Genomic DNA, 230,686 nt, shown 5'->3' with positions numbered 1-230,686 from the left:
TACGCAACGCTTGGGAGCAGCTAGGCGAAATTATTGGAGATTCAGTTAGTGATTCGTTGATTGATCAAATCTTTTCACAATTTTGTTTGGGTAAATAAACGTTTGTCATTTTGTTAGGGGGTAAGTGGAAAAATGGGATACTCAGCGGGACAATATGATGTGATTGTCATCGGTGCGGGACATGCCGGATGTGAATCGGCGTTGGCCGCGGCGAGGATGGGCTGTGAGACGCTGCTGCTGACGATTAACCTGGATATGGTTGCTTTCATGCCGTGTAATCCTTCGGTTGGCGGTCCGGCCAAGGGGCATGTGGTGAGGGAGATTGATGCGCTTGGCGGAGAGATGGGGCGCAATATCGATAAAACATATATTCAAATGAGGATGCTGAACACAGGGAAAGGGCCGGCGGTTCATGCGCTTCGTGCCCAGGCGGATAAGTTCCTTTATCAACATACGATGAAAGAGACGATCGAAAAGCAGGAGCATCTGACGCTGCGCCAAGGTCTTGTAGAAGAGCTAATCGTAGAAGAAGGGGTTTGCAAAGGGGTTGTTACGAAAACCGGCGCTACCTATTATGCCAAAGCGGTGGTCCTTACTACGGGGACGTATCTGCGTGGGAAGATCATTATGGGCGAGCTGATGTATGAGAGCGGCCCGAATAATCAGCAGCCGGCGGTGAAATTGTCGGAGAGCTTGCGCAAGCATGGGCTGGAGCTTGTGCGTTTCAAGACAGGTACACCTCCGCGCGTCCACCAGGACTCCATTGATTTCTCGAAAACGGAAATTCAGCCCGGGGATGAGAAGCCAAAGTTTTTCTCTTTCGAAACGACGCAAGAGGTGCCGAACCAGCTTCCGTGCTGGCTGACCTATACTTCGGAGCAAACACACCAAATCATTAATGATAACTTGCATCGGGCGCCTATGTTCTCCGGTGCGATCGAGGGTACGGGCCCGCGCTATTGTCCTTCCATCGAGGATAAGATTGTACGCTTCGCCGATAAGCCGAAGCACCAAATTTTCTTGGAACCGGAAGGCCGGAACACAAAGGAATATTACGTCCAAGGCTTATCGACGAGTATGCCGGAGGATGTGCAGCTGCAAATTTTACGTTCCATTCCAGGTTTGGAAAAAGTTGAAATGATGCGTACCGGCTATGCCATTGAATATGATGCGGTAATACCGACACAGTTGAAGCCTTCGTTAGAGACAAAGGTAGTGGACGGTTTGTTTACTGCAGGCCAGATCAATGGAACATCGGGTTATGAGGAAGCGGCCGGACAGGGCATTATGGCGGGAATCAATGCCGCGCGTAAGGTGCAAGGAAAAGAAGCGGTGATTCTTGATCGCTCCGAGGCCTACATCGGGGTATTGATTGATGATTTGGTGACGAAGGGTACGAATGAGCCTTATCGATTGCTTACTTCGCGTGCTGAATATCGACTGCTGCTTCGTCATGACAATGCAGATCTTCGTCTAACTCCGATCGGTTATGAGATCGGCCTGATTACAGAGGAGCGTTACGGCCGATTCCAAGAGAAGATTCGCAAGGTGGAAGAGGAGAAGGAGCGCTTGAAGTCGGTCAAGGTCAAGCCAGTGGAGGCCCAGCCGCTGCTTGCTTCATTAGGCAGTGCAGAGCTAGTGAACTCGGTGGATCTACTCACTCTGCTGCGTCGACCTGAGGTGCTGTTGGAGCATATCCATCAGATTTCTCCCGCACCGTATGAGATGACGGAAGAAGAGAAGGAGCAAGTAGAAATTCAAGTGAAGTACACCGGGTACATTGAGAAGCAGCTGGCTCATGTAGAAAAGCTTCGTAAGATGGAGCAAAAGAAAATTCCGGATGATATTATATATGAGGATATCCATGGGATTTCTACGGAAGCGAAGCAAAAGCTGGCAAAGATCCGTCCGATCTCCATCGGGCAAGCATCTCGAATATCCGGCGTTACACCTGCGGACATCTCGATTCTTCTTGTTCATCTGGAGCATTACAACAAGGTGCTTGCTACTAGAGGTACAGTGTAGATGAAGATGGATGCGGTTCAGGCTCAATTCGTTGAACTTCTCACAGCAAGGGGCATTACCCTTTCGGAGACACAGCTGGAGCAATTTGAGATCTATTATCGAGAGCTAGTCGATTGGAACGAGCGGATGAATCTAACGGGGATTACGGAGAGGGAGCAGGTATACGTCAAGCATTTCTGCGACTCATTATCTGCAGCGTTCTTTGTGAATATGGATGGAGTGGAGCGTCTGGCCGACATCGGTTCGGGCGCCGGCTTCCCAAGTCTGCCGCTCAAGATTGCTTTTCCTCACGTTAAAGTGACGATTGTAGATTCATTAAATAAGCGAATTCAATTCCTTAAGCATGTTGTGGACGCAATGGGCGTGCAGGGAGTGGAGTGCGTACATGGTCGTGCTGAGGATGTTGCTAGGCAAGCGGCCCACCGGGACCAATATGATATGGTTACGGCTCGAGCGGTTGCCCGAATGGCTGTACTGAATGAATTCTGTCTTCCTTTCGTAGCTCCTCACGGGCGCTTCGTGGCCATGAAAGGCAGTGAGGTGGATGAGGAACTGAAGGAAGCGGAATTCAGCTTTAAGGAGCTCCGTGCGAAACATCAGTATACGCATCGATTCCAGCTGCCTGTGGAGGATTCAACACGCCATATTATTATAATTGAAAAGACGGGCGCCACTCCGGCGAAATATCCACGCAAAGCGGGAACCCCTTTAAAGTCGCCGCTGGTAAAATAGTGTTCCACGTGGAACATATTACATGTGTTTTTGTGAAGAACTCCAAGAATGTTTTTCTTTCCTAGGTTCGGCAGGAATTTTCACGTTCTTGGAGAATTATATATGTTAGTCGATCGAATCGCCTCGGATACCGCGTTAACTTGTCTAACGACGACGTATTCGGGCGTTTTTCATCGTAGTTAAGATATTTATATTTCTTGGCAAAAAGATCGGGTGGTTATCAGGATGAAGGAACAAATCTCAAAGTTGTTCGGTTTTTCGGAAAAAACGTCAACAGATGCAGCAGACGAAGTGAAGAATGTTCCTGTCAATGACATCGTGCCAAGTCCTTATCAGCCAAGGACTATTTTTGACGACGAACGCATTGAAGAATTGTGTCAGACGATAAAAACACATGGCGTCATTCAGCCGATTGTAGTACGAGTACGTAACCAGCAATTTGAGCTGATTGCGGGAGAACGTCGTCTGCGGGCGGTCAAAAAGCTGGGCTATGACACCATACCGGCCATTATTCGTGATTTCAATGATTCACAAGCTGCTTCGATTGCTCTTATTGAAAACCTTCAGCGCGAGAATTTAACGGCGTTAGAAGAAGCTATTGCTTATCAGCAATTAATCGATATGCATAGCTTAACGCAAGAAAGCCTCGCGCAACGTTTAGGAAAGAGTCAGTCTACGATTGCCAACAAGATTCGGCTGCTTCATTTAAGTGATCCGGTCAAATTGGCCTTGATGGAACGAAAAATAACGGAACGCCATGCCCGAGCGTTGTTGGCACTTGACCAAGAAGAGCTTCAGGTGAAAGTACTGGAAGACATTATATCGAAAGAATTGAATGTGAAACAGACGGAAGCCAGAATCGCTCTGTTGAAAGAAGCGATCAAAGCCAAGAGTAAGCCGAAACGAATCTCCTATTCGAAGGATGTACGGCTGGCCTTAAACACCATTCGACAGTCCGTGGATATGGTATCTTCCTCCGGTCTTCCTATTAATACGGTGGAACAAGATTACGAGGATCATTATGAGATTGTAATTCGGATTCCGAAGCGATAAAATGAATAAAGAGTTTCTTGTTGTAGTAGACGACATTAGCCTCGAAAGAGGCTTTTCTTTTCGTCTTTTGTCTATGAAGCTAGCAGAAGAAGTATTCAGTTTTAATATGAGGTGAATGTTTTGTCTAAAACCATCGCCATAACGAACCAAAAAGGCGGAGTTGGGAAAACCACGACGTCTGTGAATTTGGGCGCGTCACTGGCATCTCTAGGTAAACGAGTGCTGTTAGTTGATATCGATCCGCAGGGAAATACGACTAGCGGCATCGGTGTCAATAAAGCCGACGTAAATTATTGTATCTATGACGTATTAATCAATGATGTTCATCCTAAGGATGCGATGGTAGAAACGGCGATTCCGAATTTAAAGATTATTCCTGCAACCATTCAATTGGCGGGTGCGGAGATCGAACTGGTACCTACCATTTCTCGGGAAGTGAGGCTGAAGAAATCTCTTCAGCTCGTGAAGAACCAATTCGACTATATCTTGATCGACTGTCCTCCATCGTTAGGCATCCTTACTGTCAACTCGTTGACGGCCGCAGATTCCGTAATTATTCCAATCCAATGTGAGTATTATGCTCTAGAAGGCTTGAGTCAGCTGTTGAACACGGTGCGGCTGGTTCAGAAGCATTTGAACACCACTCTTCAAATCGAAGGCGTGCTATTAACGATGTTTGATGCACGCACGAATCTTGGAATGCAAGTCATTGAAGAAGTGAAGAAGTATTTCCAACAGAAGGTATACCAAACCATTATTCCTCGGAATGTCAGACTAAGTGAAGCGCCCAGCCACGGGCAATCGATCATCACTTATGATCCTCGCTCTAAAGGTGCCGAAGTGTATCTGGAGCTGGCAAAGGAAGTGATCTCACTGTGAGTAAGGGGTTAGGGAAAGGCTTGGGTAAGGGCTTGGATGCACTCTTGCCGGCACTTAGCATTAATGAAGACGATAAAGTCGTCGAAATTCCGCTATCGCAGCTTAGAGCCAATCCGTATCAGCCAAGACGTCATTTCGATGAAGAATCCATTCAAGAGCTGGCAACTTCGATCAAAGAGCATGGTGTCATTCAACCGATTATCGTTCGAAGCGTGCTGAAGGGCTACGAAATCATAGCCGGGGAAAGGCGGTATCGTGCTTCCCAGGTCTGCAGCCTTCCGACGATACCAGCTGTCGTTAAAAAGTTTACCGATCAACAAGTAATGGAAATTGCCCTGATCGAGAACATTCAGCGTGAGGATCTTAATGCCATGGAAGTGGCGGCGGCTTATCAAGCGTTAATCGATCAATTTTCTTTAACTCAAGAAGAGCTTTCCGTTAAGGTGGGGAAGAGCCGGTCGCATATTGCGAACTTCCTTAGATTGCTCCAGTTACCGGAGGAAGTGAAGCAATATGTTTCACGTGGAACATTGTCGATGGGTCATGCCAAAGCAATTGCCGGTTTGAAGGATAAAAAGCTGATTCGGGCATTGGCTGAAACGGCGATTCGCGAAGAGTGGAGCGTTCGTCAGCTGGAGGAAGAAGTGAAGAAGCTCGAAACGCTGCAGGACATGAAGAAAATCAAACCGAAAGCGGTGCGCAAGGATCCTTACATTAATCAGCTGGAAGAATCTCTGAGAGAAGTGTATCGAACTACAGTGAAAATAAAGCACAGCAATAATAAAGGGAAGATCGAGCTTTTATATTATTCCAAGGACGACTTGGACCGGTTATTGGAGCTTCTGCAAGGAAAAACATCGTAATATAAGATAGCATACCTGGATGATGGCCGATGCAATGGGCATCCGGCACACTGGGTATGCTATCTTTATGATTATAGACAGTACATCTTTGCCGAACCTTGTACATATAGCTGTGGGTTGTCAATATTATATAATACTGGTAAGAAAGCAGGTGACGTGAAATGAGCTTAATCTATCTTGATAACGCAGCTTCCTCTTGGCCCAAACCACCCCAAGTGCTGGAAGCCATGAGGCTGAGCATGGAACAAGCCGCGGCGAACCCGGGACGGGGAAGCCATCAGATGGCTGTTCAAGCAAGTCGTGTGCTGTTTGAAGGGCGGAAACGTCTGGCAAAGCTGTTTAAAGTAAAAAATCCGAATGATATTGTATATGCTTTGAATACGACCATGGCATTAAATCTTGCCATTAAGGGATTCGTAAAAGAGGGAGATCATGTAATTTGCACTGCCGTTGAGCACAATTCGGTGAGAAGGCCGCTTGAATATTTGAAGAGAACCAGAAACATTCAGGTAACCTATATTCAAACGGATAACCGCGGTCACATGGATGTGAATGAAGTGGAACGACAAATGACGAACCGAACCACATTGATGGTTTGTACGCATAGCTCCAATCTGCTGGGGAGCATATTGCCGATTGCAGAGCTTGGTGAATTATGTCGGAAAAAGGGTGTCAAGCTGCTGCTTGATGCTGCCCAAAGCGCAGGAACGCTGGAAATCGATGTCGAGGCGATGGGCATAGACATGCTGGCTTTTCCCGGCCACAAGAGCCTGTTGGGTCCACAGGGCACAGGAGGGCTTTACATCCATCCTGGGATCGATCTGGAGCCGTTGCTTCATGGCGGGACAGGGAGCCAGTCCGAGGCCATAGAACAGCCCCTTGTGCGTCCCGATCGTTACGAAGCAGGTACACCGAATACAGTAGGGATTGCAGGACTTACGGAGGGCGTGAAGCTTATTCTAGAGGAAACGGTGGAGAGCATTCACAAGAGAGAGTGGGAGCTTACTCAGAAACTGATGCAAGGACTTCAGGAAATTGAAGGTATCACTATATATGGACCAGAGATCGGACAAAATAAAACCGGCATCGTCTCCTTTAACGTGGGGCAGGCGGATTCCTCAGAGGTGGCTTTTATTTTGGATCAATCCTTTCAAATCGCTGTCAGGGCCGGGTATCATTGTACACCGCTTGCTCACGAAATGGCCGGTACGCTGGATAAAGGGGCGGTTCGGGCGAGCGTAGGCTTTTACACGAAGGCTTCGGAGATTGACCAATTGATCGGTGCCGTTAAGGAAATCGCACAGCACATGAAGTGACATAGAGAAAGAAACGTGGGGGGGCATAGCCGTATGGGAGAGACGCTGTCCGGATTACCGGTTGAAGTGGTGCTGTTTTTTGCAGGAATCGTTACGTTGTTGTTCTTGATTGTAGTCATAAGCTTATGGGTGAAAATGAATAAGCTTCGCAAATCCTATCAGAAGATGCTGAACGGATCGGGAAGCTTGGACGTGGAGCAAGTGCTGATTGATTTGCAAAACCGTTGTAATGATCAATCAAAAAGAATGGATCTACAAGAGCAAACGATACTGGCTATGCAGCAGCGAATGCAGAAGATGAAATCGAATATCGCGATCCAGCGGTATAACGCTTTTGCTGAGAGCGGAAGTGACCTGAGCTTCTCGCTCGCTTTGGTGGATGACGAGATGGATGGTCTCATCTTATCTGGAATACACAATCGTGACCACACCTTTGTTTATGCCAAGCCGGTAGAACAAGGGCAGTCGAAATATACTCTTTCTCCGGAAGAGAAGGAAGTGCTTACTCGATCTTTGCAAAAGAAGCAGTAGATCTCCGATTGATGCCTTTTAGTGCTTGCTGAAACGATTTGGCAATGACCTCAGACATGTTCATAACTAAGCTGAGCCGCGTGTTTTGAAGCACAAAATACTCCATAAATCCGCCGACGTTGACAATGCCTGTTACGTGCATATTGCCGACAGGGGGGAGCTCCTTGTTGACGCCGGCACCGGGCTTCACCGGACCATTGCCAAGCTGAATGCAGCCCACGCTGGTGAGCTGACCAAGACATGCATCAACAGCAATGATAAACGGATTATTGAAATGCTGATAAATGGTGGTTAACGTTTCATTTAAATTCATGGCATGGACGGGATGATCCAGCGTACCATATAAATGAAGATCGTCAATGTTCGATTTTTTTAAGTGAGTGCCGACCAGCGGTCCTAACGAGTCTCCGGTCGAGCGGTCCGTTCCCACACAGACAACAACCACCGGCTGATCGGGAGAAACCGAATGAAGTGCAGTTGAAAGCTTTTCGGAAAGCAGCTCGATGCTGTTGGTTTCGGTATGCATGATTTTGATGATTTCATTCTCTTTGGGCTTAGGGTTGTCTCTATGAAAAGGAAGTTTCATATGGTTGTCCTCCAGTAGGGAAGGAATGGTAAGGCGATTTTTACTAGTATACGAGTGAAGATGCATTTTTATACGTGGGCTAGTAAATTCATTCTTACGTTTGCTAGACAAGCTGAATGAACGGGGAAGGGGCTGGTTTCTGGATGCTTATGGCTTTTGATTCCACGCAGCAGGCGTTGAGAGCAGAGATGCTTCTGGAGTATGCGGAGATCGAGAACGATATGTGCCCGACACCAAAGGAAATCACCGCGGGCTGTGCTTTATCCTTAGAGTTTCCTGAGGAGGAGCTGGAGGCGGTAAAACAAATTATTGCCGAAGAAAAGGTAGAAATAAGGGGCATTTATTTTAAAAAGGATGATAAGTATGTTACCATTGATCTGTAAGGCAGGTAAGGACGCTTGAATAAAATGTTAGTATGGTTTGTTTCCAATGGGGAGGCGGAGGGAGAAAACATGGAAGCCAGCTGGCTGCAGTTTAAAGAAAAGCTGCTCGGTTATATCACGGACCCGAATGTATGGACAAATCTATTCCTAGTTCTTGTAAAAATTATTCTTATATTCATTATAGGTAGAGTGATTGTAAAGGTTTCGTTGAAAGCCTTGGAGCATATGATGGTGGAACGGGAGCGAAGCCCGCTGAAGTTCGATTCGCGGCGCACGAAAACCATTGGCAAGTTGATGGGCAATATCGTCACGTATGTCGTGAATTTTATCATGATCCTGATGATTTTGGCACAATTCGGCGTGAGTCTGGCGCCGGTGCTGGCTGGGGCCGGTGTGCTTGGACTCGCCATCGGGTTCGGCGCACAGAGTTTAGTGAAGGATGTAATCACGGGCTTTTTCATTATTTTTGAGGATCAATTCGCGGTCGGCGACGTAATTCAGATCGGACAGCTCAAAGGAACTGTGGAGGAAATCGGTCTGCGGGTTACCCGAGTAAAGAGCTGGACCGGCGAAGTACATATTATCCCCAATGGGACTATTCAGCAGGTAACTAATTTTTCTGTGCATAACTCCTTAGCTATCGTTGATGTGCAGGTGGCTTATGAGGCGGATCTGGATAAGGCCGTACGGGTATTGGAAGAGGCTGTAAAGGCCAATTACGAATCGAATGTGAATATGGTGAAGGCGCCGGATGTACTGGGTGTACAGATGCTTGGGGCGACGGATGTAACCTTGAGAGTAACTGTAGAATGTAAGCCTAATATGCATGCTGTGGTAGCACGTGAATTGAATGGCGTGATAAAGAGGGCATTCGAGGCAAATGGGATCGAGGCTCCTTATCCTAAGATGGTCACCTTCCAAAGGTCGGAGAGGGCGGTCGGGCAGTAGTGGAAAAGAAGGAATATCAGTTGGGCGATGTTGTCATGATGAAGAAGCCGCATCCCTGTGGAACAAATGAAATGGAAATTATCCGCATGGGAATGGATATTCGGATCAAGTGCGTAGGCTGCAAGCATAGTGTGCTGGTGCCTAGAGCGAAGTTCGAGAGCAAGCTGAAGAAAGTACTGCGATCGACGGCTTCAACCGAGCCGAATGCGGGAGAAAAAGAGAAAGAGTAGCAGGGGAAAGCAAGGCAAAAAAAGGCTTTAAACAGGGGTTGCAAAGGGATAGGACCTGTGCTATTATAGTCCTTGTCCCTTTGAAACGCGGAAAGGTACCCAAGAGGCCCAAGGGGGCTGACTCGAAATCAGCTAGGCGGCGCAAGCCGTGCGTGGGTTCGAATCCCACTCTTTCCGCCATACATACACAAGCCGACGACCAGTAGGGTCGTTTTTTTGTTAGGCGGGAAAGAACACGTGGGGTGAGAACCGAAGGTTCGTCGGAGCGCAATCTTCTTGACATATATAATACAAATAAGCGACTCCTAAGGGAGTCGCTTTTTTAGTGCTTAGCGTGCCCGGAAAGCAAACGCGTCTTCTAGCAGGTGAAGTCCAGTCGCGGGAGGGGAGAAGCCCTCATGAAGCTAGGATGCCTGTGTATTGTCCCAAAGCAGCCTGCATTCCCCAGTAAAAAAGGAAGGAAAAGGGGGAGGAGATGGCGCCCCTCCCATTCCGCGGATCCGTAGTGTTTTCTGTTAGCCCAAAAAGCGCCGGTTCGAAGGGGGAATTCCACCTGGAAGCCGACGCTTATCGATTATTTAGGGGCTTTCACTTCAACCTCAGCCTGATAAATTCCTTCAACGAGCGGACTGAATTCAATTTCTGCCGACTCGGCAAATTGCCCTTTGTTTCTTTTACGGACGAGAAGCTGTTTGGACTCACCATCCTTTGAAGTATGTTTGGCAGTTACTATATATGTGCCGACCGGTACATCGTTCATGCCGAAACCGCCTGGGAAGTTATAGCCATGCCCGGTGATGACTTTGCCGGTGCTTCCACCCGCCAACGTACCGACAGGGGTAAGAGTTAATTCAACCTGATCTTCCTTATACCCCTCTATGAAGCTATTCAAGTCCATATAAAGGTACAGCTCACCCTTGACGGTTTCCGATTCGATGGTGAAATTACGGATAGCGCCTGTATTCCCTGCGAAGGGCTTGTCGATCTCGGGTGTTAGGTCCACAACATATCCTTCTATGGTATGGGAGCCGCCCATATTCCAGGTGGTGGCCAAAAGCGGCAGTTCGATCCGATAATACCCGTTTGCATCGGTAACGGTTAGCAGGTTGCTGTTGTAAAGAAGCTGGTTATCGGCGAAGATGTCGGCTCCTTCTACAGGTTTGCCCTTGGCATCGACGACCCGGCCCTTAACGACATAAGGCTCTACCTGCGTAGGTGAGACGGCTGTACGAATTTGAACGGTAGCTTCGCTTCCCGTGGTGGAGAAAGTGACCTGATAGCCGCTATTCTCCGAGACAAAGCGAAGCGGAACCATGGTACTGCTATCGATGATCTGTGCTGGTACGTCCAAAGGAATGGAACGGCCGTTTACCTTTGCTTCGTTATGATCGATCGTTAACCGAATTTCCAGGCCATCTCTTGTTCCTACAGCTTGCTTCAACTGCCCGGTGTCGATCCACTCAACGGTAAATCCAAGGGTCTCGAAGAGCTTTCGGAAAGGGACGAGTGTTCTCCCATCTTTAATAAGCGGCTGTGCATCCGTAAAATGAATCGGTTCTCCTTCCAAGTACACACGGACGGCCGTCCCCTCGGCAAAAACAGACGGAATGGGAAGTGACAATAGAAGAACAGTGATGAAGAATAACTTGAAAGACCGGTGAAACGGGAAATGGGCCATAATGACAATCTCCTTTCCTTTTCAAAAAACAGATGATTACGTCTGCTACACCGATCTTCTCAGTGCAACAACCTCATCCATTATATTCCATACGGTTCTAGAGTTCATGAAGCTTTTGAAGCAATTTTGAAAGTGTGACGAGGGATGACTGCCGATTATCATAAAAAAATGTGAGGCAGCACGAGCATTCGACAGCACCCGCGTATAACCTATGCAATAATCAATTATGAAACAAAATGTATCATTCGGGAAAGGAGTGAATTGTTGATGGCAGGAAAGAAGACTTACGTGCGTCCATTCGTTCTGAGTCACGACTTAATTCAATTTGAGACGGCTCAGAGCTGGAACCGGGGCGAAGGAAATCTCGACCACCCGGGGACGGGGAATGACGGAATCAATTATCCGAACGACCCTTATACAGGGGACCGACCACAGGATTGGTTCGGAGGATAAGCCAAATCGGCGGTGCCGGTGTTATTCGTTACACCGACAGCGCCGATTTACACTTTACAGCTTCATATGAATCGGCAAATCGTTACGTAAGTACCTCGATGGGTTTTCCGCTAAATATTTTCTCATCAGAAGCTCCGCCTCAGCACGCAGGGAATCATTAAGGATGCCAAATTCCCCGGGACAGCCGCGGCACTGGTATTCTGTCCGGATCCCGGCAGAGGTTCTTTCGCAATCAAAGATTTGGATGCCGTTCCTCCGAAGATGACGGCGGGCTTCCACAAGATCGGCCGTTACTCGGTCCATGGCTTGTCGAAGTGCATCGACATACGGCCCGGGCGTCTTTACAACAGAAGCAATTCTTTTGGCATCACGGTCAAAGGCGGTTAGGAGCAAGGGGAGTAGTAATATTTGTTTAATGCATCGTAGTTCTTCGGTTGTGATCGACCTTGACATAAAAGAAATCACCACCCATAATAGAACGTATGTTCCTATTATGTTCGATAGTACTGATTTTAGTCAAGAAACACAAAAAACTCACACTCCAAAGGTCCATTGGAAGAGCGTGAGTTCACATATCGATTGAGCGTTACGATTGTTTTCGGCGGGAACGGCCCATGTATGCGAAGCGATCGCATAAATAGCCGATCAATGTCCAAGATACGATCGTTGTCAAATACAGCATGATAAAGTTTACATCGGTATATTCAAAGAGCGGCCAGATCCAGGCAGGGACACTAAGAGAATAAAAAAGAAGGTACACGGCATCGTTCTCATGTCCGACGAAGTGAAGAAAGCAAAGCGCGATCCCCAGCAGGGTAAAGTAAAAGGTTAACGTATATTTCATCGCTGATTCTCCTTTTGGTCGATGAGGGCGGAGCTCCACCCAGGACAAGCCCTTGGCAACAAGCTCCGCCGGATTCTGGTTAGCCGCGGAATACTTTTTTCCACTTGCGGTTATGGTTGGTGGTTTCCGGGAAGCGGTCGCCCTTCTTCAGGGTCACGATCTTAGGATTGTTAATCCCTGTGTGAATCGCGTTCTCGCCAACCTCCATATACTCGCCATCATTCGGCGCATGATCGCCGGGACGGAACTGTGTCCATTCACCCATGCCAGATCACCTCCTGTGTCGTTCTGCTGTTAGATTCTCCTTGAACTGGCGCGTGCATGATGATAAATAATTACCAAACCGGTTTTTGTCGGAACATGCTGGCAATGCGCTTGCCTTGAGGCTTGGTTTTTGCTATAGTGTTATGGTGCGAGTTTTGATACGAATGTATTTTCTTCTCGCTCCTTGCTCCTGATTCCAGGGGCCGTTTAGTCCAAAAGGAGGTGACAACATGCGCAAATATGAAGTGATGTACATTATTCGTCCCGAGCTGGACCAAGATGCGGTTGCAGCAACAGTGGAGAAGTTCGCGAACATCATCAACAACGGTGGCGAAATTACGAAATCCGATGTAATGGGTAAGCGCCGTCTTGCGTATGAGATCAACAAGCTTCGTGATGGTCATTATGTATTGGTTCATTTCAATGCTAACAATGACGTAATCAATGAGCTTGACCGTGTGATGAAGATTTCCGACGAAATCATTCGTTACCTGATCGTTAAAGACGTAGCTTAATTGCATTACTGATTCGTAATTCGAATTCCGGGAGGGTTTACCAGTGTTGAATCGTGTCATTCTGATCGGCAGACTGACTCGCGACCCTGAACTGCGTTATACGCCGGCAGGAGTTGCAGTAACTCAGTTTACCCTTGCGGTGGATCGCCCGTTCTCGGGACAAGGAGGCCAGCGTGAAGCGGATTTTATCCCTGTCGTGACTTGGCGGCAATTGGCGGAGACGTGTGCGAATTACCTTCGTAAAGGACGATTGGCTGCAGTAGAGGGCCGCATTCAAGTGCGCAACTATGACAACAATGAAGGTCGGCGCGTATATGTGACGGAAGTCATTGCAGACAATGTGCGTTTCTTGGAATCCGCGAATAGCGGAAACCGTGAAGATGGTGGCTTTACGCCTCCTCCTAGCAGCGGTGGTGGTCAAGGCGGCGGTGGTAACCGCGGCGGCTACAGTGGTGGTGCACGTGACAACCAGGATCCATTCCAGGATGACGGCAGACCGATTGATATTTCCGATGATGATTTGCCATTCTAAGCTAGCTTAGGGTGGACGAACACTCCATAACAGAAAGGGATGAAACAGAATGGCTTTCCAAAAGAGAGAATCCGGTGGCGAAGATCGCGGCGAGCGCAAGTTCTCCGGTCGTGGCAAAAAAGGCGGCAAGCGCCGTAAAGTTTGCTACTTCACCGTGAACAAGATCAAGCACATCGATTATAAAGATATCGAGACGCTTAAGAAGTTCATCAGCGAGCGCGGCAAAATCCTGCCTCGTCGTGTAACAGGAACTTCCGCGAAGTATCAGCGTGCGCTGACTATCGCGATCAAGCGTGCCCGTACGATTGCATTGCTTCCTTACACAACCGAATAGGTTGATTGGACAGAGAACGGCAGACCTAGCAGCTAGGTGTGCCGTTTTTTGTCGTATACAAGACTATCATTCCGTACGGCAAATGAATTATAGTAATAGTGTTGGATACATACGAAAAACAAAGGTAAGGGAGAGGGACGCAGATGAAAAAAGGGATACTCACGATGCTGCTGCTGCTCGGTATAACGAATATAGCCAGTGCTTCAACCTTGAATGGGGAATTCGAGGGAAATCCGATTGTAAAGGTAGAAGCGGGGGAGCAGGAGCTGAAGGTAGAGGATGTTCCGGCGATCAATTACAAAGGGCGGACCATGGTGCCCATCTATCTGCTAAGGCAGTTAGGGGCCGAGGTGACATGGAACGACGCCTCCTACAGTGTCAGTGTAGCATTGGACCAGACGAAGTCCGCGGGGGCCAATTCGGGGGCATCATCACCTGCACAAGGGCAGGGGCAGCCGCAGCCGGTTCTAACGCAAGAACAGAAGGAGCTGGAGCTGATCAAGCAGGTATATCAGACGCTGCATGAGCTCGATCAGGAAATATGGTCCTTTACGGAGCGGCTAGGTGCTTTTAAGGAGCTGGATAACGCAGCTGACTTTTCATTTCAATTAGATGCAGACCTACAAAGTCTCAGTCAGCAATATATGGACTTCATGGCACTTGCTCTTAAGGTAAGCGAGAAGGTAAAAACAAAAAATAAAATATTCGAAATCATCCAGAGTCAAAGCAAGGTAATGGAACAACTTAACAAAACAAAGGGCATTATCCAGTTTTGGATCAAGGCGAAAAACGACACGAACCTTAATTCGACTATGAATACGGCTATGTATAATACCCTGCAGGAAGCGCAGAGAAATTTGGCGCACACCAACAAAGTGATACGCGAGCTTGCCTTAAAGGATATCCAGAAGCAGCTCCCATAGGAGATTTGCTCTAGATGTATGGCAGCAGAACCAGAGGTTCTGCTGTTTTTGTTGTAATGAAGTATCTTCCATGACAGCGGTAACATATAGATAAGATAGTGGACAATGGCTGTAGAGCCTGCACCTACATTTTCCCTGAGGGGGAGAAGATGGTATGATGAAGGGGTGGGCATGAACCGGTGAATCGTTCGTGAGATTCCAAAGACCCGATGAAAGGCAGGGAGAGCTGTGAATATTGCTTTTTTTCTCGTGCCCAAGGATGACGTTATTTATTTATCTCCTCATTCGACCATGCGTCAAGCCTTGGAACGTATGGAATATCATCGCTATTCGGCGGTGCCGCTAGTGGATGATGACGGCAAGTATGTAGGCACGATTACCGAGGGGGATCTGCTATGGAAGCTGAAGCGTTCTCCGGAGATCGGCTTCGAGAATGCACACCGTGTGCAGCTGAAGGATGTGCCGCAGCATATGACGATCAAGCCCGTCCGGATCGCACAAAATATGCAGGACCTGATCACCCTTGCGACCAATCAGAACTATGTACCCGTCATTGATGATAATGAGGTTTTCATAGGAATTATCCGCAGGAGAGAAATTATCGATTATTGCTTCAAGCTCTGGCAGGCCGAACAAAGAGTGTAAAAGTGTGGTATAATGAAATGAAAATCAATCAGGTGCCGCCGGTCTTCGGGCAAGTCGGGCGACCGGCGGACGAACAAGTCCGATTAGGGGAGAGGCGGCTTGTAGTGGATGGATAGGGACATGGATTTGGCCAAGCGTGCCAAGATCATCGAATGGCTGAAGACCGAGCTGGTAGACCAGATGGCTCATTTACTCAAGGGCATATGGGAAGGCAGCCAGCATAAAATGATAGACGGCCTGGCAAGTCTTGTCGCTTGCTGCTATATACTCGGTCGCCGGCTTGGCATCTCCTTGCGCAGCCTCGATGAAGCGGTGCTCGACAAGATGAAGAAGCATCGGGAAGAAGGGCATCAGCTCGAGGAATGGTACGGCGATATTTCCGCATTGGAAGATCATTTGCGTAAGAGGTGAACAGTTTGGAGACGCAGAAGTCTCGCATGCTCACATGGAGCATCGTGTATATTCTTATTTTGCTTTCGATGTTTTTCCTGCCTGTGATCAATATGGTGACATCCGCCTTGGTCATGGTGCCCGTGCTCGTGATGTACACGAAGCTCCCTGCCAAACGGTTCGCTTTACACTATGCGATTAGCTTGGCTGTGGTTTATCTGGTTGTCTCCTCGATTTCGGCCGGATGGGTAGGAGCGCTTATCCTGTCCATTGCGCTGTTCTTCCTGCCGCCGGTAATCCAGATGGGCAACCTGTACAAGAAGCGCGCATCCGCACGCTCGGTGATTACCGCAGGTACGGTAACCCTGCTTGGAGAGCTGCTGCTTGGTCTGGTGGTCAGCCAGCTGTTCGGGCTGAACCCGCTGGGGAAGATGAAGCAGTTCATGCTGGGGAGCCTGAATAGCCTTCCTGCGCAGCTGCAGGAGCTCATTCCTATGGATAAGGATATCCTGGTCCAGCTCATGACACAGATGCTGCCGGTGTATATGATCGGCTTCGGCCTATTTTACGCGGTGGTTACGCATTGGCTGGCTCGCAAAGCGCTTGTACGCTCCGGAGAATCGATTTCGAAATACAAGCCGATCCGGGAATGGATGCTTCCGAAGTCGTTCGTATGGTTCTACCTCATCTCTCTGATCATGGAGATGTTCGTGAGAGATACGCATTCGGTATTCTTTACGTTGCTGCTTAACCTGATGCCGCTGCTCACCTTTGCATTTGCGGTTCAAGGGATTGCCTTCTTGTTTTATGTGGCATATTCCAAGGGCTGGAACCGGGCTTTGCCGATTATCGGCATCATCTCGCTCTTCGTCTTCCCGCCGGCGTATTTTGTGATAAGCTTACTGGGTGTGTTCGATGTGGCATTCCCGATCCGCGATCGTCTGGCTGCTCGCAAGTGATTACTTTTGTGGTGGAAAAGATAGGAGTCGAATGAAATGCCGAAGTTCCTGTTGAAGCGATGGCACGGGATGCATATCGTTTGGATATTCGCTTTGCTCACGCTCTTGATATTTATTTTGTTTCTATACAATTGGGTGATCAGCGTGATCGCCCTGTTTCTATGCGCGGCGCTTGTTTACTTCACGGTTCAGGCGGAGCAGGCTTTCCGCAAGGATTTGAACGAGTATGTCACGACGCTGTCGCATCGAGTGAAGCGGGCGGGCAGTGAAGTCATTCATGAGCTGCCCCTCGGGATTTTGCTGTACAGCGAGGATAAGGTCATCGAGTGGCATAATCCGTTCGTAGCCAAAATGCTGGGGGAGGATTCCCTAATCGGCGAATCGCTGCTGGAGATGTTCCCGGGACTGAAGAACCGGAAGGAGAAAGAGCTGAAGCTGGAGCTGACCGTCGGTAAGAGCATCTACGAGGTGCAGATCAAGCCGGATGAGAGGCTGCTTTATTTCCGTGAAATCACGGCCTTCAAAACGCTCGCCTCCCGCTATGAAGAAGAAAAGCTGGCCATCGGTATCGTCATGATGGACAACCTGGAGGAAGCGACGCAGGGGATGGACGACCAGACCCGCAGCATTATGATGGCCAAGGTGACGGGAGAAATCTCCGAATGGGCGCAGAAGAATAACATTTATTTGCGCCGAACCGCTTCCGACAGATATTTGGTTTTGATGGACCAAAAGGCGCTCAAGTCGCTGGAGCAGTCGCGCTTTGAAATTCTGGATGAGGTCAGAGACATCACCATCGAGAATAAGCTGCCGATGACGCTCAGCGTCGGAATCGCTTCAGGCTCGACGTCGCTGACGGAGCTTGGGCTGTGGGCGCAGACGAGCTTGGATATGGCGCTGGGCCGCGGCGGCGACCAGGCGGCGGTCAAGGTAGGCGAGCGGCTGTCGTTCTACGGCGGACGAACGAATGCTGTGGAGAAGCGAACCCGCGTAAGAGCGAGGGTCATCTCGCATGCCTTAAGAGACTTAATCAAGGACAGCGACAAGGTCATCATTATGGGCCATCGCATACCGGATATGGATTCCATCGGCGCTGCGATCGGTGTGCTCAAAATGGCGCACATCAGCAATAAAGAGGGCTATATTGTGCTGGAGGGCGTCAATCCGTCGATCCAGAAGCTGATGGAGACATTGTATGAGGACGAAAAGCTGAACCGTTGGTTTATTACGCCGGAGCAGGCGCTGCAGATCACGAACAGCCGATCCTTAGCCGTGGTGGTGGATACGCACAAGGCCTCTATGGTGGCCGAGCCGAAGCTGCTGCAGCTGACGCACCGCAAGTTTGTGGTCGACCATCACCGCAGAAGCGAGGAGTTCATTCACGACGCGACGCTGGTGTACATGGAGCCTTACGCTTCTTCCACCTGTGAGCTCGTGACGGAGCTGCTGCAGTACTTCCACGAGCGGATGACCATGGGCGTCCTCGAGGCGACGGCGCTGCTGGCCGGGATCGTGGTGGACACGCGAAGCTTCAGCCTTCGCACCGGCGCACGGACGTTCGAAGCGGCATCCTTCCTTCGTCGCAACGGGGCGGACTCCTCCTTGATTCAGCGGCTGCTGAAGGAGGACTTGGACGCTTACATCAAGAAAGCGGAGATGGTGAAGAACGCGGTCGTCATCTACGACCACATTGCGCTTGCCGTCACGGAGCCGGGACGTAAATATTCTCAGTTGCTGATTGCCCAGGTAGCTGATACATTGTTAACTATGACAGGCATTATGGCGTCCTTCGTGATTAGCGAACGCCCGGACGGCATGATTGGCATTAGCGCCCGTTCCTTAGGCCAGATGAATGTCCAGGTCGTGATGGAACGGATGGGCGGCGGCGGACATTTAACGAATGCCGCAACCCAAATGGAAGGCACAATTGGGGAAGCAACACAAAAATTAAAGCAAATTTTGAGTGAGATACATGCAGAGGAGGGGCTTTTCGAATGAAGGTTATTTTCTTGAAAGATGTGAAGGGTCAAGGCAAGAAGGGTGAAATCAAAGAGGTATCCGAGGGCTATGCACAAAACTTCCTATTCAAGCAACAGCTGGCGGCGCCGGCAAGCCAGGGTGCGGTAAAGACACTGGAGAATCAGAAGAAAGCCGAAGACAAAAAGAAGGCACAGGAGAAGGCGGACGCGCAGGAGCTGGCACGGAAGCTGGAGGAGCTGAGTGTGCAGGTGAAGGCGAAGTCGGGAGCGGACGGACGTCTGTTCGGAGCGGTTTCGAACAAGCAGGTAGCCGAGGCATTGGAGAAAATGGGCTACAAGCTGGACAAACGCAAAATTGTCATGGATGAGCCGATCAAAACACTGGGCGTGACCGAGCTGGTCTTGAAGCTCCATCCGGAAGTGACCGGTAAGCTGAAGGTTCATGTTGTCGAAGAGAAGTAAGCTTAGCTTGATCCTGGGGAGGAGACGGACATGAGCATGAACAACGAGCTAATGTTTACAGATCGCATCCCTCCGCAAAATCTGGAAGCCGAGCAGGCGGTGCTCGGCGCTATTTTGCTTGACGGCGACGCGCTGGTAACGGCGATGGAGCGCATCAACAGCGACGACTTCTACCGCGGTGCGCATCAGTTGATCTACGAAGCGATGATCGAGATCGCGGAGGCGAACGAGCCGGTAGACCTGGTGACGCTGACGGCCCGGCTGCAGGACAAGAAGCAGCTGGAGGAGGTCGGCGGCATCAAGTATTTGTCGGAGCTTGCGAATGCGGTTCCGACGGCGGCCAATGTCGATTATTATGCGCAAATCGTCGAAGAGAAATCGTTGCTTCGCCGCTTGATTCGCACGGCTACGCAAATCGTCAGCAACGGCTATGCCAGCGAGGACGAAGTCGGCATGCTGCTCAGCGACGCGGAGCACCGCATTATGGAGATCTCGCAGCGGCGCTCGGGCAGCGGCTTCATTGCCATCCGCGATGTGCTGATGGAGGTCTTCGACAAGGTGGAGTTCCTCTACAACCAGAAGGGCAGTACGACGGGGATCAAGTCCGGCTTCACCGACTTGGACAAGATGACGTCCGGCTTCCAGCGCTCGGACTTGATTATCGTGGCGGCCCGTCCTTCGGTAGGTAAGACGGCGTTCGCCCTGAACATCGCGCAAAATATCGGCGTGCGGGAAAAAGAAACCGTTGCCATCTTTTCCCTCGAGATGGGTGCAGCACAGCTGGTACAGCGTATGATCTGCGCCGAGGCCAATGTCGATGCGGGACGGATGCGGACAGGCTTCCTGGAGCCGGACGATTGGGAGAAGCTGACGATGGCGATCGGTTCGCTGTCCGAGGCGAACATCTATATCGACGATTCTCCTTCCGTAACCGTAGCGGACATTCGCGCCAAGTGCCGAAGGCTGAAGAAGGAGAAAGGACTCGGGATGATCCTGATCGATTACCTCCAGCTGATTCACGGGCGAGGTAAAGGAGATAATCGTCAGCAAGAGGTCTCCGAGATCTCCCGTACGCTCAAGCAGATCGCTCGTGAGCTGGACGTGCCGGTTATCGCCCTGTCCCAGCTCAGCCGGGGCGTGGAGCAGCGGCAGGACAAACGTCCGATGATGTCCGACCTTCGGGAATCCGGTTCGATCGAGCAGGATGCCGATATCGTAGCGTTCCTATACCGGGATGACTACTACGATAAGGAATCGGAAAAGAAGAACATCATCGAAATTATTATCGCTAAGCAGCGTAACGGTCCGGTTGGCACCGTGGAGCTGGCGTTCCTTAAAAACTTTAATAAATTTGTGAGTCTGGACCGGACGCATCATGAATCGGCTTAGGTGACATGCTATACGGTGAAAGCAGCCTGTTTCCGAACGAAGCGGCTGCAATCGCCTTACATATGAGGACATTTTCCGAACAATGATATTGGGGGTTTTATCATTGTTCGTTTTTATTGACTTTAACGCACTGCACTGCTACACTAGTTAGGGTGCTTATGCGCCTGAAAGCTAATATTAGGTGAAAATTCCACCTGACGGAGGAATGCAATATGTCAACGGTAGTGGTAGTCGGAACCCAGTGGGGCGACGAGGGAAAAGGGAAAATTACCGATTTCTTAGCGGAATCTGCTGAGGTTGTTGCTCGTTATCAAGGCGGTAACAATGCAGGACATACGATCCTGATCGAAGGAAAGAAATACAAGCTGACGATGATTCCATCGGGCATTTTCTATGAAGATAAAATTTGTGTAATCGGTAATGGCATGGTCATCAACCCGGGTGCCCTGCTGGAAGAGATTCAATATATTCATGACAACGGTTTTACGACGAACAACTTGAAGATCAGCGACCGGGCGCATGTCATCATGCCGTACCATCTGCTGCTCGACGGCTTGGAGGAAGAGCGCAAGGGCGATAACAAGATCGGTACGACCCGCAAAGGGATCGGCCCTTGTTACATGGATAAAGCGGCCCGTAACGGCATCCGGATCGCGGACCTGATGGACGCAGAAGAGTTCGAGCTGAAGGTTCGTCATTTGGTGAAGGAGAAGAACGTACTGATCGAGCAGGTGTATGGCTCCAAGGGTTTGGATGCGGACTCGATTATCCAAGAATACCTGGGCTATGCCGAGAAGATCCGTCCGTATGTAGCGGACACGTCCGTTATTTTGAACGATCTGATCGATGAGGACCGCAAGGTGCTGTTCGAAGGTGCGCAGGGCGTGATGCTCGATATCGACCAAGGTACGTATCCGTACGTTACCTCCTCGAATCCATCGGCCGGCGGCGTATGTATCGGTTCCGGTGTAGGACCTTCGAAGATTCAGCAAATTATCGGTGTAGCGAAGGCTTACACAACCCGCGTAGGCGACGGTCCGTTCCCGACGGAGCAAAACAACGAGACAGGCGACTGGATTCGTGAACGCGGCAACGAGTACGGCACCGTAACAGGCCGTCCGCGCCGTGTAGGCTGGTTCGACAGCGTTGTTGTTCGTCATGCTCGCCGAGTGAGCGGAATTACGGGCTTGTCCTTGAACTCCATCGATGTATTGTCCGGTCTGGAGACCGTAAAGATTTGTACCGCCTACAAATACCGCGGCGAAGTAATCGAGCACTATCCGGCAAGCCTGAAAATGTTGGCCGAGTGTGAAGCGGTATATGAGGAAATGCCGGGCTGGAGCGAGGATATTTCCAATGTGCGCACGCTGGACGAACTGCCGGCGAACGCAAGACGTTATGTGGATCGCGTATCCGAGCTGACGGGCATTCCGATCGCCATCTTCTCCGTAGGCCGCAACCGCGAGCAGACGAACCAAGTAAAGCCTATTTTCTAATAAAGCCAAGCAGGCTCCCGAGCCAAGTCCGATCCGAATCGGACGGGGAACGGGGGCTTTTTTCTTTGCCCGGACGGATTGTTTTCCCAGAAAAAAGTGAATACTGAGGGGGGAGAACTTTCAAATCGGGCAGGAGATGACAGGATGAAACTAATGCTATGGCTCGCAAAGCTGGCGGTTAGCGCCGTAGTGACCTCGCTTTGCTGTTTGGCACTGACATTCTTTGCAGTGAATTCCTACGTAGATCTATTATTGGAGCAGTATCATATTCCAAGGCAGGCCGGTCAGTCGATTCAGTGGAATCAACTGGTATCCCATATGGCGAAGCAATTCGATTCGATGGTGGGCATGGGGGGAAGCGGGAAGCCGCCTGCGGATCGAGAGGTAGCTGCGGTGAGCGGCAATCCGACGGATGAGAAGAAGCAGGAGCGTACGGGCACGGAAACCGGAGGGCAGACGCCGAAGCCCAGCAGCACGACTGAACGAAAGCCGCCGGAGGATGCGGTTGCGGTATGGAGCCGTCAATCGGTGTCCTCAATGACCTCGGAGGAAGACCGGAAGGTTGTCGTTTCGGGAGAGGAATTCGCAAAGAAGAAGGACGAGCTCACGCAGGAGCAGAAGAATAAAATTTTCAGCGTGATCTCGAAGCTTCCCCAGGAGGATATTCAGTATATATCCAAGCTCATGGAGAATGGCATTACAGCGTCGGAGCTGAAAGAGCTGGAGCAGATCCTGCAGAAGCGGCTGCAGCCGGAAGAGTATGCGGATCTATTAAAGCTGTTGAAGCCGTAATGGCGGCTTAAGATAAACAGGATTACTGGAAGGCTCTCAGGTGATCCTGTTTTTTGCATACAAGTCGAAGAAAGCAAAACGGACAGCTCCTAGAGCTGCCCGCCATACCGGGAAATCGTATCGGCCGCCTGCTCGCGGCGAGAGGATTCCACCACAACCTCCAGCTTGTACCCCTGAACCATACCGTACGGAGCCAAGTCCTTGCTGAATTCTACGACCTCGTCGAGACGTATATCGATAGCGCCTTGAGCTCTTAATGCTTCGACCGCTTGTTCCCGAATCTGCGGATTGGGAAAGGCCGCGCACAAACTTTCCATTGATTAACTTCACACTCCTGTCAGATTTCCAGCTAAAAATGTGACAAAATATACGAAAATGTTGAAAAAAGTAGAGTTGGTATGGTAAATTTATTAAGGAGTTTAAGCACAGTGGTTATTGTCCCAATTTTAGGTGTTTTTATGTGCGCAGCAGAAAAAACGGCTTAAAAGGAGAAGAAGATGACAGTTTTCAGGGGAATGGGTAAGATCAAGGACGTGCTGGATAAGGCCAAGCAGCGCTGGTCCGCGATTCGAACTCACAGCTTGACTGGCAAGCTAGGGGTTAAACCAGTGGGTAAAGAACAAGTGAAGGCATCAGCCTTGAGTTTAAAGATGAAGGTACTAACACATAAATGGACGTTATTGAAATCGGTATCGGCGCTCAGCTTGGTAGCTGCTTCGGTGTGGAGCGGCAATCAATATGTGCAGGCGCAGATGACGGATTATTATCATGTCCTTGTGAACGGTACGCCAATCGGGATCGTCAGCGATCCGCAGAAAGTTGAGACCTTCAAGGAAGAGAAGAAGAAGCAGTTGGCTCAAAGCCGTACCGATGTGCAAATGGCCGTAGAGTCTCCTGACATCACATTTACGCGTGAAAGGGCTTTCAAACCACGGACCGAGGAGCAGGAAGTGCTAGGTAAGCTGGAGGGCTTTTTTACAGCTTATCCGGTAGGTGTAGAGGTGCTGGTAGACGGAAAGCGCATGGGGATTTTGAAGGACCAGGAGACGGCGCAGAAGATGCTGGAGCAGATCAAGGCGACGGCACTGGATTCGCTGCAAAAGAAGAAGGAGCCGGGTAAGGTAGGCATTCTGTCGGCATCCTCAGCCTCAAGTGCACCTGTAGAAAGCGAGCTGCTGAAGGCAGAGTTCAAGCAGCAGGTAGAGCTGCAGGAAATTCCGATAGAACCGTCGGAGCTTGTGCAGCCGGACGAGCTTCGGAAGAAGCTGGAGACCGGCGATGTGCAGCCAACCAAGTATACGGTAGAGCAGGGCGACTGCTTGGGCTGTATCGCGAAGAAATTCAACATTCCTAAGCAAGTGATTTATCAGAACAATCCATCCATTACTGGAGATTTCATAAAAGCAGGTCAGCAGCTCGACTTGACGGTACTGCAGCCTACCTTAGCTGTGCGCACGGTGGAGAAGGTTGTAGAGAATCAAGAGATTCAATATGAGACGGAATATCAAACGGATGATTCGCTGCGCCTTGGGACGATACAGACGATCACTCCGGGGAAAAACGGGCTGAAGAAGGTGACCATTCAGCTTACGAAGGTGAACGGCCTGCTCGAAGAAGAAGAGGTTCTTAGCGAGGAGATCATTGACCAGCCGGTGAAGGCGGTAGCGAAGAAGGGTACGAAGGTCGTCAAAGGCGAGGGTACAGGTAAATTCGCTTGGCCGGTCGTCGGCTCGTCCATCAGCAGTACGTTCGGAACACGTTGGGGCGCGCTGCACAAGGGAATTGACTTGACGGGCAATCGCAACATCCTTGCTTCCGATAACGGGAAGGTCATTTTTGCGGGAGTGAAGGACGGTTACGGCAATGCAATCATTCTTGATCATATGAACGGTTATAAGACGCTGTACGGACACCTTAGCCAAATCTCCGTAACGAACGGCAAGATTGTGGAGAAGGGCGAGAAGATCGGCATCATGGGAAGCACCGGCAACTCGACGGGAGTGCATTTGCACTTCGAGATCCAACGGAACAATACACCTGAGAATCCGCTGAAATATTTGAACCGATAAACGCCGGGCAGTACAACAGGAGAGAGACATGGAAGTCGTAGGGAAACGACGCTTCCGTGTCTCTTTTTGCATAGGGATGTGGTAAAATAGATCAATAGAGAGAAAGGGTCAACCCTTGAATAGGCAGGTGACTTGGTATGGCGAAAATCTTGGTAGTAGACGACGAGCAGCCGATCGCAGATATATTGAAATTCAATTTGGAAAAAGAGGGCCACGAGGTGGTCTGCGCCTATGACGGAGGGAAAGCGGTAGAGCTGGCCTTCTCGGAGCAGCCGGACTTGATCCTGCTGGATCTGATGCTGCCGGTGAAGGACGGCATGGACGTATGCCGGGAGGTCCGGACAAGGCTGAATACGCCGATCATTATGCTTACAGCGAAGGACAATGAGATCGATAAGGTGCTCGGGCTGGAGCTTGGGGCCGACGATTATGTCACGAAGCCGTTCGGGACGAGGGAGCTGCTCGCCAGGGTGAAGGCGCATCTGCGCAGACAGGCGAATCAGCAGCCCGTAGCTGCCGAGACGGCCACGAGCACAGGGTCTTCGGAAGGCGACGGGCGGCAGGGCATATGGCTGCAGAGCCTTTTTATCGACACGGATATGTATGTGGTGTATAAGGACGGCAATCCGCTGGATTTGACCCACCGGGAATTCGAGCTGGTGCAGTATATGGCGAAGAACAGCGGGAAAGTCATGACGCGCGAGCATCTGCTGCAGGCGGTGTGGGGCTTCGAGTATTTCGGCGACGTGCGGACGGTCGATGTGACGATTCGCAGGCTGCGGGAGAAGCTCGAGGATGATCCGAGCCGGCCGGAATATATCATTACGAGGCGCGGTCTCGGTTATATGATGAAGAGCTCCAAATTCGGCTCCGGGGGCTTCTGAGGCGATGATGATGCGGGTTATGCGCTTCTTCCAATCGATTCAAGCGAAGCTGATTATTATTTATGTATTGCTCATCCTGATCGCTATGCAGCTGATCGGGGTGTATTTTATTCGGACGCTGGAGAGCTATTTCAAGAACGATTTCATCGATTCGCGGAATAAGCAGGCGCAGCTGCTGGCGCAGTATGTGGAGACGTATTTGGCGAAGGAGAGCCAGGAGACGAAGGCGGCTGACCCCCAGAAGTCTTATACGGACCTGGATAATGTGGTCAACAATCTGTTCGCGATCAGCAAGACGGAAATTCAAGTCATCGATGCGAACGGCATGATTCTGTCGATTTCGCACAATGCCAACCGGGCTGTTATCGGGCAGAAGAATACGCAGACCGAGGTCATTCGGGCGCTTCAGGGAATTAAGGATAATCAGCGGATGTTCCTCGATGTCGACGGCGCTTGGAAAATGGTCATCGCCACGCCCATCGGCTCCGGCATCAAGGTGTACGGCGCGGTGTTCATGATCGCCTCGATGGAAGACGTGTACGAGACGATGAACCAGATCAACCGCATGTTCATTTCGGGCACTTTGATCGCGTTGGTGCTGACGGCGCTGCTTGGGGTCATGCTTTCGGGGACGATTACAAGTCCGATTAAGCAGATCACGAAGCGGGCTACGGCCGTGGCGGAGGGACGCTTCGATGAGCCGGTACCGGTGCACGGCAACGATGAGATCGGGAAGCTCGGCCAAACGTTCAATTTCATGATGGAGCGGCTGCGCGAGGCGTTATCGCTCAACGAAGAGGAGAAGGAGAAGCTGGCTTCGATTCTGTCCAACATGAACGACGGGCTGATCGCGACGGACGAGAAAGGCCGGGTCATTGTGATCAACCGGAGGGCCAAGCACATCCTGCAGGTGAACGAGGATACGACGCTGGGAATGCAGCTAAGTGCTCTTCTCGGCACAACGCCGGAGGCTGTGAAGCAGATCGACGTGGAGGGAAATCGAGCTGCCATGCTGGAGTTCTGCCACGATGAGGACGAGGGACCGCTCTATGTGCGGGTCACGTTCACTACGATTCAGAGCAAGGGCAGAGGCTCGGCCGGAACGATCGCGGTGCTGCAGGACGTAACCGATCAGGAGAAGCTGGAGATGTCCCGCCGCGAATTCGTAGCGAACGTCTCCCATGAGCTGAGGACGCCGCTGACAACCATTAAGAGTTACCTGGAAGCGCTTGAGGATGGAGCGATCGAGGAGCCGCAGCTGGCGGAGAAGTTCGTCAGCGTAGCCCGCAACGAGACGGAGCGGATGATCCGGCTCGTTACGGACCTGCTGCAGCTGTCCAGGCTGGACTCCAAGCAGGCCATTATCAATAAGGAATCCACGGACGTGGAGGAGATGCTGGAGGAGGTTGCCGACCGCTTCTCCTTCCAGATGGAACAGCGCTCCATTGCGGTGGATATTCATGTGGAGCCGCAGGTCCGTGATATTGTGCTCGACCGTGACCGGATCGATCAGGTGCTCGATAATCTTATCTCGAATGCCATCAAGTATACGCCTGAGGGCGGCCATATTCGGATTCGGGCTGCTCGGACAGAAGCGCAGCTGCTGGAGATCTCGGTTCAGGATAACGGAATCGGAATACCCAAGAAGGATTTGACGAGAATTTTCGAGAGATTCTACCGTGTTGATAAAGCGAGGTCGCGCAGTATGGGCGGTACGGGGCTTGGCTTATCCATTGCCCGGGAAATTGTGAAGGCCCACGGCGGAACGATCGTACTGGAATCGGAATTTGGTCAGGGTACTAAGGTCACGTTCACCCTGCCTTACGTGCAGGAGGTGACGGCGGTATGATCTACGAGAAGCTGAAGACGGCTGCCTTAACGCTGCTGGTGCTGCTTAGTCTCCTGCAGAGCTACATGCTGGCCTACAGCGACCCGAATCCGGAGCCGGTAACCCGCGAGGAGTATGTGAAGACCGATCAGCTCGGTCCGCAGGCGAAGCTTGAGGATTTATTGTTTCCCGATCATCTGGTGCTGCATTTGGGCAACGCCACGCACACTGTAGTGTATCCGAACACGAAGCTGTACGGGCAGATCGTGGAGACCGTAAACCAACGTTGGCTGGAGGGCTTCCGTAAGGTGAGCGCTTCGTCTCTTGGGATCAACTGGGATGACGTCCGGATGAAGCAGCAGGGTGTGGAGATTCATTTTCGCGACGGGATTCCGATGAAGGTCTTGGGTGAGGTCATGCAGCTCAAGGGCGAGATTCCTGCGGACGCGGATTTGATTACACGGATCTGGCTGTACGCCAAGGATGCCAACGAGGTACGGACGATTCTGTTCACGGATACGACGAGCACGGTGTATGAAGTCGGAAAGGCCGATTTTACCGTGAAGGATATTGAGCGTTTCGTGACGGTAGGAGAGGAATATATTCCTTATAAGGCTACAAGCGGGGAGATTTATTTGCCCTTGAAGCCGCTGAATGTATCTGCCTATCGGATGCCTTTCACGCAGTTCTCGGCGGAGCAGCTCAAGCGAAGCTTCTTCGTCGATCCGGCGATAACGAGGAACCTGGCGGACCGGGACGGATCGGAGATTTATACCGACGGGAAGCGGGGGCTGCAGCTCAAGACAGGCCAGCACTGGTTGACGTATTCCGACCCGGTGGTGCCGGTGGAGGGGCGTATTGATGTGATGGAGAACCTGACCTCGGCGGTGCAGTTCGTGAATCAGCATGGCGGCTGGTACGGGACCTACACGGTTCAGCGGGTGCCGCAGCGGGTGCTTCCGGTGAATCAGGCGTTCATCTTCCGTCAGTATTACGAATCCTTCCCGGTGATCAATCAGAAATCGGATCAGCAGGGCTTTATTAAGCTGGCTTTGCAAAAAGGGATCGTTACGAACTATGAGCGATCTACGATCATCCCGGACTTACGGGCTGCGAGTCGCAAGGATGCGCAGCTGGCCGGCGGTGAGGCGCTTGAGGAGAAGCTGAAGGAATATTCGAAGCGAAATACGGTGTACTCCGTTTTCCCGGCGTATCGAATGAATGTAGTCGATCAGGCTGTCGAGCTGGTACCGGCGTGGACGGTGGAGCTGCGGGACGGTTCGTATGAGTTTATGGAGTGAGGAAGGGAGGACGGAGGCGCACGAATGGATTGGAGCCGAGCGAAAACGATATTGATTTTCTCGTTCCTGCTGCTGAATGTGGTGCTGGCGTTCCAGCTGTGGTCGAGCCGGTCCGATCTTCTGGAACTGGAGGCGAACCCGAGCACGGCGGTGGAGGAAGTGCAGCGTCTCTTGAAGAGCAAGAACATTACCGTGCCGGTAGATCTGCCGAAGGATGTTCCAAGGCTGAAGGAGATCGTGGCGCGCTTCGATGAATCGATTCCCCCGGACCGGATGAATGCGCTGAAGACGCCTTTCCGTCTCAACCCGCTGATTAGCGGAAAGGGGACCGTGAAGGACATCATGTCGCGAACGGGCATTCCGAAGGCGGATACGTACCAGTTCGATCCAGTGATGAGCGGGAATGGAACGTATATTTTTAACCAGATGTATGGGAATTTACCGATGTTCGAGGTACAGCTGAAGCTGACGGAGAAAAACGGGCAGATCGTGTCCTACTCGCAGGGGTTGGTTGAAGTACAGCCGGAGAGCGAGCAGAAGGAGCAGAAGGTGATCTCTCCTTACATCGCTCTTCGCAGCTTGATTGAAACCTACTTGCCGGCTGGCTCAGTTATTACGAGCGTTCAGCTCGGCTATCACGGGCAGGTGTTCAACTCGCAGCAGCTGTATATGATTCCTTACTGGCGTGTATCGCTGGGGAACGGGGATCTGCCGTATTTTGTCCATGCGTTTACGGGTGCGGTGGATCGGTAAGGTTGGTAAGACCGGCAAGGCCAGGCAAGGAAAGTAAGATTGGGCAGGAAAACTAGCAGTGAATGCAGCAGGGAGTTATGGAGATGGGACTACGATTTACGGTGCTGGCCAGCGGGTCGACCGGCAATGCAATGGTGGTATCGAACGGGGAGTCGGCGGTGCTGGTCGATGCGGGCTTAAGTGCCAAGAAGATAGAGCAGCTGCTGAAGGAAAAGGAGATGTCGCCTAATCAGCTGCAGGGCATTCTGGTGACGCACGAGCACGCCGATCATATCAAAGGGCTGGGGGCGGTCGCACGCAAGTTCGATCTCCCCGTATATGCCAATGAGAAGACGTGGGAGGCGCTGGAGAAGCATATCGGTGAAATTGCCGATGAGAAGAAATGCGTGATGCAAACAGGCGAGATTCGCGATTTCGGCGAGCTGCAGGTGGAGTCCTACGGGATCTCGCATGACGCGGCGGAGCCGGTAGGGTATTGCTTCTACCACGAGGAGCAGAAGCTTAGCCTGGCCACGGACCTCGGGTATATGAGCTCGAAGGTGAAGGAGAAGATCCGGGACAGCGATGTGCTGGTGCTGGAGTCGAACCATGATATCGAGATGCTGCGCATGGGCCGCTATCCGTGGAACATTAAGCGGCGGATTCTCGGCGATATGGGCCACTTGTCCAATGAGGCGGCCGGCGAAGGGCTGGTTGAGGTCATGACCACGCGAACGAAGCGGGTGTACCTGGCGCACCTCAGCCGTGACCATAATTTAATGGATTTGGCCAGGCTGACGGTGAATAATGTATTAGAGGATAAGCTGGCGCCGGATGATTATCGGGCGAAGCTGATGGATACTTATTACGACCGTGCTACAGACTGGGATCGGCTGGATGAAGAGTGAACGAGACATCAAGCGCTTGTGCTTTGACCGCGAGCTCTTGGGCGGTGAAGACACCTTTGTCTATCAGCAGCTCGATCATCGCCGACAGGAGCAGTGAGTTCTGGTAATGGCCCTCCTTCAGGTCCGCGAGCTGGCCGATGAATTCAACTTCTTGCAGCGGGTTAGCGGCAAAGGCTGCAGGGATACGGTTGGCGCTGTTGAGGTTCGTATTCGTATTCGTATTCGTTGGAATGTTCATGGCGGAGGGGTCATCCTTTCGGGTTGTATTGTGTACTCTTATAGTTCTATTCTAGTCTAGTTGCTATGAAATCATTCCTATTCTTTTTTCTTTTTCTATCGTTTAAGAAAAACTGTTGCTATGTGATATGATCATTACTAGATTTGGATACAATGGAAAAAAAGAAAAGCCCCGCATGATTAGGGACAGGCGCGGAAGGGGTAATAAGCGGTAACGCGCATGCCTAACGGAAATAAGCAGCTTGCGGAAGAGAGGAGGGGCTGTAACGTGAGTCTGTTTGATGATGATTTTTATTCGACGAAAGCCCCGCGGCGGATGGAGTGGAAGCTTCCCGGCCGAGGATATTCAGGGGGAGCTCGGGTGCCTGCATGGATTGTGCCTGCACTAGGGGGAGCCTTGGTGACAGCGGTACTGTTCGGAGTGGGTAGTTTGTTCGGTGGAGAAGAAGCGGATGTAGCGCCGCAGCAGGCTACTGCGGTGATGGCGCCTCCTTCGGGCGGGTCATCAGGCTCGGGGAGCGCTGGCGCGGCTGTCGATGCGCAGAAGGCGTTCAGTGATTCGGTCGTGTCGGCGGCAGCGAAGGTATCACCTACGGTGGTGAGCATTATCGGCTCCAAGGAAGCGACCTCGGGGGGCCGCGGCGGCTCGGGCATGGGGCTCGGCTCCGGCGTCATGTTCTCGCGCGACGGCGATAAGGTTCGGATCGTGACGAACAATCACGTGGTCGAAGGCTTCACGAAGCTGGATGTCGTGATGATCACAGGTGAGCATCGCAGCGCCAAGCTGGTTGGACGCGATGCGATTACTGATTTGGCTGTGCTGGAGATGGACGGCAAAGATATTACCCAGCTTGCCGAGTTCGGTGACTCCGACGGGCTCAAGGCCGGGGAGACGGCCATCGCGGTCGGGAACCCCCTGGGATTGGGCTTTGCACCAACGGTTACCCGCGGGATCATCAGCTGGCCGAAGCGGACGATTCCGGTGTCTTTGAGCGGGGAAGGCGACTATGACTGGGAGATGGACGTCATTCAGACGGATGCGGCCATCAACCAGGGTAACAGCGGCGGCGCGCTCGTGAATTTGGAGGGCAAGGTGGTCGGCATCAATACGCTCAAGGTATCGGATATGGGCGTGGAGGGCTTGGGCTTCGCGATCCCGATCAATCAGGCGAAGACGATCGTGCAAACCCTCATCACGGAGCAGCGTGTGAAGCGCCCTTATATCGGCGTCGTGACGCAGGACCTGCAAGGCTTTAGTGGGGGGACGGAATCGCTGAAGCTGCCGGGGGACGTCAAGAAGGGGATCATCGTTCTGGATGCGCAAGGTCCGGCTAAGGATGCGGGACTGAAAACGAGCGATGTGATCGTAGAGCTCGACGGGAAGGCGGTCGACAGCACATTGTCGCTGCGGAAGTACATCTACGGGCAGAAGAAGGTCGGCGACAAAATGGCGATCACTTATTACCGCGCGGGGAAGAAAAATACCGTTAACGTGACGCTGGGTGAGATGAAGGAGCGGTAAGGGTTGAACAATGAGCACGGCGAGACTTGTGCTGTGCTGTACTGTGGTAAGAGATGGGTGCCACTTTTTGGTGCCTAAGAAGGTAGTAAAGCGGCGGTTTTTGGGGTAAACTAGCATTATAGGTACTGTTTATTTTTCATCTAGTCGTGACAAAGGGGTCTACTGCATGTACGTGGTTTGTAAAGAGCATTTGGAGCTGGCGATCGACATGTTCGTCGATGAATATGAGGATGCTCCGGATATTGTAGATTTAGAGAAGGTTCACTTTACGGCATGGGAGCCGCCGGCTTGCTGTGAGCGATGCGCGGCGGAGGGCCGGTTCTTGGTCGTATAAGGTGGGAGCGGGGGAGGCCTAGGGGTCTTCCTTTTTTGTTGTGTTGGAGTTTGGTAGAGGCATGGGGCCAGTGGGCACTATGGAGGAATAAAGAGAGATGGGGTCTGACAATGCATATTCAAATCGTTTCGGTCGGGAAGTTGAAGGAGGCGTATCTGGTTCAGGGGATTGCCGAGTATGTGAAGCGCCTTGGTCCTTATGCCAAGGTGCAGATTGTGGAGGTGCCCGATGAGAAGGCACCGGAGAGCATGAGCGCCGCGGAGGAGGCGCAGGTGCGTCAGCGCGAGGGCGAGCGCATCCTCGCGCAGCTTCGCGAGGGCGCCTACGTCGTGGCGCTCGCGATTGACGGCAAGCCGCTATCGAGCGAGGAGCTCGCTCGGCAGCTTGCCGATTTGGCCACCTATGGGCGAAGCCAGGTGGCTTTCGTGATCGGGGGCTCGCTAGGGCTGGCCCCCGAGGTGCTCGCCCGAGCCGAGCTGAAGCTCTCGTTCGGGCGCATGACCCTGCCGCACCAGCTGATGCGGCTTGTGCTGGTGGAGCAGGTGTATCGGGCGTTTAAGATTATGCGGGGGGAACCGTATCACAAGTAAGGGCAAGTTTTTCTGAAAATCCCACAATGGCGTCTTGTCGGGCATGGGTTCGGGATGGCTACGACCGGCATAAAAGTCGCGCAAACTGGCTGCTGCGAGCTTTTTGGGGTCACAGAACAATGCGGTATCTAGAGGGGAAAACCACGGTCTGGAGTAGCATCTTCTGCGTTTCGGGAGGCCTCCTTCGAGTAGGCTTTGGAACCGGACTTGTTGGAACGGGATGGGGTCGGACGAGCGGTCCGCCAGCTGTCTCTCCGACTCAATCTTGCCCCGTAGGTAACTGGATATCCTCTAATGATCTGTGTAGATGGACCCAGGATTTAGGCACATCTTTAGTTTCCGCACAGTATACGGCTTGAAGATAGGAGTGAAGAGATAAAACTGAATGGTGTATCATGATTTCATGGATTTGGGAGGGAATTCGGGGAACTAGTGAGTCTTCTCGTTTGCGAAACTCACCCAACGGTAAAAACATGCGGAGTGTTTTTCGGTAGGAAGTTCGTTTGGGATATCGTGGCATGCTTCCGGCGTCGTATTTGGAGAGGAGGACCTGGTCGTAATGATCGGATAAGAGAGGACAGGCATCCAATTGTAGGACGGCGAACTTCTCCAACGGTTCTCGTCGGGAGTACATATATAGCATTTGTTTACAGAGTCGCAGCGTAGGCCATAGGAAAACGTGTTGATCAAGGAATGATCGAAACTGGCTGATAGTCGTGTCAATATCCATCATTTCCGTTGAAATTTTGAGATGTGCGTTTAGAATCGCTGTATTTCCATTTATTTGATATCTTTCTTTGTCCGAGCGACGTTCACCTTTCGGATTCGGATGGATTACATTACTAGCGTAAAGCGTATTCGAATCGGCAATTGAGGCCAAATTATTGACCCTTGTGAAATGATACAGGGATTTTCGTACCGGTCCCTTTGTAATGTTCTGAACAATTTCTGTCTTCATACGAGCCTCCTCACGTACGGATTCTCCCCGCGTTTTTTGATAATGGCTATGTTAAATATTATCGTTGACTTTCAGTAAAATAAAACAGCAACGGTGAACAATTCTGGTTCTTCCCGGTTTTCGTCAGGCGTAATTCTGTTGCAGGTATCCTAACCTTGCCGTTATAGACAGCACGGAGAACCGTATCACAAGTAACAGCAAGTTTTTTGCAGGGGGAGTGAAGGGGGTTACCCTGAGCCAAATCCTTTGGAGAAGCTTGTTTGTGGGGTATGTGGCTGTCTTCTGAGGCAGACTGGGGAGAGCCGTCTGTGGAGGACGGCTCAGATGGTGAGGGTGTAGGCAGCAGCGAACTTTTGCCGAGGAATGGCAAAGCTCCTGCCACCGTTTGGGTGGATGGGGCTAATCCTGACACGCATGGACCATAAATGCTTGGTTAAGGAGCCTTCAACTTGCAGGGGGAATTTGGTTGTGTTACAATCGATGACATATCATCGATGACGTGTCATCGATTAAAGTTGGGAGGTCCTACTTTGAATCCTATTGAAGAATTGCGTTATTTGATACTAGCCGCCCAACGGGAAGGGAGCCGTACTTTTACGGAGCTTCTAAAGCCGTTGGGGCTGACGACCTCACAGAGTGAGGTGCTGCGGGTTCTCTACGACCATGAACCTTTATCACTTATTGAGGTGGGGCAGCTGTTGGTCTGTGAAACCGGAAGCCCCAGCCGGTTGGTGGGCCGAATGGTGGAAGCGGGACTTATAGAACAGAGGCAGTCTCCCTTCGATTCCAGAAAGGTCCAGCTTTCCTTAACGGAAAAGGGAAGAGACAGCGCAATAAAAATAAGGGACATCGAAAACCACTTCTATGGCACTCTGACGCCTATCCTTGAGGGCCAGCCTGTTAAGGACCTGATGGAACTTCTGTGGATTCAGGTGAAAGGGAAACCCACAGGCAATGCCTTGGCACTTCGGAAAGCTAAACAGGGGGAAAGTAGCAATGCTTGAGTCAATAACCCGCATGCTTAATAAATGGGGAACCTTAAAGACGGTATTGCCATTGCTGCTCCTGACCATAACCTTGATGGTCGTGGTCAATACCGTTCATTTGCCGATTACGGTGCCCCGAATCCAAGAGGTATCTCAAGGTGCGGATATACTCGACATGCATATTTTTTATTCGAAGACCGAAGTGTACTCGCTGCTTGAACAGCTGCAGCCTGAGGGACGCCGCGTTTACATCAAGCTGTTAATGGGATTCGATTTTGTCTTTCCCGCCTTGTATGCCATTACCTTCTCTCTAATAGTTAGCATGCTATATCGAAGCTCTGGGCGGCGGATAATCCTGACACTGGTTTGGTTGCCTCTTGTGGCTGGGGTCTTCGATTGGTCTGAAAATGTGAGCATCATTATGATCCTTCTAAAGTATCCTGTTACTAGCATTGCCGCTTATGCGGCGGGATTTTTGACTTTGGGGAAATGGATCTCAATTTGGCTTAGCTTGGGTGTCGTATTTGTGGGATTATGCTATAAGCTAACAAAGGTCTGTATTCTAAAAAACGATATTAGGAATAATGCTACAGCTAAAAAGTAGTCCATGGGCTATGAACCGTATTAAAGGTTTACTGTTCAGGGGATAATTGGTTGGTCATAAGATGGCGAAATCTATTAAATTTAATCGTAAGGCATCCTCGTCAAATCCATCGAAAATACAGCAATCCCGCATCTAATTGAATGCGGGATTGCTGCGTTCTATACAAGGATATCCTCCATAAGAGGCTCCTACCGATTCAACAATCTTGTTAGGATGACGACGGCTTCGGCTCGCGTTGCTATACCGTTTGGCTCGAACCGGTTATTTTCCAGCCCGTTGACGAGGCCGCGTTTAGCCGCTTCTGCGATATAAGGCAGCGACCATGAGGGTATGCTGGAATTGTCGACGAATAAGGTGGATTGATCCGTTTCAACGGGCATGCCAAGCGTTCTGATAATCAGCGTGGTCATTTCCGCACGAGTCAACGGCCGGGCCGGACGGAAGCTTCCATCCTCATAGCCATTAATAATGCCCTGCTGAACTGCCATAGAAATTGCCGGCCGTGCCCACAGTCCGATGTCGTCGATGTCGGTATAGTCAGGCATATTCCGTGGTTCTGGTTCCTTCCAACCGAGAGACCTAGCCAACAGCTGCACGAACTCGGCTCTTGTCACTTCACGTTCAGGATGAAACGAGCCATCCGGATAGCCGGCAACCCATCCTTCCGCCACGGCTTTGCGTATTTCTGCTTCCGCCCAATTTCCAGCAATATCGTTCAAGCCTGAAGGCTGTACCGGCAGCTGCTCCGCAATTGAGCGGTGGATAGTTATGGTATAGGTTTGGGACAATCCGTTTGGATGTGTCACCTGCAGAACAATGGTATTGTTTCCAGGAAGCAATTCCAGCGTTACCCCGTCTTGCAGCTTGTTGCCTTGCAGGCTAACCTGGGCATCCATGTAGAGTGTTTTTGCGGTAAGATGTACCTTCTTAGCGGTCGTTTCTGCCGCATATGAGCGTATATCTTTTTTGAATGCCGGGCTCAAGGTGATCGTCTTTTCATCAGCCAGCAGGCTAAGCGAGCTTAAATCCGCCGCATCAACCGCCGCAGGCTCGGACGATTCGTTGATAGTCTTCCGAAAAATGTCTAGACGGTAAGACCTCTGCGTAATACCATCCTGAGCGGTAACGGTAACCGTAACGGTGTTTGAACCTGCGTTGAGCGCTATCGGACCAGAGGCACTTCCGGTTGCCGCAGGGATACCATTGATTGTGAGTGTCGCATGGCTCTCGGCAACGATCGGTGTTAGGCTGATGGAAGAGACATAGTCCTCTACAGTAACCGTATAGACAAACGTTTCGGAAGTGAACGGTTCATTCAGCTTTCCGTTGCTAATCGTTAGTGCGCCAAGTGTGGCAACCGATGAAGGTGCTCTTGTGACGACGATGCTGTACGGGGTAGTCGTGGAGCCGTCCTGAGAGGTAACGACAACCTTAATCGTATTCGCACCGACAGCAAGAGGGATAGGACCGTACACCGTCCCGCTGACCGATAAAGTGCCGTTAACCGTCAAAGTCGCGGTACTGTCCGAGACGGTTGGTGTTACGCCGATCTCAGCGACGCTATTCGCTACGTTTGCCGTGTAGGACAGTGTACCGGAAGCGAACGTCTCGTTGAGTGCACCCGGACTGACTGTGAGCGAGTCAAGTGTAGCAACTGACGAAGGGGCTCGCGTTACGATAATGCTGTACGGGGTAGTTGTGGAGCCGTCCTGAGCGGTAACAACAACCGTAATCGTATTCGCACCAACAGCAAGAGGAATAGGACCGTACACACTGCCGCTGACCGATGAAGCGCCGTTAACCGTTAAAGTTGCTGTACTGTCCGAAACGGTTGGCGTTACGCTGATCGAATCGACGCTGTTCGCGACATTAGAAGTATAGGACAGCGTACCGGAAGCGAACGTTTCGTTGAGTACACCCGGGCTGACCGTGAGCGAGCTAAGTGCAGCGACCGATGAAGGTGCCCGCGTGACGAGGATGGAGTACGATTTCGTTGTCGAGCCGTCTTGAGCGGTAATCACAATCGTAATCGTATTCGCACCAACAGCAAGAGGAACAGGACCGTACACACTGCCGCTGACTGATGAAGCGCCGTTAACCGTCAAAGTCGCCGTACTGTCCGAAACGGTTGGTGTTACGCTGATCTCAGCGACGGTATTCGCTACGTTAGCCGTATAGGACAGCGTACCGGAAGCGAACGTTTCGTTGAGCGCACCCGGGCTGACTGTGAGCGAGCCAAGTGTAGCGACCGACGAAGGTGCCCGCGTGACGAGGATGGAGTACGACCTAGTCGTTGAGCCGTCTTGAGCGGTAACAACAACCGTAATCGTATTCGTACCAACAGCAAGAGGAACAGGACCGTACACACTGCCGCTGACCGATGGAGCGCCGTTAACCGTTAAAGTCGACGTACTGTCCGAAACGGTTGGCGTTACGCTGATCTCAGTGACGCTGTTTGTGACAGTGGCCGTATAGGACAGCGTACCGGAAGCGAACGTTTCGTTGAGTGCACCCGGGTTGACCGTGAGCGAGCCAAGTGTAGCGACCGATGAAGGTGCCCGCGTGACGATGATGGTGTATTCGTTTGATGTGGTACCGTCCTCGGCAGTGACACTGATGGTAATCGTGTTCGGTCCGACGGCCAGTGAAGAAACGGTTGATGCGCTGCCGCTCGTTGCCGTCGCGTTGTTCACTTTCAACGTTGCACTACTGTTATTGACCGTCGGCGTGACGTCAATCGATGTAACGCTATTCGCGACGTTAGCCGTATACGCAAGTGTATTTCCAGCAAACGTCTGATTGAGCGCACCGGGGCTAACCGTAAGCCCGCTTAATGTGGCATCGGTATTCGGCGCTCGGTTTACCTTAATTGTGTAGGTCCGTGATGCACCGTTGAAGGCCGTAACGACAACTGGAATTGTATTCTCGCCTTTACTTAGTGTGATGGGAGACGAGGCACTGCCGCTCGTTACGCTCACACCTTTGACGGTAACAATGGCCGTGCTGTCGCTCACCACCGGCGTAACCGTAGTGGAGGTGACGTTGCTCGCCACACTGGCTGTGTAATCCTGCGTATTGGGCGAGAATGGAGAAGGGCTGAGCGTAATTCCGCTCGCCGTCAGCCCGGAAAGCCGATTGTCGGGCGACCCGAGTGAAAGCTTCCATATGGTATCATATACATTGTTGTATGGAGCCATTTGGGCATAAGTGGCTAAATACATCGCTCCTGTTTGATCGAACCCGATATGGGTGGGGGCAATGGCGTTCGAATTGCCTGTAAAGTACACCGAGCTTTCGTTCAAGCTCGAATCGAACCGGGTCACAAGACTTCCACTATTGCCGTACATCGCCACATATAAATTGCCGTCGGAATGCAAGCGGAATCCACGAGGAAAGTAGGCCGTTTTGATTAACGTGCCCCCACCCGTCTTCAATTTCATAATTTTCCCCGTGCTCGAACTGTTGCCGATATAGACGCCTGAGCTGTCCGCGGCTATACCGAGAGGCTTATCGAGTGTCGCATCTACGGCCGGATCCGGGTCCAGATCGCCCGACCAAACCACAGGGCTGCTTGTTGAATGGAATGTGGACGCATCGAATTTCAGCACGCGGTTGGAATTCGTGTCCGCGACATACAGATCATTGCCGTATATGGCGATTCCCTGAGGGTAATTAAGCCCGCCTACCGAAGGGGTGGTGCTACTGCCGTCCCATTTGATCATATTGGTAAACGTGTAAGCTCCGCTTGAGAAAGTGACGTCAAATCTGTAAAGGTACCGTTTATCCGTTACATATATATGCCCTAAGCCATCGAATGTAACGGCAAGGAGATCCGTGAAGCCGTCTGTGGCAGTTAACGTCATCGGTGTAGCATTCCCGTCCAAGTCGAATATTCTCACAGTAGAATTGGCTACATCCGCTACGAATATGTGATGGTTGACCGGATCGACGTCGATTCCGAAAGGATCAAAGCCGAGAGCCGTCGGGTTTCCTGGCCCTGCGCCCATCCTCCAGTTTGATGCTGCTAATACTGACTGACTGTACATGGATAATGCCGTTAATATCACTGCTGTAAATAACGAGGCAGCAAAAAAAGCCCGTACCATTTGCCGCATACCGTCCATGAAATATCACTCCTCTAATCATGCTTACTAGGAATTTCATTCGTAAAAGCTCGGACGGTGCGGAAAATGTCGGACTGACTTCCGAAAACGTTTACTATGCTCTAAAATAAATATATTCCGTATAGTATATATTATGGGATGCCTGAAGAATTCGTCAAGAAAAGAGTTCAAAGATAGGTAGGAGGACAAGCAAAGGACGATGCTTCATGACATCAACTTGACCAACCCTTGGATATGCGCTTGCGGATCGGTCCCTCCAAATAAAATCGAAAACACGGCATACCCTTCGTTAAATGCAATTACTTGCATGGCGATCAGACGGGGATCCTTATCCGGAGCGATCCATCCCTTCTCTTGCAAGGTAATCACTAAGGCCTCGATTCCTGCAATCCACTCGCGATATTTCTCCTTGAGCATGCTGTGAATCTCCGGATCGTGTTTGGTTTGCTGGTAGAAATCGATAAGCACAACGATCCACTTATCGAACCCCTTTACCATTTGCCCAAGGCGTAGTAGGGTTATTGAAAGAACTTCCTCGAGTGTTGTATCCGCAGGACTAAATTGTTTGGGAATATCGGTCCATCCGTTAGTTAATTGAATTTGGTAATCAAGCACATGCATAAATAACTGTTCTTTGCTTGTAAAATGGCCGTAAAAGGCACCCTTCGTATGCCCTGTTCGCGCGACGATATCACTGAGCGTTGTAGCCGCATATCCTTTTTCCGAGAAACACGTCATACCCGCTTCAACGAGCAACTTATAGGTAGCTTCTCTTTTTAACTGAAATTTATTTTTAGTCAATTTGATCACCTCTCTCGTATTAGGACTCCATTATTGACCAAAGCTTATTATAGCAGTGAATCACGCTTCAGTTAAGGGAGAGATACTAATGGGAAATACGGATAAGTTTGAAATGATAGCTGCTGTGTATGACACTCCTGAAAGAATCCAAATAGCAAAGGAATCCTCGGATGCCATTCGTACATATCTGGTTGACGCGAAAAGTAAGAATGCCATTGATTTTGGTTGTGGAACGGGTCTTGTCGGAATGAACTTGGTAAACGATTTTCATTCTATGCTTTTTCTGGATACGTCACAAAACATGATTAACCAAATAAAGCAAAAAATTTCTGCTTTGAATATTCATAATGCAGATACATTATGCTTTGATTTTGAAAAGGAAAGTCTACCGAATTTTCATGCCGACTATATTTTTATGGCTCAGGTTCTGCTTCACATTCATGATGTTGAATTGGTTTTATCTAGGTTATTTGATGTTCTGAATGAGGGAGGACATGTACTGATCGTAGATTTTAATAAAAATGAAAAAATAACTTCAGATCTCGTTCATAATGGGTTTGATCAAGCAGAGCTGGCAGGCATGATGTCGAAAATAGGGTATAGGAATATTCAATCCCAAACTTTTTATACTGGAAGTAAAATATTCATGGGACATGATGCGTCGATGTTTATTCTTGATTCTCAAAAGTAAAACCGAGGGGATTATACAAGAAAAGCAAGCTTTTACATAAATTTAGTACTCCTTGCAGGCAAAATAGGTAATAATGGATTAGTAAACCATATCGAGAACAGGAGTGAACGAAGTTGACTTTACGGATGAACCCTTATTTAGTGATGGATGGAAATGCGAAGGAAGCCATAGCATTTTATGAGAAAGCACTCGATGCTAAGGTTATGGGTGTCCAGACCTTTGGAGATATGCCGGCCAACCCTGAATTCCCGCTGCCTGAAGAGGCAAAAGGCCGGGTGGCTCACGCCTTGTTGAAGGTAGGTGAAACGGATCTGATGTTTTCCGATACCTTCCCAGGCCAACCGGTGGAGAAGGGGAACCATGTCACGATTTGTATCACTTCCAATGACCCGGAGAAGTCGAGGCAGATCTACAAGGCTTTGCAGGAGGGTGGACAAGCCGTTATGCCGATCCAAGAAACGTTCTGGAGTCCGGCCTATGGTATCGTTAAGGACAAGTATGACGTGACATTCCACGTTACAACAGAGACAACGAAGTAAGCTCCAACCATCAAAGGCCCGGGCGCCAACAAAAAGCGCCGCGGGCCTTTTCATTCTGGGATAAGCAGGAACAATCGTCAAATTTCTCCCCCTATAGAAAGTCGAAATTTGCCCCACACAGGTCAGAAGGTTTAGACAGCTATTGAGCCTATTAGTGGATTCCCATACAACACCAGGTATGGCAAGGTAATACTGGGACGTATTCTACTGAATAGGGAGGAAGAATGCATGAACTTTCATATTTTCGTAGGCAATGATAACGGGAATAGTGAGCATGATCTGATCATAGACGGTAAGCTGGTGCAGCAGCCCAATGTAAATTGTACGGTGGACGAGCTGCCATGGAGCGAGGAGCAGGCTCCTGAGAGCTTTATCAAAAGTTTGCAGGATCAGCTGGTGGTCACAATCGATTCTCCAGCCGCGCGCCCGGGCATGTATTATGTCGGCAAGTTTGCTCTGGAAAGCGGAGAGATCCTCGATAATTTACAAATCGGCATCGATATGAAATGCGATATGGATCTGCCTGTGGTCAATACGCTGGCGCAGATTGCAGCCGTTGCGGTTCAGAAGGCTTACGAGGAGGAGAAGAAGCTTCCCGATCATATCGACCTCGAAGTGGACATGGCTACGGCGCTGCCGGTTACGCAGCATACCGATGAAACGTCGGCGAAGTTCGAGAAGCGGTTTACGTCGGGCTCCCATCACGTCACGGTACATCTGGGTACGCACCGGGTGGCGGTCAAAATTGCATTTCCTTTTGCCAAGGTCGTTCCGGAAGCCACTCCCGTGATCTTCGCCCTGCAGAAGGATGCCGAGGGCAATTGGAGAGAAGGCGATATCTTTCAAGAGTTTGTCGAAAAATATGAAATCGACAAAAAGTTTAACGGTCTTTATTTTAAAGACAAGCGAATTCTCCATATCGATATCGGTGACGGGTCTACGGAATATCCGATCACGGAGGGGAATAAGTTTCTGCGCCAGTTCGTGCATGGAAGCCATCATGGAGCAGGCTATGCGATTGAAGAGGCTCTTGATGAATTCAATAGGCTCATTCACCTTCCTAACAGCCCCCGACAGTTCTTCAGCGATGTCCTTAAAAATCCCAAGCACAAGTATCATGCCCGTGCCATCCGAACGTTGAAAACTCCTCTGGAAAGCCAGGTCAAGCAAATCGTGCAAAATGTGAAGCGGCAGCTGACCAAAGCGCGGAATGAAATCGACCTGATCTGTGTCTATGGGGGAGGAAGCATTCTGATGCGGTCCCTTCTGTATCCAAGGCTTGATGAGCTGTGTGTGGAGCGGGAAATGCAGCTGCTCTACATTCCGGATGACTATGCGGTGCAGATGAATGCGCTGGGGCTGGATGCCTTCGTCCGCGGCAAAATTTATGAGGCGCTGAAAAATAAAGCGGCGCAGCCCGCTTAAGAGCACCGACCCGATAATAGATCATAGGTCGACCGGAAGGTGGAACGCGTGAAAAAAACGAAACAGCCCGGTGATAATATTAGTCTGAAGACGAAGAAGACGGAGGATCCCTCGGTGATGCAGTGGATCAATGCGCAAACGAACTTGATGGATTCGCTCCGGTACCTTATCGAGAATGAAATTTACCAGAACGGCGTACGCAATTTGCAAGCCTTTATCCCGACGGAACGAAATGTGCTGGGGACAGCTTCATTGCCTAAGGGATCCTTCACTCATGAAGGAATGCGGGAAATGCGCGAGGGGAGAGGAGAGGTTGCGGCTGCTTACCACAGTGCACCGCAGGCGGAGCCGGAAAGGCCTGTCCGGATAACGCAGCCCCAGCCGCAAGCAGCTGCACCACCCGACCCAGCGGGCCGTGCAATCGTACAGCCGGATGAGGCTGACGATGACATTGCCGAAGAGGATATTGAAGCATGGGTGTAGCCTAAACAGGACGGAATACCGAGTAATACTTGGCCGTACCAGGTGTTACTTTGGATTGCCGAGCGTCACTAGCTGTCCAGCATCATCCTTTATCATACTAAGTAACACCGAGTAATACTTGGTAGAGAGGCGTCTGTGCGAGACGCCTCTTTTTTGCTGTGAGCTTACAGAAAATCGGTCCCTTTATCGCTCTCGGCATATACGGCAATGAGAATGACGGCCGTTTCCTCACCGATATTTTTCACAAGGTGGGGGGTGCAGGCGTTCCAGCTGAAGGAATCTCCCTCTTCGAATTCGGCGTGATCCTCTCCCTGCTCCGCGTAGATTCTCCCTTTCATAACAAAATGGATCTCTTCCCCTTCATGGGCATGGGGAGCTTGGCCTGTGGAGCCGCCGGGAGGCAGCTCGACCAGCACCATCCTTACATTCTTCGTGGAGCTAAGATGCTCCACCTTGAGGTGCTCGGTTCCGCTCTGGGTTATCCTTCGTTCGTCCCTCCGGACAATCGCCATTCGTTCCTCCTGCTGCAGCAGCAAGTAAGCCAAAGGCACCTTTAAAGCTTTGGCGATGCTTTCCAGCGTAGCGATGGAAGGGGAGGTTTTATTGGTTTCAACCTGGCTCATGAAGCCTTGGGAGAGCCCGGTTTCTTCACAAATTTGGGCAATGGTAATGTTTTTGCGCTTGCGGATGGTCCTAATAGTAGAGCCGATGTTCATCCGTATTCACCCCGGAGAAATATTTGTAATACAAAATATAATTTAATAATAGCAATATTTTTGTTGACACGCCATAGTTCTGTACTTTATATTAGTCATATGCAATAAACATTTGTATTGCTTATAAATATTAAGGAGCGATAAGAGATGACGAAAGTTACTTTAGTATCGACTATAACGCGTGTGGTGCTGGGAATCCTATTTCTAGCCCATGGCATCAGTAAATTACAGATGGGGTTAGGGAATGTAGAGGCTTGGTTCAGCTCCATAGGAGTCCCCGGCGTATTGGCTTACGCTGTAGCGGCTCTTGAGCTGGTCGGAGGAATCCTGCTGATTGCCGGGCTCTTTACCCGGTATGTATCGGCCTTGCTGGCGCTCATGCTCATCGGTGCCATTTTCACGGCGAAGCTCTCCGCCGGATTGTTGGGTAACGGGCAAGCTGCGGGCTATGAGCTGGATATAGCGTTTATTTTGCTTGCACTGTACCTGATGACAGCCGAGCCTTCTCCACTGTCTCTCGACCACGCCTTTTTCAAAAAACAAAGAGCGTAATCGCCGAAGGGAGAGCATGTCTCTATGAATCCCGTTTATTCTTATGACATTCATTTGCCGGCCCGGATGGACCCGAACAAAACTTATCCGACGATCTTCACGCTTCATGGAAAAGGGTCGAATGAGAAGAATATGTATGGTCTGGCAGCACCGCTATCAGATGAGTTTATTATTGTCGGCATTCGCGGGAATCTTACACTGGGCGCAGGATTTCAATATTATGAGCTGAAAAGCTTAGGCAATCCCATCCGGGAGTTGTTTGACCAAGCAGTCCGCCAGCTGGAACACTTCATTCATTACGCGACGGAGAAATATCCGATCGATCCGGCTAAGCGATATTTGCTCGGCTTCAGTCAAGGTGCGATCTTGTCGATGTCGCTGGCCCTAACGATGGGGGATCAGCTGAAGGGCATTGTAGCATTAAACGGGTATGTACCCGATTTTGTAAAAACGGAGTATACTTTGAAGAGTACGCAAGAGGTATCGGTCTTTATTTCTCACGGGGAGTACGATTCCGTGTTTCCGGTTCGCATCGGGCACGAAACCGCGGCCTACTGGGAGAAGCGGACACCGCGATTCACTTTCAAGCTCTACCCGACTGATCACGGGGTGTCTGAGGAAAATCAAAGAGACGTCACGGAATGGCTTATAAAGGATGCCGGAGTGCATCTTCATACAAAGGAGTGAGCGATCAATGATGCCATCCTATTTTTTCGCCCATGGAGCGCCTTCGATTGTTTTGGAGCGAAATGCTTACACGGATTTTATCAAAAAGTTCGCCGCGGGCAAACCGAAGCCGAAAGCGATCGTGCTGTTCTCGGCCCATTGGGAGCAAACGTCGCAGACGGTGAGCGCGGTGGATACGTACAGTACGATATACGATTTCTCGGGCTTTCAGGAGGAATTGTACCAGATTACTTATCCGGCCAAAGGAGAGCGTTCGCTAAGCGAACAAATTCAATCGTTGTTCACACAGCACGGCATCCCGAGTGTGCTGGATGAGGAGAGAGGCCTTGACCATGGTGCTTGGGCTGTCCTTCAATTGCTGTATCCCGATGCGGATATTCCCGTTGTGGCGCTGTCCGTCAACCGTTACTTAAGCAATGAGCAGCAGTATCAAATCGGCAAAGCTCTATCTGAGCTGCGGGAGCAGGATATTCTCATTATCGGCAGCGGCGGGACGGTTCATAATTTGCGGAGGCTGCGCTGGCAGGGCGATGGGGCGGACGAATGGGCCGAAGCCTTCGACAACTGGCTGCAGAGCAAGCTTGAGGCTTGGGATACCGCTGCGCTATTCAACTACAGGGAAGAAGCGCCTTATGGGGAAGCGGCCGTGCCGACAAATGAGCACTTCATCCCCTTGCTGCTTGCCATGGGAGCGGGAGACAAGAACCGGCAGGCGAAGCTGCTGCATAGAAGCTATCAATTGGGCAGCCTGAGCTTGAGCTGCTGGGAATTTCAATAAGGATGTCTTTATTAAAGGGTTCCTCTATTAAATCCACCCTGGAACGGACCGCCATTTTCTTATTGGCGGTCGTGTTCATTATCGGGCAGCTTACGCACTGGGAGCCGCTTTCCCTGGTGCTGGGCGGTCTGGTATTTGTAACAATCGCCCTGCTGCTTCCCCGGCTGAAGGGGATGACGTTATGGCTTACGATCTCGTTCCTGGTTCTAGGGATGGTGCTCCTATTCCTTCGGAAGACAGAGCCGAGCTTCTGGTTCCAAGCGGCAGGAATGAATGTCACGATCGTCACCCTGTTTATCTTTGCGCCGCTCTTCGGTATCCCGGTACGGCTCCCTGAATATATCGAAGCCTTGAACCGGTTCTATGAGAAGAGCGTGAAGAACAAGTCCGTATTGTTCTCCGGAACACAGGTGTTGACCCAAATTATGGGGGCATTCCTGAACGTCGGCTCCATTCCCGTTGTGTATCATATCGTCTATGCCAAGCCGCGTCCCGGCATGAACCTGCTGCTGGCAAATGCGTTGAACCGGGGGTTTGCCGGGGCGATTTTATGGTCGCCTTATTTTGCAGCGATGGCCGTTGTGATTTCTTCGCTTACGCTTCGCTGGTCATCTCTGCTTCCTCATATGCTCGGCTTGGCGGTCCTAAGCCTTCTTGTCAGTCTTGCCGTGGAGTATAAGGAGCTGCTCAAGAAGGAGGAGCCTCTCTCTCTGTCAGGGGAGAAGGAACCGGAGGAGGCTAACGACGATAAGGAGACAACGGTGTTTCCCATGGGGCTCGGCATCTACTTGGTTTCTACCATCGCTGCAGTTCTTGTGCTGGAGCAGCTGCTTGCGCTGCCTATGGTGCTGATCACCTGTCTGGCAGCCGTGTTTTTTCCACTGGGCTGGTGTCTGGCCAAAGGAGCTTTCGCAACCTACCGTCAAGGACTTACGAATCATCTTACGGTGACGCTGCCCGCTTTGCAGAAGGAGATGACGCTGTTTCTTGCGGCCGGATTCTTCAGCGGTTCGATCGGTGCGACCGGGTTCGGAGATTATATCCCTGCCATTTTGTCTTTTATTCCTTTGCCGGTTTCGGTATCCTTCTCGATCCTGACGGTGGTTCTTATCATGGCTACATCGATGATAGGGCTTCATCCGATCGTGCTGATTACCATTTTCGCCACCGGGGTCGATCCCGCATCCGTTCAGATTAGTCCCCAGGAGCTGGCTGTTCTTCTTCTGGGGAGCTGGGGCTTATCGAATACCATCTCTCCGGCCTCAGCGGTTAATAATTTGCTGGCGGGTTTGTTTCAGAAGCAGGTGCATGAGCTGGCCGTGCCGAACTACAAATATGCTGCAGCGATGGCGGTCGTACTGCTGCTCTACCTGATAATCGTCCCGATCTAGCATGCAAAAACGTCCACTCCCAATGCGGGAACGGACGTTTTTTTGTCTGGCATTAGGCCTTTATTGGAATGGGCGACTTAGCAAGCTTATGGGCAAGTGCCCGGCCCTGTTCGGCAAAACGTCTTTCGAAAACATACCACATGACGGCGGAAACACCGATGGAAAGCGGCAGCGACAGCAGCAGGATGACCGGCAGGGGAAGCTTCTGGTGCAAGGAGTGAACCAGACCGAGCAGAACGGTCAGATGATACAGGTAAAGGCTGAAAGAAATGTTGCCAAGGAACAACAGCGGCTTGGTCAGCAAAAGCTTCGATAGAGCAGACGAGGACAGAGCCAGCACAATGATGCCGGAGGCGCCTGCCGCGGTAATGTAATCGATCAAAATCGGGTTGAAGGGGGCCAGGAAGGAGATCTGATTCGTGATCACCGTTGGATACGTTGCGTAAATGTAGCATAGCAAGGAGAGCAGGAGCAGCGTGATTTTTACCGGGAAAGAGAGCTTCTTGTAATGATGCAGGAAGGCGGCCTGGTGCTTAGCCAGCAGCGAGCCCAGGATGAAGAACGACAGATAGTGAAGGGAATCGAAGTAAGTGGTATGGAAGCCGTTCGACAGCTCCCAGTGATATACGTTATTCAGGCCGCCGATAAGGGAGAAGACGAAGCATGCGAGGATACTCGCGGCCCAATGACTTCGGTTTAACAGCAAGATGACAAAGGGAAAGATCAGCGAGATGCGCAATTCATGAATCAGTGACCAGATGACATTGTTATATAGGTCCGAATGGATATTTCCTATCAGAACCATATGCTCCATAAACGAAGCGGGGTCGAGGGGCTGCTTCCACGAGGATTGAAACCAGCTGCTTAGTCCGTCAATACTACCGCTATAGAACAGAGAGGCTGCACCCATGGCGATCAGAATCGATACCAGATAGGGAAGGTAAATCCGGAAAAGCCTCTTCAGCAGAAACGGGAGGTAGTCAACGCTTTGGTGTCTGTGCAGGGGCAGGGAGAGGACGAACCCGCTGAGTACAAAAAACAACAGCACTGCGGCATGGCCGCTAATCAACAGCTTCGCGGGAGACTTAAAGTGGAATAGGAGCTGGAAGAAAGGCGTTAGTGCCAACGGGACAAGAAAGAGATGATGAATGACGACAGTGAGTGCGGCCAAGCCTCGAAGAGAATCCAATTGCTCATACCGGGCGGAGCTTATTCTGTTCAAAACGATCGTACCTCCTGAGAAAAGGAAAATTCTATGGATATAATGATACTTATTGTATCATATACTAAGGTATTTTTCGATACAAAGTGTACTTGGTTCTGTTGGCATCGAGCCATTGGGATAAAATGACCACGGAAGTAGTTCCGCTCAAGAAAATAATGTAAAAAATCAGTGCTTTAGTCCCGATCCAATGACTAAAAATTATTTTATAATTGATGAATTGATAACGACACATTGCGACATTTTCTAAGAAAAAGTGAGGTAAACCTGATGTTTTCTCCTTTCCAAAAAAAGAAAAGCTATTCCGACCGGCTTCCCGAGCAGGACTCAGGCGCACAAATGTCTTCCAAGGATATGCCGGAGGGCCCGGCTGTCCCCGAAGATCTCTCCGATGTCCGGGAGGAACGAACCGGTTCCTTTACCGCGAATAAGTCCCTTTTGGATAAAAAATCGTTAGATCTCGTCTTCGCCGTAGAACAAATGATTCAGGCCAAGCAGCACGTAGAGGCTGGTAATCAGGAGCTGCAGGACCGTCTGCATCATGCCAATGGGCATATTGACCGATTGAATAAGGATCTGAAGAACCTGAACAAGGTGGTGGAAGACCGAGAGAAGAGCATCTTGGAGCTGGAACAGAGACTGATTGACAAAAATCTGCGGGTAGATCAAATGATGGAGGACTTCCGCGAGCTGCAGTCGGCCATGTCGGAGGAGATCGAGGAGCTCAAAAGCCTGCATGAGGTGGAACGCGATCAATATGCGGCGCTGCTTCATAAAAATAATGAGATGCAGGCAGAGAAAAACAAAAAAATCAGTGAGCTTGAGGAAAAGCTTAACAAGCTGGAGATAGAGCATGCCCATATGAAGCAAAAATTCGAAGCGCTTCGTGAGGAGAAGACGTATCTTGTGAACGTAGTCAATGATTTTACCACACGCATGACCTCTCCCTTTTCGTCGAAGGCCGGCGCAAGGGATCAGGCTTCTCCGGAATGAAGTTTAAGGAATAGAAGGTTGAGGTTGCATGAAGACGTTAAGCACACAGGTGATCGAGCTGCTTGCGCTTGGAGAAGCTCCGGGTGGCGGCTATTACATCAAGATCGGCGTTACGCAGCAGGATGAGCAGGCCTCGTATACGATGGATATCGATGAATTCACGTACGTCCGTTTGGCCGGACTCCCGCCGCTGAATGGAGCGAGGGTTCGAATATCCCCGTATCCCAAGTGGAACCCTTATCGCACCACCTATTACTGCGCTCTCATTCGGATGACGAATGATACACGGATGAAGCTGGATTTCGAATGCAGCGAACGGTTTATTGCCCAGCTCGATCGCCTTAGGCATATGCCACCTCCATACCTTCCCGACGAAGGAATGAGGCCTGAGCAAGAGGAGCGGGAGGAAGAGCGTACCGAAGCGCGGCATGCAAGACGCGTTCCAGCCCGCAAAGCAAGAGCAGCCCTTCGGCTGCTGATCATTAGCGCGCTGCTGGTGATCGTATGTTTCCGCTTGGAAGCCGGCTGGCTGACGGAAGGCGCGATGGCCCTTAGCGGCCACTTCAGCCACAAGGCGGCGGAACCTGTCCTGGATCCGGTCGAGGAGGTGCCTCCGCAGGCGGTTGCCATGGCAGCCTTGGACGGGAATTCAAGCGATGCTCTTGTAAGTCAAGCGGTGCACGCCGTCGCCGCACCGGATCAGCGGCAGCAGCGGGAGGAGCCCGCACCGCCTTCACCGCCTGCAGCAGCTCCTAAGGAGTATGAGGTCATCACAATTGATGAGGGGCACGGCCTTTACGGGCTGCCTAAGGGTTATGTGGCCTTATCGTTCGATGACGGGCCTTCGCAATATACGAAGCGAATTATCGATATTTTGAAAGAGAACAACGTGGCGGCAACCTTTCTGTTCGTCGGCAAAAATGTCGTACGCAACCCCGATGCGGTTACCTACGCGTACGAGCAGGGCATGTCGATCGGCAATCATTCTTGGGATCATAGTGTGCTTACAAAGGCAGCTCCTGAAGAGCGGATAAACAATATAGCGAAAACGAACAAGGCGCTGGAGGCACTTACTCATACACCGGTAACCCTGTTTCGACCGCCGTACGGCGCAGTGGATCAACAGCTTAAGGCAACCGTCAAGGAGCTGCCGATGAAGCTTCTCATGTGGAATCGGGACCCCGAGGACTGGCACGCCAAGAAGCCGGAGGATATCGTTCGATATTTCCGGGAGGTGGATTCGTCCGGGGGCGTATACGTAATGCATGAGGATAAAGTGACGGTTGAAGCGCTGCCGGAGATTATTGAGGTACTCAAAGGGAATCATTTAAAATTCGTAATTTTTCATTAGACGTATGCGAAGGCGTGCCCCATTCGGGGCACGTCCTTTTTGTTTCATAAAAGAAGCAAAGCCCAGCCCCTTAGGGAGCTGAGCTTTCCCAGACTTTCCGAGCGGGAAATGACAGTTCGCATGTTTGCGGACAGCTTACAGTGACTCGCGAATGATTTTTTTGTAATGCACCACGGACAGGAAGCCGAAGATGGAGTACAGCACCGTGTACAGGGCCATCACAATAGCCATCGGCGCCCAGAGCTCCGTACCGAACAGAAACCAGCCGGATTGTACCGCAAAGTAACTGTGTACCAAGCCGACGACGAGCGGTATGCCGAAGCTGAACAGCTGCTTGGCCTGGATTCCGCCGAGCAGGTCGCTCTGCGTGAAGCCCAGCTTGCGCAGGATTGTATAGGACGGCTTCTCATCCTCGCTCTCTTCCATCTGCTTGAAATACAAAATGCAGCCGGAGGTGACCAGGAAGGCCAGGCCTAAGAACCCCACGATGAACATGATCAGCCCCATATTCTGTTTCTGGGTGTTGCTGATATCGAGCCGGGAATCATAATCACGGTTCTTGGCGAAGCCCATGTCGTGAAACAGCACATTGGCCGCTTCAAGCTCCCCCGGATGAATCAAATCGACGCCGATATAAAGCGATGATTTCTTTTGAATGGATGGATCCAGCTCCTTGCGGAGCCGCTCGAATACCGATGAATCGACGATCGCAATCGGCTGGCCGCCGTCGGAAAAATACCGCGGAAGAACATAATTTTTCTTCAGGCCAAGGTAGCTCAGCTGCATCGGAGTCTGCCCGATGGACAGCTCGATCGTGCCGGTAGACTTTAAGGGCAGAAACTTCTGAAGCAGATCGTTATACCCTGTGAAGAGCACCTGGTCGGCAGGTAAATTCCCTAAGCCCGCAGCGGTATCATTAATGACAGGGATCGTTAATTTTTCCGGATCCAGTAGAAGTCCCTCAACACGCGATTCCATAATGTCCGATATATTGACGTGAGCTCTCAATACGTCAATTTGGGTAGTGCGATGCTCAAGTCCCTTCGCTTTCAGCGATTCGGTGAATCGCTCTGCATCCTCAGGCTGCGTAAAGGCGAAGTGGGCGGGGACCGATTGCTCGGCGATTTTCTCGGCGGAATAGTACGAGATGTAGCTGAGCGATAACAGCCCGATGGCCAGAGCGGACACGGTGGTAATGACGGTTAGCAGCAGCGCGTTCGACTTCATGCGGAACATGATCGAAGAGAGGGACAGCACCTCCCGCACCGTCAGGTAGCCGTTTTTGCTTCTCCGAGCCAGCTGAAACAGTAGCAGCACGGAGCCTTTATAGAACAAGTACGTGCCGATAATGACCGAAGCCAGAATAAAAACCATGGCCGAGAAGAGTTCTGTCGTAGAGACGAAGGCTCCGCCGAACAGCTTCGACGATACATAGTAGCCAAGCAGGATCAACGCCAGTCCGGCCCCACCCATCACCGCTTCACCCACGGTCATCCGGTTCACTTGGTCCTCAGTGGAGGAACGGAAGCGGAATAGCGACAGGATGCTCTGGCGCCGGATGAAGATGTAGTTGACCAGCATGATGAGCAGATAGATGGCTGTAAACACAATCAATGTCTGCACCAAGGCCTGCATGGAGAAATGCAGGGTTGCGATGCCATTCACCCCGGTGATTTTGAATAAAATCATCAGGATCAGCTTGGATACGGAGAAGCCGATGAAGGTGCCGACGGCGAGCGAGCCGAAATACAGCATGCCGTTCTCCGCACTAAGGATGCGAAAGATCGTGTTCTTCGTCATCCCAATGAGCTGGAGCAGGCCGATTTCCTTACTCCGGCGTTTAACGAAGATGTTATTGGCGTACAGATTGAACACGCCTACGATCGCTACAAGCAGGATGGAAGCCGCGCGGATGGAGGCGGCGCCCTTCACGCTGCCCTTGGTCTCATCCAAGGCAGGGTCATACTGCAGCGTCACGAAGGCGAAATACAGCGCGACACTAAAGATCAGGGCGAACACGTAAAGGTAATAATGCTTAAGGTTGGACTTCAGATTTTGGAAAATCAAATGCTTATTGCTCATCCTGCACCCCGCCTAACACGCCCTGGGTTTTCATGATGTCCTGGAAGAACGCCTGCCGGGTCTCCTGCCCCCGATACAGCTGCGTATAAATGTACCCGTCCTTAATGAAAATAACTCGGCTGCTGTAGCTCGCCGCCACCGGGTCATGCGTCACCATCACAATCGTGGCCTTTCGCTGTACGTTCATGCCGCTCAGCTTATTCAGCAGATCGGAGGCGGATTTGGAATCCAGGGCTCCCGTCGGCTCATCGGCGAAGATGAGGCTCGGCTCATGGACGAAGGCTCTCGCTGCCGAGGTCCGCTGCTTTTGTCCGCCGGAAATCTCGTTCGGATATTTATCCTTCACCTCATAGATACCGAGCTCCTTGGCTACCACCTGGAACTTTTGTTCAGCCTCCTGCTTCGGCACCTTGGCGACCGAGAGCGGAAGCAGCACATTTTCCTTCACGGTTAACGTATCAAGAAGATTGTAATCCTGGAAAATAAACCCCAGATGCTGTTTGCGGAATTCCGCGAGCTGCTTTTCCTTCATCCCGGTAATTTCCCGTCCCTCAATCCGGATGGAGCCCCCGCTGACCGTATCGATCGAGGAGAGCACGTTGAGCAGGGTCGTCTTCCCGGAGCCGGAGGCGCCCATAATGCTGACGAATTCCCCTTCCGCAATGCTCAAATCAAGGCCCTTCAGTACTTCCTGCTTATTGAACTTATTCCCGTAGGTTTTATGAATTTTCACAGCCTCTAAGATGCTTGGCATGGGTTTCTTCACTCCTTTTGTTTCTTCTCGCCTTATTATAGAAAAAGCAGCCGTCGGTTTCCTTCGATCGGCCTAACAAAAGAGAAGGGCATGTGACAAAGCTGTCACATGCCTGTGATACGAGTGAAGTCGTTACGTCTCGGGAAGGTAAGAGTGAAGGTTGAACCGGCCTTCAGCTCGGACTGAACGTCGATATGGATCTGCAGCGCATGCGCCGCTTTCCGGGCCAAGTACAATCCCATTCCCGTAGCGGCACTATCCGCATGATGGCCTGTGGAAGTAAAACCGCGATCGAACAGGCGGGGCATGTCCTTCGGATCAATGCCGCGGCCGCGGTCCTTGACCGAAAGCCGTACATGCCCGCTTTCCCTGAAGCTTGTTACCGTAATGTCGGAAGCCGGGTCACTGTACTTTACCGCATTCGTCAGCAGCTGCCTAAGGATGAAAGCCAGCCATTTCGCATCGCTGAGCACTTCGTTCACCTCCAGCTCGATGTCAAAGCCGATGCCCTTTTGGATGCACCAGGTTTGCAGTGTCTTGAGCTCCATGAACAGCAGGGCTTCCAGGTCGATCTTCTCGATCAACAAGTCGTTCTCCAAAAAAGGAAGCCGCTTCTGATGCAGCTGCTGATCCAGCAGCAGGTGGATGCGAAGCCACTCATAGGTCAGCGGCGCCTTCAAGGCTTCGTCGCTCAATCGGTCGATCATGAGGCGCATGGCGGTTAATGGCGTTTTCACCTCGTGGATCCAGGAGAGCAGCTCGTCCTTCTCCTGCTCCAGCAGGGTAAAACGGTGTGAGGCGGTGCGCTCCAGCTGGTTCGTCTGGTCCGTCAAGCTGCTCTCCACGATCCGCTCAAACGGGCTTTGGGCTGCTGCGCCTAAGCCGGCGACGCCGAGCTGCGGGTCCCATTCCTCCAGCTGCCGGTAGAACCGGGTCTCCCGGTGATAACGGTACACCGTGAAGCCGACAAAGAGGAGCGTCGATAGAAACACGATATAGAGCATGGAGGCGAAAGGGAGCGTCGTATCGACGTAAGCAATCATGAGGAGGAGCAGCTGGAGGAAAATGAAGAACAGGAACCAGCTGCGCCTTTCGGCTATATATTTGCTAACCATGGGCGGAGCCCGCCTCTTCCGTCGCCATATAGCCCTGTCCCACCTTGGTCTCGATAAACCGCCCGAGTCCCAGCTCGTCGAGCTTCTTCCGAAGCCGGTTGACATTCACCGTTAACGTATTGTCGCTCACGAAGCGCTGGTCGTCCCACAGCCGGGTGATGATGTCCTCGCGGCTGACGATTTTGTTCTTATGCTCGATCAGCAGCTTGAGGATGTACAGCTCGTTCTTCGTGAGCTCGACCGTCCCGGCCTCATTCGTGACGGTAGTGCTTTCGAAATCTATCGCCGCTCCGCACCAGGTCCGGAGCTTCACCGGCTCACTGCTATAATTATGAACCCGCCGGAGCATTGCTTGAATTTTGGCGATGAGCACCTCGAAGTGGAAGGGCTTCTGTATGAAATCATCCGCTCCCAGCTGCATCGACATGACCATGTCCGTCGGGTGATCGCGCGAGGAGAGGAAAACGATCGGCACGTTGGAATGAGCCCGAATCTGGCGGCACCAATGAAAGCCGTCGAACTTCGGCAGTTGAATATCAATAATGACTAAGTCCGGCTGCACGAGGCTGAATTGCTCCAATATTTTGCCGAAATCGGTAACTCCGTGAACCTCGTAGGCCCACTGGCTCAGCCGTTCCTTGATCTCGTGGAACAAGGTGGCGTCATCTTCAATCAACAACAGCTTGAACAAGGCAGATCACCACACTTTACTTTGCTTATCTCTATGCCTTTATTTTAATAGAAAACAAATAAATTAGAAAATCAACCCATTTTGTATTAGAATAAGCAGAAAACCTTAGGAGGACGATCCATCCGTGTCTATGCTGCCAAACTGCCCTAAATGCAATTCCCCCTATACTTACGAGGACGGAAGCCTCTACGTGTGCCCGGAGTGCGCTCATGAATGGAGCGGCTTACCAGAAGGAGAGAACGAGCAGGGCTCCGATCAGCCGGTCGTGAAGGATGCGAACGGCAATCTCCTGCAGGATGGCGATACCGTAACGGTCATCAAGGATCTGAAGGTAAAGGGAAGCTCCTCGGTATTGAAGGTGGGCACCAAGGTGAAGAACATTCGTTTGGTGGATGGCGATCACAATATTGACTGCAAGATCGATGGCTTCGGAGCGATGAAGCTGAAATCCGAATTTGTGAAAAAATCGAGCTAGGCTGCACGCATGAATAAAACAGACCGATTGTTAGCGATTATCTTGGAGCTTCAACGGAAGGGACTTATGCGGGCAGAGGACCTGGCCGCGAGCCTGGAAATCAGCACAAGGACGATCTATCGCGATATTCAGGCCTTATGTGAAGCAGGAGTTCCGGTAGTGGGGGCCCCCGGGATGGGATATTCCCTGATGGAGGGATATTTCCTGCCCCCGGTGAGCTTCACGCCGGAGGAAGCGGTGGCATTGCTGCTCGGGACGGATTTTATCGAGATGAGGTTCGACTCCGACTGGGGCTCGAAAGCTTCCAGCGCAAGGGGGAAGATCGAGGCAACCCTGCCGGAGGGTATACGTGCAGAGGCATCCCGCGCTCGGAAGACCACGAGACTGTTGAACTCGGGAGAGGCACGGGTCACCGGGCAAGAGAAACGGCACCTGGAGGTGCTTCGCCGGGCGATATTGGAGAAACGAAAGGTAAGGCTCGATTATTCGAAGGGCATGCCCGGGGCTGATGGAGAACGCAACAGTGTTCGAGATGTGGCCCCTTATGGCCTTGCTCTTGTCCAGCACGCCTGGATGCTCGTTGCCCACTGCGATTTGCGGCAGGAGCTCCGCCATTTTCGCTTGTCGCGCATACAAGACCTTACGCTTCTGGACACCTCGTTCGAGCTTCCGGCGGACTTCCGGTTGGAGGAGTACAAGCCGCGGGATGATCGGCACACGACCGTACGGATTCTGGCCGACCCGGATATTGCGGAGAGAATCAGGGAGTCGGGCTACTTTTTCATCGAGGGGCTTACAGATCGTGAGGATGGCTTGGAGGTAACGCTTCGCGTCAGAGAGCTGGGTGACGTGCTGCAGTGGATGCTCGGCTGGGGGGCGAAAGCGGTTGTTCTTGAGCCTGAAGAGCTGAGGAGCCGGATACGCGAAGAGGCCCAAAACATGTGGAAACGCTACTGACATGCTGTTGTCAGTAGCGTTTTTGTATACTGGTTCTATCCAATAGCAAAGGGAGCTGGCAAACGTTATGAAAACATCGAAAATCTTAGAGAGTATGGAACAGCTGACGAAGCATTATGAAGAAGAGCTTAGCCCGTTGAGCATGGAGCAGCTGACGCGGCAGCCGAGCGAGCAGGAATGGTCACTGGGGCAAATGGTTCAGCACCTGATCAACAGCGCCTTGTTCATGCAGCTTCGCAATGCCGAGCGGTGCATTATGGCGGATGAGGGAACGGTGACGGCAGGGGAGAAAACAGAGCCGGGGAAAGCGATCTTTGAGCTGGGAGGCTTTCCGCCGGCCCGTATTCAAGTCGCGCCATCCCCGCAGTATACCCCCGGGCAGCCGGAAAGCAAGGAGCAGCTGATCGGGGGGCTGAACAAGGTGCTGGTCCGGATGAAGGAGCTCGCGCCGGCCTTGGACGGTGCACCGGAAGGGGTGCAGGCGGCTCATCCTCGCCTAGGGGCGCTCAATGCCCGGGAATGGTTCGAGCTGGTGGAAATGCATTACCGGCATCATTTGATGCAGAAGGACCGGTTGATTAAGGAGCTGCAGAGATAAAGCAGTGCTGGCCTGGCCCCAATGGGGCCGCTTTTTTTGTTCAAATAGCGGCTTAATGGCTCATTCCCGGAACGAAAGAAGGACCTCTTCCGCCGCCCGTAACCCGGACTGCACGGCTCCCTCCATGTACATGCGCCATTCGGTGGCGGTTTCCGTTCCAGCCCAGTGAAGAGGACCGATCGGCTGAAGCAGTGCCGGACCGAATTGCGTCAGCACGCCGGGAGCAAGGTGGGCCGAATAGCCGCCGCGGGCCCAAGGGTCCGAGAGCCAGTCCCACTCGTGGACGGCTGCAGGCTGCAAAGCCTCAGTGCCAAAGGCACGGGCAACACTTCGGAGCACCTCCGCGTGCCGCTCTTGCGGCTTCCGAAGTCCCAAAGAGCGTGCGTTGGTACCTGTGGCGATAGCGGATAGCACGCCCCGCGTCTGCCCCGGCGTCGTGCTGTCTAACGTCGTAGTAACCGGTCCCCGATCCAGGTAAGCCTTCCCGTTCCATCCGTTGTTCCGCCAGAAGGGCTTGTCGTATACCAGGATGAATTTTAGAGCAGCCCCCTGACCGACCCGCTGGGTGAATTGGTCCCGCAGGAAGGGCAGCGCCGGCTCGTAGTGAATCCTCGCGGTGAAGGCAGGAGGCATGGCCAAGATCACTTTGCGCCCTACCCACTTTTCTTGGTCCGTAAAGACCGTGACGGCATCCTCTTGCCACGTAATGGTTCGAACCCGCTCGTTCAGCTTGACCGAATCCCCAAGCGTTGCGGCCATCTGCTGCGGAAGTGTCTGGGAACCGCCGAGCATCCAAAATTCCTCAGCAGAGAAGAGACCCTTGAAGCTGCCGCTGCATGACAGCGACCAGGCGAGATCCAGCATGGAGAACTCACTTAAATCTCCGCACAAGCCTTCCTCGGCAATTACCCGAAACAGGGCCTTCCCGTAACGGGTGAACATTGAAGTCTCCAGCCAGGACTGAACCGTTCGGGCATCTAGAGAAGAGGCCTGTTTTGTGCTCCAAGGCGCACAATTGTCGATCTGCCCGCTTAGCTGCTCCAGTCTTTTTTGCATACGGTAGAAGTCGAATAAGGAAGGAAGCGGCAGAGGATGGGCGCCGGAGCGTGCCGCTTTTCTCCTGCCGAGCAGCTCGTAAAATGTTTTTCCATCGGTATACGTGGGGGTTGTCGGGATATGGAACTGCTGTAACAGGCTCATGATCCTGGGCTGCGCGGATGACACCCACTGGGCGCCGTAATCGATCACAACCCCGTCAGCCACCGTGCTGTACATTCTTCCCCCAACCCGGTCTCGGGCCTCCAGCACGATGCAGGCAGCACCCCGCCTCTTGATCTCTATGGCGGCAGTTAGGCCCGCCAGACCTGCCCCAATAATGATGACATCCGTATCATATGGACCTGTCAAAGAAACTCCCCCAGATAAGCTTGATCGACGCGCTTCCTTATCTCTTCCCAAAACAATCCGGTTATAATCAAGGACAATCCAGCAATGATGAGAATCCGTTGCCGCGGATATTCGCAGAATAAAATAGGGACGTCTCCTAAGAGGACATATTCCAAATATTCCCGTCTATGAGAAGCCGCGGCTTCCTTGCTATACTCTAACATGTACAACTAGAAAGGATGGGGAAAGCCTCATGAGCAGTCAATCACCCAAGACAACCCCTGAGCATAAGAAGAACGGGAGCAAGGAGCGGTTTTCTTCCTCAGGCTTCATTCTGGCCGCGATCGGAAGCTCAGTCGGTCTGGGGAATTTGTGGAAGTTTCCTTATATTACGGGTAAGCACGGAGGAGCGGCATTTTTCCTGCTTTTCATTATTTGCTTGATTATCGTCGGCTTGCCGATTCTGCTCGCAGAGATGGCGATCGGACGGGGCGGCCGAGGGAATGCCTCAAGTTCGTTATTCAATCTGTCGGGGAAAAAATATTGGAGCTTTTTCGGCTTTCTATCGGTCCTCACGGCCTTCCTAATCATGTCTTATTATGCCGTGGTAGCAGGCTGGACTCTTCATTACACCGTTCAATCGTTCTCAGGCATTCTTATGAAGCCGGGTCTTGATTACAAGAGCGTGTTTACCGGCTTTGCTTCAGGATACATGCCGATCTTCTGGCAGGCTGTCGTGATGCTGGTCAGCGGATGGGTCATCGCGAGAGGCGTGTCGGGAGGGATCGAGAAGTTTAACAAGATTTTGATTCCCGGCTTCCTGATCATCCTGTTGATCCTGCTGACTCGGTCGCTCACGCTTCCCGGCGCGATGGAGGGCGTCCGGTTTTTCCTGAAACCGGATTTCGCCAAGCTGGATGCCGAATCGATGCTGATCGCCCTAGGGCATGCGTTCTTCTCCCTGTCTCTAGGGATGGGCTGTATGCTGACATACGGATCCTACGTTGACAAAAAGCAATCGCTCGGCACGGCGACCATCGCCATCGGGCTCGGGGATTTGGTCTACGCCTTCATCGCCGGACTCGTCATTTTTCCTACCGTGTTCTCCTACGGTCTTCAGCCGAGTGAAGGCGTCGGGTTGGCTTTTATGGCGCTTCCAGCAGCATTCACCCAGATGCCCTTCGGAGCACTGTTCGGCGGGCTGTTCTTCCTGCTGCTGGCCATTGCCGCGCTAACCTCAGCCGTATCGATTCTGGAGGTCCCCGTCGCCTTTGCGATGCATAAATGGAGCTGGAGCCGAAAGAAAGCGGCGGTCGTCGTTTCCCTGGTGTGCTTCTTCGTAGGGATCCCCGCGGCACTGTCCGTCGGTGGGGTGCTGGGCTCATTCCAGCCGGGAGGCAAGACCATATTTGACTGGGTTGACTATGTGACCGCGTATGTTTTGATGCCTGTAGGCGGCTTGGTTGTCACGCTGTTCACAGGCTACGCCTGGAAGAAAGCCGGTGACGAGGTCGGCTTGTCCGGCTTTTGGTACCGAACATGGATGATTTTGCTCCGACTGATCGTACCTGTTCTTATTGTTCTGGTATTTCTCTATTCGGTCGGACTGTTAAAGGTATAACGAGACCAACGAAAGCTGCCCTGATGTAGGATCAGGGTGGCTTTTTTCCTATAAGCGCATCACCTTTCTTGAATTAATGTAGAGGAAATAGGTAGGAAATATCGAATATTATCAAAAGAACAAGAGCTTTGGTGAGCGCATTCCGGGAGAGGAAGAGTATTCTCGTGAGTATCGAGTTAACACAGGTCGTCAAGACGTTCCAGACAGCGGGCAATGCCTATACGGCATTAAAGGGAATCGATCTGAAGATCGGCCACGGGGAGTTTGTGGCCATCGTGGGCAAATCGGGCAGCGGCAAGTCTACGCTGATCAATATGATTACGGGCATTGATACGCCCACCTCGGGATCCGTAACAGTGGGGGGAGTGGATGTGACCCGGATGCGGCGCAGTCATTTAGCCCAGTGGCGGGGCCGGAACCTGGGCATTATTTTTCAGTTCTTTCAGCTGCTTCCGACGTTGACGCTGCTTGAGAATGTGATGCTTCCGATGGACTTCTGCAACATGTATTCCTCGAAGGAGCGACGGTCGAGGGGGCTTGCACTGCTCGAACAGGTAGGTATGGCAGAGCATGCCCATAAGATGCCGGGGATGGTATCGGGCGGCCAGCAGCAGCGAGTGGCGATTGCCCGTTCGCTGGCGAACGATCCCCCGATTATCGTGGCGGACGAGCCCACCGGCAGCTTGGATTCGAAGACGGCGGATGCGATTTTCCGGCTGTTCGAGCGGTTGGTCGAAAGTGGCAAAACCGTAGTGATGGTTACGCATGACAACGATCTAGCGAAAAAGGTACGACGCTCGGTCATTGTGGCGGACGGCGAAATCGTGAACCAATACGTCCTTCAGGCTTTGCCGAATCTCGATGTAGATATGCTGACGCAGCTGCAGCCGGTCTTGGTCCAGCGACAGTTTGCTCCGGGGGAGGTCATCATTCGCGCAGGGGACGAAGGAGATCAGGCCTATATTATTACGAAGGGGGTCGTCGAGGTCTTTCTTCCGGTGCCTTCCGGCGATGATATCCATGTCGCTACGCTTCGGGAGGGACAATATTTCGGCGAAATTGCATTAGTGCGCGGCGGACCGAGAACGGCAACCGTACGAGCATCGGAGCAGGAAGGCGTAGAGCTGATGGCTATCGGTCGGGAGGCGTTCGGCGGCATGCTGAGCGGCTCCGCGTTAACCCAGGAGGAGATGAATGAGGTCATTCGTGTCCGCCTCGAGGAGCTGAGCCGGATGAGGGGGGATGGCCATGGCGCTTCGTCCTAGATGGCGCAAGATGCTGCGGGACATTTGGCACTCCAAGGCGCGGACCGCCCTTGTCGTGATGTCGATCACGCTGGGTGTCGTCGGAGTAGGAATGCTGGGACAGACTCAGGTGGTTCTTTTCAGCGGTATGGCGGACAGCCTTACCCGTGCCAACCGGGCGGCGGCGACGCTGATAACCGACCCGTTTGACGGCTCAATGGTCGATACCGTTCGCAGGCAGCCGGGAGTAGAGGTGGTAGAGGGCCGAACGTTGCTGGATGTCCGCTTAGCACCGGATCTAGGCGAGCGGGAGCCTACGTCAGAGCAATGGAGGAGCATGCAAATCCTGGCGCTGGATGATTTTGACGGGATGCGAATGGACAAGCTGGTGCCTGCCCAAGGCGCGTGGCCGCCCGCCGAAGGGGACATCGTTGTGGAGCAAACGGCCCTGGATTATGCAGGGCTTACGGTCGGTGACAACGTATGGATCGAGCTGCCGGACGGCCATAAGGAAAGGCTGGCCATTACCGGAGCGGTTCGCGATGCGGGGCGGATTCCCGCCTCTCTGTCGGGAGTGGTCGTCGGGTACGTAAGGAGCGAAACGCTGGAAACGCTGGAAGTACCGAAGCTGTACAATATGCTGGCATTTCAGCCGGAGGGAAGCCTAACGGACGCGGACAACATTCAGCGGGTGGCGGGCATCATCCGGGACGAGTTCTCCGATCATTCGGTTGCGGTGCATGCCACGCTGATGCCGGAGCCGGGGAAGCACTGGGCGTATGATATCGTAGATTCGATGAACTATATTTTGCAGTCGCTTGGCTTATTGGTGCTTGTACTGGGGTCAAGCCTCATCGTCAATACAATGCTGGCTACCTTATCGGGGCAGCTGCGCCAGATCGGGGTCATGCAGGTCATCGGAGCAACTCCGGGAGATCTGCTTCGCATGTATATCGGCAGTGTCCTCGTGTATAGCGTCTTGGCGCTGGCGATCGGCATTCCGCTGGGTCAGATCGGCTCTGAGGCCATTACGGTCCACTCCATCGATATTATGAACTTCGATAGCTCGAGCTATGGCGCATCCTCCAGCGTATTGATGGTGCAGGCGGTGGTCGGCCTGATCATACCGCTTCTTGCTGCGCTGCCCCCCCTCCTGCATGGAGCACGCATCACCGCAAGCGAAGCGATAGCGGGGGAATCGCAGGCGCCTTCACGAAGCTTCATCGACATTCTGCTGGAGAGGATTGCCCGCCTGCCGAGGCCGTTGCTGCTCTCGCTGCGCAATACATTCCGCAAGAAGGCGAGGCTGTTCCTGACGCTGGTCACGCTCAGCGTAGGCGGTGCAATCGTGATTTCCGTCATCAGTGTGTATGAATCGATGCAGCTGTCCCTTGCCAATTCGCTTCGTTATGTGAATTACGACGTGCGTGTGGCGCTGACGGAGCCGCAGCCGAAGGCTGAGCTGGAGAGGCTGGCCGCCGGCGTAGACGGCGTAGTCCGGGCGGAGACGTGGGGACAGCGGGTCGCGAACCGGGTTCGCCCGGAAGGCGGCGAGAGCCGGGACCTGACGCTGCAGGGGATCCCCGTCGGCTCGGATTTCATCCGGCCGACGCTGGAGAAGGGGCGCTGGCTTGAGCCGGGCGACCGAAACGCCTTGGTGGTCAATACCGACCTGCTGCGCTTCGAGAAGGATTTGGACATCGGAAGTGAGGTGCGGCTCAAGATCGGCGGGGAGGAAAGCGTATGGACGGTAGTCGGTCTTGCACGCCGATTGGTCGGAGAGGTGACCATCTACGTGCCGGAGGCGGCACTGGCCGAGGTGACGGGAGCGGGACCGAATGCCCTTCTGCTGAATGTGGCCACTGATGACCACGACAGAATGGCCCAGGCCCGCATAGCGGCCGAGCTGCAGTCTCGGCTGAAGGACGGAGGCTATCAACCGGCTTCCTCCGTGTTGACCGAGGAGCTCAGAGAAGTCCAGCAAAATAAGTTCAATGTAGTGCTGGCCTTTCTCGCGGTGCTGGCCGTGCTGCTGACTCTCGTGGCAGCGCTAGGCTTAATGGGAACGCTGAGCTTGAGCGTGCTGGAGCGGACGAGGGAAATCGGCGTCATGCGCACTATCGGGGCAGGGGACCGCGCCATCTTCGGCATTGTGATCGGGGAGGCGTTATTTATCGGGTTCCTCTCCTGGCTGATCGGGTCGCTGCTGGCGCTGCCGATCAGCAAGCAGCTCAGTGACGGGATCGGCCAATCCATTTTTTTCGCTCCGCTGGATTATCGTTTTTCGGTCGTGAGCGTTGTCCTTTGGCTGGGAGGCGCGCTGCTGATTGCAGCGGCGGCCGGCTTCATGCCTGCCTGGAATGCATCAAGATTGGCCGTACGGGATGTGCTGGCCTATGAATAGAGGAACAAGGGGGCTTCAGTATGCGTAAGCCGGCGTGGTATGTGCTGCTGGCGATTCTGGTGGCGGGAGCGGGGAGCGCCTTCTATGTACAAGGTCAGAGAAGCGGTACCGCAGTAACCGCCGTGACTGTCAAGAAGGAGGACATCATTCAATACGAGCAGGCGAGCGGTCGGATCAAGCCGATTGATGAAAATAAGCTATATGCCCAAGCGGGCGGAAGGCTACTGCAGGTTTTCGTGAAGAACGGAGATACCGTAAAGGAAAATCAAGTGCTGGCCCAGCTGGACCCGGCGGATACGGAGCTTCAGCTCCGTCAGCTGGAGGCCCGGCTGGAGCAGCTTCGGGCGGAATGGAGCAAGGCCAAGGAAGGGCCGCGGCCGGAGGAAGTGAAGCTGAGGGAGGAGGAGGTTAAGCAGGCTCAAATCAAGCAGGGAGAGTCGGAGCGTGTATTGGACAAGGCACGTAACGATTATGATGCCGGACTAATTCCTTCGGAGCAGCTGCGGAAGGCTCAGAATGAGCTGTTGTTGGCCCAGTCTACGATAGAGACGGCGAAGCAGCGGCTATCTTTGCTCTCGCAGGGGCCGACTCCTGCCGATGAGGCCAAATATGAAGCCCAGGTCAAGGAGCTGGAGGTGCAGCGGGAGCAGCTCAGCCGGGACCGGGCTCACATGCAGGTTATTGCCGGCTACAACGGCACCGTGACAAATGTACCGGTAAAGGAAGGACAGCTTGTCCAGCGGGGCATGGAGCTGTTCCAGCTAGCCGATCTGACCCGCCTGGAGGTGTCGGCGGAGGTGAAGGAGACGCTCATTGCAAACGTCGCCCTCGGCCAGCAAGCGTTGATCAAGGGAGCCGCGCTTAGCAACGGACAGTATCCGGTGCGGGTCGGCAGGATCGCTCCGGCGGCTGGACCCTCCCAGACCAGTACGGACAAGAAACCGGTTGTCGAGGTGACACTGACAATGGAGCAAGGGGTTACCGGGCTGCTTCCGGGCTACAATGTAGACGTGTATTTTGAAGTGAAGCGGTCGGCATCGGCACTGCAGGTACCCCGTAGTGCCGTGAAGCAGACGGATGACGGAACGAGCTATGTATGGACGGTTGACGATTCCCGCGCGGTGCGCAGACCGGTAGAGACGGGAATCAAGAACGAAGCGTTTGTGGAGATCAGGAAAGGGCTGGAAGCGGGCACCCGGGTTATCGTGAAGGCACCCGACTCCTTGAAGGACGGGGAGAAGGTCAAGCTGGATTCTTAGCCGCATGAAGTTCACAAGTTTTCCCCTATCGGATAGGGATTACAGGCCAGATTCACGTGTACGCAGAGCGGGAATCCATGTATAATAATTTTTAGCGTTTGAAATTATTTACGGATTAAGGAGCAACCTTACGATGACAAGCCTTGTTACGGTGATCGGGACGATTTTCGTCGATTGCAAAGGTTTCGCAAATGAAAATTATAATGCGCTGGGCCGCAATTTGGGCAGCGTTCAGTTCGTTCATGGCGGCGTAGGCCGCAATGTGGTCGAGAATTTGGCCAATCTGCAGCTGCCGGCTGCATTTGTATCGACGGTAGACGATTCGGGGCTGGGAGAAGAAATCCAGAAGCGTCTTACGAGCGCAGGGGTATCGACGCAATTTCTGCTTCGTACGCCGAAGGAAGGCATGGGCATGTGGCTGGCCGTGCTGAACGAGAAGGGGGATCTGATGGGCTCCATCTCGCAGATGCCGAATCTGACGACCATGCAGAACCTCGTGCTGCAGCGCAGCGAGGAAATCGTAAAGAGCTCGTCGCACTTGGTGCTGGAGGTTGACCTGAATGAACAAATCTCGCGGCGCTTGCTGGAGGAAGCGAAGCAGTGGAATAAGCCGGTGTACGGCATCCCGGGTAACCTGGATGTGGTGCTGAAGCATCCGGACCTGCTGCAGGCGCTGGAATGCTTCATTTGCAACGACGTCGAGGCGGAGAAGCTGGTCAGCAGCAAGCTCGGAAGCATGGATATTCAAGCAAAAATCGACGCGATGGTGAAGTACGTGGATGCGAACGGGCTGCAATCCATGGTCATCACGCTGGGGGCCGAGGGCTCGATCTATTATGATCCGCGGACCAAGCAGTCGGGCTATCAGCCGGTCTTCCCGGTACGGCTTGTGGACAGCAGCGGCGCGGGGGATGCGTATTTCTCCGGTACGGTGATGGGTTTGGTGCGCGGCTTGCCGCTGAGCCAGGCGGTCGTATGCGGCACGAAGGTGGCAGGCTGGACGATCGAGTCGAAGGAGAACAACTGCCCGGACCTGCGCGAGAAGATGCAGCATGACGAGGTGTTCCAGCAGCTGCTTGTGAAGGGCTGAGGTGAAAGCTGCGAAAGTGCAGCAATTGACGACCCTAAACCAAGCTGAGAATAGGATTTGTGAGAAACCGCATCTTTCGGATCGTAAATGGCTGAAAATGGGCAATTGGCCTCGGAAAGCTGTATATTCGCAGAAATCCGTTCCGTTTTGATGAGGAATCAAGAATAAAATTGCATTTCTGCAGAAATACTGCGCCTCAAAGAACTAAAGATAACCGGCCGTTGGCCGGTTATTTTTTTCTGTTTTATCACTTGCCGGTCAGCCGCCGATACGTTTCCTTGTTACAGATGACGAACAACCGTGCGTCAGGAGGTATCCTTTCCTGCAGTCTTCGATTAATGTTCAAATCGGAGCCGTCGGAGACCAGCGTCGCCCCCTGGCTAAGGAGATCCTCAAAGGCATCGCGGAAGGTAATCCATCGTTTGTCATAAGGAATTTCGAAAAGATCATCCCCGTCGTTACGCGTTAACAGCTGAGAAAAGAGTCTAGAGGTTCCCGGACTGAAGGCTGACCGGACGGCAAGCTGGGAAATCGTCTCACCGGCGAAAATAAAATCGTCTATCTGGATATGCTCAAAATTCGGCAGATGGTCCTTGTTTTGAATCTCTACCACGGTATAGACATGCTTGAAGCATCGTTCGATTGTCGTTGCGATCAATAGAGCCTTGCCGTCGATGAAGGAGGTGTCCTGCAGGACGTGCTGGTTCACCGTTATATTCATCGAGAAGATGAACACAGCCCGGGCTTTGCCGAGGTTGGCCATCTGCAGTGTCTCTTCCTTCACAGGATTTCCTTGAATGTAGTGCACCTTTTCGTGCTCGATCGGGGTTTTCTCCAGTGTATCGATCAGCACGATCTCCGCTGCGGGGTCTGTGCGAAGAATTTCCTTAATAGCGTGTTCCGCATGCTTGCTCCAATCAATCATAACGAAATGATTCTCTCCGGTATAACGCAACTTTCCCTCCTCCTTTTTCCTTTGATAAAGAAACAATGCATCAATGAATTTGCTAATGGTTACCGAGATGAGTCCGATGCCGAAGATATAAATCAGCATGCCGAGTACTTTGCCAAGCACGGTTTTGGGAGCGAAATCGCCATAGCCGACAGTCGTTACCGTAGTCATTACCCACCAAAGGCCATTGAACCAGCTGCCGAAATTGTCCGGTTCCAAGAGGTAGGCGGCTAAGGAGCTGCAGGCAATGAAAACCGCGGCCATGGTAAAGATAAATCGGTTGTTCATTCGTACGATCTGCAGAAAGAATTTAATAAAGAACAGCAATAATCGTCGCCCTCCTTGGTACGGGAAAGGTGGATGGTTACCTTTCATTATAGCACAGTCAAAGTGAAATAATGGAAGCGCCTAACGTCCTTAGCAGCTTCACAGAAGTGTCATGTAAATTTACATTACGGAGTTGTTGAAAAACAGCCCATTTCCTAATATAGTGAATATAGCACTATATTATTTACCATTAACTAATTACATAGGGGGCATTTTTTCATGAAAAAGGGTTTCACGGTACTAACCAGCATCGCTTTGTCTATTGCCTTGCTGGCGGGATGTGGAAGCACGCCTGACAAGCCTGCGGCTACAGGAACAGGTTCAGGCGGCGCCGCTTCCTCGGCAGCGAAGTTTAAGGTGGGTATGGTTACCGATGCCGGTACGATCGATGACAAATCGTTTAACCAAGGCACTTGGGAGGGCGTTAAGAAAGCCAGCACGGAGCTGAAGCTGGAAAGCAAATATTTGAAGCCTGCCGGTACGACGGAGGCGGACTACACGAAGGAAATCGGCAACCTGTACGATGCGGGCTTTAAGTTCATCGTGACACCGGGCTTCAAGTTTGAAACGGCGATTTTTAAATCCCAGGACAAGTACAAGGATGCAAAGTTCGTTCTGATTGACGGTGCTCCGCACAACGGGGATTCCAAAGCGGTCGTGAAAGAGAACACAGTTTCCATCTTCTTTGCAGAGCATGAGTCCGGCTTCCTGGCGGGAGTCGCTGCAGCGGTTCAGCTGAAGGAAGGCCAAGCGGGCTTCATCGGCGGCATGAGCATTCCTCCGGTACAGAAGTTCAACTGGGGCTTCCAGCAGGGTGTGAACTATGCCAATGAGAAGCTGGGCACGAAGGTAACGATGAAGCCGGAGAACGTCGTGTATCAAGGGTCCTTTGACAACGTAGCGGCCGGCGGACAATTGGCTGCCCAAATGTTCGACCGCGGCGTCAACGTGATCTTCGCAGCGGCCGGCGGCGTAGGCGTAGGCGCCATCAACGAGGCGAAAGCCCGTACAACCGCAGGCAAAACGGCCTGGATCGTAGGCGTTGACGTGGATCAGTACAAAGACGGCGTATACCAAGGCGAGAAGTCCGTTATTCTGACCTCCGCTATGAAGAAAATCGACCAAGCGGCTTACGACATGATTAAGGCGGAAACCGAAGGGAAATTCCCGGGCGGCAAGACGCTGACTTTTGACGCTAAGAACAATGGAGTAGGTATTCCTGACAAGAACCCGAATCTGAGCGAGGAAACAGTAAAGAAGGTTGCCGAAACCTTCAATAAGCTGAAAGCCGGCGAGATTAAGGTTGCTGCAGAGCAAGGCTCCTTGATTAAGTAAGCAGAACGTACAAAAGAGACGGAACGAACGGTTTCCGTCTTTTTTTATGTAATAGGGAGGAGTGACAGGATGGAGTATGTGATCGAAATGCTGGAGATTCGCAAGGAGTTTCCCGGCATCGTGGCTAACGACGACATTACGCTTTGCCTGCGCCAAGGGGAAATTCATGCCCTGCTGGGTGAGAACGGAGCGGGCAAGTCGACGCTGATGAGCATTCTGTTCGGGATGTATCAGCCGGATCGGGGCACAATTCGTGTACGAGGCAAGGAGGTGCGTATTGCCAATCCGAACGTAGCGGGGGAGCTCGGGATCGGGATGGTGCATCAGCACTTCAAGCTGGTGGAGAATTTCACGGTGGCGGAGAATATCGTTCTGGGAATGGAAACGCGTAAAGGCGTGATGCTGGATGTGCGAACGGCGGCCAAACGGATCGAGGAGTTATCCAAGCGGTATGGACTGAATGTGGATCCCTATGCGAAGATCGAGGATATTTCGGTAGGTATGCAGCAGCGCGTGGAAATTCTTAAGATGCTGTACCGCGATGCGGAGGTGCTCATCTTCGACGAGCCGACAGCGGTGCTGACTCCTCAGGAAATTGAGGATCTGCAGGAGATTATACGGGGCTTGATTGCCGAGGGCAAATCGATCATTCTCATTACGCATAAGCTGAAGGAAATTAAGGCGGTTGCGGATCGATGCACGGTCATTCGCCGCGGCCGGACGATCGGAACGGTGGATGTAGCGGGAACCGATCAGGCGAAAATGGCGGAGATGATGGTCGGCCGCGAGGTCACCTTCAAGGTACAGAAAAAAGAGAGCGTTCCCACTCGCTCCGTACTGCAGGTGGAGACGCTCGTCGTGAACAATAACAAGAAGGTACAGGCACTCAAGGGAGTTTCGCTTGAGGTACGCGCCGGGGAAATCGTGGGTATCGCCGGGGTCGACGGCAACGGACAAACGGAGCTGATCGAAGCGATTACGGGGCTTCGGCGGGCGGAGTCGGGCAGCGTTAAGCTGAACGGCAGGGACATTACGGGGCTAACTATTCGGGAGCGGATCGCCGGAGGCATCGGGCATATTCCGGAGGACCGGCAGAAGCGGGGACTCGTCTTGGATTATACGCTGGAGGAGAACATGATTCTTGAAGTATATCATCAGGAGCCTTATGCGAAGAGAGGCCTCTTGAACTGGAAGGCGATCCGCGAGCACGCGGAGCGAATTATCCGCAGCTTCGACGTCCGTTCCGGGACCGGAGCCGTATCGGAGGTGCGGTCGCTGTCCGGGGGCAACCAGCAGAAGGCGATTATCGGCCGGGAGATGGAGCTCGACCCGGACCTGCTGATCGCGGTTCAGCCTACCCGCGGGCTGGATGTCGGCTCCATTGAATACATTCACAAGCGGCTGATTGAGCATCGCGACAAAGGCAAGGCGGTACTGCTTGTCTCGCTGGAGCTCGATGAGGTACTGAATCTTTCGGATCGCATCGCGGTCATGAATAACGGCGAGATTGTCGGAGTCGTCGAAGCAGCCAAGACGGACGAGCAAGAGCTCGGTCTTCTGATCGCCGGCTGTGCGAAGGAGGAGGGGATCGCATGAATACCACTGTCAAATCACTGCTGGCCGTTCTGCTGGGTCTCCTGGCGGGTGCCTTGCTGATGGCCGTCACGGGGCATAACCCATTCCTTGGATACAAGTTTCTAGTTGAAGGGGGCTTGAAAAATCCGGAGCGGATCGGTAATACATTGGCAACCGCCACGCCCCTCATTTTAACCGGCTTGTCCGTGGCTTTTGCCTTTCGCACGGGCCTCTTCAATATCGGGGTAGCAGGCCAAATGCTGTTCGGCGGCTTCTGCGCCACGGCGGTGGGGCTGAGTGCAGATCTGCCGCGGGCGCTGCTCCTTCTCGTGATGATTCTCGCCGGGTTTCTGGGAGGCGCTCTGTGGGCGGTTCTGCCCGGCATTCTGAAGGCCAGGTTCAATGTACATGAGGTCGTGTCTACGATCATGATGAACTGGATTGCCTACTGGACAGTGTATTACGCTGTACCGGGGTACTTTAAGGGAGATTACCTGGAAACGGAATCGAAGAAGCTGCCGGATGCGGCAACGCTTCGCGAGCCGATGCTGAGCGATCTGTTTGACGGCTCGTATATCAACTGGGGCATTCTCATCGCCGTGGTAGCGGTCGTAGCGGTTGCCTTTATCATCAACAAAACGACGCTTGGCTACGAGCTGAAGGCGGTCGGCTTCAACCGCCATGCGGCGGAGTACGCCGGGATTGCCGTAAAGCGGAGCATCGTGCTGTCGATGATTTTGTCGGGCGGGCTGGCCGGCCTCGGGGGAGTGGCGCAGTACGTCGGGAATGCGTCGAGCATTCAGATCGGGATTTTGCCGTCGCAGGGCTTTGATGGCATCGCGGTAGCTCTCCTGGGCGCGAATACACCGCTGGGGGTGCTCGGAGCGGCTGTCTTCTTCGGTCTGCTGTACTCGGGCCGGGGCTTTATGAACGCCATGACGGAAATTCCGCCGGAGATTGCGGATTCGATTATTGCGATTATTATTTATTTTGCGGCAACGAGTATTTTGATCGAGCGGCTGTATCAGAAATGGAAGCAGCGTAAACATTCGGCGGTCAGCGCGGGGAAGGGGGAGTCGAAGCATGTGGGCCACTCTTGAGCAAATTTTTCCTTACGCGATCGTATTCACCATACCGCTGCTGATCACAGCTTTGGGAGCTTTGTTCAGCGAACGGAGCGGTGTTGTGAATATCGGCTTGGACGGCTTGATGATCGTCGGCTCGTTCATGTCGGCTTTCGTTATTTTCAAGCTGCAGGCCATTTGGCCCGAAGCCTGGTGGGTACTGTGGGTCGGTCTGCTGGCTGCAATGGTGATCGGCATTTTGTTCTCCCTGCTGCACGCGTTCGCAAGCATTAATCTGAGCGCGAATCAGATCATCAGCGGTACGGCGATCAACCTGATTGCCGGCGCCTTGACGGTGTTCCTCGCCCGCAACATGACGGGAAGCGGCAACATCCGGATCACGACAGGCTTCATCCCCGGTGATGTGCCGGGATTATCGGCCATTCCTGTAATCGGGGATTTGGTTTTCTCCAAGACGTATCCGACCACGTGGCTCGTGCTCCTCATCGTAGCGGCCAGCGCCTTCGTGCTGTACAAGACGCCCTTCGGGCTTCGTCTTCGAGCCTGCGGGGAGCATCCTCATGCGGCGGAGGCTGCCGGAATCCGCGTGAAGTCGATGCGGTATGTCGGTGTCATGATCTCCGGCGCGTTCTCCGGGTTAGGGGGTGCCATCATTCTGGTAACGTATGCCGGGGAGTTTACCGGGAACGTGGCGGGACTCGGCTTCCTTGCCTTGGCCTCACTCATCTTCGGCCAATGGAAGCCGCTTGGCGTGCTGGCCGCGACTCTGTTCTTCGGCTTCGCCAGCACCATTGCGAACGTATCGCAGGTTATCCCTTCGCTTGCCGTTATTCCTCCGGTGCTGCTGAAGGTATTTCCGTACGTGGTAACGCTGTTGGCGCTCGTCCTGTTCTCCAAGTCCTCCAATGCTCCGAAGGCGGCGGGAGAACCGTTCGATTCAGGTAAAAGGTAACGCTGTATTCGGCACCCGCAAGGGTGCCTATTTTTTGTCCGGTCATCTGCAAACGGACCGTCGTCTTATGCATTAGTCGACATCCCTTCCCTGCAGACACTCGTAACAACGAATTCGTCTTGCTCTCCACCTTCTGTGAGATTCGTGTGCCCCATTCTGTAAATAGTTGTCAGGCCTCTCCCTCTTTTTACTCTATTTCAAGTTCAATTCTTTCCATTGACTGGCGTTTTTCGGTCTCAGTCGCGTTTCTCCGTCAGAAAACTCTTCCCTTTTTCTTAGTCACCCTTCGACCGAGCTCTGAATCGATTGTCCGATACGCGCTGCCCCATGATCCTCCATCCCTGCCTCTCGACTCTATTCCTCAGTCGATCTTGGGCTCGGACCCCGAGAATTTTTGATCCACGTTCTCCTCACGTTCCACCGCCTCCTTTGGCAGCCTCCGTAGCTTCTTCATCATCTATGGGGCGTTTCCCCTCTGAACCAATCGTTGCGCGGAATCCAACAGAATGATAATAAGGGTCTTTTTCTTATGAAGCGATTTTGTTGGTTTAAAGAGTTCTGTTTATTTATCTTTTGGTTCTTTGGTGTTATGCGGATAAATAGAAACGTACTTGTTAACTATTAGAATGAATCAAATGTTTAATGTCTAATTATGGATATATAATAAAGCAATCGGATTTAACTATTTGTTATAAATATCTCTTGTAAGCGGGTTCGGATCGCTGTTTCTGGTTCGACTATTTACGACAAAAAACCTAATAAAATGTTAATTAATTCGACAGAAGCTGCAAGCTTCTTTCCAGCTTTCCACCTTAATAGGAATTTAACATGTGGTTGATACTGCGAAAATATTTATCCTCTACTCTATGACTAGTACCGCAAGTACAAAGGATTCCTAGAACACCGGAAAAGAGGACGTAGTCATGACCGCAGCATATCCTATCATCGCGTCCATTACCGAGCCCGACCAAGTCGCTAAAGCATTGGCCAGCAAGGTGGAGCGGGTGAATCTTATGACAGGGAACATTACGAATCTAAAGCAAATTATCGCTCAGCTGCACGAAGCAGGGAAGAAGGCGTTCGTTCACATCGAGATGGTGAACGGGCTTGGACGGGACGCTTCTTCCATACAATACTTGGCAGAAGTGTTCAAGGCTGACGGCATCGTCACGACCAAGAGCAACGCGGTCGCTGCGGCAAAGCAGGTCGGGATCTGCAGCATCCAGCGAATTTTCTCCATCGATTCCGCAGCGGTGGAAACCGCCATTCGTATGGTGAAGGCCAGCGGCCCCGACGAGGTTGAGCTCATGCCGGGACTGATGCCGCGGGTGATCCGGGATGTGAAGGAACGGATCAAGCAGCCTTTAATCGTAGGCGGGCTGATCCGTCACGAGGAGGAAATCCGGCTGGCTGTGAAGAGCGGCGCCGATTTCGTTTCGATTGGCGACAGCCGGTTTTGGTAACCGATTCAACTGCATATTTACAGCCTCCGGGTGGAGCCGATGAGAAAACCCAGTGGTCAGTGAAATCAACATACCTTATCTTCGTCAAGGGTGATTTTTCTGCTGCTGGTTTTTTTGTTGCCAAATATCGATGGTGGGGAGAAGACAAGGTGGAGATGACAGCTTATGACGGGTACTGCTTCGACTTAGACGGAACCATTTACCTGGAGGGTCGACTGCTTCCGGATGTACGGCCGGTGCTGTCGGAGCTGCGCAGGCGGAGCAAGGGTGTGATGTTCCTTACCAATACCTCGATCTGGACAAGGCAGGACTGCAAGCGGCGTCTGGAAGCATTGGGTATCGCGTGTGAGATCCATGAAATCATGTCCGCTGCGTATGCCGCAGGGCAATACCTTAAGGAGAGTGCCCCTGATGCCAAGGTGCTGCTGATAGCCGAATCGGCGATGGGCATCGAATTGCGTGAAGCCGGCATTGGTATGACGCAGGATCCCCTGCTCGCAACCCACGTCCTGGTGGGGATGGACCGCGCTTTCACCTATGAGAAGCTTCATCAAGGAATGAAGGCCGTTCGGCACGGCGCCAAGCTGATGGCGGCCAATCCCGACCCGTGCTGCCCGGTAATAGATGATCTGATTCCCGACACGGGGGCCTTGTTGAAGGCGCTGGAGACGGCAAGCCAGGCCGAAATGGTAACGGTTATCGGCAAGCCCAACCCCTATATGGCGCACAAGGCCTTACAGAAGCTGGGTATCCCAGCAGAGCGCTGCCTCATGATAGGAGACAGGCTCGAAACAGACATACTCCTCGGTCGGAACAGCGGCATGAAGACGGCCCTTGTTCTCACCGGCATTGCCACTCAGGCAGATATAGCAGCATTTCAAATTACACCCGATTATGTGCTGAAGACATTGGGCGAGCTGATCGGGCCGGGAAAGCAGGTGATGCACGCCAAGCTTTAACGGAAGGCTGTAGATCGTACATCGTGCAGGACAGGCAATCGTAACCAAATTTCAAAAAAATAACGGAGGCGATGGGTCATGCGTTTGGTGCTCATGGGAGATTTTCATTTTTCATCAATGGAGAATGGAACAGAAGAGATGAAGGCGGCAAGAGACCGCGTATATGCGGAGCTGCTGGACCGGTTTCTTGACATGGAGGGGGATTATCACATCTCCTTAGGCGATCTGACACACGAGGGCTTGCCGGAGGAGTTCGAGTATGTGTTCGGCAGAATGAACCGCAGCGAGCGTCATTTCATCCATGTGCTCGGCAATCATGATACGTACTCCATACCGAAGACCGACATCCTCGCCATCACCGGACAAGAGCGCTGCCGGGCCATTGAGACGGAAGAGGCCGTGCTTATCTTTCTTGATTCTACCAAGGAAATGAATAAGGAATGCTGGGGCGGCGAAATGGACCTGGATCAGCTGGAATGGCTGGAGGAGCAGCTGGTGAAGTCCGGCGAGAAGCCGGCTTTGGTATTCGCCCATCATCCGGTGTACGGAACAACCACGCGTTCAACCATGGATAAGCTGTCGATCCATCCGAGCATTGATATGAAGGCCGTGCTGCATAAGAAAAAAGGCCCCGGCTTCTACTTCTGCGGGCACAACCATGCCAATTCGATCGTTCGCCAGGAGGGCTGGCATTATATCATGACCGCGGCCTGTCTGGACTACCCTGCTTATCGTACGGTCCATGTCGAGAACGGACACGTGTCCGTGGAGATGGTGCCGATCGGCCATCCGGAGCTGGCAGAGCAGATTGCCCGCTTTCACAGAAATATGAAGGGCTTCACGCCTTCAGAGGATTTCCTCGGCGTCGAGACCGATTGGCGCTTACAGATCAACCTGCTTGAATCCGTGAAATAACAGGAGGGAGCTTCCTTGGCGCAAATCGTGCTGAAACACATTGAGAAGAGCTTTGGGCAAGAAAGTGTAGTAAAGGATTTGAACCTGACCATCGAGGATGGCTCGTTCACGGTGCTGGTCGGACCTTCCGGCTGCGGTAAATCGACCACGCTTCGGATGATTGCAGGGCTCGAGAAGCAGACGGGCGGCGAAATCTGGATCGGAGACCGCTGTGTCAATCAGGTGGAGCCGGGCAAGCGTAACGTCGCCATGGTATTCCAGAATTATGCGCTCTACCCGATGATGACCGTGAAGGAGAACATTGAGTTCGGTTTGGTGAACCGCAAGGTGCCGAAGCCGGAAAGGGAGCGTCTCATCAAGGACATTACGGAGATCGTAGGTTTGACGGAGTACCTCCATAAGAAGCCGCAATCGTTATCCGGAGGGCAGCGTCAGCGCGTAGCCTTGGCCAGAGCGATGGTGAAAAGTCCCGCTGTGTTCTTGATGGATGAGCCGCTCTCCAATCTGGACGCCAAGCTCAGGAACCAGATGAGGACGGAGCTGATCCAGCTGCATAAGCGGCTCGGGGCCACATTCGTCTATGTGACGCACGATCAAGTCGAAGCCATGTCGATGGGAGACCGCATCGTCATTATGGACAGGGGGCAGGTGCAGCAGGCGGACAGTCCGATGAACATCTACGAGGATCCGGCGAACCGCTTTACGGCGCAGTTTATCGGATCGCCTCCGATGAATCTGCTCTCCAGCACGGATCTGACGGACCTGCGGCTCCGGGGCGTCCGGGAGCGCATGTTCGTCGGCTTCCGTCCGGAGAAGGCAACCTTCGCCACGGAATACCGGGAAGGCGAGCTGCAAATTCCGGCACGTATCGTCACAAGAGAGACGCTGGGGGCGGAGATCATCTATCAGCTCGAATCCAAGGCGGGAACCTTCTATGTGAAGACCTTCCTGAAGCCGCTGGAGTCAACCGCTGAGGTTCTCGTTTCCGTTGCGTATGAAGATCTTTACTACTTCTACGAGAACGGACAGCGAAGCCGGAGCGTGGAGCTGGTGGAGGAGCCTAGACTGCTCGCGGGAGGCTTGGTCTAATGCTTCTCTGGAACCGGCTTCGTCCTTACGCCATGGTAGCGCCGTCCATCATCATTTTCTCCATCTTCTTTATTTATCCGATCTTCTACATGATCTACCTGAGTCTGCACTCTTGGGATTTCGTCAGTCCCGAGAAGGACTTCGTGGGCTTTGATAATTTCGTGGAGCTGTTCGAGACGAAGCAGTTCCGGCAGGTGCTGAACAACTCGCTCAACTATACCCTTCTCACCGTATCGCTGACGACGATCCTTTCGCTGTTCCTGGCGTTATGGCTGAACCGCAAGGGGTTTTTCTACGGCATCGTTCAGGGAGCGATCTTCAGCCCGCATATCATTTCGCTCGTATCCGTGTCGCTCGTCTGGATGTGGCTGATGGACCCGCAGTTCGGCCTGCTCAACTGGCTGCTGGAGGTGGTCGGCCTGCCGAAGCTGGAGTGGCTGAGCCATCCGAGCAGCTCGCTGCTTTCGCTAGTGATCGTAGCCGTATGGAAGGGCGTGGGCTTCAACACGCTGGTGTTCATCGCGGGGCTGCAGAGCATCCCGAAGGATATGTACGAAGCGGCCGCGCTCGACGAGTCGGGCCCGCTTCGCACCTTCTATAAGATCACCCTGCCGATGCTGTCGCCGACACTGTTCTTTCTGGTGATCATCAATATGATCGGCTCGTTTCAGGTGTTCGAGACGATCGCGATCATGACGCAGGGCGGTCCGGTCAATTCGACCAATACGCTGGTGTATTACATTTACCAGTACGGCTTCCGCTTCTTCAAAATCGGCTATGCCTCCGCCGCAGGCGTTATCCTGCTCGTCGTCGTGGGGCTGCTGACGCTTGTCTACTTCAAGCTGCTGAGCCGTAAAGTTCATTACCGTTAGGAGGCCCCGAGAGCATGCCAATCGCCAGACCTTTAATCAAGTCCTTGAATGTACTCGGGCTGCTGCTGCTTGTAGCGGTGTTCGCGATCCCTTTTGTCTGGATGATCACGACCTCCGTCAAGTCCTTCAGTGAGACTGTCATTTTTCCGCCCAAATGGATTCCCGCAACGTTTCACTGGGAAAATTTCGCCATTGCCTGGAATTCGGGGCCTTTTCTTTCCTATTTCTTCAACAGCGTGCTTGTCTCTATCGGCATTCTGATTCTGCAGTTCGGCACGATTGTTTTCGCTTCGTATGCCTTCGCGAGGTACCGCTTCAAGGGGGACCGCGTGCTCTTCGGCATCACAATGATCACCCTGATGATTCCGAGCCAGCTCATCTTTCTGCCGGTGTACCTGCTGATGAGCAAGTGGGGGCTGCTGAATACGCTATGGGCGCTCATTCTTCCCTTTTCCTCCAGCGCCTTCGGCATTTTCCTCCTAAGGCAATCGTTCCTGCAGGTGCAGGAGGAGCTTCTGGAGGCGGCAAGGCTGGATGATGCCACCGAGTGGAAAATCATCTGGAAGATCATGCTTCCTATGGCCCGGCCGACGCTGGTGACCTTCGCATTGTTCAGCTTCATCGCGCATTGGAACGATTATTTCTGGCCGCTGGTCATGACGACCACGGATGCGGCCCGGACGCTGCCCATCGGCATTTCCAAAATCCGCGAGGTGGACGGAGGCACTGCTTGGCACATTCTGATGGCCGGCAACATGATTCTGGTGCTTCCGATTCTTGTGGTGTTCTTCCTGGCACAGCGGCAGATCATTAAGGCTTTCGTGTATACAGGCGTGAAGTAACAGCTAATACAATAACCGAGTGGAGGACTTTCTCAATGAAAACAGCAGTAAAAGCAGTTGCAGCAGCATCCCTTGCCATTTCAATGACGGCATGCGCCGGAGGAGGCACCCAAGCGACGAACGGGGCCGCTCCCGCGTCATCTTCATCCCAGGGCGGCACGACAGGTGCGGCGAAGCAGAAAATCGAGATCAACTATTGGTACTCCTGGGGCGATAAGATCGGTGAGAACAACGAGAACCTGGTCAAAATGTTCAACGAATCGCAAAACGAGATTGTGGTGAAGGCCCACTACCAGGGCAACTACGACGAGCAGCACTCCAAGGCGCAGGCCGCCTTTGCCGCAGGCAATGCACCGGAGGTTTGGCAAAATGAGATCGCCTCGATCGGCGTCTTCGCCAAGGCGGGAATGACGGAGGATTTGCTGCCGTTCGTGAAGCGGGACAACATGGATATGAACGATTTTATCCCGGGCTTAATGGGGAACTCCTATGTGGACGGCAAGCTTTACGGACTGCCGTATTTGCGAAGCACGCCAATCCTGTACTTCAATCGCACGATGCTGAAGGAAGCGGGGCTGGATCCGAACGGGCCGAAGAACTGGAAGGAATTCGAGGAGTTCGCGCGCAAGCTGACGGTGGACGGGAAGCGCGTGGGAATTACAATGCCGCCGGACATCTGGTACTATGAAGCCTTCGTGGCCCAAAGCGGCGGCAAAATGATCAGCGAGGACGGCAAAAAGGCGGAGTTCAACTCCGAGGCGGGTCTCGAGCCGGTAAGAATGATTCTCAAGATGAAGAATGAGGGCATCATGAAGGTTCCTACAACGGACGATGCAGGCAACCTGGCGAAGCTGGACTTCCAAAACCAGCGCTCCGGAATGCTGTTCTCCTCGACGGCGGACTTGACGAAGCAAATGCAGGTTGCCAAGGATGCGGGCTTCGAGCTGGGCACAAGCTTCATGCCGGCCAATAAGAGCTACGGCGTGCCTACGGGCGGCTGTAATCTGGTCATGTCGGCGAAGCTGTCCAAAGAGAAGCAGGATGCCGCTTGGAAGTTCATCAAGTGGATGACGGCTAAGGAGCAAACGATCTATGCCAGCTCCTTCACAGGGTATCTCCCGAGCCGGGTCAGCGCCGTGAACAGCGACGAGATGAAAAAGCTGTACGCGGAGAAGCCGCTCTTCAAAGTGGCGGTCGACCAGCTGGAATATGCCAGACCGCGTCCGATGCTGAAGGTGTATCCGGAGATTGCCAAGATTATCAAAGACCAGATCGCCTTGTCGGTAGTAGACCCGTCGGTAACGGCGGAGAAGGCCATTGCAGAGGCCGGTGCGAAGGCGGATAAGCTGTTGAACAAGTAAAGCGCAGTACAAAGAGAGCCGTTGTCCCAAGCCTATTCGATAGGAGGGGAGCGGCTTTTCCTCGTATGTAAGGCTAACGGCCATCACTATGCATCCACCCCCGCTGCCTCCTACAAGCAAATCAAATGATTATTAACATCCTTGGCAAGCAGGCGTATAATCAAGTGGATTGCGGACCCGGACATTTGCTTTCAATCAATCAACCAGACTGGGCCCGAGGAAGGGATACGCATGCTGAGAATCATTTTCTTCTATGTGCCGATGGGCACCTCTGCGCTGCTGGCGGCGCTTACGCATGTCATTATTAACGGTGTGCTGGCCCGTTCGCCGCATCCGGATATCACGATCAGCAGCTATGCCGTTGCGCTTAGTTTATCGTTTCTGCTGGACCTGCCGATGAATATTGTCCGTCAGGCCTCCAGCAAATTTGCCAAGGACCGCACATCCTTCGGAACGGTGGCGAGGTTGACGGGAGTGGTCGTAGTCATCTTGCTTACTATCAGCGTGGTCATCGGATGGACGCCGCTCGGAGCCATGCTGTTTCATTATGTTTTCGGCGTGAAGGAGCATTTGGTGGTGCCGACGGTTCAGGTCTATCAGGTGCTGGCCTTCCTCTATGTGCTGACCGCGTTGCGAAGCTTGTTTCAGGGGGTCATTATCAACCAGCTGCGCACCGGCTGGATGACAGTGGGTATGGCGGTGCGCGTCGGCCTGATGTTCGCCATGTCATGGTATTTTATTCACGTCGGCTGGACGGATGACGGCCGGATCGGAGCGTGGATCTTCGTGGTCGGCGTGGCGATTGAGTGCGTGGTGGCTGTTGCCGAAGGACTGTCTCTTCGCCGCGCGCTTCCTGAGAAGCGAGAGGAGACGGTGACGCGGATTCCTCAGGTACTGCCCTTTTACCTGCCGTTGCTGTACTCCTCCCTGTTCCTGGTGCTGCTGAATCCTTCCATTCAGGCGGCCCTGAATATGACGCAGGACCCGACCTTAGCGGTCGCAGCGTATGCGGTCGCGATTCAGCTGGCCAACATGGTCGCGTGGTTCTGCGCATCCGTACATCAGATCGTGCTGCAGTTCTATGCGGAGCAGCGAAAAAACGTGCTGATCGTCGTCACGGCGCTATCCGTGTTGTCCCCCAGCCTGCTTATAACCGTCTCGTCCCCTGCAGGAGGCTGGCTGCTCGAGGGCGTGCTCGGCTTGCATGGGCCGCTGCTGGCTGAAGTGAAGGTGCTGCTGCGATATTTGGCTGTGCAGAGCTGCCTGTTCCCGTGGATTGATTTCATTGCCGGCAAGTGCATGCTGATAGGAAAAACCAAGTCGATCATGGCCAGCAAAATCGCCTCGGTCGGCTGCTCGCTCCTTCTGCTGGCGGTTTGCGTCTATACGCTGCCAGGCTTAAACGGAGGCATAGCTGGGCTGGTCACAGCCGTAGTAGCGCCTCTCGAGCTGCTGGTGCTGTACCTGTGGTACCGCCGGATGGAAAGAAAGGCCGCGCAAGAGACGAAAGCGGTTTCCGCCTAAAAATTTTACGGAGCCATTCGACATTTTTTTAGAGGCTTCCTTGGAATTTTATGTTATGATGGAGCTGATATTAGCAGAGGTTCAGCCAACAGTCATAATTATAGAAGAACGGGGAATTGCACTATGAGATATCGCAGTTTGATCGGCCCTTTGGCGGCTATCGTATTGCCATATGTTTTGTTCGAAGTTATGCGAAGAACCTCCGGCTTCGACTATCAGATGAACACGCCTAAGGGGCATTTCTACATTGTCAGCGCGGTTGCCCTCTTAGCGGGTGCTGTCGCTGCGGCAGTGGGGATTGCCGGAAGAAGGCTGCGCAATATCAAGGTCACATTCTTATCTTTAGCTTTCGTTTCGCTGGGCGGACTGTTTGCGGTCCACGGCATGGCTACGCCGGGATTTATTCATCATCAGGGAATGCTGTCCGGGGTTGCGGCGCCGCTAAGCGTCATTTTTGCAACCGTATGGCTCTGGCTGTCCGCTTTGCCTACCGACCATCCGATTGTCAGTTGTTTGTCCCGCTTTGAGAAATGGCTCTTGCCTGTATGGACAAGCCTCGTGATCGCCATAGGTGTAACCGGAATGCTAGTTCCGACGTACCTGGATTTTATTCCGCTGACCATCCGTCCGTTTAACTACCTTGTCTCGGTATTTACGGTAGTTCTGAACGCGTTTACGCTGTATCGCTACTATAGCTCTTATTTATATTCCAGGTTTCCGCTGCAGATTGCCATTGTGTACAGCTGCGGCTGGCTCATTGATTCCCAGCTGATCATGGTACTGGGAGAGAGATGGATGCTGAGCTGGTGGGTATATCACTTCCTGCTGCTGGCGGCCGTCATCGGCATGGTGGTCGGCATACACCGCCAGTATGCGGCGAATCAGTCGCTGGTCGGCATCTTCCGGGCCTTGTTCACGACGGAGCCCGTAGAGAGGATCACCAGCTGTATCTCCCCGAGCATCAAGGCCTTGATGATCGCAACGGAGAAGAAGGACACCTATACCGCCGGCCATAACTTCCGCGTAGCGCTGTATGCCCTGCAGCTGGGAGAAGAGCTGGGGCTGCCGCCGGATCAGCTGCGTGCTCTTGCGCAGGGGACGATTATCCACGATGTAGGCAAGATCGATATCCCCGACACGATCCTGAACAAGCCCGGCCGGTTGACCCCCGACGAGCGGCTCGTGATCGAGCAGCATCCCATGAAGGGCTACGAGATTTGCCGTGAGCTCGGCTTCATGAAGGAGGAGCTGGAGATCATCCGTTTCCACCATGAAAAATGGGACGGCACCGGCTACCCCGACCGCCTCACAGGAGAGCAGATACCGCTCCTTGCCCGGATCGTGGCGGTAGCGGATGTGTATGACGCGCTGACCTCGCATCGTGCGTATCGCAAGGCGATGACGCATGATGAGGCGATGACGTTTATTACAGCCAATCAAGGCAGTCATTTCTGCCGGCAATGTGTCGCCGCTTGGGAGCGGGTTTGTGACCGCAATCCGGCCAAGTATCCTTTTACGGTCCAGTTCCCCGAGGAGCAGCCGAAGCTGAAGCTTGCCACATAACCGAACCGTTCTGCTTACCGCCATTTTGGTGGGCAGGACGGTTTTTTGCGTAGGGGCCGAATGCCGTTCTCAGAGCAAGGAAAGCTGGCAACGGAACGCATTCATGGTATAATAGAACAAATGTTTGTGTCGGAGGCGGATCATGTCGGTTACGGTCAAGGTGTCGGTTCGTGCCCTAGTGGAATATGTGTATCGCAGCGGAAGCATTGACGACGGGTTTCGGACGCTGACGACGCTGCAGGAAGGAACGAAGGTGCATCAGCTGGTGCAGCAGGACTACGAGGAGCACGACCGGAAGGAGGTCCCGATGGAAGGGGGCATCTCCTTCGAGGAGCTGCATATCGTGATGGACGGGCGCTGCGACGGACTGCTTCTGCTGGATGGGGCGCTCACCGTGGAGGAGATTAAATCAACCAGAGGCGAATTAGCCTTCATCGAGGAGGACAGCTATCCTGTCCACTGGGCCCAAGCGCAGTGTTATGCGTTTATGCATGTCAGGCAGGAAGGGCTGGAGCGGATGCAGGTGAGGCTGACTTATGTGCAGGTGGATACGCAGGAGCGGAAGCATTATCTGCGCACGTATACGCTCACTGAGCTGGAAGCGGTCATGAGGCATTTGGCGGCGGGGTATGCGCCCTACGCCAGGCTCCAGCTGCGGCATGCGGAGCAGCGGGGGAGCAGCTGCAGGGAACTGCGCTTCCCCTTCGACGCATACCGGCAGGGACAGCGGAAGCTGGCGGGGGCGGTGTATAAATCGATCGCGGACAGGCAGCGGCTCTTCGCCAAGGCGCCTACCGGGACGGGGAAGACGATCTCGACCTTGTTCCCTGCTGTAAAGGCTATCGGGGAGGGCGAGCTGCAGCGGTTTTATTATTTGACCGCCAAGACGATCACCCGGACGGCTGCCGAGGAAGCCTTTGAGCGGATGAGCTCACAGGGTCTGCATCTTTGGTCGGCGACGATTACGGCGAAGGAGAAGATCTGCTTTCAAGAGGAGCTGCGGTGCCGGAAGGAGCACTGCGAGTTCGCCGACGGCTACTATGACCGGATTAATGAGGCAGTGCTCGATGTGCTGACGCAGGAAACCCGGCTGACCCGCGAGGTGTTCGAGCGGTACGCAAGGAAGCATCGCGTGTGTCCCTTTGAGTTCTCGCTCGATACGGCTTACTTGGCGGATGCCGTCATCTGTGACTATAACTACATCTTCGATCCGCGGGTATCGCTGAAGCGGCAGTATGAGGAGCAGAAGCGGGAGACCGCCCTGCTCGTAGACGAGGCGCATAACCTAGTGGACCGGGGACGGGATATGTTCTCGGCGGAGCTGTCGAAGGCTCCGTTCCTGCAGCTGAGCCGCGAGCATAAGCGCAGTCTGCCCTCACTGGCTGCGGCGGCGAAGGCCGTCAATGACTTCTTCCTCTCGCTGCGCAAGAGCTACCCCTCCGATCAGCGCAGCGTCGTGCAGGAGGCTTGCCCGGAAGCGCTGCATCCTCACGTGGAAGCCTTCGCGGCTGAGGCCGAGAAGACGCTGGCCGGTATGCCGCCAGGCGGAGGTGAGGCGGCGCAGCTGCTACTCGACACTTATTTTGCCGCGCAGAGCTTCCTCCGTATCGCCGGCTATTACAGCGAGGCCTACATCACCTATGCGGAGCTCGGCAAAAGCGATGTCCGTCTGAAGCTGCTGTGTCTGGACCCTTCCGGCTTGCTGCGGCAGATGACGAAGGGCTACCGGTCTCAGGTGTTCTTCTCCGCTACGCTGTCGCCGCTCCCCTACTTCCGGGAGATGTTAGGAGGCGAGGCGGATGACTACGTGATGTCGATCCCTTCGCCCTTTCGCAAGGAGCAGCTGGATGTCCGCCTGCTGCCTGTGTCTACACGGTATCGGGACCGGGCTGCGACAAAAGGGATCATTGCGGCAGCCCTTCATCAGCTGCTGCAAGAGCATTCGGGAAATGTGCTGGTATTCTTCCCCTCCTATGAGTATATGAGAGAGGTGCTGGAGACATGGATGGAGACGGAGGCGCCGCAGCGGGCCCGTATATTGGTGCAGCAGAGCGGGATGAACGAGGAGGAGCGGGAAGCGTTTCTCGCGTCTTTTCAATCGGACGATGAACGATCCACCGTCGGCTTTGCCGTGATGGGGGGCATCTTCTCCGAAGGCATTGATCTTACGGGGGACCGGCTTACGGGAGTGGTGGTTGTCGGCGTAGGCCTTCCCCAGATCGGGCTGGAGCGGGAGATTATGAAGGAGTATTTTGACCGGACGGGAAGAAACGGCTTTGATTACGCCTATGTCTATCCCGGTATGAATAAGGTGCTTCAGGCAGGGGGAAGGCTCATTCGTACGGAGAAGGACAGAGGGACGCTGCTGCTGGTAGACGACCGCTTCCTGCAGGCCAAATACCGGCAGCTGCTGCCGGAGGAATGGAAGCCTGCAAAAGAACTTTCTGTCACTCGTGGGAGGTAATGTCATATAATTTTCACAATTTCATAAAAATGTATTGACAGAGTGGGCAGGGAGGCCTTACTCTAGCAATAATCCGAGTAACACCATGGGATTTTAAGGGGAGGAATGACATCCGTGAAGAATAACTTATTAACAGCCTTTCAAACCAACTGGGTCAGCTTGCTGGTCTCCATCGCCGTCATCGCGATACTGGTTTTGCTTGCCCGGAAGCGCGTCAGCTTCGGTACGCGTGTCTTTATCGCAATGGGGCTTGGTCTCCTTGCGGGCATCGCTTTTAACACATTTAAGCTGGAATACAAAAGTGTCAGCACGATCGGGACGATTTATGTCAATTTGATCAAAATGCTGGTTATGCCGTTGGTTTTTGTACTGGTCATCAACAGTATCTCGTCGTTAACAAGTATGACTCATCTTCGCAAGCTCGGAGTGAAGACGATTTTATGGTTTTTGGGCACAACGGGGGTAGCGGCAATTATCGGCCTGCTCGTCGCGCTGGCCGTCGACCCGGGGAACGGGATTCAGGCTGCGGTGCCGAAGGATTTTAAAGCCAGAGAAATTCCGACGTTCTCTCAGGTAATTCTTGATCTGGTGCCGTCCAATCCGATTGGCGACATGGCCGGAGGCAAAGTGGTTCCGGTGCTGATCTTCGCCATCTTCGTAGCGGTCGCGATTGTACATATCAATTCGCGCAAGCCGGAGGCGGTGGAGCCGGTGAAGACGCTGCTGAAATCGGCTACGGAAGTGCTTCATCAGGTGGTCAAGTATGTGATCCGCTTGACGCCATACGGTGTGTACGCACTGATTGGGGCTATGGCTGCCCGGTACGGTCTCGAAACCCTCACGCCGCTGGCCAAGGTCATTATTGCTTCGTACATTGCACTGATACTTCATTTTGTATTTGTGTTCGGCGGACTGGTATCCTTCGTGGCTAAGGTCAATCCGATCAAGTTCTTTAAGAAGGCTTACCCGACGATAGCGGTTGCGTTCACTACGCGAAGCAGCTATGCAACGCTTCCGGTCAATCTGGAGGTTATTACGAAGCGCCTTCGCGTATCGCCGAGAATTGCCAGCTTCGTTGCGCCGCTGGGAGCTTCCATGAACTTCAACGGCTGCGGCGGCGTATGGCCGGCCATCGTAGCGGTGTTCGTTGCCCGCGTGTATAACATTCCGCTTGATTTTACCGATTACATCGTGCTGGTGCTCGTAAGTGTGATCTCCTCCATCGGTGTGGCGGGTGTCCCTGGGCCTGCGGCTATCTCCACAACCGTCGTGCTAACGGCCATGGGCCTTCCTCTGGAGGGAATGGGCCTGGTGCTTGGCGTCGAGGCGTTGATCGATATGGGTCGTACCGCGGTGAACGCGACGGGCACTACCGTAACCTCGCTGGTTGTAGCGAACTCGGAAGGCGAATTCGATCGGGCTTCGTTTGACCGGGATGAGGAAGATGAGCTGGAGCTTGCCGGCGCATAAGGAGAATCGCTCTGCTCTGCGGTGAATTGAGGCCGTGGAGCAGGGCGTTTTTTTCATTTGGTTGATCCCTGTTTGCGTACAATGAAGCTGCTTCAGCCTCTGGAGCGGGCATCTGACGATGGCTTATGATAGGGTGCATGTAAGCGTTTTTGGTAAATGTTGTACCGGTTGTGCGGATACTGCAGTTCCGGGGTTCTCCAGGCAATAAATCCGCTCGCAGAAATTTGCTTTTCTTCCTGTCCTGTGGTACGATGTTTCTAGTGATAAATATGAACCCAATTCACATAATGAAAAAGGTGTCATTTTACCATCAATGGAACTTTTTTCAATGTGTGAATTTTTTTTGTAAAAAAGGATCATATTAATAAAAATTGTTGGAGGTTCAACACATGCAAACAGGTACAGTGAAATGGTTTAACGCAGAGAAAGGCTTTGGCTTCATCGAGGTAGAAGGCGGCAGCGACGTATTCGTACACTTCAGCGCGATCCAAGGCGATGGCTTCAAGACTTTGGACGAAGGCCAACGCGTTCAATTCAATGTGGTTCAAGGCAACCGCGGACCGCAAGCTGAGAACGTTGTAAAGCTGTAAGCTGAACACAGTTCGATACGGATAAACTGCTCTTAACCCTAACGTTAGGAGCAGTTTTTCTTTTTTGCCTCAGAAGCCACTACAAACACCAGAGGGGGACGAACGAATGTACCGTAAAAAGCCTATTGAAGAGGTAGCGCAAGAGAACACATCAATTTGGTCTTGTACGAAGGATAGCTGCAAGGGTTGGATGCGAAATAATTTTGCGTTTGAGGCAGAACCGGTTTGCAGGATATGCTCCTCCCCCATGGTGCAGGATATGAGAATGCTGCCCATGTTGACGAATCGAATGAGCTGATTCTCGGGGTTAGGCCGGACCGGGTGCGATATGCACCCGGTCTTTTTTGGCGTTACTGCCCCCAGAGGTGCATGAGCAGACGATTGATGAGGAACGCTGCTCCATACAGCAGAGCAAGTCGGGGCAAACCGGCGGCATACAGCGCTGCCGCACCTGAGCCGAAGGCAACCAGCTCCAGCAGCAGATGGAGCCCCCCGTGCAGGGGATAGGCGGCATTCGGCGACCCAAACATGCCCCAAAGCACAGCGAGCGCCAAAGGAGAGCCTAGCCCAAGCCCCAAGCGGAGCAGGAAGCCTTGCCCGGTATGAAACCCCCAATAGCCTAAGGCTGCGAGGGCGCAGAGCTCCAGAAGAAACCGGATAGCTAAGTTCGTATACTGTAACAGAATCAAAATGAATTCCTCCCTTTACAAAACTAATGTTATTAGTTTATTATGGGTATATATTAGTTTATTGAGAGGGGAATGACAAGGTGAAAATTACGAAATATCGCCAGTTGTCACAGATTTCTTTTATGCCGCGGCTGTTTCCGGTTAATGTATATTTGGTGGAGGAAGAAGACGAGCTTACTCTTATCGATGCCGGACTGCCTTACAGCCATAAGGGAATTTTGCAAGCCGCCGCACAAATAGGAAAGCCTGTTACCCGCATCCTTCTTACTCATGCCCACGACGATCATGTAGGAGCGCTGGATCGATTAATGGCGGCACTTCCAGGGGTCGAGCTGGCGATATCGGAGAGGGATGCCCGGCTGATGGCCGGGGACCGGTCGCTGGACGCAGGGGAGGCCCAAACGCCGATTCGCGGCGGAGTGCCTGCGAGCTTGAAGGCGCGGCCGACCCGGCTGCTTCAGGAAGGAGAACGGGTGGGCTCGCTGGAGGCTGTAGGCTGTCCTGGCCATACGCCGGGACATATGGCATACTTGGATACACGAAGCCGTGCTTTAATCGCCGGCGATGCCTTCCAGGTTCGCGGCGGCATTGCCGTTGCAGGGACGCTCAAGCCGCTGTTTCCCTTTCCGGCGTTCGGTACTTGGCACCGGGGTACGGCAGTGGCAAGCGCCAAGAAGCTGCTCGCGCTGAATCCGAGCTGTCTGGCGGTCGGTCACGGCCGGCTGGTGCTGGATCCTGCAGCTGTCATAAAGAAGGCGATTGAAGAAGCGGAAACAGATTTGAGCAAAGGGGGCGAACGTCGTGGCTAGAGCCGGTTTGGACCGGGAAACGATTATTCGGGCGGCGGCTCGCATCGCGGAGTCGGAGGGGCTGGAGAAAGTAACCCTGGCCTCTATTGCAGCCGAGTTGAATGTAAAAACCCCCTCTTTATATAATCACGTGGAGGGCCTTCCGGGCGTACGGCAAGGGTTAGCCATCTTCGGCATCCGCCAGCTTGGGGAACGGCTGGGGAAGGCGGCTATGGGGAAGGCCGGAGACGACGCGATAAAGGATGTGGGCTTTGCTTACGTAGCCTTTGTGCGTGAGCACCCGGCCTTGTATGAAGCGACCATGACGGCCCCGGACTTTGACGATCCTGTGATCATGCAGGCCTCGGGTGAAGTGGTAGAGATACTGCTGCGTGTCCTGGCCTATTATCAGTTGGAAGGGGAAGAGGCACTGCATATCGTAAGGGGGCTGCGCAGCTTGACGCACGGTTATGCGTCGCTGGAGCTCAAGCAAGGGTTCCGGATGGAGCTGAGCAAGGACGAGAGCTTCCGCAAGCTGATGGATTTGTTCATTCGCGGTTTGCATGCCTCGCTGACGAAATAAAATTTTAGTCAAGTTTCCATATGCTGTATTGTCAGGGCCCATACGGCAAAGTATGATAAGCATGTAATTGATATGTGTCAAAGCTGTGTCAACAGCCAGACACCCAAGAAGAATTATGAGGGGGCAATCATTCATGCGTCATCCATTGCGGTATGCAGCACTGGCTGCGGTAGTAGTAGCGGCTCTCGCCGTATCCGGCTGCGGTTCGAAGGCCGAGGAGCAAAAGCCGGCAGCAGCCCCGACAGCCACTCAGCCGGCAGGGCAGCAGAATTCAGCGCCTGCGAGCTCAACGCCTGCAAGCACAACACCGGCAGCTTCAACAGTCAATGCAGAGTCTTTAGTGAAAGCCAACTGCATAGCGTGCCACGGCGACACTCTTGACGGCAAGGGTGCGGAGAAGAAAAACCTGACTAAGGTCGGCGCCAGACTGAGTAAGGATCAGATCGCAGCCAAGATTACGAATGGCGGCGGGGGCATGACGGCATTTAAAGACAAGCTGAAGGACAACGAAATCAGCGCCATTGCTGAATGGCTTGCAGCGAAGAAGTAAGCTTTCGGACGAACACTACGGGCCTCGATCGAGTAGATCGGGGTCTTTTTGCTATAACCGGTAATTTCCTGTTGTTCCCTAACATAACTTTCCGCTCCCGGGAGAACCATGGTACATAGGTAAAACTATGTGCTCAAGGAGTGATGGACAACGTGAAACGGTTAGTTGCCTTAACAGCTATCGCAGCGGTTCTTCTCAGCGGCGGAGCAGGGGAGTCGGCTGCTTACGCTGCAAGCGGAGAGCCTGCTTACCATTTCGGCTTTAAGAAAAGCAAAAACGGCGAGCTCCCGTCGATCGCTCAGGAGCGTTTCAATGACGCGGTACAGAAGAACGGAGCGATCTTCCTCGGGGACACCGCCAAGAAGGAGCTGTACCTTACGTTTGATAACGGCTATGAGAACGGGTATACCTCAAAGATTCTGGATGTGCTGAAGGAGAAGCAGGTGCCGGCAATCTTCTTTGTTACCGGCCACTACATTAAGGATCAGCCGGAGCTGCTCAAGCGGATGGTCAGCGAGGGGCATTTGATCGGAAACCACTCCTGGAGTCATCCTGATATGTCCCAGCTGGCTCAGCAGCAGATTAGGGAGGAGCTCGACAAGGTCAAGACAGAGGTAGAGAAGGTTACGGGCCAGCAGGAAATGGCGTATTTGCGGCCGCCGCGTGGTATTTTTAACAGCAGAACGCTTACGGTCAGCAAGGATTTGGGCTATACTTCGGTGTTCTGGTCCGTCGCTTACAAGGATTGGGATGTGAAAGCACAGAAGGGCTCGGATTATGCCTATAAACAGGTAATGGCTCAGCTGCATCCCGGCGCGGTCATTCTTCTGCACTCGGTGTCTAAGGATAACACGGAGGCGCTGGGGAAAATCATCGATGACGCGAAGGCGAAAGGGTACGAGTTTAAAAGCTTGAAGGAGCTGCAGGTTAAGCAGTATCAATAGCAGCAGGAGGATTGGGCCATGGCGATGCAGTATCGTCATGGCTTTTTGGTATTCGGTTCGCTCGCTTCGCTTGGCGGAAGAGGTTCCATTTTATCAGAGCCACAGCTTCGGAAACATGCTACAATCAAGGATAAAACAATGGAAAATAGTGACTAGTTTAGAGGAGCTGCTATCAATATGAGTAGGGACAGGACCATGAACCGAATTCGCAATTATGAGGAACGGCTGCTAAACGCATGGCCGACTCTTCAGACCTTTAGTCTGGAGGGCTGGCAGCTACGGTACGGCATGGGCTACTCCAAGCGGGCCAATTCGGTGCAGCCGCTGTATTGGGCTGGGGATCTTGCTCTTGAGGCTGCCATGGATCAGGTCGAGGGCTTCTACCGGCAGAGGGGGCTTCCCGTTATCTATAAGATTACTGAAGCGTCCGAGCCGAAGGGACTGGATGCCGTATTGGCTGACCGGGGCTACGAGCAGGTGGATCTGGTAAGTGTGCAGACTGCAAGGCTTGAAGAGCTTCCGCTGCCGCGGCATTCCGATGTCGTGATTGAAACCGGGCTGACGGAGGCATGGCTCGAATCGTTTTGCCGAATGAACCCGAGCCATGCGCGGCACCGGGATTCGATCAAAGTGCTGTTCCGGCAGCATTTGCTGCCTTGCGGCTATGCGGCTATACGGCTGGAGAACCGGACGGTCGCCTGCGGACTGGCGGTTCTTCAAGGAAGCGGCGTCGGCATCTTCGACATCGTGGCGGATCCGGATTACCGCAGACAGGGCTTGGGCGAATCGCTGCTCCTCCACCTCCTTGGGTGGGCTAAGGGGCAGGGAGCGCAGGAGGCTTACCTGCAGGTACTGGCGGACAATACGGCAGCACGGAGACTGTATGCCAAGCTGGGCTTTCAGGAGGCTTATCAGCAGTGGTACCGGGTGAAATCCAGCTGAGGCCGGCACCTCTAGCAGCAGCCCCCTTTTTTTGTGACCCCGTCATATGACCGATGGCACTAAGTAGCCGTGACGTTTTCTTAGTAGAGTGGAAGCAAGAAAACGGCAATGGGGGAACAGCAATGAATAAGCTGGGGATGACGCTGGTTATGGTATTGCTTTTGCTAATGGCAGGTGGGCTCTTGTGGCAGAAGGGCTGGACGGGCGAAGCGGCCCGGGTAATGGATCAGTCTTCGCAGCTGAGTGCGGAGGGGGTTACCCGCATATCGATATCGTCTCCGACGATCGATGTGATCTGGAGGCAAGGGTCGGATGACCGGATTGGCCTTCGGCTGTACGGAAGCATTAAGGAGGAGCAAAGCCGCTGGTTTCGGGTGGAGAAGCAGGTGGTCCAAGGAGAGCTGCAAATTCAAGTGCTGGACGAACGAGGGTGGTCCCTAGGCTTCTACAGCAGCCCCGATCTGGAGGTTACCTTGCCTAAAACGACATTTGAGCAGCTAAGGACCGTGACCCGATCAGGCGATGTGACGGCGGAAGACATGATAACGGGGAAGTTCGAGATCCAAACTCACAAAGGGGATGTGGAGCTGGACGGCCTTATTGCGGAAGCGCTGAAGGTGGAGACGGATTCAGGCGATGTGCGGCTCCGGCGGGTAGAGGGCAAGGTGGACGTGCAGACGGCTGCCGGAGATGTGGAGCTGCTTGCCGCCGACCTGAAGCAATCGATGAATGTCAAGACGGCAAGCGGCGATGTGACCGTGAAGCTTATTACCACTCCGTCGGCGTTACAGCTGGATCTGGAATCGGCATCCGGGGATGCGGTCCAGCGGCTGAAGGGGCTGCTTTTTACGGAGAATACCAAGTATCGCATTCTCGGAGGCATCTCTACAGGCGGACCGACCCTGCGTCTTTCCTCGACTAAGGGTGATATTACGGTGCAAGAGGACTAGAATGATGGAAAAAGGAGGCTTCCGGCCTATGCTTGAGCGACGCGAATGGCACTGGGTGGATTGGGCGCTGTTCTCCGTGTATACCGGACTGACAGGTCTGATGATCTTAATGCTGTTTACCCAGGAGGAGCGAATGGGCTCGCCCGATCCCGGTCCCTTCCTGCTGCTGATTCTGGCTTGCTATGCGCTTCCGCTTCTATGCTGGAGGCCGAGGTTCATCCATAGTGATGGCTTTGCCTTTCTGCTCTTATTCAGCAGCGGCATTCCCGCCGTGTATTACAGCTATCTCAATAAGGCGGGAATCGGACTTATTCTGCTTCCTACGATTATTGTGGGATACTTGGCCAAGAAGAGAACCTTGGTCTGGACGCTGCCGGTTTACTTGATCGCCATTCCTATTACCATCAACATGGCCGCCGATAAAATGCAGCCTACCGACATTGTCAGCCGAATGTTCGATTACTGCCTGATGTACGGCATCGGTTATGCTTTGCAGCGGATCAAGCAGACCAATGAGCAAATGAAGAGCCTGCTGGAGGTCAATCGGAAACATGCCGAACGCATCGAGCAGCAGAACCGGACACTGGAGCAGTATGCGAAGCAGGTGGAGCGCATTACGCTGCTGGAGGAGCGCAACCGAATGGCACGCGAGCTTCATGATACGGTCGGCCATACGTTTACCTCCGTCATCATGGGGATGGATGCGGTGTCCTATCTGATGGAGCAAGCGCCGGAGAAGGCCAAAGGGAAGCTGGAGGTGCTGCGCGGGGTCATGCGCGGCGGACTCGATGAAGTACGGCGCAACATTCATCAGATAGCACCGGACGGAGCGGATGACTTCCTGCTGGAGCAGCTGAAGCGGTTAGCGGAGGAATTCGCTTTGCATACGGGCACCAAGGTGAACGTGACGGAAGAGGGGCCGGAGCCGGAGCTGTCTGGACATGCGAAGCTGACGCTGGTCCGCTGTCTTCAGGAGGCGCTGACGAATGCCAAGCGTCACGGACAGGCGCGTCATGTGAAGGTGAGACTTCGCCACGAGCCGCTATGGACGGTGCTGACGATAGAGGATGACGGGGTCGGCATGCCGCAGGTAGCCCTCGGCTTCGGGCTAAGCGCCATGAAGGAACGGCTTCAGGCGCTTGGGGGCGGCATTACCGTCAGCTCTCAGGTCGACAAGGGGACGATCGTTCACTGCACGATGCCGCATAAAGAAACAACAAGCTTACAGGAGGCGCTCTAGGTGACCAACAACATCCGAATTATGCTGGTGGACGACCAGGACTTAATCAGGGAAAGCCTGCATATCGTGCTGGATATGGATCCGGAGCTGAGCGTGGAGGGGCTGGCGGAGAACGGCCAGGCGGCCGTGGAGCTTGCACAGCACATCCGACCGGATGTCATCCTGATGGATATCCATATGCCTGTAATGGACGGTGTGGGGGCTACTCGGCGGATAAAAGGGCTCCTTCCGGAGACAAAAATCATTATTCTCACCACATTTCAGGAAGTGAATTATGTGGTGGAGGCGCTAGCTGCGGGCGCGGAGGGCTACCTGCTCAAGGCGATTCATCCAAAGGAGCTGGCGGCCGGCCTCAAGTGGGTGCATCGCGGCGGAACGCTCATCCCGCAAGAGATCGCCCTGCTGCTGGTGAAGCAGCTGAAATCGCCTCAGGCGGAGTCGGCCGCTGCGGTCTCTGCAGCCGTCCTGGAAGAGAGGAGAAAGCCGGAGGAATACGGGCTGAGCGAGCGGGAATTTCAGGTGCTGAAGGCGATATCCGAGGGTCTCAGCAACCGGGAAATCGCCGGCAAGCTGTTTCTGTCCGAGGGGACGGTGAAGAACTACATCTCCAGCATCTACGCCAAGCTGGATGTACGCGACCGTTTACAGGCCTCGCTGAAGGCAAGAGAGGAAGGGATGGTGTAGTTGAAGGGAGAAGCTCCCGAAAGGCAGAGCAAAGAGGCAGGCGCTATTCGCGACCTGCCTCTTTGCCTGCGCCTGCTCAGCGTTCGGACTCCGCGTTTTCGTTGGCACGCTCTATAATCTCGTTCACCTCACCGGCATCCCCTTGGCTGTTGATCCATTCAACCAAGGTCATGATATCATTGCGCGGCTCGTCGGAAGCATTTTCTTCGCGATTAGGCAATCCAATCATCTCCTCTCTTGGCACTTAGAGCTGATGCTTAGTCGTAGTATACCCGAGAGGGGCGAGGCGTCATCACCCGTAAAGCGCACTGCGTAATTCTGCGGTCATCTGCTCCACCAGCTCCGGTCTGCCGTGAAACTGAGCAGGCGTGTTCTGAAACAGCTGAATGCGCCAAGCTCCTTCCGAAACGGCAGCAATCACCGTGTGATGTGTATTTACCTTCGGGTTGAGATCGCTCTGGCCTGGCGGTATCATGCCTGCAATGGCCCGAAGGATGGCGACTTCGGGAGCGGGGAAGCGGATCTCCTTCACGATGGTCACGAAGGCGGCGGTTGGGTGATGCTCAAAGATTGGCGCCAAATGGGCATAGATCTCCTCGCGCCCGATCGACTGGCTGCCGTCAAAGCCGATGCTTTCCCCATCCCGTGAGAATAAATCTGCCATCGCCCGGGCGTCGCGGTGATTCCATGCTTGGATCAGCCGGTCGTACATGTCCCTCACAACAGTAGAGGCTTGTTCCATGTCGTCTTCTCTCCTTCAAACTGTGCTAGACCCACACTGATACCCGTTTATCCCAGTCCCCGGTGCATAGCATCGCAGCTCCAGTGTTAACTAAACTTCCCTAACCCCTGTTGCCCTACGTAATGTTATATCCCATTCAAGGTGACCAGTATTCTGCGATAATGTCGTACGGGCGGACGCCGCCGGATTGCCGGGAGTAAAAATAAAAGAGGAGCAACTGCCGAAGCATGCCCCTCAAGATATTTCCGTAATATGATATGTCTAGATGACTCCCTGAGCAATCATGGCGTCAGCTACTTTGGTAAATCCGGCAATGTTCGCCCCGACCACAAGGTTGCCCGGGTGCCCGTACTCCTCAGCGGCAGCAACGGAGCTTCTATAAATATTTTTCATGATGGCATGAAGCTTATCATCGACCTCGTGGAAGTTCCAGGAGTAACGCATGCTGTTCTGTGACATCTCCAGTGCGGATACCGCCACGCCGCCCGCGTTGGCCGCTTTGGCCGGTCCGAAGAGAACGCCGGCTTGAAGAAAGACATCAATGGCCTCCAGGGTTGAAGGCATGTTAGCTCCCTCGCCAACCGCCTTCACGCCGTTGGCAACCAACACTCTGGCAGAGGCTTCGTCGATCTCGTTCTGGGTTGCACTTGGGAGAGCGATATCGCATGGAATCGACCAGATGCCGTCACAGCCTTCGTGGTAGCTGGCGCCCGGATGCTCCTTCACGTATTCGCTGATCCGCTTGCGCTCGACCTCCTTCAGTCTGCGAACGGTGTCGAGCTTGATGCCGTCTTTATCGTAGATATAGCCGTTCGAATCGCTGCAGGCAACGACCGTGGCACCGAGCTGCATCGCTTTTTGCATAGAGTAGATGGCGACATTACCGGAGCCGGACACCACAACGGTGCTGTCTTCAAAGCTCAAGCCCTGTGCCTTCAGCATTTCGTTGACGAAGTATACGCAGCCGTATCCGGTAGCTTCCGTACGGGCGAGACTGCCTCCGTAGATAATGCCTTTCCCTGTCAGCACGCCGGCCTCGTAAGCGCCGCGAATTCTTTTGTACTGCCCGAACATATAACCGATCTCCCGAGCGCCTACGCCGATATCGCCGGCAGGAACGTCGGTATCCTGTCCGATGTACTTATACAGCTCCGTCATGAAGCTTTGAGTAAACCGCATGATTTCGTTATCGGACTTGCCCTTCGGGTCGAAGTCGGAGCCTCCCTTACCGCCGCCGATGGGCTGGCCTGTAAGTGAATTTTTGAAGGTTTGCTCGAAGCCCAAAAATTTAATGATGCTGGCGTTAACGGACGGGTGAAAGCGCAGCCCGCCCTTATAAGGGCCGATGGCGCTGTTGAATTGCACGCGGAAGCCTCGGTTGACATGGGTTACGCCCTGGTCATCCACCCAAGGCACGCGAAACGTAATCAGGCGCTCCGGTTCGACGATGCGCTCCAGAATGCCGTGCTGCCGATATTTGGGGTGCTTGGCTATAACGGGAATCAACGACTCCAAAATTTCCTTTACCGCCTGATGGAACTCGCTTTCATGGGGATTTCGCTTCACTACGGTTTCGTACACACTTTGTACATATTCCCTGGCTGACACTTCTGCCGGAATGATCGTTTCGAGTTTTGTCACAGTAACCGTCCTTTATGCAAGATTTGGTCGAGAGCCGACCTTACTAGTAGTTTAATTTTTGCATAATTTTACGGTTTGTCAATAAAAAATTACATGTTATGTAAGGTTACGTCGCCTGGCAAAATGGCCTCCAACGCATGTTATAAAGTCTAATGAGCGGAGGGTTCGTTATGCAGCCACTCCTTCAAAGCGATGATGGCCAGCGTACGGTCATTCGTTCCGATTTTGTTATATATGCTGCTGACGTAGTTTTTCACCGTTCCCTCGCTCATGATGAGCAGGTCGGCAATCTGTCGATTCGTCTTGCCCTCAAGCAGGAGCAGTATGATGCTTTTTTCCCGGGTGGTAAAGGCGGGGTTGTCCGTTTTTCTTCGGCCTGCTTCCAGGCGGGTGTGGGTGGTCTGACTGACGCGTGAGATTCGAGCGGCCAGCTTGGCGGCAATGACCGAGGGGAGCATATAATGACCGCTGACGGCATCCCGGATGGCGTGGATGAGCCGGTCTCCAGGCATATCCTTCAGCAGGAAACCGGTCGCCCCGCAGGCCAGCGCATCCACAATATATTCATCCTCGCTGAAGGTAGTGAGAATTAGCACTACGGTGTCCGGGTAAAGCTGCTTAATTCTCTTCGTACATTCGATGCCTGTCATTCCGGGCATCTGGATATCCATCAGGATCAGGTCGGGCTGCAAGGAGCCGACAAGCTCCAAGGCTTGCTCCCCGTCCTTGGCCATTCCCACAACCTTCATATCCTCTTCTAGGCTGATGATGGTTTGCAGCGCATCGCGCATCAGCGTCTGGTCGTCTGTAATGAGAATGTGGATCATAGGCAATCGTCCCCCATGAGCAGTATTACATCAAAGTATACGGGGGAGCCCCCGTTTATACAATGAAGTAGGGACAGATTGTGACCGTCACTTCCGTCATGTATGACCGGTGGCTTACTGCTGCTTCTGCTTATAGATACGGCGAAACTTGGCATAGGAGGTGACCCGCCAAGGAATCACATAGCCGAGCGCAACCATCAGAAAGAGAGCGCCGAGCGTCTGCTGATCCAATTCGCTGAAGTAGTTGCGCAGACCAAGCCGAATAAGCAGGATACCGACCAAAGCAATGATGAAGCCTTTATTTTGAACGGCGTAGATATTACCGTCATCTCGAACCTCATATTGCGTGGTCCATATGAGCGGAACCGACAGCAAGCAGCCAACCGCCAGTGCGGCAGCCAGCTCCCATATTGGGGCTTGCACGGAAGGGTTTGCGATCAGCGGCAGCGTAGGCAAAAGGAACAATAACGGCAGCAGAAGCCGCAAGCCGCGTCCCCGGATCGGCCTGCGCATCGATCGGGTTCTTCTCCAAAGCACGAGACCTGCTACGACAACAACCATAATATACATGGATGAATCCATAAGGTTACCTCTCTTTCTTCGTTTTTATAACAGGTGTAGTGTAAACCTTATTTGACAGCAGTTCAATAGCTCGCACAAAGGAAAGGTGAGGAACAAGCTCTCTATCTCGTTGCAATAGCTCATCCACTAATAGTAAACTGAAAATGGTGAAGACGGAGGGTGGATAGCAAGCGATGACATGGTTGGATCATTTACGAAGCTTATCGTGGGAAGATATAGAAACGATACTTAACCATTATGAAGCGTTAGGGCCGATTCCCGGGGTTCTGGCTCCGATGATCGAATCTTATTTGCCGATTTTGCCTTTAATTGCCATTCTTGTTGCAAATGTGAATGCGTACGGGCTGGTCGAGGGCGTCCTGCTCTCATGGGTCGGCGTCGTCATAGGGGCGATCAGTGTGTTCTGGCTCAGCCGCCGGTTCGGGGGCAGCCTGCGGAGCTTCATTGAGCGGAAATACCCGCAAGCCCAAAGATGGATTCAGTGGGTGGAGCAGCATGGCTTTACGCCGATCTTCCTGCTGGCTTGTTTCCCGTTTACGCCGTCATTCTTCGTTAACGTGGCCTCGGGTATCTCCCGTGTGCCTTTCCATACGTTCGCAACGGCGACCCTGCTGGGCAAGGGGGTTATGATCTTCCTCGTATCGTTCGCGGGGCAAGATGTGCATAAGCTGTTCGAGCAGCCTTGGAAGCTGGGGCTGATCGTCGTCTTTTTCGTGCTGATGTGGTTTGTGGGACGGAAGGTCGAGAAGAGGTATATGAAATAAAAGTAGAGGACTTCGTGGGCAGCCGCGGGGTCCTTTTTTGCAGGCATCCTAGGGAAGGGGAAACTTTTCTTATGGCGAAACATTCCTTAGTAATACCTCGTCGGATCAAGTATGATTAAGGGATTGGTATTCGACCATTGGAAAATAATACGTCAGGAGCAAACACAGCTATGTGGAAAAGCCGTAATGTATGGATTATATTAAGCGGCGAGATGATCGCCGGGTTCGGGCTATGGATGTCGATTATCGCCAATTTGGAATTTATGCAGCGGTATGTACCGTCCGACTTCCTGAAGTCCTTGATTTTATTTACCGGGCTGCTTGCGGGTGTTCTGTTCGGGCCATTGGCCGGGAGAGTCATTGACTCCGTCAACAAGAAGCACATCCTGCTCTATTCCGGTGTAGGGAGGCTCGTCAGCGTATCCTTCATGTTCGCAGCCATTCATTATGAGTCGGTCTGGTGGATGGTGCTGTTCGCAGTGGCGCTGCAGATTTCCGCCGCTTTCTACTTCCCGGCGCTGCAATCGCTCATACCGCTTGTAGTGGAGGAGAGGCAGCTGCTGACCATGAACGGCGTACATATGAACGTTATGACCATCGCGAGAATCATGGGTACCGCCTTGGGCGGCTTCATGCTTACAGTGATGAGTTTGTCGTCGCTGTATGCCTTATCGTTTGCGGCTTATGTGCTGCTGCTGGTGTCCACCTTTTTTTTACAGGTGAAGGATGGGGAAGGCAGTCTGGCGGGGAACCCAGCCGGGGCTTCCAAGCCCAAGGGGAGCTTCAAGGATGTGATTCCTGTGCTGAAGGAGCTGCCTGTGCCGATGATGGTGCTCTGCCTGACGGTCGTACCGACGCTCTTCATCGGAGGGTTCAATCTGCTGGTCATTAATATCAGCGAGCTGCAGAATGACCCCCAAATTAAGGGTTGGCTGTACGCGGCGGAAGGAACGCTGTTTATTCTGGGCGGCTTCCTGGTGAAGCGGCTGTCCGAGAGGCGGGATTTGCTGAAGCTGTTATTTTTCTTCGCCTTCGTCGTAGCCTTTGCCCATTTATCGCTGTACTTCAGCAATTACGCCCCGGCTTCGGTGGCTTCGTTCGCGGTGTTCGGGCTTGCGGCGGGGTGCATGTTCCCCGTGGCGTCCACGCTGTTCCAGACCCAGGTTCCCCGGGAGTATCACGGCCGCTTCTTCTCTTTCCGCAGCATGCTGGACCGGGTGTTATTTCAAGTCATTCTGCTAGGGACCGGGCTGTTCCTCGATACGATCGGTCTGCAGCTTATGGTGCTGCTTTTCGGTGCCTTGTCACTGGGGTTGACTATTTACTTCCAGTACCGGCAGCGCAAGGCAGGGGTGATGCATGTGTCAAAGGAGTCTGGCGTTCCTGCCGAGAAGGCGGGGTAGATCGCTGATTACAGCTCTGGCTTTCTCCAATAGAAATGCAATTGAATCTGTTTCAGCTGTTGATTATACTGGGATTAGAGTGTAAAAACACGGCCCGGTTGGTAGTCCGGGCGCACAGGGTTCGTTTCCCTAGTGTCAGTAACCTTCCCCCTCGGGATGTCCGTCACTCTAGATTTTCTAGAGGGGGAGTAAGGATGAAGCTTACCGTATTTTTTGACGAGGGCTGCCGGTTCTGGATCGGTGTAGTGGAGCAAGAGGAGGAAGGGCGGCTTAGGGCGTACCGGCACATTTTTGGGAGCGAGCCTAAAGATGCGGAAGTCCTGGCATTCATTCGCAGTGAAATGATGGAGCGGATGAGACAGACTCAGCAATCGGCTGAATCCGGTCTGCGCAGCAGCCGCAGGGTGAGCCCGAAGCGGTTGGCTCGTCAGGCTGCCAAGGAGCTGGGTCAGAGAGGCGTTTCTACTCTTGCGCAGCAAGCCATCAAGCTGGAGCTGGAAAGCCGGAAGCGAATGCGGAAGGTGCTTACTCGGCAGCAGGTAGAAGAACAGAACGAGCGAAAGTATCAGCTGAGGGTGCAGAAAGCAAAGCTGAAGCACAAGGGCAGGTAGAAGAAGAGGAGTCTGGGCTGAAGAGCCTAGGCTCCTTTTTTTGCAGCTGACGATCATGGACCCGGCTTAGCAGGAGTGCAGCTAGTAGCAGTGGTACAGTGGTTTACGAATGAATTGGTTCTTTTACTATATCCAATTACCTTGTTTAATGAAGGTATACAAACAAGGAGAGGTTGGGTTACCTGTGGCGTTGGAAATGAGAGAAGCCTGTGAGAAGTGTGCGGCCAAGCATCTTCCCAAGGATGCGGTTGCTTATATTTGTACGCATGAATGTACCTTTTGCGAGGAATGTGCGAAGGGCATGCATTATGTGTGCCCGAATTGCGGGGGAGAGCTTGTGAGGAGGCCCAAAAGCATCGGGAAGCCGATCAGCTGCTCGCTTAGCTGAAAAATTCACAACCGGAAACAAAGAAAACCTAGCGTCATCGGCTGAATGAGCTGGTATTATGGGAGGGGCTTTCTTCAAAATAAGCGCCTCACCCATTTAATATCGAAAGAAGGTTACTCCCTTGAATACGGCACTCAGTGGTCAGGCGAGCAGGGAAACGGCGGGCCTCGGGTTCCTATCGAGGCCTCTTCTCGCAATGTATATCGACACTTTGCTCATGGCCATCGGCTTCTTCATGCTGGTGCCCTTGCTCGGCGTACATCTGATGCACGAGCTGGGCTGGAGCGCCGCCTCCGCCGGTGTCGTGATGGCCATCAGCGGCTTCGCACAGCAGGGCTTCAAGTTCTTCAGCGGGATTTTTGCCGACCGCATTGGCTACAAGCGGGCGATCCTGATCGGCGTGGCCGTAAGGATCGCCGGCTATGCGTTGTACGGTATGGTCAGCCATCCGGTCACGTTCGCCCTGGCGGGCTTCATTTCAGGTTTGGCCGGCGCGATATTCCATCCCGCGAGCTATGCGGCGTACGCCCGGCTGTCCTCCGACTCGATGAAGCAGCGCATTTTTGGCTTACGCGAGATGCTAAGCAATGTCGGCTTTATTCTAGGTCCGGTTATCGGGATGCTGCTGATGAAGCTCAGCTTCGCTTTCGTCTGCTTCGCATCGGCTATGATGTTTGCCGCAGCCTTCTTCATCTCGTGGCGGTTTCTGCCGGACATGAAGGGGGAGCACAAGCCGGCGCCTATTCTCGCGACGTGCCGCAAGCTGCTTCAGGACAAGACCTTCCTACTGTTCAATGTGTTCGCAATGGGACTATGGGCGCTTCAAGTTCAGCTGTACCTGGCGGTGCCTGTTCGGGCGGGAGAGCTCCTGCCGGATGCTGGTATGGTGGCGTATCTATACATGAGCGGGGCCATCTTCATGGTGCTGCTGCAGCTTCCGCTGGTCAAGATGCTGCAGGACAAGCTCCGCCCGAGCCGCATCATGGCATACGGGGCCGTTATGTTAGGATTGGGCCTTCTGGCCATCGGCTTTTCGCAGGGTTTATGGACCTTGCTGCTTGCGATCCTTCTTTTTACCTTAGGTCAGATGGTCACGATGCCTTTCATGAATCAAATGATTTCCGGCTTCGCCGATAAGCAGCTGTTTGCCACTTATTTCGGCTTTAACGGGATTGCACTGGCAGTCGGAGGCATGCTGGGGAACACAACCAGCGGAGCGCTCTACGACTATGCCCAAGCACATCCCAGTCTCCAGTGGCTGCCGTGGGCCGCGCTTTGCGCCTTTGGCGTGACCCTGGCACTGCTGCTTATTCGGTTGGGGGGACGGTTCGATCCCCCGCCTGCAGAAACCTAAAAAACCGGCTTCGACCCCTCTAGGATGAGGAGGCCGAGGCCGGTTTGCCGTTTGTCAGCTTATGAACCAGATACGGCTCAATGGCGGCAACGGGAAGCGGTTTGCTCAGCAGGTAGCCCTGAATCACATCGCAGCTGATTGATCGAAGCAGAATATACTGCTCTTCGGTTTCCACACCTTCGGCTACGACGGTCAGCTGCAGCGCATGAGCCATATCTACCATTGCTTTCACGAGAGTGATGTTCGTCAAATCCTGCTCAAGATCTTGAATGAAGGACTTGTCGATTTTGAGAACATCGAAATGAAGTCTTTTCAGATAGGAGAGTGCCGAATGTCCTGTTCCGAAGTCATCGATCGATAGCAGCACTCCCAGGTTGCGAAGCTCCTCTACAAGCTCCTCCGCCGCGTCGAAATGGCGCAGCCCTACGCTTTCCGTCAGCTCGATCTCCAGCATAGCGGGAGTCACGTCATATCTCGACAAGCAAGCTTGGATGAATTGGGGCATTGAGGGATGATAAAGCGTCTTCGCTGACAGGTTAACTGCAATCTTGACCGGCCGGCCAAAGCGGCGAAGCCAGCGTGCACTCTGGGCGCAGGCCTCCTCAATCACCCATTCGTCAATCTCCGTAATCATGCCGATCTCCTCGGCGACAGGGATGAATTCCTGCGGGGGAACCAGCCCCCATTGCGGATGATTCCAGCGGACGAGCGCCTCCAGTCCGGCCAGCTGACCGCCACGGCAGCGTACCTGGGGCTGGTAATAGACCTCGAGCTGGCCCTTGGCCATCGCCCCGCGCAAGCTCTGCTCAAGCTCGAGCCGGTGTGCCAGAGCTCCATGACTATCCGGGAGGAAGCGCTGAAAGTCGTTCTTGTTTTCCTTGGCAGAATACATCGCCGAATCGGCGTTCCGCAGCAGCGTGTCCAGGTCGTCGCCGTCCTGCGGATAAATACTGATGCCGATGCTTCCCGTGACATGGAGGTCATGCTCATCGATGTGGAAAGCGCGCGCAAGCTCTCTAAGGATTCCCGATGCTATCTTGGCTGCCTCCTCCGATCCTTGAAGCTGGGGCATCATGACCGTGAATTCATCACCGCCCAGCCGAAACACCGTATGATGGAGGCGAACGCTGTCCTGCAGCCTATGGCTCGCCTGGATCAGCAGCCGGTCACCCATTTCGTGCCCCAGCGTATCGTTGATTACCTTAAAGCGGTCCAAATCGATGAAAAGCAGGCCGACTTGCTCTCCTTTGCTTTTGGCTTCCTGCAGTGCCGCCGTGAAATTCTCATGAAAATGATGCCGGTTCGGCAGCCCGGTGAGCATGTCGTAATGAGCGAGAAAGGTCAGCTTTTCTTCCGCTTGCTTCCTTTTGGTGATATCGGTGAAGATCGCTACGTAGTTACTCACCTGATCCTGCGCATCCTTGACCGCTTGGATTGTCAGCCACTCCGGATACAGCTCGCCGTTCTTTCGCTTATTCCAGATTTCCCCCTGCCAGCTGCCGGTTTCGTGGATCGACTTCCACATGGCTTGGTAGAAGGAGGCGGTTTGGCGTCCGGAATTGAGCAGGCGCGGAGTTTGTCCAAGCGCCTCCTGCCCGCTGTAGCCCGTTGTACTCGTGAAGGCAGGGTTTACGGACAGAATCATCCCCTTCGTATCCGTGATCATAATGCCCTCATGCGAGGTTTCGAAGACGCGGGCGTGCATCCGCAGCTTCTCCTCGACCTTCTTGCGCTCCGAGATATCCGAGAAGATCCCGACATAATTGGAGATTTCCCCCTTGGTGTCGGTCACAGCGTTGATGATGAGCCATTCCGGAAAGACCGTTCCATCCTTCCGGCGGTTCCAAACCTCCCCTTGCCAGCCCCCCGTTTGGCGAATGGATTCCCACATGGCGCGGTAAAATTCCGGGGAATGCTTCTTCGATTGCAATAGGCTCGGCGTATGTCCGTAAACCTCTTCCGCCGTATAGCCGGTAGTCCGGGTGAAGGAGTGGTTCACGGCGATGATGCGCGAGCCCGCATCGGTGATCAGAATGCCTTCCAGCGACGCTTCGAAAACGCGGGCATAAAGCCGATAATGCTCCTCGGAGGCACGCAGCCGCTGCTCCTCCAGCAGCATTTTCCGGTTGTATCGTTTCACTATGTAAAAGAAAAACACGGCATTGATGATAAACAAAAGAAAGCGGAGCACAGCCCCGATCTTCAGAATGTCTTTGCCGTGATAAGAATAATGGTCCACAAGGAATTGGATGAACGGGTTGGCGATAAACAGAAGAAAAACATTAGAGAGCACAAACAGAATCGTCACCGAATCGACGGCTGGAAATCGTTTGGGGTTGATGCGCTGCATAGAAAGTTCCCACCTTTAGCTCTCTTTTGTCGGCACGTACATGAGTAGGCATGAAATATTGTAAAGCTTTTAGTGCAGGGCCGCTGTGATAAAAGTCACAGGGCATCGCCGGTCTTTCAACCCAAGGTGGGAATGCCATATGTCCCCGCAAAATTGTGACAAATACTCCCGCAATTGATTAGTACCTTAGCAGAGGTGAGGGTCTTGAGCGTCCTGTTTCGGTCCTTTTTCTCTATTGCTGGGCTAAGGGATGTCCTCTATACTAATTTCTAAAAGTCTTGTATGAACATAAAGGAGATTCCCGATGACCTTATCCCGCGTAGCCTCTCGAGGCAAACGTCCGAAGAAGAAGCCGCCTGTACGCGCTTTCGTCATAATCCTTGCCCTAATGGGCGTCCTGGCTGTGCTAGGGCTTGTCATCTTCAACGGTCTTGACGGTCAGGGCCCAAAGACGCAGACGGCTCCGGAGGCGACACTCGCCGCTGTGAAGACGGAGGAGGCTGCTGAGCTTGAGCCGACATCCATCCGGCACGAGGTTACGCTATGGACACCACCGCGTGTGGATGCGGAGGCAATTGAGCTGACGTTCCAGTATGCAGCCCCGCAGGAGAGCTCCATTCAGGTGCGCCTGCAGGTGAAGCCCGAGGGGGCTGCCGCTTACAAGGAGGCCGCTCTGCAGAACACCCCGGACAAAGCGGCTGCCGGCAAGCATGTCTACTCGGCTACATGGAAGAAAGCGGAGGATGGGGTGAAGGCTGGGGACAAGGTGGATCTGAAGCTGTCGGTCACTGCCGGCGAAGCGCCGGCTGCGGAATATGAGGTGCGTAATGTCCGCTTCCAGTCCCGTGAAGTCCTCAGGCAGCAAGTACAGAATTACCTGATCTATTACGGCGACTGGACGGACACGCTGGTGGATGAGGTTCGGCAGAAATACCAGATGGTCGTACTCCACACCCAAAGGCAGATCACGGCCGAACAAATTCAGCGCTTGCGCGGAGGCAAGGATCCGCATGACGCTTCCCAGGCGGTGCTTGTTCTGGGCTACCTATCCGTTGGGGAGGACCTCCGGACGGCCGGCATGACGCCGGAGGACATGAAGAAGGATTCGCGCTTCGTCCTGGACGGGTCAGGGCCCGCAGCGGATCCGCAGCCGGGAGCGCCTTATCCGGACGGAAGCACTATACCGGAAGATACGGATATTCTTGGTACGATGGCCGGGAGCGGATATGCCCCCTTTTATCTAAGCGATGGCAGCTCGGGGAAGGCGGCCGAACCGGAGATCAGCCGCATTAGCAAGGCGGCGTTCGTCAATCCGGGTCATCCGGCATGGCTGGAGGCGCTGAAGACAATGACCAAGGCGAAGGACCGGGTGTCCGGACTGAGCGAGCTGCTCGGACGGGAAGAGGGAGCCGGGTACGGCTGTGACGGCCTGTTCCTGGACACGCTCGATACCGCAGCTCCGAACTCCTTCACCGATTCGTCCAGTGCGAATCCGAGAGAGTTTGAATGGACGGCAAAGGGGACGCAGGAGCTCCTTCGAAAGATTCGGAGCGAGTATCCAGGCTCGCTTCTGCTGGCGAATCGCGGCCTCTTCTTTTACCATCCGGATCTGGAGGCTTACCGATATACGCTTCGGGGCATCGTCGACTTCGTGCTTTATGACGGCTTCAAGCTGGATAGTGGAGGCGGGCAGTGGTATCAAGAGGCGATCTTCCATGACAACAAATACAATTACGGTCAAAAGCTGCTGGCCGAGGCGGATCGTCCCGACGGCTTTAAGGTTCTCAGCCTCGGGTATGCCGAAGGTCCCGACGGCGATGCGGCGAAAAAGGCGCTTCAAGGAGACCGGAACACGGCGAGGGACATGCTGCTGGACGATCTGCTGGAGGCGGCGTCGCTTGGCATGGTGCATTACAGCTCAAGTGCAGCGCTTACCGAGGTGAACTCCTTTGCCTTGGAGCATACGCCGAAGGAGCCGCAGCCTCCCGTGTGGGGCAACACGAAGACCCCGGCGTTCGGAAAGCCGTTTGCCGCGCCGCGGGAGGGAGCCCAGAAGCTGGAGCGGCGCGGCAAGGACGTGTACATCCAGTGGGATGTGGCTCATTCCAATGCAAGACCGGTTGGTTATACGCTTTATGTGAAGGAAGGAGAGACCTTCCGATTCAATAAGGATTTGGCGGAGCAGAGTCAAGCGGTCGTCGATCTTCGCCCGGAAGTCCCGTCCGATTACGCGGGCCGGGGGGAACGCGCAGGACGCTTCCCTTATGAGGCGAAGGTGGAGGGGCTTACTCCAGGCAAAACGTACTTCCTCGTCATCCGGGCGAAGAATGCAGCCGGTCAATACGAGGAGAACCGGAAAGTGATGCGCGTAGTGGCGCCGTAGCATACCAGGAGAGCTGCGGCCCTTACCTGGAACCGGAAACAAAGAAAAGCCTGAGGCGTGAGCATGATCCACACCTCAGGCTTAAGCTATGTTTTACTCGGCAAGGGCTTGAAGTTCCTGCTTCCCGTCCCTACGATTTGTACTGTAGCCTTTACCGTCACTTTCACGTTGGGAAATTCCTCACGCCAATTCATCTGCTTCCATCGGCGCAAGCCAATGGAATTTCTAACGTAGCGCCCGATTCCGAGATTATCGACGCGGTGGGTTTGCATTTGCTTAATGATCGCTGCCGCCCTTTTCTCGAATTGCTCTTCCAGCTGGGCTTCAACGGCAACCTGTTCTTCTTTCTTACTAAGATCGTGCCCCCCGTAATATTCTAAAACATACCCCTTAAGGCTAATAGCAACCGTCACCTGTATCGGTTCTTCCTGCTGCTCACGTACCTCGATCTTTCTCTTGTTTGCTATGAAGCTAAGAACCAAACGTTCTTGCTTGGAGGATTCGGGCTCCTTCCAATTAAAGCTGATGTCCCCGTGCCGGTATCGATCCATCATCGAAAGGAACACCCGGGTTTCCGGCGGGTTAATTCGGGTCATATACCGATCGTCCTGGAACAGAGCGATCCCGCTGACCATGAAAAAGTCTTTTGTTTTCTTAATGATAGGCATGATCGGATCGCTGCCGTCATCGTAGTAGTCCCGCGTGAATTCATGGAGTGTCGTCATGGGGATCGTGTTGAACTGGTGCTCTTTTTCCAGCATGGTATGCAGGAAAGAGTCGATCTTGGCATCGTGCTTGAATTGAGAAGAGAGGAAGTCCTTGCTGCTGCTGCCTTCCACCATAATAAGTTTGACGCGGTTCCCAATCTGGGGATCACGGAGCATGGAATCGGATATTTTGTAAATTCCCTCGCGGGCGATATCCTCACTATATAGAATGCTGCGGAGCTGACCGCTGACGATAATGCGATCGGATCTTCTCGAAAGATAAAGCTTGGCTTCTTTGCTTGTGGAAGCGATTGTGCTGATGACCTCTCGCCGGTCTTCTCCATCCTCCGAAATATGCGGTCCCGATACGGTCACATTAAGATTGTTAGTTGCATCGAGACCAAGCTTAGCGTCCACTTTGTCGTAACCGATGGTTTCGATCGTTAAAAGCCTCTCAATGACTAATTGGTAGGAGCAGCCTCCGCATAACATCAATGTCATCACAGCGGAGAGCCAAGCTCTACGGTTGTTCATGGCTTAGGTTCCTCCTGAAAAGCACGATAAGAAGCAAGAGAATGCAGGGAACCAAGCAGGCTGCGGCGCTCTCCAGCGTAAAGAGCTGTTGGAGCCAATGTTTCGTTGCCTGTTCCCCATCGATCATGGTTGACACGAGGTAGGAAGCAAAGAGAACGATGATAATCCTCCAAAGATAAGAAACACGAGGCGTAAGTCGCCCGAAGGTTTCTAGGGCAATCCAGTAATACATGCAGACGGTAACCAGCATTTTCAAGAAGAACACGCCAATCAGGAGGGTTTCAAGCCGCTCTACGAACGGTGCCCGTATATACTGAAGCATGCTGATTACAGGATAATAGTCGATCTTTAACTGCTCGAAGCAAAAGAAGCCGAAGTTCGTAAAGGAAACGATCATATAGATGCCTGTTGTAAATAGGTTTCCGTATTGAAGCGATTGGGCAAATTTGGCTTGGCGATCGACATAAGGAAACAGGAATAGAAAGATTTCAAAGCCTAGAAAGGCTCCAAGCACGCTCAACTGGCCGCTGAAATCAAAGCTGCCGAGCTGCATGAAATAGGGAGTTAGCCTAGCAAAGCTGAAGTGGGGAATGACGTACAGCGACAAAAAGATCATCCAAACCGATAGCAGGAAAAAAATTACCGTTGCCTTAGCCATATTGTGAATTTTCTTGGAGAGCATGAAACATACGACTAGCATCATGACGATCAGCAAGTAATCTTCCGGGACCGTCGGAAAATTATAGAGCTGAACCAAAAGGACATATTCCTTCGATATCAGTATGCCGATCATGGACCAGACGATAACGAAAAACGTGTAGATCGGATATAACAAATATTTGCTCAAACGCCGTTCCATCAGCTCAAAGAGACTGAGTCCCTTTCCGTGCTTATAAATAAGGGCAATCATATAGATGACCAGCGCGCTGACCGCCGATGGCAAGATCAGCATCACCCAGCCGTTCGTACCGTAGGTCTCTGCAAGCAATCGGGGAAGGCTGAGCAGGGTAATGCCTGATTGAATCATGTACATTAGGGTAAACAGATGATAATTGTGCAGCTTCTCGTTGTTCATGCTCGCTCCTTACCGCTTCATTCTCATTCGAACCCGATTCCTTGGCTTCGCTTGAGAAGGCCTGGTTGTCATCCACTTCAAGCCTGTTCTGATAAATGTATCCTTCCAATCCTTCAGTGAAAACGGCGTGAGAGGAACTAGGTAGGACGTGCCTAGGCTCGTCAGACTCGATAAGTGAATGACCAAAATGCAAATGCCAAGGATGATTCCGTAGTTGCCTAGTATGCCTGCCATCAAAATAAGACCGAAACGGGCGAGACGGATCGATCCGCTCAAAACATAGCTGGGAATGACGAAGGAGGCCAGTGCGGAAATGGCAACGACGATGATTAAGATATTGCTCGTGAAGCCTGCCTGCACTGCCGCGGTGCCTATGACGATACCGCCGACAATGCCGATGGTTTGGCCGATTTTGCTGGGAAGACGGGCGCCGGCTTCTCGAAGCAGCTCTATCGTAACCTCCATTATGAGCGCCTCCAATACCGGCGGGAAGGGGACCCTTGCCCGGGACTTGGCAATGGAGCTGATTAGGTCCTCCGGAATCATTTCGTAATGATAGGAGGTCAGAGCAACGTAGAACGCAGTAAACATGAGCGATATCACCACAGCAAGCAGCCTCAGCAGCCTCGTTGCGCTTCCCAACAGCCAGCGCTGACTGTAATCGTCTGCGGACTGGAAGAAGTCGAAGAAGCCTGTCGGTGCACAGAAGGCGAAAGGGCTTCCGTCGCAGATTCCGACGATTCTTCCTGCAAGGAGTTTGGAAATCGCCACATCAGGCCGTTCCGAGGTAAGAAATTGCGGGAATAACGAATAGGCGTTGTCGTCAATCATCTGGATAAGAATATTTGTGTCCAGAACGCCGTCGAATTCAATGTCCTGCACACGGTTTTTTAGATCACTTAACAGCTGTTCGTTGGCGATGCCCTCGATATAGAGCAGGTGAACTTTTGTTTTGGTGACCTCGCCGACCTTGAACTGGACCACCCTCAGCTTCGGACTTTTCAGCCGGGACCGGACGAGGGAAAGGTTGGTGTCGGAATCCTCCGTGAAGGAATCGTGCGGCCCCGTGATGACGGTTTCCGTGTCCGAGTTGCTGACAGGTCTTGCTTTGGTGCCCGAGACATTGACAAGATGGACCCCATCCGCGTGAAAGACGGCGCAATTCCCCTCTAGGATGAGCTCGGTAACCTTCACTGGGTCTTGACAGCTTTGGTAAATCCCTCTTTGAAATAGGGAGTCAAGCCCGTCAGGAGTATCCATATGGTGTAAGGGACTGTAGACATGAAGCTCCATGAGCTTCACATCCACTAGACCGTGGAAAAAGAGAAGGGTGATCCCTAGCTCGGGCAGAGATTGTTGGCTTAGGTCGGCACAATCTCCGAATTGGTCCAAGACATCCTGAAGCATGGATATTGCGCGCATAACGTTCACAATCACCCTTCATGTGTGTTGCTAAATTTAGTATTTGTTAGAAAAAAGGGTTTATGCGGTAAAGACCATAAGAAAAAAAGCGGCGAAAGCTCGCCGCTTCTATGGATGGTCCGTATCGATGGGATCCGCCGCAAGAAGGTCTGCATCCTCAGGGCCTACTTCCGTCTGCATGGCTGTCTCGTTATGATCCCATGCCTCCGTATCTTCGGCGGAGTTGTCTGTCTCGAACAGAGCTTCGGGATCCGCATCATCCAGGAAGTCGATCTGGTCAGGGAAGCTGGAGCGGATAAATTGCGCAGCATCCGCATGCTTCTGGAAGAAGTTCTGCACAATGGTCATCTCATCGTTGTATGGGTACTCTTGCTCCTTGCGGTTCTCTTGCTGTTCGCTCATCGGTAAGGTACCTCCTCCAAGTTTTGGGCCGGTCTTCACCGGTCCTCTTCCATCTGCTGTTACCTTGCACTCTATATCATCCGCACTCTGTTCCAGAATCATACATACATGGTGAACAAGCGAAGGCCTCCCTGCCGTACGTCGTGAGACGTGAGAGGAGGGAGGCCCTTGCCGGTTCCATATTTATTTTTTTACATCAAATGAGCTCTTCAGCGATACGATCCGGTTGAATACCGGCCTCTCGGCTGTCGTATGCTTCGGGTCCACGTTAAAGTATCCATGACGGAAAAACTGGAATTTCTCTTGCCCTTTTACGCCCGCCATGTTTTCCTCTACATAGCCTTGAAGCACCTGAAGCGAATTCGGATTGATCCGGTCGGCGAACGACTCGCTGTCCGGATTGCTGTCATCCGGCACGAGGGCTTCGTACAAGCGGAATTCCGCAGCCTGCGCCCGGGAAGCTTCGACCCAATGGATCGTGCCCTTCACCTTGCGTCCCGTGAAGCCGGTGCCGCTCTTCGTCTCCGGGTCGTAGGTGCAGCGCAGCTCAATGACGTTGCCCGCAGCATCCTTGATGACTTCCTCGCATTTGATGAAATACGCGTGCTTGAGGCGTACTTCGTTGCCGGGATATAAGCGGTGGTAGCCCTTGATCGGCTCCTCCATGAAATCGTCCTGCTCGATATAGATCTCGCGGGAGAACGGGATTTGGCGATGGCCCATGTCCGGGTTCTCGCTATTGTTCTCCGCCTCCAGCATTTCAACTTGGCCTTCCGGATAGTTGGTGATGACGACCTTCAGTGGCTGCAGCACCGCCATCGTCCGCAGTGCCTTCAGCTTCAAGTCCTCGCGGACAAAATACTCGAGCTGGGCAAAATCCACCGTGCTGTACGCCTTGGACACCCCGGTTTCACGGATAAAATTGCGGATCGCCTCCGGCGTAAAGCCGCGGCGGCGTACACCCGAGATCGTCGGCAGGCGCGGATCATCCCAGCCGTCAACGATACCGTCCTCCACCATTTGGCGCAGGTAGCGCTTGCCCATAATCGTGTCGGTCAGGCGCAGCTTGGCGAACTCGTATTGATGCGGAACGTTCGGCATCTCGCACTCCTGTACGACCCAGTCATACAGCGGGCGCTGATCCTCGAACTCCAGCGTACAGATGGAGTGGGTAATGCCTTCAATGGCATCCTCCAGCGGATGTGCATAAGCATACATCGGGTAGATGCACCATTTGTCCCCGGTATTGTGATGGTGGGCATGGGCGATACGATAAATGACCGGATCGCGCATATTGATGTTTGGCGAGCTCATATCGATCTTGGCGCGGAGCACCTTCTCGCCGTTGCCGAATTCGCCCTTGCGCATGCGCTCGAACAGGTCAAGATTCTCTTCTACGCTGCGGCCGCGATATGGGCTCTCGGTACCGGGAACCGTAAGGGTACCGCGTGTCTCGCGGATTTCATCGGCGCTGAGGTCGTCGACGTAGGCCTTGCCCTTTTTAATAAGAAGAACGGCCCGGTTGTACATTTCATCGAAATAATTGGAGGCGAAAAATAACCCGTCCCAGTCAAAGCCGAGCCATTTGACGTCCTCTTTAATGGCGTTTACGTATTCCGTATCTTCCTTCAGCGGGTTCGTATCGTCAAAACGCAGGTTCGTTCTGCCGCCGAATTCATCTGCAAGCTCGAAGTTGAGGATAATCGATTTGGCGTGACCGATGTGCAGGTAGCCGTTCGGCTCCGGCGGGAAGCGGGTGACGATTTCCTTCACTTTGCCTGATTTGAGATCTTCCGTCACGATGTGCTTAATAAAATTAGAGGATGAGGAAGGTGCCGTTTTTGTCGTTTCCACGAGAGATCAACCTTTCTAGGGACAGGAATTGATTACCACTTAGCATATACCAAAAGAGGCCTCTTTACTCGCACCGCGGGGGTGCCGCTGAAAAAACTTATTCCTTCCATAGTATCAAATTGAGTTGCCTGAGGAAAGTCCTTCGCCCCTTAGAGGCAAAGAATTGTACTGCAACAAAATCACAGGCAGTGTCGTTTAGGGTAGAGAGGCATTACCTTGATGCGCTGGGACTCTTTCAAGAGCTTGCTCCTTAGGGCCTGATCTTGTGTCTGAAAGCCCAAGAAATACGCCGCAGGCCAATTCGATCCAGATTTAACAAATAATATAAAAGCGCTTCCAATATCCTCCTTTGGGGGGGATTGAAGTAGCCTTTTCCTATTGCGAAAGGCTCTTTTCCCCATTTCCAGGGTATGCCATTGGACAGGGATTGCGAGTGTGGGAAGCACTAGAAAAAATATTGTGAACATTCCGTCTCCAGATGCATGTCGATTCATGACCGTCAGAGGTATGATGTGAACATCGAATCAGATTCTCGCGACAAAATTCGCAGGATCTCGATAAAGGCAAAGCCGGTGAAAACCGGTGACGCAAAGCTACAGGGGCTACCGCGTGATAACGCACGCTACGCCAGCCAGCTACCGAAAGACGACGGGTTTTGTGCACGTTTTTTTTCTGCACCCCTCCTTTCGGGTCGACCGCAAAGGCAGGGGATTTTGTTATGCAGAGAGGAGGATCGACGGTTGATGATGAAGCTGGTTAACCGGGATACGGGAGAGCTGTTGGCAGGGCAGGTCCGAATGGCGCATACGTTCATGCAACGGCTGATTGGACTCATGTTCACCAAGACGCTGGAGCCGGGGACCGGGCTTCATCTGCAGCCCTGCCGACAGGTCCATACGTTTGGAATGAAGTATGCCATTGATGTACTGTACTTAAATGCTGAAGGACGCATCATAGCCATGGATCAGGCGATGACACCGGGTAAGGTCGGAAGATTGTATCCTGATGCCGTCTCTGCAGTAGAGCTGCCGGCCGGATGGCTGGGGCAGACACAGACCAGGATTGGACAAGCTGTGCGATTTGAAGCCCGCTAGAACTCACCTAAGATTGGGCAGGACCATCAGCAAAAAACCAAGAAAAAGGAGAGGTTTACTTATGTTGAACAAATTGAAGGCGTTGGTGAAGGACGAGCAAGGACAAGGGATGACAGAGTACGGCTTGGTACTGGGGGTTATCGGCGTTGCCGTAGTAGGAACGCTGTTTCTGCTGCGGGAAGAAATTCAAGAGATCTTTACCGACGCTCTGACGGATGTCCAGAGCCGTGACCAGGCCCCTGCTCCTGCTGCACCGTAAAGCACGGCCTGGAAGGAAACGCGCTGCAGCTCCTCTCCGTGGTTCGATACTTTCGAACCGTTGAGGGACGGCGGGGAGCGGCAAACAAAGGGTCTGACGCTTCGGCTGCCGAATCGCAGGCCCTTTTTTTATCGAAGGCGTAATTCGCCGGAAGGGGGGCTTTCCAGCATGGTGATCAATGTGCTGTTACTCACGGTGCTTGCAGTCTGTGTCGTGACGGATCTTCGCAGCCGGAAAATTTACAATCACGTTATCTTTCCCGCCCTCATGGCTGCGTTCGTGCTGCATGCGGCCCACGGCGGCTGGGCGGGCATCGGCTTTGCGGCGGCAGGGTTCGCAGTTGGACTCGGTGTACTGCTGATTCCTTATCTGCTGGGCGGTATGGGGGCCGGAGACGTCAAGCTGCTTGCGCTGATCGGCGCCTGCAAGGGAACATCATTCGTCCTGACCGCTTCTCTCAGTATGATGTTGTGCGGCGGTCTCATCGCGCTGGTGCTGATCGTAATTCATAAGGAGGCCTGGGCTTGGGCCCGTTATCTGATCATGGTCTTCTACAGCTTCCGCTATGGGGTGCGGCTCACGCTGAAAGGGAAGATGGATGCCCTTACGAAGACTTACCCTTATGGGATCGCGATTGCAGCAGGGACGTTCGTCTGTTTCTGGTCGACGAACGAGTGGGGGAACGTGACATGGCTGGTGTAAAGAAAACCAAGGGACATCATTGGCTGCGCGGTCTTCTGCGGAACCAGCAGGCCCAATCGCTGACCGAGCTTGCACTGCTGCTGCCGGTGCTGCTGCTGCTGGCCTGCGGAACCCTCGACTTCGGACGACTGCTATACGCTTATCTGCATATGAATTTGGCTGCGCAGGAGACGGTCCGGCAAGGGGGCCTTGGCAAGACGGACGCTGAAATCATCGCCTTCGCACGGAATTATGTCCGGCTTGGCGGCGGCGCGAACCTGCAGGTACAGATTTCCCCGACGCAAGCGAATCGGAAGTCCGGGCAATTCGTGACGGTGACACTGCGGTATCCGCTGCCCTTCATGACACCGGTCATATCAAAATTTCTGCCGTCCCCCGTCGTGTCAGCCCATTCCACCATTCGAGTAGAGTAAGTCCATGTCCACCACAAAAGGAGGAAGCTTGATGAGAACGAGAGGAATAGCGCTCGTGCGTCAGCAGGAGGGCAGCTCGCTGGTGCTGGCCGCCCTGCTGCTGGCGGGTCTGCTGGCAACGGCGGCGCTGGTTGTCGATGGCGGGATCCTGTTCGTGACGAAGAGCCATCTGCAGAAAACCGCCAATGCCGCCGTGCTGTCCGGCGCTCAGGAGCTGACCCGCACCCAGGAGCAGGTAAGCGGCGTTATCCAAACGGTGCTGCAAATGCACGAGGAGCATACCCATGTGCAAAGCACGAGCGTCTCGATGGGACAGAAGGTCAGCGTATCGCTCCGCAAAGAGGTGCCGCTGGGCTTCGCCCGCATGTTCGGCTGGGAGCTGGCGCCGGTACAAGCCAAGGCGACGGCCGAAATCGGCGTGATGGGAAGCGCCGTCGGAGCGGCACCGCTGGGCATCAACGAGAACATCCCGCTGGAGTATGGAAGAGTCTATAAGCTGAAAGTAGACCAGACACAGGTCGAGGCCGGTAATTTCGGTGTGCTGGCGTTGGGTGGAACGGGAGCCTCTACCTATGAGGACAACCTGAGACGAGGCTATAGCAGCGAACTGAAAATCGGTACGGTGATCGACACGCAGACAGGTAACATTGCCGGAAAAACGAGAGAAGGTGTGCGGCTTCGGCTGGACGAATGCCCGTATCCTCCGGGCGAGACGCATCACCGGGACTGCCCGCGCATCCTGCTGATTCCCGTTTACAGGGAGATCGAATCCCAGGGCAATCAGTTGAAGAATGTGATGATTACAGGCTTCTCTTATTTTTACATCATGGAGCCGATGAGTGCGAACGATACGTCCATATCCGGAATGTTCATCCAAAGGGCGGATACGGGAATCGTGGATCCTGGCGCGGTATCGCGCGGAGCTTACGCCATCAGACTGACAGAGTAGGTGAATCGAAGAGGATGAGAGCGAAACTGATCTTGATTGTAGCCTTGATCATGGGGCTGGCGACGACCTTTTTATTCGCCAAATATATGAAGCGGTTCGATATGGTATCGGAAGCGAATGTAACGCTGATCGAGGTGGTTTCGGTCAAACAGCCCGTGAAGGAAAATGCCCAGCTGAACTCGTCAATGCTGCAGGTCGTGCAGGTGCCGAAGATGGGCGTTCACCCGCAAACGGTGATGACCCTGGCGGAGGCGGAGGGCAAGATTGCGGCGGCCGACTTGCATCAAGGTGAGGTGCTTCTGAGCGGGCACCTCCGCGATACGAAGGCGGAGGCGCTTCGGGTAGCGCGCAAGGTGCAGGAGGGCTACCGGGCGGTGTCGGTCGGCGTGAACTTCGTGCAGACGGTGTCCAACCTGATCGAGCCGGAGGACCTCGTGGATGTGATCTTGTCTACGACAGACAAGAACACCAATGTCGTAACAACCGTGCTGCTGCTGGAGAAGGTACGGGTGCTGGCGATCGGAAGGCGGATGATGGAGGCGGATAAGGATACGCCTTATGCGGAATATAGCTCCGTTACCCTGGAGCTGAAGCCGCAGGAGGCGGTCACGCTGGTGAATGCCGATGAACGGGGCAACATTTCGCTGGCGATTCACACGAAGGTCAATGCGGCGGCACCGCCAACTCCCGGAGCCGCGGCTTCGGCACCCGCGCCGGCCAAATAGCGGAAGCGAACGGAGATCATAAAGGAGGCCATGACAATGACGAGTGAACACACGGGACAGGAGAGTCGCAGCGGAGGCAAACGGGGAGAGATGATCGCCATATGCAGCGCGAAGGGCGGTATCGGCCGAACGGTGCTGGCCGTGAACCTGGCGGTGGCCTTGTCCAAGAACAATCATCTGCAGGTCAGCGTGCTCGACGGCGACTTCCAGTTCGGCGATGTGGGACTCGCGATGGATTTGCATTCGGCTTTCACGATGAAGGATGTGGCGGAGAGCCTGGAGGGCTTGGATGCGTTCGGCTTATCGGGCTTTCTGATGAAGCACGGCAGCGGGGTTCGTGTACTGGCCGCGCCGGAGCGCCCTGAACAGGCCGATCTGGTGACGGCCGAGGTGCTGGAGCAGGTCTGCAATCTGCTGCTGGCACAGCACGATTATTTGCTCGTCGACACCGGGGTAGGTTTGCAGGAGGCCACGCTGCAGGTCATTGAGAAGGCGGATCAGGTGTTCCTGCTGACGACACTGGAGATGGCCGCGATCAAGAATACTAAGCTGATGCTGGAGACGCTGTCGCTGCTCGGCCTGCGCGATAAGGTTCAGGTGATCATTAACCGGTCGACGATGGAAAGTGTCATCAAGGCGACCGATGTGCCCGACATCCTGGGCGAGGAGCTGCCGATGTATGTGCCCAACGATTTTGCTACCGTGGCCGGGTCCCTTAATATCGGCATTCCGTTCGTAATGAATCAAGGCAAGACGGAGGTAGCCAAGGCGGTCTTCAAAATTGCCGAGCAAATGATTTCCCGCCGGGAAATCGCCGTGTTCAAGCCGAAGCAGCCGTCGCTGCTGCAAAGCCTGTTCCATAAGACGAAGAACAGCGCGTCATTCTTCTAAGCGAAAGGAGCTACGCAGATGAGTCTGCTGAATAAAATCCAAGCGCGAACGGCGGAGCGGCCCGTCAGGGAGGAGTCTGCATCGGAGAACGCGGAACCGCTTTATGCAGCCCAGGAGCCGGGGACCGCTCATCCGCAAGCGAGCGCGCCTTCAAGCCCCAAGCCGGGGAAGAAGGATCTGCTCAGCACCTTTCGAGATATTCGGCGTGGAGGCGAAAGCAGCGGTCCGAAGGAGGTCCGCGCCGCTCAGCCGTCCAAGCATCAGGAGCTGAAAAATCGGCTGTATAAACAGATTTTGAGCGAAATGAAGGATGACGATGTGGAAGCGATCATTCCCAAGCTCGATGCGATGGCTGTAGAGATTATGAAGGAGGACGAATCGTTCCGGGGCAAAATCGACCGCAAAAAGGTTATCGACGAGCTCATTAACGATTTGACAGGCTTCGGTCCGATCAATCCGCTGCTGCTGGACCCGGAGGTTAGTGAAGTTATGGTCAACGGGCCGAGCCAGGTGTATGTGGAACGGGGCGGCAAGCTGGAGCTAAGCTACGTGCAGTTCCGCGATGACGAGCACGTGATGAGCATTATTGAGAAAATCGTCGCTCCCATCGGCCGGCGGATTGATGAGAGCAGTCCGATGGTCGACGCCCGTCTTCCGGACGGCTCGCGCGTGAACGTCATTATCCCGCCGTTGGCGCTGAAGGGGCCGACGATCACGATCCGGAAGTTCTCGAAGGATCCGTATACGATCGACGATCTGATCCGCTTCGGAACGGTAACGAAGGATATGGCTGTGTTCCTGGAGGCCTGCGTGAAGGCGCGGCTCAATATTTTTGTCAGCGGAGGCACCGGCTCGGGGAAAACAACCACGCTCAACGTGCTGTCCTCCTTCATTCCGAGCGATGAGCGTATTGTGACAATTGAGGATGCGGCGGAGCTGCAGCTGTGGCAGGAGCATGTCGTCTCACTTGAATCGCGTCCGCCGAATATCGAGGGCAAGGGGGGCATCACGATTCGCGATCTCGTGCGCAACTCGCTGCGGATGCGGCCGGAGCGAGTTGTCATCGGCGAGGTGCGGGGCGGTGAGGCGCTTGATATGCTGCAGGCGATGAATACCGGCCACGACGGATCGCTGGCGACAGGCCACTCCAACAGTCCGCGCGACATGATCGCCCGGCTGGAGACGATGGTCCTGATGGCGGGAATCGACCTGCCGGTCAAAGCGATTCGCGAGCAGATCGCCGGAGCGATCGACGTGATCATTCAGCAGTCGAGGCTGAAGGACGGTTCGCGCCGCATCACCAACATTACCGAGGTACAAGGGATGGAAGGGGATGTTATCGTGCTGCAGGATATTTTCGCTTATCAGCAGTACGGTGTGGATGAGCAGGGCAAGGTCATCGGAAGGCTGCTGCCGACAGGCGTCCGTCCGAAATTTTATGAGCGGCTGGAGTCCTCGGGCATTCATATTCCGGCTTCTGTCTTTATTGACGGGGAGTAAGGCCATGGCGATCAAGTGGCTGATTGTGTTTCTATTCGCCCTGACAAGCATTTGCTTATTTATCGGGCTGCTTCAACTGCTGCTGCTATCGGATCGAAAGCTAAACAAGCGGCTGAAGCATTACCTGGCGCTGAATGATAAGCGGAAGCTGAGCGGGAATCGGTTTAATCTGCTCGTCAATCTACAATTATATAAGCGTACGGTCAAGGATAAGGTGTTGACCAAGAAAAAGAACGACCGCATAGGGCACATGCTGAAAAGAGCCGGTCTGCCGATCAAGCCGGAGGAGTATATCTTGTTCCAATGGATTGCTATGGCGGTGTTGGCGGGGCTTTTGCTGCTGATCACGGGCAGCCTTGCTTCCCTGCCGGCAGGCGTGGTGCTCGGAATTCTGCTGCCGCGGTGGTATGTCAGGAAGAAGGAGCATGCGCGGATCCAGTCGTTCAACGACGGTCTTCAGGATATGATCACGACGGTGATCGGCTCCCTGAGAGCGGGCTTTAGCTTTCAACAGGCGCTGAAGACCGTCGTTGACGAATCGGATGATCCGATACGTGAGGAGATGGACCTGGTGCTGAAGGAGATGCAGTATGGGGCTTCGATGGAGGAGGCGCTGCACAATCTGAAGGAGCGCATGCCGAGCGGCGATCTGGAACTGATGATTCAATGTATTCTCATTCAGCGTCAGGTGGGCGGCAACCTTGCGGTTGTCCTGGAGACGATCGTGCAGACAATTCGCGACCGTAATAAAATTCAGCGCCAGGTGCAGACCCTAACCGCGCAAGGGCGATTGTCCGGAATCGTCATTGGCCTGCTGCCGGTCGCGCTCGGGGCGATCCTGTATCTGATGGAGCCCTCTTATATCGGTACCCTGTTCCGGCATCCCGTGGGCATGATGATGCTCGCGGCGGGCGTAGTGTCAGGAACGATCGGCTTCGTCATGATACGCAAATTGACTTCCATAGAAGTATGAGGTGAGGCGCTATGCTGTATTTCAGCTTTTTCCTGTCGGTTACACTCGCGATCTATGCGCTGATGGTGTTCGGCGAGGATCGCCGCAAGCAGGTGAAGCGCCGAATTGCCCTGATCACGGAGGGGGCCTCCGTGAAGGCGGGGCCGTCCGAGCTGGACGAGGCGGAAGAGAAGTCCCGTTCCCTTGCCGGTCTGGTAGGAAGAGTAGGGGGGCGCGGCTGGGCTGGCATCAAGCGACGCTTCAGCCGCCGGCTGACGGAGAGGCAGGAGCAGCGTCTGGAGCTTCGTCTGCTGCAGGCAGGGCGGCCCTTCGGCTTAGGCCCCGTAGAGTTTCGCCTGCTGCAGCTGGGGCTGTCGCTTTTTCTCCCTGTGCTGGCAGGTCTATATGTGTCGGCACTGGGTGAGGGTATAGGAACCGTCATCGTTGGGGCACTGCTTGGATGGATGGCGGCAGCGTTCCTGCCCGGGTATTACCTTCGGATGAAGAGCCAGGGGAGAAGCAGGCTTGCGCTAAAGGAGCTGCCCGACGTGCTGGATATGCTGACGGTCAGCCTGGAAGCGGGGCTTGGCTTCGATGCGGCGCTCAGCAAGCTGGTCTCGAAGTCGGAGGGCGTGCTGACAGCGGAGTTCCAGCGCTGCTTGGAGGAGATCCGCCTCGGCAAAACCCGCCGCGAATCGCTCCAAGGCGTCCGCGAGCGGCTCGATCTGGATGAGGTGAGGGCGTTGATCAGCAGCATCCTGCAGGCGGAGAAGCTGGGCATCGGGCTCGTGCAGGTGCTGAGGGTGCAGTCCCATGAAGTGAGGGAGCAGCGGAAGCAGCGGGCGGAGGAGGCGGCCATGAAGGCGCCGATCAAGATGCTGTTTCCACTTGTGCTGTTTATTTTCCCAAGCTTATTTATTGTGCTGCTAGGACCGGCGGTGATTCAATTTATCGAGGCCTTCTCGAAATAGGGACAATCCCTTGGCGCGATCTATGGAGATCGACAGCCAAGGGATTGTTAAGTTTAATTCGGCCGGCCTCCTCGTCAGAACGGGTTCCCCGGCTGCTCCGCTTCAAACTGCTCCAGCAGCTGTCCCGCCTTGTCAAGGTCCTTGACGTGCACCTCCAGCTTCAGCGTTTCGGTGCGCGGCTGCGGCGAGGCGTGAATCGCGCCCATTTGTCCGGCCGTCTCCGTTTGGACGCGGCAGCGAACCTGCCGGGATTTTAAGAAAGCAAACCTCGCTTCCAGCTCCTCTATGTTCTCACCTGAGCTTATCATCAAAGTTCTCCAATTCGCATTGCGACGGTACAAGAAGATCAACAATCCAAGAGCAACGGCCAAAAGAAGTAAGGCTTCCATGAAGAACACCACCTTAGTTTAATTTGGTGAAGCTGCTTGCTTGTCGATACATTAACCTTGAGCACAAGGGGTGAAACACATTTCCCGAAAAAAGAAAAAAGATGTCGGGCTACCCCCTTATAGCGACAAAGGGGAGCCGAAGCGTGTTCATAACACCCCAAAACGGGTGAATAAGGAATGCAAGGGCTAACGATGCTAGTAGCAGGGTTACTATACTAATCGCTAAGAGGAGTGTGACTGTGATGAACGAACACACGAATCCATCGAATCCGAAGCATACCGGGCATGAGCAGCACATGGAGCGGCAGGGAGTACGGTTCGAGGAACCGAAGGATAGAGCAGTGGAGCATCATCATCATTATTATTACGCTGAATCGAAGGGTTCCGGTTTGGAGGCCGGGACAGGTGCGAAGACCGCTCCGGAACGGAAGGTTTGGTATAACCAGGGATGGATGTGGCTTATCGTAGCGGTCATCGGGATTGGAGTGCTGATCGTCGGCATGACGCTGCTATCCGATCGGATCGGCGGGGTAGGAGAGGCTGTCAAGGAGCAGACAGGGGCGATCCGGGAGCAAACCGGCGTGCTGAATTCGATTCAGCGCAGTCTGAACGAGATGTCGGCCGGTCTCAGCAGCAGTATGAAGGACATATCGGAGGGTATCGCAAGCATTGAGAAAGCGATTCGCGAGGGAATCCAAACGCTGCTTAGCGTATTCAAGTAAAAAGCGGGCTGCCGCGGGCTTTAAGGGCCCTCGGCAGTTTTTGGCATGGGGCGCTTGCTCCCGGTCGTTGCTTCTCCCAGCTTCTGAAGCGGAACACAGCCAATGATAAGCAAGGCTGCCAACGCGTCCGTCCAGGTCAACCGTTCCCCCAGAAGGAGCACAATGAACATCAGTGTAACGAAGGGGGTAAAGAAGGTAAAGCTGGCGATTAACGAAGCGGAAGAATATTGAAGTGCCCGGAAATACAGGAAAAATCCCAGGATAATGTTACTTAGACTGAGCCAGATTACACCGTACAGCTCGATTCCTTGGGGAATCGTGAAGCGGGATGATACGAGCAGGGCCAAAGCGGACAACAAAAAGGCCACAAAGGTAAGGAAGAACGTGCTTAGCAGCAAATCGGTATGATTCTTCTTAATAAGGTTGGTGAACAGTCCCCAGCTCACGGCAGCTAATATAGCAAGGAGATCCCCCTCAAGGTTCGTGAAGGCTACATTCGACAGGTCGCCCTTGGTCACAAGCAGAAGGGTACCGATGAATCCCATGCCTACAGACAGCAGCTTGGAGCTATGCAACGGCTCTTTGTGGATGGGAACGGCGAGCAGCACAATGAAAATCGGGAATAAATAATTCAGCATGGAAGCCTCAACGGCCGGGATCAGCTCAAGCGATTTGAGATAAAAGAAGTCATAGAGAAACGTAAGTACCCCGCAAGAAACAAGAAGAAGCCACTCCCTTCGCTTCCACGAGAGCATGACACGCAGCTGCACTTTATAAAGAACGATAATAAAAAATACGATAACTCCGATCCCATACATATAGAACAGCAGCTGATAGCTGTCCAAGTGTTGTAAAAGTAATTTGCTGATAGCGGCCAAGGAGCCCCACATCAGCAATAAAATCGGCATCAGAACGAAGGGATTTTGAGATGCCTTGAGTTGATTTCCTTGCTTCTGCACTGTCATGATGTCATTACCATTCCTTACTCTTGTAGTATGAATTTTTAGGTCGCGTCAGCAGGCTGACTGTTACGTCCGGTTTACTCCCGTTTTTTGAAAAAGAAGCCCGCTAACTCGGAGCCGATTATGATGGCGGCCAAACAGCCGAGTGCATAGGGAATCACGAGCGGGACGACACGCAGGTCCGTAATGTGAATTTGCTGCAGGAACAAGGGATATAGGAGCATCAGCACGACGAACAGGATGATTTTGTACATGGATGGGTCACCTCGACTAAGGGCTGTTCCGAGCGATTCTTTCCTTCGATTGTACTCCTTTCGCACATGAATTGCATTCCTTGTCTGCTTCCGTTATCGTAAGGGAAAGACAGGAGGCGAAGCAGGATGAGAATCGAAGTTTTTCACGATACGGTTTGCCCTTGGTGCCGGATCGGCGAGCAGCATTTATTCACCGCGCTGGAGCGATGGGACGGTGAACCGGTTGAGCTGGTGTGGCGCGCCTTCCAGCTGGACCCGGGTACACCTGAGGGCGGCCTCCCGTACCGTGAGACGTTGGAGGCGAAGTTCGGCGGAGCCGGCAGGATGGACCAGATGTTCTCCCAGGTATCGGCTGCAGGACAAGCCGCAGGTCTGGACTTCCGGTTCGACCGAATCGAAGTGATGCCGAACACGCTGCTGTCACACCGGCTGATCGCGGTAGCGCCGGAGGAGAAGCAGACCGAGCTGCTGATTGCGGTGAACCGGGCTCACTTCAGCGAAGGGCGGGACACAGGGCAGCTGGAGGTGCTGCTGGATGTCGCCTCGAGCGTCGGGCTGGATGCTGCGAAGCTGCGTGAGCAGCTGGATCGCGGCGAAGGCGCGGAGCAGGTACAGGAGGATCTGGACTTCGGACGTCAAGTCGGAATCACAGGCGTGCCGTTCTACATCATGAACGGAAAGTATGCTCTTACCGGCGCTCAGCCGCCGGAAACGTTCCTTCAGGTGCTGAAGCAGATACAAGATGAGGCGGTAGAAGAAAAGTAAGCTTATAGGAATGAAGCCCGTTCGGATCCGAGCGGGCTTCATGTATTTTGCGACACAGGAAACAAGTACTTGCACTGGGTATATATATGCGATATATTGCATGTAAACGATGTTTGTAGGAGAGCTTTATCATGCCGATACCGAAAAATTTTGCCTCGCCGATCCGCATGTCTGCAAAGGAACGCGCCTTCTCCCAGCTGCAGCGCTGGATCATTGAGGGCACCCTGCTGCCGGGAGAGAAGCTGCTCGACGCGGAGCTGGCGGAGTCGCTGGCGGTAAGCCGGACGCCGATCCGGGAAGCGCTGCAGCTGCTAGAGGTGCAGGGGCTCGTATCCATGCATCCCGGCAAAGAAACGCGTGTCACGATGATCGAGAAGGATGATATCCTGAAGATGTACCCCGTGTTGGCGGCGCTTCACGCACTTGCGGCGGAGCAGGCCGCTATGGTCGCGACGCCGGAGCAGCTGGAGGCCTTACGGGAGCGGAACGCTTTGTTCGAAAGAGCGATCCGCGCCGGACAGCCTTTTCAAGCGATGGAGGAGGATGAGGCTTTCCATAACTTGATCGTGGAAGTGTCCGATAGTCCTTATGTCGCTTCATTCAGTGCCTCGCTGCAGGTGCACGTCAGAAGGTTCAAATATGTGTTTCTTAAGGAGAAGCTGACGGCCTCGCTCACTTCTGTAGAAGAGCACGCGGAAGTCATCGCTGCTTTGGAGGCGCACAATACCGAGAAGGCGGCTGCCGCCATGAAACGGAACATCCTGCGCCCAATGAACGAACTGCATGCGCTGCTGTTATAGAAGAGCCGGGTCCTCCCGCCTGATCTATGAATGGAACGCTATTATCAGCTCAGGATGGGCGGCACCGATATCGCTGATTAGGCCGGACAGGACGTCTTTATCGAACGCCGCAGCGAAAATGTCCCGGTCCGGCCGGAAGGTGATGCTCGTTCCCGTTTCCTTCGTTACTCCCACTGTTACCAGGTCACTCTGAGGTATGCCGTGCTGATAATCCTGCCGTACAATTTTGCCTTCCCGCCGAACCTCTACAGACAGCCTCTCCGATAGGGCGTTGACCACACCCATAGTGATCCCCTTCTCCGAACCCGGGGAATGGTATGCTGCGCTGGCGTTTAGCCGGCTAAGATCAGTAAGGACATCCTGTACCCGGGATTTCTCCGTGCCGGGCAGGACATGCAGAGGGATGCCGCGCCCATTGTCAGCAATGGTGATCCCTCCGTCCGTTTGGAGGAACACGCCCACTTCACTGCAATAGCCCGCCTGATGCTCAAGAATGCAGTTTTGTAAGACGGCCCGAAACAGCAGGTGAGGATCGTACTCTCCTTGAGGTGCCCCTATGTAGGAGGCGACGTGGTTTCTGGTTTCCAGCATGTCGATATAATCGCTCGTATCAAGCAAGTCGGACGTTGCCGCCAACAGCAGAAGCAGGGGCAGGGAGCGATGAGGAGGTAGAGAGTACTTGCCGCCGCGGTCCTCCTGCACCAAAAGCCCGGCTCCGAGCAATGCTTTCATATGGTGGTAAAGCTGCCCCGTCGTACCCATCTGCAGACGCTCCACCAGCTCTGACCCGCTTAGAGGCTGAACCATGACGGACTTGAGAATATCAAGCCGCTGCTTGTGACTAATAGCAGCGAGCACTTTGGCGGCTTTCTCCCCGTCGAGCTCCAGAAGCTGACGAATCTGCCTCTCTTGGGGGTCCCAGCGGTAGCTTCGCTCTTCATCGCGGATATGGCCAGAATAATAAATAGTCCCCGCCCCGTCCTCCTCTGCCCGGATGCTTCCGAGAGCCGAATCCCTCTGCTCAAAACCTTCCTGAATCCTTTTGGAAGGGGAGGATCCTACAAGCTTGGTGACAAGCTGACGAAGATCATCCAACTGGAATTTTAGTAAATCCAGCTCTGCTCCGTAATCTCTGGCGGTAGCCAAGATACATCACCTCATCAAATTATTGAAATACGTAGTTACGTAACTACGTAAATGATAACATGAAGTGTTTTGTTTTGTAAATATATTCCTGGATGAATAAAAAAACGACCTTGAATTGAATTCAGGTCGTTTGGTGGGAGTGCTATTGCGCCATTTCCTTGGCTGCAGCCACCTTGCTGATCCCTGTGTGGATATCAAGCCAGCTGCTGAGCTGCCGGAAGCCGTCGAGCGAGAAGTGAACGATTTGTTTTTCCTTTCCTTCGCCGGACATTTCGATGACGATCTTGTTCTCGCTTTCGGTGCAAATGGCAATGTAATTCGAAGTTTCTCCCTGCGCCTCCTCCTGCCAATTGCACAGGTAACTGCTGGTAAAGCTCTTCACGACGCCACTCCCTTTGAATAAGTTAATGACTTTCAAACCGTCAGCTGCATGGCTTACCGCTTCCAGCGTCGGGGTGTGCCTACTCTCCTCCGCACAGCTAGGCGCCTCCGCCAGCTCCGACGCGGAGGTCTCTGCCTGAGGGGTCGCTACGGGTTCGGCAGCTTCCGAGGCTTCCACAGCCAGGGCCTCAGTCATAGCCTGCGCTTGCACTTCCGGCGTTGTCTCCACCGTCGCAGCGATAGCAGCATGGCTGTCCGACTCCTCCTCGGACGCCAGCGGCTTAAGATGCGGCATCGCGTACTTGCGAATGATCTCCTTCAGCCGCTCCGGGTTGAACGGCTTCATCACATAGCCTTTAGCCCCGGCATCCAGTGCGTCGAAGATCAGATCCTGCTGGTTGCTTGCCGAGCAGATCAAAATAACCGCTGTGGAATCGAGCTTTAGGATTTCCTTAATCGCATCGACGCCGTTCATCTCCGGCATGGTCAAGTCCATCATGACAAAATCCGGAATGAGCTCTTCATAGAGCTTAACGGCCTCACGGCCGTTGCTTGCCTCACCTACGACCTCATATCCGGACTGTCTTAAGCAATCGGCAACCATTCTTCGCATAAAGTTCGTATCGTCTACCACCAGCACCCGATAGGACATATTCCGTGGCCTCCTTTGTGTTTTCACTGCAAATTCTGTGCCTCAACCGCTGCTGATTTCACGCAGCACTTCATCCACTGTCGTAATGCCGCTGCGTGCCTTCATGAGACCGTCATAAAGCAGGGACTTCGAACCACTCTGCTCCAGCTGCTGCTTCAGTTCCTCCGGTTGGCGCCTCGATAACATCCAGCTTCGTAGTCCTTCCTCTGACGTCACCACCTCTTGAAGAGGAACATACCCCCTATAGCCGGTCTGCTGGCATAAGCTGCAGCCGCTGCCCCGGATGACCGTAGGCTTGCCGCTGATCTGGGCGGATACGAAGGAGCGGAAGTTTCCGATCAGCCCCTTGCTTGCCTTGCCGTCCTCCGGATGAAGCAGCCCATGGCTTTCGAATTGGGCGGCCTCCTCATCCGTGACCGGAACCGATTGGGCGCATTGCTTGCATACTCTGCGTACCATACGCTGGGAAACGACACAATGCAGGGAGGAAGCCGCTAAGTAGGGATCCGTTCCTCTATCCAGCAAGTGCTGAAGGGTCTCTGCGGCACTGCTGCCGAGGACACTCCCTATAATCAGCTTTCCCCCAGCTGCGGCGCGGAGCGCCATCTGCAGCATGCCCGGTGAAGAAAGATCATCGATGAGGATGGCGTTCGGCTCCTGCCTCAGCACGGAGCGGAGAGCCAGAGGGGCTGTGAGGCCGACTTCATCCTTCACTTCCACCTGCTGAACGCCGTCCAGCCTGCGCAGTACACGTTCCTCGACCGATGCGCATCGGAGCGTTTCTTTGTTCAGCTCCTCCATCAGCGTGTACAGCGTTGTCGTTTTGCCGCTGCCCCAAGGCCCTGAAACTAATATCAGTCCGGAGGGCCGTCGAATCGATTTTTCCAATTTATGAAGGTTCGGCTCGCTGAGCGATAGTTCGGAGAGCTTGCGGATTGCTTCCGAAGCATCGGTTACACTGACGAAAAGGCTCTCCCCCGCGGTGGTCGGCAGAGTGGAGAGACGCAGATCGACCGTCCTGTCCGCTACATGGACCCGCAGCGATCCTTCCTGAGGGAGCTTACGCTCCGAAGGGTCGAGCGCAAAGGCGTTCTTCATCCGTTCCGTCAGCCCAAGCTGCAGTTTAGAGGGCAGCGTTGTATGGGTTCGCATCGAACGGTCGATTTTGAATCGGACCCAAGCACCCTCATTCTGAGGCTCCAGGTAAATACCGCAAGCCGTTTGCCGAACGGCCTCCTCCAGCAATTGCTCCCAGAGATCCGTCGCATCCTGCATACCGTAGTGCCGAAGAACGGCTTGCTCGATTTCCGTTCTTGTCGCAAGACAGGGCTGTACCAGCAAGCCGGTTGTCATTTGGATGTCCTTAAGGGCCTCCTGATTCAGGGGGTCCAGCATGACCACCCTTAGTTTTCTCCCTTTGACCTCCAGCGGCATGACCCCGTGCTTACGGGCTAACGTCCCTGGGATCAGCTGCAGGGTTTGCTCGTCGAACTGAGCCTCCTCCATATTGACTACGGGGACGCCGAGCTGGAATTCGAGCGCTTCTACCAGCTGCCGTTCTGTGATAGAGCCGTTTAAGGTTAGCAGCTCACCCAGCTTTCGGGGCGTGGTCGCCTGCTGCAGAAGGGTCTGCTCCAACGTTTCCTTCGTAATCAGCCCGTTCATGATTAGAAGCTCGCCAAGTCGCATAGGGATCTCCTCTCTCTAGAAATGAACGCAAAAAAGCCAAGCACCTCCGAGCAACCCGGCTGTCCTGCCATCCCTGGGGATGGGGTAGACCCGTGGCTTTGCGTCCCCGACTTTCGTACGGGTTTGCCTTTGTTCCTTGTCTTGGCTTCCTACACACATCGTCAAATTTCACTTACTATCCATTGTACCAAAGCCCGTACTAATCGATATGAGGAGGGAGAATCAATTGTAACCGATACCATCATAGGCCTGAAGAGGGTCATGGCGACCTTTCAAACAAGGAATACAGTCCCCCCAGGAGGGACTTTTTTCCTTATGGGAGCCGATTGCTTTTAACATAAACTCCGGGTTAAGGGTAAGGTGACGCAGTGAATTCCGCCCCCCAGCTTATAGATTTCATCGACCTCTACGGGAATGACATCAATCCCATGTTTAGCAAGCAGGTCCATCGTACGAGCTCCGCTGCTGGAGAATAAGACCCTTCCAGGTTCGAGGGTCAGGGCATTGATCGTTAGGGGAGGATCCTTGGGATCTACATGCAGCAGCTCGATGTCGCGCTGGTGCAGCTCATCGAGGAACCAAAACGGCAGCAGCGCCGTGTTCACGAGAGCCTTGTGATGATCGATCGGCATAAAGGCTTCGTCCAGATGGATGATCGTTGAGGGCAAATCGATGACTAGGAGGCGAATTTGCTGCAAGGATAAAATGAACCGGATTTGCTCAATCCCCGCAGGGTTAACCCGTTCGGACCGGCCGATCAGCGCAGTGGCCGGATCCAGCATCATAAAGCTGCCGCCCTCTGCAAGGCCCGTTCCCTGAACCATGCCTAGGATTGGAATTCCCAGCCCTGCGAATGTCCGGGCAGCCAGCGGTGTCTCCCCATAGCGCAAATGAAGGGCTGGACGGGACAGGATAACACCTCCGGGTATTACCATAGCAAGGTCCCTCGTGAACATTCGCTCCGGGAGTCCATCGGAGGCTTCGTCCAGTGACAGGACTTCGATCCCCTCCTTCTTCAACGCTTGAGTCAAGCCGTCATATTGTGTTTGCAGCCGTTCCAGAGCAGGGAGCTCTTCTTGTCGGTAGTCACTAGGTGTGTTGCCCTTTACCTCTTCGTTGAATACAGGGCCGGCTTCGATTTCTGCCACATGGCGGTGCAGATGCAGCACTTCCCGGCCCGGACGATGCATCAGAATTTTGCCTATGCGGCCGATCTCATTCGATGCCCCCCAATAATCCCCCCATACTTCTCGAAGCATTTCCTTATCGTAAGAGGGCTTCGTCACCAAGTCCCTGGATAAATATCGTTTAGTAAGCTTCATAAGTGCAGTCTCATTCCTTTCCTCTCTTTTCAGTGTAACCACAGATCAACGGTTTCAGCCTAGGATTTGGGCAAAGAAGAAAGTAGTGGTACAATGGCAGGAGTATGATTATAGGAGATGAACCATGTTTAGCGAAGATGTTATTTTGACCAAAGAGGGGCTTGCGAATTTGGAGGCCGAGCTTGAGGAGCTCAAAACCGTAAAGCGTAAAGAGCTGGCCGAGCGCCTTAAGGTAGCCATCAGCTACGGTGATTTGAGGGAAAACAGTGAATATCATTCGGCGAAGGACGAGCAGGCGTTCTTGGAAACTCGTATCAAGACGCTGGAGAACATGCTTAAGAAAGCCCGCGTTGTGGAAGCCGGAGCCAATGATCTTTCGACGGTACAAGTGGGCTGCAAGGTGGTTCTCCATGATGTGGAGTTTGACGAGAAGGTGGAGTACCAGTTAGTAGGTCCGGCCGAAGCGGATGTGGAGAGCAACAAGATCTCGTACGAAAGTCCCCTGGGCAAGGAGCTAATGGGTAAGTCAGTCGGTAGTAAAATCAGCGTTCCGGCGCCGTCCGGGATTATCGAATATGAGCTGTTAGAGATCAAGCTGTAGGCAAAACAATCCAAATCACTCCAAATAGGGGTGATTTTTGTTTTTAACGGTTTTTGTTTGGGAGCCGTTGACAGGCTTGGCGGGCGTTGGATACGATGGTGCATAAGATATGGCTTTCAAGCACGCCTGAAGGTCGAGAAGCCGGGCGGCGCGGATGAGCTGCTGACGGCGCTGGAACCATGTGATGCATCAGCGCCAGACACGGGCTTATGGCGTACTATAGCGAGGAAGAGAACTATCGGACGATGAAGCGAGAATCGGGAGGGGATGAAAGGGTGGAAGAAAAAGGAGAAAAAGACACATGGGCAATCGGCAGAGCCGCAGAGCAGGTCCTGATCGGACTTGCCGGATGGGGCGACCACGATTCGCTCTATGCGGATACGGGCGTGACCGGCAGGGATAAGCTCCGGGCGTACAGCGGGCATTTTCCAGTGGTCGAGGTGGACAGCTCCTTCTATGCGATCCAGTCCCCCGAGACCTTCGCCCGGTGGGCTGAGGAAACGCCGCCGGGCTTCCGCTTCGTAGTCAAGGCTTACCAGGGGTTAACCGGCCACCAGCGGGGGCCGGAGATGGTGCGCCGCGCGCTGGCGGCGCTGAAGCCGGTGGATCCGCACCGCCGCGGGGTGCGGCCTTCTCCCGCTGCGGCCCCCCCGAGCCGCAGCGAGCTGTTCCGCGCGTTCCGCGACTCGATCGCGCCGCTGGCTCACGCGGGTAAGCTGCTGGCGGTACTGTTCCAGTACCCGCCCTGGTTCGACTGTACCCGCGAGAACGTGGAGTCGCTGCGCTATGCGCGTGCAGCGATGGAGGGGCTGCCGGTGGCGCTGGAGTTCCGCCACCGCAGCTGGTTTGCGCCGCAGCTGCGGGAGCGCACCCTCTCCTTCATGAGGAAGGAGGGGTGGGCGCACAGCATCTGCGATGAGCCGCAGGCCGGCGAAGGCAGCGTGCCGACCGTGCTGGAGGTCACGCACCCGGACCTGACGGTCGTGCGTTTCCATGGGCGCAACGTCGCCGGGTGGAATAGCACCGGCCAAACCGATTGGCGCGATGTGCGATATCTTTACCATTACAGTGAGACGGAGCTCGCCGAATGGGCAGACCGCCTTGTGCAGCTGCAGCGTCAGACGGCTCGCATTGCCGTCATCTTCAATAACAATTCCGGCGGTCATGCTGCCGGCAACGCCAAGGAGCTTATGCAGCTCATGGATATTGACTACGAAGGCTTGGGTCCGAGGCAGCTGGATCTGTTCTAAGGGAACGGTGATGATGCTTTGTCATGCGGTAGACCGCCGCTTTTGACCCTTATCCCTATGGCTCAGTAAGCGGCCGTTAAGAACCCGATGGGGATTCCAGAATTCCCCTTCCGCTCATTCTCTGACCACGAATTTCCCCATGGTGCACGGAGTTTAATGCCTCCTCCGTTCTAAAGATGGGGGGATGCTCAGGAACAGAAGCTAATCAGCTGCCTGTAGGTATAACGAGGCATGTTCATGCACAGGTGTGTTAACGAAGACAACACAGCTCCATCCCTGGAATGGTTGATTCGATAACAAAATTCGTCAAGATAGACCTGCAGATGCTTGCGACCGAGGCCCTTGAAGGTCCGGTTCATCCATCGACTTGCACGACCGGCCAGCTGAAGCAGCGGGACAAGCCTGGCGGAGCTATACCTTTGGGTTACGTAGGTTGCCGTGGCTGCGGAGCTGATTTCATTCTGTGTGAAGGCCTTGATCGCATCACGGTGAACGATTCGATTCTGAATATGCTTCTTGGAAATCAGCTTCATTTTGACATAGTCAGCGCCATCAGGTGCGGTTGAATTGCTTCCGGTTCCGACAAAGAAAGGATGCTCTGAGGGGGAAGCCTGAAACGAAGCGTTCAAAGGCCGGTTATAAACAGCCGCATTTACTTGCACAATGCCCAGCAGGAGGTTCTCCATGTCAGCGGAGCCAATGGCATAGCGAATTTTTTGCAGCATGGTCCAGGCTGTTTTGTAGGTTACACAGATGATCTGGCTCAGTCGTAGGGCCGAAGTCCCCATGTCGGAGGCAACCAGAGCTAGTGCAGTGAACCATTTGGTAAGGTCGGTTTTGCTTCCTTCAAAGACGGAACCTGTCAGTAGGGAGGCTTGATGGCGGCACAGACGGCATTCAAACAGGGGGAGCCTGCGCGTAGTCGTCACATAACAATGGGGATGGGCACAGCGAGGGCAGCAATAGCCGTCAGGCCATTTCCATTGAAACAACATAGTAACACATGCGTCCTCTGTCCCTGTAGGAAACAGATGGGCTTCCGTCAACCTAACGTTGAAATCCATACCGTTCTTTGCCCCCTTCGTTCCTATTTTACCAAACGTATGTTCTTATTTCAACTGTGATTTTCCAATTATTTAAAATGTGTTACTGACCGTGTTCTGAGCCATGGGGATAAGGTTCAAACGAGATCGCCAAACCCCAATTCTCCCCAGCACTCGGCTCCCTTTCAAAGACCCTCCCTCCAAACCAAGCCTCCCTTGCGAACCTTATAGCATCAGGATGACCGGCCCGGGTTAGCTGGATCGCGAATTGCCCGTCCGGGTCCATTCAACAGGAGGCTCAATTCAACATGACTCGTACTCGCGCAAAAAAACATTGGCTGCTCCCCGTTACGATTACCGCAGGCGTTGTTGCCGCCTCACTTATCGCGCCTTTCTCCATGGCCGCTGAGCTTCTGCAGCTGCAGGTGAACGTAGTCCCCTTTAGTTGGAAGGTAAACGACCGCACCTTCGAATCTACGGAAGGTTATAAGGACGGCGCGGAGAAGCTTCCCGCCAGCTTGAACTATAAAGGCACAACCTACATACCGATCCGGCTGCTTGCTGAAACGCTAGGCTACCAGGTCACATGGAACGACGCCACCAAGACGGCAACCATCGCAAATGCGGCTGCCGGCGAAGATGACCCGATCTCGGATATCCCTGTCAGCAACGCGAAAAGTGTCTCGTATATTCCAAACCCGGCCACACTTACGAAGGCTGCCATGTGGCTGGCTAAGCCCGACGCGGCTGCGGCGAAGCTCGGGATCATTCCCGCAGGCACTCACGTCAGCGTAACGAAAGAGGAGAACGCAGATTGGCTGCAGATCTCTATGGACGGACAGACAGGCTTTATTCCGGCCTCTGCCGCAGCTTACCGGCGTGCAGCGGATCGTCCGGCGTGGGAGCAGAAGGCGGATGCGATCATTGCGGAGGGCCTCCGCTACCTAGGAGCACCTTACGAATTCGGAGCTTCCACGAAGCAAACCGCGACGTTCGACTGCTCGTCTTTCCTGAAGCATATATTTGCGCAGGAGGGCTATACTTTACCCCGGGATTCCCGCCAGCAAAGCCGCATAGGCAGCGACATCAAGCTATCGGAGCTTCGCAAGGGCGATCTGATCTTCTTCACGACACCACAGCGGAAAAATAAATCCGGCATCGAGCAGATAGGCCACGTATCCATGTACCTAGGAGACAATTTGATGCTGCATACCTTCCGTGTAGGGATCGGCGTCACGGTAACCGAATTGGACAGCAATTGGACGAATCGAATCGTGAAGGTGAAGCGCATCTTGGAATAGCCGCATAAAATGGCTGGTTTTACCCCACATTAACTTCGATCCTTATCAAGGAAGGAGGGCGTGGAGCCGCCATGACTACTCAAGATTCCAGTCTTCAGTCGCAGAATCCCATCTCGCAGGCTCAAAATTCTGTAGATACAGCGCATAATGCCGTAACGCAGGCACAGTCGCATCCATCCCGTCAGATGCTTCGCCAAGCGGATGCCGCTGTGGATCGGGCCGAGAAGGCTGTAAGCCAGGCACTCGATCAAGGCAATTCGGAGGCCGTTCAATTGGCAGCCGAACAGCTGGCAAACGATGAGAATGACTTGAGCGCCATCGAGCCGATGAAAGAGTAACCGAAAGACTCCGGTCGTCCTTAGTACATCAGGGCGTCCCGAGTCTTTTTTCATTGCCACAAGGCAGAAGGCCTATGCTACAATGGTAAGGAATGGAACGAATCTGAGGAGGTAGCGATTGTGATAGCAGAGCCTGGACTTGAACTTCTCCATGACGAACAAGCGACGCTTGGCGAAGGCCCGGTATGGGACCATCGGCAAGGCTTACTATATTGGGTAGACATTATCGGCAAAAGGGTGCACCTCTATGACCCGAAGCTTCGCAGCAATCGTACGATTCAGCTGGAACAACTGGTAGGTGCTGCGGTGCCTCGTAGAGAGGGCGGCCTGGTGCTGGCCATGCAGAACGGTCTTCACTTACTGGACTTGGAAACCGAGCAGCTCCGATTTCTCGTCGATCCGGAGCAGGATCAGCCGGGCAACCGCTTCAACGACGGTAAATGCGACAGCGCCGGCCGATTCTGGGCAGGGACGATGGATATGAAAGAGGAAGCGCCCCGGGGGTCGCTCTATTGCTTGGAGCCGGACGGTACACTGCACAAGAAAATCTCCGGCGTCACTACCTCCAATGGACTTGGTTGGAGCCCCGATGACCGGATCATGTACTACATTGACTCCCCTACCCGCAAGGTTAGCGCCTTCGACTTCGAGCTCTCCACAGGAGCAATTTCGAACGGCCGCACGTTGTTCACGATTCCGGAAGGAGAGGGCTTCCCCGACGGTATGACCGTCGATGCCGAAGGCATGCTTTGGGTCGCGCAGTGGGACGGCTGGCAGGTATCCCGATGGAACCCGGCGACGGGCGAGCGCATTGGTCAAATCAGGCTGCCGGTCGCCCGTGTCACCTCCTGCACGTTCGGCGGCGACAATGATGACGAGCTGTATATTACAACCGCCCGGATCGGCTTATCCGAGCAGGAGCTTGCCGAGCAGCCCCATGCAGGTGGTTTGTTCCGTATTCGGCCGGGTGTGAAGGGAAGAGCAACAAGCTTTTATGGCGGATAAACAAGACTGGCAGGAACCGTCCGAGGAGGACGGGATCCAAGCATATATTCAACTGATCGAGCAGGGCCTGATTCCCGAATTTCACGTAGAGAGCGAGGATCCGCACGATCCGGTGGAGGTGCATTACCTGCCAAAGCCATGGAAGCTCCTTGGTGCGGGGAATTACGCCGCGGTAGCGATGCATCCGGACTACCCTGACCGGGTGGTCAAAATGTATGCTCCCGGCCGCCCGGGACTCGAAGAGGAAGCGGATGTGTATCGGAGACTGGGGAAGCATCCCGCTTTTTCCGAATGCCTGTACTATGGGAACAACTATCTGGTTCTGCGGCGCTTAACGGGGGTTACCCTGTATGATTGCATCCGGCGGGGCATTTATATTCCTCGGCAGGTGATCGCCGACATCGACATGGCGCTTGATTACGCCAGGTCCAAGGGACTGAATCCTCACGATGTCCATGGAAAGAATGTGATGCTGAAGGACGGCCGGGGTATGGTGGTGGATGTATCCGATTTTTTGAAGCCGGAGCCGTGCAGCATGTGGGACGATCTCAAGAAGGCCTACGATACCTTTTATTTCCCGGTGTTTCATAATCTTCCGGTTCCGGGCAAGGTGCTGAACATGGTGCGAAAGGGCTATCGTTATCTTAAGAAATTTCGAGATTGAAACCTCGTATGACCCGTTCCGTATTGTAAATCAATCGGCATCATGGGATGCTTATCAATCGAGGGGGAATTCCAAATGTCTTTCTTTAAAAAAATGATGGCTAGCGTCGGCATCGGCTCGGCAACGGTGGATACCCGATTGGAGTCGGCGGAGGTCGTCATCGGAGAGGAGCTTCGCGGTGTAGTTGCGATTCGCGGAGGCCAGCTGGAGCAGCAGATTGATAATATTTACTTATACATTAAGACGCATTATATCAAGGAAGAGAACGATACCAAGGTAACGAAGGAGGCGGAGGTAGCCAAATACCTCATTACAGAGGGATTTGTTCTGAAGCCGAATGAAACGAGAGAAATTCCGTTCGCTGTGCCGGTTCCTGATCGTACCCCGGTATCGTACCGCAGCACGAGGGTATGGCTTGAAACAGGGCTCGATATCAAAATGGCCCTTGACCCGACGGATCGGGATTACATGGAGGTGCGAGCCAGCGACTCCATGCAAGTGATTCTGGATGCGCTCGATGTGCTGGGCTTTCGATTGCGCGAGGTGACGAACGAGTATGCTCCGCGGCTCGGTATGGGCTTGCCGTTCGTCCAAGAGTTCGAGTTCGTGCCGACCAGCAAGTTTCGGGGCTCGCTTGACGAGCTGGAAGTGCTCTTCTTCCCGCGCGGGGATGACCTTGAGCTGTATATGCAGATTGACCGCAAGGCGCGAGGGCTCAGGGGGATTTTCGCGGAAGCGATGGAGATGGACGAGAGCTTTATCCGGTTTACTATACCGGGCAGCGAACTTCGCCGCGGGGCCTACGAGGCGGCCGATCGACTGGAGCAGCTGATTGCACGTTATATCTAAAGCATAACATTGACAGGCCTCTGTTCTTTTCATAGAAAAAAGAACGGGGGCTTGTTTCGTTATGGAAAGGAAGGAATTGAACGGGCTTTATCGAATACAGAAGAGTATCTTACTTAAACTTTCACCGGGAAGCAGGAGAATTGCAATGCATCAAAAGCAGGTTAACGTGTTGATTGTCGATGACCGACCGGAAAATTTGCTAGCTATGACCTCCACGCTGCAATCCCCCGACTATGCCATCGTCACGGCCGGATCCGGAGAGGAAGCTTTGCGGCTTGTACTCAAGGATGACTTTGCGCTGATTTTGATGGATGTGCAGATGCCGGGACTCAATGGCTTCGATACGGTCAAAATGATTAAATCCCGCGAGCTTTCGAAACACATTCCCGTTATCTTCGTCACGGCGTTAAGTCATGCAACGGAGCATACGGTGCGCGGCTATGAGGTAGGCGCAATTGATTTTGTATTCAAGCCGGTTCATCCGGCGGCTTTGAAATATAAGGTGGAGCAATTTGTGCAGCTGTACGCCGACCGTCAGCGGCTCAAAGCTCAGAAGGAACTGATTGCTAACCGGACGGAGGAGCTGCAAGCGGCGAACACTCTGCTTCTTGAGACGACTAGGGAACTGAGGAAGATGGAGGCATTGGCCCGTGTTGTCGGCGAAACCTCTGTCGATTCCATTCTCGTTGTGGATGCGGAAGGGAAAATTATGAGCGCCAACCCGGCCATCAAGCCGATGCTGGGCTACCAGCCGGAGGAGCTGATGACCAAGCCGTTGAGCGTTCTCCTTCCGGATGCCGAGCAATGGTTCGGCACAAGTGTCAAGGCTCAAGAGGCGCTGATCGGAAGAATCGGACGCATCTCTGAGAAACAAGCGGTGCGCAAGGATGGAAGTACGTTCCCCACGGAGGTTCAGCTCGGGGAGGCGCGTATTGAGGATCGCTCCATCTATGTATGTTCAGTAAGGGATATTACGGAGAGAAAGCTTCAATATATGCGGCTTGAAGAGGCCGTGGCGCAGCGGACAAGCGACCTGCAGGGGGCCAATGCCAGGCTGAAGGAGGAGATGCAAGAGCGCTCCAGGATGGCTGAGCAGCTGAAGAGCTCTTATGATCAGATCAGCGACATTTTGGAAAGCATCACGGATGCGTTCTATGCACTCGATGCGAATATGCGCATTCACTATTTGAACGGATCTGCCGAGAAGCAGATTGGTGTCAGCCTAAATATGGCGTACGGACGATCGCTTTGGGACTTCGTATCCAAGGAGAAGAGCCGGACCTTTGAGCTGGTACAAAGATCAATTAAGGAGCAGCTTCCGGTCAAGGAGGAGCTCTATTCGCTTCTGACGGGGGGCTGGATCGAGGTCCGCGTCTATCCGACGGCTCATGGGGCCAGCATTTATGTGACGGATACTTCGGAACAGAATCGGATGAAGCTCGACGTACAGTATTCGCAGGAACGGTTCTATAAAATATTTAAAGCAAGTCCCAGCTTAATGGGAATTCAATCGCTGAGCGACCATTCTTATCTGGACGTGAACGAAAGCTGGGTTCGCCACACGGGATATACCCCCGAGGAGCTTATTCAGGGAAAAGCGGATTTGCAGCTGACGGTGGAGCCTCAGGAATCCCAAGGTCAGCATTATTCGGTAGACGGAGAAGGCACCGTGCAGGATCTGAAGGTTAGTTATGTGACCAAGGCAGGAGAAGTCCGCGTCGGATTGCTTTCCACGGAAATTATCGAAACGCTCGGAGAGCCCTGCGTACTCACGGTAATCACAGATATTACGGACCGGGTGGAGCTGGAACGGGAAATTGCCCGTCTGGACCGGCTGCATATGATCGGAGAGATGGCTGCGGGCATTGCCCATGAAATTCGCAATCCAATGACGACCGTACGCGGCTTCCTTCAGCTGATGCGGGCGAAGAAAACGCTGCCGGGCCGGGAGATTCTAGACATCATGGTGGAGGAGCTGAACCGGGCAAACGGCATTATTACGGAGTTTTTGGCGCTTGCTAAAAACAAGACCACCGACCGCAGGCTGCAAAGTCTCAATGGGATTGTGGGAGCGATCGTTCCGCTGATCCAAGCCGAGGCCACACTGGCGGGAAAAACCGTGTCCATGAAGCTTGGAGACGTTCCGCAGCTGGCATTGGATGAAAAGGAAATCAGGCAGATGATTCTGAATTTGGCGCTGAACGGTCTGGAAGCTATGGAGGCAGGGGGGACATTAACGCTGGCTACTTATACAGATAACGAAGGAACCATGCTGGAGGTACGTGACCAGGGACATGGGATGAACCCTAATGTGCTGCAGAAGCTGGGGACGCCGTTCTTTACCACGAAGGAAACAGGCACGGGGCTTGGACTCGCCGTGTGCTTCAGTATTGCGGCTCGGCATCAAGCGCGGATTACTTGGCAAACCGGAGAGGTCGGCACGATTTTTTGCGTCCGTTTCCCGCTGCATCCCGACATGGAGGATCTGGAAACGGGCCATGCAGGCATACTGGCTTCCATCCATACTTCATAGAAGATTTGCAAGCTGTCCGAGGCCTGAGCCTTGTGGCAGCTTTTTTTTGTAATTTGCACATTGAAGCATACATGAAATGGGGTTTATTGTTAAATGATAAGCTTTGTATGTCTTGGAAGGAGGAGCGAAAACGATGTCCAAAAATTTAACGGAAGTACTGAATACCCAGATCGCCAATTGGAGCGTGCTGTTTATCAAGCTTCATAATTACCATTGGTATATTAAAGGGCCGCAATTTTTTACCCTGCATACCAAGTTTGAGGAGCTGTATACCGAGGCTGCCCTGCATGTGGATAATCTCGCGGAGCGTCTGTTGGCATTAAGAGGCCAGCCGGTGGCGACAATGAAGGAAATTTTGGCGAAGTCGAGCATTCAGGAAGCCGGCGGCAGCGAAAACGCGGATCAGATGGTCCAGGCGATCGTTAACGATTTCGGCACCATTATTCAAGAGCTGCGTGAGGGGATGAGCATTGCCGAGGAAACGGGTGATGAAACGACCGGCGATATGCTGCTGGCCATCCACAGCGGGCTGGAGAAGCATGTTTGGATGCTGGAATCGTTCCTGAGCAAGTAAGACGGTTGAAGAAAGCACAGCCACGCTTCGAGTATACGGAGCGTGCAGCTGTGCTTTTTCTATGCCCTCGTTCGCTTAGAGCTTTTGACTTGGGTTATAATGGATAGCAAAAGGGATAAGGCGGTGCTGTCTACCATGATCGGAATATCGAAATGGCCTCTGCTCGGCTTAGCGGGGGCGATGCTGCTGAGCGGCTGCGATATGAACAAGCCTTCGGCTCCTCCCGTATCGGCTCCCGGCAAGCAAACCGAGGCACCGGCGAGCTCGAAGTCGACCCCCTATACGGCCGAAGTGCTCGTATCGGGATTACAGGTGCCTTGGGATCTTGCTTTTGCTCCGGACGGACGCCTGTTCTTCACAGAGCGCGGCGGGACACTGCGCATGATCGATCAGGGCAAGCTGGCGGAAAAGCCGGTGTTCCGCATCGAGGACGGGCTCTACAAGGAAGCGGAAGCAGGAGTTCTTGGGCTGACCCTCGACCCCGATTTTGCCAAAAATCACTATATTTATGTGTACCATTCGTACCAAGATAGCGGCGGGAAGCCGGTCAATCGGGTCGTTCGCCTCATCGAACAAGGGGGCAGCGCCAAACTCGACCGTGTCATTATAGATAGACTGCCGGGCAACCGGATTCATGACGGTGGACGTGTAAGGTTCGGACCGGACGGTATGCTGTATGTCACGAATGGTGATGCCGCCTCCCCCTCCCTGGCACAGCAGCTGGACTCGCTGGCCGGCAAAATTTTTCGTGTGCAGCCGGACGGCCAGGTGCCTAAAGACAATCCGTTTCCCGGTTCACCGGTATACAGCTTAGGGCATCGGAACCCGCAGGGACTAGCATGGCACCCGGTGACAAAGCAGCTTTACAGCACCGAGCACGGACAGACGGCGCACGACGAGATCAACCTCATCGAGCCCGGGGCGAATTACGGCTGGCCGCTCATCCAAGGCAATGAGAGCCAGGTGAAGCCTACGGATGCCGGGAAGCTCGGTCCCGGACCGCTTAAAACGCCGCTCGCGCATAGCGGGGACGACACCTGGGCCCCCTCCGGCATCACCTTTGTGACGAAAGGGCCCTGGAAGGGCAACCTGCTGGCGGCTAACCTTCGGGGGACGCAGGTGCTGCGGGTGACGCTCACGGAGGACGGCAAGGGCGTCCATGCCATCGAGCCGCTTTACAAGGGGGAATTTGGCAGAATACGGGCGGTGGCCGAAGGGCCGGACGGGTCCGTTTACCTTCTGACGAACAATCGCGACGGCCGCGGACAGCCGAAGGCGGACGATGATAAAATCATCCGGCTCAAGCCGAATTTTTAAGCAAATGGGGATGGCAATGCCATGGAACACGACCTGCAGGAATTACTACAAGAGATCATCAAGGAGCGTAAGCTGATTCAAGCTACCGTCAGCCAGCCGCGCCGCAGCGATCCATCCGGATGCACAAAGGTGACAGTGAAGCCGGTACAATTGAAAGGAGAGCTTTACTATCAATTCAGCTCCTTCTGCGGACCGAAGGTATTTCACGACAATCTGGAGCCCGCGGCGGCACAAGAGAAGCTGAGTGTGCTTCTTGGCGAGCAGTATCGTCAGGCGCTGCTGCAGTCGGCGGATGCCGACTACCAAGTATTGATCAGCAAGAAGGGCAAGGTTGGGATCCTCAAGAAGCCGCCTACCAAGGAGGCTCCCAAGACGTTAACCCACAATCGGAAGAAGCAGTATCTTCTTGAAGAGGGAGTTCCGGTCCCTTTTCTCGTGGAGCTGGGCATCATGAATGCCGAGGGGAAGGTGTTGGCTGCGAAGTATGATAAATTTCGGCAGATCAACCGCTTCGTGGAGATGATTGCCGACGTTGTACCGCATCTGGCCAAGGATCGCACGCTGAACATCGTCGACTTCGGCTGCGGCAAGTCGTACCTGACCTTCGCCCTATACCATTACTTGAAGGAGCTGCAGGGTCTGGACATCCGGGTCATCGGACTCGATCTGAAGGAGGATGTCATAGCACACTGCTGTGCTCTGGCTGAGAAGTTCGACTACCGGGGGCTTCGGTTCCTGGTCGGAGATATTGCGAAATATGATGAGCTGGACCGGGTCGATATGGTCGTCACGCTGCATGCCTGCGACACGGCCACCGATGCCGCACTGGAGAAGGCCGTACGCTGGGGAGCCGATGTGATCCTCTCGGTGCCCTGCTGTCAGCATGAGCTGTTTCGTCAGGTCCGCAGCGACGTCCTATCGCCCCTGCTTCAGCACGGGATCCTGAAGGAGCGCTTCTCTTCCTTGGCTACGGATGCGATGCGGGCGCGACTGCTGGATATGATGGGCTATCGCACGCAGCTGCTTGAATTTATAGATATGGAGCATACGCCCAAAAATATTTTGATCCGTGCGGTAAAGGGCAAGCGTCCGCCGCAGGCCGAGCTGGAGAAGCTGCGGCAGGGCTATGAGGCCTTTCGGGATTTTCTGGGGGCGGATCCTTATTTGGAGCGCGCGCTGCAGCTAGAGTTGAAGGCTTAATGATTACTTAACCAAAACTTTCCTGTTTCGTCACATTTCCGGCCGAATCTTATCCCATCTCTCGCAGGCAGCCATTATAAAATGGTACTAAGGACATGAAGATCTGCCACGAGGATAGGAGGTTAGACGGATGTGGAAATGGGTACAATCTCTCACCGGCCGGTTTATGCTTTACACTACCGGTGTATTATTGGTTTTGATGGGGTCGGTTTATCTTTTTCAATCCAATGAAATTCGTAAAGACGTAGAGGGGCAGCTGCTGGATAAAGGCAGAAGCCTGGCCATGGCTCTGTCGAGGAGCCTGCAGAGCGTGACGGAAGCCGATATGCAAACGGGTGTCACTTTATCCGATGGAACGCGCTTCACGGGGAATGAGGTTAAGAAGCGGCTGTTTGATGATAAGCTCCAGCTGATTCCAGAGAGTGAGCTGGAAGCCGCCAAACGCTCGAAGGACCCGGCTTATGCTTCGGGGAGGCAGGTGCTTTTTAACGGCAAGGAAATTCCGCTCGCCCAGTATGAGCTCAAATATAGGAGCGCCTACGACGCCTACACGGACGACCGCTGGCAAAAGGTGATCGATGCGTTTCTGACGGACGATCAGGTCGTATTCGCCTTGCCGATCGCGTTCTCGGCAAATCCTGATTATGCGGGTTATATCGCAACCCATAACACCAAATATAGCGCAACCGGCGGGAGCTCCAAGGATGATTGGGGCGTTGAAGGGCTTTTGAGTCAAAAATACCGGGCCAACCGCGTTTTTAACGATACGACGGGCTATCAGGCGGCGGCGAATCAGAACACCTCGGACGTGCTGCTGCAAAAATATCCGCGCATCCTTGAAGGGAAGACGGTTGAAACGTGGGATATCTCCTATCCGTTACTATTGGACGGGAAGCATTGGGGCGGTGTTAGGGTAGCCCTGTCCAAGGAGGCTTCGGATGCTTTGATTGCGAAGCAGCAGCGAACGCTTCTTCTGGAGCTGATCGGATTATTCGCGGGGATGCTGCTGCTGATCTGGGCTCTCTCCCAGTTCGCGGTCGGACGGAAGCTGCGGTTTATGCTGCAGGCCGCCGTGAACCTGAACTCCCACGAAGCCAATCTGGCCTACCGTATTCCGATCCGAAGCAAGGATGAGCTGGGCCGGCTCGGGGAGGAGATCAACGGCTTCATTGCTCATCTGCAGGAGATGATCGGAACCGTTCGCCGCCTTACCTCGCAAGTAACGGTTACAGCGGGACAGCTGTCCGAAGGGGCTGCACAATCCGCCGCTTCCGCGTCCGATATCTCGAGGGCGGTAGCCGAGGTGGCCGCGGGGGCGGAGACCCAGGCTACCAGCGCGGAGGACAGCGCTAAGGCCATGGAGGAAATGGCTGTGGGCATTCAGCGCATCGCGGAGTCCTCGGCCCAGGTTACGGAGGCCTCCCTATCCATGGTGGACGAGGCGAAGCTGGGTCGTGAAGCTTCGCATGGCGCCATGGGACAGATGCTGACCCTCAGCGATTCGGCCGATGCCGTAGGTTCGGCGATCCGTCAGCTGAACGAGCGGATGGATGCTGTCAGCGAGATGGCTGCTGTGATCACGGGCATCGCCTCACAGACGAACCTGCTTGCGCTGAATGCGGCCATCGAAGCGGCCCGGGCGGGAGAGCAGGGCAAGGGCTTCGCCGTAGTGGCCGGCGAAGTAAGAAAGCTGGCCGAGCAATCGGAGGAGTCGTCGCGCGAGATCAACGAGCAGATTGCGGAGATCCAGGCCTCGATGAAACAGGCAGTTGCCGCCATGGAAACCGGCGGGCGTGAGGTTGCGCACGGCGTGGAGGAAGTGAAGCGCGTCGGCGAGGCCTTTGAACGGATTGTGGCGACGGCTCAGCAGGTGTCCGAGCAGATCCAGGAAATTTCCGCCGCCTCCGAGCAAATGTCGGCCGGTACGGAAGAGGTTACCGCCGGTATCGAGGAGATGTCGCGAATCGCCGGCGAGGCGGCACAGCATATGAAGCTGACCGCAGACGCTTCCGCGCAGCAGCTGATCTCCGCCGATCAGACAGCTACGCAGGCCGGCAGCCTTCGCGAGACGGCGGAGCAATTAGAGCAAACCGTAGGGCGATTTCGAGTGTAACCGCGCCCTGCGGTTTTTTTTCGTGGTACAATGAATTATCTACATCATGTCTAACCTAGAGGAGTACGAACGATGGGTTACGTTCTATTAATGCTGGCCACCCTTTCTTGGAGCTTTGTCGGCATTCTAGTGAAGGCTGCTTCGGCTGCGGTGGACAGCACCACGATCACGCTTGCCCGGTTTGCATTCGGCGTTTTGTTCTTGGGGCTTTTTCTTTTCATCCGCGATAGAAGCCTGCAGCTTCGCTTCGATATGAAATGGATATGGATCGGCGCGATCGGGAAATGTATGAATTACTTTTTTGAGAATATCGCCATCTCCATCGGGTATTCCTACGGCAACATTCTGGTCGGTCCCGTGCAGACCGTATCGCTGCTGCTTCTATCGGTTGTGCTGCTCAAGGACAAGGTGACCCCAAGAGGCTGGTTCGCTGCCGCAATGTGTGTAGCCGGTGTGCTCATCATCAGCTGGAATGGGGTACCCCTGGCCGAGCTGTTCAGCGGAGGAGCGTTGACCACTCTTCTCTTTGTGATCTCAGGGATCGGAGCTACCTTCCACGTGCTGAGCCAGAAGCTCCTCATTCGCGATCTGGACTCAGGCACCATGAACTTTTCCATCTTCTTCTGGGCGTCGCTCGTCATGCTGCTACCGCTTCCTTGGCAGTTTGAGATAAAGGGAGCGATGACATGGACAGCCTGGCTTGCCCTCATGCTGCTCGGTTTGATCACGGGGCTGAGCTTCTATTGGTTCTCGCAGGCGCTGAAGAAGGTCGCGTTTCCGATCGCTGTCATTGTGAGCAACACGGCGGTGCTTTTCACGATACTTTGGGGATATCTGTTCTATGGTGATCCGGTGACGACTTATATTATCGGTGGTGCGGTGCTGTTTACGGTGGGACTGGTGGTGCTCAATCTGCCGTCAAAGCGCGTGCGGCTGCAGGCTGCTGCGGAACAGGGCAGCATTAAGCTGTAAGAGGAGGTAAGCGCCTATGAAAATTGTTGGCCTTCCGCCCCTCGTCCGGGAGGACTGCCGGCTGTTGATTCTCGGTTCCATGCCCGGGGTTGCCTCACTAAAGGCGCAGCAGTATTACGGGCATCCGCGCAACCGGTTCTGGCCGCTGCTTTACCGGCTGCTTGACGGCGGGGAACCAAACGGCAGCTATGACGAGCGAATCCGTTTCGCTCTTTCCCGCGGCGTTGCCCTATGGGACGTGCTGTCCGTCTGCGAGCGGGAAGGCAGTCTCGATTCGGCGATCCGGGAGCCGGAGGCAGGGGATTTTGCAGCATTTTACAGCCGGTATCAAGGGATCCGTCATGTGTTCTTTAACGGAAGAACGGCGTCGGAGCTGTATCGTCGGCATGTGCTTCCGACACTTAGGGAGGAAGGAGCTCTCACTTATGTGACACTTCCCTCTTCGAGCCCGGCGCATACACTGTCCTTAGAGGCGAAGCTGGAGCTGTGGCAGCCCGTTCGGGAGGCTTGGTTGAAGGTCTGAGCGCCGTTGGGGGTTATTGTGGGAGCCTCCCATAATTTGACGGCTTCTGATCCATACTAACCCTACGCAGGTGTACAAAAGGGAGATGATCACCGTATGGCTAGAGACAATATCAAGGTTCCCTTCGGATATGAGCCGCCTGATCCGCGGCAGGGGGAGCGCGGCACGATGTGGGTTTACGACAGCTTCGAAGGATATACGGCGCAGGAGCTGATGCAGGTGCTTCACACGGCCGAAGACCGGCGGTTCGCGAAGGTCGTGTTCTATCCGCTTCATGAGGAGACGCTTCGCCGCATGGACCGCAGCGGGGCGGCGGAGCCTATGTACCGCCGGGTACAGCTGCTGGAGGCTCTGCTGGACGAAAGCGATACGGACATCGACTGGGTGATTGAAAACTTTGAAGCGAAGCGCAAGAAATATACGCCGGTCGATTTTGCTTTCCGGTTTTTGCAGGAGAAGTATAAGGGGCCGCATTTTGCCTACGTGACACAGCAGATGGCGAACCGGATGGCGGGCTATGACACGTTCGAGGAATGGATAAAACGCATCCGTCTGTTCATTGCTGAAGACGGCACCGGAGCAGGGTCGGGTGGACTTCATCCAAAGCTTCAGGAATATGAACACCGCTGGGAGCGTGTACTGGTGCGGGTTTGAAGCGGCAATGCCCCCAAAACGGGAGTCGTCTGCGAAGCTTATAAGTACTCTATTATTCCATGAGCTTCGGGCTTGTGAAGGAGGGTACTAGATGAAGTCTTCGCTTTGGCGAAAAACGCTGTTTATTATGATAGCCTGTGTATTGGCATCCGGGCTGGTGTACGGGGCGGTGATGCTGGGGGATGCTCCGGTATCCGCAGAAGTATCGAAGAGCACGCAGGGGCAATTCGTCAGCTTGGAGAACGGAAATAAATCCATCAAGCTGACCTCGGGAGGGTCGGAGGCAGAGTATCCGATCGCCGCAAACGTATGGGTATACCGCAATCTGCAAAAGGCAAGTCTCAGCGACCTGCAGAAGGGGGATCAGGTGGAGCTGATCCTGAACAGCAAGGAGCAGGCCGCTTACGTGAAGGCAAGCAGCGAGACTGCGGCTGCGGCGGAAGACGCGCCCGTGTCCAACGCGGCACCTGTGCCGGCACCCGAGCCCGCGCCAACACAGGTGCCGGTGACGACGCCGACTCCAGCTCCAGCTGCGTCTTCCGGCTCAGCAGCACCTAAGGCAGACCAGGCAGCTCCTGCTGCTGCGGCAGGGACAGGAGCCTGGGCTTGGGAGAAGCTGGAGGTTGAGCTGGAGAGCCGCGAGCTGAAGCTGAAGATTGAACAGAAGGCGGAAGATGCCGGCAAGAAGATGAAGACTGACATCTACGTGCAGACGAAGGACCGCGCGGTTATCCGGTTGACCGATGCCGCCGCGGAGCAGCTCCTGCGAATGCTGCTGCAGGGCTTGCCTTCCGACCGGGCCGCTTGGGAAAAGGGTCTGAAGGAGCGTTTGTCCGCGCAGTTCGGCCTGAAGAGCGTTTCCCCGGATTGGAAGGTCGAGGTCAAATGGAAGGAAGACGGACCTTCCGGTCCTCCGGGAAAAGGGGCGGAGAAGGCAAGCGAGAAGGCCCAGGGCAAGGCAAAGGGCCATGAGAAGGACAAAGGCCCGGACAAAGAGAAGGGCTACGAGAAGAACAAGGACAAAGGGAAAGACAACGGTCACGATGATGACGATTGATCGAAACGAAAAGAGGCTGCCGGGGAGGCAGCCTCTTTTTTGCCTACCGGCATTCCGGTAGCCCGATCTGTTTATTTACTGCCAGCGCCAGCTCACATCAGCTGCTTCCATCCGTCCCAGAATACGTGCGCAGCGAAGTAGAGGAACATGAGTGCCGAGATAAAGGACAACGTTCTCACAAAGCGTTCGCCAAGGGCTTGTCCGCTGCGGGTGCCGACTAGCGAGATGCCGAAGGACCACAGCAGCCCGGCGATGAAAAATCCGCTCATAAAGAGCATGAGACCGGAAAGGCTCTCGGCAGGATCGCTGGCCGCAATGGGACCGGCTGCCGCCGCGAACCAAAGGATGGCTGTAGGCGAGGACAGAGCGATACCGATTCCCCAAAGCACATCGCTCAGCGGAGTTCTATCCGTCACAGATACACCGTCCAGCACAAAGGAGCGGGCACGAAATGTGTCGCGCAGCATGCTGTAAGTAAAATACAATAGCACGGCCGTTCCGCCAATCCAGACGGCCCACCTCACGAAGTCGAGCTGAAGAATGGCGGAAAAGCCGAGCAGCGCCAAGGACAAGTAAATGAGATCTCCGATTGCGGAACCGAAGCCGAACAAAAAAGCCGGACGAAGACCGCGTTCTATGGCCGTTTTGATCATATTGATGTTGACCATTCCCAGGTCAAAGCATAAAGACAGGGAAAACAGAAAGCCGGTTACGAATGCTAAAGAACCGCTCAAAGCAAAAACTCTCCTTCATTTCACTCAAGAAAGCTAGGAAAATAAAGGACAGTATACCATGAGCGGCTCGATCTGAACAGATAGGTTAGGTGATTCAATCGTCTTTCTTCTTGCCCTTTCCTTTGGCTCCGTTTCCTTGCTGCTGCTGCCGTGCCAGGTTCAATTGCTCTTCGAGCTGCAGCCGCTGCTGGAGCTGTGCCTGGGCCGCCGCTTGGGCAGCAGCCTTTGCGGCGGCCTGCGCATCGAGGACCTCCTGCGGCACGGGAAACGGAGATGCCGGCACGTCCTTCAGCACGCGGGTCATCAGCTCCCGGAACAGCACGGCTGGGACCGCTCCTCCGGAGGTCGTCAAATAATGGTTACGATCCGTCTGATCGTAACCGAGCCATATCGCAGCCGTCAGCTCCGGCGTGAAGCCCACGAACCACGCGTCCTTCGCACCATTGGCGCCGATCTGCGCGAACTCCGCTGTCGCCGGCAGCTGCGTGGTGCCGGTCTTCCCGGCCACGGGCCTGCCGCCCAGCGCGGCGGCCTTGCCTGAGCCGGAAGCCACGGCCTCCTGCAGCAGCAGCGTCAGCGTATACGCGTGCATGGGCTTCGTCAGCTGCGTCGGCTGCGGCAGCGCTTCGACCAAGGGGTGTCCCTCCTTGGTCGTTATCTTCGTGATGGCGTGGGCCCGCTGCAGCACGCCTTGATTGGCGATGGCGCCGTAAGCCTGCGCCATCTGCAGCGGCGAGACGCCCTCGGATAAGCCGCCCAGCGCCATGCTGAGATTGCGGTCCGCCTTCGGCAGCTGAATCCCCGCCCTGCGCAGGTAATCCATGCCGGCGTCAAGCCCGATCTCGTTCAGCAGCCAGACAGCCGGGATGTTCCACGAGCGCAGCACGGCTTCCCGCAGCGAGACTTGGCCGCGGGTCTGGCCGTCCCAATCCTTTGGCTGATAGCCGCCGATGTTCAGGTCGCCGTCGTACAGCGTGGAATCCGGCGTGTAGCCGCGCTCCAGTGCCGGACCGTAGACAGCCAGCGGCTTGAAGGAGGAGCCGGGCTGGCGCTTCAGCTGGGTAGCCCGATTGAAGCCGCGCTGTACCTGCTCTCCGCGGGAGCCGACCATGGCGCGGATAGCTCCCGTCTTATGGTCAATGACGACCACGCTGCTCTGCACCGGCTGGTCGGTGGGACCCGCCGGGAACCACGAATCCTCCCGGTACAGCTGCTCGGCGGCCTGTTGAACGGACGTATCCATGGCCGTATGAATCCGCAGCCCCATCGTAAGCACCTGTTGTTCGGTGAAGCCGTAGAGCCGCTCAGCTTCTTCCAGCACATAATCCACGTAAGACGGATACTTGCCCTTCAGCGTTTCGCCGTGGTTGGGCTTCAGCACAATCGGCGTGGCGACGGCCTCCTGATATGCCGCCTCCGTAATAAAGTGCTGCTCCCGCATCATCGACAGCACCAGGTTTCGCCGCTCGAGCGCTTTTTCTTTATTTCGCATCGGGGAGTATAGGCTTGGTGCCTTCGGTAGCCCGGCCAGCAGGGCGGACTCCGGCAGCGTCAGCTTCTGCACGGGCTTGCCGAAATATTGCTGAGCGGCCCCTTCGACGCCCCAGCGCCCTTCTCCGAAGAAGATGCTGTTCAAGTACAGCTCCAGAATTTCATCCTTGCTGTAAGTGAAATTGATTTTGATCGCGTAACCGAGCTCCTTGAACTTGCGGTTGAACGTCTTATCCGAGTCGAGGAACAAATTTTTGGCCAGCTGCTGTGTAATCGTGCTGCCGCCTTCCTTCAGGGAGCCGTGCTTCAGATCCCGCAGCACAGCACGCCCGATCGACCAAAGATCGAAGCCGGCATGATCATAGAACCGGCGGTCCTCCACGGCGATCACCGCATTGCGCAGGTCCAGGGGGATATCGTTCAGCGGGACAGGAACGATCCGTGAGGAGGATAGCTGGGACACCGGCTGCCCGCCGGCATCGATAACGAAGGTGGGCTCGGGCAGCGGGTGCTCCAGCTTGCTGATATCCAGCCCGTTCACCCAGACCATCCCGGCACCTCCCAGCAGCACGGCGGTGAGCAAGGCAATCAATAGCCCCCATAGGAGAGGCTTGCGCCACGCTTTGCCGGCAGCCGTCCGCTTCCCGGAAGGCGTTGCCTTGTGAAAGGACGGCGCGCGCCGTTCCTCTGTATTGTTTGGAACCATGGTAGGCTGATCATTCATTCGAGCATGGGCTCCTTTCGCGCAAGCTGCATCTAGGTTTGTTCCAAATCATTCGAAGCCGGCGGTACATTTCGAGAGGTTGACAAGCGGCACAAGCTTCGAAATGTTACATAAGTTACAAAAAAACTCCCGCTAGGCGGGAGTCGGTCTACAAGCCGAAGCCTCTGCATACGGGAGTTTTCGTAAAGAGCCTATCGCAAGGATGGTTATTGAATCGGGTCAGGCACCATGCCGCTTTCACGGACTTGGCTGTTCGTAGGCATATTGGACATGACCTTCCCAAGACGGACAACGTCCTCCTCCGAGCTGGCCATGCTGTTCATCGTGTGCTGAAGAGATCTTTTTCGTCGTTTTCCGGGGTCGTTGGCTAAGTAAGCTACAAGCTCCCCAAGCATCTCCTTGGCCGCCTCCTCCGCTTCCGAAGGCACGTTATCCTTCGAATGGAACCCGGCCTGTCCTAGATGTACCTCCGTTTGCCCGTCATCGCGGGTTTGGGTGAGGATACGGAACGGGTATTGCTGCTGTGTGAGCGGGTCGCGAAACAAAATTTCGTAAAGACAGCCCTCACGGCAAGGGGCTTCGGTAAAGCCCAAAGCGGTTAATGTGCTGTGTACATGGGCAAACGGCTTGGTCATCGTCGGCAGCGTCTTTCTCGTGTTCATCGGATGCAACACTCCTTCGATTGAATTGGTCAAGCGCCCCGCGTTATGTCGGGGTACGTCTTCTTACCCGGCAGGGGACAAGCCTAAACCGAAGCTTGCCGTTTTTAAGTCGATGGTCTTAGCATACGACACCAGTCGACACCTCGTAAGGGAGCTGAAATGGGATGGATATTTTTGTATCGAACCTTCGCCATGATATAATGAGGACAAACCCTAGATGAAAGTGACGACAATCATGCGGATTAATAAATTTATAAGCGAAACGGGGCTCTGCTCCCGGCGTGAAGTGGACAAGCTGGTTGAATCCGGGCGAATCACGATTAACGGTGTTAAGGCCGAGCTCGGCAGTCAGGTTAATGAAGGCGATGACGTGCGCGTCGACGGACGAAGAATCGGCGTGAAGAAGAAGCACGTCTACATCGCGCTGAATAAGCCGGTCGGCATCACCAGCACGACGGAGCGGCAAGTGCGGGGCAATATTGTGGACTTCGTGGGGCATAAAGAGCGTATTTTTCCCATTGGACGGCTGGACAAGGACTCGGAGGGACTCATTCTTCTCACCAATGACGGCGATATTGTCAACAAGATTCTGCGTTCGGAGAACGAGCATGAGAAGGAATACATCGTTACGGTGGATAAGCCCCTTACGCCGATGTTCGTGAAAGGAATGTCTAGCGGAGTCAAAATCCTGGGGACAATTACGAAGCCGTGCAAGGTTCAGCAGCTCGGAGAGCGGGTGTTCCGCATCATCCTCACGCAAGGATTGAACCGGCAAATCCGGCGCATGTGCGCCGCCTTCGGTTACGAAGTAAGACGACTGAAGCGAGTGCGCATCATGAACATCAAGCTGGCCGATTTGCCGGTAGGAAAGTGGAGAGACCTCGACCCGCAGGAGCTGGATCGCTTGCTGAAGCTCGTCGGTCACGAGGCGCAGTAGCTCGGTTAGCCGTTGAACTTGTATCCGATTCCGCGTACGGTTAAGACGTGCTTCGGATCGGTAGGGCTGGCCTCGATCTTCTTGCGCAAATTGCTTATATGAACGAGTAAGGTACGGGTGTCGCCGTTGCTGTCGACGCCCCAGGTCATGCGGTACAATTGCTCGATGGGAATGACCTTGTTCGGCGATTTTGCTAAATGCACAAGCAGATCAAACTCCTTGGAGGAGAGCAGGACCGGCTTCCCGTCCACACGTACCGACCGGCTGAGCAGATCGATATCAAGACCGGGGAAGGAGATTTGCTGGGAGTCTTCTTTATGCTGCTCGATCAGCTGATTGCGGCGTAAATGCGCTTTCACGCGGGCGACGAGCTGTCCCGGGCTGAAGGGCTTCGTGATGTAATCGTCTCCGCCGATGCTGAATCCCAGAATGATATCCATATCCTCATGCTTGCAGCTGATGAATAGAATGGGTGTATTGTAGGTCTTACGCAGCTGCCTGCAAACTTCTATGCCATCCATCTCAGGAAGCAAAATATCTAGAATCACCAAATCCGGCCGATGCTCCCGCATCAATTCCAGCGCGTGTGTTCCGTTATTGGTGCTGATGACCTCATAGCCTTCCTTTTCAAGATAAAGCCGGATCAATTCCACAATTTCGGGTTCATCATCGACGATTAAAATTTTTTCTTCCGACATTAGCGGTTCTCCTTCGGGTTGAAGTAGGCGGCGCATGTATTTAAACATGAAAGAAAGTGGTATCCATTTCCAAATTATACTCCTATTATAAATGGTTTGGGCTAGGTTTCGCCATAGTTTTCTTCCTTGTGACAACGGCTGGATACAAATTTTTAGAAAATAGGACAAACGACCTTGTCCCGCAGGCGGTACAAGGCACGCTGGATCTGCGCGGATACCGGTTTGCCGAGATCGGGAAGCTGCCGCTGAAGGGGGAGTGGAGCTTTTATTGGGGACATCTGCTGACGCCTGCCGACTTCCTTGACAGCAAGACGCCCTCGGCCCCGCAACGGATTCAGGTGCCCGGTTCCTGGAACGCACGGACCTTCGACGGAACGAAGCGGGGAGGGGAAGGATACGCCACCTATCGATTAACTGTTCTTATCGATGATTCCTCATCGCCGCTTGCCGTTCATCTTCCTTTCATCCGTACGGCGTATCGCGTTTGGATCAACGGCGTACCGATGGGGGGAAGCGGCCAGGTGGGGACAAGTCCTGCGGAATCCGTGCCGCAGGTACAGGCGAGGGAGCTTTATTTTGCCAATAACGGATCTTCGATCGATGTTGTGATTCAGGTTTCGAATTATGAGCACCGGCTCGGGGGGATCTGGAAGACGGTGTATCTTGGCAGTGCGGCTGTGCTGGGAGGAGATTTCAGGAGAAGCATCCTTCTCGAAATGCTGTTGATCGGTGCCATGCTGGCTATGGGGACGCATCATCTGGGCTTGTATGTGCTCCGGAGGAAGGAGCGCGGATCGCTCTATTTCGGCTTTTTTTGCATCCTCATCGGTGTTCGCGCTGCGTTGATCGGCGAAGGGATTATCTATGAATTTTTTGAGCAGCTTCCATGGAACGCCGTATTACGAATCGAGTACCTCTGCTATTACCTGGGGGTTCCCGCGGCGGTGCTGTTCGTCCAAGCCCTGTATCCGCAGGAGGTTCATCGAAGCGTAGCAAGGCTCTCGGTGGGATTAGGCATGGCCTTCTCTCTGGCGGTGCTAATGCTTTCATCAAAATATTACACCTATACAACGCCCTGGTACCAAGCTCTTACCATTGCTTTGTCGATTTATTTGCTTTACAGCGTAACGCTCGCTAAACTTCGCAAGAGGGATGGAGCGACGTTCGCACTGATCGGATTGATTGTCTATACCATTACCGTTGTCATAGACATTTTATTTTATAACGAGTGGATCTCCATAGGTGAAATCACTTCTTACGGACTCATCGTGCTGGTGATTATGACCTCCTTTATTTTAAGCGTCAAATTCGCCAAAGCGTTCTCCGAAGTGGAGCTGCTATCCCGCCAAATGACAGAAATGAACGCCGGCCTGGAGCATAAAATTCGGGAACGGACGGCGGAGCTCGAAAGAACCAATTCCAGTCTGGAGCGGACCAATGAGGACTTGGCCAGGCTGGAGCTGTCGAGAAGGCATTTGCTCAGCAATATCTCGCACGATCTGGGTACTCCGATGACGCTCATTCAGGGATATGTCGAGGCGCTGCTGGACGGCGTGGTTTCTGGAGGGGAGCAGCAGCATAAGTATTTACGCATCATACATAACCGGATTACGGGCCTGAATCGGCTCATCAACGATTTGTTTCAGCTCTCGAAGCTTGAAGCGAGGCAGCTGGAGTTTGATATGCAGCTGGTGCCGACAGAGGAGTTTGTACGCTATTTCGAGGACCGCTATGAGCTTGAGGTCAGTAATGCCGGCTTCTTGTTCCAATCGGTTGTCACCAGGCCGGCATTCCCCGATGAGCAGCAAATGCTGAGACTGGATGTGGATCGAATCGATCAGGTGCTGACCAATCTGATCTACAATGCGATGAAACATACGCCGAAGGGAGGGACCATCGCCCTCCACTTGATTGTGGACGAGAACTCCCTTGTAGTGCAGGTACAGGATAACGGCATGGGCATCGATCCGCAGGATTTGCCGTATATTTTCGACCGTTTCTACAAAAGTGACAAGTCCCGCAATACCTCAGGTGACGGCAGCGGTCTCGGGCTATCGATCGCGAAGGAAATCATTGATTATCATGGCGGCCGGATTTGGGCGCAGAGCCGATTCCGGCAGGGGGCCTGCATCTCCTTCCTGCTTCCGTTGATTAAGGAAAAGTAGGCGGCTACAGCTTCTTCAGAGAATCGCGGTAGGCAGAAGGAGAAATATGATACAGCCGCTTAAACTGCTTGGAAAAATAGAGCGGGTCCTGGAAGCCGACCGACGAAGCGATCTGTTCCATGGTGAGCTCGGTGCGCTCGCGCAGAAGATGTCTCGCTTTATCCAAGCGCAGCCGCAGCAAGAAGGTGACCGGGGTCAGCCCGGTATGCTGTTTGAAGAGCGTGGACAGGTAGGCGCGGTTATAGCCGAGCGTTTCGGCCATCAGCTCAATGGTAATCGGCTCCGCATACTGCGTCTGCAGGTAATGGATTGCCTGCTGCACCGTCCGGTCGCCTCCCGAGGTCATCTGTGGGGCGGCGCCCTGCTGCGGCTGAAGCGCTTCGGCATATTCGGCGAGCAGCAGATGAAGATAGCCGTTCGCCTTCAGACTTGCCTGGGAGCTGCGCGATTGAAACGCCGTTTGTACCTGGTGGTACAGGACGGCAATGCTGCGCTTGCGGCCGGTGTGCACAACGGGTTGTCCTGAGCTGAGCCCGATGTCCTGCAGGAGAGATTCGGCCTGCTTGCCCTCGAAGGCGATCCAGCGATAGTGCCAAGGGTCGGCGAGATCGGCCATATAATTAATGAGCTTGCCGGGCTCAATGAGAAAGCTGTCGCCTTGGCCCAGCTCGTAGGTATGCCCCTGGCAGGTATAGGTGCCTTTCCCCGATAAGATGTGATGCAGCAAATAATAGTCGACGACCTTCGGCCCGGGCTTATGTCCGGGCTTGGTTTGGCTGTAGCCGGTGAAGAGAACGGAAAGCTCCCCCTCCTCCCGGGGCTGGGGGTTTGAGACGACAAAATAGCTTTCGTTCTTTTTGAGCGGTGGAGTTGTGCTCATAAGACGATCCTGCCTTTCCTCATAGGTATCTAACATTATACCATGCCATTGACGAAGGCTTACCATAGAAAATCTAACATTTTTCCATGTGGTTCTGACATCGCTCCATAGCTTGAAGGAGACGGTGAGACTATACTGAAGGCATAGGAAGCAAGTTGATTCGATATTAGGAAAAGGCGGTGCCTACATGGCAGATATCCAAGCTTTGAAACAACGTTTCTTAGAGCTGTACGGTGAAGAAAGCACACATCCAATCCGGGTTTTTCATGCGCCTGGCCGCGTGAATCTCATCGGAGAGCATACAGACTATAACGGCGGCTACGTATTTCCGGCAGCACTGACCTTCGGTACGACGATGATCGTCCGGGAGCGGGACGATGAGCAGGTAGGCTTTGCTTCGACAAACTTCCCCTTACACAAACATATTTCCATTCAAAATCTCGTAAATGCCAAAGAGGATGAATGGATGAATTACCCGAAGGGGATTATCCGGGAGCTGCAGGAGCGCGGCGTGAAGGTGAAGGGCTGCGATATTCTTTACAGCGGCGCCATTCCTAACGGCTCAGGTTTGAGCTCGTCGGCATCCATCGAGGTGGTGACGGCTTATGCGCTGCTCACTCTGGCGGGAGAGAAGACGGATACGGTGGAGATTGCCCTGCTGTCTCAGAAGGTCGAGAACGAATTCATCGGTGTGAAGTGCGGCATCATGGACCAATTCGCTGTTGCGAACGGCAAGAAGGACCACGCGATTCTGCTGATGTGCGATACGCTGGAATACAAGCATGTGCCGTTCCAAAGCGGGGAATACAAGCTGGTGATCGGCAATACGAACAAGAAGCGCGGGCTCGTGGACTCCAAGTATAACGAGCGCCGTGCGCAATGTGAGCAGGCTGTGAAGGATCTGCAGGCGAAGTACCCCGAAATTACGCTTCTGGGGCAGCTCTCCGTGGAGCAGTTTAATGCCGGCAAGCAGCTGATCGCAGATAATGTCGTAAGGGACCGGGCACAGCATGTCGTCGAAGAGATCGATCGTGTGCTGCAATCGATGCGTGTGCTCGAGCAGGGCGATCTGGAAGCCTTCGGTAAGCTGATGAATGCCTCCCACGATTCGCTGCGCGACTTGTACGAGGTGACGGGCCACGAGCTGGATTCCATGGTTGCTGCGGCTCGCACGATTCCCGGGGTGCTGGGTTCCCGTATGACAGGAGCGGGCTTCGGCGGCTGTACCGTATCGCTCGTGCATCAAGACAGCGTCGACCGCTTCATCGAAGAGGTCGGTCGTCAATATACGGAGCAAACGGGGCTGACAGCGGACTTCTATGTCTGTGATATCGGCGATGGCGTGAAGGAGCTGTAGACCTGATTTTTCAATGCAACAGGTTCGGATAAGAGAGAGGAGAGAGGGACCATGGCAATTATGGTAACGGGCGGAGCAGGCTACATCGGCTCCCATACGGTAGCGGAGCTGCTGGCAAAGGGCGAGGAAGTTGTCGTTGTAGATAACCTGGAGCAGGGCCACCGTGAGGCGGTGCTTGGCGGGAAGCTGTACGTAGGCGATATTCGCGACAAGGCGTTTCTGGATACGGTGTTTAAGGAAAATGAGATCGATGCGGTCATTCACTTCGCGGCCAATTCGCTGGTCGGGGAGAGCATGCAAAATCCCGGCAAATATTACCACAACAACGTATACGGCACCTTGTGCCTGCTGGAGAAGATGAACGAGTACGGCGTCGGCAAAATCGTATTCTCCTCGACCGCCGCAACCTATGGGGAGCCGGAGAATATTCCGATTCTCGAATCGGATCGTACGCTGCCGACGAATGCTTATGGCGAGACGAAGCTGGCTATGGAAAAAATGATGCGCTGGTTCGATACCGCACACGGCATCAAGTACGTCTCTCTCCGCTACTTCAATGCTGCAGGGGCTCACGAGAGCGGCAAGATCGGTGAGGATCATTCACCGGAGACGCACCTCGTGCCTATCATTCTGCAGGTGGCGCTGGGCAAGCGTCCGCATATCTCGATCTTCGGTGACGACTACGCTACGCCGGACGGGACTTGTATTCGCGATTACATTCACGTGTCGGATTTGGCTGATGCGCACATCCTGGCGGTGGAGAAGCTCCGCGCCGGCGGTGAAAGCAGCGTGTACAATCTCGGCAACGGCAAAGGCTTCTCGGTCAAGGAAGTCATCGACATCGCCCGCACCGTTACGGGCCATGCGATCCCCGCTGTGGTAGAGCCTCGCCGTGCGGGAGACCCGGCTACGCTGGTCGCCTCCTCGGAACGTACCCGGGCGGAGCTCGGCTGGAATCCGAAGCGGGATCGGCTTGAACAGATCATTGCATCCGCGTGGGCATGGCACCAAGCCCATCCGAACGGCTACGGCAAATAAGCATCGCAGGGGGTACGTGAAATGGATAACGTAACGAAAGCAGCGTACGGGATCGAAAGGCTGCTTCAGTTTGCTCTTCATAATAAGCTGATCGAGCCGCTGGATGCGTATGCCGCGAGGAACGGCTTGCTCGATCTGCTGCGGATCGCAGAACCGTATAGCGGCGAAGTAAGCGAGCCTGTTGCGGCGACACCTGTGGAGCTGCTGGAGCCGCTGCTGGATTATGCCGCCGAAGCCGGCATTCTGGAGGACAACAATACGACGCTCCGCGATCTGCTCGACGCCCGGATTATGGGGTATTTGATGCCGCGGCAGTCGGAGGTGGCAGGGCGCTTCTGGGCTACCGGGAAGAAGGTCGGCGTAGAGAATGCGACCAATGACTTCTATAAGCTGTGTATCGACTCCAACTACATCCGGATGGACCGGATTAACAAGAATTTATATTGGCTTGCGCCTACGGAATACGGGGAACTGGAAATTACCGTAAACCTCTCCAAGCCGGAGAAGGATCCGAAGGAAATCGCTATGCTCAAAAATGCGCCGGCGGCGTCCTATCCCAAATGTCTGCTCTGTATCGACAACGTCGGCTATGCGGGCCGGCTGAATCATCCGGCCCGCCAAAACCTTCGGGTGATACCGTTGCAGCTCGGCGGGGATCCTTGGTTTTTCCAGTACTCGCCGTACGTGTACTACAACGAGCATAGTATCATTTTTGACCGGGAACACCGTCCGATGAAAATGTCACGGGCAACCTTCGAGCGATTGCTCGATTTCGTAGAGCAGTTCCCGCATTATTTTATCGGCTCGAATGCAGACCTACCGATTGTAGGGGGTTCGATTCTGAATCATGATCACTTCCAGGGCGGCAAGCATAAGTTCCCGATGGAGAAGGCGCCGGTAGAAAAGTCGTTTACCCATCCGGACTATGCCGGTGTGAAGCTGGGTATCGTGAAGTGGCCGATGTCGGTCATCCGCATCTCAAGCCATAACCGGGTGCAGCTGCTGAAGCTGGCTTCGAGCATTCTGGAGACGTGGAAGGAATACAGCGATCCGGCCTGTGACATCCTCGCTTATACAGAGAAGGACGGCGTGCGGACACCTCATAATACCGTGACGCCGATAGCACGTAACAATACGAGCGGCGAATACGAGATGGACTTGGTGCTCCGTAATAACCGGACGAGCGAAGAGCATCCGGACGGTATTTTCCATCCGCATCGGGAGCTGCATCACATCAAGAAAGAGAACATCGGCTTGATTGAGGTGATGGGCTTGGCCGTGCTGCCGGGCAGGCTGAAGGAGGAGCTTGAGGAGCTGGCTCAGCTGCTCGTAAGCGGTGAGACCGCGGCGATTCAAGCAGAGGAACATCCGCTGCATAAGCATGGCGCGTGGCTTTCGGAGCTTCAGTCGCGTTATGGCAGCGTCGATCTAGAGGAGGCAAGGCAGCTCCTTCAAAGCGAGGTCGGCACGAAGTTCTCCGACGTGCTGCGTGATGCGGGCGTCTATAAGCGAGATGAGCAGGGTCGAAGCGGCTTCCGGGCTTTCCTGAAACAGCTTGGCTTCGAATAAGCTTTTAGGTTAGCAGCCCCGCGGGCGATCCCCTCATAACGATGGGGCGGCAAGCCAGCGGGGCTTTCGTTACATAAGGGCTAAAGGGGCAGAACATGCCCGAACGCACCAAACGGTGAATGAATTCAAGCACGCGACAGGTTGCGACAACTTTTTCTTACTTCTTCTGTTATACTTCATATTCTGGACAAGGATCTGACATACGGGGAGAGGAACCATCGTTGAGCAATAAGCACATCGTTATCGTAGATGACCAGTATAGTATCCGTCTGCTGCTTAAAGTAGCATTAGAGGCGGATGGGCATGAGGTTTTCGAGACTGCCGAAGGACATGTCGCGCTAAAGTATATGGAAGAGACGCAGGTTGACATTGCTTTGCTTGACCTCAAAATGCCGGGTATGGACGGTCTTGAGCTGTTGACTTGCATGAGGCATAGGGGGATTCCGACGCCTGTCGTCATGATGACGGCGTATATGGAAAGCAGTCTGATAAAGGAAGCCCAGAAGCTTGGGCTGTTGGGATATATGAGCAAGCCGTTTGATATCGATGAAATGCGAAGCATTGTGAGCAGCGTCGTACCAGGAGCTTAGGGGGAGCGGAGGGCATAAGATCAGGGCGGAATTGCCATATTAAAAGGTACTAAAGATGTTTCCCTTCCGTAGGAGGATTTATGAAACGAAGCTTAGTACCGGCCCTATCGTTCTTTCTGTTACTTACCGCCTTATTAACAGCCCCGCCAACGGTAATGGCGGAGTCCCTGAGGAAGCCGCGGTTGACCTTCGCTGTGATCAGTGACATTCACGTACAAAGCTGGGACAAGGAATCCGTTCGCAGGTTCAGACAGGCTTTGGAGGACTTACATAAGGCGGCACCGGGTTCAAGCGCATTGATTGTGAACGGGGACACAGGCAACGGGTTTCCTGAGGATTACTCGACCGTGCAGCGTACCATCGCAGCACATCTGCATTGGCCTCACGTATTCTATACGATCGGCAATCATGAATTTTATAAAGCATGGCATCGCGGCAAGCAATGGAGTGAGGCAAGCTTTCCGAACGGAGAGACGGAGGAAGCCTCCGTCGGGCGCTTTCTTCAGTTGACTGGGGAGCCGCGCGTATATTATGATCGCTGGCTTCAAGGTTATCACTTCATATTCCTGGGCTCGGAGCGCTATCGTCAGTCCGATCCCGGCAACGGAGAGGATGCCTGGCTTTCGGACGAGCAGCTGGGCTGGCTTCGCAGCAAGCTGCAGGACGATGCGCAGAAGGAGCCGCAAAGACCTGTGTTCCTCTTCCTGCATCAGCCTCTGCAGGGTACCGTCTCGGGCAGCAGCGAAAGAGGGGTCGTGCAGCTAGAGGAGCTTCGTTCTATTCTCCGAAAGCATCCGCAGGTGCTGCTGTTTTCCGGTCATACTCATTTTGAATTGGACAAGCCTGACATGGTTATTCGCGGCGACAGCGTCACTACGGTGAACAGCTCTTCCGTGAGGGCCCCCTTCAAAGCAGCCCGCGAACCGTTCGCTGATAGCGAGGATGAAAGCGAAGGCATCGTCGTTCAGGTAGATCCCGATGAGGTAAGCATTCGCGGCCGCAGCTTCAAGCGGCACTCCTGGATCACGGGAGCAGACTCCATGGTTCCTCTTCAAAACAAAACCGGCCCCTAGTCAGGGCCGGTTTCTCTTCACAACGATTCTTTTCTGGATTTGGGCTCCACACGCAGGACATCCTCGCTTCGAGTAATCCCCTCAATCTCAATGCCCTTTTCATTCAATGAGCTGGTGACGGCAATCTCGTCCTGAGCCGGGAAAATATAAGCCGGAGCGCTGTCGGTGCTCGACAGAAGCTGCTCTGCCACCTGGACAAGCTTCTCCATCGAGAACGGTTTACGCAGGAACTTCTCCATATCCTTCTCATGATAGTGGGAAGGAGGCTCCAGTGCGGTGGAGACGATAACCGGCGTACGGTAATAGCGGGGGTGGCAGTACAGCTCGCTAATGAAGTCCCAGCCGCTTTGTGCGCCCTCCAGATGAATATCGACGATACATAATCGGGGCCCCTTTTCCTTGCATTGCTGCAAAGCCAAGATAGCCTCCTCGGCGGAGCGGACGATCAGAGAAGGACAATCAAACTTAGTCAACGCAACTTGAATGAGATCTCCCAAATTATCGTCATCCTCAATGACGAGGATAGCATTCTCGGCATTTTGGACCAGAGTGAGTTCAAGCTCCAGTGTGAAAATAGAGCCGGCTCCCATCACCGATTCGAACCAGATGCGTCCGTCATGTCCTTCTATAATCTCTTTCACGATGGATAGGCCGAGACCGGTACCGCCGATTTGTCTGCGATCGGAGTTATCTACCCGGTAAAACTTCGTGAACAGCTTCCCTCGCGCTTCCTCCGGGATGCCTAACCCGTAATCCTGAACGGAGATTTGTATCTTGCCGTCCGTTTGAACGACTCGGATATCGACTCTATCTCCCTGAGGAGAATACTTGATTGCATTGCTCAGCAAATTATGAACCACCTGCTTCAGGCGATCCGCATCCCCGCGAACCCAAAGCTCACTTCTCGGTGCGTCAAGGTGAATCTCGTGCGATTGCTTGCCTTTCCACTGCTCAGCCACCTCTTGAAGCAAACCGTTAAATTCCACCGGCGAGAAATGGTATGATTGCTTTCCTGACTCCATACGCTGCAGGTCCAGAAAATCATTAATGAGCTTGGATAGGCGGTTGGCTTCCTTGTATATGGTTTCCATGTAGCGCTTACGCTTCTCCGGCGTCAGCTCCCGGTGCAGCATAATCTCAACAAACCCAAGCACACTGGATAACGGTGTCCGCAGCTCGTGCGATACGATGCTGATGAATTCATTCTTCATCTCATCGACCTTCTCTTCCTCGGTTCGATCGCGGAACACGAACAGGTAAGAGGGCTCCTCGCTTCCACGGTTATTACCCACCATAGTGGCATACAGCTCGAGATGTCTCAGCTGACCGTCCTCTTCCCGATTTGTGAAATAGAACCGTTCGGACAATCGTTCCTGCTCACCGCGCAGCAGTCTGCCGATCGAGGCGGTGACCTGGGATAAAGTTTGATCTTGAATTTGTACATTTTGAATGAGGCTTAGCAGATGCTTCCCATCCTGATCCTGCGTCCCGAAGAAGTCCTTCATGCGCTGATTGGAGTAGAGCAGTTGTCCCCGCGCATCACAGAGCACCATACCTTCATTGGTAGATTCGAGGATGTTCTCTATCACATCGCGTTGTTCCTCGATAAAAAGCTTCTCCTGCTGCAGCTGATGATTCAACTGCTCCAGTCGGATCGATTGCCGCAATCGTTCTTCGTTTACTTGCTGGGCAAGGAAGGCCAGCTCGAATTGACGAATTAATCCTTTCGCAATGCGTTTGGTCTGCTCATTATCTTTCTGCAGATAGCCGGTGAGCAGGAGGAAGCCGATCACCTCTTGATCATTCCCGAATAACGGGAAATAATGATCCATGACGGAAGTGATCCCTTGATGGAAGCCCTTCTCGTACTCCGTCGCTTCTCGCTTACACTCGATAGGCTGCTTCTCCATAAGGACGCGTCTTGCCGGTCCGAACAATTGTTCTTCGAGTACGGGACCCAGCTGAGTAGGATAACCTACTGCATGCTGGACAGCAAACATCCCGTTCGGCTCCCGGATGACTACCATGATCGCGTCCAGCTGCAACGCTTCAATAAGCCTTGGCATCGAGGTTTGGAGCAGTTCGTTCAGCCCTCCCGCGGAGGTAAGCTTCTCTTGAAAGCCGTTAATTGCCTCGAGTTCGTACTCCCGCAAGGAAAGCTTCTCCAGAGTTCGTTCCTGCTCTTCCTGCTGTGCGATGATTTCTTCGTTCTGTGCCTCCAGGCTTTCCGCCAGGAAACGGAACGATTCCTCGCTCTTCCGAAGAGCAGCCTCCGCACGGTTCGTTCGGAAGAACAGAAGGGCGGAGAAGATACTGATGATTAAAGCAAGCGCTCCGCCGATGGAGATGATAGTGCGGGCGCTGCGCTCCGCCTCCCGTGCGCTCTTGTTGGCTTCTGCAGTAATCCGGTCGATTTCGGCCGTTAATTTATCGTGCACCTTGCGGAAGGAATCCATGGCGGTTTTCCCGTTGCTGATTCGGTTTCGTGCCGCTTCGATGTTGCCCGTGCGAACAAGACTAAGCTGCGAGGCGTAATGCAAACGCAGACGCTCAATCATGGGACGAGCCTCATACCTCATAATTTTGCCGATTTCCGGATAGTCCGTCTCGAAGGCTTCCATATGCTTCAAGTCCGCCTCGAGCGCTGCGCTTCCGTTATGATACGGCTCAAGATAGGCTTCATCCCCGGTAACCTCGAAGCCGCGAATGCCCGTTTCCTGATTCACCAAGTTAGATAATATATTCTCGGCCAAATGAGAGAGGGGGATGGTTTCACCCACAATCCGGTTCAATTGCCTCTCTGTATTTTTAGAAGCAATGAAGCTGGTGACGCTGACCAGCGCCAGCACGGTGAAAATAAGAATCAAATACATCATGGAGATGCGTGAACGGGTTATTTTCATAGATATCCACCTAGTCGATTAATAGAAGGTCAGCCTTTGATCTGACCGATGCTGATCTGTACCTTGTAATTGCCGTACCGGAGAAGCTCATCCAGCAGTCTATTCAGCTCCTCATGATCTGCGGTGTGCGCGTGAAGCCAGTAGCAGCCTTCTCCGCTGACGCGATGGGCTTCGGCGATGGCCGGCTGCTGCTGCACCCACTGCTGGAAGGAGCTATGGGAGCTGGTGGTTTTCATGTATACCGTAATTAAAGCGTTGACGGCAAGCCCCAGCTTAGCGGGGTTCACTTTCAGGGTAACTCCCTCGATGATTCCGGCTTCCTCCAGCTTGCGAATGCGCGCGCCGACTGCCTGGCCGGTCAAATGCACCTGCTCCCCGATCTCCTTATGCTGTCTTCGGGCATCCTGCCGGAGAAGCTCAAGGATGCGCCGATCCGTTGCGTCGAGCATGCCAACCGTTCCTTTCCTGCCATAACTCATTCACCGTGAAAGGAATGAGAGGTGTTTTGTTTCATTAAACCATAGGTCGGGGCCTATGCCTAAGCTATCATAAATACATGAAAGTCATGACCTTTATTTGTGGAGGAGAGAGAATAATATGAAGCTGCAATTGATTCGACATGCAACGCTTAGCGTTGTCATGAGTGACAAGACCATGCTGGTAGATCCAATGTTGAGTGAACAGGGCATAAATCCCCCTATCCCTAATTCGACAGATGAACGCCGAAATCCTTTAGTGGCGCTGCCGAAATTTGACGAGAAGCTTCTGCAGCCGGACGCTGTGCTGATAACGCATCTGCACCCGGACCATTGGGATGAGGCCGCGGCGCAAAGCATAGCCAAATCGACAACCGTCATTTGCCCCGAGGAATGCGAAGCGTCCCTTGCCGCACAAGGCTTTGCTCCTATTCATGTGATCTCGTCAGAGCTGCAATGGAAGGGAATCCGCATCTTCCGAACAGGCGGGAAACACGGCTTTGGGGAAGTGGGCGCGAGAATGGGGAAGGTGTCCGGCTTCGTGCTGCAAGCTCCGGGAGAGCCTGTGATTTATATTGCGGGGGACACCGTATACTGCGAGGAAGTGGAGAGGGCGTTGGACCAATACCGCCCTGACTTGACTGTTCTGAATGCCGGGGGCGCTCAGTTCCGGATAGGAGGGCCGATTACGATGAATGCCGAGGATGTCGAGAAGGTATGCCGCTATGCACCCTATACCCAGGTGGCGGCAGTGCATATGGACACACTGAATCATTGCCTCGTTACGCGCAAGGATCTCAAGCATCATCTGCGGCAGGCGGGTTTGGAGAGCCGCGTCTGGATCCCCGAGGACGGCGAAGAACGGGAATACGTTCAGCCGAGCAGGTAAACGGAAGGGAAGGAAACCGTAGATGAAAGGGCAATGGGTCAAAGGCGATTATGTGCTTACCACGAGGAAAACGGATCTGGATATGGAGAAGGTCTTCCGTTTTCTTACGGAGGAAAGCTATTGGGGACGGGGGCTGACCATGGAGCGGTGGAGGAGGGCAGTGAAGTTCTCTCCACTGTGCTACGGCCTGTACGACAGCAGTTTCAGAAGAGAAAAAGGGGCTGAAGCAGGCATAACCGGGGTGGCGGGATACCGGCAGATCGGGTTCGCCAGAGTGATTTCGGATATGGCTACGTTTGCCTACCTGACCGACGTTTACCTTGACCGTGAATATCGCGGCAAAGGTCTATCCCTTTGGATGCTTACCGTCATCCGTTCTCATCCGAAGCTGCAGGGTCTAAGAAGATTTATGCTAGTAACCGAGGATGCTTCAGGGTTATATAAAAAAGTAGGCTTCTCCAGTCTAACACAAAGTGAACATTGGATGGAAGATTTGAATATGGATTCCGGCCGGAAATAACAACATGGCTGATTGCCAACATTCCCCTTGTTGAATTACAATGAATTCAATTAGTCTATGTCACGATTCCTTCCATTAAAGAGAATTTTGACGCAGGGTACAGGTAAACATCAAGGGGGAAAAATGATGAAGGAGCTATCGCGTTATACCGAGCCTGTTCCTTTGGAGCACGAGGTGAAGCCGTATTTTCAGCCGATTGTCTCCATGCAAACGCAGCGAATCGTTGCTTATGAATCGTTAGGACGATGGGAGCAGAACGGCCAAGTCCGCAGCCTGGGACCATTTTTTCAAAATCCGGATATTCCGGATGAGCGTCATTTGGCCATCGATCGGGTACTGAGGGAGCGAGCGATCGAATACATGGCACAGGCGGATTCGGACTCGAAGCTGTTTATTAATCTGAAGCCTTCCTGGATCTACCAACGGTTTCAAGCGACAGGCGAGCTGCCTACACTGCACTATATCGCCAGACACGGCTTGGATCCATCCCGCGTAGTCGTCGAGATTACGGAGGAAGAGTTTCAAGGAAGATTGGATGAGCTATCGTCGATAATCGAGCGGTACCGGCGGGCAGGCTGTATGATCGCGATCGATGATATCGGCAGCGGCTACAGCAACTATGACCGGATTGCGTCCATAAGACCTCATATCCTGAAGATCGACCTGAAGCTGCTGAAGAAGAGCGCGACGCATGTCGGCTACGAAGCGGTGCTCAATTCCTTTTCGATCCTTGCTTCCCAGATGGGCTCCTCGCTTCTTGTGGAGGGTGTGGAAACGAAGCGGGATCTCCATCAAGCGCTTAAGGTAGGCGCGCGTTATGTGCAGGGCTTTTTATTTTCCGAGGCAAGAGCCGCTCTTCAGCCCTCGACTGCTTATGAGGCGATGCTTCAAGAAGAGCTCTCGGAGTATACAAGGCAGGAGCTTGCCAAACACCGGAGCTTGTTCGCCGTGATGGAAAGCCTGAATGATCTGGTAAGCGGTGAGGCGGTCATTGAAAGTGAAGCGGATGCGGATTCGCTGATTGAAGAGCTGCTGGAGAGCGTGGAGGACCATGTGGTCAAAGTGTACATATGCCGCGAGGACGGGCGTCAGATCTCTTCCAATTTCCGCAGGCGCGAGGGCTGCGATTGGGAGATTGACCCGGGCTATCGAGGCGCAAACTGGATCTGGCGTCCCTACTTCATTCCGAATATTCTGCAGATGAATCATCAGCGGCAGGGGAATTTATCGCAGGTATACACCGATTTGGACAGCTCCCGCCCGATGCAGACGTATTCGTGCCCGATCGGGGGGAAGCATTATTTGTTCCTTGATTTGGTTGTCTAACAAGCGGTGGTTCGTCAGGTCGATTGGGCGACCCACTCGGTGCGGAGGGCGAACAGCTCCTTGAGATCCTCGGTGGACAGCTCGGTGATCCACTGCTCTCCCGTGCCGACTATTTGCTGGCTAAGGCCCATTTTCCTGTCGATCATTTCATCGATCCGCTCCTCCAGCGTCCCCAGCGTTACGAATTTGTGCACCTGCACATGCCGCGTCTGGCCGATCCGGAAGGCGCGGTCCGTCGCTTGATTCTCCACCGCAGGGTTCCACCACCGGTCAAAATGAAATACATGGTTAGCCGCAGTCAGGTTTAAGCCGGTTCCTCCGGCCTTCAGCGAAAGCAGGAAGATGCCGGGCTGCACAGAGGCGGGGAGGCTTTCGCTTTGGAACTGCTCGATCATCCGGTCGCGGGCGGCCTTCGGTGTTCCTCCGTGCAGAAATTGCACCTGGGGACCCAGCTCCTGCTCCAGGATTCGCTGCAGCAGATGGCCGGTTTCCACGAACTGTGTGAAGATGAGGCACTTGTCGCCTTCCTGCCGCAGCTCCTGTACCATTTCAAGCAGCCGCTCAACCTTGTTGGACCTTCCCTGCCAGGGGGAGGTGACCGGCTCCTTGTGGAGCAGCGACGGATGGTTGCAGATCTGCTTCAGCTTGGTCAGCGCGGACAGGATCACCCCCCGACGCTCCATCACGCTGAGGGTATCGAGCTTCTCGAACATATCGCGAATGTAAGTTTCGTACATCGTGGCCTGCTCCGAAGTAAGGGAGACGAACGTTTTGTATTCGTACTTATCGGGCAGGTCCAGCTGAATCGAAGGGTCCTTCTTGACGCGGCGCAGCAGGAAGGGGCGAATCAGCCGCTGTACCTTGGCAATCAGCTCGGGGTCCTGCGTCCGCTCAATGGCGTTCACATAGTTATGCGTGAAGTCGCGGACGGTCCCGAGATAGCCCGGATTGAGAAAATCAAATATCGACCACAGCTCGGTCAGCCGATTCTCGATAGGGGTTCCCGTCAAGGCAATCCTATGCCGGCCGGTCAGCTTGCGGATGGAGGACGCCTGCTTTGTGTAGGCGTTTTTGATATTTTGGGCTTCGTCGATGCAGATGGACTCCCAGGCGACGGTCGTCAGCTCCGCTTCATCGAGGTGTGACAACGTATAGGTCGTCAGCACCAGATCGTAGCCGCGGATGCTCTCGGCGAACGCCGCACCCTTCGAACGGGCCGGGCCATAGTGCAAATACACTCTCAGCTCGGGGGCGAAGCGCTGCAGCTCCTTCTGCCAGTTGCCGACGACGGAGGTCGGGCAGATGAGCAGGGAAGGGGAAGAGGCTTCTATCCCATCGTCCGCATCCTGCCTAACCTTCAGATGTAGAAGATACGTGATCATCTGAATCGTTTTGCCAAGACCCATGTCGTCCGCCAGGCAGCCGCCAAGGCCGCATTCCCGCAGGAACAGCAGCCAAGAAATACCTTCCAGCTGATAGGGCCGCAGCGTCCCCCGGAAGCTGTCCGGCGGCTCGATCATCGGCGGCCGCTTCACATGGTTCAGCAGGTCGACCATGTCCTGCAGCTGCTCGTTCAGCTCGACCTCCATCTGCAGGGCGCGGTGGAAGCCGGATTCCTCCTCGCCCTCGACGGAGCCGAGCAGGTGAAGCTCCAGCACGTCGCGGAAGGAGAGACCCTCCTTCTTCTGCACCTGCTTCATCACCTGCTGGATTTGCGCCAGCTGAGCGGGGTCGAGCTGGATCCACTGGCCGCCGATTTGCACGAGGCGGCGGTTCTGCTCCACCAGCTCGCGGAACTCCGCTTCGGTGAGCTCGATGTCGCCGATGGCGATCTTCCAGTCGAACTGCATCAGCTGCGTGAGACCGAACATGGACTGCGGTCCGGAGCCGACCGAGGACCGGACCTTTGCCTTCAGCCGCGGCTTCCATCGGCGGATGCGTTCCCACCAGGCGGGCAGGAAGACGGAGTAGCCCGCCTCCATCAGCCGCAGGCTGCCCTGCGTGAGCAGCTGCCACGCCTCGTCCGGCGTGAGCTGCCCGCGCAGGCCGTCGCCCTCGGCGGCCAGCCACGGCAGCAGCCGGCGCCACTTGCCGGCGTCGCGCACGGCGCGGCCGAGGTGCTCCCGCCAGGCGGCGGGCAGCGTCTCCGTGCCGGGCACCGCCGCCGAGGCGCCCAGGGCTTCGCCCTCGGCCGCCCACGCGTTCAGCACGGCGGGCTCGAGCTCGTGCAGCACATCCTTGCTGCCGCGATCCTGCAGCACGAGGCGCAGCGGCCACGCGTTGCCCTGCACCTCAGGCTCCTCCAGCTTGAGGCACGTGCGGAACGGCGTTCCGTCCGTCTGCCAGCCGATGGAGATGAGCCAGTCCTCCTCGTCCATCCACAGGTCGGCCGCATCCCGGCTGCGCCGCAGCAGCGGGAACGAGCGCTCCAGCCGCTCCAGGCTCTCGCGCATGACGCCGTCGACCTCGATCCACATCGGGATCAGCCGGTCCATCCACTGCTGCGCTGCAGGCGCCGCCGCCAAGGCGGAGGCCTCCTCCGGCAGCTGCAGCTTCCAGCCGAGCTCGCCGGCCTTCCACTTGGCGTAGTCCGGCATGCAGCGGCCCTGCGTCAGCGCCTCCTTCACGTGAGGCGCCAGCTGCAGCAGCTCGCGCAGCTCGCGGCTGAGCTCGAGCCGCTGGTGCTGCACCATGCCCGGCCGCACCAGATAGTCCAGCGCCTCCAGCGGCGGCAGCAGCAGCCCTTCGATGTTCTGTGACTCGACCACGTCGACGAACGTTCCGTAGAACGACGGTTCATGCCAAGCGAACAGCCAGTCGCGCAGATCGTAGGCGTCGCAGATGCCCCCGTTGGGGCGAGCCCCCCAAAGGAAAAAACCGCCCTGCGGCGCCCAGCGCACGTGAACGGCAATGACCATAGAATCCGTTGTATTAACTGCACTCATGGGATCCATTTCCCCTTCTTCAGCTCTTCTTGCAGTGCCCGCAGACGGGAATATTTCATTGAGAGGCGGTGAATGTATTCGTCCCACACCGCTTCCCGTTCCAGCTTCCTGTACAGGGAGTGAAGCTTCTTCAGCAGCCGGACGGCCGTCGCATAGGCAGTCCGGTTCTTCTCGGCAATGCAGCGCTCCACCGCCTGGGAATACAGCGGCAGCAGGAGGAGAGCATCCTCCTTCTCTACCGTTTGCAGGTCCGGTGCGAATAAATCCATCGGCGAAACCCGGTTTGACAGCTGCAGGTCAATCCATGCCTTGTATCGGCGGGCCTTCAATAAATAGGCCGTATAAAAGTTGTACGTACGCGGCAGCAGTGCGATCATCACATCGACCCACTCGCTGTCGTCCTTTTGCCGGCTCGCCGCCTCCATCCAGTAATGGCAAAACTGCCGAAGCTCCTCCTGCTGCGTCCGCTGAACCGCCGGCAGCAGCCAGCGCAGCCAGGCAAGCATGGAGTCCCAAGCCCCTTCCTCATACCGGCGATGCAGGTACAGGAAGAACTCCCGCGCTTCACGCTTGTGCAGCCGCTCCAGCCTTGCCCTTGCCTCCGACTCCCGTCCGTCCATGACGTCGAAGTGTGCATCCGCCAGCAGCAGGGCGTCCCTGCGCCGCGGCATCAGATCCGGGCTGTCGAGCAGCCGCTGCAGGCGACCTCGCTCCTCCCGGATCCAGTCCGCCTGCTTCTCCATCCGCCACCAGAGGCTCCGGTAGACGGTGGACCAGGAGAGCGGCGATTCCTTCCCGGACAGCGCCGACTCCCCGATCAGGCCGAGGGTTTCCTTCCAGGCGGCCGCATGCCCCGCCGCCAGCTGCTCCACATCCAGCCTCGGGATCAAGGCCAGCAGCTGGTCGAGGGACTGCCTGCCCACCGTACGGCAGCCGGTTTCTATATAATAAGATAAATAAGATGTTTTCGTATCCTGATAAAACTGCTCGATCTTCCGCATGACGAACAGGAGCACGTGCAGCTCATACAGCTCCGCCATCGGGGAAGGCCATTCGGCAGAGACCGGCAGCAGCTTCTCCCGCACCGAGCTGTGGAACAGCTCGATCGAATGCTGCTGGGACAACGAGAAGCCGTAGAACTGCTGGTCGAAATAGCGCTGCCACTCTCCCGGCTTCTGCTTCCGCTTCGGGGGGTCCAGCCGATCGGCCGCCTTTTTCTCCAGTCGAGCCTGCGTCTTCCTTGCCTGCTGCTGCTTGATTCGAACGAGCATCGCCTTCTTCAGCTGCTGCAGCAGCAGCTCCGGCCGCCCGAACGACGTATATAAAGAGAAGATAACGGCAGCCATATGCTGGCAGTGAGCACCCTCCGTGCAGCTGCACTCGCTTTTGCCGAGACTCTCCATGTCCAAAATTACTTCATAAGGCTTCGTATCCTTGACCAGGGCATGGATTTCCAGCCCATGGCGCAGCTCCGTTCCGCTCACACGGCCCTTATGGTAGTCCTCCCAGCCGGGCTCCAGCCGGTCCGGATCGAACTCGTCACGCAGCCAGTGGATGAGCGCTTTCATTCGGTTTTTAGGGATCTGCAGCTTAAGCATGGGAATGAGAACCGCCCTCCGCGCCAATAGTCTATCCTTCTAGTGTACCCCCGCCAGCCTTTGAAAACAATGCCAATATTCTAGTTTGGACGAATTTTTGGCATTTTAAAAGAACGCCACGTCTATTGTATGCAGCAGCGCCCGGCGAAAGACAATGAAATTTACTTTTCATGGAAGCTCGGACTGTATCCGCTTTCGAAGAAAGTTGCAGCGCTATCCGATTCCAAGTACAATGGGGCAAAAGGCAAGTTTCCAAATTTACCCGGAAGGGCGGTAATGGTTATGGGCATCAAGTTTGGCCGGGAATATAACGATATCATTACGGATTTCACCGAGGCGCTGATGGGGATTGAGGAGCCTTACTCCATTTTCGAGATGACGCCGGAGGAGTGGGCCGATCTGAACAGCGAGGAGCAGCAGGAATGCGTTAAGACGCTGGCGGACGATCTTTTCTATGGGCTGGGCACGGATCCGCGCATGAACGTCGGGAACTGCACAATCAGCCACGATAAGAAGCGCCATCTCATTCTCGTCAATCAGGGCGAGACGCTGGTGCGTGTGATTCATTTAGTGTAACGATGGAGGGGGAAGGGGCATGAGCGATTCGCGCTTGAAGCTTTCGGAGCAGGAAGTGGAGGCCCGATTGGCCGAAGCGAAGGAATGGAGTCGGGAGGACCATTGGATTGTACGTAAATACCGCTTTCCTGAGTTTCTCACCGGTATCGCCTTCGTAAACGAGGTGGCGCGAATCGCGGAAGAGCTGAACCATCACCCCCTTATGGCTATTGATTATACATTGGTGACCCTCCGGCTGACCACCTGGTCCTCCGGAGGGCTGACCCTACTCGATTTTGCCTGCGCCGCACGGTTTGATAAGGCTTACCTCCCCGCTTTTTCGAACGATTCAAGCCAGAAGCTGCCTGAGCTTCCTTCGTAAAGATTCGGGAAGCTCCCGCTGAAGCGCCTTATTCAGCAGGTCCGGGCGGGTCATTCCGTTCGCCTGCCAATATTGTTCGATCATCGTCGTCTTCTCCTCGCGCTTCGGCATTAAGCTGTACATGACATACCAATCTTCAAGGGCGGTCAATGGGATGGGAACGCCATCCTCTACAACGATCCGTTCCGCCTGCTCCTGCCGCCAATCGAGTTTGTATACCCCTTCGGCATGCCTAACACCAAACAAGCCCATGAGATCAATCTCCGTATCTTGAATGACATAATGGTAGAAATGCTCTGTGCAAAAGGGCTCCTTAGGCGGAAGGCTGCGGCTTTCCCCCAAGGACGCGAGAAGCTGATGGGCCTTTTCCGCATCCTCCGCACTGACTAACAAATCAAGATCGCGTGCAGCGGATAACAGACCGTAATAGGCCAGCATGGCGGAGCCGCCCAGTCCCCAGCTTACGTTGTTCTTGTTCAGCAGCTTGGCGATAGTCCGCAGGACAAGTTGGAGTCGGTCTTTTTCTTGATGCAAAGCAGCCGGCTCCCACACCATGCAGTGAAACTCACCGGGACCGCTCGGCGTTCCCCTTACATAAGTGTCCGTCACAACGAAGCCGGCCTGTCGATAGGTTCGTAAAGCCCGCTCGTTCCAGGTCAGTACCTCCAAATCGATTTCGTTGCCGGGATTTGTTTTCCTTGCGTATTCCGCAATCGCTCGGACGAAGGAAGTCCCGAGACCTTGCCCGCACAGGTCCGGACGCATGCCGAGCCCAAGCCGTGTCACGCCGACAATCGGGAACAGCTGCGCAAAGCCGCAAAGCTGCTCATCCCGGTCCAGTATCGCCCGGAATTGTGTCTCCCGGATGTAGGGATCACCCAGCTCCTCCTGGCGGGAGACGAGCAGCTCCCAAGGCTGCCAGTTATAAATGTCGTAAGGCGGAGGATATCGCCACCCGCAAATTTCACGGGCATGAGCCTCGGTTAAGGGAACGAGTCGAAATGGGGGAGCTGCAGGGCTGGACATGTTTCCACTCCTCTTGAACAGGGTAATAGCGTGTGTAATAATTTTCCATGGGGAACCTTTGCTGGCAGGGTCTTCCCGTGTATACTGGTAACTATACAGGATGGAACTCCCCGAAAGGAAGGGATTACAATCGTTATGAAGCATATTGTGAGTCAAGAATGGCTCTTCGAGCATGGGAATGATGCGGATATCGTGATTGTCGATTGCCGGTTTGCTCTGGGACAGCCGAGCTCAGGGAAGGATGCTTACGAGCAGGATCATATCCCGGGAGCTTATTACCTCGATCTGGAGAAGGACATGTCCGGGCCGAAGGAGCCCCACGGAGGACGTCATCCGCTTCCGAATATCGATGAATTTGCAGCAAAGCTGAGCCGTATCGGGATTGACGATCACACCACCGTGGTAGCTTATGATGATCAAGGCGGGGCCATGGCCTCTCGGCTGTGGTGGATGCTGAAATATTTGGGACACGATGACGTATATGTGCTGGACGGAGGATACGCCAAATGGAAGCAAGCGGGCTATCCGACTACGGATGAGCCGCCTCTCGAGCATCCGACTGCCTTCAAGCCGCAGGTCCGTGAGGAGATGCTGGTCCGGATGGAGGATGTCAAAGCGCGCATCGGCCGTGCCGGTACGGTGATCATCGACTCCCGGGAAGCGAAGCGGTATCTCGGTCTGGAGGAGCCCATCGATCCGGTGGCGGGGCATGTACCGAGCGCCCGAAATTATTTTTGGAAGGACAGCTTGGATAGCGACGGAAATTGGCTTCCCGGGGAGCAGCAGGCAGCCAGGTTCTCCGGCTTGAAGGATGCCGAGGAGATCATTGTCTACTGCGGCTCCGGCGTCACGGCTTGTCCTAACGTGCTGGCGCTGAGCGAAGCGGGACTTCAGGGCGTTAAGCTCTACAGCGGGAGCTGGAGCGATTGGATCTCCTACAAGGAGAATCCGATTGCGACAGGAGAAGAAAAATGATCTACATCGCCTTGCTGCGCGGCATCAATGTGGGAGGACATAAGAAAATTAAGATGTCGGAGCTGAAGGAGTCGCTGGAACAAGCCGGCCTTGTGCGAGTGCAAACGTACATTCAGAGCGGGAACGTTTTGTTCGATTCAGAAGAGACGGAGGAAGCGTTACAGGCCCGCATGGAGCAGACCATCCGGGAAGCCTTTGGTTTCGACGTCTCCGTTATGCTGCGGACGCTAGAGGAGTGGCGCGGTATTCTGGCGCGTTGTCCATTTGATACGGAGAATGAGCTTGCGGGGAAACGTGTCCATGTGGCGCTTCTCACCGCGGCTCCTGCGGCGTCTGCCATTGAGGCGCTTCCTCCCTGGACGCACCCCGTTGAGAAATTCCACATCAATGGACGGGAGATTTATTTCCAATTCGGCGAGCAGATGCAGGACTCCAAGCTACCGAACCATCTGATGAAGTTAAAACAGCCGATGACTTTGCGTAATTGGAACACTATGAGCAAGCTGGCACAGCTGGCGGAAGGCATGCAGGTGAAGCATTGAGCATATAAGGCAGGTTACCATGGGTAGCCTGCCTTTAGTTTGGGGTTTTAGCCTGCATCTACTTCTTCCTCGTATTCCTCATAGCCGGCACCAGCTTTACCCCATCCACGCGCCCTTCAACGAAACTTGCGTATTCCGGAGATTCCATAGGGATAAGGGCCAGCTTGCCTTCCCGGTTAAAATGGATGCCCCAGCCGTATTTTTTCGGAAGCATGGAGGCTCTCATACAGGGCTTGGGCTTCCCGTAAAACTCCTCGCGAAGTGCAGCATCCCGAAGGGACAGTTCCGATTCTGCAATTTGCTTATGCCGAACATATACCTGGTAGAGCAATTCCTCCTGGGTGTATCTATACGGTCTGTCGGCGGCCAAAGCATATTCGATGCCGGGAATGGTGAGCCCCGACTTCCTAGCGGGCGGGATCATGCCGAATTCGGCAGGGCAATCCGCCGCAACCGTGATGAAGGTATCGTAATAATTCCATTCCATAGCAGCAGCCTCCTTTGAACGAAACGAATTTACCCCCATATTTTACAGTAATCAACGATAGCTTGTCTTGTAAAAACACGACTTGAAAAACTGGACTATGGTCGGGGATGAAGACCGCCGCGGGTCGGTTACGGGAGACTCTTTAAGATGATATCCTATATCCATCAAGAGATTTTCAATAAATGATCAAACCTTGAAAGGTGGCAACTCAAATGAAAAAATTGTTCCGTTCGAACGCTGACCGCAAGATTACAGGACTGTGCGGAGGCTTATCCCAATATATCGGCCTTGATGCAACACTCATTCGTCTGTTCTTTGTCATACTAACCTTCCTCACCGGAGGCAGCATGATTCTGTTTTACGCCTTGGCCGCGTTGATCGTACCGAAGGATCCGGGATATTACGATATCGAAAAGTACTCGATGTACTAAAGCGGTACTGAAACCGGGGCTGCGTATTTTTCCTTCTATAGGCATGGGAATTGTGATATATTGGGGGAAAAAAGGGAGAGTACGTTCAGCATGTCCAAATGGCTTTCTATTCTTTGTTCCTTCGTCCTAGCGGTTGTTATCATAAGCTTCATTCCTTCTCCGGTATCGGCAAGCGCAACCTCGGATTGCGATGTCGTAGAAGGGACGGGGGAAGTGCAGTTTTGCGCGCTCTCGGCCGTTTATGAAGGAAGGGATCTGGTCCTCAGAGGGTTGTTCGTCAATACAGGCGTAAGGCCGCATAGTCAGCTGGAAAGGTTGAAGGTCAAAGTTACAGGGGCGGAAGGGGAGGTCCTGTCGGAGGGCGAGTGGGTGAATGACCCGACGCTGTTAGGGCTGAGCTTGAATCCCGGACAGACAGAGCTGGTCGAGCTGCCGTTGACAGGGGCTCTTAGGAGTACTGATGTCACGCGGTTAAATACGGTAGCCGAGCTGACCTTTCGAGAGCAGGGCGGGCTGTATTGGAACTCGGGGATCCAGCTGTTCGCAGGAGGCAGGCAGCTGCTGCCAGAGGTGCCTCCGTTTATTCAAGACGGGAGTACGCTGGTGCCGCTTCGGGTCATTTTCGAGGCGCTCGGGATGGCGGTAGGCTGGGACCAGGCTGCACAAATGGTAACGGCGACCGATCAAGAGCGTAAGCTCGTGCTGAGGGTAGGCGAAAGGAAGCTGACGCTGAACGGCGTAACGAAGGAATTCGAAGTGCCTGCGCAGGTAGTGAACGGATCGACGTTCATCCCGCTTAGAGCGGTGGCGGAATCGCTGGGCTCCGCTGTATTTTACGGAAAATTCAACAATTCTGCGCAAATTGTCATGGTTGAGAAAAAATAGCGAATCGAGAGCCGGGCTGAACCTTTATAGGGGAGGGGGCTCTTTTTTTATGGACAAGGGAAAGATAGCAAAACATAAGAAATAAGATTCGATCCTGTGTGTTACACTGACGAATAGAATTAAATGGTGCTTCGGCACAAAGGAGGCGTAACGTTTGGCAGGTAAGGAAAGTAAGCTGGGCCTGGTGGTGGCGGGACTGCTGCTGGGTATTTTCATTGCTGCGATCGATAACACGATTGTGGCGACGGCGATGGGGACGATTGTCGGAGAGCTGGGAGGGCTGGAGCAATTCGTCTGGGTGACATCCGCCTATCTTGTCGCGGAAATGGCGGGGATGCCGATTTTCGGCAAGCTGTCCGATATGTATGGGCGGAAGCGGTTTTTTGTGTTTGGTTTGGCCACCTTCATGGTCGGCTCCATGCTGTGCGGAACGGCGGACAGTATCGTGCAGCTTAGCATTTATCGGGCGATTCAGGGAATTGGCGGCGGTGCATTGATGCCGATTTCTTTCGCCATCATGTTTGATGCCATTCCTCCGGAGAAGCGGGGCAAGATGGGCGGTTTGTTCGGAGCCACCTTCGGTCTTTCCAGCATCTTCGGGCCGCTGCTCGGTGCTTATATCACCGATTATATCGGCTGGCGCTGGATTTTCTACATTAATGTACCACTGTCGGTGGTTGCCCTGGCTCTGGTGGTATTCTATTATCATGAATCGAAGCGCCATGCCCGTCAGATCATTGATTGGTCGGGAGCGATCACTCTCGTGGGTGCCGTCATATGTCTCATGTTCGGGCTGGAGCTGGCAGGCAGTGAGTATGCGTGGGGCTCACCGCAGATTATATCGCTATTCGCAGGCTTTGCGGTTTTGTTCGCTGCCTTTCTTTATGTTGAGACGAAGGCATTGGAGCCTATAGTTTCGTTCCGTATGTTCGGGTACCGGCTGTTTGCGGCCAGCAATCTGGTTGGTCTCTTCAGCGGTGCGGCCTTCATCACTGCCTCGATCTACATTCCGATACATATTCAAGGGGTGTTAGGAGGCTCTGCGACGAATTCCGGCTTAATCCTGCTGCCGATGATGCTTTCCTCCGTAGTGGCGGCCACGACGGGCGGGATACTGATGAACAAGCTGAGCTACCGGCGGATTATGCTCGTGTTTACCGCCGTCTTCGTCGTAGGGATGGCGCTGCTGTCCACAATTACGGCGGAAACCAGCCGCTGGCTCATTACGATTTATATGATCATCACAGGTCTTGGTATCGGCGCTTCCTTCTCCGTACTGTCCAACGCGGTGATACATCATTTCGACGAAACGCAGCGCGGCTCGGCAAGCTCCACCTTCTCGTTCCTGCGTTCGCTCGGGATGACGCTGGGCATTTCCGTCTTCGGGATTTTGCAGAGGGAGGAGCTGACGGCGAGATTGGCCGAGGCCTTCGCCGGTCAAGGCGCCGCACCGGCGGGGCTGGCCGATCCCCGCAAGCTGCTTCAGCCGGAGGAAAGGCTCAAGCTGCCGGAGCCCGTGCTGGATTTGATCAAGGATGCGTTGGCAGGCTCGATCGCCTACACGTTTCTGTGGGCGACCCTTCCCGCCGTACTATCCCTCGCATTCGTGCTGTTGATGAGCAAGGAAAAGCTGCTGCTTCCCGTCCCGAAGGACGAGGACGTGTCCGGTACGATTCGACCGGCAAAGGTCCGGTAAGTGAAAACGCCCTGCCTACCTTCCCACTAGGCAGCAGGGCGTTTTTGTTTTAGCTGATCAAGCTATTCCTCCGTTCCTGCGTCCTCTTCGGACCACCGCCGCCCGGCCAGCAGCTCCTTGTATACCTCGACCGCACGGGCTCGGGATGCCCTGAGGTCTACAATGGCATGGGGCTGCGGCTTGTGAATCAGCTTGTCCGGCAGATGAGCCAGCTCCGGCAGCCACCGCCGAATATACGTTCCGCTCGGATCGTGCGTCTCCGATTGCGTTACGGGATTCATGATGCGAAAGTACGGCGCCGCGTCGAAGCCGAGGGAGGCGCACCAGAGCCAGCCCCCGCGATTCAGCGAGTTATCGTAGTCGTTGAGCTTCCGGCGGAAGTACCGCTCACCATAGGTGAACGGACACAGCAGGTTCTTCGTCAGGAACATGGCGGTGATCATACGGAGCCGGTTCGGCATCCAACCGGTTGTGTTCAGCTCCGTCATCGCGGCATCGATGATGGGAATGCCCGTACGAGCCTCCGCCCAGGCAGAGAAGTGATGCTTCGACAGCGAAGAGAAGTCATAGGACTTCTCGTAGGTGAAGAAGCGCGGATCGAGCCGCGCCTGGTACAGGTAGAAGTCGCGCCAGGCCAGCTGGCGCCGCCAAGGTTCGGCGTCGTCGCCGCTGTCCGACAGCGCCGCATAGACGGCGCGGATGGACAGCGCGCCGACGTTCAGGTGCCGGCTCAGGCGGCTCGTCCGATCGCTCGCGTAGCGATCGCGGCCGCCGGCATAGCCGGCAAGACGCTCGCCGAGGAACGCGGCGAGCTCCTCCTCGGGCGCGGCCCCCGGGCAAGCCGCGCCTGCCAACGCCGCTGCCGGCTCCGCAGGCAGCGTAGCCAGCCCCGCCGCGCCCGCGGCCAGCGGCGCGCAGTGCAGCTCCCGCACGTGCGCAGCGAACGGCGGGCGGAAGCGTTCCCGCAAGTAGTCGCACCACTTGCGGTAGAAGGGCGTGAACACCTTGTACGGCTCGCTCCGCCCCGACCAGCGCTGGAAGTCGCGCAGGTCGACGAGCGGCAGCTCGGGCAGCGCGGTGACGGCCACACCGGCTTCGCTCGCTACCTCGCGCAGCGCCCGATCGCGGGCGATCGCATACGGGGTGAAGTCCTCGTGAAACACGAGCTCCTTCACCTCATGCTCCGCCAGCAGCCGGCGCACCACTTCCGCCGGCTCCCCCCAAAGCACATGCAGCCGGGCTCCCGCGGCCGCATACTGCTCCTGCAGCCGACGGGCGTGCTGCAGGAAGTTGATCCCGCTGTGCTCGAGATACCGCTCCTGCCGCAGCAGGAACGGGTCGAGAATCAGCACATGCAGGCTGGGGCAGCGGTGTTCTCGAATATAGTCGAATCCGGGCAGATCATCCACACGCAAATCTTTGCGGTGAAGAAACAGAATCATCCTTCATCCGACTCCTTTCCACATATCATACCGGGTTACGGATCTGTACTTTACTCTACCCTAAAGAGATCAAAGAAAGAAAGCCCTGCTTTTGATCCGCGGTCCGAAGACGGACGGATAAAAAACAAGGCTTTCATTCGATTACATTGGACTTAATTCGCGTCGGTCATCAGCTGCTCGTATTGCTCATCCGATAGAACGCGGCGCGCCGTAACGTAACGCTTAGCGTAATAGTTGTCGCTCATCTTGGTGATGACGACGCCTTGGTTCGTAGCGGAGTGGTAGAACGAACCCCCTCCGACATACACACCTACGTGAGAGATTCCTTTGCCGTCCGTGTTGAAGAACACAAGATCTCCTGCACGAAGATCATTCTTGTCCACCCATGTACCCTTCTCAGCTTGTCCCTTGGACGTGTGAGGAAGATCGATGCCGAACTTATCAAATACGAACGAGGTGTAACCGGAGCAATCGAAGCCTTTCTTCGTTGTGCCGGCCCATTTGTATGGGGAACCCAATCCGTCGTTAACAGCTTGGCTTAGTGGGGTTTCAGCGAAAGCGCTTCCCACCTGAATGGTACAGAACATAGCAATGGAGAGTGCAAAACCGACTAGCTTTTTCAACTGCTGCTTCCCCTTCCGGTGCCTACGAGGTTAGCTTAAGGGTTCGGTTGAAGGTTCCCTATGGTCACTCTGAAGCGAGACCAATTCACCCAAATGTGGTTCCCCCGTTTTCCGCGAACGGAAATTCGGCAAAATTTTCTTTTTTTCTTGCTGTGTACATGTATTCGACTAACATCGAGGTTCTCCTTCCGTTGTCACAATATTGTCAAACTATAAACAAAAATTAAGAAACCGGAAATTTTGTAAGTTGACAGTATATGCTGGTACCAAAAAAAAGGGCGTGAACTACAGCTGAGTAATGTCGATATTAGTCGAATAAGATAATAAAATGTCGTTCCCACTATATTGGTTCCTATGGTAAAATAATGCTAAGCATGTATCACGATAGGCGGGATGAAGGAATGAGCACAACGATCAATTTTCTGGAGCATTTCTGGGATCAGGTGAAGCGGGGAGAGATTCAAAATTATCCGTTGCCGGTTATGCTGAATCAAGGATTGGCTTACACTGTGCAGCTGGAGGATCGACAAACCACGCTGCTTTGGATTCCGCAGGAGGCGACGGGACTCGCTTATGTCGAACGGATTCCCGGTGCCGTGGATATTCATCCGTACTATCGCGGCATGATTGTTTATGACTTCGAGGTTTCCCACGGCACGGACCTCTATAAACCGAAGACGGAAGAGGAGTTGTTCCAGAAGGTGTATCAGCGTGCATGGGAGCTGCAGCAGGCGATTCAGAATTTGATGCAAGGGGAGCCTTACCCGGGGAATGCTGCCGATTACATTACCAAGCTGCACCAGCTCGCGGATTGGCTTCGCTATTATTTGTCCGCAAAGGCGGTAGGCGGTTCCATCAGACTTCGGTGAGCGGTACCCGCGGATCTTTCACTCAAGATGAAGAGGACCTAAGCCTCCATCGTTAAAAAAAGGCGTATCGGCGAGAGGGACAAGCCCTCACCACCGGTACGCCTTTATCGTATAGCCGTGAACGTCTTCACGCCTTCTCCTGCCATAGCGAGTATTGCGTCGTGATAGCCCACATTTTACAGAACATATGCAGAAGACGGTAGATCTGAAACCCGATGAGAGCCACGAAGCCTGCCCAAAGGAACGAGGCGGTCATGACGGCAGCAGAGAGCAGCATGGTCATGAGCAGGAGCGCCCCCCCGAGCAGGACGATCATGCCGATATGGCGGAAGAAGAAGAGCAGCGTGTACATGGTTGACTTGCCGTCAGCCCGGCCGATCTGGAGGAAGAGGAAGAGCAGCTGCAGCAGAAAAACATAAAGCGCATACCCGCCTACGGAAGGCAGCAGCTCAAGACCCAGATCGGTGTAGGAGCGCGCGTGCCCGAAGACAGACTCGACCTGTGGTACGAGCCAGACAAGCGGCGTCAGTGTTAGCGCCACTTGCAGCACGTAAAGTCCGAAGTAAGGAAGCGATAATGTGCGAATGCCTTCCACGAACCGGTAGCCGGCGTTTAAGTTGGTGTGCCGGAGCGAATAATACACGGCCGCATTCATCAGCGGGCTCAGCACCATGCGAAGTGCCAGCAGGCCCGCCCCCCACCAGAGATAAGGCTCCAGCAGATCGGTCTTCATGATTTGAAATTGTCCCTCTACCCAGAATAGATGGATGGCCTCGCGGGAGAGCTCGCCTCCCGGATATCGGTGCAGCAGCGGTACGGCAATCGATTGAATCCATTTATAGAGAGCTAACCCCCACACCAGGTTATAAATAAACAGAGCAAATACCGCGAACGGCTGACGGAGGGCCATCGCCCCGCCGTCACGGATCCGTTTCCACATGTGAATTCCCCCTCCAGTTCGTCATACCGAACGCTAAAGGCGTTATAGCGCTTCGTACGACCTTGGTAATCGACAGCGTCCTTCAGGGGACGCCGAAGGCGTCCGCCCCCGGCTACCAAGCGAGCAAGCCGAATACCGTCTCCAGCAGCTTCGTAACGCCCAGATTCCAACGGACGGACACCTTCGGGTCCACCTCCGTCTTCATAAAGCTGTTGATCCGTTTGTTCTCCAGCACGATGGTGTGCTGCGGATCGATCGCGACCCACTTCAGAGGCGATGTGTAGTTCAGCTTCATGATGACCTCGCTGTCCGTGCCCTCCCATGTCTTATCCAGCTGGGTCCCGTCCGTAAAGTGGAAGCGAATCGGCACGCCGGGATGCGTTCCGCCCAGACGGCGGATTTGCACCGCATTCTCATACAAGGTCTGTCCGTTCTCCGTCACCTTCCGGGTCTGAATACCGGTAACCGCGTAGTCGACCATTTGTCCGTTATAAATGTATTGGTCGAAAAATTCCTTCCAGCTGCTTCCGGTAGACTCCTCGACCACCTTCTGGAAATCCCCGGTCGACGGGTGTTTAAACTTCCAGCGCTGGAAATAGCTTTTCATGAGCCGGTTCATTTTCTCCTGGCCGACCTGGCGCTCGATGGCTTTCAGCACCAGCTTGGCACGGGTATAAACATTCTCTGCATATTGGCTGTGGCCGTGGTAGCTCCAGGAATTTTTCATCAGGGCATCGGGATCGGTGATGTAGCTGGACTCCACGAGGAGGTTCGACCGGACGCCGTACTCCGCTTCCATGAGCCGATCCTCGGCATATGAGGTGAAGCCTTCATCCAGCCACGCTTCCTCAAACTCGTTGCTGGCTACCATGCCGTAGAAGAACTGGTGTCCGATCTCATGCACGACTACACGCTCGAGCTCCAGCGACGGATCTTCCTCGGCAGCGCCCCAGGCAGTCACTAACGTAGGGTATTCCATCCCTCCCGCGCCATTCCCGTCCGCAGGCGGCACGACAACGCTCAAGGTAGAGTAAGGATAGCTGCCGTACCACTCGGAATAGCGCGCCAGCGCCTTTTTGGCAGCCGTCATGTAACGCGCCTTAAGATGCTCGTGCTTCGGATCGAGATACAGCTTAATCTTTACCCCCGGCAGATGCTGCGTGGCATACGGCTCTTCGTAATAAACGAAGTTAGGGGAAGCGGACCAGGCAAAGTCATGTACGTCATCCGCATAAAAGGCATACGTCTTGGTTGTCCCGTCATCCACGGCAGGCTTGGTCGGAAATCCGGTAGCCGCAACGGTATAGACGGATGGAACCTTGATCTTCACATCATAGATCCCGAAGTTGGCATAAAATTCGGAGTTGCCGTGATACTGATGGAGATTCCAGCCCTCTTCCGTCCGGCCTCGGGTGCCGGCCGGCTCATAGACAGCGATTTTGGGGAACCATTGACCCGCCATTACGAAATCGCCGGCATACCCCATACGGGCGAATACAGCGGGCAGCTGCACGGTGAAGGCCGTGTTCAGCGTCGTTTTCTCTCCGGGCATCACCGGCTTCGGCAGCGTGACCTTGATCAAGGTTTTGTCATCCTTGTTGTCGTCATCCGGCTGTACGTAGCTGATGCGGGAGGCGAGGTCCGTGCCGTCCTCCAGCTTCATCGAAGCGATTTCCATCCCGCCGAAGCTGCCGGCCTTGCTCTCGTCGCTGCGCAGCTTCCCGCCGGACTCCTTCATGAAGGTGGACTTCTTGGAGGAGAAGGCGTTCGGGTACAGGTGGAAGTACAGCTCCTGCACCGGAAGTGCGCCCGGGTTTTTCCAGGTTAACGAGGAGGTGCCCGTAATGAGCTTGCCTTCCGCATTCAGCTCTGCATTCAGGTGATACTCTACAATGCGGGCGGAGAGCGGCTTCGGCGCCGGTTTCTCTACCGGCTTCACCGGCAGACTTGGCGGTGCGGGAGGGGCAATCGGCTCCTCGGCACGGACAGCCGCAGAGACAGGCCGGGCTCCCGCCGTCAAGCCTGTAGAAGAGCCGTCCATCCTTCCATAGGGTCCGGTATCGGGCCATGCCGGCGCTTCAACTACGGTTCTGCCGTTCGAGCTGGTCGGCTTCAGCAGCAGCGGGTTCACGGAGCCGTCCTCACGTACGGCTGTAGCATGGCTGCCGAACGGAAGCTTCCACCCCGCCGCAGGCGTGTCCGATGGAAAGGCGCCGCCGCCGATCCACCGATCCGTCAGGAGGGCGGCCCCACAGGTTATCAGCAGTACGGTGCTCCATGCAATCATACGGCTCTGGAATACGTTTTTCATTACCTTTTCACCCCGCCTAAACAAGCTTCTACAGCATGTATATGTTTGTGGGACGAGGATTATATCTACCGTGCAAAAAGAATCACAATGCGATCTTACCTCCGCTATGGTCACGTATTGGCTTGCATCTGCCTCCGATAAAGTAGCAGACGGTGCTGAAGCAGCACACCAGGCCGACAAGAAAAAATACCGGCCCGATTCCGTATCTCATCAGCAGGGGCAGACCAAGGACGGGCCCGAGGAAACGGCCCAGCTCGCGAAGCTGCTGTGCACCCATATAGGCGCCCTTGAGTCGGGGCGGAGCAATACGGTCCATCAGGATGCTGCCGGAGGGGAAGCTGAACACCTCCCCCAGTGAGAACACGACCATGGCCGAGATCATCGTCCATGAGTTACCGGCAAGAATAAAGCCCAGGCCCCCCAGGGCATAGAGTGAGTTGCCGAGTGCGATAGCGAACAGAGGGCTGCGTTTCTCCAGGAACGCCGAGACGGGAAGCTGGCAGCACGTCACGGTGACCGCATTCGTAGTCATCAGCCATGCGAAGAGAAAGACGCCATTCTCGAATTGTTCGCTCACATAGGGTGATAGTGTAGGCATTTGCGCATAGGCAAACTGCATGAGCGCACCGCCGGCTAGAAACCAGAGAAGCCTGCGATCGCGAAGAACGGCCTTCCAGGCAAGAGATAGCGTAATTTGATCGGATTTGGCGGGGTTCCCGGTACCCTGAATGCTTTCCGGGAAGGGATAGCTTCGAAACAGCAGCAGCAGGACGGCAAGGTAGAGCAGGTAGCTTATCCCCGTTAATACAAAAGCGCTGCTACCGCCGGAGAAGCCGATGAGAGCACCCAGAACCGGACCGACGGAAACGCCGATATTGGCTGCCGTATAACGGTAGGAGTAAGCGCGGTATCGCAGCCCGGCAGGCGTCAAGTCACTGATCAAGGCAGCGGAGGCGGGCTCGAAGCCGGCTTTGCATAGTCCGTTAAGCGCGCTCAGCAGGAGAAGCCCCCAGAAGGATTGCGTGAATGGAAACAAAAGAAAAACACCTGACCACATTAGAAGAGAAATCATCATAAGCCTTCGCCTCCCCCAGCGGTCGGATAAGGCTCCACCGGCGAGGCCGAAAATCATGCCGGCAATGGAAGCCGCCCCAACGGTAACCCCGATCTGAAGCGGGCTGGCCTCCGTATGCGCCGTTAAATAAATCGTGAAGAAGGGGACGGTCATGGAGGTGGCGATGCGCGAAAGCGCAGTTCCGATAAATAGACTGACGACGAGAGGATGAAACGCGGTAAAGACTTTTTGTAAACGGTACAGCGTGTGGTGTGACATTTGGATCAGTCCTTCTGTTGGAATAAGAATGTGTGAAAAACAGAAAGGGCCGGCTTCACACCCCCTATGAAGGGGTACGAAACCGGCCCAAGAATAACCTCTTGAGAGTGGACCGTCGGATCCACGGTTTATCAGTTCGCTGCAATGGTCAATTACGAATTCGATGTCCATTATAATCCGGGAACGCAATGGTTGTAAACAGACAGGCGGGGAGCCTCGCATTTCTTCCGACTTTATTGTACATTAGATTATACGGATAGAAGGAAATTCCCAAGGAAACGGAAGGGTGTTTTATGGATACGAACCAAACGAATCAAGCGAATTCGACGGAAAAGTCGAAGAAACTAAGTTTAAATATCGTCAGCGGCAAGGTAGAGCACAAGGGCTTCGGTGCGGGCTCGATCGACCTGAGCCAGCTCTCCAGCGTTATCATCGATGGGGAAGAGGCGTACCTCGATATGGGGGCGCTTCATGCCAAGAGCAAGGTGGAGAAGGGGATCAAGTTCACTCCGAACAAGGAGGAGGTTCCGAACGGACGGCCGTGCTGGATTGTATGGGTGGCGGTAGACCGCAAGGAGGACGGAACCTATTACGCGGGTGTCACCTCTTGCGAGATGACGATCGATACCGAAGGCCGTAGGGGCTGGAAGTTCCTTCCTGACCATGTGAACCGCATGGATTACGCGTTGAAGCGTCGTGTCATGCTGGAGAATCTGGGACCCGAACAGAAGGCGGCCCTACGAGAGCTGTTGAAGACGCACAGTCCGGAGATGTGGGAGCGTTCGGAAGCGAATCTGAAGGACGCATTGGTGTAAGCAAGCAACATAAACCTCCCGCCTTTAGGGTAAACTTTCCTTATCCTAAAGGCGGGAGGTTTCGCTTATGAAGCTGGTACTGGCACTATGTTTAGCCGTCGGCCTATGGCTGCCCGGCTCCGCTTATGCTGCGGAACCGGCTTATGCCAAGTGGGGACGCCTTGCGATGAAGGAAACGCAGGAGAAATATCCGAATGCGAAGATCATCGATTATAAGCATCTTAAGCGGAGGAAGATCTCCGCTACAGTGATGGAAGAGAAATTTAAGCTCTGGCTGCGGGAAGGCGGGGAGGAGTTCGGCGTTCTCGTAGCGATCCGCTTCGATAAGGATACCGAGAAGGTATTGAGCATCCGTTTTCTGGAGGCGGGATATGTAGAAGGGCGATTTATGCCGATTTGATGGTTTCGGGGTAAATTTGTACATTATGTGACGAACGTTGTGTGACCGCGCCACCAGCGTGTATACTAATGCCTAGTATATGCATCATATACTAGGACAGCAAGAAGGCAGACCCTGTGGTCTGCCTTTTTGTGTTTGGCACGCAGGGGGGGATACAGCCTACTCCATCGCCTCGTTGAGCATCGTCATATGCACATGGTCCTCCCAGACGCCGTTGATCTTCAGGTACTTGCGTGCGAGTCCTTCCGGCTGAAACCCCAGCTTCTCCAGTACTCGCAGAGACGGAGCGTTGCGAGGCATAACGTTTGCCTCGACCCGGTGCAGTCCCAGCTCCTCGAACGCATACCTCACCGCTTCGCGTATCGCTTCGGTCACATATCCTTTGTTCAAGTAATCCTGATCCATCCGGTAGCCAAGATGGCAGGATAAGAATGCCCCGCGCACGATGTTGTTCAGGGCGACGCTTCCAATAACCTTTTGCCGCCCGGCATCCTCCCGCAGATATACCCATACGCGCCACATGAGGCCGTTCTCCATCTTCTCCTGCTCGAGACGCAGCTCCCGGCGCTGTAGGCCCTCCGTATAATATTCAGGACTCCGCTTCGGCTCCCATGGCTCCAAAAACAGGCGATTCCGGTACAGAAACGAAATGATTTGCGGAGCATCGGCTTCGCCGGCCGTTCGGAGAGCCAATCTTTCTGTAAGCCATTCCCGGGGGGAATGCTCCTTTTGCATGACGATCACCTTTTTCTTTCTAGTGAAGTGAAATGAGTTTACATATTAAAGCATCGGTAGGGAAGTGTAAAGATAAGGAATCTAGTGCCTTTCAAGGCGGAAAGGAGAGTTATCGTGTATGACCGCTGATCATCTTGACCGTCAGCAAAGCCCTAAGCCGCAGCCTCCCAAGGCGCTTACCGCCTCCGAGCTTGGATTCGTCTGGCTTTCCTATATGGCGGACAGTATGGCTTGTCAGCTGCTTACCTACCTCCATCATGTGGCGGAGGACGTACAAATCAAGGAGGTGCTTGCCTATGCGCTGCATCTGTCGCAGAAGCATGTCCAAAGAGCAGGAGCTTTCCTGCAGGAAGCAGGTTATCCCAAGCCGATTGGCTTTACCGAGGAAGATGTGAGGCTGGAGGCGCCGCGGTTATTTTCCGACGGGTTCGTGCTGCTGTTTTTATCCCATATGGGCGGTATGGGGGCGGCCGTTTACGGTAAAGCGCTGAGTGCTGTTGCGAAGGACGACATTCATCAGTTTTACATGGAAGCATTGGCTTCTTCGGCCGAGCTTTGCACCCGAACCAAGAAGCTGCTTCTTGAAAAGGGACTTTTTCCCCGCTCTCCGTATCTGCCGCCGCAAAAGCACGCGGATATGGTTGACGATCGGCGGTTTTTGGCCGGCTTGTTCGGCGACATCAGGCCGTTAACGGCTCTTGAGGTTTCTAACATTTCTTATAATATGCAGAGCATCGAGATTGTGAAGACGCTCCAGATCGCCTTCGCCCAGGTGGCGGAGCACGAGAAGGTCAAAGCGCTGTTTCTTCGAGGCAAACAGATTTGTATGAAACAAGGAGAACGCATGCAGAACATTTTCAAAAAAGAGGAGCTGCCGCTCACACTGCCTCGGGATCTCTACGTGACGAACAGCACGATCGCTCCCTTCAGCGACAAGCTGATGATGTTTGTATGCAGTCTGCTGATCGGGGCAGGTCTGGAACAGTACGCTTTCAGTCTCTCGACGACCATTCGTCGAGACATCGGGCTTCGTTATGACGAGCTGTTAGTGGAAATGCAGAAGTTTTCCGAGGATGCGGCAGAGCTGATGGTAGAGCAGCATTGGCTGGAGCAGCCTCCGCTGGCCGCCGATCGCAAGGGTTTGGTGGGCACCACCTAATAAAGTAGCCCGAGGATCGTTCCCTCGGGCTCAGCTTTTACATCAATCTATTCGCTCCACCAGCGCTTCAGATCGTTCCACCAGCTTCCGCTCGGCTTCGGCTTGTCAGTTTCGGTCCTCGGCTTCGGCGGCTGCTCGGTGCAGTATTCGGTTGGCTCCGTACCGGCAACGAAGGCCTCCAGCCGCGGGTTCGGACATCCGTCGTTGGCCAGCTTGCCCGACGCAGGGTCAACGTAGACATTGACGACGCCCTCCGGAATTTCGAATAGCTTCGGAGGAACCGCCTCCAGCGTCCGCTCCGTAAACTCGGCGAAAATCGGCGCGGCCAAATGTGATTCCACGGCATTGATGTTACGGTCCTTGTCATATCCGACCCATACGGCTGTGGACAGCTCCGGTGTGAAGCCGACCAGCCACGCATCGGCGTCGGTGGAGCCGGTTTTGCCAGCTACGGGCCGCTTCATGATGCTGGCTACGCGGCTTCCTGTCCCGCCGGATTCGAATACGCTCTCCATCATATGGGTCAGAACGTAAGTATAGGCGGGCTCAATGATGGTTTCCTTCTGCGGCTCCGCCTCGTAGAGCACTCTGCCGCGGCTGTCCTCAATTCGCACGATGGCGATTGGGTTGACCCGAACCCCTTGGTTGGCGAATATACTGTAAGCGGAAGCCATCTCCAGCGGGCTGACGGGAAAGGTGCCAAGAGCCAGGGACGGCACCGGCTTCATCGGGCTGTGAATGCCCATCCGCTTCGCCATTTCGATCACGCGCTCGGGACCGGTCTCCAGCACCGTGTGCACGGCGAAAATATTGTCTGACTTCGCAATGGCCGTCCGCATATCGATCCAGTCGAAGTAGGTGTTGCCGAAGTTATTCGGCGTATACGTTTGTCTGCCGTTATCGTAGGTGAATGTGGTCGGCTCGCTCTTATAGCGCTTCAGCGGCGTAAACTGCTTTTCCTTCAATGCCGTCAAGTAGACGATAGGCTTGAAGGAGGAACCGGGCTGCCTGCTTCCGGCAACGGCGCGGTTAAACTGATTTTCCTTGTAGCTGCGTCCGCCGACCATCGCTTTAATGTACCCGTTCCGCGGGTCGATAGCTACGAGGGCCGTCTGCAGCTGAGGGTATTTGGCCAGCTGTGTGGTGACGACCTCCTCCGCAACCTTCTGCGCGTGAAGGTCAAGGGAGGTATGGATGCGGAGGCCGCCCTCCTCGAACTGTTCTTCCGGGATGCCGAGCTCGTCAATCGCTACGCTGCGGATATAATCGCTGAAGTAAGGAGCCGTCGTGCCCTGCTTTTTCTGATCCAGGGGCTTAATATCAAGCTTCTCTCGGGCTGCCTGATCGGCCTCCCGCTGCGTGATATAGCCGACCTCGACCATGGTCTGCAGCACCGTTTCTTGGCGTTCCTTGGCATTCTTTGCATCGTAGTAAGGGGAGAAATACCTCGGCCCCTTCGGCACACCGGCAAGCATTGCACTTTCGGCAAGGGAGAGATCCTTGGCGTCCTTTCCGAAGAACAGCTGCGCGGCCGCCTGAATGCCGTATGTGGAATGTCCGTAATAAATTTGGTTTAAATATTGCTCCAGGATTTGATCCTTGGACATCTGCAGCTCCATTTGAACGGCGTAATACGTTTCCTTGATTTTGCGGCTCCAGGTCCGCTCGTGGTTCAAGTACAGATTTCTGGCCAGCTGCTGGGTGATGGTGCCGGCCCCCTGCACCTTGGCCATATGCTGAATATTGACAACAGCTGCGCGGGCGATCCCCTTCAGATCGAAGCCGTAATGCTCGTAAAACTTCCGGTCCTCGATGGCCAGCGTAGCCTCCACCAGCTGCGGGGAAATGTCCGACAGCGGGATGATCTCCCGGCTTTGGTTGCTGCCGTAAGCCTCGATCAGCTGACCGTTGATATCGTAAAGCGCGGAGGCGGCGGCCATTTTGCTGACGGGAAGCGCCTGAGAGCGCATATACAGCAGTCCGACGATCATGACCGCCGTACCGAGAATCAGGCTGGTGAACATAAAGGACAGAGTACGCCGGAAGCGTCCTCTTCTGCGATGGGTTTGGTCTTTGGCCTCGGTCATGTGCATCCGTCCTTTCAGATAAGAGAAGAAAGAGAATCAGTGCATAGTAACCAGTATGGAAAAACATAACAAGCCCTATTCATGCGAATATGAAAGATTTGCAAATTTTTTTATTGTAAATGTACGGCTGTTTTCCGGCAGAGAGTTGCATTTTAGATAGGATACTCTATAATACAATTTGACGCGAAAGACGTGGGTAAAATGAAACGGGAAAAGCCAAGCGGCTGAGAGCTATAATGAGATTTTGTCGACGTTGATCGAATAGAAGAAAGGGTGAGTGTAAACATGGAATTGTGGTACACAGAGAAGCAAACCGAAAACTATGGCATCACCATGAAAATTCGCGAAACCTTGGTTACGGAAAAGACGGATTTCCAAGACCTGGCGATGATCGATACAGTAGAATGGGGTCGCATGCTGGTTCTTGACGGCATGGTTATGACCTCCGTTAAGGATGAATTCGTATATCATGAGATGGTGGCACACCCTGCGCTGTACACGCATCCGAATCCGAAGCACGTCCTCGTTGTGGGCGGCGGCGACGGCGGTGTTATTCGCGAAGTGCTGAAGCACCCGGAAGTGGAGAAGGCCGTTCTCGTCGAAATCGACGGCAAGGTCATCGAATACTCCAAGAAGTATTTGCCTGAAATCGCAGGCGAGCTCGACAACCCGCGTGTGGAAGTGATCGTGAACGACGGTTATATGCACATTCATGACTTCAAGAATACATATGACGTTATCATGGTGGATTCAACCGAGCCGGTAGGACCTGCGGTCAACCTGTTTACACAAGGGTTCTATAAAGCGATTGCCGACGCTTTGAAGGAAGACGGCATCTTCGTAGCCCAAACCGACAACCCTTGGTTCAAGGCGGATTTGATTCAAAGCGTGAACCGCGACGTGAAGGAAATTTTCCCGATTGTGCGTGTGTACTGTGCGAACATCCCGACCTACCCAAGCGGTCTGTGGACCTTCACTATGGGCAGCAAGAAGTATGATCCACTTGCTGTCGACGAGACGAAGATTCCGGATATCGACACCAAATACTATTCACCTCGCCTGCACAAGGCTGCGTTCGCGCTGCCGAAGTTTGTCGAGGATTTAACGAAGTAAGGAGCCTATGAACCGATGCGTATCGATCAAAAATATTCCGGCAACGTCTTTATCCTGAGCTCCGAGGACTATGCGGCCTCCAAGGCGGTCATCTACGGCATGCCGATGGACTTCACGGTCAGCTTCCGTCCGGGCTCGCGTTTCGGCCCTCCCCGCATCCGCGAGGTGTCCATCGGACTGGAGGAATACAGTCCTTATCTGGATAAGAGCCTGGAAGACATCACGTATTTCGACGCGGGCGACCTGCTGCTGCCGTTCGGCAACGCCGGACGCAGCCTCGAAATCATCGGCGAATATGTACGCGGCTTGCTGGCCGACGGCAAGTTCCCGATCGGTCTCGGCGGCGAGCATCTGTGCTCGTGGCCTGTGTTCCAGGAGGTGTATGCGAAGTACCCGGATCTGGCGATCATTCACTTCGACGCTCACGCCGACCTGCGCGAGAGCTATGAAGGAGAGCCTCTGTCGCACTCCACGCCGCTGCGGAAGGCAGCCGCGCTGATGGGCGGCAAGAACATTTACCAATTCGGTATCCGTTCCGGCTCCCGTGAAGAGTTCCAATTCGGACGAGAGAATGTGAACTTCTATCCATTCGAAGTGCTGGAGCCGCTGAAGAAGGTGCTGCCGGAGCTGGCTGGCCGGCCGGTATACTTAACGATCGACATCGACGTGCTTGATCCGAGCTGCGCTCCGGGTACCGGTACGGCGGAAGCGGGCGGCATCACCTCGAAGGAGCTGCTCGCAGCCATCCATGCGCTTGCCGCTTCCGATATTAACTTCGTCGGTGCCGACGTGGTGGAGGTAGCTCCTGCGTATGACCCGACGGAGCAAACCCAGATTGTCGCCGCGAAGCTCATTCGCGAGATATTGCTCGGCTTAGTGAAATAAGCCTTTGCTTGAGAGCCTGTCCTCCCGCCTGTTGAAGGCGGAAGGGCAGGCTTTTTCGTCGTACTGCCAGGTACTACGCGAAGTTAGTACTCCTCCGGCGTAATGGATCGTATTACAATCTATACCAAAAGGGGGAATTGCCATGAGGAGTACTATATCCGTTCGTACCCGTCGGCTGCTTCAAGGGGTGTGGTTGGGCTACGCGATATTTTGGGGGTGGATGGCCATCCGGCCGCTCAACCGGACAGACTGGCTTCTGGAAAATTTGCTGGTATTCGCTGTGGTAGCCGCCCTCGCGGCAAGCTATCGTAAGCTGCTGTTATCGGGGGCTTCCTACCTTTCGATTGCGCTCTTTCTTACCCTGCATACGTGGGGATCTCACTACAGCTATAACGCTACGCCCTTGGGCAGCTGGCTTCAAGAGTGGTGGGGGCTGGAGCGCAATCCCTACGACCGGCTCGTTCACTTGGCCTACGGCCTGCTTTTTGCCTACCCGGTGTGGGAGCTCGTCTGCGCCTGGATAAAGCCGAGCCCTCGCTGGTCGTACGGCATTGCGGTCATGGCGATTCTGGCCACGGGAGCCTTCTATGAGCTGATCGAGATGTGGGTCGTCCTGCTGGCTGCCCCGGAGCTCGGTATGCTGTTCCTCGGTTCCCAAGGCGATCCGTGGGATGCCCATCATGACATGGAGCTGGAGACGCTGGGAGCTGCTGTGATCATGGCGATCGCCGCGCTCCGCCATAAGCTCAGCCCCTCCTCATCGTAAACAGGGTCAGCTCCGGTCGGCATAGGAACCGAATAGGGTACACCGATACGCCGATCCCCCGGTTGACGTAGACCTGCAGCTTTCCGGCCTCCAGCGAGTAGTGCCCTTGAATATACTTTTTGCTGTAAGCCGGGGTCACAACCGAGCCGACGAAGGGGAGGCGAACCTGTCCGCCGTGGCTGTGGCCGGATAGCTGGAGGTCCACATTGTGCTGAACGGCCAGATCCGCATAATCGGGGCAATGCGACAACAGCAGCACGAACTCCTCCGGCTTGACGCCGTTCAGCGCCTTGTCCAGGTCCGGCTTGCCCTCCCACTGATCCTCTACGCCGGCCACCCGAAACGCTGCGCCGTTCAGCTCCAGCCTGGCCGACTGATTGCGGAGCAGCGTAACTCCTCCTTCAGCCAGTACCTTCACTACATCCTCCGTCAGGCCTCCGTAATAATCATGGTTGCCGAGCACGGCATATACGCCGAGACGGGACTTCAGTCCGCGCAATAGGTGCGAGGCCGCCGGTCCCTCCGGACCTACGCCGTAATCGACCAAATCCCCTGTGAAGCACACGAGATCCGGCTCCAGCCCGTTGATTCGGTCGACCAGCCGGCGCAGCGCCTCAACCCCGAAATGATAGCCGAAATGCAAATCGCTGAACTGTACGACACGCAAGCCGTTCAGCGCCTCGGGCCAGCGCGCGAAGCTGAGCGACAGCTTCTCCGTATCCAGCCAGCGGGGCTCCGCATACCGGGCATAAGCAAGGCCTCCCGGCGGTATAAGCATGACGCCGCCGGCAGCCAGGGCCGCCTTTTTCAGAAAGGAACGGCGTGTCAATTTAACCGGGGGCTGGTGCCCGGTCTCCTCTATCCTCATACATGAACCTGCCTTCCTCGTTAGGATAGGCCGTGAATTTTCCGAAACCGGATCGGAGTCACGCCCTCCTGTCGCTTAAACAGCTTAATAAAATAGCTGGTATCTTCATAGCCGACGCGTTTCGCGATTTCCCGTACCTCCAGCTGCTCCTGGAGCAGAAGCTCTTTTGCCTTGCGCAGGCGGTACCGGGTCAAATATGCAAAGGGGCGCATCCCCAGCGTTTGCTGAAACAGCAGACACGTGTGCTGGGGCGTCACACCTAGCTGCTGTGCCATCTCCTCTAGGGTGACGGTCTTGTCATAGTTCTCGGCAATATAAGTAAAGACAGGTCCGAGCTGTTCAAAATGCTGCTGCTTCGACCGCACCTCGGAAGTCGAGGCGTAAAGAAACAGATCCAGCAATAATTGATACGTCAGGGAAGAGCATTCGATGCTTCCCAGCGGATCCTGTGCGCGAAGCACCGTTTGAATATCGTGCAGCTTGTTCCATAAGGAGCCGGGATTGGTCAAGTACAGCACCTGTGACGCTTCGAAGCGGAAGGAAGCGAGCATGCTCGCAGCCTGCGCTCCGTTGAAGGATACCCATCGCACCGTCCACGGCTCGCGTACCGGATGGTAGCGGTGAGCCTCCTTGGCATACAGCAGCATGCCTTGTCCCGGTCCGACGGTATACGTCTTGTCTTTCAGCTCCAGCTGTCCCGTGCCGCTCCAGGTTTGAATCCATTGATAGTCGGGAAAGCCGTCCGGCCGATCCATCGCCTCCTGGTTGCTCCAGCCTCCGGCGCTGGTGACGTACAGCGGGAGCTTGAGCTCGAGATCCGTTATCACCCGAAAGATGTTGCTGTCCATGGCGAACCTCCCTGCATCTTCATTTTCTCATATTAACAAGAATATTGTTCGATTGAAAGGGAGCCCCCGGGCAATTATGATACTCATATCAACCCATTTGTATAGATGAAAGGTGGATTCGACATCGATGAGCATCAGCAAAAATGCAAGACTGCCTCACATGTTCTACGGCGGTGACTATAATCCGGAGCAATGGCCTGAAGAGATATGGCTCGAAGATATGCGTTTAATGAAAAAAGCGGGCGTCAACATCGTCAGTATCGGCATTTTCAGCTGGTCGCTGCTGCAGCCGGGCCCGGATGCCTACGATTTCGGCTGGATGGACAGGCTGATGGACCTCCTTCATGAGAACGGCATTAAGGCGGATCTGGCAACGGCCACCGCATCTCCTCCGGCATGGCTGGCCAAGCTGCATCCGGAATCGCTTCCAGTGGATCAGGACGGAGCCCGCTATATGCAGGGCTCCCGCCAGCACTACTGCCCGAACAGCAAGGCCTTCCGCCTCTACGGCCAACGTCTTGTAAGGAAGCTGGCCGAGCGGTACAAGGATCATCCGGCCCTTGCCATGTGGCATATCAATAACGAGTACGGCTGCCACATTTCGCGCTGCTACTGCGAGGTGTGCACCTCGGAGTTCCAGATATGGCTCAAGAAGCGCTACGGTACATTGGATGAGCTTAACGCCCGATGGGGAACCGACTTCTGGAGTCAGAAGTATTATGATTGGACAGAAATCGGGCTGCCGGGCAAAACGCCTACCTATGCTAACCCGGGGCAGCAGCTGGACTATGCTCGCTTTATGTCGGACAGCCTGCTGGACGCTTATTTGGGCGAGCATCGTATCCTGAGGGAAATCACGCCGGACCTGCCGATCATGACCAACCTCATGGGCGTATTCAAGCCGCTGGATGAATTCGAGTGGGCGAAGCACATGGACGTAGTCACTTGGGACAGCTATCCGGAGCCGACGGGCGGCATCCCTTACGGGGCGGCCATGGCGCACGATCTCATGCGCAGCTTGAAGGGCGGGGAACCGTTCATCCTTATGGAGCAGGTTACCAGCCAGGTGAACTGGAGAGATCATAATCCGCTCAAGCGTCCGGGGGTAATGAGGCTGTGGAGCTACCAGACGGTCGCGCGCGGCGGCGACGGGGTCATGTTCTTCCAGTGGAGGCAATCGAAGGCCGGGGCGGAGAAGTTCCACGGAGCGATGGTGACGCATACGGGGGATGAGAACAGCCGAGTCTACCGGGAGGTCGAGCAGCTCGGCAATGAGCTGAAGCTGCTGGATGCCGTCGTGAACACGAGGGTGGAGGCGAAGGTGGCAATCGTCTTCGATTGGCACAACTGGTGGGCGCTGGAGCTGGATTCGAAGCCGAGCCGGGACGTCCGTTACGTCGAGCAGGTGATGCACTATTACAAGCAGCTGTTCAAGCTTAACGTAGGCGTAGATTTCGTGCAGCCGGATGCGGATCTCAGCAAGTATAAGCTTGTCGTCGCACCGGCGCTCTACATGGTAAAGCCGGGTGAAGCGGACAATTTGAAGCAATATGTACAAGCCGGCGGCACCGTTGTCATGACGTTCTTCAGCGGCATTGTAGATGAGAACGATCGTATACATCTAGGCGGTTATCCGGCGCCGTTCCGCGAGATGCTGGGTCTGACGGTGGAGGAGTTCGATCCGATGCTGCCCGACCAGACGAACCGAGTGGCCGTGAAGGGGCTGAAGGAAGCCGACGGGGAATACGGCTGCAGGCTGTGGGCCGACCTGATCCGCCTGGAGGGCGCCGAGGCGCTGGCAGCCTTCACCTCCGACTTCTATGCCGGCTCTCCGGCGGTCACCAAGAATTCCTTCGGCTCAGGGAAAGCTTATTATGTCGGCACGCATGCGGACGAAGCTTTGGTCTACGGCCTGCTGAGCCGCATACTCGGTGACCTGGGTGTCGCAGCGCCGCTTCAGGCGCCCGAGGGTGTCGAGCTGTCCGTGCGCAGTATGGAGGATCGTCGCTTTGTATTCGCGCTTAATCACAATCCGGCTCCGGTTACGATACCGCTTGACGGCGCGGAGGGGCATGACCTCCTGTCCGGCAGGCAGGTCGGCGGACAACTGGAGCTGGCTCCGAACGGCGTTGCCATCGTGCAGCTGAAGTAGCGTATCTCTATGTAAAAATCACCTTACCCTGCGGATGATTGTCATCGTCCGCCAAGGGAAGGTGATTTTTAGTTATGGGGCTCTGCAGTTGGCTTCTTGCTGCAAAACTATATACAATATAAGCACGATCTTGAACAAGGAGCGTCGTGAAGCCTTATGTCCCATTCAGATAAAATTCCCGTGCAGCTTACTATTGAAAGCACCCCGGAGGGCGGGGAGCCCATCGTGCAGCGGGTGCAGGCGGACCTTTATCCCAAGGAGGGCTGCTGGTACCTGCGTTATAACGAGCCGGAATCGGCTCAGCTGGGGAGAACGGCTACTACGATGCGCATCGACCGTGAGCAGGTCCGCATCCTTCGCCAGGGCGATGTGCGTTCCGAGCAGATCTTCGTGCCAGGAGGGAAGCGCCTTGGCTATTACGATACGCCCCAGGGCAAGCTGGAGCTGGAGACGGCGACCGGCGAATTGACCATCGGTCTGCAAGGAGCTGCCGGGCTGGGCGAAGTCCGGTGGAGCTACGACCTTACCGTCGCCGGCGAGAGCGCAGGCCGGTACCGGCTGCGCCTCTCCGTCTCTGCTCTCTAGTCTCCGGCTGCCGCGGCGGAGACCACGCGCACCGCGTGAATCTCCCTGGCGCTGCCCACCTTGCCCGGCTTAAGAATCATGCGTCCATGGCGCTTCAGCAGCGCTTTGATCTGGCGCGGCCGCATGCCCGGCTGCTTGGCAAGCAGCAGCGCGATGACGCCTGTCACATGAGACGTGGCCATCGAGGTGCCGCTGAGTACATGATACCTCCCCCTTAACCAGGTGGAATAAATTTTTTCTCCCGGCGCGTAGATGTCAATCTGCCTACCGATGTTGCTGAAGCTGGCCACTTGCCCTTTGCGGTTGGTAGCCCCTACGGCAATCACCTGGCTCAGCCGCGCGGGATAATCGACCTCGGTTTTTCTCCCGTCGTTGCCCGAAGAGGCGACGATGATCACACCGGCCTGGTAAGCGTACTTTACGGCGGCCTCCAGCGCCTTACTGTACGTTTTCATGCCGAAGCTCATGTTGATGATGTCCATACCGTTTCTTACGCACCACTCAATGCCGCTGATGATGTCTGACACGTAGGCGCTGCCTTGGTGGTCGAAGGCTTTGACCGGATGTATATACGCCTGCGGCGCTACGCCGATAATCCCGCCGCCTCTCGTATACCCGGCAATCGTTCCGGCGATATGCGTGCCGTGTCCGTTGTCGTCGATAGGCAGCAGCTGCCGGTTCAATACATTGAAGCCTCCTGCCAGACAATGTCTAAGGTTGGGATGCGAATAATCGGCTCCCGTGTCCACTACGCCGATATGGATCCGCTCCCCTTGCGATTTGCTCCATACCTCCGGTGCCCGAATATGCTTGATTCCCCAAGGGATGACAGTCTGCTCCTCCCCGAGGGTGGGCACCCCCTGCTGCAGTGAGGCCGTTTTCTTGCTTAAACGATGAACCTTCATTCGGATGTTGGCTTCAATCGAGCGGATAAACGGAAAAGCGGCCGGTTTGGCCGGGATGCGAAGCGTGCAGGCCATCCCCTGGATCAAGGGGAGCGGCTGCACGCGGCGCAGCTGCGGAAGGGACTTGCGGCGCTGCCTGAGCAGGCGGGAGCAGGCCCGAAACTCTTGCACGCTGTCAAAGCGGATGATGTGCCGTTTATCGGCATGCTCCGAGGCTCCCTCCATGGCACCGAGGAGCCAGGATAAGAATGTTGAAGGTAACACCAGCATCCCTCCACTCCTGTAGAATCACTTTTTGTATCCTATGTGGAAAGCCTCTCCTACGCCTGAGCACATGGCCCTTTCTAAAATAATTGGGTGCGTAGCCGTGTCAAGATTCCGCAGCCTACATACGATACAAGAGGAGGACATCATACTGTTCTCTTCCTATCAGGTTGGGGGAGGGCATCCTTTGTCCCGTAAGACTCGCCTGGGGGATACAGTCGGAGCGAAGGAACGGACGAATGCAAAGCGCGCTTAGGTTAGCCTGAGGGCGTCGACGCTGCCGGCCGTTCCTTCGCTTCTTTCTGCGGAAGCGGCGGGGACGCCTTGCATTTTTACCTAAAATAAGGTTTACTTATTGAAGATAGTGGATATTTTAGATGATGTCGTTATCAATGTCTGAAGGGATGTGCCCTGGGAATGAGTTCACAGTACCAACTGAAGATAGGCAGCGAGCAGGCCAAAGAAATGCCGATGGTGGACCTTGCTTTTGAGCTGCTGAAGTCGGCGAATACGCCGTTTTATTACAGGGATTTGATGGCGGAGATCGCCAGAATCAAGGGTTTGTCTGATGATGAAGTGATGCAGGTGATTGCTCAACTATATACGGAAATCAATATTGACGGTCGTTTCGCTTGCGTAGGCACGAATCTTTGGGGTCTGAAGCGCTGGTATCCGGTGGAGAAGTCCGAGGATGCGGTAGGCACCGGCAAGCGTCCGCGCATTATCAACGACGAGGACGACGATCTCGACGACGAGGATCTGTTCGCCGAAGAAGAAGACACTTACGTGGAGGAGGAGGATTACGACTCCTTCGATAAGGTGCGTGATGACTTCGATGAGGTAGAGGAAGCCGAGGAAGAGACGGAATTCTTCGAGGATGAGGAAGCGGAGGAAGAGATCGAGGACGTCGGCCTGGAGGGTGAAGAGGGCGAAGCGGAGGAAGATTTCGAGGATGAAGCCGCGGATGATGAATTCGAAGATGAGGAAGAGGACGACAAGTAAGGCCGTTTCGAGAAAACCATGGCCGGTTGTCTTGACAGGCACAGGTGGATAAGAGTAAACTATTTTTTGGGCTTTAGATAGACGATTCGGACTATGAAAGTGCCCCGTTTGCCAACGGGGGACTTTTTTCTTTTTCAAGTCATAATGAAGCGGCAGGTATTGACCTAGGCTCTGCATCGTATGACTTCGGTAAACGAGCCGTTTTTGGACGGCAAACTTGTTTACTAAGGATGGTTGGAATTCGGATTCGGACGCGCTCTGTTCATCAAATTCGGGAGGTATAGCATAATGACGAAGTATATTTTCGTGACGGGGGGCGTTGTATCCTCGCTTGGGAAGGGGATTACGGCGGCATCGCTGGGGAGGTTGCTGAAGAACCGCGGTCTGAAGGTAACGATCCAGAAGTTTGACCCGTACATTAACGTGGATCCCGGAACCATGAGTCCTTATCAGCATGGTGAGGTTTTCGTAACGGACGACGGAGCCGAAACGGACTTGGATTTGGGCCATTACGAGCGGTTTATTGACATCAACCTGTCCAAGAACAGCAATGTGACGACAGGTAAAGTATACTCTTCGGTCATAGCCAAGGAGCGCCGCGGTGAATATTTGGGCGGAACGGTTCAGGTCATTCCTCATATCACCAACGAGATCAAAGAGCGCGTATTCCGGGCAGGCAGGGAAGCTCACTCGGACGTGGTCATCACGGAAATCGGCGGTACGGTCGGCGATATCGAGAGCCTGCCGTTCCTGGAGGCCATTCGTCAAATCAAGAGCGATATCGGCCGGGATAACGTCATGTATATTCATGTAACATTAATTCCGTATTTGAAGGCAGCGGGCGAAGTCAAAACGAAGCCGACACAGCATAGTGTCAAGGAGCTTCGCAGCATCGGGATCCAGCCGAACGTGGTCGTATGCCGTACGGAGCATCCGCTTTCGGAAGATATGAAGCGCAAGCTGGCGCTGTTCTGCGATATTGATCCTAATGCTGTGGTAGAGTGCCGCGATGCCGAGACGCTGTACGAGGTGCCCATGATGCTTCGCGAGCAGGGGCTGGATGACATCGTGGTAAACCACCTGAAGCTGAACTCGCCGAAGCCGGCGCCGGATATGACGGAGTGGGAAGCGATGGTCGACCGCGTTAAATCCTTGCAGCATACGACCGAGATCGCGATTGTGGGCAAATACGTCGCCCTGCACGACGCCTACCTGAGTATCGTGGAAGCGCTTGGCCATGCAGGGATCGATTGCAATACGGAAGTGAAGATCCGCTGGGTGAATGCGGAGGAAGTATACGATCATAACGTGGCTGAGTTGCTAGCCGGCGTTCAAGGAATTCTGGTGCCTGGCGGTTTCGGCGACCGGGGGATCGAAGGTAAGGTTAGCGCGATCCGATATGCGCGGGAGAACAACATTCCGTTCTTCGGCATTTGCCTTGGCATGCAGGTAGCCGTAGTCGAATACGCGCGTTCCGTAGTGAAGCTTGACGGAGCGAACAGCTCCGAGATTAATCCTACGACGCCTTACCCGGTCATCGACCTCCTGCCGGAGCAGAAGGACGTAGAGGACCTGGGCGGTACGATGCGTCTCGGATTGTATCCTTGCAAGCTCAAGGAAGGCTCCTTGGCGATGCAATGTTATAATGACGAGCTGGTTTATGAAAGACACCGTCATCGCTATGAATTTAACAATGTATACCGCGAGATGATCGAGAACGCAGGCCTCGTGATTTCAGGTACAAGCCCGGACGGCCGATTGGTGGAAATTATCGAGTGCCCGAACCATCCTTGGTTCCTCGCGGTACAATTCCATCCGGAGTTCATTTCCAGACCGAATCGTCCTCAGCCGCTTTTCAAGCATTTCGTACAAGCAGCATTCCAGCTGTCCCGTTAATCCGGGCTTTGCGCCGCATACTCTCCAGGGTATGCGGCGCTGTTGCCTCATCCGGTAACTGCTTAAATTGTAAAAAGTTTCATTTTTCTTGTTGCGGCAAGAAGGATTTGGGCTTCGAGTAGCGAATAGTTTGTTTTAACCATAAACAACGATCACTGTGATGTGCACCTAACATCCAATGCGTTCATTACTGTCGGAATTCACAGACTTGGGAGGGTACCGCAATGAAGAAGAAGCTGCTTATCGTTGACGACCAGAACGGGATCCGCATTTTGCTGATGGAAGTGTTCAGCAGTGAAGGGTATGAAACGTATCAGGCTTCGAACGGGAAGCTTGCGCTCGAGATCGTCCGTAATGTCTCGCCGGATCTCGTCCTGCTGGATATGAAGATTCCCGGAATGGACGGCTTGGATATTCTTAAGCATATCAAGAGCATCGACGCTTCGATCAAGGTCATTATGATGACGCCATACGGTGAACTGGATATGATTAAGGAGGCAACCGATCTTGGCGCCATCATGCACTTTACGAAGCCTTTCGACATCGATGAGCTGAGACAAGCCGTGAATCATCATTTGAAAACACCGAAGAACAATTCCTTCGCTGTAGGTTCCTGACAATAGTGCCGGGGAACAGCCACTTGTTTAGAGTGCCGGTTCTCCGGTTTTTCTTTTTATCGTTAATCCGCTCTTTCCTGTCCATTCGATAAGCCAAGCATGCCGGTGCTTCCTCCATAAAGCCCGTCGGACCGGCTTTTTTTGGCGTGTTGTTAACCTTTGAAAACATATATGCTATAATGGGTCAGTATGACATAAAGAGCGGTACGTTCCACTCGGATAGGTCAACTATACATAGGAGGAATCGAAACCATGCCACTTGTTTCAATGAATGAGTTTTTGCCGAAGGCGAAGGCTAATAAGTTTGCCGTAGGTCAGTTTAACATGAACAACCTGGAGTTTGCCCAAGCTATTACGGAAGCTGCAATGGAGCTGAACTCTCCATTCATCTTTGGTGTTTCCGAAGGCGCCCTGAAGTACATGGGTATGGAGTACACGGTAGCTATCGCAGAAGCGGCTGCTAAGAAATCCGGTTTGCCGATTGCACTTCACCTTGACCACGGCAGCAGCTTTGAGGTTGCCATGAAGTGTATCCGTGCCGGCTTCAGCTCCGTTATGTTCGATGGCTCTCACTACTCCTTCGAAGAGAACATCCGCTTGACGAAGGAAGTTGTTAAGGCAGCTCGTGCCATGGGCGTGTCCGTTGAAGGCGAACTCGGAACGATCGGCGGGGTGGAAGACGACATCAGCGTGGACGAGTCCGATGCGAACCTGGCTAAGCCGGAGGAAGCGATCCGCTTCTACGAAGAAACCGGCGTAGATTGCCTTGCTATCGCAGTAGGAACGGCTCACGGTATGTATGCCGGTGAACCGAACATCCGTTTCGATATCATTGAGAAGGTATCCAGCGCGATTCCTGTTCCTGTTGTATTGCACGGCGGCTCCGGCGTTCCTGATGAAATGATTCGTCAGTCGATCGCTGCAGGTGTTGGCAAAATCAACGTGAACACAGAGAACCAAGTGGCTTGTACGCAAACCATCCGCGAAGTTCTGAACAAAGACGCGAAAGTATACGATCCTCGTAAATACCTCACTCCAGCCCGCAACGCCATGGTAGACGTAGTTAAGTCCAAAATCCAATTGTTCGGCAGCGCAAACCAAGCTTAATTATAAAGGAATGGGGAGGTACACCTGCAAAGGTGTATTTCCCTCTCTTGCTTCAATTCGGAATGATTGCTTCAGTTTGTTAACGCTTTAAAGCAGCGATGTGGGAGGAAGAACAGCGAATGGAGAAATTGATGGTGACCGGCGGACGTCCTCTGCGGGGAACGGTGACGATCAGCGGTGCGAAGAACAGTGCTATAGCCCTGATTCCAGCCGCTATTATGGCAGAGACGGCGGTAACACTGGACAACTTGCCCCACTTAAGTGATGTGGTGATTTATACGGAAATTTTGGAGGAGCTTGGTGCTACGGTATCCTGGAACGAAGATCAGATGGTCATCGATCCGAGCCGGTTAACCTCGAAACCGATGCCTAACGGCAATGTCAAGAAGCTTAGAGCTTCGTATTATTTAATGGGTGCGCTTCTTGGGCGTTTTGGAGAAGCGGTTATCGGTCTTCCCGGCGGCTGCAACTTTGAACCGCGTCCGATCGATCAGCATGTGAAGGGTTTTGAAGCGCTGGGTGCGCAGGTTACCAATGAACATGGAGCATTGCATATTAAGGCCAAGCAATTGCGCGGGGCCAAGATTTATTTGGATGTCGTCAGTGTAGGTGCGACGATTAATATTATGCTGGCGGCTTCAAGAGCCAAAGGCGTCACAATTATCGAAAATGCGGCAAAAGAGCCTGAAATTATAGATGTAGCAACCTTGCTTAACTCCATGGGAGCCAAGATTAAAGGAGCCGGCACTGAAACGATTCGGATCGAAGGCGTTGACAGTATGCATGGCTGCCGCCACTCCATCATCCCTGACCGTATTCAAGCGGGCACATACATGATCGCCGCTGCGGCAACTCGCGGAGACGTTGTGGTAGACAATGTAATCCCGAAGCATATGGAAGCGATGACGGCCAAGCTGCAGGAAATGGGCGTTCATATTTATGAAATGGACGAATCGATCCGAGTTGTCGGTCAAGCCCTCTATGAGCCGGTGGATGTAAAAGCTCTGGTATATCCCGGTTTCGCAACCGATCTTCAATCCCCAATGACCAGTCTGCTGACCCAAGCGAAGGGTGTCAGCGTCTTGACGGACTTCGTATACAGCAATCGTTTCAAGCATATCCCTGAATTAACTAGAATGGGTGCGCGCATTAAGGTAGAAGGCCGATCCGCTGTGATCGAAGGCGGGCCGCTGACGGCTGCGAAGGTAAAGGCTACGGATTTGCGGGCCGGTGCTGCGCTTGTCATCGCAGGCTTGACCGTGACGGATGGAATCACCGAGATCACCGGCGTTGAATATATTGACCGGGGATATGACCATCTGGTTATGAATCTATCAAATCTGGGTGCGGAAGTTTGGCGCGAAGAAGAATAGAGTTTGGTATAGATTGTAACCGGTTTGGGCAATGCTAGAGAGTATATTTGCCGGAAATCGATGAATAGGGCTTACTATGCCATGAAAATTTAATAGTTTGGTGGTTATAAACAATGGATATGCATCTAGCTCAACTAGAGGCACTGAAACTTACGGAATTATACAAGCTGGCCAAAAAGCATCAAATTGCGAATTACGGTCAGCTTCGTAAAAAAGAACTTATTTTTGCTATTTTACGAGCGCAAGCAGAGCAAGGCGGCCTCATGTTTATGCAGGGCGTCCTGGATATTCTGCCGGAGGGCTTCGGCTTCCTTCGTCCGATCAACTATTTGCCAAGCTCCGAGGACATCTACATCTCCGCTTCGCAAATTCGCAGATTCGATCTTCGTTCCGGAGACATTGTATCCGGGAAGTGCCGTCCTCCGAAGGAGAACGAACGATATTTCGGATTGCTTCATGTGGAGGCCGTCAACGGCGAAGATCCGGAAACGGCCGCAGAACGACTTCATTTTGCCGCACTAACTCCGCTATACCCGCAGAAAAAGCTTGGCTTGGAAACCACTCCAACCCGTTATTCCACCCGATTGATGGACTTATTGGCCCCAGTAGGCTTCGGACAGCGCGGATTGATTGTAGCTCCACCCAAAGCGGGTAAAACGCTACTGCTGAAAGAAATCGCTAACAGCATTTCCGAGAACTATCCCGATGCCCATCTGTTTGTGCTGCTGATTGATGAGCGGCCGGAGGAAGTAACGGATATGCAGCGTTCCGTCAAGGGCGAGGTGGTGGCTTCCACCTTCGACGAGCTGCCGGAGAACCATATCAAGGTTGCGGAGCTTGTCCTTGAGCGGGCACAGCGTCTTGTGGAGCATAAGAAGGACGTCATCATTCTTCTCGACAGCATCACCCGGTTGGCGCGAGCGTACAACTTGGTTGTTCCGCCGACAGGCCGAACCTTATCCGGCGGTATTGACCCTGGAGCGTTCCATCGTCCGAAGCGGTTCTTCGGAGCGGCTAGGAATATTGAAGAGGGCGGCAGCTTAACGATCCTTGCAACGGCCCTAATTGAAACAGGTTCCCGTATGGATGATGTCATTTATGAAGAATTCAAGGGAACCGGTAATCTGGAGCTGCATCTGGACCGCAAGCTGGCGGAAAGACGGATTTTCCCTGCGATCGATATTCGCCGCTCCGGTACTCGTCGTGAGGAGATGCTGCTCACGAAGGAAGAGCTTGATAAGGTATGGGCGATCCGCAAGAGCATGAATGACTCTCATGAATATGTAGAAGCTTTCATCAAGAAGCTGGCGGATTCCAAAACGAACCAAGAGTTTCTGGATAACCTCGATACTCCGGGCGGAAACGGGAATCAAACCGGAGGCGGCGGTTCCTCGCGGCGCGTGAAGCATTCCGTTTCGTAATTTCGCTTCGCTGAATCTAAGCGGCAGAAGGAGTCACATCATGAATTTGGTTTATGCCGATAAAGACGGCAATGTATACGATCACCCCGAGTACTCCGGTCTCGGACGAAGCGGGGAAATGGTCATAGATATTATGGAAGAAGAGCTGATTCCGCTACCTGAGGGTGCTACGCTGGTAAGCCTTCCGCACACCCGCCCTGTAGGGATCCATAATCGTACCGGAAAAATGCAGGTGGTTCCCGGTGAAGTAACCGCCGTAGGTGCGCTCCTGCCACAGGGCTTTACTCGCTTGATGCTGCCGGGCTATGCCAAGTCCGATTCCACGCAGCTGCTTCCCCTTTTTGGCTATACGGCTGTCGTATGGAAGGATGGCGGCTTCTACGTAGCCGCGGAGCAAAGTGATGAGCCGGAGCGCTGGAACCCTCGTAACTGCGATCCCGATGAGCTTGAGCTGAAGGTGGGCGAGCTCCGAAATAAATATAGCGAGAATCGGTTGTACGAGCATCTTTCCAATTGTGCCCTGGGCTATGAGTGTCTCACTGCCTCGAACACATTCCTGGGACGCTGGGAAGGAGCGGTTCCGGTATCGTTCTCCTGTAATGCCGGATGCTTCGGTTGTATTTCCGAGCAGCCGGAGGACAGCGGATTTCCTGCGCCGCAGACGCGGATGAACTTCCGTCCGACGGTACAAGAGGTCGTTGAAGTCATGATGGAGCATCTGCGCACCCCCGAGAGCATCATCAGCTTCGGCCAGGGCTGTGAAGGCGAGCCTTCGACGCAAGCGCCCATTATCATCGAAGCGATCCGGGAAGTCCGCCGTCGTACGAATACGGGATATATTAATATCAACACGAATGCCGGCCTGACGGATCATATTCGCGGCATTGTGGATGCCGGATTAAATTTGATGCGGGTCAGTACGATCAGTGCATTGGACGAGCACTATAACGCCTATTACAAGCCTCGCGGCTATACGCTCAAGAATGTGGAGAAATCGCTTCGTTATGCGGCGGACAAGGGAGTGCTCACTTCGATTAATTACTTGATCTTCCCGGGAGTAACAGACCGTGAGGAAGAGATGGAGGCGATGATCGAGTTTGCACGCCGAACAGACCTGAAGCTGATTCAACTCCGTAATTTGAACATCGATCCCGAAAGCTATTTGAAGCTTATCCCTCCTGCACAAGGCGAAATCTATGGCATGAAGCAAATGCTCGAGATTTTCCGTCAGGAGCTGCCGAATGTGGTGCTTGGCTCCTATACGCACATCCCGGATGATCTGATGAAGAAACACTTGCAACGGTAACTCAGGCCGTGATATAATCCGTTCGTGTGTGTTCTAACGATAACTCTGATTCACATGGTGTTTCAGGGCATAAAGAGGTGAAAGAAATGAAAACTGAGATTCAACCGAAATATCACCTGACAACAGTTACTTGTGCTTGCGGTAACGTGTTCGAATCAGGCTCCGTTAAGCAAAACCTTCGTGTTGAAATTTGCTCCAACTGCCATCCGTTCTTCACTGGTAAGCAAAAATTCCTGGATGCCGGCGGCCGTGTGGACAAGTTCAAGAAGAAATACGGTATCTAATAGTTGTCAATGCCGTCTCGGCATAATCGCACCTTCTCGGGTCATCCTAAGATTGATATCTTAGCGACCCGTAGGAGGTGTTTTTATGTTCGCCAGGAAGATAGGACTGATCCTCAGCTTGTGTGCCCTTAGCGCCGGACTTGTCGGCTGCGGAGCCCGATCGGACAACGGCTCCCGGATGCAATCGTATCCTCAGGATGGTTATTTAGGGATTACCGATGTGAACCCGAACCATCCGCTCAGCCCGACGTATCACCATTACCAGGATGATCTAGCCATGATTGATCGGACCGCGAGGCAGGTATCCGGCGTTACGGGCGTTTCCATTCAGGCGGACGGATTGGATGCCCGTGTGCGTATTTCCGTATTAACGACGGACCGGGCTGAAGCCGAACGGATTCGCGCGGAAGTCTACCAGCGTATCATCGAGAATGTGCCACGATACAATCTGGAGGTTACAACCGTAACTGCTAAATAAATCCCCCAGGTTGCTATTTCGAATCGAATGTTCTATACTCTATCTATGCCGTGCTAGACGGGGAGGTAGCGGTGCCCTGTAACCCGCAATCCGCTACAGCGGGGTTGATCGCCTAACAGCGGTATTACGATGTGAGGCTTGGGTCTTAAAGTTGGTGTTGAGAGTCGGGTCCTCCGCAATGGATGCCTGCGAATCTGGTCAGGTCCGGAAGGAAGCAGCCATAAGCAGGATGTTCCATGTGCCGGAGGGTGGCCTAACTTGAGCTGACGATAAGAATTCCACTTGGATCGTAATATCCATGTAGGTGCACGGTTTACATAACGAATCCGGTAACGTCGAGATGCAGCTTTTGCATCATCGACGTTTTTTGCTTTTTGCGAATTCAACCTTAAGTTTTCTTTTGTTAACCTATAGAAGGAAAATGAAAATTTTAGGAGAATTCCTATACTAAAGTTTACCCAACCGGAGGAGGGAACCCCTTGCATCAGGAATTGACTGTGCTGCAGCGATTTGCCGGTACGTTTCTTAAGGATGTCAACTTGGGCGTGATCCTTTTGAATACGGACTTTGAATTGATCGACATTAGTGATATGGCCTGCAAAGTGCTCGGAGTGCAGAAAAGCAAGGTCATGAACCGTCCGATGGAGCAAATCTTTATATCCCTTCCCCCTGAGCACCAGTTGATACAGCGGCAAATTTTGGACGGCATGATCATTCGTAATCACGCCTTGTCTTGGACGAACAATCAGCAGCGCTACGAGCTTCTGCTGGATTCGAATGTGCTTAGAGATGATGAAGACCGCATTGTGGGAGCCTACATCATTTTCAAGGACGTGACGAATCTTCGTTCCCTGGAGGAGCAGGTACAACGGAGCGACCGCCTGGCGATGATTGGCCAGATTGCAGCGGGCACGGCCCATGAGATTCGTAATCCGCTGACTTCGATTAAAGGCTTTTTGCAGGTGCTGCGGAAAACCTTCGAGGAAAATGGGATGGATCGTGAGAGCGGTTACACCGATGTGATGCTGTCGGAGATTAAACGAATCAATGAGTTAGTCAATGAATTTCTTTTGTTAAGCAAGCCGAAGCATGTTTCGTTCGAGGCTATCGATTTGTCTCAAGTGCTGAAGGATATACTCCCCATTATTAACAACGAAGCGCTTCTTCACGGGATAACGGTGGAATATGAAGCTTTGTACGGACTTCCTCATGTCATTGCCGACAAAGAGCTGCTGAAGCAGGTGTTTATTAATATTTGCAAAAATGGTATCGAAGCCATGGGTGACGCAGGACGTCTTACCATTATTGAACGGGTGGATAAGGAGGAAAGAAAGGTCAACATCGACATTCGTGATACCGGTCCGGGCATACCTCTGTTCGTCATCGATAAGATTTTCGATCCTTTCTTTACAACTAAGGCGGAAGGAACCGGCCTCGGCCTTTCGGTCTGTCAGCGCATTGTACACGACGTGGGCGGGAACATACGGGTATCCTCCAAGGGCTTCGGAACGACCTTCACGGTTAGCATTCCTTACTCTTGAAGGGCGCGTCGGCGCATCTTCGATCCTGATCTTCAAACCTTCCCCCAAGTGTAGTATAATATATGGGATAAACAATCATTGGAGAGGGCAAGATGGCACATATCGCGCTTTACCGTACGTGGCGGCCGCAGACATTCCAAGACATGGTCGGCCAGAAACATATTGTCCAAACTCTGCAAAATTCGCTTCGCGAAGGACGCTATAGTCATGCTTATTTGTTCAATGGCCCGAGGGGAACCGGGAAGACCAGTGCGGCGAAGATTTTAGCCAAAGCGGTTAACTGTCAGAACGGGCCGGGAATTGAACCTTGTAATCGCTGTGATGCTTGTCTTCGAATTACCGAGGGTTCCGTCATGGATGTCGTTGAAATCGATGCGGCTTCGAACCGTGGCGTCGAAGAGATTCGGGATATTCGGGACAAGGTGAAATATGCACCTACTGAGGTGCGCCAGAAGGTGTACATCATCGACGAGGTGCACATGTTGACCACGGAGGCGTTCAATGCGCTTCTGAAGACGCTGGAGGAACCGCCTGCGCATGTCATGTTTATTCTTGCAACGACGGAGCCGCACAAGCTGCCGGCCACGATCATCTCGCGTTGTCAGCGCTTCGATTTCCGCCGCGTCGCATTGGAAGAGCAGGTCGAGCGAATTCAGCAGGTCTGCCGGGCGGAGCATATCGAGATTGAGGATGAGGCGGCATCATTTATTGCCCGTCTATCGGACGGAGGGATGCGGGATGCTCTAAGTCTCCTCGATCAGATTATTGCATTCTCGGGCAAACGGGTCACTTATGAGGATGTACTGTCCATTACCGGCGGCATGGCCTCCGACCAGTTCGAGCGGCTGGTAGAAGCCATTACGAATAAAGATGTCGGCGCTGTCCTTCAGCTGATCGAGGCCTTTATGCAGGAGGGCAAGAGTGCAGACAAATGCATGGAAAGCCTGATTTATTATTTCCGGGACCTGCTTCTTGTCAAAATGGTTCCGAATTCCGGGGCCGTGACGGAACGGATTACCGACGTGCAGCGATTCGTAGCGGTAGCCCAGCGTTTCTCGAGCGATGCGCTCATTGCTATGATCGACACGCTGAACTATTACCAGACGGAGATGAAGTACTCCGTTCAGCCGCAAACCCTGCTTGAGGTAGCGTTAATGAAGCTATGCAGCCAGGCTGGCGCAGCTCCTATTGCTGCAACGACTGCCGGAGCTTCAACCGGTAGCCAGGACGGTCTTGTCAGTCAGCTGATGGGCCGGATCCAGCGGCTAGAAGACCAGCTGGCTCAGGTGCTTAAGAACGGTGTCGCACCGGCGAATGCTGTGCCCGCGGCTTCCTCGTCGCCAGCTCGCTCAGCCCCGGCGCCTGCAGTATCCAAGAATACCATTGCAAAGCTGGACGGCTATTTGAAGGGGCGGGACGATCCAGCATTCAAAATGATTCTGTCCGGATGGAGCCAAGTGCTCAGCCGCGTGAAGGAGCAGAAGATCACGGTTCATGCCTGGCTGGTCGATGGAGAACCCGTATCAATAAACGAAGGCAATATATTGGTAGCCTTCAAGAGCGCCATGCACCGAGAGACCACGGAGAAGCCGGCCAACAAGCAGCTGATCGAACAAGTGATCGGGGAACAGCTTGGGCAGCCTTACCGCTTGGTTACGGTAATGATCCGGGACTGGAGAGCCGCTGCAGACCAGCAGTCCTCCGAGGCGCCAAAGGAAGAGCTTAAGCTTGTGCCTGAGGACACGCAGGTGAGCGATACGAAGAAGGAATGGATTAGTGAAGCCATCCAATTGTTTGGCGAAGATTTGGTGAAAATAAAAGAAGACTGATTCGGTAGAGGAGTGCTAATCACGATGAACAATATGAACCAAATGATGAAGCAGGTTAAGAAAATGCAGGAGCAAATGCTCAAGGCGCAGGAAGAGCTTGGGCAAAAGACATTTGAAGGGACTGCGGGCGGAGGCGTCGTTGCGGTTACCGTGAATGGACACAAGAAGGTAACCGGTGTAGTAATTAAACCGGAAGCCGTAGATCCCGACGATGTCGAAATGCTTCAGGATCTTGTACTGACTGCGATCAACGATGCCATGACCAAGGCAGAAGAAACAGCCGGTAAAGAAATGTCCAAATTGACAGGCGGTATGAATATCCCTGGTTTGTTCTAAGGTTTAAGGCAGAAGGCGGCTGTACAGTCGCCTCTTTTTCTTTGTACGATTTTATTTACGTAAGGAGATACGTCCTTGTTTTATCCTGAACCCATATCTAAACTAATCGACGCGTTCTCCCGCTTACCCGGAGTCGGACCCAAAACGGCCGGGCGCCTGGCGTTTCATGTGCTTCGTATGAAGGAGGAAGACGTGATTGATTTTGCCAAGGCTCTGGTAAATGTCAAAAGAAATTTGCATTACTGCTCGGTTTGCTGCAATATTACCGATACGGATCCCTGCCGGATTTGTCAGGATAAAAGCCGCGATGCCTCCATCATTTGTGTTGTGCAGGAGCCTAAGGATTTGGTTGCAATGGAGCGGACCCGGGAGTTTCAAGGCTACTACCATGTACTTCATGGGGCCATCTCACCGATGGAAGGAATCGGACCCGATGAGATTCGAATTGCCGACCTGCTCAAGAGACTTAGTGATGAACGAGTGCAGGAGCTGATCTTGGCTACCAACCCGAATATCGAAGGCGAAGCAACGGCGATGTATTTATCCCGGCTGGTACGTCCGTTCGGCCTCAAAGTTACCCGGATTGCCCATGGACTGCCGGTAGGCGGCGATTTGGAATATGCGGACGAAGTTACGCTGACTAAGGCGCTGGAAGGCCGGCGCGAACTATAACATTAGTAAAAGGAGCCCTGGAGGCTTCTTTTTTTTGGTTCTAAGTGAGAGGTGCTTCTTATATGTATAAAAGTGTGGACAAACACTTTCGGATACGTAGGAGGAGACGAGCTATGAGAAGCTGGCTGAAGAATTGGGACAGGAAGGAAAGCAAAAGGAACGAAGAAATTCGGCAGGACCGCCTGCTCCTGCTTCAGGAGATCCGACAGGCTCATATGGATTGGGTAACGGCACAACGGCGCTTCGATTACGTGGTGGAGAAGGAGCAGATCGACTATGCGGTTTATGCTTTGGAAGCTGCGGAAAAGCGATTTGAGATGCTGATTAAACAAGCCAAGGATATAAAGCTCGTTGCAGGCGAAGTGGCGGTCAGCAGAGCGATGGGGGAATAAAGGATGAACTATGTACTGTGGGGAATACTGCTCGGTTCGGCGCTGCTTTTAATTGTAACGCTGCTTCGCAACCCGTTTGCTTTCCGATGGATGGGTATGGTTTGTCTGCAGGTTGCATTAGCCGCATTTATGCTGTATATTCTAAATCTGTTCAGCAGCTACACCAACTTGGAGCTTCCGTTAAATGCAGTAACCGTTGGGACTGTAAGCGTTCTTGGCGTGCCGGGACTGGCTATGCTGGCAGCACTCAAGCTTTGGGTGGTTGTATAGATGGGCGTTGGATAAAATTTGTTTTAGAAAAAGCTTGCATCTATATTGTTATCTGTGTTATATTAATCAAGTCGCCGCTGAAAAGGGTGACAAGATACAACAGCAATTGCCCTTTGAAAACTGAACAACGAGAGAGTGAAAATATAACGAATCTTCGGATTCGTGCTAGCTTTGAATGAGCAAGTCGAACTTTACTTTATTGGAGAGTTTGATCCTGGCTCAGGACGAACGCTGGCGGCGTGCCTAATACATGCAAGTCGAGCGAGGGTCTTCGGACCCTAGCGGCGGACGGGTGAGTAACACGTAGGCAACCTGCCTGTAAGACTGGGATAACTACCGGAAACGGTAGCTAAGACCGGATAGATGGCTTCTTCGCATGGAGGAGCTTGGAAACACGGCGCAAGCTGTGGCTTACAGATGGGCCTGCGGCGCATTAGCTAGTTGGTGAGGTAACGGCTCACCAAGGCGACGATGCGTAGCCGACCTGAGAGGGTGATCGGCCACACTGGGACTGAGACACGGCCCAGACTCCTACGGGAGGCAGCAGTAGGGAATCTTCCGCAATGGACGAAAGTCTGACGGAGCAACGCCGCGTGAGTGATGAAGGTTTTCGGATCGTAAAGCTCTGTTGCCAGGGAAGAACGTTCCGGGGAGTAACTGCCCTGGAAATGACGGTACCTGAGAAGAAAGCCCCGGCTAACTACGTGCCAGCAGCCGCGGTAATACGTAGGGGGCAAGCGTTGTCCGGAATTATTGGGCGTAAAGCGCGCGCAGGCGGTCTTTTAAGTTTGGTGTTTAAGCCCAGGGCTCAACCCTGGTTCGCACTGAAAACTGGGAGACTTGAGTGCAGGAGAGGAAAGTGGAATTCCACGTGTAGCGGTGAAATGCGTAGAGATGTGGAGGAACACCAGTGGCGAAGGCGACTTTCTGGACTGTAACTGACGCTGAGGCGCGAAAGCGTGGGGAGCAAACAGGATTAGATACCCTGGTAGTCCACGCCGTAAACGATGAGTGCTAGGTGTTAGGGGTTTCGATACCCTTGGTGCCGAAGTAAACACAGTAAGCACTCCGCCTGGGGAGTACGCTCGCAAGAGTGAAACTCAAAGGAATTGACGGGGACCCGCACAAGCAGTGGAGTATGTGGTTTAATTCGAAGCAACGCGAAGAACCTTACCAGGTCTTGACATCCCTCTGAATGTCCTAGAGATAGGGCAGGCCTTCGGGACAGAGGAGACAGGTGGTGCATGGTTGTCGTCAGCTCGTGTCGTGAGATGTTGGGTTAAGTCCCGCAACGAGCGCAACCCTTGATTTCAGTTGCCAGCATTGAGTTGGGCACTCTGAAGTGACTGCCGGTGACAAACCGGAGGAAGGTGGGGATGACGTCAAATCATCATGCCCCTTATGACCTGGGCTACACACGTACTACAATGGCCGGTACAACGGGCAGCGAAGGAGCGATCCGGAGCGAATCCTTAGAAGCCGGTCTCAGTTCGGATTGCAGGCTGCAACTCGCCTGCATGAAGTCGGAATTGCTAGTAATCGCGGATCAGCATGCCGCGGTGAATACGTTCCCGGGTCTTGTACACACCGCCCGTCACACCACGAGAGTTTACAACACCCGAAGTCGGTGGGGTAACCGCAAGGAGCCAGCCGCCGAAGGTGGGGTAGATGATTGGGGTGAAGTCGTAACAAGGTAGCCGTATCGGAAGGTGCGGCTGGATCACCTCCTTTCTATGGAGTCCATGATGGCTGCAGGCCATCGGACATTAAAGCTGACAACTGACGTCGTTCCACGATGTAACAGTTGCAGCGAACTCACTCTCCTCGTTGTTCAGTTTTGAAAGGTGCAATGCCTTTCAAGTAAGTCGTTTGGTGATGATGGCGGAAGGGAACCACGCGTACCCATACCGAACACGACCGTTAAGCCTTCCAGCGTCGATGGTACTTGGACCGAAGGGTCCTGGGAGAGTAGAACGTCGCCAAGCGAACCCACCTTCGGGTGGGTCCTATTTTTGCCGTAAAGCTTTTGAGGGCCCTTAGCTCAGCTGGTTAGAGCGCACCCCTGATAAGGGTGAGGTCGGTGGTTCGAGTCCACTAGGGCCCACCATTTTAAGTTAATATTCTCTTGGGGCCATAGCTCAGCTGGGAGAGCGCCTGCCTTGCAAGCAGGAGGTCAGCGGTTCGATCCCGCTTGGCTCCACCATAACCTACCACTTGATACTTCGGTAGCAGCGTGGTAAGATGATTTTCCGCTTGTTCCTTGAAAACTGGATATCGAAACAAAGCAAAATGTCGAAGATCATCCGATCTTACAATAGCTACTAGCGAAATATGCTGTTTAAGAGTGACTTTGTGCGAAGCGCAACGGAACGAAGAAATAGCATATGAAGCGACAGGTTAAGCTAATAAGAGCACACGGAGGATGCCTAGGCACCAGGAGCCGAAGAAGGACGTGGCGAACGACGAAATGCCTCGGGGAGCCGTAAGCAGGCTTTGATCCGGGGATGTCCGAATGGGGGAACCCGCGTGAGGTAATACTCACGTACCACACAGTGAATACATAGCTGTGTAGGAGGCAGACGAGGGGAACTGAAACATCTAAGTACCCTCAGGAAAAGAAAACAAAAGTGATTCCGTCAGTAGCGGCGAGCGAAAGCGGAACAGCCCAAACCAAGGGGCTTGCCCCTTGGGGTTGTAGGACGTCAATGTGAGTGCAGGTTGGTAGGCGAACAGGTCTGGAAAGGCCGGCCAAAGTGGGTAACAGCCCCGTAACCGAAAGCAACCGAGACTCTAGACGGATCCTGAGTACGGCGGGACACGTGAAACCCCGTCGGAATCCGGCAGGACCATCTGCCAAGGCTAAATACTCCCTGGTGACCGATAGTGAAGCAGTACCGTGAGGGAAAGGTGAAAAGAACCGCGGGAGCGGAGTGAAAAAGAACCTGAAACCGTGTGCTTACAAGAAGTCAGAGCTCGTTAATGAGTGATGGCGTGCCTTTTGTAGAATGAACCGGCGAGTTACGTTTACGCGCAAGGTTAAGGTGAGAAGCCGGAGCCGCAGCGAAAGCGAGTCTGAATAGGGCGAATAAGTACGTAGACGTAGACCCGAAACCGTGTGATCTACCCCTGTCCAGGGTGAAGGTGCGGTAACACGCACTGGAGGCCCGAACCCACGAATGTTGAAAAATTCGGGGATGAGGTGGGGGTAGCGGAGAAATTCCAATCGAACTCGGAGATAGCTGGTTCTCCCCGAAATAGCTTTAGGGCTAGCCTTGGGATTGAGAGTAGCGGAGGTAAAGCACTGATTGGGTGCGGGGCCCGCCAAGGGTTACCAAGTCCAGTCAAACTCTGAATGCCGCATACTTATGCCCAGGAGTCAGACAGTGAGTGCTAAGATCCATTGTCAAGAGGGAAACAGCCCAGATCATCAGCTAAGGTCCCCAAGTGTGTGTTAAGTGGGAAAGGATGTGGAGTTGCAAAGACAACCAGGATGTTGGCTTAGAAGCAGCCACCATTGAAAGAGTGCGTAATAGCTCACTGGTCGAGTGACTCTGCGCCGAAAATGTAACGGGGCTAAACACACCACCGAAGCTATGAGTCCAATTATGGGCAGTAGGGGAGCGTTGTAACAGCAGTGAAGGTTGATCGTGAGGACAGCTGGAGCGGTTACAAGTGAGAATGCCGGTATGAGTAACGAAAAGACAAGTGAGAATCTTGTCCGCCGTAAGCCTAAGGGTTCCTGAGGAAGGTTCGTCCGCTCAGGGTAAGTCGGGACCTAAGGCGAGGCCGAAAGGCGTAGTCGAAGGACAACAGGTTGAAATTCCTGTACCACCGTGAACCGTTATGAGCGATGGGGTGACGCAGAAGGATAGTGACGCGGACTGATGGATGTCCGTCCAAGCAGCGAGGCTGGTTAGTAGGCAAATCCGCTAACCGTAAGGCTGGGCTGTGATGGGGAGCGAAATTCAAGTAGCGAAGGTCATGAGTTCAAGCTGCCAAGAAAAGCCTCTAGCCAGGGAGAAGGTGCCCGTACCGCAAACCGACACAGGTAGGCGAGCAGAGCATGCTAAGGCGCTCGGAAGAACTCTCGTTAAGGAACTCGGCAAAATGACCCCGTAACTTCGGGAGAAGGGGTGCCTCGGTAGGGTGAATAGCCCGAGGGGGCCGCAGTGAAAAGGCCCAAGCGACTGTTTAGCAAAAACACAGGTCTGTGCGAAGCCGCAAGGCGAAGTATACGGGCTGACGCCTGCCCGGTGCTGGAAGGTTAAGGGGAGCGGTTAGGGGTTAAACCCGAAGCTGTGAACCGAAGCCCCAGTAAACGGCGGCCGTAACTATAACGGTCCTAAGGTAGCGAAATTCCTTGTCAGGTAAATTCTGACCCGCACGAATGGCGTAACGACTTGGGCGCTGTCTCGACGAGAGATCCGGTGAAATTTTAATACCTGTGAAGATGCAGGTTACCCGCGACAAGACGGAAAGACCCCATGGAGCTTTACTGCAGCTTGATATTGGACTTTGGTACGATCTGTACAGGATAGGTGGGAGCCTAGGAAGCCGGAGCGCCAGCTTCGGTGGAGGCGCCGTTGGGATACCACCCTGATCGTATCGGAGTTCTAACCTGGCACCATTAGCTGGTGCGGGGACAGTGTCAGGTAGGCAGTTTGACTGGGGCGGTCGCCTCCTAAAGAGTAACGGAGGCGCCCCAAGGTTCCCTCAGAATGGTTGGAAATCATTCGAAGAGTGCAAAGGCATAAGGGAGCTTGACTGCGAGACATACAGGTCGAGCAGGGACGAAAGTCGGGCTTAGTGATCCGGTGGTACCGAATGGAAGGGCCATCGCTCAACGGATAAAAGCTACCCTGGGGATAACAGGCTTATCTCCCCCAAGAGTCCACATCGACGGGGAGGTTTGGCACCTCGATGTCGGCTCATCGCATCCTGGGGCTGAAGTAGGTCCCAAGGGTTGGGCTGTTCGCCCATTAAAGCGGTACGCGAGCTGGGTTCAGAACGTCGTGAGACAGTTCGGTCCCTATCTGTCGCGGGCGTAGGAAATTTGAGAGGAGCTGTCCTTAGTACGAGAGGACCGGGATGGACGTACCGCTGGTGTACCAGTTGTCTCGCCAGAGGCACGGCTGGATAGCCAAGTACGGAAGGGATAAGCGCTGAAAGCATCTAAGCGTGAAGCCCCCCTCAAGATGAGATTTCCCAGTATGTAAGACCCCTTGTAGACGACGAGGTGGATAGGTTCGGGGTGGAAGCGCGGCAACGTGTGGAGCTGACGAATACTAATCGGTCGAGGGCTTATCCAACAAGCATAACGACATTTGCTGAAGTTTCGAATCCAGTTTTCAAGGTGCAAGCCTTGATGGATATTTTCTAACGAAAAATCCGGTTTGGTGATGATGGCGGAAGGGAACCACGCGTACCCATACCGAACACGACCGTTAAGCCTTCCAGCGTCGATGGTACTTGGACCGAAGGGTCCTGGGAGAGTAGAACGTCGCCAAGCAGAGAGTCCTTTGGGACACCGGAGGACTCTTTATTATGCCTTACCCGAATGACTCCGGATGGAAGAATTCGGACTTGCAAAGAGAATGACAACATGATATATTATGACTCCGCCGCTTGAGAGAGCGCAGCGGAACGCAACAAACATCGTGGATCTGACCTCGCAGGAATACCTCTTGGATGGAAAAACAAAAAGTTGCAAAACATAATGAAATATGCTACATTCCTTAAGCAGTGAAATTGCCCTTTGAAAACTGAACAACGAGAGAGTGAAAATAAAACGAATCTTCGGATTCGTGCTAGCTTTGAACATGAGCAAGTCAAACTACTTTATTGGAGAGTTTGATCCTGGCTCAGGACGAACGCTGGCGGCGTGCCTAATACATGCAAGTCGAGCGAGGGTCTTCGGACCCTAGCGGCGGACGGGTGAGTAACACGTAGGCAACCTGCCTGTAAGACCGGGATAACTACCGGAAACGGTAGCTAAGACCGGATAGATGGCTTCTTCGCATGGAGGAGCTTGGAAACACGGCGCAAGCTGTGGCTTACAGATGGGCCTGCGGCGCATTAGCTAGTTGGTGAGGTAACGGCTCACCAAGGCGACGATGCGTAGCCGACCTGAGAGGGTGATCGGCCACACTGGGACTGAGACACGGCCCAGACTCCTACGGGAGGCAGCAGTAGGGAATCTTCCGCAATGGACGAAAGTCTGACGGAGCAACGCCGCGTGAGTGATGAAGGTTTTCGGATCGTAAAGCTCTGTTGCCAGGGAAGAACGTTCCGGGGAGTAACTGCCCTGGAAATGACGGTACCTGAGAAGAAAGCCCCGGCTAACTACGTGCCAGCAGCCGCGGTAATACGTAGGGGGCAAGCGTTGTCCGGAATTATTGGGCGTAAAGCGCGCGCAGGCGGTCTTTTAAGTTTGGTGTTTAAGCCCAGGGCTCAACCCTGGTTCGCACTGAAAACTGGGAGACTTGAGTGCAGGAGAGGAAAGTGGAATTCCACGTGTAGCGGTGAAATGCGTAGAGATGTGGAGGAACACCAGTGGCGAAGGCGACTTTCTGGACTGTAACTGACGCTGAGGCGCGAAAGCGTGGGGAGCAAACAGGATTAGATACCCTGGTAGTCCACGCCGTAAACGATGAGTGCTAGGTGTTAGGGGTTTCGATACCCTTGGTGCCGAAGTAAACACAGTAAGCACTCCGCCTGGGGAGTACGCTCGCAAGAGTGAAACTCAAAGGAATTGACGGGGACCCGCACAAGCAGTGGAGTATGTGGTTTAATTCGAAGCAACGCGAAGAACCTTACCAGGTCTTGACATCCCTCTGAATGTCCTAGAGATAGGGCAGGCCTTCGGGACAGAGGAGACAGGTGGTGCATGGTTGTCGTCAGCTCGTGTCGTGAGATGTTGGGTTAAGTCCCGCAACGAGCGCAACCCTTGATTTCAGTTGCCAGCATTAAGTTGGGCACTCTGAAGTGACTGCCGGTGACAAACCGGAGGAAGGTGGGGATGACGTCAAATCATCATGCCCCTTATGACCTGGGCTACACACGTACTACAATGGCCGGTACAACGGGCAGCGAAGGAGCGATCCGGAGCGAATCCTTAGAAGCCGGTCTCAGTTCGGATTGCAGGCTGCAACTCGCCTGCATGAAGTCGGAATTGCTAGTAATCGCGGATCAGCATGCCGCGGTGAATACGTTCCCGGGTCTTGTACACACCGCCCGTCACACCACGAGAGTTTACAACACCCGAAGTCGGTGGGGTAACCGCAAGGAGCCAGCCGCCGAAGGTGGGGTAGATGATTGGGGTGAAGTCGTAACAAGGTAGCCGTATCGGAAGGTGCGGCTGGATCACCTCCTTTCTATGGAGTCCATGATGGCTGTAGGCCATCGGACATAATAGCTGACAACTGACATCGTTCCACGATGTAACAGTTGCAGCGAACTCACTCTCCTCGTTGTTCAGTTTTGAAAGGTGCAATGCCTTTCAGAACTCTTGTTCCTTGAAAACTGGATATCGAAACAAAGCAAAATGTCGAAACATCTATACGATGGTTTATCGAGCGAATGCGAGATGAACAATCTTTTAGCTGAGGTTAAGCTAATAAGAGCACACGGAGGATGCCTAGGCACCAGGAGCCGAAGAAGGACGTGGCGAACGACGAAATGCCTCGGGGAGCCGTAAGCAGGCTTTGATCCGGGGATGTCCGAATGGGGGAACCCGCGTGAGGTAATACTCACGTACCACACAGTGAATACATAGCTGTGTAGGAGGCAGACGAGGGGAACTGAAACATCTAAGTACCCTCAGGAAAAGAAAACAAAAGTGATTCCGTCAGTAGCGGCGAGCGAAAGCGGAACAGCCCAAACCAAGGGGCTTGCCCCTTGGGGTTGTAGGACGTCAATGTGAGTGCAGGTTGGTAGGCGAACAGGTCTGGAAAGGCCGGCCAAAGTGGGTAACAGCCCCGTAACCGAAAGCAACCGAGACTCTAGACGGATCCTGAGTACGGCGGGACACGTGAAACCCCGTCGGAATCCGGCAGGACCATCTGCCAAGGCTAAATACTCCCTGGTGACCGATAGTGAAGCAGTACCGTGAGGGAAAGGTGAAAAGAACCGCGGGAGCGGAGTGAAAAAGAACCTGAAACCGTGTGCTTACAAGAAGTCAGAGCTCGTTAATGAGTGATGGCGTGCCTTTTGTAGAATGAACCGGCGAGTTACGTTTACGCGCAAGGTTAAGGTGAGAAGCCGGAGCCGCAGCGAAAGCGAGTCTGAATAGGGCGAATAAGTACGTAGACGTAGACCCGAAACCGTGTGATCTACCCCTGTCCAGGGTGAAGGTGCGGTAACACGCACTGGAGGCCCGAACCCACGAATGTTGAAAAATTCGGGGATGAGGTGGGGGTAGCGGAGAAATTCCAATCGAACTCGGAGATAGCTGGTTCTCCCCGAAATAGCTTTAGGGCTAGCCTCGGGTGATGAGTCGCGGAGGTAAAGCACTGATTGGGTGCGGGGCCCGCCAAGGGTTACCAAGTCCAGTCAAACTCTGAATGCCGCAGACTTTAACCCGGGAGTCAGACAGTGAGTGCTAAGATCCATTGTCAAGAGGGAAACAGCCCAGATCATCAGCTAAGGTCCCCAAGTGTGTGTTAAGTGGGAAAGGATGTGGAGTTGCAAAGACAACCAGGATGTTGGCTTAGAAGCAGCCACCATTGAAAGAGTGCGTAATAGCTCACTGGTCGAGTGACTCTGCGCCGAAAATGTAACGGGGCTAAACACACCACCGAAGCTATGAGTCCAATTATGGGCAGTAGGGGAGCGTTGTAACAGCGGTGAAGGTTGATCGTGAGGACAGCTGGAGCGGTTACAAGTGAGAATGCCGGTATGAGTAACGAAAAGACAAGTGAGAATCTTGTCCGCCGTAAGCCTAAGGGTTCCTGAGGAAGGTTCGTCCGCTCAGGGTAAGTCGGGACCTAAGGCGAGGCCGAAAGGCGTAGTCGAAGGACAACAGGTTGAAATTCCTGTACCACCGTGAACCGTTATGAGCAATGGGGTGACGCAGAAGGATAGTGACGCGGACTGATGGATGTCCGTCCAAGCAGCGAGGCTGGTTAGTAGGCAAATCCGCTAACCGAAAGGCTGGGCTGTGATGGGGAGCGAAATTACAGTAGCGAAGGTCATGAGTTCAAGCTGCCAAGAAAAGCCTCTAGCCAGGGAGAAGGTGCCCGTACCGCAAACCGACACAGGTAGGCGAGCAGAGCATGCTAAGGCGCTCGGAAGAACTCTCGTTAAGGAACTCGGCAAAATGACCCCGTAACTTCGGGAGAAGGGGTGCCTCGGTAGGGTGAATAGCCCGAGGGGGCCGCAGTGAAAAGGCCCAAGCGACTGTTTAGCAAAAACACAGGTCTGTGCGAAGCCGCAAGGCGAAGTATACGGGCTGACGCCTGCCCGGTGCTGGAAGGTTAAGGGGAGCGGTTAGGAGCAATCCGAAGCTGTGAACCGAAGCCCCAGTAAACGGCGGCCGTAACTATAACGGTCCTAAGGTAGCGAAATTCCTTGTCAGGTAAATTCTGACCCGCACGAATGGCGTAACGACTTGGGCGCTGTCTCGACGAGAGATCCGGTGAAATTTTAATACCTGTGAAGATGCAGGTTACCCGCGACAAGACGGAAAGACCCCATGGAGCTTTACTGCAGCTTGATATTGGACTTTGGTACGATCTGTACAGGATAGGTGGGAGCCTAGGAAGCCGGAGCGCCAGCTTCGGTGGAGGCGCCGTTGGGATACCACCCTGATCGTATCGGAGTTCTAACCTGGCACCCTGATCGGGTGCGGGGACAGTGTCAGGTAGGCAGTTTGACTGGGGCGGTCGCCTCCTAAAGAGTAACGGAGGCGCCCCAAGGTTCCCTCAGAATGGTTGGAAATCATTCGAAGAGTGCAAAGGCATAAGGGAGCTTGACTGCGAGACATACAGGTCGAGCAGGGACGAAAGTCGGGCTTAGTGATCCGGTGGTACCGAATGGAAGGGCCATCGCTCAACGGATAAAAGCTACCCTGGGGATAACAGGCTTATCTCCCCCAAGAGTCCACATCGACGGGGAGGTTTGGCACCTCGATGTCGGCTCATCGCATCCTGGGGCTGAAGTAGGTCCCAAGGGTTGGGCTGTTCGCCCATTAAAGCGGTACGCGAGCTGGGTTCAGAACGTCGTGAGACAGTTCGGTCCCTATCTGTCGCGGGCGTAGGAAATTTGAGAGGAGCTGTCCTTAGTACGAGAGGACCGGGATGGACGTACCGCTGGTGTACCAGTTGTCTCGCCAGAGGCACGGCTGGATAGCCAAGTACGGAAGGGATAAGCGCTGAAAGCATCTAAGCGTGAAGCCCCCCTCAAGATGAGATTTCCCAGTATGTAAGACCCCTTGTAGACGACGAGGTGGATAGGTTCGGGGTGGAAGCGCGGCAACGTGTGGAGCTGACGAATACTAATCGGTCGAGGGCTTATCCAAATAAGCTATATGACATTTGCTGAAGTTTCGAATCCAGTTTTCAAGGCGCAAGTCGCTTTGACAACAACCTAGATGTTTCTTGGCAGAAGCATCACGTTTGGTGATGATGGCGGAAGGGAACCACGCGTACCCATACCGAACACGACCGTTAAGCCTTCCAGCGTCGATGGTACTTGGACCGAAGGGTCCTGGGAGAGTAGAACGTCGCCAAGCAATGAAAGAGCCTCTTGGGATCTCATCCAAGAGGTTCTTTTCGTATATCGAATTGTTATTTGTGCGAATGTACAACAATCGACATCAGTTCTCTTCGTTTTTTACGGATATTTATGCGAAAATGCAACTTTTCTTGACCGGAACGCCACGCTAGGATGTATATCGCAGTTGAATTTTGCACAATAGCAGAAATTTCACCTCCCATGAGGTTTATCCTATACGATTTATGTCATTACGCAGAAAAAATTTATATCTACCGACCACCCCTAAGATAGAAAAAAACGCCCTACTGAGCGTAGCAGGACGTGTCGGCTTCGTTGATTTTTACATAACCGGTGTGAAGGTGCTTGTGAAGCTTGAGAAGGATGACAAATCGCGGGAAAATCAACCAAAGATGAATGAAAACGAGATGCCCAAGCGCATTTAGTGATAGCCAGGGAAACAGGCATCCGACGATGACCAAGGTAATGAATAAGAGCTGCATGTGCACCTTCAACAGCTTCTCCAGCGAAATGTAGCCGTTAGGGCGATACCCGAACCAGGGCAATTCAAACGCCCATCCCCAACCCTTCGGGGATTTGCCGTCCATCGTACGAAGGGAGAAATAAGTAATCGTCAGATGCAGTACAGGGACGGTGAGCCCCGCAGATGCAAACGGCCATGGATTCCATTGAATGATATCCCATGCCAGCAAAATGAGAAGCAACGCCCAGTACGAGTAGAGCACAGCAGGTTTATGATGAATACGCTGCAATAAGCGGTAATGATAGATAGTGGATTCCTTCGATAGATGACGATCGTTCACTTAGTACCAGCCTGCCTTGTCGTTAGTTCTGTTATTCTTATCAATATATCGGTCTTCTTGTACCAAATTATAAGAACGAGGAACCCATTTTCCCCCACTTTCATAAAAATATATCATCAGGCTCAGGTTTAGATTTAAGAGAATCCGGCGATACTGATAGATAAAAAGAATAGAGGTGACAGCAATGGGTGACGCATTACAGCAAGAAATAACAAACTCTTGCATCATTTGCGGGCATAGCAAAGAAAACGGCATTATGATCATATCAACCTTCATCTGCGAGGATTGCGAGACCGAAATGGTAAGAACGGACGTGCGAGATGCGAAGTATCCGTTCTTCATCCATCAAATGAAGCAAATTTTATATAAAAAGAACGCCTAATTCAGCGTAAAATAGAGACTCCCGATTAACCGAAGGTTGGTGGGGGTCTCTTTGTTTTGTTACAATACCAGCATACCTATAAGTAAAGGAGCATTAGCATGAGCACAGGAAAAGCTCCCTTATATGAGCAGCTGCTTAAACATCGAACGGCGCGTCCGCACAGCTTTCATGTCCCGGGACATAAGCTTGGAAAAGGGATACATCCGATTGCAGAGGAAGTATTTCAGTCGCTTCTCGAAATCGACATGACGGAAATTCCGGGTTTGGATGATTTGCATCATCCGGAAGAAGCTATCAAGGAAGCACAGGAGCTGGCCGCCGCAGTCTTCGGATCCGAACATACCCATTTCCTTGTCGGCGGTAGCACAGTCGGCAATCTTGCTATGATTATGGCGACATGCCAAGCAGGAGATCTTCTTCTTGTTCAGAGAAATGCACACAAATCCGTGATACACGGCTTGATGCTTTCCGGTGCACGGGCTGTGTTCATTACACCGAAGGTGGATCCCGATAGCGGCCTTCCTGTAGGCCTAACCTCAGAACAGGCGGCAGAGGCACTTGAGCGGTATCCGGAGGCCAAGGGCCTTTTGGTCACAAACCCAAGCTATTACGGGTTGGGAACATCCCTGCAGCCATTAGCAGAGCTGCTTCATAAGCAGGACAAGGTCCTGCTGGTGGATGAAGCCCATGGCGCTCATTACGGCTTACATCCTGCGCTGCCGCTTTCTGC

The 230,686-nt window shown here is 53.8% G+C and carries 216 protein-coding genes, 3 tRNA genes, 7 rRNA genes, 1 other RNA gene, 1 pseudogene and 3 riboswitches (2 of these 231 cut by a window edge); of the genes and pseudogenes, 168 read left to right on the top strand and 60 right to left on the bottom strand.

The features are described from left to right. From mnmE to RAC89_RS12020, 8 genes are all read left to right on the top strand, one after another. Positions 1-98: the end of a tRNA uridine-5-carboxymethylaminomethyl(34) synthesis GTPase MnmE gene (gene mnmE, locus RAC89_RS12055; protein ID WP_306616089.1), read on the top strand. The gene continues 1,279 nt to the left of window position 1, outside the view; only the last 98 of its 1,377 coding nucleotides appear in the window; its start codon lies beyond the left edge, outside the window; its stop codon occupies positions 96-98. Positions 99-132: 34 nt separating this feature from the next. Next, complete coding sequence (gene mnmG, locus RAC89_RS12050; RefSeq protein ID WP_306613753.1) at positions 133-2,025, top strand: tRNA uridine-5-carboxymethylaminomethyl(34) synthesis enzyme MnmG; 1,893 nt, start codon at positions 133-135, stop codon at positions 2,023-2,025. Positions 2,026-2,031: 6 nt separating this feature from the next. Further along, the gene (gene rsmG / locus RAC89_RS12045) at positions 2,032-2,757 is read left to right on the top strand and encodes a 16S rRNA (guanine(527)-N(7))-methyltransferase RsmG (protein ID WP_306616088.1); all 726 of its coding nucleotides are present in this window, start codon (positions 2,032-2,034) and stop codon (positions 2,755-2,757) included. 225 nt (positions 2,758-2,982) lie between these two features. Beyond that, the gene (noc, locus tag RAC89_RS12040; RefSeq protein WP_284643037.1) at positions 2,983-3,810 is read left to right on the top strand and encodes a nucleoid occlusion protein; all 828 of its coding nucleotides are present in this window, start codon (positions 2,983-2,985) and stop codon (positions 3,808-3,810) included. A gap of 120 nt (positions 3,811-3,930) precedes the next feature. After that, complete coding sequence (locus tag RAC89_RS12035) at positions 3,931-4,689, top strand: ParA family protein (RefSeq protein ID WP_284643035.1); 759 nt, start codon at positions 3,931-3,933, stop codon at positions 4,687-4,689. Then, positions 4,686-5,552, top strand: a complete 867-nt coding sequence (locus tag RAC89_RS12030; RefSeq protein ID WP_306613750.1) for a ParB/RepB/Spo0J family partition protein — start codon at positions 4,686-4,688, stop codon at positions 5,550-5,552. Before RAC89_RS12035 ends, RAC89_RS12030 begins: the two co-directional genes overlap by 4 nt. A gap of 161 nt (positions 5,553-5,713) precedes the next feature. After that, on the top strand, positions 5,714-6,868 hold the full coding sequence (locus RAC89_RS12025; protein WP_306613748.1) for an aminotransferase class V-fold PLP-dependent enzyme: 1,155 nt from the start codon (positions 5,714-5,716) through the stop codon (positions 6,866-6,868). Between the two features lie 33 nt (positions 6,869-6,901). Next, positions 6,902-7,399, top strand: coding sequence for a DUF4446 family protein (locus RAC89_RS12020; RefSeq protein WP_306613746.1), 498 nt, complete (start codon positions 6,902-6,904; stop codon positions 7,397-7,399). Here the strand turns inward: RAC89_RS12020 and yyaC are convergent. Continuing rightward, complete coding sequence (yyaC, locus tag RAC89_RS12015) at positions 7,371-7,985, bottom strand: spore protease YyaC (protein ID WP_306613744.1); 615 nt, start codon at positions 7,983-7,985, stop codon at positions 7,371-7,373. The genes RAC89_RS12020 and yyaC overlap by 29 nt on opposite strands. 143 nt (positions 7,986-8,128) lie before the next feature. Between yyaC and RAC89_RS12010 the strand changes: the two genes are divergently transcribed. The 4 genes from RAC89_RS12010 (at position 8,129) to RAC89_RS11995 (ending at position 9,726) form a co-directional block, all read left to right on the top strand. Then, complete coding sequence (locus RAC89_RS12010; RefSeq protein WP_284643026.1) at positions 8,129-8,368, top strand: putative Se/S carrier protein; 240 nt, start codon at positions 8,129-8,131, stop codon at positions 8,366-8,368. 24 nt (positions 8,369-8,392) lie between these two features. Beyond that, positions 8,393-9,316: a mechanosensitive ion channel family protein gene (locus RAC89_RS12005; RefSeq protein ID WP_306613742.1), complete on the top strand. Its 924-nt coding sequence runs from the start codon at positions 8,393-8,395 to the stop codon at positions 9,314-9,316. Beyond that, positions 9,316-9,546: a DUF951 domain-containing protein gene (locus RAC89_RS12000; RefSeq protein WP_284643024.1), complete on the top strand. Its 231-nt coding sequence runs from the start codon at positions 9,316-9,318 to the stop codon at positions 9,544-9,546. Before RAC89_RS12005 ends, RAC89_RS12000 begins: the two co-directional genes overlap by 1 nt. Positions 9,547-9,635: 89 nt before the next feature. Further along, positions 9,636-9,726: transfer RNA gene (locus RAC89_RS11995), tRNA-Ser, on the top strand. Between the two features lie 394 nt (positions 9,727-10,120). Here the strand turns inward: RAC89_RS11995 and RAC89_RS11990 are convergent. Then, the gene (locus RAC89_RS11990) at positions 10,121-11,224 is read right to left on the bottom strand and encodes a stalk domain-containing protein (protein WP_306613739.1); all 1,104 of its coding nucleotides are present in this window, start codon (positions 11,222-11,224) and stop codon (positions 10,121-10,123) included. Positions 11,225-11,491: 267 nt separating this feature from the next. On the opposite strand from RAC89_RS11990, the gene RAC89_RS11985 reads away from it, so the two are divergent. Beyond that, positions 11,492-11,677, top strand: a complete 186-nt coding sequence (locus RAC89_RS11985; protein ID WP_306613737.1) for a hypothetical protein — start codon at positions 11,492-11,494, stop codon at positions 11,675-11,677. Between the two features lie 54 nt (positions 11,678-11,731). On the opposite strand, the gene RAC89_RS31850 is transcribed toward RAC89_RS11985, so the two are convergent. The 3 genes from RAC89_RS31850 to RAC89_RS11970 form a co-directional block, all read right to left on the bottom strand. Beyond that, positions 11,732-12,130 (bottom strand): YhjD family protein, encoded by a 399-nt coding sequence (locus RAC89_RS31850; protein WP_483874683.1) that lies wholly within the window; start codon positions 12,128-12,130, stop codon positions 11,732-11,734. A 133-nt stretch (positions 12,131-12,263) separates the two neighbouring features. Further along, complete coding sequence (locus RAC89_RS11975) at positions 12,264-12,521, bottom strand: hypothetical protein (RefSeq protein WP_306613733.1); 258 nt, start codon at positions 12,519-12,521, stop codon at positions 12,264-12,266. Positions 12,522-12,600: 79 nt separating this feature from the next. Further along, entirely contained in the window at positions 12,601-12,786 is a 186-nt protein-coding gene (locus tag RAC89_RS11970) for a YjzC family protein (protein ID WP_284643016.1), read from the bottom strand. A gap of 229 nt (positions 12,787-13,015) precedes the next feature. Here RAC89_RS11970 and rpsF point away from each other — a divergent pair, with 229 nt between their 5' ends. The 12 genes from rpsF (at position 13,016) to RAC89_RS11910 (ending at position 23,201) form a co-directional block, all read left to right on the top strand. Continuing rightward, positions 13,016-13,300, top strand: a complete 285-nt coding sequence (gene rpsF, locus RAC89_RS11965; protein ID WP_284643015.1) for a 30S ribosomal protein S6 — start codon at positions 13,016-13,018, stop codon at positions 13,298-13,300. Positions 13,301-13,343: 43 nt separating this feature from the next. After that, on the top strand, positions 13,344-13,832 hold the full coding sequence (gene ssb, locus RAC89_RS11960; RefSeq protein ID WP_284643014.1) for a single-stranded DNA-binding protein: 489 nt from the start codon (positions 13,344-13,346) through the stop codon (positions 13,830-13,832). Positions 13,833-13,881: 49 nt separating this feature from the next. After that, positions 13,882-14,166, top strand: coding sequence for a 30S ribosomal protein S18 (gene rpsR / locus RAC89_RS11955; RefSeq protein ID WP_284643013.1), 285 nt, complete (start codon positions 13,882-13,884; stop codon positions 14,164-14,166). A gap of 143 nt (positions 14,167-14,309) precedes the next feature. Further along, positions 14,310-15,089: a stalk domain-containing protein gene (locus RAC89_RS11950; protein WP_306613730.1), complete on the top strand. Its 780-nt coding sequence runs from the start codon at positions 14,310-14,312 to the stop codon at positions 15,087-15,089. A gap of 228 nt (positions 15,090-15,317) precedes the next feature. Then, positions 15,318-15,734 (top strand): CBS domain-containing protein, encoded by a 417-nt coding sequence (locus RAC89_RS11945; protein WP_284643011.1) that lies wholly within the window; start codon positions 15,318-15,320, stop codon positions 15,732-15,734. A 108-nt stretch (positions 15,735-15,842) separates the two neighbouring features. Continuing rightward, positions 15,843-16,145 carry a MazG-like family protein gene (locus tag RAC89_RS11940; RefSeq protein ID WP_284643010.1) on the top strand — a complete coding sequence of 101 codons (303 nt, stop codon included), beginning with the start codon at positions 15,843-15,845 and terminating at the stop codon, positions 16,143-16,145. Positions 16,146-16,150: 5 nt separating this feature from the next. Then, positions 16,151-17,083, top strand: coding sequence for a DUF2232 domain-containing protein (locus tag RAC89_RS11935; protein WP_306613727.1), 933 nt, complete (start codon positions 16,151-16,153; stop codon positions 17,081-17,083). Between the two features lie 36 nt (positions 17,084-17,119). Continuing rightward, positions 17,120-19,081 (top strand): DHH family phosphoesterase, encoded by a 1,962-nt coding sequence (locus RAC89_RS11930; protein ID WP_306613725.1) that lies wholly within the window; start codon positions 17,120-17,122, stop codon positions 19,079-19,081. After that, positions 19,078-19,524: a 50S ribosomal protein L9 gene (gene rplI, locus RAC89_RS11925; RefSeq protein ID WP_284643007.1), complete on the top strand. Its 447-nt coding sequence runs from the start codon at positions 19,078-19,080 to the stop codon at positions 19,522-19,524. Before RAC89_RS11930 ends, rplI begins: the two co-directional genes overlap by 4 nt. A gap of 30 nt (positions 19,525-19,554) precedes the next feature. Then, on the top strand, positions 19,555-20,913 hold the full coding sequence (dnaB, locus tag RAC89_RS11920; RefSeq protein ID WP_372516686.1) for a replicative DNA helicase: 1,359 nt from the start codon (positions 19,555-19,557) through the stop codon (positions 20,911-20,913). Between the two features lie 212 nt (positions 20,914-21,125). Beyond that, on the top strand, positions 21,126-22,409 hold the full coding sequence (locus tag RAC89_RS11915) for an adenylosuccinate synthase (protein WP_306613723.1): 1,284 nt from the start codon (positions 21,126-21,128) through the stop codon (positions 22,407-22,409). Positions 22,410-22,553: 144 nt separating this feature from the next. After that, positions 22,554-23,201 (top strand): hypothetical protein, encoded by a 648-nt coding sequence (locus tag RAC89_RS11910; RefSeq protein ID WP_306613721.1) that lies wholly within the window; start codon positions 22,554-22,556, stop codon positions 23,199-23,201. A gap of 89 nt (positions 23,202-23,290) precedes the next feature. Here RAC89_RS11910 and RAC89_RS11905 read toward each other — a convergent pair whose 3' ends face one another. Next, positions 23,291-23,518 (bottom strand): hypothetical protein, encoded by a 228-nt coding sequence (locus RAC89_RS11905; RefSeq protein ID WP_284643004.1) that lies wholly within the window; start codon positions 23,516-23,518, stop codon positions 23,291-23,293. A gap of 180 nt (positions 23,519-23,698) precedes the next feature. Here RAC89_RS11905 and RAC89_RS11900 point away from each other — a divergent pair, with 180 nt between their 5' ends. The 6 genes from RAC89_RS11900 (at position 23,699) to RAC89_RS11875 (ending at position 30,923) form a co-directional block, all read left to right on the top strand. Further along, on the top strand, positions 23,699-25,270 hold the full coding sequence (locus RAC89_RS11900; protein WP_306613719.1) for a M23 family metallopeptidase: 1,572 nt from the start codon (positions 23,699-23,701) through the stop codon (positions 25,268-25,270). Positions 25,271-25,407: 137 nt separating this feature from the next. Then, positions 25,408-26,154 (top strand): response regulator YycF, encoded by a 747-nt coding sequence (gene yycF / locus RAC89_RS11895; RefSeq protein ID WP_306613716.1) that lies wholly within the window; start codon positions 25,408-25,410, stop codon positions 26,152-26,154. A gap of 4 nt (positions 26,155-26,158) precedes the next feature. Continuing rightward, positions 26,159-28,003, top strand: a complete 1,845-nt coding sequence (walK, locus tag RAC89_RS11890) for a cell wall metabolism sensor histidine kinase WalK (protein ID WP_372516685.1) — start codon at positions 26,159-26,161, stop codon at positions 28,001-28,003. Beyond that, positions 28,000-29,283: a YycH family regulatory protein gene (locus RAC89_RS11885; protein WP_306613714.1), complete on the top strand. Its 1,284-nt coding sequence runs from the start codon at positions 28,000-28,002 to the stop codon at positions 29,281-29,283. The genes walK and RAC89_RS11885 overlap by 4 nt, the downstream gene beginning before the upstream one ends. 24 nt (positions 29,284-29,307) lie before the next feature. Then, a complete protein-coding gene (gene yycI / locus RAC89_RS11880; protein WP_306613712.1) occupies positions 29,308-30,036 on the top strand; it encodes a two-component system regulatory protein YycI in 729 nt (242 codons plus the stop codon). A gap of 83 nt (positions 30,037-30,119) precedes the next feature. After that, positions 30,120-30,923: an MBL fold metallo-hydrolase gene (locus RAC89_RS11875; protein ID WP_306613710.1), complete on the top strand. Its 804-nt coding sequence runs from the start codon at positions 30,120-30,122 to the stop codon at positions 30,921-30,923. On the opposite strand, the gene RAC89_RS11870 is transcribed toward RAC89_RS11875, so the two are convergent. Next, positions 30,892-31,161 carry a hypothetical protein gene (locus RAC89_RS11870; protein WP_306613708.1) on the bottom strand — a complete coding sequence of 90 codons (270 nt, stop codon included), beginning with the start codon at positions 31,159-31,161 and terminating at the stop codon, positions 30,892-30,894. The two genes, RAC89_RS11875 and RAC89_RS11870, sit on opposite strands and share 32 nt — an antisense overlap. Before the next feature lie 267 nt (positions 31,162-31,428). Here RAC89_RS11870 and RAC89_RS11865 point away from each other — a divergent pair, with 267 nt between their 5' ends. From RAC89_RS11865 to rlmH, 3 genes are all read left to right on the top strand, one after another. Beyond that, positions 31,429-32,682 (top strand): S1C family serine protease, encoded by a 1,254-nt coding sequence (locus RAC89_RS11865; protein ID WP_306613706.1) that lies wholly within the window; start codon positions 31,429-31,431, stop codon positions 32,680-32,682. Positions 32,683-32,848: 166 nt separating this feature from the next. Further along, entirely contained in the window at positions 32,849-33,016 is a 168-nt protein-coding gene (locus RAC89_RS11860) for a CxxH/CxxC protein (RefSeq protein WP_284642997.1), read from the top strand. A 110-nt stretch (positions 33,017-33,126) separates the two neighbouring features. Next, complete coding sequence (gene rlmH / locus RAC89_RS11855) at positions 33,127-33,606, top strand: 23S rRNA (pseudouridine(1915)-N(3))-methyltransferase RlmH (RefSeq protein WP_284642996.1); 480 nt, start codon at positions 33,127-33,129, stop codon at positions 33,604-33,606. Between the two features lie 259 nt (positions 33,607-33,865). Here rlmH and RAC89_RS31655 read toward each other — a convergent pair whose 3' ends face one another. Further along, positions 33,866-34,564: a DUF7002 family protein gene (locus RAC89_RS31655; RefSeq protein ID WP_373429908.1), complete on the bottom strand. Its 699-nt coding sequence runs from the start codon at positions 34,562-34,564 to the stop codon at positions 33,866-33,868. Between the two features lie 530 nt (positions 34,565-35,094). Between RAC89_RS31655 and RAC89_RS11850 the strand changes: the two genes are divergently transcribed. Together RAC89_RS11850 and RAC89_RS11845 are read left to right on the top strand one after the other, a co-directional pair. Then, the gene (locus RAC89_RS11850; RefSeq protein WP_306613702.1) at positions 35,095-35,568 is read left to right on the top strand and encodes a MarR family winged helix-turn-helix transcriptional regulator; all 474 of its coding nucleotides are present in this window, start codon (positions 35,095-35,097) and stop codon (positions 35,566-35,568) included. Continuing rightward, positions 35,561-36,154: a hypothetical protein gene (locus RAC89_RS11845; RefSeq protein WP_306613700.1), complete on the top strand. Its 594-nt coding sequence runs from the start codon at positions 35,561-35,563 to the stop codon at positions 36,152-36,154. Before RAC89_RS11850 ends, RAC89_RS11845 begins: the two co-directional genes overlap by 8 nt. A gap of 188 nt (positions 36,155-36,342) precedes the next feature. On the opposite strand, the gene RAC89_RS11840 is transcribed toward RAC89_RS11845, so the two are convergent. Then, positions 36,343-40,278 (bottom strand): cadherin-like beta sandwich domain-containing protein, encoded by a 3,936-nt coding sequence (locus RAC89_RS11840; protein WP_306613698.1) that lies wholly within the window; start codon positions 40,276-40,278, stop codon positions 36,343-36,345. A gap of 204 nt (positions 40,279-40,482) precedes the next feature. After that, entirely contained in the window at positions 40,483-41,079 is a 597-nt protein-coding gene (locus RAC89_RS11835) for a TetR/AcrR family transcriptional regulator (RefSeq protein WP_306613696.1), read from the bottom strand. Between the two features lie 88 nt (positions 41,080-41,167). Here RAC89_RS11835 and RAC89_RS11830 point away from each other — a divergent pair, with 88 nt between their 5' ends. The 4 genes from RAC89_RS11830 to RAC89_RS11815 all read left to right on the top strand — a co-directional run bounded on the left by RAC89_RS11830 (position 41,168) and on the right by RAC89_RS11815 (position 44,217). Beyond that, positions 41,168-41,770, top strand: coding sequence for a class I SAM-dependent methyltransferase (locus RAC89_RS11830; RefSeq protein ID WP_306613695.1), 603 nt, complete (start codon positions 41,168-41,170; stop codon positions 41,768-41,770). Between the two features lie 113 nt (positions 41,771-41,883). Beyond that, a complete protein-coding gene (locus RAC89_RS11825) occupies positions 41,884-42,309 on the top strand; it encodes a VOC family protein (protein WP_306613693.1) in 426 nt (141 codons plus the stop codon). A 228-nt stretch (positions 42,310-42,537) separates the two neighbouring features. Further along, positions 42,538-43,734, top strand: coding sequence for a ParM/StbA family protein (locus tag RAC89_RS11820; RefSeq protein ID WP_306613691.1), 1,197 nt, complete (start codon positions 42,538-42,540; stop codon positions 43,732-43,734). A 48-nt stretch (positions 43,735-43,782) separates the two neighbouring features. After that, complete coding sequence (locus tag RAC89_RS11815) at positions 43,783-44,217, top strand: hypothetical protein (RefSeq protein WP_306613689.1); 435 nt, start codon at positions 43,783-43,785, stop codon at positions 44,215-44,217. Positions 44,218-44,381: 164 nt separating this feature from the next. Here RAC89_RS11815 and RAC89_RS11810 read toward each other — a convergent pair whose 3' ends face one another. After that, positions 44,382-44,933, bottom strand: a complete 552-nt coding sequence (locus tag RAC89_RS11810; RefSeq protein WP_306613686.1) for a helix-turn-helix domain-containing protein — start codon at positions 44,931-44,933, stop codon at positions 44,382-44,384. 147 nt (positions 44,934-45,080) lie between these two features. Here RAC89_RS11810 and RAC89_RS11805 point away from each other — a divergent pair, with 147 nt between their 5' ends. Genes RAC89_RS11805 through RAC89_RS11790 form a run of 4 tightly spaced genes read left to right on the top strand, consistent with a single transcriptional unit; the run spans position 45,081 to position 48,341 of the window. Beyond that, positions 45,081-45,485, top strand: a complete 405-nt coding sequence (locus RAC89_RS11805; protein WP_306613684.1) for a DoxX family protein — start codon at positions 45,081-45,083, stop codon at positions 45,483-45,485. Between the two features lie 24 nt (positions 45,486-45,509). After that, positions 45,510-46,172, top strand: a complete 663-nt coding sequence (locus tag RAC89_RS11800; RefSeq protein WP_306613682.1) for an alpha/beta hydrolase — start codon at positions 45,510-45,512, stop codon at positions 46,170-46,172. Between the two features lie 7 nt (positions 46,173-46,179). Then, a complete protein-coding gene (locus RAC89_RS11795; RefSeq protein WP_306613680.1) occupies positions 46,180-46,950 on the top strand; it encodes a DODA-type extradiol aromatic ring-opening family dioxygenase in 771 nt (256 codons plus the stop codon). A 2-nt stretch (positions 46,951-46,952) separates the two neighbouring features. Then, positions 46,953-48,341 (top strand): hypothetical protein, encoded by a 1,389-nt coding sequence (locus tag RAC89_RS11790; RefSeq protein WP_306613678.1) that lies wholly within the window; start codon positions 46,953-46,955, stop codon positions 48,339-48,341. Positions 48,342-48,393: 52 nt separating this feature from the next. On the opposite strand, the gene RAC89_RS11785 is transcribed toward RAC89_RS11790, so the two are convergent. Next, on the bottom strand, positions 48,394-49,563 hold the full coding sequence (locus RAC89_RS11785) for an acyltransferase family protein (protein ID WP_306613677.1): 1,170 nt from the start codon (positions 49,561-49,563) through the stop codon (positions 48,394-48,396). A 270-nt stretch (positions 49,564-49,833) separates the two neighbouring features. On the opposite strand from RAC89_RS11785, the gene RAC89_RS11780 reads away from it, so the two are divergent. Both RAC89_RS11780 and RAC89_RS11775 read left to right on the top strand, forming a co-directional pair. Next, positions 49,834-50,556, top strand: coding sequence for a hypothetical protein (locus tag RAC89_RS11780; protein ID WP_306613675.1), 723 nt, complete (start codon positions 49,834-49,836; stop codon positions 50,554-50,556). Positions 50,557-50,584: 28 nt separating this feature from the next. Then, positions 50,585-51,907, top strand: coding sequence for a polysaccharide deacetylase family protein (locus RAC89_RS11775; RefSeq protein ID WP_306613673.1), 1,323 nt, complete (start codon positions 50,585-50,587; stop codon positions 51,905-51,907). A 135-nt stretch (positions 51,908-52,042) separates the two neighbouring features. Here the strand turns inward: RAC89_RS11775 and RAC89_RS11770 are convergent, their stop codons facing one another. The 4 genes from RAC89_RS11770 to RAC89_RS11755 all read right to left on the bottom strand — a co-directional run bounded on the left by RAC89_RS11770 (position 52,043) and on the right by RAC89_RS11755 (position 56,549). Continuing rightward, positions 52,043-53,989 carry an FtsX-like permease family protein gene (locus RAC89_RS11770; protein WP_306613671.1) on the bottom strand — a complete coding sequence of 649 codons (1,947 nt, stop codon included), beginning with the start codon at positions 53,987-53,989 and terminating at the stop codon, positions 52,043-52,045. After that, a complete protein-coding gene (locus tag RAC89_RS11765; RefSeq protein ID WP_306613669.1) occupies positions 53,979-54,743 on the bottom strand; it encodes an ABC transporter ATP-binding protein in 765 nt (254 codons plus the stop codon). The genes RAC89_RS11770 and RAC89_RS11765 overlap by 11 nt, the downstream gene beginning before the upstream one ends. Before the next feature lie 104 nt (positions 54,744-54,847). Further along, entirely contained in the window at positions 54,848-55,858 is a 1,011-nt protein-coding gene (locus RAC89_RS11760) for a sensor histidine kinase (RefSeq protein WP_306613667.1), read from the bottom strand. Beyond that, positions 55,851-56,549 (bottom strand): response regulator transcription factor, encoded by a 699-nt coding sequence (locus RAC89_RS11755; RefSeq protein WP_306613665.1) that lies wholly within the window; start codon positions 56,547-56,549, stop codon positions 55,851-55,853. Before RAC89_RS11755 ends, RAC89_RS11760 begins: the two co-directional genes overlap by 8 nt. Before the next feature lie 124 nt (positions 56,550-56,673). Here RAC89_RS11755 and RAC89_RS11750 point away from each other — a divergent pair, with 124 nt between their 5' ends. The 3 genes from RAC89_RS11750 to RAC89_RS11740 all read left to right on the top strand — a co-directional run bounded on the left by RAC89_RS11750 (position 56,674) and on the right by RAC89_RS11740 (position 58,579). After that, on the top strand, positions 56,674-57,024 hold the full coding sequence (locus tag RAC89_RS11750) for a zinc ribbon domain-containing protein YjdM (protein WP_306613663.1): 351 nt from the start codon (positions 56,674-56,676) through the stop codon (positions 57,022-57,024). A 9-nt stretch (positions 57,025-57,033) separates the two neighbouring features. Further along, complete coding sequence (locus RAC89_RS11745) at positions 57,034-57,981, top strand: helix-turn-helix transcriptional regulator (protein WP_306613661.1); 948 nt, start codon at positions 57,034-57,036, stop codon at positions 57,979-57,981. A 67-nt stretch (positions 57,982-58,048) separates the two neighbouring features. Further along, positions 58,049-58,579: a DinB family protein gene (locus RAC89_RS11740; protein ID WP_306613659.1), complete on the top strand. Its 531-nt coding sequence runs from the start codon at positions 58,049-58,051 to the stop codon at positions 58,577-58,579. A 60-nt stretch (positions 58,580-58,639) separates the two neighbouring features. On the opposite strand, the gene RAC89_RS11735 is transcribed toward RAC89_RS11740, so the two are convergent. Further along, positions 58,640-59,986, bottom strand: coding sequence for a flavin monoamine oxidase family protein (locus RAC89_RS11735; RefSeq protein WP_306613657.1), 1,347 nt, complete (start codon positions 59,984-59,986; stop codon positions 58,640-58,642). A 232-nt stretch (positions 59,987-60,218) separates the two neighbouring features. On the opposite strand from RAC89_RS11735, the gene RAC89_RS11730 reads away from it, so the two are divergent. The 5 genes from RAC89_RS11730 to RAC89_RS11710 all read left to right on the top strand — a co-directional run bounded on the left by RAC89_RS11730 (position 60,219) and on the right by RAC89_RS11710 (position 67,583). After that, the gene (locus RAC89_RS11730) at positions 60,219-61,586 is read left to right on the top strand and encodes a sodium-dependent transporter (RefSeq protein ID WP_306613656.1); all 1,368 of its coding nucleotides are present in this window, start codon (positions 60,219-60,221) and stop codon (positions 61,584-61,586) included. 164 nt (positions 61,587-61,750) lie between these two features. Further along, positions 61,751-62,851 carry an ABC transporter ATP-binding protein gene (locus RAC89_RS11725; protein WP_306613654.1) on the top strand — a complete coding sequence of 367 codons (1,101 nt, stop codon included), beginning with the start codon at positions 61,751-61,753 and terminating at the stop codon, positions 62,849-62,851. After that, positions 62,835-65,234, top strand: a complete 2,400-nt coding sequence (locus tag RAC89_RS11720; protein WP_306613652.1) for an ABC transporter permease — start codon at positions 62,835-62,837, stop codon at positions 65,232-65,234. The genes RAC89_RS11725 and RAC89_RS11720 overlap by 17 nt, the downstream gene beginning before the upstream one ends. Positions 65,235-65,254: 20 nt before the next feature. Beyond that, the gene (locus tag RAC89_RS11715; protein WP_306613650.1) at positions 65,255-66,493 is read left to right on the top strand and encodes an efflux RND transporter periplasmic adaptor subunit; all 1,239 of its coding nucleotides are present in this window, start codon (positions 65,255-65,257) and stop codon (positions 66,491-66,493) included. Between the two features lie 133 nt (positions 66,494-66,626). Further along, positions 66,627-67,583 (top strand): carbohydrate kinase family protein, encoded by a 957-nt coding sequence (locus RAC89_RS11710; RefSeq protein ID WP_306613649.1) that lies wholly within the window; start codon positions 66,627-66,629, stop codon positions 67,581-67,583. Between the two features lie 247 nt (positions 67,584-67,830). Here RAC89_RS11710 and RAC89_RS11705 read toward each other — a convergent pair whose 3' ends face one another. After that, entirely contained in the window at positions 67,831-68,862 is a 1,032-nt protein-coding gene (locus RAC89_RS11705) for a potassium channel family protein (protein ID WP_306613647.1), read from the bottom strand. Positions 68,863-69,081: 219 nt separating this feature from the next. Between RAC89_RS11705 and RAC89_RS11700 the strand changes: the two genes are divergently transcribed. The 17 genes from RAC89_RS11700 to RAC89_RS11620 all read left to right on the top strand — a co-directional run bounded on the left by RAC89_RS11700 (position 69,082) and on the right by RAC89_RS11620 (position 89,219). After that, the gene (locus RAC89_RS11700) at positions 69,082-70,197 is read left to right on the top strand and encodes a BMP family lipoprotein (RefSeq protein WP_306613645.1); all 1,116 of its coding nucleotides are present in this window, start codon (positions 69,082-69,084) and stop codon (positions 70,195-70,197) included. Between the two features lie 69 nt (positions 70,198-70,266). Beyond that, entirely contained in the window at positions 70,267-71,793 is a 1,527-nt protein-coding gene (locus RAC89_RS11695; RefSeq protein ID WP_306613643.1) for an ABC transporter ATP-binding protein, read from the top strand. Beyond that, positions 71,790-72,872, top strand: a complete 1,083-nt coding sequence (locus tag RAC89_RS11690) for an ABC transporter permease (RefSeq protein WP_306613641.1) — start codon at positions 71,790-71,792, stop codon at positions 72,870-72,872. Before RAC89_RS11695 ends, RAC89_RS11690 begins: the two co-directional genes overlap by 4 nt. Continuing rightward, entirely contained in the window at positions 72,856-73,809 is a 954-nt protein-coding gene (locus tag RAC89_RS11685; protein ID WP_284642961.1) for an ABC transporter permease, read from the top strand. The genes RAC89_RS11690 and RAC89_RS11685 overlap by 17 nt, the downstream gene beginning before the upstream one ends. Before the next feature lie 923 nt (positions 73,810-74,732). Then, entirely contained in the window at positions 74,733-75,272 is a 540-nt protein-coding gene (locus RAC89_RS11680) for a glycerol-3-phosphate responsive antiterminator (RefSeq protein WP_306613639.1), read from the top strand. A 59-nt stretch (positions 75,273-75,331) separates the two neighbouring features. Then, positions 75,332-76,231, top strand: coding sequence for an HAD-IIA family hydrolase (locus RAC89_RS11675; protein ID WP_306613637.1), 900 nt, complete (start codon positions 75,332-75,334; stop codon positions 76,229-76,231). 78 nt (positions 76,232-76,309) lie between these two features. After that, complete coding sequence (locus RAC89_RS11670; RefSeq protein WP_306613634.1) at positions 76,310-77,146, top strand: metallophosphoesterase family protein; 837 nt, start codon at positions 76,310-76,312, stop codon at positions 77,144-77,146. Positions 77,147-77,161: 15 nt separating this feature from the next. Then, positions 77,162-78,235 carry an ABC transporter ATP-binding protein gene (locus RAC89_RS11665; protein ID WP_306613632.1) on the top strand — a complete coding sequence of 358 codons (1,074 nt, stop codon included), beginning with the start codon at positions 77,162-77,164 and terminating at the stop codon, positions 78,233-78,235. Next, positions 78,235-79,107, top strand: coding sequence for a carbohydrate ABC transporter permease (locus RAC89_RS11660; RefSeq protein WP_306613630.1), 873 nt, complete (start codon positions 78,235-78,237; stop codon positions 79,105-79,107). Before RAC89_RS11665 ends, RAC89_RS11660 begins: the two co-directional genes overlap by 1 nt. A gap of 14 nt (positions 79,108-79,121) precedes the next feature. Next, the gene (locus RAC89_RS11655) at positions 79,122-79,949 is read left to right on the top strand and encodes a carbohydrate ABC transporter permease (RefSeq protein WP_284642955.1); all 828 of its coding nucleotides are present in this window, start codon (positions 79,122-79,124) and stop codon (positions 79,947-79,949) included. Between the two features lie 35 nt (positions 79,950-79,984). Further along, positions 79,985-81,310: an ABC transporter substrate-binding protein gene (locus RAC89_RS11650; RefSeq protein WP_306613627.1), complete on the top strand. Its 1,326-nt coding sequence runs from the start codon at positions 79,985-79,987 to the stop codon at positions 81,308-81,310. Between the two features lie 231 nt (positions 81,311-81,541). Further along, positions 81,542-82,834, top strand: coding sequence for a hypothetical protein (locus tag RAC89_RS11645; protein ID WP_306613625.1), 1,293 nt, complete (start codon positions 81,542-81,544; stop codon positions 82,832-82,834). Positions 82,835-82,957: 123 nt separating this feature from the next. Then, positions 82,958-84,397, top strand: coding sequence for an HD-GYP domain-containing protein (locus tag RAC89_RS11640; RefSeq protein WP_306613623.1), 1,440 nt, complete (start codon positions 82,958-82,960; stop codon positions 84,395-84,397). A gap of 142 nt (positions 84,398-84,539) precedes the next feature. Then, on the top strand, positions 84,540-86,861 hold the full coding sequence (locus RAC89_RS11635) for an ATP-dependent DNA helicase (protein ID WP_306613621.1): 2,322 nt from the start codon (positions 84,540-84,542) through the stop codon (positions 86,859-86,861). A 114-nt stretch (positions 86,862-86,975) separates the two neighbouring features. Next, a complete protein-coding gene (locus tag RAC89_RS11630; RefSeq protein ID WP_306613619.1) occupies positions 86,976-88,331 on the top strand; it encodes a dicarboxylate/amino acid:cation symporter in 1,356 nt (451 codons plus the stop codon). Positions 88,332-88,720: 389 nt separating this feature from the next. Next, the gene (locus RAC89_RS11625) at positions 88,721-88,921 is read left to right on the top strand and encodes a cold-shock protein (protein WP_284642949.1); all 201 of its coding nucleotides are present in this window, start codon (positions 88,721-88,723) and stop codon (positions 88,919-88,921) included. Between the two features lie 106 nt (positions 88,922-89,027). After that, entirely contained in the window at positions 89,028-89,219 is a 192-nt protein-coding gene (locus RAC89_RS11620) for a cold-shock protein (RefSeq protein WP_284642948.1), read from the top strand. Between the two features lie 52 nt (positions 89,220-89,271). Here RAC89_RS11620 and RAC89_RS11615 read toward each other — a convergent pair whose 3' ends face one another. Continuing rightward, on the bottom strand, positions 89,272-89,610 hold the full coding sequence (locus RAC89_RS11615) for a DUF2568 domain-containing protein (protein ID WP_306613615.1): 339 nt from the start codon (positions 89,608-89,610) through the stop codon (positions 89,272-89,274). 80 nt (positions 89,611-89,690) lie between these two features. Here RAC89_RS11615 and RAC89_RS11610 point away from each other — a divergent pair, with 80 nt between their 5' ends. From RAC89_RS11610 to RAC89_RS11570, 9 genes are all read left to right on the top strand, one after another. Beyond that, positions 89,691-90,419, top strand: a complete 729-nt coding sequence (locus tag RAC89_RS11610) for an MBL fold metallo-hydrolase (RefSeq protein ID WP_306613613.1) — start codon at positions 89,691-89,693, stop codon at positions 90,417-90,419. After that, positions 90,412-90,981, top strand: a complete 570-nt coding sequence (locus tag RAC89_RS11605; RefSeq protein WP_306613611.1) for a TetR/AcrR family transcriptional regulator — start codon at positions 90,412-90,414, stop codon at positions 90,979-90,981. The genes RAC89_RS11610 and RAC89_RS11605 overlap by 8 nt, the downstream gene beginning before the upstream one ends. Before the next feature lie 133 nt (positions 90,982-91,114). After that, on the top strand, positions 91,115-91,531 hold the full coding sequence (locus RAC89_RS11600) for a c-type cytochrome (protein WP_306613609.1): 417 nt from the start codon (positions 91,115-91,117) through the stop codon (positions 91,529-91,531). Positions 91,532-91,683: 152 nt separating this feature from the next. Continuing rightward, positions 91,684-92,475: a delta-lactam-biosynthetic de-N-acetylase gene (gene pdaA / locus RAC89_RS11595; RefSeq protein WP_306613607.1), complete on the top strand. Its 792-nt coding sequence runs from the start codon at positions 91,684-91,686 to the stop codon at positions 92,473-92,475. A gap of 18 nt (positions 92,476-92,493) precedes the next feature. After that, complete coding sequence (locus RAC89_RS11590; RefSeq protein ID WP_306613604.1) at positions 92,494-92,631, top strand: hypothetical protein; 138 nt, start codon at positions 92,494-92,496, stop codon at positions 92,629-92,631. Between the two features lie 21 nt (positions 92,632-92,652). After that, on the top strand, positions 92,653-93,417 hold the full coding sequence (locus RAC89_RS11585) for a GNAT family N-acetyltransferase (RefSeq protein ID WP_306613602.1): 765 nt from the start codon (positions 92,653-92,655) through the stop codon (positions 93,415-93,417). A 122-nt stretch (positions 93,418-93,539) separates the two neighbouring features. Beyond that, positions 93,540-94,367 carry a DUF4097 family beta strand repeat-containing protein gene (locus RAC89_RS11580; protein ID WP_306613600.1) on the top strand — a complete coding sequence of 276 codons (828 nt, stop codon included), beginning with the start codon at positions 93,540-93,542 and terminating at the stop codon, positions 94,365-94,367. Positions 94,368-94,395: 28 nt separating this feature from the next. Further along, complete coding sequence (locus RAC89_RS11575; RefSeq protein WP_306613598.1) at positions 94,396-95,607, top strand: sensor histidine kinase; 1,212 nt, start codon at positions 94,396-94,398, stop codon at positions 95,605-95,607. Beyond that, positions 95,608-96,291, top strand: a complete 684-nt coding sequence (locus RAC89_RS11570) for a response regulator (protein ID WP_306613596.1) — start codon at positions 95,608-95,610, stop codon at positions 96,289-96,291. 76 nt (positions 96,292-96,367) lie between these two features. Here the strand turns inward: RAC89_RS11570 and RAC89_RS11565 are convergent, their stop codons facing one another. From RAC89_RS11565 to RAC89_RS11545, 5 genes are all read right to left on the bottom strand, one after another. Continuing rightward, entirely contained in the window at positions 96,368-96,511 is a 144-nt protein-coding gene (locus RAC89_RS11565; protein WP_306613594.1) for a hypothetical protein, read from the bottom strand. A gap of 72 nt (positions 96,512-96,583) precedes the next feature. Beyond that, positions 96,584-97,033: an SgcJ/EcaC family oxidoreductase gene (locus RAC89_RS11560; protein WP_306613591.1), complete on the bottom strand. Its 450-nt coding sequence runs from the start codon at positions 97,031-97,033 to the stop codon at positions 96,584-96,586. 261 nt (positions 97,034-97,294) lie between these two features. Further along, complete coding sequence (gene gdhA, locus RAC89_RS11555) at positions 97,295-98,674, bottom strand: NADP-specific glutamate dehydrogenase (RefSeq protein WP_306613589.1); 1,380 nt, start codon at positions 98,672-98,674, stop codon at positions 97,295-97,297. Between the two features lie 149 nt (positions 98,675-98,823). Further along, complete coding sequence (locus tag RAC89_RS11550) at positions 98,824-99,501, bottom strand: response regulator transcription factor (protein ID WP_306613587.1); 678 nt, start codon at positions 99,499-99,501, stop codon at positions 98,824-98,826. 114 nt (positions 99,502-99,615) lie between these two features. After that, a complete protein-coding gene (locus tag RAC89_RS11545; RefSeq protein ID WP_306613585.1) occupies positions 99,616-100,083 on the bottom strand; it encodes a cytochrome c biogenesis protein CcdC in 468 nt (155 codons plus the stop codon). A 173-nt stretch (positions 100,084-100,256) separates the two neighbouring features. Between RAC89_RS11545 and RAC89_RS11540 the strand changes: the two genes are divergently transcribed. The 5 genes from RAC89_RS11540 (at position 100,257) to RAC89_RS11520 (ending at position 104,603) form a co-directional block, all read left to right on the top strand. Next, entirely contained in the window at positions 100,257-100,847 is a 591-nt protein-coding gene (locus RAC89_RS11540) for a TVP38/TMEM64 family protein (RefSeq protein WP_306613583.1), read from the top strand. A gap of 170 nt (positions 100,848-101,017) precedes the next feature. Next, a complete protein-coding gene (locus RAC89_RS11535) occupies positions 101,018-102,250 on the top strand; it encodes an MFS transporter (protein ID WP_306613581.1) in 1,233 nt (410 codons plus the stop codon). 194 nt (positions 102,251-102,444) lie between these two features. Continuing rightward, positions 102,445-102,861 (top strand): YjdF family protein, encoded by a 417-nt coding sequence (locus tag RAC89_RS11530; protein WP_306613579.1) that lies wholly within the window; start codon positions 102,445-102,447, stop codon positions 102,859-102,861. Positions 102,862-103,045: 184 nt separating this feature from the next. Further along, a complete protein-coding gene (locus tag RAC89_RS11525; RefSeq protein WP_306616087.1) occupies positions 103,046-103,249 on the top strand; it encodes a DUF1272 domain-containing protein in 204 nt (67 codons plus the stop codon). A 121-nt stretch (positions 103,250-103,370) separates the two neighbouring features. After that, positions 103,371-104,603, top strand: a complete 1,233-nt coding sequence (locus RAC89_RS11520; RefSeq protein WP_306613577.1) for an MFS transporter — start codon at positions 103,371-103,373, stop codon at positions 104,601-104,603. Between the two features lie 19 nt (positions 104,604-104,622). Here the strand turns inward: RAC89_RS11520 and RAC89_RS11515 are convergent, their stop codons facing one another. Then, positions 104,623-106,953, bottom strand: a complete 2,331-nt coding sequence (locus RAC89_RS11515) for an EAL domain-containing protein (protein ID WP_306613576.1) — start codon at positions 106,951-106,953, stop codon at positions 104,623-104,625. 304 nt (positions 106,954-107,257) lie between these two features. Here RAC89_RS11515 and RAC89_RS11510 point away from each other — a divergent pair, with 304 nt between their 5' ends. Beyond that, positions 107,258-109,336, top strand: coding sequence for a fibronectin type III domain-containing protein (locus tag RAC89_RS11510; protein ID WP_306613575.1), 2,079 nt, complete (start codon positions 107,258-107,260; stop codon positions 109,334-109,336). An 86-nt stretch (positions 109,337-109,422) separates the two neighbouring features. On the opposite strand, the gene RAC89_RS11505 is transcribed toward RAC89_RS11510, so the two are convergent. The 5 genes from RAC89_RS11505 to RAC89_RS11485 all read right to left on the bottom strand — a co-directional run bounded on the left by RAC89_RS11505 (position 109,423) and on the right by RAC89_RS11485 (position 115,330). Beyond that, positions 109,423-110,577 (bottom strand): Ger(x)C family spore germination protein, encoded by a 1,155-nt coding sequence (locus RAC89_RS11505; protein ID WP_306613574.1) that lies wholly within the window; start codon positions 110,575-110,577, stop codon positions 109,423-109,425. Further along, positions 110,564-111,652, bottom strand: coding sequence for a GerAB/ArcD/ProY family transporter (locus RAC89_RS11500; protein ID WP_306613573.1), 1,089 nt, complete (start codon positions 111,650-111,652; stop codon positions 110,564-110,566). The genes RAC89_RS11505 and RAC89_RS11500 overlap by 14 nt, the downstream gene beginning before the upstream one ends. Positions 111,653-111,661: 9 nt before the next feature. Next, positions 111,662-113,059 (bottom strand): spore germination protein, encoded by a 1,398-nt coding sequence (locus tag RAC89_RS11495; protein WP_306613572.1) that lies wholly within the window; start codon positions 113,057-113,059, stop codon positions 111,662-111,664. 123 nt (positions 113,060-113,182) lie between these two features. Then, the gene (locus RAC89_RS11490) at positions 113,183-113,476 is read right to left on the bottom strand and encodes a hypothetical protein (RefSeq protein ID WP_306613571.1); all 294 of its coding nucleotides are present in this window, start codon (positions 113,474-113,476) and stop codon (positions 113,183-113,185) included. A 183-nt stretch (positions 113,477-113,659) separates the two neighbouring features. Next, a complete protein-coding gene (locus RAC89_RS11485) occupies positions 113,660-115,330 on the bottom strand; it encodes a glutamine--tRNA ligase/YqeY domain fusion protein (RefSeq protein ID WP_306613570.1) in 1,671 nt (556 codons plus the stop codon). 552 nt (positions 115,331-115,882) lie between these two features. After that, a riboswitch (cyclic di-GMP riboswitch) is annotated at positions 115,883-115,973 on the top strand. A gap of 100 nt (positions 115,974-116,073) precedes the next feature. Here RAC89_RS11485 and RAC89_RS11480 point away from each other — a divergent pair. The 10 genes from RAC89_RS11480 to RAC89_RS11435 all read left to right on the top strand — a co-directional run bounded on the left by RAC89_RS11480 (position 116,074) and on the right by RAC89_RS11435 (position 123,786). Next, positions 116,074-116,424: a DUF192 domain-containing protein gene (locus tag RAC89_RS11480; RefSeq protein ID WP_306613569.1), complete on the top strand. Its 351-nt coding sequence runs from the start codon at positions 116,074-116,076 to the stop codon at positions 116,422-116,424. 61 nt (positions 116,425-116,485) lie between these two features. After that, complete coding sequence (locus tag RAC89_RS11475) at positions 116,486-116,683, top strand: Flp family type IVb pilin (protein ID WP_284642921.1); 198 nt, start codon at positions 116,486-116,488, stop codon at positions 116,681-116,683. Positions 116,684-116,851: 168 nt separating this feature from the next. Further along, the gene (locus RAC89_RS11470) at positions 116,852-117,385 is read left to right on the top strand and encodes an A24 family peptidase (protein ID WP_306613568.1); all 534 of its coding nucleotides are present in this window, start codon (positions 116,852-116,854) and stop codon (positions 117,383-117,385) included. After that, positions 117,373-117,798 (top strand): TadE/TadG family type IV pilus assembly protein, encoded by a 426-nt coding sequence (locus RAC89_RS11465; RefSeq protein ID WP_306613566.1) that lies wholly within the window; start codon positions 117,373-117,375, stop codon positions 117,796-117,798. Before RAC89_RS11470 ends, RAC89_RS11465 begins: the two co-directional genes overlap by 13 nt. A gap of 31 nt (positions 117,799-117,829) precedes the next feature. Then, complete coding sequence (locus RAC89_RS11460; RefSeq protein ID WP_306613564.1) at positions 117,830-118,747, top strand: pilus assembly protein TadG-related protein; 918 nt, start codon at positions 117,830-117,832, stop codon at positions 118,745-118,747. 14 nt (positions 118,748-118,761) lie between these two features. Continuing rightward, positions 118,762-119,472, top strand: coding sequence for a Flp pilus assembly protein CpaB (cpaB, locus tag RAC89_RS11455; RefSeq protein WP_306613563.1), 711 nt, complete (start codon positions 118,762-118,764; stop codon positions 119,470-119,472). Between the two features lie 36 nt (positions 119,473-119,508). Then, positions 119,509-120,363 carry a CpaE/TadZ family protein gene (locus RAC89_RS11450; protein ID WP_306613562.1) on the top strand — a complete coding sequence of 285 codons (855 nt, stop codon included), beginning with the start codon at positions 119,509-119,511 and terminating at the stop codon, positions 120,361-120,363. A gap of 18 nt (positions 120,364-120,381) precedes the next feature. Beyond that, positions 120,382-121,863, top strand: a complete 1,482-nt coding sequence (locus RAC89_RS11445; protein WP_306613560.1) for a TadA family conjugal transfer-associated ATPase — start codon at positions 120,382-120,384, stop codon at positions 121,861-121,863. 4 nt (positions 121,864-121,867) lie between these two features. Next, complete coding sequence (locus RAC89_RS11440; RefSeq protein ID WP_306613559.1) at positions 121,868-122,836, top strand: type II secretion system F family protein; 969 nt, start codon at positions 121,868-121,870, stop codon at positions 122,834-122,836. An 11-nt stretch (positions 122,837-122,847) separates the two neighbouring features. After that, complete coding sequence (locus tag RAC89_RS11435) at positions 122,848-123,786, top strand: type II secretion system F family protein (RefSeq protein ID WP_306613558.1); 939 nt, start codon at positions 122,848-122,850, stop codon at positions 123,784-123,786. Between the two features lie 74 nt (positions 123,787-123,860). On the opposite strand, the gene RAC89_RS11430 is transcribed toward RAC89_RS11435, so the two are convergent. Then, entirely contained in the window at positions 123,861-124,175 is a 315-nt protein-coding gene (locus RAC89_RS11430; RefSeq protein WP_306613556.1) for a hypothetical protein, read from the bottom strand. Between the two features lie 242 nt (positions 124,176-124,417). On the opposite strand from RAC89_RS11430, the gene RAC89_RS11425 reads away from it, so the two are divergent. Beyond that, positions 124,418-124,897 carry a hypothetical protein gene (locus tag RAC89_RS11425; protein WP_306613555.1) on the top strand — a complete coding sequence of 160 codons (480 nt, stop codon included), beginning with the start codon at positions 124,418-124,420 and terminating at the stop codon, positions 124,895-124,897. A 20-nt stretch (positions 124,898-124,917) separates the two neighbouring features. On the opposite strand, the gene RAC89_RS11420 is transcribed toward RAC89_RS11425, so the two are convergent. Both RAC89_RS11420 and RAC89_RS11415 read right to left on the bottom strand, forming a co-directional pair. Then, complete coding sequence (locus RAC89_RS11420; RefSeq protein ID WP_306613553.1) at positions 124,918-125,862, bottom strand: DMT family transporter; 945 nt, start codon at positions 125,860-125,862, stop codon at positions 124,918-124,920. A 74-nt stretch (positions 125,863-125,936) separates the two neighbouring features. After that, positions 125,937-126,113, bottom strand: a complete 177-nt coding sequence (locus RAC89_RS11415) for a hypothetical protein (protein WP_306613552.1) — start codon at positions 126,111-126,113, stop codon at positions 125,937-125,939. Between the two features lie 126 nt (positions 126,114-126,239). Here RAC89_RS11415 and RAC89_RS11410 point away from each other — a divergent pair, with 126 nt between their 5' ends. Both RAC89_RS11410 and RAC89_RS11405 read left to right on the top strand, forming a co-directional pair. Beyond that, positions 126,240-126,878 (top strand): DsbA family oxidoreductase, encoded by a 639-nt coding sequence (locus tag RAC89_RS11410; protein ID WP_306613551.1) that lies wholly within the window; start codon positions 126,240-126,242, stop codon positions 126,876-126,878. 131 nt (positions 126,879-127,009) lie between these two features. Continuing rightward, positions 127,010-127,678, top strand: a complete 669-nt coding sequence (locus RAC89_RS11405; protein WP_306613550.1) for a GntR family transcriptional regulator — start codon at positions 127,010-127,012, stop codon at positions 127,676-127,678. A gap of 24 nt (positions 127,679-127,702) precedes the next feature. Here RAC89_RS11405 and RAC89_RS11400 read toward each other — a convergent pair whose 3' ends face one another. From RAC89_RS11400 to RAC89_RS11385, 4 genes are all read right to left on the bottom strand, one after another. Beyond that, positions 127,703-128,824: an ATP-binding protein gene (locus tag RAC89_RS11400; RefSeq protein WP_306613549.1), complete on the bottom strand. Its 1,122-nt coding sequence runs from the start codon at positions 128,822-128,824 to the stop codon at positions 127,703-127,705. Between the two features lie 142 nt (positions 128,825-128,966). Continuing rightward, on the bottom strand, positions 128,967-129,857 hold the full coding sequence (locus tag RAC89_RS31650; RefSeq protein ID WP_373429902.1) for a response regulator: 891 nt from the start codon (positions 129,855-129,857) through the stop codon (positions 128,967-128,969). Between the two features lie 42 nt (positions 129,858-129,899). Beyond that, positions 129,900-131,546: a GspE/PulE family protein gene (locus tag RAC89_RS11390; RefSeq protein ID WP_306613548.1), complete on the bottom strand. Its 1,647-nt coding sequence runs from the start codon at positions 131,544-131,546 to the stop codon at positions 129,900-129,902. A 46-nt stretch (positions 131,547-131,592) separates the two neighbouring features. Further along, positions 131,593-131,684, bottom strand: a riboswitch (cyclic di-GMP riboswitch). Between the two features lie 194 nt (positions 131,685-131,878). After that, a complete protein-coding gene (locus tag RAC89_RS11385) occupies positions 131,879-132,868 on the bottom strand; it encodes a dimethylarginine dimethylaminohydrolase family protein (protein WP_306613547.1) in 990 nt (329 codons plus the stop codon). A 124-nt stretch (positions 132,869-132,992) separates the two neighbouring features. Here RAC89_RS11385 and greA point away from each other — a divergent pair, with 124 nt between their 5' ends. Beyond that, the gene (greA, locus tag RAC89_RS11380) at positions 132,993-133,469 is read left to right on the top strand and encodes a transcription elongation factor GreA (protein WP_284642903.1); all 477 of its coding nucleotides are present in this window, start codon (positions 132,993-132,995) and stop codon (positions 133,467-133,469) included. A gap of 275 nt (positions 133,470-133,744) precedes the next feature. Continuing rightward, positions 133,745-134,719 (top strand): DUF72 domain-containing protein, encoded by a 975-nt coding sequence (locus RAC89_RS11375; RefSeq protein ID WP_306613546.1) that lies wholly within the window; start codon positions 133,745-133,747, stop codon positions 134,717-134,719. A gap of 188 nt (positions 134,720-134,907) precedes the next feature. On the opposite strand, the gene RAC89_RS11370 is transcribed toward RAC89_RS11375, so the two are convergent. Further along, on the bottom strand, positions 134,908-135,783 hold the full coding sequence (locus tag RAC89_RS11370; protein ID WP_306613545.1) for an IS1595 family transposase: 876 nt from the start codon (positions 135,781-135,783) through the stop codon (positions 134,908-134,910). A gap of 287 nt (positions 135,784-136,070) precedes the next feature. On the opposite strand from RAC89_RS11370, the gene RAC89_RS11365 reads away from it, so the two are divergent. The 14 genes from RAC89_RS11365 to RAC89_RS11300 all read left to right on the top strand — a co-directional run bounded on the left by RAC89_RS11365 (position 136,071) and on the right by RAC89_RS11300 (position 150,862). After that, positions 136,071-137,063, top strand: a complete 993-nt coding sequence (locus RAC89_RS11365; protein WP_306613544.1) for an NlpC/P60 family protein — start codon at positions 136,071-136,073, stop codon at positions 137,061-137,063. A 71-nt stretch (positions 137,064-137,134) separates the two neighbouring features. Continuing rightward, positions 137,135-137,401, top strand: coding sequence for a hypothetical protein (locus RAC89_RS11360; protein ID WP_306613542.1), 267 nt, complete (start codon positions 137,135-137,137; stop codon positions 137,399-137,401). Positions 137,402-137,521: 120 nt separating this feature from the next. After that, the gene (locus RAC89_RS11355) at positions 137,522-138,406 is read left to right on the top strand and encodes an SMP-30/gluconolactonase/LRE family protein (RefSeq protein WP_306613541.1); all 885 of its coding nucleotides are present in this window, start codon (positions 137,522-137,524) and stop codon (positions 138,404-138,406) included. Continuing rightward, positions 138,396-139,070 carry a serine/threonine-protein kinase gene (locus RAC89_RS11350; RefSeq protein ID WP_306613540.1) on the top strand — a complete coding sequence of 225 codons (675 nt, stop codon included), beginning with the start codon at positions 138,396-138,398 and terminating at the stop codon, positions 139,068-139,070. Before RAC89_RS11355 ends, RAC89_RS11350 begins: the two co-directional genes overlap by 11 nt. Before the next feature lie 75 nt (positions 139,071-139,145). Beyond that, the gene (locus RAC89_RS11345; protein ID WP_306613538.1) at positions 139,146-139,919 is read left to right on the top strand and encodes a sporulation protein; all 774 of its coding nucleotides are present in this window, start codon (positions 139,146-139,148) and stop codon (positions 139,917-139,919) included. Between the two features lie 145 nt (positions 139,920-140,064). Further along, entirely contained in the window at positions 140,065-142,452 is a 2,388-nt protein-coding gene (locus RAC89_RS11340; protein ID WP_306613537.1) for a PAS domain S-box protein, read from the top strand. Between the two features lie 133 nt (positions 142,453-142,585). Then, positions 142,586-143,026 carry a Dps family protein gene (locus tag RAC89_RS11335; protein ID WP_284642893.1) on the top strand — a complete coding sequence of 147 codons (441 nt, stop codon included), beginning with the start codon at positions 142,586-142,588 and terminating at the stop codon, positions 143,024-143,026. A 99-nt stretch (positions 143,027-143,125) separates the two neighbouring features. Next, positions 143,126-144,343 carry a PQQ-dependent sugar dehydrogenase gene (locus RAC89_RS11330; RefSeq protein ID WP_306613536.1) on the top strand — a complete coding sequence of 406 codons (1,218 nt, stop codon included), beginning with the start codon at positions 143,126-143,128 and terminating at the stop codon, positions 144,341-144,343. Positions 144,344-144,364: 21 nt separating this feature from the next. Beyond that, positions 144,365-145,543: a class I SAM-dependent methyltransferase gene (locus RAC89_RS11325; protein WP_306613535.1), complete on the top strand. Its 1,179-nt coding sequence runs from the start codon at positions 144,365-144,367 to the stop codon at positions 145,541-145,543. 130 nt (positions 145,544-145,673) lie between these two features. Further along, positions 145,674-147,656: a methyl-accepting chemotaxis protein gene (locus RAC89_RS11320; RefSeq protein WP_306613534.1), complete on the top strand. Its 1,983-nt coding sequence runs from the start codon at positions 145,674-145,676 to the stop codon at positions 147,654-147,656. A 72-nt stretch (positions 147,657-147,728) separates the two neighbouring features. Continuing rightward, positions 147,729-148,628, top strand: a complete 900-nt coding sequence (locus tag RAC89_RS11315) for a DMT family transporter (RefSeq protein WP_306613533.1) — start codon at positions 147,729-147,731, stop codon at positions 148,626-148,628. A gap of 16 nt (positions 148,629-148,644) precedes the next feature. After that, the gene (locus RAC89_RS11310; RefSeq protein WP_306613532.1) at positions 148,645-149,151 is read left to right on the top strand and encodes a DNA-deoxyinosine glycosylase; all 507 of its coding nucleotides are present in this window, start codon (positions 148,645-148,647) and stop codon (positions 149,149-149,151) included. A gap of 96 nt (positions 149,152-149,247) precedes the next feature. Next, complete coding sequence (locus RAC89_RS11305; RefSeq protein WP_306613531.1) at positions 149,248-149,805, top strand: hypothetical protein; 558 nt, start codon at positions 149,248-149,250, stop codon at positions 149,803-149,805. A 91-nt stretch (positions 149,806-149,896) separates the two neighbouring features. Beyond that, positions 149,897-150,862, top strand: coding sequence for a hypothetical protein (locus RAC89_RS11300; protein ID WP_306613530.1), 966 nt, complete (start codon positions 149,897-149,899; stop codon positions 150,860-150,862). 92 nt (positions 150,863-150,954) lie between these two features. Here the strand turns inward: RAC89_RS11300 and RAC89_RS11295 are convergent, their stop codons facing one another. The 3 genes from RAC89_RS11295 to RAC89_RS11285 all read right to left on the bottom strand — a co-directional run bounded on the left by RAC89_RS11295 (position 150,955) and on the right by RAC89_RS11285 (position 154,473). Continuing rightward, the gene (locus RAC89_RS11295) at positions 150,955-151,596 is read right to left on the bottom strand and encodes a LysE family translocator (protein WP_306613528.1); all 642 of its coding nucleotides are present in this window, start codon (positions 151,594-151,596) and stop codon (positions 150,955-150,957) included. A 94-nt stretch (positions 151,597-151,690) separates the two neighbouring features. After that, a complete protein-coding gene (locus RAC89_RS11290; RefSeq protein ID WP_306613527.1) occupies positions 151,691-153,811 on the bottom strand; it encodes a transglycosylase domain-containing protein in 2,121 nt (706 codons plus the stop codon). 206 nt (positions 153,812-154,017) lie between these two features. After that, positions 154,018-154,473, bottom strand: coding sequence for a hypothetical protein (locus tag RAC89_RS11285; protein ID WP_306613526.1), 456 nt, complete (start codon positions 154,471-154,473; stop codon positions 154,018-154,020). A gap of 235 nt (positions 154,474-154,708) precedes the next feature. Between RAC89_RS11285 and rluF the strand changes: the two genes are divergently transcribed. Next, the gene (gene rluF / locus RAC89_RS11280) at positions 154,709-155,410 is read left to right on the top strand and encodes a 23S rRNA pseudouridine(2604) synthase RluF (protein WP_306616086.1); all 702 of its coding nucleotides are present in this window, start codon (positions 154,709-154,711) and stop codon (positions 155,408-155,410) included. A gap of 5 nt (positions 155,411-155,415) precedes the next feature. Here rluF and RAC89_RS11275 read toward each other — a convergent pair whose 3' ends face one another. After that, positions 155,416-156,108, bottom strand: coding sequence for a response regulator transcription factor (locus RAC89_RS11275; RefSeq protein ID WP_306613525.1), 693 nt, complete (start codon positions 156,106-156,108; stop codon positions 155,416-155,418). A gap of 128 nt (positions 156,109-156,236) precedes the next feature. Here RAC89_RS11275 and RAC89_RS11270 point away from each other — a divergent pair, with 128 nt between their 5' ends. Continuing rightward, positions 156,237-158,273, top strand: coding sequence for a sensor histidine kinase (locus tag RAC89_RS11270; protein WP_306613524.1), 2,037 nt, complete (start codon positions 156,237-156,239; stop codon positions 158,271-158,273). 4 nt (positions 158,274-158,277) lie between these two features. On the opposite strand, the gene RAC89_RS11265 is transcribed toward RAC89_RS11270, so the two are convergent. Then, a complete protein-coding gene (locus tag RAC89_RS11265; RefSeq protein WP_284642880.1) occupies positions 158,278-159,153 on the bottom strand; it encodes an AraC family transcriptional regulator in 876 nt (291 codons plus the stop codon). A 187-nt stretch (positions 159,154-159,340) separates the two neighbouring features. Here RAC89_RS11265 and RAC89_RS11260 point away from each other — a divergent pair, with 187 nt between their 5' ends. The 5 genes from RAC89_RS11260 to RAC89_RS11240 all read left to right on the top strand — a co-directional run bounded on the left by RAC89_RS11260 (position 159,341) and on the right by RAC89_RS11240 (position 164,780). Continuing rightward, positions 159,341-160,510: a galactokinase gene (locus RAC89_RS11260; RefSeq protein ID WP_306613523.1), complete on the top strand. Its 1,170-nt coding sequence runs from the start codon at positions 159,341-159,343 to the stop codon at positions 160,508-160,510. Between the two features lie 51 nt (positions 160,511-160,561). Continuing rightward, the gene (gene galE / locus RAC89_RS11255) at positions 160,562-161,548 is read left to right on the top strand and encodes a UDP-glucose 4-epimerase GalE (protein ID WP_306613522.1); all 987 of its coding nucleotides are present in this window, start codon (positions 160,562-160,564) and stop codon (positions 161,546-161,548) included. Between the two features lie 21 nt (positions 161,549-161,569). Beyond that, complete coding sequence (locus tag RAC89_RS11250) at positions 161,570-163,117, top strand: UDP-glucose--hexose-1-phosphate uridylyltransferase (RefSeq protein WP_306613521.1); 1,548 nt, start codon at positions 161,570-161,572, stop codon at positions 163,115-163,117. A gap of 221 nt (positions 163,118-163,338) precedes the next feature. Then, complete coding sequence (locus tag RAC89_RS11245; RefSeq protein ID WP_306613520.1) at positions 163,339-163,707, top strand: response regulator; 369 nt, start codon at positions 163,339-163,341, stop codon at positions 163,705-163,707. A gap of 80 nt (positions 163,708-163,787) precedes the next feature. After that, complete coding sequence (locus tag RAC89_RS11240; protein ID WP_306613519.1) at positions 163,788-164,780, top strand: metallophosphoesterase family protein; 993 nt, start codon at positions 163,788-163,790, stop codon at positions 164,778-164,780. Between the two features lie 17 nt (positions 164,781-164,797). Here RAC89_RS11240 and RAC89_RS11235 read toward each other — a convergent pair whose 3' ends face one another. Both RAC89_RS11235 and RAC89_RS11230 read right to left on the bottom strand, forming a co-directional pair. Further along, positions 164,798-167,683 carry an ATP-binding protein gene (locus RAC89_RS11235; protein ID WP_306613518.1) on the bottom strand — a complete coding sequence of 962 codons (2,886 nt, stop codon included), beginning with the start codon at positions 167,681-167,683 and terminating at the stop codon, positions 164,798-164,800. A 29-nt stretch (positions 167,684-167,712) separates the two neighbouring features. After that, positions 167,713-168,162, bottom strand: a complete 450-nt coding sequence (locus RAC89_RS11230) for an Lrp/AsnC family transcriptional regulator (protein ID WP_306613517.1) — start codon at positions 168,160-168,162, stop codon at positions 167,713-167,715. 118 nt (positions 168,163-168,280) lie between these two features. On the opposite strand from RAC89_RS11230, the gene RAC89_RS11225 reads away from it, so the two are divergent. The 3 genes from RAC89_RS11225 to RAC89_RS11215 all read left to right on the top strand — a co-directional run bounded on the left by RAC89_RS11225 (position 168,281) and on the right by RAC89_RS11215 (position 170,894). Next, positions 168,281-169,048: an MBL fold metallo-hydrolase gene (locus RAC89_RS11225; RefSeq protein WP_306613516.1), complete on the top strand. Its 768-nt coding sequence runs from the start codon at positions 168,281-168,283 to the stop codon at positions 169,046-169,048. Between the two features lie 22 nt (positions 169,049-169,070). Further along, positions 169,071-169,568, top strand: coding sequence for a GNAT family N-acetyltransferase (locus tag RAC89_RS11220; protein WP_306613515.1), 498 nt, complete (start codon positions 169,071-169,073; stop codon positions 169,566-169,568). A 126-nt stretch (positions 169,569-169,694) separates the two neighbouring features. Further along, positions 169,695-170,894: an EAL domain-containing protein gene (locus RAC89_RS11215; RefSeq protein ID WP_306613514.1), complete on the top strand. Its 1,200-nt coding sequence runs from the start codon at positions 169,695-169,697 to the stop codon at positions 170,892-170,894. A 14-nt stretch (positions 170,895-170,908) separates the two neighbouring features. Here the strand turns inward: RAC89_RS11215 and RAC89_RS11210 are convergent, their stop codons facing one another. After that, positions 170,909-173,812 (bottom strand): DEAD/DEAH box helicase, encoded by a 2,904-nt coding sequence (locus RAC89_RS11210; RefSeq protein ID WP_306613513.1) that lies wholly within the window; start codon positions 173,810-173,812, stop codon positions 170,909-170,911. A gap of 23 nt (positions 173,813-173,835) precedes the next feature. Continuing rightward, a complete protein-coding gene (locus tag RAC89_RS11205; protein WP_306613512.1) occupies positions 173,836-175,464 on the bottom strand; it encodes an SWIM zinc finger family protein in 1,629 nt (542 codons plus the stop codon). A gap of 255 nt (positions 175,465-175,719) precedes the next feature. On the opposite strand from RAC89_RS11205, the gene RAC89_RS11200 reads away from it, so the two are divergent. After that, entirely contained in the window at positions 175,720-176,013 is a 294-nt protein-coding gene (locus tag RAC89_RS11200) for a hypothetical protein (protein WP_284642867.1), read from the top strand. A 19-nt stretch (positions 176,014-176,032) separates the two neighbouring features. After that, on the top strand, positions 176,033-176,374 hold the full coding sequence (locus RAC89_RS11195) for a 4a-hydroxytetrahydrobiopterin dehydratase (RefSeq protein WP_306613511.1): 342 nt from the start codon (positions 176,033-176,035) through the stop codon (positions 176,372-176,374). 546 nt (positions 176,375-176,920) lie between these two features. On the opposite strand, the pseudogene RAC89_RS11190 reads toward RAC89_RS11195, so the two are convergent. Beyond that, positions 176,921-177,400: pseudogene (locus RAC89_RS11190) on the bottom strand (GNAT family N-acetyltransferase); the annotation flags it as partial. Between the two features lie 135 nt (positions 177,401-177,535). Between RAC89_RS11190 and RAC89_RS11185 the strand changes: the two are divergent. Further along, complete coding sequence (locus RAC89_RS11185; RefSeq protein WP_306613510.1) at positions 177,536-178,375, top strand: sulfurtransferase; 840 nt, start codon at positions 177,536-177,538, stop codon at positions 178,373-178,375. After that, a complete protein-coding gene (locus RAC89_RS11180; protein ID WP_306613509.1) occupies positions 178,372-178,917 on the top strand; it encodes a DUF1697 domain-containing protein in 546 nt (181 codons plus the stop codon). Before RAC89_RS11185 ends, RAC89_RS11180 begins: the two co-directional genes overlap by 4 nt. A gap of 58 nt (positions 178,918-178,975) precedes the next feature. On the opposite strand, the gene RAC89_RS11175 is transcribed toward RAC89_RS11180, so the two are convergent. Next, entirely contained in the window at positions 178,976-179,404 is a 429-nt protein-coding gene (locus RAC89_RS11175; protein ID WP_306613507.1) for a DUF6157 family protein, read from the bottom strand. A 212-nt stretch (positions 179,405-179,616) separates the two neighbouring features. Between RAC89_RS11175 and RAC89_RS11170 the strand changes: the two genes are divergently transcribed. From RAC89_RS11170 to RAC89_RS11160, 3 genes are all read left to right on the top strand, one after another. Next, entirely contained in the window at positions 179,617-179,835 is a 219-nt protein-coding gene (locus tag RAC89_RS11170; RefSeq protein WP_284642859.1) for a PspC domain-containing protein, read from the top strand. Positions 179,836-179,925: 90 nt separating this feature from the next. Next, positions 179,926-180,720, top strand: a complete 795-nt coding sequence (locus RAC89_RS11165; protein WP_306613506.1) for a copper amine oxidase N-terminal domain-containing protein — start codon at positions 179,926-179,928, stop codon at positions 180,718-180,720. Between the two features lie 154 nt (positions 180,721-180,874). Continuing rightward, on the top strand, positions 180,875-182,416 hold the full coding sequence (locus RAC89_RS11160) for an MDR family MFS transporter (protein ID WP_306613505.1): 1,542 nt from the start codon (positions 180,875-180,877) through the stop codon (positions 182,414-182,416). 62 nt (positions 182,417-182,478) lie between these two features. Here the strand turns inward: RAC89_RS11160 and RAC89_RS11155 are convergent, their stop codons facing one another. Together RAC89_RS11155 and RAC89_RS11150 are read right to left on the bottom strand one after the other, a co-directional pair. Further along, a complete protein-coding gene (locus tag RAC89_RS11155; RefSeq protein WP_306613504.1) occupies positions 182,479-183,858 on the bottom strand; it encodes a cryptochrome/photolyase family protein in 1,380 nt (459 codons plus the stop codon). Positions 183,859-184,010: 152 nt separating this feature from the next. Beyond that, complete coding sequence (locus RAC89_RS11150; RefSeq protein WP_284642855.1) at positions 184,011-184,481, bottom strand: C40 family peptidase; 471 nt, start codon at positions 184,479-184,481, stop codon at positions 184,011-184,013. A gap of 4 nt (positions 184,482-184,485) precedes the next feature. Next, positions 184,486-184,622: riboswitch (cyclic di-AMP (ydaO/yuaA leader) on the bottom strand. A gap of 260 nt (positions 184,623-184,882) precedes the next feature. Between RAC89_RS11150 and RAC89_RS11145 the strand changes: the two genes are divergently transcribed. After that, a complete protein-coding gene (locus RAC89_RS11145) occupies positions 184,883-185,350 on the top strand; it encodes a hypothetical protein (RefSeq protein WP_306613503.1) in 468 nt (155 codons plus the stop codon). A 127-nt stretch (positions 185,351-185,477) separates the two neighbouring features. Here RAC89_RS11145 and RAC89_RS11140 read toward each other — a convergent pair whose 3' ends face one another. The 3 genes from RAC89_RS11140 to RAC89_RS11130 form a co-directional block, all read right to left on the bottom strand. After that, positions 185,478-186,290, bottom strand: a complete 813-nt coding sequence (locus RAC89_RS11140) for a hypothetical protein (protein WP_306613502.1) — start codon at positions 186,288-186,290, stop codon at positions 185,478-185,480. A gap of 112 nt (positions 186,291-186,402) precedes the next feature. Then, complete coding sequence (locus tag RAC89_RS11135; protein WP_306613501.1) at positions 186,403-188,601, bottom strand: M1 family metallopeptidase; 2,199 nt, start codon at positions 188,599-188,601, stop codon at positions 186,403-186,405. A gap of 82 nt (positions 188,602-188,683) precedes the next feature. After that, on the bottom strand, positions 188,684-189,934 hold the full coding sequence (locus tag RAC89_RS11130) for an MDR family MFS transporter (protein ID WP_306613499.1): 1,251 nt from the start codon (positions 189,932-189,934) through the stop codon (positions 188,684-188,686). Positions 189,935-190,227: 293 nt separating this feature from the next. On the opposite strand from RAC89_RS11130, the gene RAC89_RS11125 reads away from it, so the two are divergent. Together RAC89_RS11125 and RAC89_RS11120 are read left to right on the top strand one after the other, a co-directional pair. After that, positions 190,228-190,749: a YwhD family protein gene (locus tag RAC89_RS11125; protein ID WP_306613498.1), complete on the top strand. Its 522-nt coding sequence runs from the start codon at positions 190,228-190,230 to the stop codon at positions 190,747-190,749. A 67-nt stretch (positions 190,750-190,816) separates the two neighbouring features. Then, on the top strand, positions 190,817-191,149 hold the full coding sequence (locus RAC89_RS11120; RefSeq protein ID WP_306613496.1) for a YqzG/YhdC family protein: 333 nt from the start codon (positions 190,817-190,819) through the stop codon (positions 191,147-191,149). Between the two features lie 159 nt (positions 191,150-191,308). On the opposite strand, the gene RAC89_RS11115 is transcribed toward RAC89_RS11120, so the two are convergent. Continuing rightward, on the bottom strand, positions 191,309-191,884 hold the full coding sequence (locus RAC89_RS11115; RefSeq protein ID WP_306613495.1) for a GNAT family N-acetyltransferase: 576 nt from the start codon (positions 191,882-191,884) through the stop codon (positions 191,309-191,311). A 118-nt stretch (positions 191,885-192,002) separates the two neighbouring features. Here RAC89_RS11115 and RAC89_RS11110 point away from each other — a divergent pair, with 118 nt between their 5' ends. After that, positions 192,003-193,043 carry a DUF3231 family protein gene (locus RAC89_RS11110; RefSeq protein WP_306613493.1) on the top strand — a complete coding sequence of 347 codons (1,041 nt, stop codon included), beginning with the start codon at positions 192,003-192,005 and terminating at the stop codon, positions 193,041-193,043. A gap of 47 nt (positions 193,044-193,090) precedes the next feature. Here RAC89_RS11110 and RAC89_RS11105 read toward each other — a convergent pair whose 3' ends face one another. Beyond that, a complete protein-coding gene (locus RAC89_RS11105; protein WP_373429901.1) occupies positions 193,091-195,136 on the bottom strand; it encodes a transglycosylase domain-containing protein in 2,046 nt (681 codons plus the stop codon). 279 nt (positions 195,137-195,415) lie between these two features. Here RAC89_RS11105 and speE point away from each other — a divergent pair, with 279 nt between their 5' ends. The 3 genes from speE to RAC89_RS11090 all read left to right on the top strand — a co-directional run bounded on the left by speE (position 195,416) and on the right by RAC89_RS11090 (position 197,894). Continuing rightward, a complete protein-coding gene (gene speE, locus RAC89_RS11100; protein ID WP_284642846.1) occupies positions 195,416-196,243 on the top strand; it encodes a polyamine aminopropyltransferase in 828 nt (275 codons plus the stop codon). A 15-nt stretch (positions 196,244-196,258) separates the two neighbouring features. Beyond that, the gene (gene speB / locus RAC89_RS11095) at positions 196,259-197,128 is read left to right on the top strand and encodes an agmatinase (protein ID WP_284642845.1); all 870 of its coding nucleotides are present in this window, start codon (positions 196,259-196,261) and stop codon (positions 197,126-197,128) included. 142 nt (positions 197,129-197,270) lie between these two features. Beyond that, positions 197,271-197,894, top strand: coding sequence for a DUF2238 domain-containing protein (locus RAC89_RS11090; RefSeq protein WP_306613489.1), 624 nt, complete (start codon positions 197,271-197,273; stop codon positions 197,892-197,894). On the opposite strand, the gene RAC89_RS11085 is transcribed toward RAC89_RS11090, so the two are convergent. Both RAC89_RS11085 and RAC89_RS11080 read right to left on the bottom strand, forming a co-directional pair. Beyond that, positions 197,875-198,762 (bottom strand): metallophosphoesterase, encoded by an 888-nt coding sequence (locus tag RAC89_RS11085; RefSeq protein WP_306613488.1) that lies wholly within the window; start codon positions 198,760-198,762, stop codon positions 197,875-197,877. The genes RAC89_RS11090 and RAC89_RS11085 overlap by 20 nt on opposite strands. A gap of 20 nt (positions 198,763-198,782) precedes the next feature. Beyond that, complete coding sequence (locus tag RAC89_RS11080) at positions 198,783-199,610, bottom strand: AraC family transcriptional regulator (RefSeq protein ID WP_306613487.1); 828 nt, start codon at positions 199,608-199,610, stop codon at positions 198,783-198,785. 127 nt (positions 199,611-199,737) lie between these two features. Here RAC89_RS11080 and RAC89_RS11075 point away from each other — a divergent pair, with 127 nt between their 5' ends. Together RAC89_RS11075 and RAC89_RS11070 are read left to right on the top strand one after the other, a co-directional pair. Then, the gene (locus tag RAC89_RS11075; RefSeq protein WP_306613485.1) at positions 199,738-201,762 is read left to right on the top strand and encodes a beta-galactosidase; all 2,025 of its coding nucleotides are present in this window, start codon (positions 199,738-199,740) and stop codon (positions 201,760-201,762) included. A 156-nt stretch (positions 201,763-201,918) separates the two neighbouring features. Beyond that, positions 201,919-202,347, top strand: coding sequence for a YwiB family protein (locus RAC89_RS11070; RefSeq protein ID WP_306613483.1), 429 nt, complete (start codon positions 201,919-201,921; stop codon positions 202,345-202,347). Here RAC89_RS11070 and RAC89_RS11065 read toward each other — a convergent pair. Then, positions 202,344-203,522, bottom strand: coding sequence for a S8 family peptidase (locus tag RAC89_RS11065; RefSeq protein ID WP_306613481.1), 1,179 nt, complete (start codon positions 203,520-203,522; stop codon positions 202,344-202,346). The genes RAC89_RS11070 and RAC89_RS11065 overlap by 4 nt on opposite strands. Positions 203,523-203,933: 411 nt before the next feature. Here RAC89_RS11065 and rpoE point away from each other — a divergent pair, with 411 nt between their 5' ends. The 25 genes from rpoE (at position 203,934) to rrf (RAC89_RS10940) (ending at position 228,769) form a co-directional block, all read left to right on the top strand. Next, positions 203,934-204,518 (top strand): DNA-directed RNA polymerase subunit delta, encoded by a 585-nt coding sequence (gene rpoE / locus RAC89_RS11060; RefSeq protein WP_306613479.1) that lies wholly within the window; start codon positions 203,934-203,936, stop codon positions 204,516-204,518. Positions 204,519-204,806: 288 nt separating this feature from the next. Then, entirely contained in the window at positions 204,807-206,414 is a 1,608-nt protein-coding gene (locus RAC89_RS11055) for a CTP synthase (RefSeq protein WP_306613477.1), read from the top strand. 224 nt (positions 206,415-206,638) lie between these two features. Further along, positions 206,639-207,031, top strand: a complete 393-nt coding sequence (locus RAC89_RS11050; RefSeq protein WP_306613475.1) for a response regulator — start codon at positions 206,639-206,641, stop codon at positions 207,029-207,031. A gap of 252 nt (positions 207,032-207,283) precedes the next feature. Then, positions 207,284-208,138, top strand: coding sequence for a class II fructose-1,6-bisphosphate aldolase (fba, locus tag RAC89_RS11045; protein ID WP_284642835.1), 855 nt, complete (start codon positions 207,284-207,286; stop codon positions 208,136-208,138). Between the two features lie 119 nt (positions 208,139-208,257). Then, the gene (locus RAC89_RS11040) at positions 208,258-209,511 is read left to right on the top strand and encodes a UDP-N-acetylglucosamine 1-carboxyvinyltransferase (protein WP_284642834.1); all 1,254 of its coding nucleotides are present in this window, start codon (positions 208,258-208,260) and stop codon (positions 209,509-209,511) included. 113 nt (positions 209,512-209,624) lie between these two features. Next, positions 209,625-210,932, top strand: a complete 1,308-nt coding sequence (gene rho / locus RAC89_RS11035) for a transcription termination factor Rho (RefSeq protein WP_306613473.1) — start codon at positions 209,625-209,627, stop codon at positions 210,930-210,932. A 40-nt stretch (positions 210,933-210,972) separates the two neighbouring features. After that, a complete protein-coding gene (locus tag RAC89_RS11030; protein WP_306613471.1) occupies positions 210,973-212,238 on the top strand; it encodes a radical SAM family protein in 1,266 nt (421 codons plus the stop codon). Between the two features lie 86 nt (positions 212,239-212,324). Further along, positions 212,325-212,522, top strand: coding sequence for a 50S ribosomal protein L31 (rpmE, locus tag RAC89_RS11025; protein ID WP_284642831.1), 198 nt, complete (start codon positions 212,325-212,327; stop codon positions 212,520-212,522). An 85-nt stretch (positions 212,523-212,607) separates the two neighbouring features. Next, the gene (locus tag RAC89_RS11020; protein ID WP_306613468.1) at positions 212,608-213,000 is read left to right on the top strand and encodes a hypothetical protein; all 393 of its coding nucleotides are present in this window, start codon (positions 212,608-212,610) and stop codon (positions 212,998-213,000) included. 48 nt (positions 213,001-213,048) lie between these two features. Continuing rightward, positions 213,049-213,312: signal recognition particle sRNA large type (ffs, locus tag RAC89_RS11015), an RNA gene on the top strand. Positions 213,313-213,479: 167 nt separating this feature from the next. Then, positions 213,480-214,541, top strand: a complete 1,062-nt coding sequence (locus RAC89_RS11010) for an ATP-binding protein (protein WP_306613467.1) — start codon at positions 213,480-213,482, stop codon at positions 214,539-214,541. A 92-nt stretch (positions 214,542-214,633) separates the two neighbouring features. Beyond that, complete coding sequence (gene dnaX / locus RAC89_RS11005; protein ID WP_306613466.1) at positions 214,634-216,370, top strand: DNA polymerase III subunit gamma/tau; 1,737 nt, start codon at positions 214,634-214,636, stop codon at positions 216,368-216,370. 24 nt (positions 216,371-216,394) lie between these two features. Then, a complete protein-coding gene (locus RAC89_RS11000) occupies positions 216,395-216,706 on the top strand; it encodes a YbaB/EbfC family nucleoid-associated protein (protein ID WP_284642827.1) in 312 nt (103 codons plus the stop codon). 75 nt (positions 216,707-216,781) lie between these two features. Next, entirely contained in the window at positions 216,782-217,378 is a 597-nt protein-coding gene (recR, locus tag RAC89_RS10995; RefSeq protein WP_284642826.1) for a recombination mediator RecR, read from the top strand. 113 nt (positions 217,379-217,491) lie between these two features. Beyond that, a complete protein-coding gene (locus RAC89_RS10990) occupies positions 217,492-217,770 on the top strand; it encodes a DUF2508 family protein (protein WP_306613465.1) in 279 nt (92 codons plus the stop codon). A gap of 3 nt (positions 217,771-217,773) precedes the next feature. Further along, entirely contained in the window at positions 217,774-218,040 is a 267-nt protein-coding gene (locus RAC89_RS10985) for a pro-sigmaK processing inhibitor BofA family protein (protein WP_306613463.1), read from the top strand. A gap of 196 nt (positions 218,041-218,236) precedes the next feature. After that, positions 218,237-219,771, top strand: a 16S ribosomal RNA gene (locus RAC89_RS10980). Between the two features lie 137 nt (positions 219,772-219,908). After that, a 5S ribosomal RNA gene (gene rrf / locus RAC89_RS10975) occupies positions 219,909-220,025 on the top strand. Between the two features lie 45 nt (positions 220,026-220,070). After that, positions 220,071-220,147: transfer RNA gene (locus tag RAC89_RS10970), tRNA-Ile, on the top strand. A gap of 20 nt (positions 220,148-220,167) precedes the next feature. Then, a tRNA-Ala gene (locus RAC89_RS10965) sits at positions 220,168-220,243 on the top strand. A gap of 192 nt (positions 220,244-220,435) precedes the next feature. Next, positions 220,436-223,349: ribosomal RNA gene (locus RAC89_RS10960) — 23S ribosomal RNA — on the top strand. Positions 223,350-223,432: 83 nt separating this feature from the next. Then, positions 223,433-223,549, top strand: a 5S ribosomal RNA gene (gene rrf / locus RAC89_RS10955). A gap of 329 nt (positions 223,550-223,878) precedes the next feature. Then, positions 223,879-225,413 (top strand): 16S ribosomal RNA (locus tag RAC89_RS10950). 232 nt (positions 225,414-225,645) lie between these two features. Next, positions 225,646-228,556, top strand: a 23S ribosomal RNA gene (locus RAC89_RS10945). Positions 228,557-228,652: 96 nt separating this feature from the next. Then, positions 228,653-228,769, top strand: a 5S ribosomal RNA gene (gene rrf / locus RAC89_RS10940). The 16S, 23S and 5S rRNA genes sit together here with 2 tRNA genes alongside, the layout of an rRNA operon. Positions 228,770-229,055: 286 nt before the next feature. On the opposite strand, the gene RAC89_RS10935 is transcribed toward rrf (RAC89_RS10940), so the two are convergent. Beyond that, a complete protein-coding gene (locus tag RAC89_RS10935) occupies positions 229,056-229,574 on the bottom strand; it encodes a hypothetical protein (protein WP_306613461.1) in 519 nt (172 codons plus the stop codon). A gap of 184 nt (positions 229,575-229,758) precedes the next feature. Here RAC89_RS10935 and RAC89_RS10930 point away from each other — a divergent pair, with 184 nt between their 5' ends. Together RAC89_RS10930 and RAC89_RS10925 are read left to right on the top strand one after the other, a co-directional pair. After that, positions 229,759-229,956 (top strand): sigma factor G inhibitor Gin, encoded by a 198-nt coding sequence (locus RAC89_RS10930; RefSeq protein ID WP_284642822.1) that lies wholly within the window; start codon positions 229,759-229,761, stop codon positions 229,954-229,956. Between the two features lie 98 nt (positions 229,957-230,054). Further along, positions 230,055-230,686, top strand: the 5' portion of a protein-coding gene (locus RAC89_RS10925; RefSeq protein WP_306613460.1) for an aminotransferase class I/II-fold pyridoxal phosphate-dependent enzyme. It continues 856 nt past the right edge of the window; only the first 632 of its 1,488 coding nucleotides appear in the window; the start codon lies at positions 230,055-230,057; the stop codon falls past the right edge of the window.

Source organism: Paenibacillus sp. GD4 (assembly GCF_030846225.1).
Classification (GTDB): domain Bacteria; phylum Bacillota; class Bacilli; order Paenibacillales; family NBRC-103111; genus Paenibacillus_G; species Paenibacillus_G silviterrae.
This window is presented reverse-complemented; position numbering and strand designations above follow the sequence as displayed.

Coding starts and splice junctions, on each gene's coding strand:
- RAC89_RS11780 (WP_306613675.1), top strand. CDS start 49,834: ATGTTTTCTCCTTTCCAAAAAAAGAAAAGCTATTCCGACCGGCTTCCC.
- RAC89_RS11885 (WP_306613714.1), top strand. CDS start 28,000: ATGATCTACGAGAAGCTGAAGACGGCTGCCTTAACGCTGCTGGTGCTG.
- RAC89_RS11220 (WP_306613515.1), top strand. CDS start 169,071: ATGAAAGGGCAATGGGTCAAAGGCGATTATGTGCTTACCACGAGGAAA.
- rpsF (WP_284643015.1), top strand. CDS start 13,016: ATGCGCAAATATGAAGTGATGTACATTATTCGTCCCGAGCTGGACCAA.
- yycI (WP_306613712.1), top strand. CDS start 29,308: ATGGATTGGAGCCGAGCGAAAACGATATTGATTTTCTCGTTCCTGCTG.
- RAC89_RS11515 (WP_306613576.1), bottom strand. CDS start 106,953: ATGCAGCGCATCAACCCCAAACGATTTCCAGCCGTCGATTCGGTGACG.
- RAC89_RS11115 (WP_306613495.1), bottom strand. CDS start 191,884: ATGCAAAAGGAGCATTCCCCCCGGGAATGGCTTACAGAAAGATTGGCT.
- RAC89_RS31650 (WP_373429902.1), bottom strand. CDS start 129,857: ATGTCCTATCGGGTGCTGGTGGTAGACGATACGAACTTTATGCGAAGA.
- RAC89_RS11210 (WP_306613513.1), bottom strand. CDS start 173,812: ATGGTCATTGCCGTTCACGTGCGCTGGGCGCCGCAGGGCGGTTTTTTC.
- RAC89_RS11065 (WP_306613481.1), bottom strand. CDS start 203,522: ATGCTGGTGTTACCTTCAACATTCTTATCCTGGCTCCTCGGTGCCATG.
- RAC89_RS11915 (WP_306613723.1), top strand. CDS start 21,126: ATGTCAACGGTAGTGGTAGTCGGAACCCAGTGGGGCGACGAGGGAAAA.
- RAC89_RS11105 (WP_373429901.1), bottom strand. CDS start 195,136: ATGCACATGACCGAGGCCAAAGACCAAACCCATCGCAGAAGAGGACGC.
- RAC89_RS11985 (WP_306613737.1), top strand. CDS start 11,492: ATGGCAGGAAAGAAGACTTACGTGCGTCCATTCGTTCTGAGTCACGAC.
- RAC89_RS11465 (WP_306613566.1), top strand. CDS start 117,373: ATGGCTGGTGTAAAGAAAACCAAGGGACATCATTGGCTGCGCGGTCTT.
- RAC89_RS11020 (WP_306613468.1), top strand. CDS start 212,608: ATGTTCGCCAGGAAGATAGGACTGATCCTCAGCTTGTGTGCCCTTAGC.
- RAC89_RS11230 (WP_306613517.1), bottom strand. CDS start 168,162: ATGAGTTATGGCAGGAAAGGAACGGTTGGCATGCTCGACGCAACGGAT.
- RAC89_RS11235 (WP_306613518.1), bottom strand. CDS start 167,683: ATGAAAATAACCCGTTCACGCATCTCCATGATGTATTTGATTCTTATT.
- RAC89_RS12010 (WP_284643026.1), top strand. CDS start 8,129: ATGCTTATGGCTTTTGATTCCACGCAGCAGGCGTTGAGAGCAGAGATG.
- rsmG (WP_306616088.1), top strand. CDS start 2,032: ATGGATGCGGTTCAGGCTCAATTCGTTGAACTTCTCACAGCAAGGGGC.
- RAC89_RS11550 (WP_306613587.1), bottom strand. CDS start 99,501: ATGATCCACATTCTCATTACAGACGACCAGACGCTGATGCGCGATGCG.
- RAC89_RS11125 (WP_306613498.1), top strand. CDS start 190,228: ATGGATACGAACCAAACGAATCAAGCGAATTCGACGGAAAAGTCGAAG.
- RAC89_RS11260 (WP_306613523.1), top strand. CDS start 159,341: ATGGCAGATATCCAAGCTTTGAAACAACGTTTCTTAGAGCTGTACGGT.
- speB (WP_284642845.1), top strand. CDS start 196,259: ATGCGTATCGATCAAAAATATTCCGGCAACGTCTTTATCCTGAGCTCC.
- RAC89_RS11450 (WP_306613562.1), top strand. CDS start 119,509: ATGACGAGTGAACACACGGGACAGGAGAGTCGCAGCGGAGGCAAACGG.
- RAC89_RS11620 (WP_284642948.1), top strand. CDS start 89,028: ATGTACCGTAAAAAGCCTATTGAAGAGGTAGCGCAAGAGAACACATCA.
- fba (WP_284642835.1), top strand. CDS start 207,284: ATGCCACTTGTTTCAATGAATGAGTTTTTGCCGAAGGCGAAGGCTAAT.
- greA (WP_284642903.1), top strand. CDS start 132,993: ATGTTTAGCGAAGATGTTATTTTGACCAAAGAGGGGCTTGCGAATTTG.
- RAC89_RS11200 (WP_284642867.1), top strand. CDS start 175,720: ATGGGCATCAAGTTTGGCCGGGAATATAACGATATCATTACGGATTTC.
- yyaC (WP_306613744.1), bottom strand. CDS start 7,985: ATGAAACTTCCTTTTCATAGAGACAACCCTAAGCCCAAAGAGAATGAA.
- RAC89_RS11805 (WP_306613684.1), top strand. CDS start 45,081: ATGACGAAAGTTACTTTAGTATCGACTATAACGCGTGTGGTGCTGGGA.
- RAC89_RS11135 (WP_306613501.1), bottom strand. CDS start 188,601: ATGAAAAACGTATTCCAGAGCCGTATGATTGCATGGAGCACCGTACTG.
- RAC89_RS11195 (WP_306613511.1), top strand. CDS start 176,033: ATGAGCGATTCGCGCTTGAAGCTTTCGGAGCAGGAAGTGGAGGCCCGA.
- RAC89_RS11530 (WP_306613579.1), top strand. CDS start 102,445: ATGAAGCTTACCGTATTTTTTGACGAGGGCTGCCGGTTCTGGATCGGT.
- RAC89_RS11875 (WP_306613710.1), top strand. CDS start 30,120: ATGGGACTACGATTTACGGTGCTGGCCAGCGGGTCGACCGGCAATGCA.
- RAC89_RS11760 (WP_306613667.1), bottom strand. CDS start 55,858: ATGGTTAGCAAATATATAGCCGAAAGGCGCAGCTGGTTCCTGTTCTTC.
- RAC89_RS11175 (WP_306613507.1), bottom strand. CDS start 179,404: ATGGAATGGAATTATTACGATACCTTCATCACGGTTGCGGCGGATTGC.
- RAC89_RS11335 (WP_284642893.1), top strand. CDS start 142,586: ATGTCCAAAAATTTAACGGAAGTACTGAATACCCAGATCGCCAATTGG.
- RAC89_RS11225 (WP_306613516.1), top strand. CDS start 168,281: ATGAAGCTGCAATTGATTCGACATGCAACGCTTAGCGTTGTCATGAGT.
- RAC89_RS11535 (WP_306613581.1), top strand. CDS start 101,018: ATGTGGAAAAGCCGTAATGTATGGATTATATTAAGCGGCGAGATGATC.
- RAC89_RS11500 (WP_306613573.1), bottom strand. CDS start 111,652: ATGAACAACGAGAAGCTGCACAATTATCATCTGTTTACCCTAATGTAC.
- RAC89_RS11440 (WP_306613559.1), top strand. CDS start 121,868: ATGGCGATCAAGTGGCTGATTGTGTTTCTATTCGCCCTGACAAGCATT.
- RAC89_RS11075 (WP_306613485.1), top strand. CDS start 199,738: ATGAGCATCAGCAAAAATGCAAGACTGCCTCACATGTTCTACGGCGGT.
- RAC89_RS11700 (WP_306613645.1), top strand. CDS start 69,082: ATGAAAAAGGGTTTCACGGTACTAACCAGCATCGCTTTGTCTATTGCC.
- cpaB (WP_306613563.1), top strand. CDS start 118,762: ATGAGAGCGAAACTGATCTTGATTGTAGCCTTGATCATGGGGCTGGCG.
- RAC89_RS11910 (WP_306613721.1), top strand. CDS start 22,554: ATGAAACTAATGCTATGGCTCGCAAAGCTGGCGGTTAGCGCCGTAGTG.
- dnaB (WP_372516686.1), top strand. CDS start 19,555: ATGAGCATGAACAACGAGCTAATGTTTACAGATCGCATCCCTCCGCAA.
- RAC89_RS11905 (WP_284643004.1), bottom strand. CDS start 23,518: ATGGAAAGTTTGTGCGCGGCCTTTCCCAATCCGCAGATTCGGGAACAA.
- RAC89_RS11940 (WP_284643010.1), top strand. CDS start 15,843: ATGGATAGGGACATGGATTTGGCCAAGCGTGCCAAGATCATCGAATGG.
- RAC89_RS11185 (WP_306613510.1), top strand. CDS start 177,536: ATGAAGCATATTGTGAGTCAAGAATGGCTCTTCGAGCATGGGAATGAT.
- RAC89_RS11840 (WP_306613698.1), bottom strand. CDS start 40,278: ATGGACGGTATGCGGCAAATGGTACGGGCTTTTTTTGCTGCCTCGTTA.
- RAC89_RS11070 (WP_306613483.1), top strand. CDS start 201,919: ATGTCCCATTCAGATAAAATTCCCGTGCAGCTTACTATTGAAAGCACC.
- RAC89_RS11385 (WP_306613547.1), bottom strand. CDS start 132,868: ATGAAGCTTACTAAACGATATTTATCCAGGGACTTGGTGACGAAGCCC.
- RAC89_RS11600 (WP_306613609.1), top strand. CDS start 91,115: ATGCGTCATCCATTGCGGTATGCAGCACTGGCTGCGGTAGTAGTAGCG.
- RAC89_RS11505 (WP_306613574.1), bottom strand. CDS start 110,577: ATGAACAACCGTAGAGCTTGGCTCTCCGCTGTGATGACATTGATGTTA.
- RAC89_RS11660 (WP_306613630.1), top strand. CDS start 78,235: ATGCTTCTCTGGAACCGGCTTCGTCCTTACGCCATGGTAGCGCCGTCC.
- RAC89_RS11330 (WP_306613536.1), top strand. CDS start 143,126: ATGGATAGCAAAAGGGATAAGGCGGTGCTGTCTACCATGATCGGAATA.
- RAC89_RS11155 (WP_306613504.1), bottom strand. CDS start 183,858: ATGATTCTGTTTCTTCACCGCAAAGATTTGCGTGTGGATGATCTGCCC.
- RAC89_RS11710 (WP_306613649.1), top strand. CDS start 66,627: ATGACAAGCCTTGTTACGGTGATCGGGACGATTTTCGTCGATTGCAAA.
- RAC89_RS11480 (WP_306613569.1), top strand. CDS start 116,074: ATGATGAAGCTGGTTAACCGGGATACGGGAGAGCTGTTGGCAGGGCAG.
- RAC89_RS11110 (WP_306613493.1), top strand. CDS start 192,003: ATGACCGCTGATCATCTTGACCGTCAGCAAAGCCCTAAGCCGCAGCCT.
- RAC89_RS11545 (WP_306613585.1), bottom strand. CDS start 100,083: ATGGATTCATCCATGTATATTATGGTTGTTGTCGTAGCAGGTCTCGTG.
- RAC89_RS11470 (WP_306613568.1), top strand. CDS start 116,852: ATGGTGATCAATGTGCTGTTACTCACGGTGCTTGCAGTCTGTGTCGTG.
- RAC89_RS11140 (WP_306613502.1), bottom strand. CDS start 186,290: ATGTGGAAACGGATCCGTGACGGCGGGGCGATGGCCCTCCGTCAGCCG.
- RAC89_RS31850 (WP_483874683.1), bottom strand. CDS start 12,130: ATGTCAAGGTCGATCACAACCGAAGAACTACGATGCATTAAACAAATA.
- RAC89_RS11645 (WP_306613625.1), top strand. CDS start 81,542: ATGCTGAGAATCATTTTCTTCTATGTGCCGATGGGCACCTCTGCGCTG.
- RAC89_RS11790 (WP_306613678.1), top strand. CDS start 46,953: ATGTCTTTATTAAAGGGTTCCTCTATTAAATCCACCCTGGAACGGACC.
- yycF (WP_306613716.1), top strand. CDS start 25,408: ATGGCGAAAATCTTGGTAGTAGACGACGAGCAGCCGATCGCAGATATA.
- RAC89_RS12005 (WP_306613742.1), top strand. CDS start 8,393: ATGTTAGTATGGTTTGTTTCCAATGGGGAGGCGGAGGGAGAAAACATG.
- RAC89_RS11870 (WP_306613708.1), bottom strand. CDS start 31,161: ATGAACATTCCAACGAATACGAATACGAATACGAACCTCAACAGCGCC.
- RAC89_RS11040 (WP_284642834.1), top strand. CDS start 208,258: ATGGAGAAATTGATGGTGACCGGCGGACGTCCTCTGCGGGGAACGGTG.
- RAC89_RS11585 (WP_306613602.1), top strand. CDS start 92,653: ATGAGTAGGGACAGGACCATGAACCGAATTCGCAATTATGAGGAACGG.
- RAC89_RS11030 (WP_306613471.1), top strand. CDS start 210,973: ATGAATTTGGTTTATGCCGATAAAGACGGCAATGTATACGATCACCCC.
- RAC89_RS11775 (WP_306613673.1), top strand. CDS start 50,585: ATGAAGACGTTAAGCACACAGGTGATCGAGCTGCTTGCGCTTGGAGAA.
- RAC89_RS11770 (WP_306613671.1), bottom strand. CDS start 53,989: ATGAGCAATAAGCATTTGATTTTCCAAAATCTGAAGTCCAACCTTAAG.
- RAC89_RS11460 (WP_306613564.1), top strand. CDS start 117,830: ATGAGAACGAGAGGAATAGCGCTCGTGCGTCAGCAGGAGGGCAGCTCG.
- RAC89_RS12025 (WP_306613748.1), top strand. CDS start 5,714: ATGAGCTTAATCTATCTTGATAACGCAGCTTCCTCTTGGCCCAAACCA.
- RAC89_RS11055 (WP_306613477.1), top strand. CDS start 204,807: ATGACGAAGTATATTTTCGTGACGGGGGGCGTTGTATCCTCGCTTGGG.
- RAC89_RS10990 (WP_306613465.1), top strand. CDS start 217,492: ATGAGAAGCTGGCTGAAGAATTGGGACAGGAAGGAAAGCAAAAGGAAC.
- RAC89_RS11360 (WP_306613542.1), top strand. CDS start 137,135: ATGACTACTCAAGATTCCAGTCTTCAGTCGCAGAATCCCATCTCGCAG.
- RAC89_RS11715 (WP_306613650.1), top strand. CDS start 65,255: ATGCGTAAGCCGGCGTGGTATGTGCTGCTGGCGATTCTGGTGGCGGGA.
- rpmE (WP_284642831.1), top strand. CDS start 212,325: ATGAAAACTGAGATTCAACCGAAATATCACCTGACAACAGTTACTTGT.
- RAC89_RS11970 (WP_284643016.1), bottom strand. CDS start 12,786: ATGGGTGAATGGACACAGTTCCGTCCCGGCGATCATGCGCCGAATGAT.
- RAC89_RS11435 (WP_306613558.1), top strand. CDS start 122,848: ATGCTGTATTTCAGCTTTTTCCTGTCGGTTACACTCGCGATCTATGCG.
- rlmH (WP_284642996.1), top strand. CDS start 33,127: ATGCATATTCAAATCGTTTCGGTCGGGAAGTTGAAGGAGGCGTATCTG.
- RAC89_RS11290 (WP_306613527.1), bottom strand. CDS start 153,811: ATGAATGATCAGCCTACCATGGTTCCAAACAATACAGAGGAACGGCGC.
- mnmG (WP_306613753.1), top strand. CDS start 133: ATGGGATACTCAGCGGGACAATATGATGTGATTGTCATCGGTGCGGGA.
- speE (WP_284642846.1), top strand. CDS start 195,416: ATGGAATTGTGGTACACAGAGAAGCAAACCGAAAACTATGGCATCACC.
- rpoE (WP_306613479.1), top strand. CDS start 203,934: ATGAGTTCACAGTACCAACTGAAGATAGGCAGCGAGCAGGCCAAAGAA.
- RAC89_RS11275 (WP_306613525.1), bottom strand. CDS start 156,108: ATGTCGGAAGAAAAAATTTTAATCGTCGATGATGAACCCGAAATTGTG.
- RAC89_RS10985 (WP_306613463.1), top strand. CDS start 217,774: ATGAACTATGTACTGTGGGGAATACTGCTCGGTTCGGCGCTGCTTTTA.
- RAC89_RS10930 (WP_284642822.1), top strand. CDS start 229,759: ATGGGTGACGCATTACAGCAAGAAATAACAAACTCTTGCATCATTTGC.
- RAC89_RS11690 (WP_306613641.1), top strand. CDS start 71,790: ATGAATACCACTGTCAAATCACTGCTGGCCGTTCTGCTGGGTCTCCTG.
- RAC89_RS11165 (WP_306613506.1), top strand. CDS start 179,926: ATGTCCAAATGGCTTTCTATTCTTTGTTCCTTCGTCCTAGCGGTTGTT.
- RAC89_RS11410 (WP_306613551.1), top strand. CDS start 126,240: ATGAGAATCGAAGTTTTTCACGATACGGTTTGCCCTTGGTGCCGGATC.
- RAC89_RS11930 (WP_306613725.1), top strand. CDS start 17,120: ATGCCGAAGTTCCTGTTGAAGCGATGGCACGGGATGCATATCGTTTGG.
- RAC89_RS11720 (WP_306613652.1), top strand. CDS start 62,835: ATGGCGCTTCGTCCTAGATGGCGCAAGATGCTGCGGGACATTTGGCAC.
- RAC89_RS11080 (WP_306613487.1), bottom strand. CDS start 199,610: ATGGACAGCAACATCTTTCGGGTGATAACGGATCTCGAGCTCAAGCTC.
- rplI (WP_284643007.1), top strand. CDS start 19,078: ATGAAGGTTATTTTCTTGAAAGATGTGAAGGGTCAAGGCAAGAAGGGT.
- RAC89_RS11310 (WP_306613532.1), top strand. CDS start 148,645: ATGAAAATTGTTGGCCTTCCGCCCCTCGTCCGGGAGGACTGCCGGCTG.
- RAC89_RS11180 (WP_306613509.1), top strand. CDS start 178,372: ATGATCTACATCGCCTTGCTGCGCGGCATCAATGTGGGAGGACATAAG.
- RAC89_RS11420 (WP_306613553.1), bottom strand. CDS start 125,862: ATGACAGTGCAGAAGCAAGGAAATCAACTCAAGGCATCTCAAAATCCC.
- RAC89_RS11365 (WP_306613544.1), top strand. CDS start 136,071: ATGACTCGTACTCGCGCAAAAAAACATTGGCTGCTCCCCGTTACGATT.
- rho (WP_306613473.1), top strand. CDS start 209,625: ATGGATATGCATCTAGCTCAACTAGAGGCACTGAAACTTACGGAATTA.
- RAC89_RS11580 (WP_306613600.1), top strand. CDS start 93,540: ATGAATAAGCTGGGGATGACGCTGGTTATGGTATTGCTTTTGCTAATG.
- RAC89_RS11490 (WP_306613571.1), bottom strand. CDS start 113,476: ATGAGCGAACAGCAAGAGAACCGCAAGGAGCAAGAGTACCCATACAAC.
- RAC89_RS11670 (WP_306613634.1), top strand. CDS start 76,310: ATGCGTTTGGTGCTCATGGGAGATTTTCATTTTTCATCAATGGAGAAT.
- RAC89_RS11695 (WP_306613643.1), top strand. CDS start 70,267: ATGGAGTATGTGATCGAAATGCTGGAGATTCGCAAGGAGTTTCCCGGC.
- RAC89_RS12020 (WP_306613746.1), top strand. CDS start 6,902: ATGGGAGAGACGCTGTCCGGATTACCGGTTGAAGTGGTGCTGTTTTTT.
- RAC89_RS11170 (WP_284642859.1), top strand. CDS start 179,617: ATGAAAAAATTGTTCCGTTCGAACGCTGACCGCAAGATTACAGGACTG.
- RAC89_RS11680 (WP_306613639.1), top strand. CDS start 74,733: ATGACCGCAGCATATCCTATCATCGCGTCCATTACCGAGCCCGACCAA.
- RAC89_RS11685 (WP_284642961.1), top strand. CDS start 72,856: ATGTGGGCCACTCTTGAGCAAATTTTTCCTTACGCGATCGTATTCACC.
- RAC89_RS11325 (WP_306613535.1), top strand. CDS start 144,365: ATGGAACACGACCTGCAGGAATTACTACAAGAGATCATCAAGGAGCGT.
- walK (WP_372516685.1), top strand. CDS start 26,159: ATGATGATGCGGGTTATGCGCTTCTTCCAATCGATTCAAGCGAAGCTG.
- RAC89_RS11730 (WP_306613656.1), top strand. CDS start 60,219: ATGAGCAGTCAATCACCCAAGACAACCCCTGAGCATAAGAAGAACGGG.
- RAC89_RS11575 (WP_306613598.1), top strand. CDS start 94,396: ATGCTTGAGCGACGCGAATGGCACTGGGTGGATTGGGCGCTGTTCTCC.
- RAC89_RS11845 (WP_306613700.1), top strand. CDS start 35,561: ATGCTTGAGTCAATAACCCGCATGCTTAATAAATGGGGAACCTTAAAG.
- RAC89_RS11145 (WP_306613503.1), top strand. CDS start 184,883: ATGAGCACAACGATCAATTTTCTGGAGCATTTCTGGGATCAGGTGAAG.
- RAC89_RS11430 (WP_306613556.1), bottom strand. CDS start 124,175: ATGGAAGCCTTACTTCTTTTGGCCGTTGCTCTTGGATTGTTGATCTTC.
- RAC89_RS11590 (WP_306613604.1), top strand. CDS start 92,494: ATGGCGATGCAGTATCGTCATGGCTTTTTGGTATTCGGTTCGCTCGCT.
- RAC89_RS11085 (WP_306613488.1), bottom strand. CDS start 198,762: ATGAGGATAGAGGAGACCGGGCACCAGCCCCCGGTTAAATTGACACGC.
- RAC89_RS11990 (WP_306613739.1), bottom strand. CDS start 11,224: ATGGCCCATTTCCCGTTTCACCGGTCTTTCAAGTTATTCTTCATCACT.
- RAC89_RS11495 (WP_306613572.1), bottom strand. CDS start 113,059: ATGCTTCAGGATGTCTTGGACCAATTCGGAGATTGTGCCGACCTAAGC.
- RAC89_RS11740 (WP_306613659.1), top strand. CDS start 58,049: ATGAAAACATCGAAAATCTTAGAGAGTATGGAACAGCTGACGAAGCAT.
- RAC89_RS11345 (WP_306613538.1), top strand. CDS start 139,146: ATGTCTTTCTTTAAAAAAATGATGGCTAGCGTCGGCATCGGCTCGGCA.
- RAC89_RS11320 (WP_306613534.1), top strand. CDS start 145,674: ATGTGGAAATGGGTACAATCTCTCACCGGCCGGTTTATGCTTTACACT.
- RAC89_RS11655 (WP_284642955.1), top strand. CDS start 79,122: ATGCCAATCGCCAGACCTTTAATCAAGTCCTTGAATGTACTCGGGCTG.
- RAC89_RS11625 (WP_284642949.1), top strand. CDS start 88,721: ATGCAAACAGGTACAGTGAAATGGTTTAACGCAGAGAAAGGCTTTGGC.
- RAC89_RS11050 (WP_306613475.1), top strand. CDS start 206,639: ATGAAGAAGAAGCTGCTTATCGTTGACGACCAGAACGGGATCCGCATT.
- RAC89_RS11445 (WP_306613560.1), top strand. CDS start 120,382: ATGAGTCTGCTGAATAAAATCCAAGCGCGAACGGCGGAGCGGCCCGTC.
- RAC89_RS11810 (WP_306613686.1), bottom strand. CDS start 44,933: ATGAACATCGGCTCTACTATTAGGACCATCCGCAAGCGCAAAAACATT.
- RAC89_RS11305 (WP_306613531.1), top strand. CDS start 149,248: ATGGCTAGAGACAATATCAAGGTTCCCTTCGGATATGAGCCGCCTGAT.
- RAC89_RS11405 (WP_306613550.1), top strand. CDS start 127,010: ATGCCGATACCGAAAAATTTTGCCTCGCCGATCCGCATGTCTGCAAAG.
- RAC89_RS11090 (WP_306613489.1), top strand. CDS start 197,271: ATGAGGAGTACTATATCCGTTCGTACCCGTCGGCTGCTTCAAGGGGTG.
- RAC89_RS11370 (WP_306613545.1), bottom strand. CDS start 135,783: ATGGATTTCAACGTTAGGTTGACGGAAGCCCATCTGTTTCCTACAGGG.
- RAC89_RS11475 (WP_284642921.1), top strand. CDS start 116,486: ATGTTGAACAAATTGAAGGCGTTGGTGAAGGACGAGCAAGGACAAGGG.
- RAC89_RS11540 (WP_306613583.1), top strand. CDS start 100,257: ATGACATGGTTGGATCATTTACGAAGCTTATCGTGGGAAGATATAGAA.
- RAC89_RS11300 (WP_306613530.1), top strand. CDS start 149,897: ATGAAGTCTTCGCTTTGGCGAAAAACGCTGTTTATTATGATAGCCTGT.
- RAC89_RS11860 (WP_284642997.1), top strand. CDS start 32,849: ATGTACGTGGTTTGTAAAGAGCATTTGGAGCTGGCGATCGACATGTTC.
- RAC89_RS11130 (WP_306613499.1), bottom strand. CDS start 189,934: ATGTCACACCACACGCTGTACCGTTTACAAAAAGTCTTTACCGCGTTT.
- RAC89_RS11215 (WP_306613514.1), top strand. CDS start 169,695: ATGAAGGAGCTATCGCGTTATACCGAGCCTGTTCCTTTGGAGCACGAG.
- RAC89_RS11240 (WP_306613519.1), top strand. CDS start 163,788: ATGAAACGAAGCTTAGTACCGGCCCTATCGTTCTTTCTGTTACTTACC.
- RAC89_RS11800 (WP_306613682.1), top strand. CDS start 45,510: ATGAATCCCGTTTATTCTTATGACATTCATTTGCCGGCCCGGATGGAC.
- dnaX (WP_306613466.1), top strand. CDS start 214,634: ATGGCACATATCGCGCTTTACCGTACGTGGCGGCCGCAGACATTCCAA.
- RAC89_RS11950 (WP_306613730.1), top strand. CDS start 14,310: ATGAAAAAAGGGATACTCACGATGCTGCTGCTGCTCGGTATAACGAAT.
- RAC89_RS11650 (WP_306613627.1), top strand. CDS start 79,985: ATGAAAACAGCAGTAAAAGCAGTTGCAGCAGCATCCCTTGCCATTTCA.
- RAC89_RS11900 (WP_306613719.1), top strand. CDS start 23,699: ATGACAGTTTTCAGGGGAATGGGTAAGATCAAGGACGTGCTGGATAAG.
- RAC89_RS11285 (WP_306613526.1), bottom strand. CDS start 154,473: ATGAACACGAGAAAGACGCTGCCGACGATGACCAAGCCGTTTGCCCAT.
- RAC89_RS11415 (WP_306613552.1), bottom strand. CDS start 126,113: ATGTACAAAATCATCCTGTTCGTCGTGCTGATGCTCCTATATCCCTTG.
- RAC89_RS11765 (WP_306613669.1), bottom strand. CDS start 54,743: ATGCCAAGCATCTTAGAGGCTGTGAAAATTCATAAAACCTACGGGAAT.
- rluF (WP_306616086.1), top strand. CDS start 154,709: ATGCGGATTAATAAATTTATAAGCGAAACGGGGCTCTGCTCCCGGCGT.
- RAC89_RS11350 (WP_306613540.1), top strand. CDS start 138,396: ATGGCGGATAAACAAGACTGGCAGGAACCGTCCGAGGAGGACGGGATC.
- galE (WP_306613522.1), top strand. CDS start 160,562: ATGGCAATTATGGTAACGGGCGGAGCAGGCTACATCGGCTCCCATACG.
- rpsR (WP_284643013.1), top strand. CDS start 13,882: ATGGCTTTCCAAAAGAGAGAATCCGGTGGCGAAGATCGCGGCGAGCGC.
- RAC89_RS11120 (WP_306613496.1), top strand. CDS start 190,817: ATGAAGCTGGTACTGGCACTATGTTTAGCCGTCGGCCTATGGCTGCCC.
- RAC89_RS11510 (WP_306613575.1), top strand. CDS start 107,258: ATGACCTTATCCCGCGTAGCCTCTCGAGGCAAACGTCCGAAGAAGAAG.
- RAC89_RS11975 (WP_306613733.1), bottom strand. CDS start 12,521: ATGAAATATACGTTAACCTTTTACTTTACCCTGCTGGGGATCGCGCTT.
- RAC89_RS11640 (WP_306613623.1), top strand. CDS start 82,958: ATGAGATATCGCAGTTTGATCGGCCCTTTGGCGGCTATCGTATTGCCA.
- noc (WP_284643037.1), top strand. CDS start 2,983: ATGAAGGAACAAATCTCAAAGTTGTTCGGTTTTTCGGAAAAAACGTCA.
- RAC89_RS11820 (WP_306613691.1), top strand. CDS start 42,538: ATGAACTTTCATATTTTCGTAGGCAATGATAACGGGAATAGTGAGCAT.
- RAC89_RS31655 (WP_373429908.1), bottom strand. CDS start 34,564: ATGAAGACAGAAATTGTTCAGAACATTACAAAGGGACCGGTACGAAAA.
- RAC89_RS11560 (WP_306613591.1), bottom strand. CDS start 97,033: ATGGAACAAGCCTCTACTGTTGTGAGGGACATGTACGACCGGCTGATC.
- RAC89_RS11745 (WP_306613661.1), top strand. CDS start 57,034: ATGAATAAAACAGACCGATTGTTAGCGATTATCTTGGAGCTTCAACGG.
- RAC89_RS11830 (WP_306613695.1), top strand. CDS start 41,168: ATGGGAAATACGGATAAGTTTGAAATGATAGCTGCTGTGTATGACACT.
- RAC89_RS11000 (WP_284642827.1), top strand. CDS start 216,395: ATGAACAATATGAACCAAATGATGAAGCAGGTTAAGAAAATGCAGGAG.
- RAC89_RS11795 (WP_306613680.1), top strand. CDS start 46,180: ATGATGCCATCCTATTTTTTCGCCCATGGAGCGCCTTCGATTGTTTTG.
- RAC89_RS11250 (WP_306613521.1), top strand. CDS start 161,570: ATGGATAACGTAACGAAAGCAGCGTACGGGATCGAAAGGCTGCTTCAG.
- RAC89_RS11425 (WP_306613555.1), top strand. CDS start 124,418: ATGAACGAACACACGAATCCATCGAATCCGAAGCATACCGGGCATGAG.
- RAC89_RS11315 (WP_306613533.1), top strand. CDS start 147,729: ATGGGTTACGTTCTATTAATGCTGGCCACCCTTTCTTGGAGCTTTGTC.
- RAC89_RS11390 (WP_306613548.1), bottom strand. CDS start 131,546: ATGCGACTTGGCGAGCTTCTAATCATGAACGGGCTGATTACGAAGGAA.
- RAC89_RS11265 (WP_284642880.1), bottom strand. CDS start 159,153: ATGAGCACAACTCCACCGCTCAAAAAGAACGAAAGCTATTTTGTCGTC.
- RAC89_RS11340 (WP_306613537.1), top strand. CDS start 140,065: ATGCATCAAAAGCAGGTTAACGTGTTGATTGTCGATGACCGACCGGAA.
- RAC89_RS11635 (WP_306613621.1), top strand. CDS start 84,540: ATGTCGGTTACGGTCAAGGTGTCGGTTCGTGCCCTAGTGGAATATGTG.